194 protein-coding genes and 9 pseudogenes (2 of these 203 running past the window's edge) are annotated in these 230,686 nt (G+C 42.8%); 138 read left to right on the top strand and 65 right to left on the bottom strand.

From position 1 onward, the window contains the following. The 28 genes from rnjB to mutL form a co-directional block, all read left to right on the top strand. Window positions 1-642: the 3' end of a ribonuclease J2 gene (gene rnjB, locus NSQ37_RS14305; RefSeq protein WP_052827433.1), read on the top strand. Its footprint begins 1,026 nt before the window's first position; 642 of the gene's 1,668 nt are visible here — the last part of the coding sequence; the start codon falls outside the window, past its left edge; its stop codon occupies window positions 640-642. A gap of 115 nt (window positions 643-757) precedes the next feature. Further along, on the top strand, window positions 758-1,495 hold the full coding sequence (locus NSQ37_RS14310) for a ClpP family protease (protein WP_003154162.1): 738 nt from the start codon (window positions 758-760) through the stop codon (window positions 1,493-1,495). Next, the gene (locus tag NSQ37_RS14315) at window positions 1,492-1,701 is read left to right on the top strand and encodes a YlzJ-like family protein (protein ID WP_003154161.1); all 210 of its coding nucleotides are present in this window, start codon (window positions 1,492-1,494) and stop codon (window positions 1,699-1,701) included. The genes NSQ37_RS14310 and NSQ37_RS14315 overlap by 4 nt, the downstream gene beginning before the upstream one ends. A 134-nt stretch (window positions 1,702-1,835) precedes the next feature. Further along, window positions 1,836-4,190 carry an FtsK/SpoIIIE family DNA translocase gene (locus NSQ37_RS14320; RefSeq protein WP_160223049.1) on the top strand — a complete coding sequence of 785 codons (2,355 nt, stop codon included), beginning with the start codon at window positions 1,836-1,838 and terminating at the stop codon, window positions 4,188-4,190. Between the two features lie 124 nt (window positions 4,191-4,314). After that, the gene (locus tag NSQ37_RS14325; protein WP_007409813.1) at window positions 4,315-5,040 is read left to right on the top strand and encodes a GntR family transcriptional regulator; all 726 of its coding nucleotides are present in this window, start codon (window positions 4,315-4,317) and stop codon (window positions 5,038-5,040) included. 111 nt (window positions 5,041-5,151) lie between these two features. After that, complete coding sequence (locus NSQ37_RS14330; RefSeq protein ID WP_007409814.1) at window positions 5,152-6,381, top strand: MFS transporter; 1,230 nt, start codon at window positions 5,152-5,154, stop codon at window positions 6,379-6,381. A gap of 106 nt (window positions 6,382-6,487) precedes the next feature. Next, window positions 6,488-6,943 (top strand): MarR family winged helix-turn-helix transcriptional regulator, encoded by a 456-nt coding sequence (locus tag NSQ37_RS14335; protein ID WP_003154157.1) that lies wholly within the window; start codon window positions 6,488-6,490, stop codon window positions 6,941-6,943. Continuing rightward, window positions 6,943-10,062 (top strand): MMPL family transporter, encoded by a 3,120-nt coding sequence (locus NSQ37_RS14340; RefSeq protein WP_059366984.1) that lies wholly within the window; start codon window positions 6,943-6,945, stop codon window positions 10,060-10,062. The genes NSQ37_RS14335 and NSQ37_RS14340 overlap by 1 nt, the downstream gene beginning before the upstream one ends. 152 nt (window positions 10,063-10,214) lie before the next feature. Beyond that, the gene (gene yfmF, locus NSQ37_RS14345) at window positions 10,215-11,495 is read left to right on the top strand and encodes an EF-P 5-aminopentanol modification-associated protein YfmF (protein WP_012117578.1); all 1,281 of its coding nucleotides are present in this window, start codon (window positions 10,215-10,217) and stop codon (window positions 11,493-11,495) included. Continuing rightward, window positions 11,492-12,778, top strand: coding sequence for an EF-P 5-aminopentanol modification-associated protein YfmH (yfmH, locus tag NSQ37_RS14350; RefSeq protein WP_059366982.1), 1,287 nt, complete (start codon window positions 11,492-11,494; stop codon window positions 12,776-12,778). The genes yfmF and yfmH overlap by 4 nt, the downstream gene beginning before the upstream one ends. Before the next feature lie 59 nt (window positions 12,779-12,837). After that, complete coding sequence (ymfI, locus tag NSQ37_RS14355; RefSeq protein ID WP_043021102.1) at window positions 12,838-13,566, top strand: elongation factor P 5-aminopentanone reductase; 729 nt, start codon at window positions 12,838-12,840, stop codon at window positions 13,564-13,566. Window positions 13,567-13,641: 75 nt separating this feature from the next. Next, window positions 13,642-13,899 carry a DUF3243 domain-containing protein gene (locus tag NSQ37_RS14360; RefSeq protein ID WP_003154150.1) on the top strand — a complete coding sequence of 86 codons (258 nt, stop codon included), beginning with the start codon at window positions 13,642-13,644 and terminating at the stop codon, window positions 13,897-13,899. A gap of 127 nt (window positions 13,900-14,026) precedes the next feature. Next, window positions 14,027-14,818: a DUF3388 domain-containing protein gene (locus NSQ37_RS14365; RefSeq protein WP_007409819.1), complete on the top strand. Its 792-nt coding sequence runs from the start codon at window positions 14,027-14,029 to the stop codon at window positions 14,816-14,818. An 18-nt stretch (window positions 14,819-14,836) separates the two neighbouring features. Further along, window positions 14,837-15,736 carry a helix-turn-helix domain-containing protein gene (locus NSQ37_RS14370; RefSeq protein WP_014417801.1) on the top strand — a complete coding sequence of 300 codons (900 nt, stop codon included), beginning with the start codon at window positions 14,837-14,839 and terminating at the stop codon, window positions 15,734-15,736. Between the two features lie 72 nt (window positions 15,737-15,808). Beyond that, window positions 15,809-16,390: a CDP-diacylglycerol--glycerol-3-phosphate 3-phosphatidyltransferase gene (pgsA, locus tag NSQ37_RS14375; RefSeq protein ID WP_007409821.1), complete on the top strand. Its 582-nt coding sequence runs from the start codon at window positions 15,809-15,811 to the stop codon at window positions 16,388-16,390. A gap of 17 nt (window positions 16,391-16,407) precedes the next feature. After that, window positions 16,408-17,658, top strand: a complete 1,251-nt coding sequence (locus NSQ37_RS14380) for a competence/damage-inducible protein A (RefSeq protein WP_085341999.1) — start codon at window positions 16,408-16,410, stop codon at window positions 17,656-17,658. 170 nt (window positions 17,659-17,828) lie between these two features. Then, the gene (gene recA / locus NSQ37_RS14385) at window positions 17,829-18,872 is read left to right on the top strand and encodes a recombinase RecA (RefSeq protein ID WP_003154145.1); all 1,044 of its coding nucleotides are present in this window, start codon (window positions 17,829-17,831) and stop codon (window positions 18,870-18,872) included. 167 nt (window positions 18,873-19,039) lie between these two features. Continuing rightward, the gene (locus NSQ37_RS14390) at window positions 19,040-20,221 is read left to right on the top strand and encodes a serine hydrolase domain-containing protein (RefSeq protein WP_059366981.1); all 1,182 of its coding nucleotides are present in this window, start codon (window positions 19,040-19,042) and stop codon (window positions 20,219-20,221) included. A 292-nt stretch (window positions 20,222-20,513) separates the two neighbouring features. Then, window positions 20,514-22,073 (top strand): ribonuclease Y, encoded by a 1,560-nt coding sequence (rny, locus tag NSQ37_RS14395; protein WP_003154140.1) that lies wholly within the window; start codon window positions 20,514-20,516, stop codon window positions 22,071-22,073. 60 nt (window positions 22,074-22,133) lie between these two features. Beyond that, window positions 22,134-22,928 carry a TIGR00282 family metallophosphoesterase gene (locus NSQ37_RS14400; protein ID WP_003154137.1) on the top strand — a complete coding sequence of 265 codons (795 nt, stop codon included), beginning with the start codon at window positions 22,134-22,136 and terminating at the stop codon, window positions 22,926-22,928. A gap of 199 nt (window positions 22,929-23,127) precedes the next feature. Continuing rightward, on the top strand, window positions 23,128-23,388 hold the full coding sequence (gene spoVS, locus NSQ37_RS14405) for a stage V sporulation protein SpoVS (RefSeq protein ID WP_003154135.1): 261 nt from the start codon (window positions 23,128-23,130) through the stop codon (window positions 23,386-23,388). Between the two features lie 257 nt (window positions 23,389-23,645). Next, window positions 23,646-24,692: an L-threonine 3-dehydrogenase gene (gene tdh / locus NSQ37_RS14410; protein ID WP_136396371.1), complete on the top strand. Its 1,047-nt coding sequence runs from the start codon at window positions 23,646-23,648 to the stop codon at window positions 24,690-24,692. Between the two features lie 12 nt (window positions 24,693-24,704). Next, window positions 24,705-25,883, top strand: coding sequence for a glycine C-acetyltransferase (locus tag NSQ37_RS14415; RefSeq protein ID WP_136396372.1), 1,179 nt, complete (start codon window positions 24,705-24,707; stop codon window positions 25,881-25,883). Window positions 25,884-26,025: 142 nt separating this feature from the next. Beyond that, a complete protein-coding gene (gene miaB / locus NSQ37_RS14420; RefSeq protein WP_012117585.1) occupies window positions 26,026-27,555 on the top strand; it encodes a tRNA (N6-isopentenyl adenosine(37)-C2)-methylthiotransferase MiaB in 1,530 nt (509 codons plus the stop codon). A gap of 2 nt (window positions 27,556-27,557) precedes the next feature. Beyond that, the gene (locus tag NSQ37_RS14425; protein WP_003154113.1) at window positions 27,558-27,989 is read left to right on the top strand and encodes a RicAFT regulatory complex protein RicA family protein; all 432 of its coding nucleotides are present in this window, start codon (window positions 27,558-27,560) and stop codon (window positions 27,987-27,989) included. 253 nt (window positions 27,990-28,242) lie between these two features. Then, complete coding sequence (gene cotE / locus NSQ37_RS14430) at window positions 28,243-28,788, top strand: outer spore coat protein CotE (RefSeq protein WP_003154111.1); 546 nt, start codon at window positions 28,243-28,245, stop codon at window positions 28,786-28,788. A 118-nt stretch (window positions 28,789-28,906) separates the two neighbouring features. Then, window positions 28,907-31,492 (top strand): DNA mismatch repair protein MutS, encoded by a 2,586-nt coding sequence (mutS, locus tag NSQ37_RS14435; protein WP_007409829.1) that lies wholly within the window; start codon window positions 28,907-28,909, stop codon window positions 31,490-31,492. A gap of 15 nt (window positions 31,493-31,507) precedes the next feature. Further along, on the top strand, window positions 31,508-33,382 hold the full coding sequence (gene mutL / locus NSQ37_RS14440; protein ID WP_069007011.1) for a DNA mismatch repair endonuclease MutL: 1,875 nt from the start codon (window positions 31,508-31,510) through the stop codon (window positions 33,380-33,382). Between the two features lie 401 nt (window positions 33,383-33,783). On the opposite strand, the gene NSQ37_RS14445 is transcribed toward mutL, so the two are convergent. Continuing rightward, window positions 33,784-33,993 (bottom strand): hypothetical protein, encoded by a 210-nt coding sequence (locus NSQ37_RS14445; RefSeq protein WP_060561674.1) that lies wholly within the window; start codon window positions 33,991-33,993, stop codon window positions 33,784-33,786. Between the two features lie 931 nt (window positions 33,994-34,924). On the opposite strand from NSQ37_RS14445, the gene NSQ37_RS14450 reads away from it, so the two are divergent. The 13 genes from NSQ37_RS14450 to NSQ37_RS14510 all read left to right on the top strand — a co-directional run bounded on the left by NSQ37_RS14450 (window position 34,925) and on the right by NSQ37_RS14510 (window position 106,022). Then, window positions 34,925-35,602: an MBL fold metallo-hydrolase gene (locus NSQ37_RS14450; RefSeq protein WP_012117588.1), complete on the top strand. Its 678-nt coding sequence runs from the start codon at window positions 34,925-34,927 to the stop codon at window positions 35,600-35,602. A 314-nt stretch (window positions 35,603-35,916) separates the two neighbouring features. Next, window positions 35,917-36,786, top strand: a complete 870-nt coding sequence (fabD, locus tag NSQ37_RS14455; protein ID WP_025284752.1) for an ACP S-malonyltransferase — start codon at window positions 35,917-35,919, stop codon at window positions 36,784-36,786. 136 nt (window positions 36,787-36,922) lie between these two features. Beyond that, complete coding sequence (locus NSQ37_RS14460; protein WP_122503911.1) at window positions 36,923-37,897, top strand: acyltransferase domain-containing protein; 975 nt, start codon at window positions 36,923-36,925, stop codon at window positions 37,895-37,897. Between the two features lies 1 nt (window position 37,898). After that, window positions 37,899-40,139 (top strand): ACP S-malonyltransferase, encoded by a 2,241-nt coding sequence (gene fabD / locus NSQ37_RS14465; RefSeq protein WP_076424171.1) that lies wholly within the window; start codon window positions 37,899-37,901, stop codon window positions 40,137-40,139. 65 nt (window positions 40,140-40,204) lie between these two features. Next, window positions 40,205-40,453 carry an acyl carrier protein gene (locus tag NSQ37_RS14470; RefSeq protein ID WP_012117592.1) on the top strand — a complete coding sequence of 83 codons (249 nt, stop codon included), beginning with the start codon at window positions 40,205-40,207 and terminating at the stop codon, window positions 40,451-40,453. A gap of 48 nt (window positions 40,454-40,501) precedes the next feature. After that, on the top strand, window positions 40,502-41,764 hold the full coding sequence (locus NSQ37_RS14475; protein ID WP_114354644.1) for a hydroxymethylglutaryl-CoA synthase family protein: 1,263 nt from the start codon (window positions 40,502-40,504) through the stop codon (window positions 41,762-41,764). Beyond that, entirely contained in the window at window positions 41,761-42,534 is a 774-nt protein-coding gene (locus NSQ37_RS14480; protein ID WP_015239888.1) for an enoyl-CoA hydratase/isomerase, read from the top strand. Before NSQ37_RS14475 ends, NSQ37_RS14480 begins: the two co-directional genes overlap by 4 nt. A gap of 9 nt (window positions 42,535-42,543) precedes the next feature. Further along, window positions 42,544-43,293, top strand: a complete 750-nt coding sequence (locus NSQ37_RS14485; RefSeq protein WP_003154094.1) for a polyketide synthase — start codon at window positions 42,544-42,546, stop codon at window positions 43,291-43,293. A gap of 39 nt (window positions 43,294-43,332) precedes the next feature. Further along, entirely contained in the window at window positions 43,333-58,284 is a 14,952-nt protein-coding gene (locus tag NSQ37_RS14490) for an amino acid adenylation domain-containing protein (protein WP_341123953.1), read from the top strand. Between the two features lies 1 nt (window position 58,285). Beyond that, window positions 58,286-71,713 (top strand): type I polyketide synthase, encoded by a 13,428-nt coding sequence (locus tag NSQ37_RS14495; protein ID WP_326364936.1) that lies wholly within the window; start codon window positions 58,286-58,288, stop codon window positions 71,711-71,713. A 17-nt stretch (window positions 71,714-71,730) separates the two neighbouring features. Continuing rightward, a complete protein-coding gene (locus tag NSQ37_RS14500; protein WP_341123954.1) occupies window positions 71,731-82,266 on the top strand; it encodes an SDR family NAD(P)-dependent oxidoreductase in 10,536 nt (3,511 codons plus the stop codon). After that, a complete protein-coding gene (locus NSQ37_RS14505; protein ID WP_253612965.1) occupies window positions 82,256-98,551 on the top strand; it encodes a non-ribosomal peptide synthetase in 16,296 nt (5,431 codons plus the stop codon). The genes NSQ37_RS14500 and NSQ37_RS14505 overlap by 11 nt, the downstream gene beginning before the upstream one ends. A 13-nt stretch (window positions 98,552-98,564) precedes the next feature. Further along, on the top strand, window positions 98,565-106,022 hold the full coding sequence (locus NSQ37_RS14510) for a beta-ketoacyl synthase N-terminal-like domain-containing protein (RefSeq protein ID WP_341123955.1): 7,458 nt from the start codon (window positions 98,565-98,567) through the stop codon (window positions 106,020-106,022). 134 nt (window positions 106,023-106,156) lie between these two features. Here NSQ37_RS14510 and NSQ37_RS14515 read toward each other — a convergent pair whose 3' ends face one another. After that, entirely contained in the window at window positions 106,157-107,368 is a 1,212-nt protein-coding gene (locus tag NSQ37_RS14515; RefSeq protein ID WP_052827455.1) for a cytochrome P450 family protein, read from the bottom strand. A gap of 288 nt (window positions 107,369-107,656) precedes the next feature. Here NSQ37_RS14515 and NSQ37_RS14520 point away from each other — a divergent pair, with 288 nt between their 5' ends. Next, the gene (locus tag NSQ37_RS14520) at window positions 107,657-108,091 is read left to right on the top strand and encodes a NucA/NucB deoxyribonuclease domain-containing protein (protein ID WP_015417516.1); all 435 of its coding nucleotides are present in this window, start codon (window positions 107,657-107,659) and stop codon (window positions 108,089-108,091) included. Window positions 108,092-108,150: 59 nt separating this feature from the next. Then, entirely contained in the window at window positions 108,151-108,906 is a 756-nt protein-coding gene (locus NSQ37_RS14525) for a YoaK family protein (RefSeq protein WP_003154084.1), read from the top strand. A 33-nt stretch (window positions 108,907-108,939) separates the two neighbouring features. On the opposite strand, the gene NSQ37_RS14530 is transcribed toward NSQ37_RS14525, so the two are convergent. Continuing rightward, entirely contained in the window at window positions 108,940-109,302 is a 363-nt protein-coding gene (locus NSQ37_RS14530; protein WP_007410383.1) for a hypothetical protein, read from the bottom strand. A gap of 192 nt (window positions 109,303-109,494) precedes the next feature. Further along, window positions 109,495-110,823: a S8 family peptidase gene (locus NSQ37_RS14535; protein ID WP_043021117.1), complete on the bottom strand. Its 1,329-nt coding sequence runs from the start codon at window positions 110,821-110,823 to the stop codon at window positions 109,495-109,497. A 178-nt stretch (window positions 110,824-111,001) separates the two neighbouring features. Here NSQ37_RS14535 and NSQ37_RS14540 point away from each other — a divergent pair, with 178 nt between their 5' ends. From NSQ37_RS14540 to NSQ37_RS14550, 3 genes are all read left to right on the top strand, one after another. Beyond that, window positions 111,002-111,235 (top strand): hypothetical protein, encoded by a 234-nt coding sequence (locus NSQ37_RS14540; protein WP_015239897.1) that lies wholly within the window; start codon window positions 111,002-111,004, stop codon window positions 111,233-111,235. 255 nt (window positions 111,236-111,490) lie between these two features. Beyond that, window positions 111,491-112,198, top strand: coding sequence for a poly-gamma-glutamate hydrolase family protein (locus NSQ37_RS14545; RefSeq protein WP_007410381.1), 708 nt, complete (start codon window positions 111,491-111,493; stop codon window positions 112,196-112,198). Window positions 112,199-112,257: 59 nt separating this feature from the next. Continuing rightward, window positions 112,258-112,710 carry an OsmC family protein gene (locus NSQ37_RS14550; RefSeq protein ID WP_032866022.1) on the top strand — a complete coding sequence of 151 codons (453 nt, stop codon included), beginning with the start codon at window positions 112,258-112,260 and terminating at the stop codon, window positions 112,708-112,710. A 13-nt stretch (window positions 112,711-112,723) separates the two neighbouring features. On the opposite strand, the gene erbB is transcribed toward NSQ37_RS14550, so the two are convergent. The 3 genes from erbB to NSQ37_RS14565 form a co-directional block, all read right to left on the bottom strand. Next, window positions 112,724-113,077 carry an SMR family multidrug efflux transporter EbrB gene (erbB, locus tag NSQ37_RS14555; RefSeq protein ID WP_007410379.1) on the bottom strand — a complete coding sequence of 118 codons (354 nt, stop codon included), beginning with the start codon at window positions 113,075-113,077 and terminating at the stop codon, window positions 112,724-112,726. A 17-nt stretch (window positions 113,078-113,094) separates the two neighbouring features. Next, window positions 113,095-113,409 (bottom strand): SMR family multidrug efflux transporter EbrA, encoded by a 315-nt coding sequence (gene erbA, locus NSQ37_RS14560; RefSeq protein ID WP_007410378.1) that lies wholly within the window; start codon window positions 113,407-113,409, stop codon window positions 113,095-113,097. Window positions 113,410-113,546: 137 nt separating this feature from the next. Then, window positions 113,547-113,864, bottom strand: a complete 318-nt coding sequence (locus tag NSQ37_RS14565) for a hypothetical protein (protein WP_032866021.1) — start codon at window positions 113,862-113,864, stop codon at window positions 113,547-113,549. A 101-nt stretch (window positions 113,865-113,965) separates the two neighbouring features. Between NSQ37_RS14565 and NSQ37_RS14570 the strand changes: the two genes are divergently transcribed. From NSQ37_RS14570 to NSQ37_RS14610, 9 genes are all read left to right on the top strand, one after another. After that, entirely contained in the window at window positions 113,966-114,370 is a 405-nt protein-coding gene (locus NSQ37_RS14570) for a YmaF family protein (protein WP_015239899.1), read from the top strand. A 98-nt stretch (window positions 114,371-114,468) separates the two neighbouring features. Next, on the top strand, window positions 114,469-115,413 hold the full coding sequence (miaA, locus tag NSQ37_RS14575; RefSeq protein WP_099566755.1) for a tRNA (adenosine(37)-N6)-dimethylallyltransferase MiaA: 945 nt from the start codon (window positions 114,469-114,471) through the stop codon (window positions 115,411-115,413). A gap of 39 nt (window positions 115,414-115,452) precedes the next feature. After that, a complete protein-coding gene (hfq, locus tag NSQ37_RS14580) occupies window positions 115,453-115,674 on the top strand; it encodes an RNA chaperone Hfq (RefSeq protein WP_003154064.1) in 222 nt (73 codons plus the stop codon). Window positions 115,675-115,771: 97 nt separating this feature from the next. Beyond that, on the top strand, window positions 115,772-116,047 hold the full coding sequence (locus NSQ37_RS14585) for a YmzC family protein (protein ID WP_025284768.1): 276 nt from the start codon (window positions 115,772-115,774) through the stop codon (window positions 116,045-116,047). Window positions 116,048-116,129: 82 nt separating this feature from the next. After that, window positions 116,130-116,345: a hypothetical protein gene (locus NSQ37_RS14590; protein ID WP_003154062.1), complete on the top strand. Its 216-nt coding sequence runs from the start codon at window positions 116,130-116,132 to the stop codon at window positions 116,343-116,345. Between the two features lie 259 nt (window positions 116,346-116,604). Further along, window positions 116,605-116,997 carry a class Ib ribonucleoside-diphosphate reductase assembly flavoprotein NrdI gene (gene nrdI, locus NSQ37_RS14595; protein WP_003154061.1) on the top strand — a complete coding sequence of 131 codons (393 nt, stop codon included), beginning with the start codon at window positions 116,605-116,607 and terminating at the stop codon, window positions 116,995-116,997. Then, window positions 116,957-119,059: a class 1b ribonucleoside-diphosphate reductase subunit alpha gene (gene nrdE / locus NSQ37_RS14600; RefSeq protein ID WP_007611605.1), complete on the top strand. Its 2,103-nt coding sequence runs from the start codon at window positions 116,957-116,959 to the stop codon at window positions 119,057-119,059. The genes nrdI and nrdE overlap by 41 nt, the downstream gene beginning before the upstream one ends. 17 nt (window positions 119,060-119,076) lie before the next feature. Further along, a complete protein-coding gene (gene nrdF, locus NSQ37_RS14605) occupies window positions 119,077-120,066 on the top strand; it encodes a class 1b ribonucleoside-diphosphate reductase subunit beta (RefSeq protein WP_012117608.1) in 990 nt (329 codons plus the stop codon). Between the two features lie 48 nt (window positions 120,067-120,114). Beyond that, window positions 120,115-120,735: a hypothetical protein gene (locus NSQ37_RS14610; protein ID WP_253612963.1), complete on the top strand. Its 621-nt coding sequence runs from the start codon at window positions 120,115-120,117 to the stop codon at window positions 120,733-120,735. Window positions 120,736-120,783: 48 nt separating this feature from the next. Here the strand turns inward: NSQ37_RS14610 and NSQ37_RS14615 are convergent, their stop codons facing one another. Further along, entirely contained in the window at window positions 120,784-121,542 is a 759-nt protein-coding gene (locus NSQ37_RS14615) for an N-acetylmuramoyl-L-alanine amidase (protein WP_025284769.1), read from the bottom strand. Window positions 121,543-121,848: 306 nt separating this feature from the next. On the opposite strand from NSQ37_RS14615, the gene spoVK reads away from it, so the two are divergent. From spoVK to glnA, 5 genes are all read left to right on the top strand, one after another. Beyond that, window positions 121,849-122,817, top strand: a complete 969-nt coding sequence (spoVK, locus tag NSQ37_RS14620; RefSeq protein ID WP_015417523.1) for a stage V sporulation protein K — start codon at window positions 121,849-121,851, stop codon at window positions 122,815-122,817. A 129-nt stretch (window positions 122,818-122,946) separates the two neighbouring features. After that, window positions 122,947-124,209, top strand: a complete 1,263-nt coding sequence (gene hflX / locus NSQ37_RS14625) for a GTPase HflX (protein WP_015239904.1) — start codon at window positions 122,947-122,949, stop codon at window positions 124,207-124,209. A 16-nt stretch (window positions 124,210-124,225) separates the two neighbouring features. After that, on the top strand, window positions 124,226-125,491 hold the full coding sequence (locus NSQ37_RS14630) for a methionine gamma-lyase family protein (RefSeq protein WP_012117612.1): 1,266 nt from the start codon (window positions 124,226-124,228) through the stop codon (window positions 125,489-125,491). Window positions 125,492-125,600: 109 nt separating this feature from the next. After that, window positions 125,601-126,005 carry a MerR family transcriptional regulator gene (locus NSQ37_RS14635; protein ID WP_007410366.1) on the top strand — a complete coding sequence of 135 codons (405 nt, stop codon included), beginning with the start codon at window positions 125,601-125,603 and terminating at the stop codon, window positions 126,003-126,005. A gap of 57 nt (window positions 126,006-126,062) precedes the next feature. Then, on the top strand, window positions 126,063-127,397 hold the full coding sequence (gene glnA / locus NSQ37_RS14640) for a type I glutamate--ammonia ligase (RefSeq protein ID WP_007410365.1): 1,335 nt from the start codon (window positions 126,063-126,065) through the stop codon (window positions 127,395-127,397). A 119-nt stretch (window positions 127,398-127,516) separates the two neighbouring features. Here the strand turns inward: glnA and NSQ37_RS14645 are convergent, their stop codons facing one another. Further along, window positions 127,517-128,662, bottom strand: coding sequence for a site-specific integrase (locus NSQ37_RS14645; RefSeq protein ID WP_218791645.1), 1,146 nt, complete (start codon window positions 128,660-128,662; stop codon window positions 127,517-127,519). Between the two features lie 259 nt (window positions 128,663-128,921). Between NSQ37_RS14645 and NSQ37_RS14650 the strand changes: the two genes are divergently transcribed. After that, the gene (locus NSQ37_RS14650) at window positions 128,922-129,656 is read left to right on the top strand and encodes a hypothetical protein (protein WP_218791646.1); all 735 of its coding nucleotides are present in this window, start codon (window positions 128,922-128,924) and stop codon (window positions 129,654-129,656) included. Between the two features lie 221 nt (window positions 129,657-129,877). On the opposite strand, the gene NSQ37_RS14655 is transcribed toward NSQ37_RS14650, so the two are convergent. Further along, window positions 129,878-130,858: a thermonuclease family protein gene (locus NSQ37_RS14655; RefSeq protein ID WP_341123956.1), complete on the bottom strand. Its 981-nt coding sequence runs from the start codon at window positions 130,856-130,858 to the stop codon at window positions 129,878-129,880. A gap of 263 nt (window positions 130,859-131,121) precedes the next feature. Here NSQ37_RS14655 and NSQ37_RS14660 point away from each other — a divergent pair, with 263 nt between their 5' ends. Beyond that, complete coding sequence (locus NSQ37_RS14660) at window positions 131,122-131,556, top strand: SMI1/KNR4 family protein (protein ID WP_076982859.1); 435 nt, start codon at window positions 131,122-131,124, stop codon at window positions 131,554-131,556. A gap of 45 nt (window positions 131,557-131,601) precedes the next feature. Here the strand turns inward: NSQ37_RS14660 and NSQ37_RS14665 are convergent, their stop codons facing one another. Beyond that, window positions 131,602-132,615, bottom strand: a complete 1,014-nt coding sequence (locus NSQ37_RS14665; protein WP_341123957.1) for a hypothetical protein — start codon at window positions 132,613-132,615, stop codon at window positions 131,602-131,604. A gap of 266 nt (window positions 132,616-132,881) precedes the next feature. On the opposite strand from NSQ37_RS14665, the gene NSQ37_RS14670 reads away from it, so the two are divergent. After that, entirely contained in the window at window positions 132,882-134,681 is a 1,800-nt protein-coding gene (locus NSQ37_RS14670; protein ID WP_341123958.1) for a T7SS effector LXG polymorphic toxin, read from the top strand. Window positions 134,682-134,695: 14 nt separating this feature from the next. Then, window positions 134,696-135,154 carry an SMI1/KNR4 family protein gene (locus NSQ37_RS14675; protein WP_341123959.1) on the top strand — a complete coding sequence of 153 codons (459 nt, stop codon included), beginning with the start codon at window positions 134,696-134,698 and terminating at the stop codon, window positions 135,152-135,154. Window positions 135,155-135,458: 304 nt separating this feature from the next. Here NSQ37_RS14675 and NSQ37_RS14680 read toward each other — a convergent pair whose 3' ends face one another. After that, the gene (locus tag NSQ37_RS14680; RefSeq protein ID WP_076982784.1) at window positions 135,459-135,548 is read right to left on the bottom strand and encodes a putative holin-like toxin; all 90 of its coding nucleotides are present in this window, start codon (window positions 135,546-135,548) and stop codon (window positions 135,459-135,461) included. Between the two features lie 260 nt (window positions 135,549-135,808). On the opposite strand from NSQ37_RS14680, the gene yunB reads away from it, so the two are divergent. The 3 genes from yunB to NSQ37_RS14695 all read left to right on the top strand — a co-directional run bounded on the left by yunB (window position 135,809) and on the right by NSQ37_RS14695 (window position 138,373). Then, the gene (yunB, locus tag NSQ37_RS14685) at window positions 135,809-136,582 is read left to right on the top strand and encodes a sporulation protein YunB (protein ID WP_341123960.1); all 774 of its coding nucleotides are present in this window, start codon (window positions 135,809-135,811) and stop codon (window positions 136,580-136,582) included. 215 nt (window positions 136,583-136,797) lie between these two features. After that, window positions 136,798-137,130: a YolD-like family protein gene (locus tag NSQ37_RS14690; protein ID WP_341123961.1), complete on the top strand. Its 333-nt coding sequence runs from the start codon at window positions 136,798-136,800 to the stop codon at window positions 137,128-137,130. After that, window positions 137,123-138,373 carry a Y-family DNA polymerase gene (locus NSQ37_RS14695; protein ID WP_341123962.1) on the top strand — a complete coding sequence of 417 codons (1,251 nt, stop codon included), beginning with the start codon at window positions 137,123-137,125 and terminating at the stop codon, window positions 138,371-138,373. The genes NSQ37_RS14690 and NSQ37_RS14695 overlap by 8 nt, the downstream gene beginning before the upstream one ends. Before the next feature lie 163 nt (window positions 138,374-138,536). Here NSQ37_RS14695 and NSQ37_RS14700 read toward each other — a convergent pair whose 3' ends face one another. The 44 genes and pseudogenes from NSQ37_RS14700 to NSQ37_RS14915 all read right to left on the bottom strand — a co-directional run bounded on the left by NSQ37_RS14700 (window position 138,537) and on the right by NSQ37_RS14915 (window position 184,123). Beyond that, window positions 138,537-139,697, bottom strand: coding sequence for a response regulator aspartate phosphatase (locus NSQ37_RS14700; RefSeq protein WP_082761658.1), 1,161 nt, complete (start codon window positions 139,695-139,697; stop codon window positions 138,537-138,539). Between the two features lie 151 nt (window positions 139,698-139,848). Next, window positions 139,849-140,127, bottom strand: coding sequence for a hypothetical protein (locus tag NSQ37_RS14705; RefSeq protein ID WP_022553060.1), 279 nt, complete (start codon window positions 140,125-140,127; stop codon window positions 139,849-139,851). Window positions 140,128-140,464: 337 nt separating this feature from the next. Further along, the gene (locus NSQ37_RS14710) at window positions 140,465-140,716 is read right to left on the bottom strand and encodes a phage holin (RefSeq protein WP_069007064.1); all 252 of its coding nucleotides are present in this window, start codon (window positions 140,714-140,716) and stop codon (window positions 140,465-140,467) included. A 12-nt stretch (window positions 140,717-140,728) separates the two neighbouring features. Further along, window positions 140,729-141,100, bottom strand: a complete 372-nt coding sequence (locus NSQ37_RS14715) for a hypothetical protein (protein ID WP_206583816.1) — start codon at window positions 141,098-141,100, stop codon at window positions 140,729-140,731. A 666-nt stretch (window positions 141,101-141,766) separates the two neighbouring features. Further along, window positions 141,767-142,250: pseudogene (locus tag NSQ37_RS14720) on the bottom strand (peptidoglycan recognition protein family protein); the annotation flags it as partial. Window positions 142,251-142,424: 174 nt separating this feature from the next. Beyond that, complete coding sequence (locus tag NSQ37_RS14725) at window positions 142,425-144,983, bottom strand: peptidase G2 autoproteolytic cleavage domain-containing protein (RefSeq protein ID WP_341123963.1); 2,559 nt, start codon at window positions 144,981-144,983, stop codon at window positions 142,425-142,427. Window positions 144,984-145,023: 40 nt separating this feature from the next. Beyond that, complete coding sequence (locus NSQ37_RS14730; RefSeq protein WP_205164289.1) at window positions 145,024-145,842, bottom strand: hypothetical protein; 819 nt, start codon at window positions 145,840-145,842, stop codon at window positions 145,024-145,026. A 20-nt stretch (window positions 145,843-145,862) separates the two neighbouring features. Next, window positions 145,863-149,159 (bottom strand): DUF7359 domain-containing protein, encoded by a 3,297-nt coding sequence (locus tag NSQ37_RS14735; protein WP_341123964.1) that lies wholly within the window; start codon window positions 149,157-149,159, stop codon window positions 145,863-145,865. Between the two features lie 14 nt (window positions 149,160-149,173). Beyond that, window positions 149,174-149,935, bottom strand: a complete 762-nt coding sequence (locus tag NSQ37_RS14740; RefSeq protein WP_124692886.1) for a phage tail domain-containing protein — start codon at window positions 149,933-149,935, stop codon at window positions 149,174-149,176. A 44-nt stretch (window positions 149,936-149,979) separates the two neighbouring features. Then, entirely contained in the window at window positions 149,980-156,864 is a 6,885-nt protein-coding gene (locus tag NSQ37_RS14745; RefSeq protein WP_341123965.1) for a phage tail tape measure protein, read from the bottom strand. A 63-nt stretch (window positions 156,865-156,927) separates the two neighbouring features. Further along, window positions 156,928-157,554, bottom strand: a complete 627-nt coding sequence (locus tag NSQ37_RS14750) for a hypothetical protein (RefSeq protein ID WP_341123966.1) — start codon at window positions 157,552-157,554, stop codon at window positions 156,928-156,930. 75 nt (window positions 157,555-157,629) lie between these two features. Beyond that, the gene (locus NSQ37_RS14755; RefSeq protein ID WP_122504352.1) at window positions 157,630-158,052 is read right to left on the bottom strand and encodes a hypothetical protein; all 423 of its coding nucleotides are present in this window, start codon (window positions 158,050-158,052) and stop codon (window positions 157,630-157,632) included. Window positions 158,053-158,419: 367 nt separating this feature from the next. After that, window positions 158,420-159,421, bottom strand: a complete 1,002-nt coding sequence (locus NSQ37_RS14760; protein WP_122504351.1) for a tyrosine-type recombinase/integrase — start codon at window positions 159,419-159,421, stop codon at window positions 158,420-158,422. 13 nt (window positions 159,422-159,434) lie between these two features. Beyond that, on the bottom strand, window positions 159,435-159,851 hold the full coding sequence (locus NSQ37_RS14765; RefSeq protein WP_341123967.1) for a hypothetical protein: 417 nt from the start codon (window positions 159,849-159,851) through the stop codon (window positions 159,435-159,437). Beyond that, entirely contained in the window at window positions 159,851-160,336 is a 486-nt protein-coding gene (locus NSQ37_RS14770; RefSeq protein WP_053574393.1) for a hypothetical protein, read from the bottom strand. The genes NSQ37_RS14765 and NSQ37_RS14770 overlap by 1 nt, the downstream gene beginning before the upstream one ends. Window positions 160,337-160,418: 82 nt before the next feature. Next, window positions 160,419-161,267 (bottom strand): glycerophosphodiester phosphodiesterase family protein, encoded by an 849-nt coding sequence (locus NSQ37_RS14775; protein ID WP_341123968.1) that lies wholly within the window; start codon window positions 161,265-161,267, stop codon window positions 160,419-160,421. Between the two features lie 18 nt (window positions 161,268-161,285). Next, window positions 161,286-161,438, bottom strand: coding sequence for an XkdX family protein (locus NSQ37_RS14780; RefSeq protein ID WP_014470095.1), 153 nt, complete (start codon window positions 161,436-161,438; stop codon window positions 161,286-161,288). After that, window positions 161,439-161,714: a hypothetical protein gene (locus tag NSQ37_RS14785; protein WP_122504348.1), complete on the bottom strand. Its 276-nt coding sequence runs from the start codon at window positions 161,712-161,714 to the stop codon at window positions 161,439-161,441. Between the two features lie 13 nt (window positions 161,715-161,727). After that, window positions 161,728-163,059 carry a pyocin knob domain-containing protein gene (locus NSQ37_RS14790; RefSeq protein ID WP_341123969.1) on the bottom strand — a complete coding sequence of 444 codons (1,332 nt, stop codon included), beginning with the start codon at window positions 163,057-163,059 and terminating at the stop codon, window positions 161,728-161,730. Continuing rightward, window positions 163,059-163,415 (bottom strand): hypothetical protein, encoded by a 357-nt coding sequence (locus NSQ37_RS14795; RefSeq protein WP_062623492.1) that lies wholly within the window; start codon window positions 163,413-163,415, stop codon window positions 163,059-163,061. Before NSQ37_RS14795 ends, NSQ37_RS14790 begins: the two co-directional genes overlap by 1 nt. A 71-nt stretch (window positions 163,416-163,486) precedes the next feature. Continuing rightward, on the bottom strand, window positions 163,487-163,951 hold the full coding sequence (locus tag NSQ37_RS14800) for a hypothetical protein (RefSeq protein WP_225045990.1): 465 nt from the start codon (window positions 163,949-163,951) through the stop codon (window positions 163,487-163,489). An 18-nt stretch (window positions 163,952-163,969) separates the two neighbouring features. After that, window positions 163,970-164,773 carry a hypothetical protein gene (locus NSQ37_RS14805; RefSeq protein WP_225045991.1) on the bottom strand — a complete coding sequence of 268 codons (804 nt, stop codon included), beginning with the start codon at window positions 164,771-164,773 and terminating at the stop codon, window positions 163,970-163,972. Between the two features lie 40 nt (window positions 164,774-164,813). Beyond that, on the bottom strand, window positions 164,814-165,524 hold the full coding sequence (locus tag NSQ37_RS14810; RefSeq protein ID WP_069007082.1) for a hypothetical protein: 711 nt from the start codon (window positions 165,522-165,524) through the stop codon (window positions 164,814-164,816). Next, a complete protein-coding gene (locus tag NSQ37_RS14815) occupies window positions 165,521-166,027 on the bottom strand; it encodes a hypothetical protein (RefSeq protein WP_341123970.1) in 507 nt (168 codons plus the stop codon). Before NSQ37_RS14815 ends, NSQ37_RS14810 begins: the two co-directional genes overlap by 4 nt. Next, complete coding sequence (locus tag NSQ37_RS14820; protein ID WP_341123971.1) at window positions 166,024-166,689, bottom strand: hypothetical protein; 666 nt, start codon at window positions 166,687-166,689, stop codon at window positions 166,024-166,026. The genes NSQ37_RS14815 and NSQ37_RS14820 overlap by 4 nt, the downstream gene beginning before the upstream one ends. A gap of 9 nt (window positions 166,690-166,698) precedes the next feature. Next, window positions 166,699-167,085, bottom strand: a complete 387-nt coding sequence (locus NSQ37_RS14825; protein WP_020954177.1) for a hypothetical protein — start codon at window positions 167,083-167,085, stop codon at window positions 166,699-166,701. An 11-nt stretch (window positions 167,086-167,096) separates the two neighbouring features. Beyond that, the gene (locus tag NSQ37_RS14830; protein ID WP_257730885.1) at window positions 167,097-167,570 is read right to left on the bottom strand and encodes a hypothetical protein; all 474 of its coding nucleotides are present in this window, start codon (window positions 167,568-167,570) and stop codon (window positions 167,097-167,099) included. A 54-nt stretch (window positions 167,571-167,624) separates the two neighbouring features. Then, on the bottom strand, window positions 167,625-168,731 hold the full coding sequence (locus NSQ37_RS14835; RefSeq protein ID WP_205164295.1) for a hypothetical protein: 1,107 nt from the start codon (window positions 168,729-168,731) through the stop codon (window positions 167,625-167,627). Window positions 168,732-168,755: 24 nt separating this feature from the next. Continuing rightward, window positions 168,756-169,220, bottom strand: a complete 465-nt coding sequence (locus NSQ37_RS14840; protein WP_341123972.1) for a hypothetical protein — start codon at window positions 169,218-169,220, stop codon at window positions 168,756-168,758. A gap of 40 nt (window positions 169,221-169,260) precedes the next feature. Further along, window positions 169,261-170,415, bottom strand: a complete 1,155-nt coding sequence (locus NSQ37_RS14845) for a hypothetical protein (protein ID WP_038458738.1) — start codon at window positions 170,413-170,415, stop codon at window positions 169,261-169,263. A gap of 17 nt (window positions 170,416-170,432) precedes the next feature. Continuing rightward, complete coding sequence (locus NSQ37_RS14850) at window positions 170,433-171,974, bottom strand: hypothetical protein (RefSeq protein WP_341123973.1); 1,542 nt, start codon at window positions 171,972-171,974, stop codon at window positions 170,433-170,435. A gap of 18 nt (window positions 171,975-171,992) precedes the next feature. Beyond that, the gene (locus NSQ37_RS14855; protein WP_201741785.1) at window positions 171,993-173,768 is read right to left on the bottom strand and encodes a hypothetical protein; all 1,776 of its coding nucleotides are present in this window, start codon (window positions 173,766-173,768) and stop codon (window positions 171,993-171,995) included. A 2-nt stretch (window positions 173,769-173,770) separates the two neighbouring features. After that, the gene (locus NSQ37_RS14860) at window positions 173,771-174,700 is read right to left on the bottom strand and encodes a hypothetical protein (RefSeq protein WP_201741784.1); all 930 of its coding nucleotides are present in this window, start codon (window positions 174,698-174,700) and stop codon (window positions 173,771-173,773) included. 103 nt (window positions 174,701-174,803) lie between these two features. After that, a complete protein-coding gene (locus NSQ37_RS14865) occupies window positions 174,804-175,334 on the bottom strand; it encodes a hypothetical protein (protein WP_160182812.1) in 531 nt (176 codons plus the stop codon). A 30-nt stretch (window positions 175,335-175,364) separates the two neighbouring features. After that, on the bottom strand, window positions 175,365-175,562 hold the full coding sequence (locus tag NSQ37_RS14870; protein ID WP_160182811.1) for a hypothetical protein: 198 nt from the start codon (window positions 175,560-175,562) through the stop codon (window positions 175,365-175,367). 38 nt (window positions 175,563-175,600) lie between these two features. After that, on the bottom strand, window positions 175,601-176,056 hold the full coding sequence (locus NSQ37_RS14875) for a hypothetical protein (protein ID WP_341123974.1): 456 nt from the start codon (window positions 176,054-176,056) through the stop codon (window positions 175,601-175,603). Beyond that, window positions 176,028-177,269 carry a metallophosphoesterase family protein gene (locus NSQ37_RS14880; protein WP_341123975.1) on the bottom strand — a complete coding sequence of 414 codons (1,242 nt, stop codon included), beginning with the start codon at window positions 177,267-177,269 and terminating at the stop codon, window positions 176,028-176,030. The genes NSQ37_RS14875 and NSQ37_RS14880 overlap by 29 nt, the downstream gene beginning before the upstream one ends. Window positions 177,270-177,280: 11 nt before the next feature. After that, the gene (locus tag NSQ37_RS14885; protein ID WP_019712268.1) at window positions 177,281-177,466 is read right to left on the bottom strand and encodes a YonK family protein; all 186 of its coding nucleotides are present in this window, start codon (window positions 177,464-177,466) and stop codon (window positions 177,281-177,283) included. A 1,020-nt stretch (window positions 177,467-178,486) separates the two neighbouring features. Next, window positions 178,487-178,641, bottom strand: a pseudogene (locus NSQ37_RS14890) (hypothetical protein); the annotation flags it as partial. 610 nt (window positions 178,642-179,251) lie between these two features. Continuing rightward, window positions 179,252-179,527 carry an HU family DNA-binding protein gene (locus tag NSQ37_RS14895; protein WP_341123976.1) on the bottom strand — a complete coding sequence of 92 codons (276 nt, stop codon included), beginning with the start codon at window positions 179,525-179,527 and terminating at the stop codon, window positions 179,252-179,254. A 251-nt stretch (window positions 179,528-179,778) separates the two neighbouring features. Next, window positions 179,779-180,432, bottom strand: a pseudogene (locus NSQ37_RS14900) (hypothetical protein); the annotation flags it as partial. Between the two features lie 203 nt (window positions 180,433-180,635). Beyond that, on the bottom strand, window positions 180,636-181,538 hold the full coding sequence (locus NSQ37_RS14905; protein WP_020954167.1) for an NUMOD3 domain-containing DNA-binding protein: 903 nt from the start codon (window positions 181,536-181,538) through the stop codon (window positions 180,636-180,638). A gap of 185 nt (window positions 181,539-181,723) precedes the next feature. Continuing rightward, a pseudogene (locus NSQ37_RS14910) lies at window positions 181,724-183,598 on the bottom strand (RNA dependent RNA polymerase); the annotation flags it as partial. Window positions 183,599-183,892: 294 nt separating this feature from the next. Continuing rightward, window positions 183,893-184,123 carry a helix-turn-helix transcriptional regulator gene (locus NSQ37_RS14915; protein WP_014472522.1) on the bottom strand — a complete coding sequence of 77 codons (231 nt, stop codon included), beginning with the start codon at window positions 184,121-184,123 and terminating at the stop codon, window positions 183,893-183,895. A 202-nt stretch (window positions 184,124-184,325) separates the two neighbouring features. Here NSQ37_RS14915 and NSQ37_RS14920 point away from each other — a divergent pair, with 202 nt between their 5' ends. The 9 genes from NSQ37_RS14920 (at window position 184,326) to NSQ37_RS14960 (ending at window position 194,340) form a co-directional block, all read left to right on the top strand. After that, complete coding sequence (locus NSQ37_RS14920) at window positions 184,326-184,625, top strand: hypothetical protein (protein WP_122504336.1); 300 nt, start codon at window positions 184,326-184,328, stop codon at window positions 184,623-184,625. Continuing rightward, window positions 184,625-185,737 carry a cell division protein FtsZ gene (locus NSQ37_RS14925; RefSeq protein ID WP_341123977.1) on the top strand — a complete coding sequence of 371 codons (1,113 nt, stop codon included), beginning with the start codon at window positions 184,625-184,627 and terminating at the stop codon, window positions 185,735-185,737. The genes NSQ37_RS14920 and NSQ37_RS14925 overlap by 1 nt, the downstream gene beginning before the upstream one ends. Before the next feature lie 965 nt (window positions 185,738-186,702). After that, on the top strand, window positions 186,703-186,903 hold the full coding sequence (gene yonT, locus NSQ37_RS14930; protein ID WP_122504334.1) for a type I TA system toxin YonT: 201 nt from the start codon (window positions 186,703-186,705) through the stop codon (window positions 186,901-186,903). A 523-nt stretch (window positions 186,904-187,426) separates the two neighbouring features. Beyond that, window positions 187,427-188,659 (top strand): hypothetical protein, encoded by a 1,233-nt coding sequence (locus tag NSQ37_RS14935; protein WP_218791672.1) that lies wholly within the window; start codon window positions 187,427-187,429, stop codon window positions 188,657-188,659. 326 nt (window positions 188,660-188,985) lie between these two features. Further along, window positions 188,986-190,857, top strand: coding sequence for an LPD29 domain-containing protein (locus NSQ37_RS14940; RefSeq protein ID WP_341123978.1), 1,872 nt, complete (start codon window positions 188,986-188,988; stop codon window positions 190,855-190,857). A 51-nt stretch (window positions 190,858-190,908) separates the two neighbouring features. Continuing rightward, complete coding sequence (locus NSQ37_RS14945) at window positions 190,909-192,510, top strand: DUF4942 domain-containing protein (RefSeq protein WP_341123979.1); 1,602 nt, start codon at window positions 190,909-190,911, stop codon at window positions 192,508-192,510. An 84-nt stretch (window positions 192,511-192,594) separates the two neighbouring features. Then, window positions 192,595-193,026 (top strand): hypothetical protein, encoded by a 432-nt coding sequence (locus NSQ37_RS14950; protein WP_215601717.1) that lies wholly within the window; start codon window positions 192,595-192,597, stop codon window positions 193,024-193,026. 99 nt (window positions 193,027-193,125) lie between these two features. Then, on the top strand, window positions 193,126-193,356 hold the full coding sequence (locus NSQ37_RS14955) for a hypothetical protein (RefSeq protein WP_341123980.1): 231 nt from the start codon (window positions 193,126-193,128) through the stop codon (window positions 193,354-193,356). Window positions 193,357-193,461: 105 nt separating this feature from the next. Then, window positions 193,462-194,340 carry a phage antirepressor KilAC domain-containing protein gene (locus NSQ37_RS14960; RefSeq protein ID WP_341123981.1) on the top strand — a complete coding sequence of 293 codons (879 nt, stop codon included), beginning with the start codon at window positions 193,462-193,464 and terminating at the stop codon, window positions 194,338-194,340. Between the two features lie 77 nt (window positions 194,341-194,417). Here NSQ37_RS14960 and NSQ37_RS14965 read toward each other — a convergent pair whose 3' ends face one another. After that, entirely contained in the window at window positions 194,418-195,509 is a 1,092-nt protein-coding gene (locus NSQ37_RS14965; RefSeq protein WP_341123982.1) for an acyltransferase family protein, read from the bottom strand. A 285-nt stretch (window positions 195,510-195,794) separates the two neighbouring features. On the opposite strand from NSQ37_RS14965, the gene NSQ37_RS14970 reads away from it, so the two are divergent. The 6 genes from NSQ37_RS14970 (at window position 195,795) to NSQ37_RS14995 (ending at window position 197,919) form a co-directional block, all read left to right on the top strand. Then, window positions 195,795-196,232 (top strand): hypothetical protein, encoded by a 438-nt coding sequence (locus NSQ37_RS14970; RefSeq protein ID WP_053574281.1) that lies wholly within the window; start codon window positions 195,795-195,797, stop codon window positions 196,230-196,232. A gap of 92 nt (window positions 196,233-196,324) precedes the next feature. Continuing rightward, window positions 196,325-196,528: a helix-turn-helix domain-containing protein gene (locus tag NSQ37_RS14975; RefSeq protein ID WP_341123983.1), complete on the top strand. Its 204-nt coding sequence runs from the start codon at window positions 196,325-196,327 to the stop codon at window positions 196,526-196,528. A gap of 116 nt (window positions 196,529-196,644) precedes the next feature. Continuing rightward, complete coding sequence (locus tag NSQ37_RS14980; protein WP_341123984.1) at window positions 196,645-196,866, top strand: hypothetical protein; 222 nt, start codon at window positions 196,645-196,647, stop codon at window positions 196,864-196,866. Between the two features lie 33 nt (window positions 196,867-196,899). Then, on the top strand, window positions 196,900-197,076 hold the full coding sequence (locus NSQ37_RS14985; protein WP_341123985.1) for a hypothetical protein: 177 nt from the start codon (window positions 196,900-196,902) through the stop codon (window positions 197,074-197,076). Between the two features lie 34 nt (window positions 197,077-197,110). Further along, window positions 197,111-197,659 carry a hypothetical protein gene (locus NSQ37_RS14990; RefSeq protein WP_341123986.1) on the top strand — a complete coding sequence of 183 codons (549 nt, stop codon included), beginning with the start codon at window positions 197,111-197,113 and terminating at the stop codon, window positions 197,657-197,659. 32 nt (window positions 197,660-197,691) lie between these two features. Beyond that, window positions 197,692-197,919 carry a hypothetical protein gene (locus NSQ37_RS14995; protein WP_341123987.1) on the top strand — a complete coding sequence of 76 codons (228 nt, stop codon included), beginning with the start codon at window positions 197,692-197,694 and terminating at the stop codon, window positions 197,917-197,919. Here the strand turns inward: NSQ37_RS14995 and NSQ37_RS15000 are convergent. Continuing rightward, entirely contained in the window at window positions 197,912-198,142 is a 231-nt protein-coding gene (locus NSQ37_RS15000; RefSeq protein WP_341123988.1) for a hypothetical protein, read from the bottom strand. The two genes, NSQ37_RS14995 and NSQ37_RS15000, sit on opposite strands and share 8 nt — an antisense overlap. 104 nt (window positions 198,143-198,246) lie before the next feature. On the opposite strand from NSQ37_RS15000, the gene NSQ37_RS15005 reads away from it, so the two are divergent. After that, a complete protein-coding gene (locus NSQ37_RS15005; RefSeq protein WP_341123989.1) occupies window positions 198,247-198,471 on the top strand; it encodes a hypothetical protein in 225 nt (74 codons plus the stop codon). 14 nt (window positions 198,472-198,485) lie between these two features. Here NSQ37_RS15005 and NSQ37_RS15010 read toward each other — a convergent pair whose 3' ends face one another. Further along, window positions 198,486-198,668, bottom strand: coding sequence for a hypothetical protein (locus NSQ37_RS15010; RefSeq protein WP_014417903.1), 183 nt, complete (start codon window positions 198,666-198,668; stop codon window positions 198,486-198,488). Window positions 198,669-198,738: 70 nt separating this feature from the next. Between NSQ37_RS15010 and NSQ37_RS15015 the strand changes: the two genes are divergently transcribed. The 14 genes from NSQ37_RS15015 (at window position 198,739) to NSQ37_RS15080 (ending at window position 207,197) form a co-directional block, all read left to right on the top strand. Next, window positions 198,739-198,990, top strand: coding sequence for a hypothetical protein (locus NSQ37_RS15015; protein ID WP_341123990.1), 252 nt, complete (start codon window positions 198,739-198,741; stop codon window positions 198,988-198,990). A gap of 2 nt (window positions 198,991-198,992) precedes the next feature. Beyond that, window positions 198,993-199,208 (top strand): hypothetical protein, encoded by a 216-nt coding sequence (locus NSQ37_RS15020; RefSeq protein WP_341123991.1) that lies wholly within the window; start codon window positions 198,993-198,995, stop codon window positions 199,206-199,208. 12 nt (window positions 199,209-199,220) lie between these two features. Continuing rightward, complete coding sequence (locus tag NSQ37_RS15025; RefSeq protein WP_014417905.1) at window positions 199,221-199,352, top strand: hypothetical protein; 132 nt, start codon at window positions 199,221-199,223, stop codon at window positions 199,350-199,352. 100 nt (window positions 199,353-199,452) lie between these two features. Beyond that, the gene (locus tag NSQ37_RS15030) at window positions 199,453-199,989 is read left to right on the top strand and encodes a hypothetical protein (protein WP_341123992.1); all 537 of its coding nucleotides are present in this window, start codon (window positions 199,453-199,455) and stop codon (window positions 199,987-199,989) included. Window positions 199,990-200,006: 17 nt separating this feature from the next. Beyond that, entirely contained in the window at window positions 200,007-200,669 is a 663-nt protein-coding gene (locus tag NSQ37_RS15035; RefSeq protein ID WP_014470151.1) for a UPF0489 family protein, read from the top strand. A gap of 37 nt (window positions 200,670-200,706) precedes the next feature. Beyond that, on the top strand, window positions 200,707-201,045 hold the full coding sequence (locus tag NSQ37_RS15040) for a hypothetical protein (protein WP_341123993.1): 339 nt from the start codon (window positions 200,707-200,709) through the stop codon (window positions 201,043-201,045). 136 nt (window positions 201,046-201,181) lie between these two features. Next, on the top strand, window positions 201,182-202,342 hold the full coding sequence (locus tag NSQ37_RS15045; protein WP_122503938.1) for an AimR family lysis-lysogeny pheromone receptor: 1,161 nt from the start codon (window positions 201,182-201,184) through the stop codon (window positions 202,340-202,342). Between the two features lie 20 nt (window positions 202,343-202,362). Further along, entirely contained in the window at window positions 202,363-202,488 is a 126-nt protein-coding gene (locus NSQ37_RS15050) for a lysogeny pheromone AimP family peptide (protein WP_142385903.1), read from the top strand. 341 nt (window positions 202,489-202,829) lie between these two features. Continuing rightward, complete coding sequence (locus NSQ37_RS15055) at window positions 202,830-203,030, top strand: hypothetical protein (RefSeq protein WP_102422175.1); 201 nt, start codon at window positions 202,830-202,832, stop codon at window positions 203,028-203,030. A 5-nt stretch (window positions 203,031-203,035) separates the two neighbouring features. Continuing rightward, window positions 203,036-203,374 carry a hypothetical protein gene (locus NSQ37_RS15060; RefSeq protein WP_341123994.1) on the top strand — a complete coding sequence of 113 codons (339 nt, stop codon included), beginning with the start codon at window positions 203,036-203,038 and terminating at the stop codon, window positions 203,372-203,374. A 44-nt stretch (window positions 203,375-203,418) separates the two neighbouring features. After that, the gene (locus NSQ37_RS15065; RefSeq protein ID WP_122503942.1) at window positions 203,419-203,652 is read left to right on the top strand and encodes a helix-turn-helix domain-containing protein; all 234 of its coding nucleotides are present in this window, start codon (window positions 203,419-203,421) and stop codon (window positions 203,650-203,652) included. After that, window positions 203,636-204,718: a tyrosine-type recombinase/integrase gene (locus tag NSQ37_RS15070; protein WP_218791686.1), complete on the top strand. Its 1,083-nt coding sequence runs from the start codon at window positions 203,636-203,638 to the stop codon at window positions 204,716-204,718. Before NSQ37_RS15065 ends, NSQ37_RS15070 begins: the two co-directional genes overlap by 17 nt. Before the next feature lie 86 nt (window positions 204,719-204,804). Further along, complete coding sequence (locus NSQ37_RS15075; RefSeq protein WP_122503945.1) at window positions 204,805-206,196, top strand: DNA sulfur modification protein DndB; 1,392 nt, start codon at window positions 204,805-204,807, stop codon at window positions 206,194-206,196. 20 nt (window positions 206,197-206,216) lie between these two features. Next, window positions 206,217-207,197, top strand: coding sequence for a phage lytic cycle repressor MrpR family protein (locus tag NSQ37_RS15080; protein ID WP_122503947.1), 981 nt, complete (start codon window positions 206,217-206,219; stop codon window positions 207,195-207,197). Between the two features lie 222 nt (window positions 207,198-207,419). On the opposite strand, the gene NSQ37_RS15085 is transcribed toward NSQ37_RS15080, so the two are convergent. Further along, on the bottom strand, window positions 207,420-207,644 hold the full coding sequence (locus tag NSQ37_RS15085; RefSeq protein WP_122503948.1) for a helix-turn-helix domain-containing protein: 225 nt from the start codon (window positions 207,642-207,644) through the stop codon (window positions 207,420-207,422). A 182-nt stretch (window positions 207,645-207,826) separates the two neighbouring features. On the opposite strand from NSQ37_RS15085, the gene NSQ37_RS15090 reads away from it, so the two are divergent. From NSQ37_RS15090 to NSQ37_RS15210, 25 genes and pseudogenes are all read left to right on the top strand, one after another. After that, a complete protein-coding gene (locus NSQ37_RS15090) occupies window positions 207,827-208,042 on the top strand; it encodes a YopT family protein (RefSeq protein ID WP_326365266.1) in 216 nt (71 codons plus the stop codon). A gap of 394 nt (window positions 208,043-208,436) precedes the next feature. Then, the gene (locus NSQ37_RS15095; RefSeq protein WP_122503951.1) at window positions 208,437-208,616 is read left to right on the top strand and encodes a hypothetical protein; all 180 of its coding nucleotides are present in this window, start codon (window positions 208,437-208,439) and stop codon (window positions 208,614-208,616) included. Next, entirely contained in the window at window positions 208,609-208,851 is a 243-nt protein-coding gene (locus NSQ37_RS15100) for a hypothetical protein (RefSeq protein ID WP_341123995.1), read from the top strand. The genes NSQ37_RS15095 and NSQ37_RS15100 overlap by 8 nt, the downstream gene beginning before the upstream one ends. A gap of 47 nt (window positions 208,852-208,898) precedes the next feature. Then, on the top strand, window positions 208,899-209,180 hold the full coding sequence (locus tag NSQ37_RS15105; protein ID WP_240034128.1) for a hypothetical protein: 282 nt from the start codon (window positions 208,899-208,901) through the stop codon (window positions 209,178-209,180). After that, complete coding sequence (locus NSQ37_RS15110; RefSeq protein WP_341123996.1) at window positions 209,177-209,665, top strand: YopX family protein; 489 nt, start codon at window positions 209,177-209,179, stop codon at window positions 209,663-209,665. The genes NSQ37_RS15105 and NSQ37_RS15110 overlap by 4 nt, the downstream gene beginning before the upstream one ends. Continuing rightward, on the top strand, window positions 209,662-209,940 hold the full coding sequence (locus NSQ37_RS15115) for a hypothetical protein (protein ID WP_122503957.1): 279 nt from the start codon (window positions 209,662-209,664) through the stop codon (window positions 209,938-209,940). Before NSQ37_RS15110 ends, NSQ37_RS15115 begins: the two co-directional genes overlap by 4 nt. Before the next feature lie 13 nt (window positions 209,941-209,953). Continuing rightward, window positions 209,954-210,151: a hypothetical protein gene (locus tag NSQ37_RS15120; RefSeq protein ID WP_122503958.1), complete on the top strand. Its 198-nt coding sequence runs from the start codon at window positions 209,954-209,956 to the stop codon at window positions 210,149-210,151. Next, window positions 210,141-210,344: a hypothetical protein gene (locus NSQ37_RS15125; protein WP_122503960.1), complete on the top strand. Its 204-nt coding sequence runs from the start codon at window positions 210,141-210,143 to the stop codon at window positions 210,342-210,344. Before NSQ37_RS15120 ends, NSQ37_RS15125 begins: the two co-directional genes overlap by 11 nt. Then, window positions 210,341-210,523, top strand: a complete 183-nt coding sequence (locus NSQ37_RS15130) for a hypothetical protein (RefSeq protein WP_095353260.1) — start codon at window positions 210,341-210,343, stop codon at window positions 210,521-210,523. The genes NSQ37_RS15125 and NSQ37_RS15130 overlap by 4 nt, the downstream gene beginning before the upstream one ends. A gap of 15 nt (window positions 210,524-210,538) precedes the next feature. Further along, window positions 210,539-210,673, top strand: coding sequence for a hypothetical protein (locus tag NSQ37_RS15135; protein WP_275668669.1), 135 nt, complete (start codon window positions 210,539-210,541; stop codon window positions 210,671-210,673). A gap of 229 nt (window positions 210,674-210,902) precedes the next feature. Next, a complete protein-coding gene (locus tag NSQ37_RS15140) occupies window positions 210,903-211,109 on the top strand; it encodes a hypothetical protein (protein ID WP_341123997.1) in 207 nt (68 codons plus the stop codon). 106 nt (window positions 211,110-211,215) lie between these two features. Continuing rightward, window positions 211,216-211,476, top strand: a complete 261-nt coding sequence (locus NSQ37_RS15145) for a hypothetical protein (protein WP_069007472.1) — start codon at window positions 211,216-211,218, stop codon at window positions 211,474-211,476. Window positions 211,477-211,720: 244 nt separating this feature from the next. Further along, window positions 211,721-211,924 carry a hypothetical protein gene (locus tag NSQ37_RS15150; RefSeq protein ID WP_326252526.1) on the top strand — a complete coding sequence of 68 codons (204 nt, stop codon included), beginning with the start codon at window positions 211,721-211,723 and terminating at the stop codon, window positions 211,922-211,924. Window positions 211,925-211,944: 20 nt separating this feature from the next. After that, a pseudogene (locus NSQ37_RS15155) lies at window positions 211,945-212,100 on the top strand (hypothetical protein). An 8-nt stretch (window positions 212,101-212,108) separates the two neighbouring features. Next, window positions 212,109-212,312, top strand: a complete 204-nt coding sequence (locus NSQ37_RS15160) for a hypothetical protein (RefSeq protein ID WP_110124776.1) — start codon at window positions 212,109-212,111, stop codon at window positions 212,310-212,312. 43 nt (window positions 212,313-212,355) lie between these two features. Further along, entirely contained in the window at window positions 212,356-212,610 is a 255-nt protein-coding gene (locus NSQ37_RS15165) for a hypothetical protein (RefSeq protein WP_169539258.1), read from the top strand. A 31-nt stretch (window positions 212,611-212,641) separates the two neighbouring features. After that, a complete protein-coding gene (locus NSQ37_RS15170) occupies window positions 212,642-212,992 on the top strand; it encodes a hypothetical protein (protein WP_341123998.1) in 351 nt (116 codons plus the stop codon). Continuing rightward, window positions 212,992-213,180, top strand: a complete 189-nt coding sequence (locus NSQ37_RS15175) for a hypothetical protein (protein ID WP_341123999.1) — start codon at window positions 212,992-212,994, stop codon at window positions 213,178-213,180. Before NSQ37_RS15170 ends, NSQ37_RS15175 begins: the two co-directional genes overlap by 1 nt. Continuing rightward, window positions 213,180-213,371 (top strand): annotated as a pseudogene (locus NSQ37_RS15180) (YqaJ viral recombinase family protein); the annotation flags it as partial. The gene NSQ37_RS15175 and the pseudogene NSQ37_RS15180, both read left to right, overlap by 1 nt. 156 nt (window positions 213,372-213,527) lie before the next feature. After that, window positions 213,528-213,731, top strand: coding sequence for an XtrA/YqaO family protein (locus NSQ37_RS15185; protein ID WP_003155894.1), 204 nt, complete (start codon window positions 213,528-213,530; stop codon window positions 213,729-213,731). A 31-nt stretch (window positions 213,732-213,762) separates the two neighbouring features. Beyond that, a complete protein-coding gene (locus NSQ37_RS15190) occupies window positions 213,763-214,128 on the top strand; it encodes a hypothetical protein (protein ID WP_332286656.1) in 366 nt (121 codons plus the stop codon). Continuing rightward, window positions 214,125-214,502: a YopX family protein gene (locus NSQ37_RS15195; protein ID WP_332286655.1), complete on the top strand. Its 378-nt coding sequence runs from the start codon at window positions 214,125-214,127 to the stop codon at window positions 214,500-214,502. Before NSQ37_RS15190 ends, NSQ37_RS15195 begins: the two co-directional genes overlap by 4 nt. Beyond that, a complete protein-coding gene (locus NSQ37_RS15200; protein WP_332286654.1) occupies window positions 214,499-214,729 on the top strand; it encodes a hypothetical protein in 231 nt (76 codons plus the stop codon). The genes NSQ37_RS15195 and NSQ37_RS15200 overlap by 4 nt, the downstream gene beginning before the upstream one ends. A 220-nt stretch (window positions 214,730-214,949) precedes the next feature. After that, window positions 214,950-215,210: a hypothetical protein gene (locus NSQ37_RS15205; RefSeq protein ID WP_061046881.1), complete on the top strand. Its 261-nt coding sequence runs from the start codon at window positions 214,950-214,952 to the stop codon at window positions 215,208-215,210. A 34-nt stretch (window positions 215,211-215,244) separates the two neighbouring features. Beyond that, window positions 215,245-215,310 (top strand): annotated as a pseudogene (locus tag NSQ37_RS15210) (hypothetical protein); the annotation flags it as partial. Window positions 215,311-215,348: 38 nt separating this feature from the next. Here NSQ37_RS15210 and NSQ37_RS15215 read toward each other — a convergent pair. Then, entirely contained in the window at window positions 215,349-215,609 is a 261-nt protein-coding gene (locus tag NSQ37_RS15215) for a hypothetical protein (RefSeq protein WP_124692930.1), read from the bottom strand. 118 nt (window positions 215,610-215,727) lie between these two features. Here NSQ37_RS15215 and NSQ37_RS15220 point away from each other — a divergent pair, with 118 nt between their 5' ends. Next, a complete protein-coding gene (locus NSQ37_RS15220) occupies window positions 215,728-216,183 on the top strand; it encodes a hypothetical protein (protein ID WP_341124000.1) in 456 nt (151 codons plus the stop codon). A 75-nt stretch (window positions 216,184-216,258) separates the two neighbouring features. On the opposite strand, the pseudogene NSQ37_RS15225 reads toward NSQ37_RS15220, so the two are convergent. Next, a pseudogene (locus NSQ37_RS15225) lies at window positions 216,259-216,408 on the bottom strand (hypothetical protein); the annotation flags it as partial. Between the two features lie 129 nt (window positions 216,409-216,537). Between NSQ37_RS15225 and NSQ37_RS15230 the strand changes: the two are divergent. Together NSQ37_RS15230 and NSQ37_RS15235 are read left to right on the top strand one after the other, a co-directional pair. Continuing rightward, the gene (locus NSQ37_RS15230) at window positions 216,538-217,368 is read left to right on the top strand and encodes a hypothetical protein (protein ID WP_341124001.1); all 831 of its coding nucleotides are present in this window, start codon (window positions 216,538-216,540) and stop codon (window positions 217,366-217,368) included. A gap of 165 nt (window positions 217,369-217,533) precedes the next feature. After that, window positions 217,534-217,941, top strand: a complete 408-nt coding sequence (locus NSQ37_RS15235) for a hypothetical protein (protein ID WP_341124002.1) — start codon at window positions 217,534-217,536, stop codon at window positions 217,939-217,941. A gap of 74 nt (window positions 217,942-218,015) precedes the next feature. Here NSQ37_RS15235 and NSQ37_RS15240 read toward each other — a convergent pair. Then, window positions 218,016-218,834: pseudogene (locus tag NSQ37_RS15240) on the bottom strand (ATP-dependent DNA ligase). Between the two features lie 69 nt (window positions 218,835-218,903). Next, complete coding sequence (locus NSQ37_RS15245; protein ID WP_341124003.1) at window positions 218,904-219,578, bottom strand: SOS response-associated peptidase; 675 nt, start codon at window positions 219,576-219,578, stop codon at window positions 218,904-218,906. 67 nt (window positions 219,579-219,645) lie between these two features. Here NSQ37_RS15245 and NSQ37_RS15250 point away from each other — a divergent pair, with 67 nt between their 5' ends. The 7 genes from NSQ37_RS15250 (at window position 219,646) to NSQ37_RS15280 (ending at window position 224,797) form a co-directional block, all read left to right on the top strand. Continuing rightward, a complete protein-coding gene (locus tag NSQ37_RS15250) occupies window positions 219,646-219,867 on the top strand; it encodes a hypothetical protein (protein WP_106034912.1) in 222 nt (73 codons plus the stop codon). Window positions 219,868-219,932: 65 nt separating this feature from the next. Then, a complete protein-coding gene (locus NSQ37_RS15255; protein WP_341124004.1) occupies window positions 219,933-220,820 on the top strand; it encodes a hypothetical protein in 888 nt (295 codons plus the stop codon). Continuing rightward, complete coding sequence (locus NSQ37_RS15260; protein WP_341124005.1) at window positions 220,810-221,082, top strand: hypothetical protein; 273 nt, start codon at window positions 220,810-220,812, stop codon at window positions 221,080-221,082. The genes NSQ37_RS15255 and NSQ37_RS15260 overlap by 11 nt, the downstream gene beginning before the upstream one ends. 37 nt (window positions 221,083-221,119) lie before the next feature. Continuing rightward, window positions 221,120-221,515, top strand: coding sequence for a hypothetical protein (locus tag NSQ37_RS15265; protein WP_125122798.1), 396 nt, complete (start codon window positions 221,120-221,122; stop codon window positions 221,513-221,515). Window positions 221,516-221,598: 83 nt separating this feature from the next. Next, on the top strand, window positions 221,599-222,420 hold the full coding sequence (locus NSQ37_RS15270; RefSeq protein WP_341124006.1) for a poly-gamma-glutamate hydrolase family protein: 822 nt from the start codon (window positions 221,599-221,601) through the stop codon (window positions 222,418-222,420). Beyond that, complete coding sequence (locus NSQ37_RS15275; protein ID WP_160249330.1) at window positions 222,417-224,159, top strand: right-handed parallel beta-helix repeat-containing protein; 1,743 nt, start codon at window positions 222,417-222,419, stop codon at window positions 224,157-224,159. The genes NSQ37_RS15270 and NSQ37_RS15275 overlap by 4 nt, the downstream gene beginning before the upstream one ends. Window positions 224,160-224,272: 113 nt before the next feature. Next, a complete protein-coding gene (locus NSQ37_RS15280) occupies window positions 224,273-224,797 on the top strand; it encodes a hypothetical protein (protein ID WP_341124007.1) in 525 nt (174 codons plus the stop codon). Between the two features lie 37 nt (window positions 224,798-224,834). Here the strand turns inward: NSQ37_RS15280 and NSQ37_RS15285 are convergent, their stop codons facing one another. Next, complete coding sequence (locus NSQ37_RS15285; protein WP_029974402.1) at window positions 224,835-225,071, bottom strand: hypothetical protein; 237 nt, start codon at window positions 225,069-225,071, stop codon at window positions 224,835-224,837. A gap of 72 nt (window positions 225,072-225,143) precedes the next feature. Between NSQ37_RS15285 and NSQ37_RS15290 the strand changes: the two genes are divergently transcribed. The 6 genes from NSQ37_RS15290 to NSQ37_RS15315 form a co-directional block, all read left to right on the top strand. Beyond that, complete coding sequence (locus tag NSQ37_RS15290) at window positions 225,144-225,521, top strand: hypothetical protein (RefSeq protein WP_341124008.1); 378 nt, start codon at window positions 225,144-225,146, stop codon at window positions 225,519-225,521. 140 nt (window positions 225,522-225,661) lie between these two features. Beyond that, complete coding sequence (locus tag NSQ37_RS15295) at window positions 225,662-226,018, top strand: hypothetical protein (protein WP_341124009.1); 357 nt, start codon at window positions 225,662-225,664, stop codon at window positions 226,016-226,018. Between the two features lie 32 nt (window positions 226,019-226,050). Next, a complete protein-coding gene (locus NSQ37_RS15300) occupies window positions 226,051-227,388 on the top strand; it encodes a hypothetical protein (protein ID WP_341124010.1) in 1,338 nt (445 codons plus the stop codon). A gap of 47 nt (window positions 227,389-227,435) precedes the next feature. Continuing rightward, window positions 227,436-228,599 carry an AAA family ATPase gene (locus NSQ37_RS15305; protein WP_341124011.1) on the top strand — a complete coding sequence of 388 codons (1,164 nt, stop codon included), beginning with the start codon at window positions 227,436-227,438 and terminating at the stop codon, window positions 228,597-228,599. 41 nt (window positions 228,600-228,640) lie between these two features. Then, window positions 228,641-229,252 (top strand): hypothetical protein, encoded by a 612-nt coding sequence (locus NSQ37_RS15310; protein ID WP_341124012.1) that lies wholly within the window; start codon window positions 228,641-228,643, stop codon window positions 229,250-229,252. Window positions 229,253-229,261: 9 nt separating this feature from the next. Continuing rightward, window positions 229,262-230,686 carry the 5' portion of a DnaB-like helicase C-terminal domain-containing protein gene (locus NSQ37_RS15315; protein WP_122503984.1) on the top strand. It continues 87 nt past the right edge of the window, so only the first 1,425 of its 1,512 coding nucleotides appear in the window; it begins with the start codon at window positions 229,262-229,264; its stop codon lies off the right edge, out of view.

Genomic DNA, 230,686 nt, shown 5'->3' on the forward strand with positions numbered 1-230,686 from the left:
TCCAAAACCGTCAACCTGCTTGCCCGCGCCGGCGCTCAAGTCATTTTCGCCCAAAAACGCGTGCATGTGTCCGGGCACGGTTCGCAGGAAGAATTGAAACTCATGCTTAATTTGCTGAAACCGAAATATTTAATTCCGGTTAACGGTGAATTCAGAATGCAAAAAGCGCATTCCAAAATCGCAGAAGAGATCGGCATGAAACGCAGCGACATTTTCTTGATTGAAAAAGGTGACGTCGTTGAATTCCGCGGCCAGAATGTGAAAATCGGGGATAAAGTCACGTACGGAAACGTGTTGATTGACGGCCTCGGAGTCGGCGACATCGGCAACATCGTGCTGAGAGACCGCCGCTTATTGTCACAAGACGGCATTCTCATCGTCGTAATTTCACTCGATAAGCAGAAAAAGAACCTCGTATCAGGTCCTGAGATCATTACGCGCGGTTTCGTATATGTCAGAGAATCAGAAGGTTTAATTGTACAAGCTACTGAGCTCGTCCGCTCTATCGTAACTGAAGCGACGGAAACATCTGCCGTAGAATGGTCCACGCTGAAACAAGCCATGCGTGATGCGCTGAATCAATTCCTTTATGAAAAAACAAAACGCAAGCCGATGATCATTCCGATCATTATGGAAGTATAATGTATACAAAGCCGGAGCGCATGATGCTCCGGCTTTGTTTTTGTTCATGTCCCGGATGGAAATCATCATCTTTGTTCATAATACAAAGAGACATTCGGAAAGGGTGAAAGATAAAATGGATCATCGTATGGAAAACACCGAAGAACAGCAGCCCGAAAAATCAGATGCGAAAGACAGCATTATGAGCAAAATTCAGCAGCTGGGAGAGACATCTCTGCCGCAAATGTCCCAAGATACCAATATTCACTGCCTGACGATCATCGGCCAAATTGAGGGGCACGTCCAGCTCCCGCCGCAAAATAAAACAACCAAATATGAACACGTCATTCCGCAAATCGTCGCCATTGAGCAAAATCCGAAAATCGAAGGACTTCTGATCATCTTAAACACCGTCGGAGGCGATGTGGAAGCGGGGCTTGCGATTGCGGAAATGCTCGCATCCTTATCAAAACCGACCGTCTCAATCGTACTCGGCGGGGGACACTCGATAGGTGTGCCGATCGCCGTGTCATGTGATCATAGTTTTATCGCGGAAACAGCGACTATGACCATTCACCCCGTTCGGCTTACAGGTCTGGTTATCGGGGTTCCGCAAACATTTGAATACTTGGACAAAATGCAGGAGCGGGTCGTCAACTTTGTGACCCATCATTCAAATATTTCCGAAGAAAAATTCAAAGAGCTGATGTTTTCAAAAGGAAACTTAACCAGGGACATCGGGACGAACGTAGTCGGGAAAGATGCGGCTGATTACGGATTAATTGATGCCGTGGGCGGCGTCGGACAGGCGATAAAAAAGCTGAATCAGCTGATTGAGGAACGAAAGGGCGAGGAAGGAAGGATGATTCAATGATCCTTTATACCGTCATGCCCCAAGAAGTCGTTTACGGTCAGGATATAGAGCAAAGCGTGCATGAACAGGTAGATTACGCCGGCGTGCCGCTGCTAGTTGAGATGAAGGGAAATGAAGCTGAAGTCGTACAGATTTTAAGTACGAACCCGATGGATTTTCTGAATCCGGACATCGCTCCTGGACAAAAAATCAAGCTGAAAATCTAACCGGCATTCAGTCCGTTTCTCGGGGGCAAAATATGCTATAATAGGGGAATCCTACAGAAAAATGCAGCCGGCAAAAGGCTGCTTTTCTTCATGATGTATGATTTTACATTTTTTAACGCAGTAAGGTGATGAGTGTGGCAAAGAAAAAACGGAAATCTAAAAAGAAACAAGAGAGTAAGCTCAATCTAAAATACGAACTAAGCGGACTGCTCTGTGTTGCAATTTCAATTATTGCTGTTTTGCAGCTCGGCGTTGTGGGACAGACATTTGTGTACTTGTTCCGTTTTTTTGCCGGAGAGTGGTTTATTTTATGCTTAATTGCGCTCTTCCTTCTCGGAATTTCGCTGTTTTGGAAAAAGAAGAGTCCAAGCCTTTTAACGAGAAGAAAGGCAGGGCTGTACTGTATTATCGCCAGTATATTGCTGCTGTCTCACGTGCAGCTCTTTAAAAATCTGTCTCATCACGGGTCGATTCGGTCGGCAAGTGTCATCGGCAACACGTGGGAGCTGTTTATGATTGACATGAAACAGCAGGCTGCTTCCCCTGATTTGGGCGGCGGCATGATCGGCGCGGTACTGTTTGCAGCTTCCCACTTTTTATTTGCATCAACGGGTTCACAGATCATGGCGATCGTGCTGATCTTAATGGGGCTGATTCTTGTAACGGGCCGTTCACTGCAGGAAACGCTTAAAAAGTGGACGAGCCCCGTCGGCCGGTTTATCCGCAGTCAATGGCAGGCATTTCTTGAGGATATGAAGACGGTCAGAACGAATATGTCTTCGCCGAAAACAAAATCGGGCAAAAAACAAAAACGGGTTCAAAAGAAAAAAGAAGAGCCTGATCCGGAGGAAGAGGATGAGGAAATCATTTCGCCGATCATCCATTCAGAGCCGATTATTTCAAGCTTTTCAGACCGTCAGGAAGAGCCCTCCGAACCGCTGATTCCGGAAAAAACGCAGGAGGCTGCACAAGCGGCAAAAGATGAGCCTTCCGGCGGCGCTCAAGACAGTGGCGAAACGGCTGCGGCTCCGCCGATGACGTTTACAGAGCTTGAAAATAAAGATTATCAAATGCCTTCATTGGACATACTGGCTGACCCGAAACATACCGGCCAGCAGACCGATAAGAAAAACATTTACGAGAATGCAAGAAAACTCGAACGGACTTTTCAAAGCTTCGGCGTAAAGGCGAAAGTGACGCAGGTTCATCTCGGTCCGGCGGTCACAAAATATGAGGTGTATCCGGACGTCGGGGTCAAAGTCAGTAAAATCGTGAATCTGAGCGATGACCTCGCGCTCGCGCTTGCCGCGAAGGATATCCGGATCGAAGCGCCGATTCCGGGTAAATCGGCAATCGGCATCGAGGTGCCCAATGCTGAAGTTGCGATGGTTTCGTTAAAAGAAGTGCTTGAATCCAAGCTCAATGACAAGCCGGACGCGAAGCTTCTGATCGGCTTGGGACGAAATATTTCCGGGGAAGCCGTGCTTGCCGAACTGAACAAAATGCCCCACCTGCTCGTAGCGGGGGCAACGGGAAGCGGAAAAAGCGTCTGTGTCAACGGTATTATTACGAGCATTCTGATGAGGGCCAAACCGCATGAAGTGAAGATGATGATGATTGACCCGAAAATGGTTGAGCTGAATGTGTATAACGGCATTCCTCATCTGCTTGCGCCGGTCGTGACAGATCCGAAAAAGGCCTCGCAGGCTTTGAAAAAGGTCGTCAATGAGATGGAACGCCGCTATGAGCTGTTCTCCCATACGGGTACGAGAAATATAGAAGGCTATAACGATCATATTAAGCGGTCAAATGCCGAAGAAGAAGTCAAGCAGCCTGAGCTGCCGTACATCGTCGTCATCGTTGACGAGCTTGCCGATCTGATGATGGTCGCTTCTTCCGACGTGGAAGATTCAATTACGAGACTTTCACAGATGGCGCGGGCGGCGGGAATTCATTTGATTATCGCGACACAGCGGCCTTCAGTCGACGTTATTACCGGTGTTATTAAAGCCAACATCCCGTCAAGAATCGCCTTCAGTGTCTCATCTCAGACCGATTCACGGACAATTTTAGACATGGGCGGCGCTGAAAAGCTTCTGGGGCGCGGAGACATGCTGTTTCTGCCTGTAGGCGCAAATAAGCCGGTGCGTGTGCAAGGGGCATTCTTATCCGATGAAGAGGTTGAGCATGTCGTTGATCATGTCATTACGCAGCAAAAAGCGCAGTACCAAGAAGAGATGATTCCGGAAGAAGTTTCGGAAACACACAGTGAAGTAACGGATGATCTCTATGACGAAGCGGTCGATTTGATTATCGGCATGCAGACGGCATCAGTCTCCATGCTCCAAAGGCGGTTCAGAATCGGATATACGAGAGCTGCCCGTCTGATTGACGCAATGGAAGAACGGGGAGTCGTCGGGCCGTATGAAGGAAGTAAACCGAGGGAAGTACTATTATCTAAGGAACAATATGATGAGCTCTCTTCTTAAAAAGGAGAGAGTTTTCACTGAAAATGATATCACCAAAATCATTCCTATTTATTTTTTTATTAAAACATGATATAGTTGTCCCAATTGTTCAATAATTTATGAAAGTGGTTTACGGAGGGGAAACATGTCTACAAAAGCTGACAATCGTCACTTGTATCTAAAAGTGATTGAGCGAATCAAAGAGGATATACAAAACGGAATTTACACCGAAAAGGAAAAGCTTCCTTCTGAATTTGAGCTTTCAAAATCAATGGGTGTCAGCCGGGCAACTCTGCGTGAAGCTTTGCGTATCCTTGAAGAGGAGCATGTGATTATCAGAAGGCACGGTGTGGGCACTTTCGTCCATACAAAACCGCTGTTTCTTTCAGGTATTGAACAGCTCAACAGCGTGACGAAAACGATTCAGCAGGCGAACATGGTGCCGGGTACGATTTTTTTGTCGTCTCAGGTCATCACGCCGTCTGATGAAGATATCGCTAGATTCCGGCTTGAGCCTGAGCAGGAGCTTTTTTATTTGGAACGCGTGAGAACGGCAAGCGGCACTCCGGTCGTTTACTGTTTAGATACGATTCCGATGCACATTCTGCCGAATTCTTTCTGTCATGAACAGGAATCAATTTTTGATCTTTTGGAAAAAAACTCCGGGTCTGTGATCAGCTATGCCGTTGCTGATATCGAACCGATCGGATATCACGATACGATTTCACCGGTTTTGGAATGCGAGCCGGAGACGGCGCTTTTATTGCTGAAGCAAACCCACTATAATCAGAATGATGAACCTGTGCTGTATTCATTAAATTATTTCCGGGCTGATAAGTTCAGTTTTCATGTTGTAAGAAAACGTTTTTAAGACAGACGCGTCATGTGTCTGTTTTTTTATTTGCCGTTTCAGTACATACTTTGTTTTCTGCAAGGCACAATAAAACAGGAAACAACCAAGTATAGTGAATGGGTGAATAAGTTGAGTAAGAAGAAAAATGGAACGAAAAATATCATTGCTCTGGCTTCTGTACCGCTCGTGATGACACTCGGGAATTCCATGCTGATTCCTGTGCTTCCGATGATTGAAAAGAAGCTGTCCATATCGTCTTTTCAAGTATCGTTAATTATAACGGTCTATTCGATTGTGGCGATTATTTGTATTCCGATTGCCGGATATCTGTCCGATAAATTCGGAAGAAAAAAGGTTCTTCTGCCTTGTCTTCTCATAGCCGGTGCGGGCGGAGCGCTTGCCGCGATAGCTTCCACCGCGTTCAAGCATCCTTATCCCATTATCTTGGCGGGGCGGGTGCTGCAGGGAATCGGTTCGGCAGGGGCGGCTCCTGTAGTGATGCCGTTTATCGGTGATTTATTCAAAGGGGATGATGAGCGGATTACCGCGGGGCTCGGCGATATTGAGACGTCTAACACTGCCGGGAAAGTAATAAGCCCGATTCTCGGTTCGCTCTTGGCTGCATGGTTTTGGTTTATGCCATTTTGGTTCATTCCGTTTTTTTCGCTCATCAGTTTTTTTCTCGTATTGTTTTTGGTGGCAAAGCCGGAGGAACAAAAAGAAGCGCCTTCTATTTCCGAATTTGTGAAAAATGTCGGCCGCATATTTAAGCGTGACGGACGCTGGCTCTTTACGGTTTTTATCATCGGCTGCGTGATTATGTTTTTGCTGTTCGGGGTTCTTTTTTATTTATCAGACTCACTGGAGAAGAAATACGGCATTGACGGTGTGGCTAAAGGAGCGCTTTTGGCAATCCCGCTTTTATTTCTATCCGTCAGTTCATATATAGCAGGCAGGAAAATCGGAAAAGACCAAGGCAAAATGAAGTTTTGCATCGTTTTCGGAATGAGTGCCGTGACACTGTCGTTTATCGGCCTATGGTGGAATCACAGTTTTTATTTATTATTTATCTTTTTGTGTGTCAGCGGTATCGGTATCGGAATGGCATTGCCGGCTTTAGACGCTGTCATCACAGAAGGCGTAGACAACGAGGAATCGGGAACCATCACCTCATTTTATAACAGCATGCGGTTTATCGGAGTAGCGGCGGGACCGCCGATCTTTGCTGCCCTGATGTCAAATGCAGGCTGGCTGATTTTTATTTTATCCGCTTTTTGCGGCATTGTGTCTGTATTTTTAGCGCTGTTAAATATCTCATCACAAGCAAAAGAAAAAAAGGAATCATTAAAGACGGTGTAATCTGCACTGTCTTTTTTTATTTTATTTTGAAGATTGACATGATACCGTCAAGTCGTTATCCTTTTTAATAGTTAAACATATTAACTATCGGAAGGAGGGGGAAAAGGTGCATGAAGAAAAAGTAAAGCAGCTGATTCAGCGTTATTCCGATGTATACTTGCACGTCTTAAAAAAAATTGACAGCATTATCGCTGAAAAAGTGAACAAAGAACTGACATTGGATCAATATTACATCCTCCGCTATATTATGCTCAATCCCGATTGCAAATCAATTGAACTGGCCGCGGTGTGCCACGTCAATAAAAGCGCCATTACATCTATGACGAACCGTCTGTATGAAAAAGGCTACATCAATAGAGAACGCAGCCAAAGCGACCGCCGGAGCATACTTTTAAATGTCACGGAAAAGGGGACGGAAGTATTTCACCGTGTGGAGCGGCGGATTGAGGAACTCGTCCGATCATATATTATGTATTTTGATGAAGACGAGGCGGAGATGTTCGTGAATACATATGAAAAATTATATCGATTGATGATGACTGAGGAGGATCAGCAGACATAATGAAAAACATTATCCGAGCCCGCTGGATCATCGCCGCGGTGTGGGTCGCCGCAACGGTGATATTTATGCTTACAGCGCCTGATATGGCTGAATTGACACGGGAGAAAGGGCAGATTTCCGTACCGGACGGATATTCCTCTTCTTACGCCCATGAATTGCTTGATGAAATGTCTGATTCAGATGCACCGTCTTCTTCTGCCGTCATCGTATTCCACGAAAAAGGCTTAATGACAGACAAAAAAGATCGTCTGGAAAAAGCCGTCAGCACTTTGTCTGAACACAAAAAAGCGCTTCAGATTAAAACGGTGACTTCATACTTCGGGGAGAAAAATGACGACATTAAAAAACAGCTGCTGTCAAAAGACAGACAAACGATGCTCGTTCAGCTGCAGCTTGATACATCCAAAAACGATATCATCGAAATAAAAAATAAAATTGATAAAGAGCTGAAACCGTACGGCGTATCATACGGCATTACAGGCCAATCGCTGATCGACGAAGATGTGTTAAAAAGCTCACAGGACGGCTTGAAAAAGACTGAATATATAACGGTCGCTTTTATCCTGATCGTGCTGATCCTTGTATTTCGGTCAGTGGTCGCTCCGTTCGTGCCGCTTTTATCAGTATTGATATCTTATTTAGTCAGCCAGTCGATTGTCGCATTTTTAGTCGATCAGCTGAATTTTCCGCTCTCAACTTTTACTCAGATTTTTATGGTTGCGATCATGTTCGGGATCGGCACAGACTACTGCATTCTGCTTCTCAGCAGATTTAAAGAAGAACTGTCGCATGGCGCTGATATAAGAGAAGCGATCGTCGTCACCTACAAAACGGCCGGAAAGACGGTTTTGTACAGCGGCGGTGCGGTGCTGATCGGATTTGCCTGCATCGGATTTGCGACATTTAAGCTGTATCAGTCGGCAGCGGCCGTTGCGGTCGGTGTCGCGGTGCTGCTGCTTGCGCTCATGACGATCGTGCCGTTTTTTATGGCTGTTTTAGGAAAAAGCTTGTTTTGGCCTGTTAAGGGCGATATTTCGCATCCTCAAAGCAAAGCATGGGAAACGTCAGGGCGGTTTTCATTTAAAAGGCCGCTCATCAGTCTTGCAATCGTTGCGGTATTCACCGTCCCGCCTATCCTTCTTTACAAAGGGTCGCTGTCTTACAACAGTCTTGACGAAATCGGGGATAAATATGAATCCGTCCGCGCGTTTCATACGATTTCAGACGCCTTCGGCCCGGGAGAACTTCTTCCGGCCACAGTCGTCATCAAAAATGATGAGACATTAAATACCGAAAAACACCTGATTGATATCGAAAAAATCAGCAGAGAACTTGAAAAAACAGAGGGTGTAAAAACGGTCAGAAGCGCCACGCGCCCTGCTGGAAACGGATTGAATCAATTATTTGTCACAAATCAGGCAAAGCAGCTTCAAGAAGGGCTTGATAAAGGCAATACAGGACTTGAAAAAATCACGGACGGATTAGGGCATGCCGCAAAGTCGTTAGCTGATTCACAGCCGCAGATCGAAGAGTCGGGGAAAAGCGTCAATCAGCTTATTGACGGAACATTGTCTCTGAAATCCGGGCTTTCTGATATAGGAGAAAACCTGAATAAACTGCAGGCTGGCGTGAACGAGAATAAAGCCGGCGTCGCCCAGATGAGAAAGCAGATTGAAGAGCAAAAACAAATGCTGACTTCACAGCTCAAACAAAACAGCGGTCTCGCTTCAGAAACGCAAAACGCTTTAAAATTGGTAAAAACCGTCCTGCCGATGAAAGATGAAGCCAGCAGACAGCTTGCCGATTTGAACAAGCAGCTTGCCCGGCTGCCGTTTGCAAAATTGGAAGCGTCAATACCGTCAGTCAAAACCGATCCCTCTTACCAAGAAATCAAATCAGCCTTTACGGGTGTACAGTCAGCCGTTTCCAAGGCAAACGCGGATGCAGAAGCGTTTTCTAAACAGGTCGACAGTCAAAAGGCTCATCTGCAGCAAGCGGAAAAACAATTTGCCCGACTGGCAGCCGCTCAGAAGAAGATTGACACTCAAATTAACGCAATGATCAATGGTCTGACCAGTATTGAAAACGGTCTGCAGCAAGTGTCAGACGGACAGGGGGCTCTCGCGGGACAAATGCCGCGCCTTGAATCGGCGGCAGGACAGCTCGCGGAGGGCCAGAAAAAAATGAAGAGCGGCCTTGGTGATTTTTCTTCCCGGCTCAGCGATCTTTCTTCAGGCCTTAACGATAGTGTAAAAGGGCTTAAGAAAGTATCAAGCGGCATGATGGGGGCGAATGATTACCTGGGTGAGCTTCACAAGGCGTCAGACAAAGAAATGACAGGCTGGTTTGTGCCGAAAGACGCGTTGACAAACAGTGATTTCACAAGCGTGTTTAATACGTACATGTCAGATGACAGAAAAACGACAGAATTGACCGTCGTTCTTGATAACAATCCTTACTCAAATACGGCCATTCAAGATATTCAAGCGATCAAAGCGAGCGTAAAAAGAGCCATTCCGAACACGGATCTGAAGAATGCTTCCTTCGGCGTTTCGGGAGTCTCCAGCATGAATGCCGATCTGAAGGAAGTATCGGATTCAGACTTCAAACGGACGGCCATGTTTATGCTGGCGGGAATTTTTCTGATTCTCATCGTGATGCTGCGCTCCCTCATTATGCCTGTTTATTTAGTGGCGTCGCTCGTACTGACGTATTTCGCATCCATCGGCGTGACGGAATACATCTTTACACACTTCTTCGGGTACCCGGGCGTAAACTGGGCCGTGCCGTTCTTCGGCTTTGTCATTTTGATGGCTCTAGGCGTGGATTATTCCATCTTTTTAATGGACCGCTTTAATGAGCTGAAAAAAGAAGGAACGGAACCCGCAATGATCAGCAGTATGAAAAATATGGGTTCCGTCATCATTTCTGCAGCCATTATTTTAGCGGGAACCTTTGCGGCCATGCTGCCGTCAGGCGTTCTTTCCTTATTACAGATTGCAACCGTGGTATTAACAGGTCTTCTCATGTACGCAATTGTCGTCCTTCCGTTTTTTGTACCGGTCATGGTGAAAATATTCGGAAGCGCCAACTGGTGGCCTTTCAATTTGAAAAAATAACGTTCAATGCCTCTGCCTGTTTTCGGGCAGAGGTTTTTTTGTTTCCTTATAAATCCTCCAGTTGATATAATTACATCTGCGCACTCTTTTTTGCGAATGCTGAAATTTGGTCATAATACATACTATGAAAGAATGAACGAAGGAGGTTTCACATGACTTACGTAAATGAAATGAAGTCAAAGCACGGCGGGATCACCGCCCACATCGTAAAGACCGAGAAATTTAAAACCGTTTCGCTGACGTTTAAAATGCTGGCTCCTTTAACGAAAGAGCTCGTAACAAAAAGGGCGCTGTTTCCGCATGTGCTTCTGCGCGGAACAGAAAGCCGCCCGAAAACCGCTGATCTGCGGTCTTATTTTGATGAACTGTACGGCACATCCGTTTCAGCTGATCTGACAAAAAAGGGAGAACGTCATGTCATTACGTTTAGACTTGAGATTCCTAATGAAAAGTATCTGAAGGACCGCACACCGTTATTGGAAAAAGGCCTTCAGCTTTTATCAGAGCTTGTCTTTTCGCCCGCTTTGGAAAACGGCGCCTTCCTGCCCCTTTATGTCACGCAGGAAAAACGGACGCTGAAACAGCGGATTCAAGCCGTATATGATGATAAGATGAGATATTCTAATCTGCGTCTCGTTCAGGAAATGTGCAAAAGCGAACCGTATGCCCTTCACGTCAACGGCGAGTTCGATGATGTTGAACACATTACACCGCAAGATTTGTATGAAGCCTATCAAAAAGCCATACGCGAAGATCAGCTGGACCTGTACGTCATCGGCGATGTTGATACAGATCAGGTGAAAACGGCCGTTGATACGTATTTTAAAACGGAAGAACGGGAGCTTCAGCCTTTTGAAAGAAGCGCGGCGAATGAACAGCCCGATCCGAAGGAAGTCATTGATGAAGAGGACGTCAAGCAGGGCAAGCTGAATATCGGATTCCGGACCAATACGACATATACAGATCCGGATTATCCTGCATTGCAAGTGTTTAACGGGCTGTTCGGAGGTTTCTCTCATTCAAAGCTGTTTATAAATGTCCGTGAAAAAGCGAGCCTCGCCTATTATGCAGCCTCAAGGGTGGAAAGCTTCAAAGGGCTTTTGATGGTCATGTCGGGCATTGAGGTGAAAAATTACAAGCAGGCCGTCACCATCATTGAAGAACAGTTTCAGGCTATGCAAAACGGTGACTTTTCAGAAGATGATATCGCCCAAACGAAAGCCGTTATTAAAAATCAAGTATTAGAAACCATTGATACGGCATACGGCTTAGCGGAATTTCTGTATCAGCAGGCCTCAGCCCAAGTAGAGATACCGATCGAAAGATTCCTTGACAATATCGAGAAAGTGACAAAAGAGGACATTATCAATGTCGGAAAGAACATTAAGCTGGATACGACTTATTTCTTAAAAGGGACGGGGGGAGCATCTTGACTAAACCGATAAACTTCGAACAGCTTCAGGAAACGCTGTATCATGAAAAAATGGCAAACGGCCTTGATGTCTATGTGCTGCCGAAACAGGGCTTTAATAAAACATACGCCGTGTTTACGACAAAGTACGGTTCCATTGACAATCAATTCGTTCCTTTAAATAAGGAAGAAATGGTACACGTCCCTGACGGAATCGCGCATTTTCTGGAGCATAAACTGTTTGAAAAAGCGGACGGCGACGTGTTTCAGGACTTCAGTAAGCAGGGGGCGTCGGCAAATGCCTTTACATCATTTACACGAACCGCTTATCTGTTCTCCAGCACTTCTAATGTGGAGAAAAACCTGGAAACACTCGTAGATTTTGTTCAGGACCCGTATTTCACGGAAAAATCAGTTGAAAAAGAAAAAGGCATCATCGGCCAGGAAATCAATATGTATGATGATAATCCGGATTGGCGGCTGTTTTTCGGCCTTATCGAAAATATGTATAAAGACCACCCCGTGAAAATTGACATTGCCGGAACGGTGGAGAGCATCTCTCATATTACGAAAGATCTGCTGTATGAGTGCTATGAAACGTTTTATCACCCGAGCAATATGCTGCTCTTTATCGTCGGTCCCGTAGATCCTGAAGCGGTCATCAGCCAGGTGCGGGAAAACCAGGAGAAAAAGCCGTTTACAGACCAGCCTGAAATCAAACGTGAAGAAGTTCAGGAGCAGGAAGCGGTTTTCCGCCGGGAGCAGGAATTAAAAATGAACGTGCAAGGCTCAAAATGTCTTGTCGGCTTAAAGGCGAAAGACCCTTATAAAACGGGGCAGAAGCTGTTGAAGCACGAGCTCAGCATGAACCTCATGCTTGAATGTCTCTTCGGAAAAAGCTCACCGCATTACGGTGACTTGTACGACAAAGGCTACATTGATGAAACTTTCAGCTTTGATTACACGGCTGAATACGGATTCGGTTTTGCCTCTGTCGGAGGAGATACACCGGAGCCGGATAAGCTCGCTGACGAATTAAAACACATGCTGCTTGATGCAGAATCAGCCGTGACTGCGGAAAAACTTGATCTTGCGAGAAAAAAGAAGATCGGGTCATTCTTAAAAGCGCTCAATTCGCCTGAATATATCGCCAACCAATTCACACGCTACGCCTTTTTAGATATGAGTCTGTTTGATGTCGTAACCGTACTGGAGCAGATTACGCTGGATGACGTAAAGCGGGTCATTAAAGAAGAAATATCAGAAGACAGGCTGACAGTCTGCAAAGTCGTGCCAAAATCATAACAAAAACATCCCTCACGCGCTGAGGGATGTTTTTCTGGGGAAAGAAGGAGTATTGATTGATGAAACAGACAGCGCTCGTAACCGGAGCAAGCGGCGGAATCGGACAAAGTATAAGTGAAGTCCTCGCAAAAAACGGGTATGACGTCCTCTTGCATTATCATTCTAATAAGGAAGCCGCACACAGGCTCGCGGAAAGGCTGAGCGCATCATTCGGCGTAAAAGCCTCCGTTATTCAGGCGGATCTGTCCTCACCGGATGGCGCGGAGACACTCAGCCGTTCCGTTAAGCAGCCTGTGGATGCTCTGATATTAAACAGCGGCAAAAGTCATTTCGGCCTGGTTACGGACGTTACGGATGACACGGCGCGGGAGATGGTGCAGCTGCATGTAACGAGTCCGTTTCTTTTGGCGCGTAATCTGATGCCCGGCATGATCCGGAAAAAAAGCGGGGGCATCGTCGCGATCGGTTCCGTCTGGGGAGAAACAGGCGCATCGTGCGAGGTATTATACAGCATGGTCAAGGGAGCGCAGCATTCGTTCGTCAAAGCGCTTGCCAAAGAGCTTGCTCCGAGCGGCGTCCGCGTGAATGCAGTCTCGCCGGGTGCCGTTGATACAAATATGCTTGATCAGTTCACGTCTGATGAAAAAGAAGCGTTGGCAGAGGAAATTCCCGCGGGCCGGCTGGCAAAGCCGGAGGAAATCGCCGAAGCGGCGGCCTTTTTATTATCGGACAAGGCTTCCTATATTACGGGGCATATATTATCCGTAAACGGCGGCTGGCACTGCTGAAAAAAATGTGTGTATAGTTTGCATCTGTACGGACAAAATAATTTTGTAACAACAGATGAAATGGAGGAACCCAACATGTCAGTATTAGAAAACTGGGATAATTGGAAGAATTTCCTTGGCGACAGATTGAACTATGCGCAGGAAAAAGGGATGAGTGATGAAACGATCACTGACCTCGCTACAGAAATCGGCGGTTACCTTGCGAACGAAGTCGACTCGAAAAACCATCAGGAAAAAGTGCTTGCTGATCTTTGGAGCGTTGCTTCTGAAGATGAACAGCGCGCCATCGCAAATATGATGGTGAAGCTTGTTGAAAATAACAGCACTCATTAAGAGGGGGGATTTCTCCTCTCTTTTTTTATGTTTTCCTCTATAGAGCAACATTCTTCTTTCTAATTAGAGAAAAATGTTTTATGATAAAGGAAGGTAAAAATTTGCCACAATGGAGGGGGTATATCATTTGGCAAAGCTCGAATGGTATTTTGAATATGAAATTCAAGTGAACCGCCCCGGCCTGCTCGGGGATATTTCATCTCTTCTCGGGATGCTGTCAATTAATATTGTCACAATTAACGGTGTCGACCTTTCCAGAAGGGGAATGCTGCTCAGATGCCGGCATATAGATCAAATTAAACGATTGGAATCAATTTTAAAAACAATGGAGACCATTAAAGTAACGAAGCTGAGAGAACCGAGGCTTCGCGACCGTCTCGCAGTCCGCCACGGAAGATACATTCAGCGTGATGCCGATGACAAAAAAACCTTCCGTTTTGAAAGGGACGAGCTCGGTCTTCTGGTTGACTTTATGGCCGAGCTGTTTAAAAAAGAAGGGCACAAACTGATCGGAATCCGGGGAATGCCGAGGGTCGGAAAAACGGAGTCCATCGTTGCGTCAAGCGTTTGTGCCAGCAAAAGATGGCTTTTCGTATCATCAACGCTGCTAAAACAAACGATCCGGAGCCAGCTGGTTGCCGATGAATACAGCACGGAAAACGTGTTTATCCTCGACGGCATCGTTTCGACAAGACGGGGATCTGAGCGCCATCTTCAGCTCGTCAGTGAAATTATGCGGCTTCCGGCGACAAAGGTCGTGGAGCACCCCGATATTTTTGTTCAAAATTCGGAGTATACGCTCGATGATTTCGATTATATTATCGAACTCAGAAATGATCCTGACGAAGTTATTACATATGAACATGCAGAAGAACCGCAAATATTTGATCAGACCGGTTTTTCAAGCTTTGATTTTTAATATTGGAAGGTGTTTGTTGTGACAGAATTAGCAATCCGGCTTAAAGAAGCCAGAGAGGAAAAAGGGATGTCATTGGATGAACTCCAGGCGGCGACGAAAATTCAGAAAAGATACTTAACCGCTCTGGAAGAAGGCAATTATGACGTCATTCCCGGCAATTTTTATGTGCGGGCGTTTATCAAGCAATACGCTGAAGCTGTCGGGCTTGATTCAGATCAGTTATTTGAAGAATATAAAAAAGACATCCCTAACACGTACCATGACGATGTGTCGGAAAAAATCTCCGGTCTCGCCATGCAAAGGGAGCTTCCTAAGTCCGCTTCAAAGGCGGCGGAATGGCTTCCGACCGTCCTTGTCGTCATCGGTGTCATTATCGTCATCGCGATCATTTATGCGATTATTCAGCTCGGAATGAGCAAATCCGGGCAGACAGACGGAGATAAGGCAGTCACCCAAAGTGAGAGCAAGTATGAGATTCCTAAGGATTCTGCGCTGAAAAACGACGGCAATACAAATGACGAAGCGCAATCTGACAGCAAAAAAGACAAAAAGGACACAAAAGCGTCAGAGCAGAAAAAGAAAGAAAAAAGCAGTGAAAAGACGGAGATCAAAGCGGCCGGAACGGAAGGATCGGCTTCTTCATACAACGTCTCCGGGGCAGATAAGTATAAGCTTGAACTGATTGCTTCTGACAGCGCATGGATCCGCGTCCGTGATGACAGCGGCGGTTCTTTAAAAGAAGGAACGCTGCAAAAAGGCGAAACCTTTAAAAAAGACGTCACGGATCAAAAGCAGATTGAAATCCGCACGGGCTATGCCCCTAACCTGAAAATTAAAATCAACGGAGAGGTTCTGTCCTATGAACTCAATCCGCATGATGTGATGGCGCAGACCATCACAATCAAGATGAAAAAATAAAAGGGGAAAAGTCATCTGAACGATTAAGATGACTTTTTCTTCACGTCCGAGTACATATATTGGAGGGGCTTTATGTTTAACTTACCGAATAAAATCACACTGGCAAGAATCGCTTTAATTCCTGTATTTATGATTATCATGCTTGTTCCTTTTCAGTGGGGCAGCGTTCATATAGGGGATGAATCGATTCCGGTCGCGCATCTTACGGGAGCTGTTTTGTTCATTATCGCATCAACGACTGACTGGGTGGATGGCTACTACGCCAGAAAACTGAACCTCGTGACAAATTTCGGGAAATTTTTAGATCCGCTGGCTGACAAACTGCTGGTGTCCGCGGCATTAATTACGCTTGTGCAGTTTGACCTTGCGCCGGCGTGGATGGTCATCATCATCATCAGCCGCGAATTTGCCGTAACGGGATTAAGACTTGTGCTGGCGGGAACGGGGGAAGTTGTAGCCGCCAATATGCTGGGGAAAATTAAAACATGGGCTCAGATCATCGCTGTTGCCGCGCTTTTGCTGCATAATCTTCCGTTTGAGCTCGTTTCTTTCCCGTTCGGCGATATCGCTTTATGGGTGGCCGTGCTCTTCACAGTCATTTCCGGCTGGGATTATTTTGCGAAGAACTGGGATGCGTTAAAAACATCTAACTAAGAAAGAAGGACTTAAAGATGGAAATAGCAAAAAAAGCAGAAATCATTGCAGTCGGCTCGGAGCTTCTGCTCGGCCAGATCGCCAATACGAACGCGCAGTTTATCAGTAAAGAGCTGGCGGAAATCGGTGTAAACGTGTTTTATCATACCGCTGTCGGTGACAATCCGGAGCGGCTTAAGCAAGTCATCCGCATTGCCGAAGAGCGCTCAGACCTAATTATTTTTTCAGGCGGCCTCGGACCGACCAAGGACGATTTGACGAAAGAAACCATTGCAAACACACTGGGGCGCCCGCTCGTTCTGAATGACGAAGCGTTCCGGTCGATCGAAGAATATTTCGCGAAAACAAAACGGACCATGTCGCCGAATAACCGCAAACAGGCGCTCGTCATTGAGGGCTCAGACGTTTTGGCGAATCATTTCGGCATGGCGCCGGGAATGCTTGCAGAGCACGGCTCAAGGCTTTATATGCTGCTTCCCGGGCCGCCGAGTGAGCTGCGTCCGATGTTTGAAAATGAAGCGAAGCCGCTGCTTCTTAAAAAGCTCGGTTCTAATGAGAAAATCGTTTCAACCGTGCTGCGGTTTTTCGGAATCGGTGAATCCCAGCTTGAAGCTGATTTAGAAGATATCATTGATGCGCAGACGAACCCGACGATTGCGCCGCTTGCCGCTGACGGAGAGGTCACGCTGCGTTTAACGGCGAAACATGCCGACGAAAAAGAAACAGAACGGCTTTTAAAAGAAACGGAAGCCGCCATTTTAGAACGTGTCGGTGAATTTTTCTACGGATATGATGATACGTCTCTGGTGAAGGAGCTTTCAAAAGCATGCAGACAAAACAAAATCACGATTTCTTCTGCCGAAAGCTTTACAGGCGGCCTGTTTTCAGAGTGGGTGACTGATTTAAGCGGTGCGTCTCAACTATTTGCAGGGGGCGTTGTCTGCTATTCCGACAGCGTGAAACAGCATGTGCTCGGCGTGAAAGCTGAGACACTCGCAGAAAGCGGAGCGGTCAGCAAAGAGTGTGCGAAAGAGCTTGCAGCCGGTGTGAGAAAGCTGACCGGAAGCGATATCGGCATCAGCTTTACCGGGGTTGCGGGTCCCGACCTGCAGGAAGGGCATGCGCCGGGCCGCGTCTTTATCGGCATTTCGGCGGAAGGAAAAGAAGAGGTGCACGAATTTAACTTTGCCGGCTCAAGAACCGGAATCAGAAAGCGCGCCGCTAAATACGGCTGCCATCTCATTTTGAAAATGCTGGATCAAAAATAAAGTTTTAAAGAGGCGTTTTCTCTGATTTTTAAGTTTTACAAGGGAAATTATGCTCTTTTGCAGAAAAGCGAACGCGGAAAAAATCCGAATATGCGTTCGCTTTTTTCTTGGCAAATGCCAGTAAACAAGGTATAGTATATGTAGTGGCAAGATAAAGGAGGAAAAAATAAATGAGTGATCGTCAGGCAGCCTTAGATATGGCTCTTAAGCAAATAGAAAAACAATTCGGCAAAGGTTCCATCATGAAGCTCGGAGAAAAAACGGATACAAGAATTTCAACGGTGCCAAGCGGTTCCCTTGCACTTGATACCGCTCTCGGAATAGGCGGATACCCGCGCGGACGGATTATTGAAGTATACGGACCTGAAAGCTCAGGTAAAACGACTGTAGCGCTTCACGCAATCGCTGAGGTTCAGGAAAAAGGCGGACAGGCAGCATTTATTGATGCTGAGCATGCTCTTGATCCTGTTTACGCGCAAAAGCTCGGTGTCAATATCGAAGAGCTTCTGCTTTCTCAGCCGGATACGGGAGAGCAGGCGCTAGAGATTGCTGAAGCGCTGGTGCGAAGCGGAGCTGTTGATATCGTAGTCGTTGACTCTGTTGCGGCGCTTGTTCCAAAAGCTGAAATTGAAGGTGACATGGGTGATTCACACGTCGGTTTACAGGCGCGTCTTATGTCTCAGGCGCTCCGTAAGCTTTCCGGCGCCATCAATAAATCTAAAACAATCGCAATCTTTATTAACCAGATTCGTGAAAAAGTCGGCGTTATGTTCGGAAATCCGGAGACGACACCGGGCGGCCGCGCGCTGAAATTCTATTCTTCCGTGCGCCTTGAAGTGCGCCGTGCCGAGCAATTAAAGCAGGGCAACGACGTCATGGGGAATAAAACGAGAATTAAAGTCGTAAAAAACAAAGTCGCTCCTCCGTTCCGTACGGCTGAAGTGGACATTATGTACGGTGAAGGAATCTCCAAAGAAGGGGAAATCATCGACCTTGGAACTGAACTGGATATCGTGCAAAAAAGCGGTTCGTGGTATTCTTATGAAGAAGAACGCCTCGGTCAGGGCCGTGAAAACGCCAAGCAGTTCTTAAAAGAAAATAAAGACATCATGCTGATGATTCAGGAACAAATCCGTGAATATTACGGTTTAGACAATAACGGTGTAACGGACAAAGCGGAAGAAGTTCAGGAAGAGATGGAATTAGAAGAATAAAAACACGATCAAAAGAGCGGAATAAGCAATTTCCGCTCTTTTTTTGTGTGTTTCAAAAAAACACTGGCTGTTTCGGAAAATTTTATCTGGAATGTTACAACTTTTTTCACCCTTCACTCGTCTAACATCATGGCGAAAGTTGAAATTATATCTGAGGAGGAAAAAAGATGACGAGCCCCCGCCGCACAAGAATAAATAAAAAAAGAAAGAAGAAGCTGATGAAAACGGGAGGGCTGTTTCTTTTTCTGCTGCTTGTCACTGTTTTTATTATGATCTGGACCGTCACGGCGCATCATCGGGAGAAGGAATCCGTTAAAAGCGCTCCCGCCGCTCAATCTGATACTTCAAAAGACCAGACTCAACAGAAAAAAGAAAAGACGCAAAAAGAGAAAACACCTAAATCAATCGATCACAATAAACAGATCAGCAATTACTTGCAACAGATCGGGTTCAGCGGCACAGCAATGATCGTAAAAGATGGAAAAGTTGTGCTGAAAAAAGGCTTTGGCTATGCGGACCGAAAACAAAAAATTAAAAACAATCCGGAGACATCATATTATATCGGTTCTTCACAAAAAGCGTTAATCGCGACGGCTGTCCTGCAGCTTGAAGAAAAAGGGCTGCTGCAGACGAGTGACCCCGTCAGTACATACTTGCCGAATTTTCCTAACGGCACGCGCATTACATTGAAAAACCTGCTCAATCATACGTCCGGCATAAACGGGCATATTGAGGGTCAGGGACCGATTTCTCCAATTGATTTAATCAAGGATATAGAATACCGCGGAATTAAACGGCAGCCCGGGGTTTGGGATTACAGGGATTCCAACTATTCAGTGCTTGCTTATATCGTATCTCAAGTCAGCGGGGAGTCTTATGAACAATATATAAAAGAACACGTGTTCAAACCGGCCGGAATGAAGCATGCCGGATTTTACAAAACATTTGTCAAAGCCAAATATCCTGCCGTCGGCTACAAAGTCGATGAGAGCGGCAGTCTTGTAACGCCGCACCTTCTGGACTTATCACAGCTGTACGGGGCGGGCGACATGTATATGAGCGCTGAAGATCTCTATAAATTTGATAAAGCGATCGTAAACGGCACGCTCCTTTCAAAAGAAAGCTTCACAAAAATGTTTACAGCAGGAAGCAGTGCCGCTTACGGCATGGGGTTTTACATTGATCCGGGAAGCTATTCCAATCACGGTGTTATGCCCGGTTACAACATTTTGAACAGCTTCAGCCATTCGGCAAGCAAATATGTCATATTACTGTCAAACATTCAGAATAACGCCAAATTAGGACAGGTAAACAATAGAATTTACCAATTGCTTAACCAGCCGGACTAACAGAGCCGTCATTCACGAAAAGCGGATCTAGGTATGGTATGATATATACATGGGCGAAGATCCGAGCTGAAGGCGAATCGTTAAGCTGGCAAGCTTGACAAGTATTTCCGACACAATTACAATGAAGTTGTAACATTTGTTTTTTTAACATGATTGTTAAACCATTTAAACTTGACAAGGGCATGAGAGACTCATTCCCTGTGAAGGTTCTGTATGTTGAGAAAATCAGACAATGTACATGCCGGCACTTATTTAAGCAAAAACCAAGTTCATAGCAAGAGGAGGTGAAAGTATGACCCCAATGACGGTTCTCATCTCCATTTTGCTGACTCTGCTCGGTTTAGTTGTTGGCTACTATGTTCGTAAAACCATTGCCGAAGCAAAGATTGCGGGCGCACGCGGTGCTGCCGAGCAAATCCTTGAAGATGCAAAGCGTGATGCTGAAGCACTGAAAAAAGAAGCTCTGCTTGAAGCAAAGGACGAAATCCATACACTTCGAATAGATGCTGAACAGGAAGTTCGTGAAAGACGAAATGAGCTTCAAAAACAAGAAAACCGTTTACTTCAAAAAGAAGAAAATCTTGACCGTAAACATGAAGGAATTGATAAACGGGAAGCGATGTTGGAGAAGAAAGATCATTCTCTGAATGAACGACAACAACATATTGAAGAGATGGAAAGCAAAGTGGATGAGATGATTCGTATGCAGCAGTCAGAACTCGAACGCATTTCGAGCCTGACACGGGATGAAGCGAAACAAATCATTCTTGACCGGGTTGAAAATGAGCTTTCACATGACATCGCCATCATGACAAAAGAAACCGAAAACCGTGCGAAAGAAGAGGCAGATAAAAAGGCGAAAAACATTCTGTCGCTTGCTTTGCAGCGCTGTGCAGCAGATCATGTTGCCGAAACGACGGTATCGGTCGTCAATCTTCCGAATGATGAGATGAAAGGACGTATCATCGGCCGTGAAGGGCGTAACATTCGTACGCTTGAAACGCTTACAGGTATTGACCTGATTATTGATGACACACCTGAAGCAGTCATTCTTTCCGGATTTGATCCGATCAGACGGGAGACGGCAAGAATCGCTCTTGATAAACTCGTTCAGGATGGCCGTATTCACCCGGCGCGCATTGAAGAAATGGTTGAAAAATCCCGCCGTGAGGTAGATGACTATATCCGGGAAATGGGTGAGCAGACGACGTTTGAAGTCGGCGTTCACGGACTCCACCCGGATCTGATCAAGATCCTCGGCCGGTTGAAATTCCGTACAAGCTACGGGCAGAACGTACTGAAACATTCTATGGAAGTTGCGTTTTTAGCCGGTTTAATGGCTTCCGAGCTTGGAGAAGATGCAAAGCTTGCCAAGCGGGCCGGTCTTCTGCATGACATCGGAAAAGCAATTGACCATGAAGTGGAAGGAAGCCACGTGGAAATCGGAGTGGAGCTTGCGACCAAATATAAAGAGCATCCAGTCGTCATTAACAGTATTGCGTCACACCACGGAGACGAAGAGCCGACTTCCATTATCGCCGTTCTGGTTGCTGCCGCTGATGCACTGTCAGCCGCAAGACCGGGCGCGAGAAGTGAAACGCTCGAAAACTATATCCGCAGACTTGAAAAGCTTGAAGAAATCTCCGAGTCTTACGAAGGTGTTGAAAAATCATTTGCGATTCAGGCCGGCCGTGAAGTTCGCATCATGGTAAAGCCGGACTCCATTAATGATTTAGAAGCCCATCGTTTGGCACGTGATATCCGTAAACGAATTGAGGACGAGCTTGATTATCCGGGCCACATTAAAGTGACCGTAATCAGAGAAACTCGAGCCGTAGAGTATGCAAAATAAAGTGATGCTTAGCGCATCACTTTATTTTTTTGAGTCCCTGAAAAGGAAGGAATGGAATGTATGAGAATTTTATTTATCGGAGATGTTGTCGGTTCCCCGGGCCGCGACATGGTAAAAGAATATGTCCCGAAACTGAAAGCGAAACATAAACCGCATTTTACAATTATTAACGGAGAAAATGCAGCACACGGAAAAGGACTGACAGAAAAGATCTACCACAGCCTGATGGAAGCGGGAGCAGATGCCATTACAATGGGAAACCATACGTGGGATAAAAGAGAGATCTTCGACTTTATTGATGATGTGCCGCATCTTGTCCGGCCGGCGAATTTCCCGGAAGGTACGCCGGGCAAAGGCATTACCTATATTAAATCGAACGGAAAAGAGCTTGCCGTCATTAATTTACAGGGACGGACGTTTCTTCCGCCGCTTGATGATCCGTTTGCTAAAGCGGATGAATTAATAGAAGAAGCGAAAAAGCGCACGCCGTACATTTTTATTGATTTTCACGCCGAAGCGACAAGCGAAAAAATTGCGATCGGCTGGTACACAGACGGAAGAGCCTCTGCCGTGGTAGGCACCCATACACACGTGCAAACGGCAGATAACCGCATTTTGCCGAAAGGAACGGCATATATTACTGATGTAGGCATGACGGGTCCGTACGACGGAATTCTCGGTATGGACAGAGAAACGGTCATCAAGCGGTTTAAAACCAATCTTCCCGTCCGGTTTACGGTGGCGGAAGGTAAAACTACGCTGAGCGGAGTGCTCATTGACATCGACGATCAAACGAAAAAGGCCGTAAATATCGAACGGATATTAATCAATGATGACCATATGTTCTTTGAATAGGTGATCATGTGTTTATTTTATAAAAATATTAAAAGGAAAAGCAGGAATATAGCAACTTCTTAGTGAATATAGTAGAAATGGAAGGTAGCCCGCTATTTTTGAAAAGCATTGTGGGGATGGCTTTTTGGATAGCAACATCTAATAATGATTGTTCTAATGAACACTCACTTATCCATTGTAAAACTAAGGGGGAGCAGAAATGGAAATCTTAAAAGTTTCAGCAAAATCAAGTCCAAATTCAGTAGCAGGCGCGCTTGCCGGTGTATTGAGGGAACGCGGAGCCGCCGAAATTCAAGCAATTGGGGCGGGTGCCTTAAATCAGGCTGTTAAAGCGGTTGCGATTGCCAGAGGCTTTGTCGCGCCAAGCGGCGTAGATTTGATTTGTATTCCGGCTTTTACAGATATACAGATTGACGGAGAAGAAAGAACGGCGATTAAGTTAATCGTCGAACCCCGTTAAAAACAAAAACATGACATTCTCAACCTGCTTGCGTAAGGCGAGCGGGTTGTTTTTATTGTTGTCATATTTTCTCACAATATTATATTGATAGTACGAAGAGATGATAAATGGCTTTATTCATATAATATTCAAAAAAAATCCCGCCCATTTTTCCGGACGGAAGCAGTTGTTTTCTCGGAGTGGACACTGGTGTTTACCTCCTTTTTATATCATGTTACAATCCAGTTATTACAGTGTTTTTTCGAGGAGGAGTGTACATGTTGGGAGGAAAGATGAAAGCTATCGTCAAAAATGAAAACGCTTTCGGAGCAACTCTGAAAGAAATTCCCATACCTTCCATTAATGAGAATGAAGTTCTCATTAAAGTACAGGCCGCATCTATATGCGGTACAGATGTGCATATTTATAATTGGGATCAATGGGCGCAGAAACGAATCAAAACACCTCAAGTATTCGGACATGAATTCAGCGGTATCGTAGCGGAAACGGGCAAGCACGTCACAAATGTCAAAACAGGTGACTACGTTTCGGCTGAAACCCACTTCGTCTGCGGTACTTGTGTCCCTTGTTTAACAGGAAAACATCATGTGTGCACCCATACAAAGATCCTCGGCGTAGATACAGCCGGTTCCTTCGCTGAATATGTCAAAGTGCCGGCTCGAAATGTTTGGAAAAATCCCGCTGATATGGACCCCGCCGTCGCTTCTGTTCAAGAGCCGCTTGGCAACGCGGTGCATACGGTGCTGGAAAGCAGCCTGCTTGCGGGCGGTTCCGCTGCAATTATCGGCTGCGGACCGATCGGGCTGATGGCGGTGGCAGTGGCTAAAGCGGCCGGTGCATCCCGTATTGCGGCCATTGATAAAAATGATTACAGGCTGGCTCTTGCGAAGAAATTGGGAGCCACGATCACCATTTCAGCTGATAAGGAAGATCCGCTTGAGGTGATCGACACCTTAACAGGCGGAGAAGGGATCGACCTTGTCTGCGAAATGTCAGGCCACCCGGCAGCTATAGCACAAGGATTAAAGATGGCGGCCAACGGGGGAAGGTTCCATATGCTGAGTCTGCCGGAACGTCCGGTGACGGTTGACCTGACAAATGACGTGGTGTTTAAAGGACTTACCGTCCAAGGCATCACAGGCAGAAAAATGTTTGAAACATGGCGGCAGGTATCGCACCTGCTTGAATCCGGCCTTGTTGATCTGACGCCGGTGATCACGCATCAGTTTCCGCTTGAAGACTTTGAAAAAGGGTTTGACCTGATGAGAAAGGGCCAGTGCGGCAAAGTCATTTTGATTCCATAAGGGGAGGGTTCTATAATGAAAGAATTTGAATTTCTAAAAGCAGAGCTTGATAAAATGAAAGAAAATAAAACGTGGCAGCAAATGAAACAAATTGAAACGAAGCAGGGTCCGTCGGTGGAAGTCAAAGGGGAAAACGTGATACAGCTTTCATCGAACAATTATCTCGGTTTGACGTCGCATCCAAGGCTTGTCGAAGCGGCCAAACGCGCCGCGGAAGAATTCGGAGCGGGTACGGGGTCCGTCCGGACAATCGCCGGAACATTCACAATGCACAATGAGCTGGAGAAAAAATTGGCAAACTTTAAAAAAACAGAAGCGGCACTTGTTTTTCAATCGGGGTTCACAACGAATCAGGGCGTCTTATCAAGCATTCTTACAAAAGAAGATATCGTGATCTCTGACGAACTGAACCATGCTTCCATTATTGACGGGATCAGGCTGACGAAAGCAGATAAAAAGGTGTACCGCCATGTTGATATGGACGATTTGGAAAGGGTGCTGAAAAAATCAATGAATTACCGCATGCGCCTGATCGTCACCGACGGCGTATTCTCAATGGACGGCAACATCGCTCCTTTGCCTGACATCGTCAAACTTGCGGAGGCGTACGATGCCTTTGTGATGGTCGACGACGCGCATGCTTCCGGCGTACTCGGAAAAAATGGAAGGGGAACGGTTAATCACTTCGGGCTTGACGGAAGAGTCCATATACAGGTGGGCACATTAAGCAAAGCCATCGGAGTGCTTGGCGGTTACGCCGCAGGGTCGCAGGTTCTGATCGATTACCTGCGCCATAAAGGGCGCCCTTTCTTATTCAGCACTTCTCATCCGCCTGCGGTAACGGCCGCATGCATAGAAGCCATTGACGTCCTGCTGGAAGAGCCTGAGCATATGGAAAAGCTGTGGGAGAACACGGCGTATTTCAAAGATAAACTGGTTCAAATGGGGCTGACCCTCACAAAAAGCGAAACACCGATCGTGCCGATATTAATAGGGGAGGAAGAAAAAGCCCAGGCATTATCAGACCTTTTATTGACCCGCGGCGTCTTTGCACAAAGCATCGTGTATCCGACGGTCGCCCAAGGAAAAGCGAGAATCCGCACCATTATTACGGCGGAGCATACAAAAGAGGAGCTTGACCGGGCCCTGGAAGTAATCCGTTCAGCCGCAAAAGAGTTTCAGCTTGTGTAAGGGGGAAATGATTCCCTCTTTTTTATTTCTTATTGATTCTTATTCTCAATAAGGTGTACAATAATAGGCTGGCGGTTGTGCCAAACGCTTTTAACCAGTATACTTGAGGGTGGAAGTTTCGGTTGAAAGGAGACATTCGAACATGAATGAAAAGCAAAAGCAGGAAAGCGGACAAGTGAATCCAGCGGACAAAACATCCGAAAAGGATTACAGCAAGTATTTTGAAGCCGTATATATTCCGCCTTCTTTAAAAGATGCGAAAAAACGGGGCAAAGAATCCGTTCAATATCATAACGATTTTAAAATCTCAGAAGAATTTAAAGGCCTCGGTGAAGGCAGGAAATTTTATATCCGCACGTACGGATGCCAAATGAACGAGCATGATACGGAAGTCATGGCGGGTATTTTTATGGCGCTCGGTTATGAAGCGACAAATTCGGTTGATGACGCGAACGTTATTTTATTAAACACTTGCGCTATCCGGGAAAATGCTGAAAACAAAGTGTTCGGCGAGCTCGGCCATTTAAAGGCGCTCAAAAAAAATAACCCGGACTTGATTCTCGGCGTCTGCGGCTGCATGTCACAGGAAGAATCAGTCGTAAACCGCATCCTTAAGAAGCACCCGTTTGTCGATATGATTTTCGGCACGCACAACATTCACCGTCTGCCGGAACTGTTATCAGAGGCATATTTATCAAAAGAGATGGTCATTGAAGTGTGGTCGAAGGAAGGGGATGTCATTGAAAACCTTCCGAAAGTCCGCAACGGGAAAATTAAAGGCTGGGTCAACATTATGTACGGCTGTGACAAGTTCTGCACATACTGCATCGTACCGTATACCCGCGGAAAAGAACGAAGCCGCCGTCCTGAGGAAATTATCCAGGAAGTCAGAAGACTTGCAAGCGAAGGCTATAAAGAAATCACACTGCTCGGTCAAAACGTGAATGCGTACGGAAAAGATTTTGAGGATATGACGTACGGTCTCGGTGATTTAATGGACGAACTGCGTAAAATTGATATTCCGAGAATCCGATTCACGACGAGTCATCCGCGTGACTTTGATGATCATCTGATCGAAGTGCTCGCCAAAGGCGGCAACCTTCTTGACCATATCCATCTCCCGGTTCAATCAGGAAGCTCAGCGATGTTAAAAATGATGGCGCGCAAATATGATAGAGAACGCTATCTGGAGCTTGTCGGAAAAATTAAAGCGGCGATGCCGAACGCTTCACTGACGACTGATATTATTGTCGGTTTTCCGAATGAAACCGATGAACAATTTGAAGAAACGCTTTCGTTATATCGCGAAGTGGAATTTGACAGCGCATATACGTTTATTTACTCTCCTCGTGAAGGCACGCCGGCAGCGAAGATGAAAGACAATGTTCCGATGAGGGTCAAGAAAGAACGTCTTCAGCGCCTCAATGATTTGGTGAAAGAAATTTCAGCCAAAAAAATGAAGGAATATGAAGGCAGGACCGTCGAAGTATTAGTTGAGGGAGAAAGCAAAAATAACCCTGACATTCTTGCCGGCTATACGGAAAAAAGCAAGCTCGTCAACTTCAAAGGGCCGAAAGACGCCATCGGCAAGATTGTACGCGTCAAAATCGAACAGGCGAAAACATGGTCGCTTGACGGTGTGATGGCAGGAGAAGCAATCGAGGTGAAATAATAATGACGCTTTACTCAAAGAAAGACATTGTACAGCAGGCTAGGAACCTTGCGAAAATGATTTCTGAAACAGAAGAAGTTGATTTTTTCAAACGCGCCGAGGCGCAGATTAACGAAAATGAAAAAGTCTCTGCGATTATTAATCAGATTAAAACCCTGCAAAAGCAAGCCGTTAACCTGAAGCACTACGAAAAGCTTGAAGCGCTGAAACAAGTGGAAAGTAAAATTGACGCCCTGCAGGAAGAGCTTGAAGGGATTCCGATCATTCAGGAATTCAGAGATTCCCAGATTGAGGTCAATGACCTTCTTCAGCTTGTCGCACATACGATCTCAAATCAGGTGACAAACGAAATCATTACATCTACCGGAGGCAACCTGCTGACGGGAGAAACCGGTTCAAAAGTAAAACATTCGAATAACAGCTGTTCTATTTAAACACGGGGCCTTCATCGGCCCGTGTTTTTTTTATTATTTGAGAACTAATTGTAATATGTACTAAATTTTCATCGTCTTATCGTTTTGCCCCATTTTACTGGAAAGTTTTATCATACTTAAAAGTAAAGTTTCTGGGCAGGGCTGCATACAATGAAACAGAAACTTTGTATTTTTATATTTTTATTATAAAAATGCACATGAGACAAATGCCCAGCATAAGATAACACGAAGAAGAACAAGGAGGCCTGCCGGAATGTCTGAATACAGGGAAATTATTACGAAAGCGGTAGTTGCGAAAGGAAGAAAATTCACCCAATGCACCAACACGATCTCACCTGGAGAAAAACCGTCAAGTATATTGGGCGGCTGGATTATCAACCACAAGTACGATGCCGAAAAGATCGGGAAGACTGTAGAAATTGAAGGGTATTATGATATAAACGTCTGGTACTCTTACGCCGATAATACAAAAACGGAAGTTGTAACCGAGAGAGTAAAGTATGTCGATGTGATTAAACTCAGATACAGAGACACAAATTACTTAGATGACGAACACGAAGTCATTGCCAAAGTGCTGCAGCAGCCGAATTGTCTTGAAGTCACCATTTCTCCTAACGGAAATAAAATCGTGGTTCAGGCAGAGAGAGAATTTTTAGCAGAAGTGGTCGGTGAAACGAAAGTCGTCGTCGAAGTCAATCCTGACTGGGAAGAAGACGATGATGATGATTGGGAAGACGATCTTGATGAAGAATTAGAGGACATTAACCCTGAATTTTTAGTCGGAGATCCTGAAGAATAAGTTGAGGCTAGGGGAGTTTAACACCCCAAGTCTCTTTTTTATATATAAAGATATCACTCTTTTGTTTATGTTATAATGGGATTCGGATAAGAGAAGATACATAGTGAGGGATTAAATGATGGCTAGTTACACGCCTATGATACAGCAATACTTGAAGATAAAGGCAGAGCACCAAGATGCCTTTTTATTTTTTCGGCTTGGTGACTTTTATGAAATGTTTTTTGAAGATGCAAAAAAAGCGTCACAAGAGCTTGAAATTACACTGACAAGCAGAGACGGAGGTTCGGCTGATAAAATTCCGATGTGCGGCGTGCCGTATCATTCCGCGGCGGCTTATATTGAACAGCTGATTAAAAAGGGCTATAAAGTGGCGATCTGTGAGCAGACGGAAGATCCGAAGGCGGCTAAAGGCGTTGTAAAAAGAGAAGTCGTCCAGCTGATCACACCGGGAACCGTGATGGATGGAAAAGGCATTCATGAATCGGAAAACAACTTTATCGCTTCCGTTTCCGAATTCCGTGACGGATACGGTCTCGCTTTATCGGACTTAACGACCGGAGAAAACCTGGCCGTATTTATTGAGCGGATTGAAGATGTCATGTCAGAAATTTACTCAGTCGGCGCAAAGGAAATTGTCGTATCGAGCAAGTTTAACGAACATACAGCTGCTCAGCTGAAAGAACGGTGCGGCGCCACGATTTCCATCGAAGACGGGGAAATAACAGAACGCATTGAAATCGCAAAGCACTTGCCGGGCGAAGAGCTGACAGAGACGTTTATGCGTTTATATACGTATTTGCAGAAAACGCAAAAACGGAGTCTGGATCACCTGCAGCCGGTTCAAGTATATGAATTGGAAGAAGCGATGAAAATTGACCTGTATTCAAAACGGAATCTTGAGCTGACGGAAACGATCCGTTCGAAAAGCAAAAAAGGGTCATTGCTTTGGCTTTTAGACGAGACGAAAACAGCGATGGGCGGCCGGCTTCTCAAACAATGGATTGACCGCCCGCTGATCAGGGCATCCCAAATCGAGGAACGCCAGGAAATGGTCGAGACGCTGATCAATCATCTGTTTGAGCGTGAAGATCTGCGAGAGCGCCTGAAGGAAGTATACGATTTAGAACGTCTGGCGGGCCGGGTCGCATTCGGAAACGTCAACGCAAGGGATTTAATCCAGCTGAAAGAATCTTTAAAACAAGTGCCGAGCATCAAAGAGCTTGTAGGGTCTCTTAACCATAAAAAAGCAAAAGAACGCGCCGGCTTGATTGATCCGTGCGGAGATTTGCTTGACCTGTTAGAAGAAGCCCTTCATGAAAACCCGCCGTTATCGTTAAAAGAAGGCAATTTAATTAAAGACGGCTATCATCAGAAGCTCGATGAGTACCGTGACGCCAGCAAAAACGGTAAAGACTGGATTGCCAGACTGGAGCAGCAGGAACGCGCTTATACGGGCATCCGTTCATTAAAGGTCGGTTTCAATAAAGTGTTCGGCTATTATATTGAAGTCACAAAAGCAAACCTTCATCTGCTTGAAGACGGACGGTATGAGCGGAAACAGACCCTCACAAACGCCGAACGGTACATTACGCCGGAATTGAAGGAAAAAGAAGCGCTTATTTTAGAAGCGGAAAACAACATCTGCGAGCTGGAATATGAGCTTTTTGCCGGACTGCGTGAAAAGGTGAAACAATTTATTCCGCGCTTGCAGCGTCTTGCCAAACAAATGAGTGAGCTGGACGCACTGCAATGCTTTGCTACGATCAGTGAAAACAGGCATTACACAAAGCCCGTCTTTTCTGATAATGAAGTAAAAGTCATTGAAGGGAGACACCCCGTCGTTGAAAAGGTGATGGACAGTCAAGAATACGTGCCGAACAACTGCCTGATGGGCGATTCGCGGGAAATGCTCCTGATTACGGGTCCGAATATGTCAGGTAAAAGCACGTATATGAGACAGATCGCACTTCTATCGATCATGGCTCAGATCGGCTGTTTTGTGCCCGCAAAAGAAGCGGTTCTGCCGATTTTTGATCAAATCTTCACGAGAATCGGGGCAGCGGATGATTTGATTTCCGGACAAAGCACCTTTATGGTGGAAATGCTGGAAGCGAAAAACGCGATTGTGAACGCCACAAAAGACAGCCTGATCCTGTTTGATGAAATCGGCCGCGGGACATCAACGTACGACGGAATGGCGCTGGCACAGGCGATTATTGAGTATGTCCATGATCATATCGGCGCTAAAACACTGTTCAGCACGCATTATCATGAGCTGACGGTGCTTGAAGATAAGCTTCCTCAGCTGAAAAACGTTCATGTGCGCGCAGAGGAATATAACGGAACGGTCGTGTTTCTCCATCAAATCAAAGAAGGAGCCGCAGATAAAAGTTACGGCATTCATGTCGCCCAGCTTGCCGAGCTCCCGGACGATCTGATCAGCCGCGCGCAGGAGATTTTGAAACAGCTTGAGCAGACGGGAGATAAGCCGGAGCTTCCGGCGGTATCTGAGAAAAAGTCCGCCGTCAGAGAAGAACCGGCACAGCTGTCCTTTTTTGCTGACGGTGAAAAAGAACAGAAGGCACCGGCTGTTTCTAATAAAGAAAAACAAGTGCTTGAAGCCTTTAAGTCAATCAATATTCTCGATATGACGCCGCTTGAAGCGATGAACGAAATGTACAAGCTGCAAAAAAAATTAAAATAGAAAGAGGTGACGGACTTGGCAAAAGTCATCCAGCTGTCAGATGAACTTTCAAATAAAATAGCGGCCGGCGAGGTGGTCGAACGGCCTGCCTCAGTCGTTAAAGAATTGGTGGAAAACGCCATCGACGCAAACAGCACAGTCATTGAAATCGACATAGAGGAAGCGGGGCTTTCGTCGATTCGGGTGCTCGATAACGGCGAAGGGATGGAAACCGATGATTGCAAGCGGGCTTTCCGCCGCCACGCGACCAGTAAAATCAAAGATGAAAACGACCTGTTCCGGGTGAGAACACTCGGTTTCCGCGGAGAAGCTTTGCCAAGTATCGCGTCTGTTTCTCATCTGGAAATCAAAACGAGCATCGGCGAGGGAGCGGGCACCCATCTCATTCTTCAGGGCGGGAATATCATTTCTGAACAGAAATCCTCCAGCAGAAAAGGAACGGAGATTATCGTTACCAACCTGTTTTTCAATACACCCGCCAGATTGAAATATATGAAAACCGTGCATACGGAGCTCGGCAATATTACGGATGTTGTCAACCGGATCGCTCTTGCGCATCCGGAAGTATCCATCCGTCTCCGCCATCAGGGGAAAAATCTGCTGCAGACAAACGGTAACGGGGACGTGCGCCATGTGCTGGCCGCAATTTACGGGACGGCGGTTGCGAAAAAAATGATACCGCTCCATGTCAGCTCGCTTGATTTTGAAGTCAAGGGCTACATTGCGCTTCCGGAAATCACGCGTGCATCCAGAAACTACATGTCATCTGTCATTAACGGAAGATACATTAAGAATTTCCCGCTTGTAAAAGCGGTGCATGAGGGCTATCACACACTTCTGCCGATCGGCCGCCATCCGATTACGTTTATCGAAATTACGATGGACCCGATTTTGGTTGATGTCAATGTTCATCCGTCGAAGCTTGAAGTCCGCCTCAGCAAAGAGACGGAGCTGCATGAGCTGATCCGTGACGGGATAAAGGAAGTGTTTCAAAAGCAGCGGCTTATTCCGAGCGCCCAGCTCCCGAAAAAATCAGCGCCGGCACCGGCCAAAAACGAACAGCAATTTATGACATTCGAGGAAAGCGCGCCTGAGCGGAAACTTCCTGAAAAAACGCCGGAGCCGTCTTACTCACCAATGAAGCTGAGTTCGGTCGTAAAAGAGCCTGAGCCGGTAATAATAGAAGAAGAGATCCTCCCGAATGAAGCGGATCACGATGTGCCGCCGAAGATCGGTATGCCCGAAACGGCAGCGCCTGTTTCCGATACTCCGGAACCGGAAGCTGTCGCTGAAGAAATACGTGAAGAAAGAGTTCCGGTGATGTATCCGATCGGCCAAATGCACGGGACATATATTTTAGCCCAAAACGAAAACGGCTTGTATATCATTGACCAGCATGCGGCCCAAGAACGGATTAAATACGAATATTTCCGGGAGAAAGTCGGGCAGGTCGAGCCTGAAGTGCAGGATATGATCGTGCCGCTCACCTTTCATTACGCGGCAAATGAAGCGCTGATTATTGACCAGCATCAGCATGAGCTTGAAAGCGTCGGAGTATTTTTAGAAGCATTCGGCACGAACAGCTACATCGTCCGCTGCCATCCGGCCTGGTTTCCAAAAGGGGAAGAAGCTGAACTGATTGAAGAAATCATTCAGCAGGTGCTTGACGCCAAACAGATCGATATTAAAAAACTGCGGGAGGAAGCGGCCATTATGATGAGCTGCAAAGGCTCAATCAAAGCGAACCGCCATTTGCGAAACGACGAAATCAAAGCGCTCTTGGACGACCTGCGCCGAACGACAGACCCGTTCACATGCCCGCACGGCCGGCCGATCATTATCCACCACAGTACGTATGAGATGGAGAAGATGTTTAAACGTGTGATGTAATAACAACGTTTATGTGAGACTAAACCGTTATTTGCCCACAAGCAGCCTTACTAGTTTGAATGACCCAGCCTTTCAGAGATAACTTTTGAGTTTTTTAATTTCTGGCATAATTGGTGCATCGGTATGCCGTCAATCATGAAAATGATTTGTTTAACATCCAGCTGCTTTTCCGTCATATAAAAATTGTTTTTGGAGAGTATTTGGGATTGGCGATGTAGTATCCTGTGATTGGTGTAACCGTCTATATCGTCCATTGACTGCATTAATAGTGAAATAATTGGAGAAAACGGTTCCTGAAAAATCTCATGTTATTTGTGAAGAATTTAAATAAAATTGGAATTTGGCGGGTTATACTATCCGCAAGTTAGTCAAGGGGGACTAGTAATTAGCCCCCCTTACATTTAGTTCTTCCTGCGGTTTTTTCTATTTTTGATCAAACTGAAAACCACTAAGAGAACCACACCGACAGCAACGATATAAAATGAAATTTCTGCTGTTGCGGTATTAATATTCTTAAGAACAAGGATAAGTCCTATTAAAACTATAGGAATGATGTAAGTTAGAATTCTTATAGCTTTTGGGCTCGGTTCAGCGTTACTTTTATCTTCCATAGTTACCTCCGATCTTAACACGTTAGAAAATAATCACTTTAAAGCTTAACACAGGATAAATTTGTTAAACACCAACAATAGCCCCGTTTAAATGAAAAGCCTAAGAGTTTTAGTAATCCACCAAGCGGCTGTTGGGTTGCCAGTTCTTTTAGAGCACCCGCATAGCACGCATCTTCCACTGCACCAGTAAAATTGTCGATCGTATTAAGAATTATTTCAAAACGCCGATTCTACCCATAGGCAGCTTTAGCAGGTATTGCATCCCAGGGCAATTTACCTTGAGAAGTAAACTCCGACCCATATAACATAGTCTATTGTCTAATGATTAATATTTACTTTTTACACTTAATGATTTTATGTTAGTTTTGTTTTTGCACAGTAAAAAGCTGCGCGACGCTTTCGTGAATTGTTGCAGCTAGGGCTGATTTGAAAAGAGTGTAAATTACGCCGTACTTTTCTAAGTTCAATTATGTTAATGTCAACATAACGTTGAATTCGGTGTAAGAACTAAGGTATTCTGATATATTTCGAGAGCCCGTATGGTTTAGTTTATCTTGAAGAAAAGGATTGAAATAATAGTCTTGATTGCGGGTCATTTCTAAAAACTGATTATCCCCTTCGGCCGCTTCGGCAATTGCTTTTCAAAACAAAAGCTCAATTTGTTTTCTTTTTATCCGAAACCCATATTCATCCTTCATTTTCTGAATAAAATTACCTAAAGAATTCATCTAAATTAATATTCTGATTTACTTATATATCAGCATAGCAATTTGTAAAAAAGGTCCAGACTGGTGCTTTTGGCGGGAGCAGAAAGTTTTTTTAACTTTACCGGAAAATCCATGGAAAAACGTGGTGTCATCTGGTAAAGTGGTTACAGTCGGCTGGGCGGCGGCAGCAGTCTGCCCGGATCTTTTAAATGGGAATGGTGACAATGGATCATACATATGAAGTGCATCAAATCAAAACTTATCACCAGATGTGGTCCAACTATTGTTATATTATCGCAGACCGCTCAAAAAAATCTGCGATAGCGGTGGACCCGTCCTGGGAAATCGATAAAATAACCGATAAACTGCATGAATTGGATGTTGATTTATCCGCTATTTTATTAACACATTCGCATTATGACCATGTAAACTTGGCGGAGCCGCTTCAGCAAATCTATCATTCTGATATATACATGTCGTCGGCGGAAATCGATTTCTATCAATTCCGGTGCAGAAACTTAATAGCGCTTGAAGACGGCCAAACCTTTGCGGCCGGAGGGTTTATCATCAGAAGTATACTGACCCCGGGACATACGGCCGGGGGAATGTGCTATTTGCTATCTGATCATCTTTTTACCGGTGACACCGTGTTTACAGAAGGGTGCGGTATATGTGGGGACAGGGGCAGCTCAGCTGAAGATATGTTTCACAGTATACAGAGGATCAAAGCCTCCATTCCGCCGCATGTGCGTGTGTATCCGGGGCACTCCTTCGGGGAGAAGCCGGGTCAAAAAATGGAGAGTCTTTTGAAAAACAATATTTACTTTCAGATTGAAAAAAAAGAACATTTTGTGAATTTCCGCAACAGAAAAAATCAAAAAGGGCTGTTTCATTTTAAGTAATGTGTAATTTAGTTCTATCTAACTAGCTTTTCTTTTGAGGCAAGGAACTTCTGAAATGGAATGGAAGTTATTACTAGATTTCTGGTGATGAATGGCTGAGTAACGGGAGTTTGCGGAAGAGAACGCCGGGCAGGCCGGATGGGACATTCTGCTTACGCCTGTTCCGAAAGCCCTGAGTCCGCCTTTCGACAGGGAAAAATAGGCATTATTCAGGAGTTCGCATAGGATAAATTAACTTGACATGGTATTTTTGTGAAGTTACTATCAACTTGAACATGCTTCTTATCTGAATCCGAGAAAGGATGGCTGAGAAAATGATCACATACTTATTCCCCGGACAAGGTTCTCAAAAGCAGGGAATGGGGAGCTCATTGTTTGAAGAATTTAAAGACTTAACGGAGCAGGCTGATGAAACACTCGGATATTCTATGAAACGGCTTTGTCTTGAGAATCCGTATTCCAACCTTCACAAGACGCAGTTCACCCAGCCTGCTTTATATGTTGTAAACGCGTTAAGCTATTTGAAAAAAATCCAAGACAATGACATAAAGCCGGATTATGTGGCCGGCCACAGTTTGGGAGAATATAATGCACTGTTTGCAGCAGGTGCTTTTGATTTTATTACCGGTCTGCAGCTTGTCCGTAAAAGAGGCGAATTAATGAGTATGGCCACTGACGGAAAAATGGCCGCTGTTATGGGGTTAACTGCAGCTCAAGTGTCAGACGCCCTTCAAACGCACGGATTACATACGATTGATATTGCCAATATGAATTCTCCTTACCAAGTTGTCATATCCGGACGCAAAGAAGACATTGAAAGAGCCAAAAGCGTATTCGAAGGATTAAAAGACGTTACGATGTTTCATCCGTTAAACGTAAGCGGCGCTTTTCACTCGAGATATATGAGTGAAGCAAAACAAGAGTTCGAAAAATTTTTACAGTCATTTCATTTTTCTGCTATATCAATTCCTGTCATTTCTAATGTTCATGCCAGACCTTATGAGCAAGACGGAATCCACTCCGTTCTGGCCGATCAGATCGACCATTCAGTGCGATGGAACGACAGCATCCGCTATCTGCTGGACAAAGGGCGGATGGAATTTGAAGAAGTCGGCCCGGGCCATGTGCTGACAGGACTTATTCACCGCATCAAAAAAGAAACTGAAGCTTCACCCGCCATGTAGCGGAATGCAAGTCAAAATTCTTATCTCACACAATAGTGCCAGCCATACAACATCACGACCACTTCACCTGCACACGACATCACGAAAAACTCACAAATCAATATTTTGAAAAAATAAAGAGCGAAAAGGAGAACAAATGAACCAGCCAATTGTTTTCATGTTTTCTGGACAGGGTTCCCAATACTATCAAATGGGGAAAGAGCTGTTTGCACATAACGCCGCTTTTCGGCAGAAAATGCTTGACTTGGACGATTTTGCAGTCAGCCGTTACGGTTACTCTGTCCTAAAAGAGATGTATCATACAGGCAATCGTCTGTCTGATCCATTTGACCGCCTTCTTTTCAGCCATCCTGCCATTTTCATGGCTGAGTACGCACTTGCATATGCTTTGGAGCAAAGAGGCATACGTCCCGATTATGTGATCGGAGCAAGCCTCGGAGAGTATGCAGCGGCCGCTGTGTCGGGCGTGCTGAGCGCCGAGGATGCTTTAGATTGCGTGCTGGAACAGGCCCGAATCGTTACGGAAACTTGCCGTAACGGCAGCATGCTTGCGATACTGGGTGATCCGGCTTTATATCAAGATGATCCGCTGCTCGGCGAACATAGTGAATTGGCATCTGTAAACTATCATTCTCACTTTGTCATCTCGGGAGAGCGGGAACATATCAAAAAGATCATGGACGATCTGAGAAAAAAGCAGATTCCTCATCAGCTATTGCCGGTATCTTACGGGTTTCACTCAGCGCTGGTTGATCAGGCGGAACAGCCGTACAAGCGCTTTTTAGCTCAGAAATCAATCCGGACTCCGTTTATACCGTACATCTCCAGTGCGACCGGAGGGGCTGAGACCGATATACAAGCGGACTTTTTCTGGGATATCGTAAGAAAGCCGATTCGATTCCGCGAAGCGCTTCAATTCGCAGACAGCCGCCAAAAAGGATTGTATATTGATGCCGGGCCTTCCGGAACATTGGCAGCATTTGCCAAACAGATTCTTCCTGCAGGATCGGCTGAACGCATCCGTGCCATTATGACGCCGTTTCATAAAGAACAAACACATTTGCAGCAAATAGAAGACAGCATTTTATCACCGCCCGGAAGGAGACTGTAAGATGATCAGCTTTGTTTTTCCAGGCCAAGGCTCGCAAAGAATAGGGATGGGAGAGGACCTGTTCGGCCGCTATCCTGAATTAACCGCAAAGGCCGATCACATTCTCGGATATTCCATTCAGGAGCTGTGCCGGGACGGAGAACGTCTCAATCAGACTCAATTCACTCAGCCGGCGCTCTATGTCGTCAATGCCCTCAGTTATTTGAAAAAAACAGAAGAAACCGGCTTGAAACCGGATTTTACCGCCGGACACAGTTTGGGCGAATATAACGCGTTATACGCTTCGGGCGCCTTTGATTTTGAAGAAGGCTTACAGTTGGTCAAAAAAAGGGGCGAACTGATGAGCCGCGCAAAAGGAGGCGGCATGGCAGCGGTGATCGGCCTGACTCATGAGCAGGTGACGGATGTTTTAAGAGAAAATCACTTGGATATGATTGATATCGCCAACATGAACACACCGCAGCAAATTGTCATTTCCGGATATAAAGAAGATATTGAAAAAGCAGCATCCGTTTTTGAAGCCGTAAACGGCGTAAAAATGGTTCACCGCTTAAATGTCAGCGGCGCCTTTCATTCCAGATACATGCTGGAAGCGAAGGAAGAGTTTTCACGGTTTATTGAATCTTTCCATTTTAAGCCGCTGTCCATCCCGGTCATTTCAAATGTGACGGCAAGACCCTATGAGCAAAGAGAGCTGAAAGAGACACTCACCGGACAAATAACGGGATCGGTGAACTGGACAGACAGCATCCGTTTCTTAATGGGAAGAAAGAACATGAGCTTTGAGGAAATCGGCCCCGGAAAAGTGCTGACGGGGCTGATACAAAGAATTACGGCTGAAGCGGAGCCGATAACAGATGAAATCAAAGTCCCGGCTGAGGCTGGAAAAAGCTCAATTACGGCGGCGTCTTTAGGAAATGAAGAGTTTAAGCGCGATTATCAATTGAAATACGCCTACTTGGCCGGCGGCATGTACCGCGGAATTTCTTCGAAGGAAATGGTTGTCAAACTGGCTGAAAAAGGAATGATGGGCTTTTTCGGAACGGGCGGTTTGAACATCGCGCACGTTGAGGACGCCATTTTGTCAATTCAGCATGAGCTTCGTGACGGCGGTTCCTTCGGCATAAATGTTGTACATAACATGAAGCATACAGATTCAGAGGAAAAAATGATTGATCTTTTACTGAAGCATGGGGTTCAGAACTTGGAAGCATCAGCGTTTTTAACGGTTACTCCCGCTTTAGTAAGGTTTCGCGCTAAGGGGTTAAAACGCGGTGCCGGCGGGCAAATAATAGCGCGTCAGCGGATTATCGCCAAGCTGTCCCGTCCGGAAGTAGCGGAAGCGTTTCTCAGCCCGGCGCCTGATCACATTCTGCAGAAACTTGCAGCCGAAAACAAAATTACCGCTGAAGAAGCAAGTCTGATGAGAGAAATACCCGTTGCGCATGACATCTGCGTAGAGGCTGATTCAGGCGGCCACACTGACGGCGGAGTTGCTTACAGTCTCATGCCGGCGATCATCCGTTTACGAGATGACATGATGAAAAAATACCGATACGGCAAAACCGTCCGCATCGGAGCCGCAGGGGGAATCGGAACGCCCGAGGCTGCCATGGCAGCATTTATGCTCGGCGCTGATTTTATTGTGACCGGATCTATTAACCAATGCACCGTTGAGGCAGCGACGAGCGGCCTCGTAAAGGACCTCCTGCAGCAGATGAATGTACAGGACACGGCCTACGCGCCGGCCGGCGATATGTTTGAATCAGGCAGCAAGGTGCAGGTATTAAAGAAAGGGCTGTTCTTTCCGACCCGCGCCTCTAAGCTGCATGAACTGTATCAGCGTCACCGCTCAATTGAAGAAATTGATGAAAAGACACTCAGACAAATAGAAGAGAAGTATTTTAAGGCAAGTGTAAGCAGTATTTATGACAAAGTGAAGGCTCATTATTCGAATGAAGACATTTCAAAAGCCGAACGGAATCCGAAACAGAAAATGGCGCTCATATTCAAATGGTATTTCAGGCAAAGCTCTGCTTCGGCGATTAAAGGAGACCCGGATGCCAAGGTAGACTTCCAGATTCATTGCGGCCCGGCATTAGGCGCCTTTAATCAATGGGTGAAAGGTACGGAGCTGGAGTCTTGGAAAAACCGCCATGCCGATGGTATCGGCATGCGGCTTATGGAAGAGACGGCCACGCTTTTGAATCAGAAGTTAGGTTCATTTTTGCAAACGTGTTGACAAGACGAAATGATAGATTGAAAACATGGAATATTCATAAAAGATGAAACAGGGAGGAACTGACAATGAGTAAAGAAAGAATCTTTGAATTGCTGCAGAACACAATCTACGAGGTTTTACCTGATTTAGAAGGCGAACAGCTTTCACAGGAAGACCGGTTAGTTGATCTGGGGGCGGATTCAGTGGACCGCGCCGAAATTATCACGATGATGCTTGAAGAATTATCACTGCAGATCCCGCGTGTTGAGCTGACGGGAGTGTCAAACATCGGCGAATTGGCGGAAAAGCTTTATGAAAAGGTACAGGCTGTCTGATAAAACGGTGAAATCGGAAACTCAAAATTCATATTGGAGGCGAAGTTCATGGCGGCTGCCGGAATAGAAGCGATAAATGTGTTTGGCGGGACAGCATACCTTGATGTCATGCAGCTGGCGGAGTACAGAAACTTAGACCCTGCCAGATTTGAGAATTTACTGATGAAAGAAAAAGCGGTGGCGCTTCCGTACGAAGACCCCGTTACATTCGGCGTTAACGCGGCAAAGCCGATTATCGACCGATTGACAGAGGCTGAAAAAGACAGAATCGAGCTGCTGATTACCTGCTCGGAGTCCGGCATCGACTTCGGAAAATCACTCAGTACATATATTCATGATTACTTAGGCCTCAACCGGAACTGCCGTTTATTTGAACTGAAACAAGCCTGTTATTCAGGAACGGCGGGTTTGCAGATGGCGCTTAACTTTATTTTGTCGCAGACATCCCCCGGAGCGAAGGCGCTTGTCGTCGCGACGGATATTTCCCGGTTTTTAATTGCCGAAGGCGGCGATGCGTTAAGCGAGGATTGGTCTTACGCAGAACCGAGCGCCGGAGCGGGTGCCGTCGCCTTATTGATCGGTGAAAATCCAATTGTATTTCAGGCGGATGCGGGCGCTAACGGCTACTACGGCTATGAGGTGATGGATACATGCCGTCCGATCCCGGACAGTGAAGCCGGTGACGCCGATTTGTCATTGATGTCTTACCTCGATTGCTGTGAACAGACATTTCGCGAGTACAAAAACCGTGTGCCGGGCGCTGACTACAAAGAGACGTTTCACTATCTTGCCTTCCATACACCGTTTGGCGGCATGGTCAAAGGGGCCCACCGGACGATGATGCGCAAGCTTGCAAAAGCGAAAAACGCTGAAATCGAACAGGATTTTCAAACCAGAGTAGAGCCGGGGCTCCGCTATTGCCAAAGAGTCGGAAATATTATGGGAGCAGCCTCTTTACTGGCTCTTGCAAGCACGATTGACCAAGGGGGATTCGACACTTCTAAGCGGATCGGCTGTTTCTCCTACGGCTCCGGATGCTGTTCAGAATTTTACAGCGGCGTTGTGACGCCTGAAGGGCAAGCGCGGCAGCATTCTTTCAATATAGAAGAGCATCTGAACAACAGATACAGGCTGTCCATGGAAGAGTATGAAGAACTGTTTAAAGGCAGCGGTCTGGTGAAGTTCGGAACCCGGAATGTCAAATTGGATATGAATATGATTCCGAACATTTTAGACCATCATGCCGGGAGCCCTCGTTTATATTTGGAAGAAATCACGGAATTTCATCGGAAATACAGGTGGATATCGTGACCTATGAAACGATAAACGTCCGTTTTCAGCAAAATGTCTGCTTCATCACCTTTGATCGGCCTGAAGCCAACAATACGATTAATGAGCGTTTAGTGGAGGAATGCCTGCATATTCTTTCTGAATGTGAAGACTCCGTGACCTCCGTAGTGCTTGAAGGGCAGCCGGAGGTATTTTGTTTCGGGGCGGATTTTGATGAGATGTACCGGAAAATGAGGCAGGGAATGCAGCATGCGGAATCGCAGGAGCCGCTTTACCGTTTGTGGCTGGCATTAAAATCCGGGCCGTACATCACAATCGCTCGCGTCCGCGGACAAGTAAATGCGGGAGGTGTCGGTTTTGCCGCCGCGTGCGATATCGTCATTGCAGAGGAGAATGCTTCGTTCAGTTTATCTGAACTGTTATTCGGACTTTATCCGGCCTGCGTTCTGCCGTTTTTAATTCAAAGAATCGGATTTCAAAAGGCGCATTATATGACGATTATGACAAAGCCCGTGCCGGCACGCCAGGCGCTTGAATGGGGACTTTGTGACGTATGCGTCCCGGACTCAGCAACAGAGCTGAGAAAGCATTTGCTGCGTCTTCGCCCTCTGTCGAAAAAAGCAGTCATCCGCTATAAACAATACATGGATTCCTTAAACGACCTTGTTCATCGTTCGAAATCCATTGCTCTAGCCGAAAATCAAGCGATGTTTTCAGATCCGGATAACCAATCAGCCATCTTCCGTTATGCAGAAACGGGGCGGCTTCCTTGGGAAACGGAGAACAGTTAGGAGGATATCATGCCGAACGCCGCAGTTGAACTGCTCGAAATTGAACCGGATATTATCCAAGTGACAATGCAGGATAAAGCCCATAAAAACGCCTTCTCCAAAGAACTGACGGATGGATTGATGGAAGCATTCACCCGTATAAAAAAATCGTCAGTCTATAAAGCTGTGATTTTAACAGGATACGGCCATTACTTTGCTTCCGGAGGCACACAGGAAGGCCTGCTCAGGATTCAGCAGGGCATCACGAAGTTTACGGAAGACCGCATGTACTCTTTGGCGCTGGAATGTGATATTCCCGTCATTTCCGCCATGCAGGGCCACGGAATCGGAGGCGGGTTTGTCATGGGGCTTTTCAGTGATTTTGTCATTTTAAGCAAAGAAAGCGTGTATACCGCAAACTTTATGAAATACGGTTTCACCCCCGGAATGGGCGCTACCTTTATCGTTCCGGAGAAGCTTGGGGCAAGCCTCGGCCATGAAATGCTGTTAAACGGCGGCCACTACCGCGGCGGTGACCTGGAGAAAAGAGGGGTGCCTTTTCCGGTGCTTCCTCGGCAGGAAGTACTAGACTATGCGCAGGAATTGGCCCGTGAGCTTGCAGAAAAACCGAGAAACTCTTTAATTACATTGAAAAGGCACTTGGTGACGCCGTTTCGCGAGCAGCTTCCGGCTGTCATTGAGAAGGAGTTAATCATGCACGATGAGACGTTTCATGATGATGAAGTGAAGAAACGAATCACGACGATGTACGGAGTATAAGACATACATCTTACATACAGATGAAATGGAGGCAGCTCTATGAAAAGTGATATGAAGGCAAGCGGGTTACTCAAGCCATCTGTCAGCTATGGAAAATCATTGCGGCTTTCAGCGGATCAGCCGATGACGATTCCTGAAGTCCTGCACAAAACCGCCGCGGCAGCGGGAGATCAAAAGGGTATCACATATATACAGCCTGACGGCACCAAAGTGTACCAGACTTACAGCGGCCTGAAAAAGATCGCTCTTTCGATTGTGAAAGGGCTCCGCCAATCAGGAGTGAAGGCTCAGGATGAAGTCATATTACAGCTCAGTGACAATTCCCAGCTGATTCCTGCTTTTTGGGGCTGTGTTTTTTTAGGAGCGATCCCGGTTCCGCTTGCGGCCGCTCCGGCTTATACAGAAATGAACAGCGGGACGCAAAAACTGAAAGACGCCTGGACGCTTTTGAATCGGCCGTATGTCATCACAAGCCGTGACGTGCTGCCGGAGATGACTGAATGGGCGGAGGAGCAGGAGCTTTCCGGGTTTTGCGCTTTGGCGGCAGAAGATCTCAGTGCGCACGAAATGGATACGGACTGTCATCATCCCCGTCCCGAAGATTTGGCGATGCTGCTTTTGACCTCGGGAAGCACGGGCACGCCGAAAGCCGTGATGCTCAGCCATGAAAACATCGTCTGCATGGTCAAAGGAAATATTCAGATGCAGGGCTATACAAGTGAGGATGTCACGTTTAACTGGATGCCTTTTGACCATGTCGGCGGCATCGGAATGCTTCATCTGCGTGATGTTTATCTCGGATGTGAGGAAATCAACATACCGAGCGAATCCATTTTGATGGACCCTTTAAAATGGCTCGATCTGATTGATCATTACCGCGCTTCGGTCACGTGGGCCCCAAATTTTGCCTTTGGACTGCTTGCCGATTTTGCAGAAGAGATTCAAACGCGGAAATGGGACTTATCTTCCATGCGTTACATGCTGAACGGCGGGGAGGCCGCGGTTGCGAAAGTCGGACGCAGAATTATGGAGCTTTTAGAGCCGCACGGTCTGCCGGCTAATGCCATCCGACCCGCATGGGGAATGTCCGAAACGTCTTCAGGCGTTATTTTCTCAGATGAGTTTACACTGGAAAACACGAATGACGACGATCGTTTCGTCGAGATCGGTCTGCCGATCCCGGGATTTAATATGAGAATTACGGATGACCGCAATCAAGTGGTGGAAGAAGGAGAAATCGGCCGCTTCCAAGTGTCGGGTCTGACTGTAACGAGCGGATATTATGAGCGCCCGGACTTAAATGAGAGTGTCTTTACAGAAGACGGCTGGTTTGAAACGGGAGATCTCGGATTTCTGCGTGAAGGCCGCCTGACGATAACGGGGCGCACAAAAGATGCCATCATTATCAACGGTGTGAATTATTACAGCCATGCCATTGAATCAGCCGTTGAGGAATTGCCGGAAATTGAAACGTCATATACAGCGGCATGCGCCGTCCGGCCGAATCAAAGCACGACAGATGAGCTGGCGATTTTCTTTGTGACATCTGTTCCGTTGGATGAGAACCGCATGACGAAGCTTCTTCATCACATTCACCAGCACGTGACACAGAGAATCGGCGTTACCCCTGATTATCTGCTTCCGGTCGCAAAAGAAGACATTCCTAAGACGGCGATCGGGAAAATCCAGCGCACTCAGCTGAAACATTCATTTGAACAAGGGCAATTTGATTCATTACATAATAACAGACAAGAAGGCGGCAATTCAGACACGGCTTCTGCAGAGAAAGAAATTGAACGGGATTTTATCCGTTTTCTGAAAGAGGAACTTTCCATCGCGGATGAGCTCGTTGATCCAAATACACCGTTTCAAAGTCTTGGCGTCAATTCCATCAAGATGATGAAACTCGCCAGATCAATTGAAAAAACGTATCACATCCGGCTGACGGCAAGAGAGCTGCACAAAAACCCGACGATTGGCGCTTTAGCGGCTTATACTGCTGAAAAAGCGGCAAACATGTCAGCGGACCATCATCCCCAAAAAGCCGAACCGCCGGCAGAACGGGAGAGACGGCAAACGGCGCCAGCGCTTTCAGAAGTCCAAAAAGGGCTGTGGACATTGCAGAAAATGTCGCCTGAAACGACTGCATACCATGTCCCGCTCTGTTTCCGATTCACATCCGGAATCGACAAAGAGAAACTGAAACAGGCGTTTCAGCTCGTATTAAAGCAGCATCCGATGCTCAAAAGCGCCGTGAATGAAACAGAAGGCGGGTTTTATTTCATAGAAGCGGCAGATCCTTTTGTATTCTCGGAAGAAGATATTTCTGACGTCAATGAATCACAAATATCCGCTCTGATACGGAAAAAAGTGAAAGAGCCGTTTGTCAAAGAAGGCGGACCTTTACTGCGCGTGCAGCTGCTTTCAAAATCCGCCGAGGAACATTATCTTTTGACGGTCATTCACCACATCGTGTTTGACGGCATTTCATCCATTACATTTATTCACAGTCTGCTGGAACATTATCAGGCGCTGCTGGAGGGAAAAGAAGAGTTTACGGCTGCCGCTCCCGGTATTCATCCCGATTTCGCGGCTTGGGAAAAGCGGTATTTAGCGGGTGAAGAAAGCAAAGCTGCCCGCGCTTACTGGATGAAACAGCTCGAGGGCGATCTGCCTGATCTTCAGCTTCCGCCGATGCGCACGGACAGCAGTGTTCCGGAGTTTACAGAAGATACGCTGACACGCCGTCTTCCCGAACGGCTGCTGAATAATATAACGGCGTTTGCCGCATCCCGTTCGATTCATTTGTCTACCGTCATGCTGAGCTGCTATATGGTGCTTTTAAGCAAATATACGGATAAGGAAGATATTGTGACAGGCATGCCTGCAATGGTCAGACCCGAAGAACGCTTTGACGGAGTGGTCGGCCATTTCCTCAACATGCTTCCCATACGGAGCAGAGCCGGACGAAAAGAAACATTTGCTGACTTTGTTCAAAAGGTGCAGGATGCCGTTCTGGACGGACTGGATCACTCCTTTTATCCGTTTCCGAAAATGGTACGTGATGTGCATGCGAAACCCCTGCAGAACGGTTCGCCTGTTTTCAGCAATGCCTTTTTCTATCAGAACTTTCTGCAGCATTCCAGCTATCAATCGATGCTTGATGAATACAAGGAATTCTCCTGTGAGTTTGTAAAAGACATTCATCAGGAGGGGGAATATGATCTTGTATTTGAAATGTGGGAAGAAGCATCAGGTATGGATCTTACGATTAAATACAGCACCGAATTATTCGACGAAGCAGGGGCGGCCAGACTTTTCAGCCAATTTGTACAGGCTGCTGAAGCTTTGACGGCGAATCCGGATATGCCGCTTGAGAACGTTTCTCTCATGACAAAAAGAGAGGAGCACATGATTCTTAAGACTTGGAATGAGACAAGCCGTGAATATCCGGATGCCTGCTTCCATGAATTATTCGAACGTCAGGCGGCAGAAACGCCGGACGCTTGTGCGGTCGTGTATGAACAGCAACAGCTGACGTACCGTGAGCTTAATGAAAAAAGCACGAAGCTGGCGCTCTATTTGCAGGCGCACGGTGCAGGCCCTGATGATCTCATCGGCATTTATACAGACCGTTCATTGCATATGGCTGTCGGACTTCTCGGCATTTTAAAAGCCGGGGGAGCGTATGTGCCGCTTGATCCTTCTTATCCCGCTGACAGATTGGAATATATGATCGCCGACAGCAGGATTTCAATGTGCCTGACGACAGCTGATTTAGAGCACTCTTTGAACTGGGGAGGCGTGCAGACAACTGCCATTGACCGCGATTGGTCTCATATTGAAAGTACAGCCGCGGAAAGAACGTCGCTGAAGCGGTTAGTGACACCTGACGATCTGGCGTATGTCATTTACACGTCGGGCAGCACGGGCAAACCGAAAGGCGTCATGATTCCGCACCGGGCGCTGACCAATTTCTTACTCTCGATGGCGAATGAACCGGGGCTTTCGTCCGAAGACAAACTGCTTGCCGTCACGACATATTGCTTTGACATCGCGGCACTGGAGCTTTACCTTCCTTTAATCAAAGGAGCGGAGTGCAACATCTGTAAGACAGAAGTCACAAAAGACGCACGGAAGCTGAAAGAGCTGATTCAAGAGTACAAACCGACGATCATGCAGGCGACGCCGTTTACGTGGAAAATGCTCTTTCATTCCGGATGGTCAAATGAAGAAAATGTGAAAATCCTTTGCGGCGGTGAGGCCCTTAGCGAACAATTGAAGCAGCAGTTTCTCGATACGAAAAGCGAGGCTTGGAATATGTTCGGGCCGACAGAGACGACAATCTGGTCCGTGGTGCAGCGGATAACGGAAAATGAGAGCGCGCTTACGATCGGGCGCCCGATCGCCAATACCCGCGTGTATATTATGGATTCCGGTCTCAACCCTGTTTTAGAAGGGGTGCCGGGAGAACTTTGTATTGCGGGAGACGGATTGGCAAGAGGGTATTTCAACAAGCCTGAGCTGACAGATAAAGCTTTCGTCAGCCACCGGCTCGAACTGGGATCAAAGCTTTATAAAACAGGCGATATGGCGCGTTTTCTCCCCGGCGGCCGCATTGAATACATGGGACGGATGGACACCCAAGTCAAAATCCGCGGCTACCGGATTGAACCCGGAGATATTGAGAGCAGGCTGAATGCCCATCCGGCTGTACAGGAAAGTGTAGTTGTTGTGAACAATCACTCCGGAAATGAGAAGCTTTGCGCGTTTTATATCCGGAAAAACGGAGAGCCGCTTCCGTCTGCAAAGGAATTGCGCAATCATTTGAAACAAGCGCTGCCGGCCTATATGACGCCAGCTTCGTTTATCCGTCTTGAAGAGCTGCCGCTTACGCCGAACGGAAAAGTGGATCGCAAGCTTCTTGCTGCCCGCGATCTGACGGAAAAGCAGCCGGACACACAAACATTTTCATCTACTCATATCCAGCAGGCCGTACTGGCGATTTGGCAGGATGTATTGAAAAGCAAAGATATAGAGCTTGATGACCGCTTTTTTGATGCGGGGGGAGATTCGCTTCTTGCCGTGACTGTCACTGACCGGATGACGCAGGAACTGGATTGTGAATTCAGTGTAACGGAGCTGTTTGAATACGCGACGGTAAAAGACATCAGCCGGTATATCGCTGAGCAAAAACCGAAAGAAGCCGTTTTGGCTCCTGTACCGCAAAAGAAAGTGAATGCAGAAGACCGGGAACATCCGGCGGAAGAATTTCCCGATTATTACGAGGACAGCCTTGCGGTTATCGGTATATCCTGTGAGTTTCCGGGAGCGAAAGATCATTATGAATTTTGGAATAACATCAAAGAAGGCAAAGAAAGCATCACCTTCTTTTCAAAAGAGGAGCTCCGCCGATTCGGTATTTCTGAAGAACTGGCTGATCATCCCGGCTTCGTTCCGGCTAAATCAGTTTTAGAGGGGAAAGAAATGTTTGATCCCGGTTTCTTCGGCTTTTCACCGAAAGATGCGGAATATATGGATCCTCAGCTGAGAATGCTTTTGCTCCATTCATGGAAGGCAATCGAGGATGCGGGATATATCTCCAAAGAAATTCCGGAAACAAGCGTGTATATGTCTGCCAGCACGAACTCTTACCGCAGCCTGCTGCCGGAGGAGACGACAGCACAGCTGGAAACGCCGGATGGCTACGTGTCATGGGTGCTTGCCCAAAGCGGTACGATTCCGACGATGATTTCTCATAAACTCGGGTTGAAAGGGCCGAGCTATTTTGTCCATGCCAACTGTTCATCTTCGTTAATCGGCCTGCATTCGGCTTTTCAAAGCCTGCAGTCCGGCGAAGCCAAGTACGCCCTTGTCGGCGGTGCGACCCTTCATACGGAATCAAGCGCCGGATATGTTCATCAGCCGGGGCTGAATTTTTCGAGCGACGGGCATATTAAAGCGTTTGACGCGGATGCTGACGGAATGATCGGCGGTGAAGGAGCCGGCGCCGTGCTCTTGAAAAAAGCGTCTGATGCCGTTAAGGACGGCGACCATATTTATGCGCTGCTGCGCGGAATCGGCGTCAATAACGACGGAGCGGATAAGGTCGGATTTTATGCGCCGAGCGTCAAAGGACAGGCTGAGGTCATTCAGAAGGTCATTGATCAGACGGGCATACATCCCGAAACGATCGCGTACGTCGAAGCTCACGGCACAGGAACAAAACTCGGCGATCCGATCGAACTGTCCGCACTTCAATCGGTGTACGGCCGATATACAGATAAAAAACAATACTGCGGCATCGGTTCAGTCAAAACAAATCTTGGGCATTTGGATACAGCGGCAGGAATGGCGGGCTGCATCAAGGTTGTCATGAGCTTATATCATCAGGAAATCGCGCCGAGCATCAATTACAAAGAGCCGAACCCGAATCTTCATTTAGAAGACTCTCCGTTTTACGTAGCGGAAGAAAAGAAAGAGTTAACTCGTGAGAACAGAGCGCACCGCATGGCTTTAAGCTCTTTCGGTCTTGGCGGAACAAACACACACGCGATTTTTGAACAATATCCGGATGCATCTAAAGCAGCAGACGCTGCCGGTCCGTTCATCATTCCGTTGTCTGCCAGAAAAAAAGATCGTCTGAAGGAGTACGCAAAACAGCTGCTGGCTTTTCTGGAAAGAAAAACGGACACAGACCTCGCTGATCTTGCCTACACGTTCCAAGTCGGAAGGGAAGCGATGGAAGAGCGCGCGGCCTTTATCACAAGCGGCACTGCGGAGCTGAAGCGGCAGCTTGCCGATTTTATCAATGATAAGCCGGCTGTAACAGGCTGCTTCAGAGGAGAAAAACAGCAGGCGAAAGATATTGCCTGGCTTTCTGATGATGATGACAGCGCTGAACTCATTGAGAAATGGCTTGCGAAAGGAAAAGGACCGAAGCTCTGTGAAATGTGGAGTAAAGGCGTCGCCATTAATTGGCACAAGCTTTACAAAGACAAGCATCCGAAACGAATCAGCGTGCCGGTCTACCCGTTTGCAAAGGAGCCGTACTGGCCGAAAAAAGCAGAAAAGAACACATCTGCCGCACACACCGGAGTCTCAGTTTTACACCCGCTCGTGCAGCAAAACACGTCGGATTTGGCCGTTCAGCGGTTCAGCTCACGGTTTACAGGCTCAGAATTTTTCCTGAAGGATCATGTGGTCAGGGAAAAAGCGGTGCTGCCGGGAGCGGCATATTTGGAAATGTCTTATGAAGCGGTAAAACGGGCGCTTGGCGGCTTATTAAAAGACCAAGACAGAATAACGCTCCATCATACGGTCTGGATGAAACCGATCGTCGTTCACGAACAAGAGCGCCAAGTCCATATTGCGCTGTTCCCTGAAGAGGACGGCATCATCTCATATGACATTTACAGCGTCAACGCTGACGGCGAAGAAGTGCTGCACAGCCAAGGGCGTGCCGAGATCATAAAGGCTGAACGAGAGCCTGAGGCCGACCTTTCTGCCATACAAAACAGGTGCACAGCGGACATTCTTGATCCGGCGGCCTTTTATCGGGAAGGCCGGAGCAGGGGGATGTTCCACGGAAAAGCCTTCCAAGGCATTAAGTCCGCCTTTATCGGCGAGAAAGAAGTGTTTTCGGACATACAGCTTCCGGATTCTGTTTCTCATACGAACGGACAATTTACGCTTCATCCGAGCATCATTGATTCGGCTATTCAGACGGCGACGATCTGCATTATGCAGGAGTTTTCCGGACAAAAGCTGATTCTGCCGTTTGCGTTGGAATATCTTGAAGTCATCAAAGCATGCACGCCGACTATGCGGGCGCATGCACGCTTCAGCGATGGATATCAAACCGGTGATTCCGTGCAGAAAGCCGACATTGACCTGTTCGACGAAACAGGAGCGCTTTGCGTGAAGGTGAGAGGATTCTCTACGAGAGTGCTTGAAGGCGATGCAGAATCGGCTCAGCCGCCATCAGGATCGGAAAAGGTCTTGTTTGCACCGGTCTGGAAAGAAGCCGCCGCATCCGAGAAAGCTTCTGTCCGTGCTGATGAGCATTTGATCATACTTTGTGAAGATGCCTGCCGTATAAAAGATGAAACGGCATTCGGCCTGAAAGACGCCGAACTGCTGATTGCAGAAGGTGAGGGTGAAACAGCCGCTGAACGCTTCCAAAGCTATGCGCAGACAATCGCCGAACACATCCGGCGGATCATCAGCGAAAAAAGGCAGGGCCGCATTCTGATTCAGACCGTTATTTCAGCAGACGGCAGCCAGCAATTGTTTGCGGGGTTAACAGGTTTGTTAAAAACAGCCGAGCTGGAATACGGAAAACTTGACTGTCAGCTCATCGAAATGGAATCAATCGGCGAAATGCCGGCTGTCGCTCAAAAACTGAAAAACGACAGTCATCGGCCGCATGATAAACATATCCGTTATAAAGGAGAAAAACGGTATGTGAAGGCTTGGGAAGAAATGCATCCTGCAGGAGGCGGCACCGTCTGGAAGGACGAAGGTGTATATCTGATTACCGGAGGGGCAGGAAGCCTGGGCTTGATGTTCGCAAAAGAAATCGCAGGTCGCGTAAAACACCCGAAAATCATTCTGACGGGCCGCTCAAATCTGGCAGAAGCCAAACAGCGTGAGCTTGCTATGCTTCAGCACTCAGGCGCAAATGTCGTCTACAAAAAGCTGAATGCGGCAGATCGGCGGGAAAATGAAGCGCTGATCAAAGAGATTACGGAGAAATTCGGAAAGCTTAACGGAATTATTCACGCTGCGGGAGTGATACAAGACCGCTTCCTGCTGCAAAAAACGAAGGAAGAGTTCAGGGAAGTGCTTGATCCGAAAGTGATCGGAACCGCTTATTTAGATGAAGCCAGCAAAGACTGCAATCTTGACTTTTTCGTATTGTTCTCCAGTGTTTCCGGCGTTCTCGGCAATGTCGGGCAGGCTGATTATGCCGCCGGCAACGCGTTTATGGATGCATACGCCGCTTACAGGCAATCCCTTACGGAGAATGGCCTGCGGCACGGAAAAACGGTCGCCTTTAACTGGACGCTGTGGAAAGATGGCGGTATGCAGGCGGGAGACGAGACGGAGAGAATGATGAAAAAAGTTTTCGGCATGGTTCCGCTTCAAAAGGCGTCAGGCCTGGCTGCATTTTATGAAGGAATGGCTCAGGAAAAGCCGCAGCTTTTAGCAGCCGAAGGACACGCAGCGAAATTAAAACAGTCGTTCCTGTCCGTTTCTGAAACTGAAAAGCCGCAGGTGCAGAAAATAGAGCCTGTATCCGCCGTTTCGGGAGACAAATGGCACGGTGCGCTTATCAGATTGGTCAGTTCAATTTTAAAAGTCGGCCAAGACGAGATTGATATTGATACGGAACTGAGTGAATACGGTTTTGATTCTGTATCGTTTACCGTCTTTACGAATCAATTAAATGAAGCGTATCAGCTGGAACTGGCGCCGACGATCTTCTTCGAACACGGGACGATCCGCAGTTTAGCGGAGTATTTGACGGATGAGGCAGAAGCCGGGCTTCCTTCTCAGCCGGAAGAAAAACACGATGCAGAAGAATCTCTTCAAACGCTTCACACCGCTTTGACAGCCATGGTAAGCGGCATTTTAAAAGTTGACCGTGAAGACATAGATACAGATACGGAATTGAGTGAATACGGTTTTGATTCCGTATCGTTTACCGTCTTTACGAATCAATTAAATGAAGCGTATCAGCTGGAGCTGGCGCCGACGATTTTCTTTGAGCACGGAACGATCAGCGGTCTCGCCGGATATTTGGCAAAAGAGCATCCGGGCCGTTTCGGCGAAAAGAAGAAAGAGTCTCCGAAAAAAGCGCAGCCAAAAGCCCAAAAACCGAAAATGCAGCGGAAAAAGCGCTTCGCAACGGTAATGAACGCTGCGGCAGCGACACAAGAGCCGCGCCGCTTTGACCCGGTTGCCATTGTCGGAATCAGCGGCCGATTCCCGGGCGCGAAGGATATAGAGGAATTTTGGCGCAATTTGAAAGAAGGAAAGGATTCGATCACAACCATTCCGAAAGAACGCTGGGATTGGCAAGCGTTTGATGGCGACCCGAATCTTGAAGGGAACAAAACGAATATCAAGTGGGGCGGCTTTATCGACGGAATAGCTGAATTTGATCCGCTGTTCTTTGGGATTTCACCGCGGGAAGCCCAATATTTAGATCCGCAGCAGCGGCTGTTATTGACTTATGCATGGCGGGCGATAGAAGATGCGGGCTGTAAGCCGGAAAGCCTTTCCGGTACAAATACGGGCGTCTTTATCGGCACCGGAAATACCGGTTATAAAGATTTGTTCACAAGGGCAGGTCTTGCGCCGGAAGGACATGCGGCGACAGGCAGCATGATTCCTTCCATTGGTCCGAACCGTTTGAGCTATTTGTTAAATCTTCACGGGCCGAGCGAGCCGATTGAAACGGCATGTTCAAGCTCGCTTGTGGCGATTCACCGGGCGGTATCCGCTATAGAAAACGGAGAATGCGACATGGCGATTGCCGGGGGAATCAACACGATTCTGACGGAAGAAGCGCATATCAGCTACAGCAAAGCAGGCATGCTCAGCAAAGACGGAAAATGCAAAACCTTCTCCAAAGATGCCAACGGGTATGTCAGAGGAGAAGGCGCGGGAATTCTGATGCTGAAGAAACTGACAGATGCAGAACGTGACGGCAATCCGATTTACGGTGTGATCCGAGGTACGGCTGAAAACCACGGCGGCCGGGCGAATACGTTAACCTCGCCGAATCCGAAACTGCAGGCTGATTTATTGGTGAAAGCATACCGGAAAGCGGGAGTGGACCCGAGCACCGTCACGTATATTGAAGCGCACGGTACAGGAACCGAATTGGGCGACCCGATTGAAATAAACGGTTTGAAAGCGGCGTTTCACGAGCTGGCGAAAACACATCAAGAGCCTGAAGTCTCCGGTCACCGCTGCGGCATCGGTTCGGTCAAAAGCAATATCGGCCATTTAGAGCTTGCCGCGGGAGTATCAGGCGTCATGAAAGTGCTTTTGCAAATGAAGCACAAAACGCTGGTGAAAAGCCTGCATTGCGAAACGATCAATCCGTACATTCAGCTCGATGACAGTCCTTTCTACATCGTGCGGGAAAATCAGGAATGGACGGCAGCAAAAGATAGAAACGGAAATGCCATTCCGCGCCGGGCCGGGGTCAGCTCATTTGGCATCGGCGGGGTCAACGCCCATATCGTTATTGAAGAGTATGTCCCGAAAGCAGCCGCTCAGCCTGAGCACAGCCCGGAAAATCCGGCAATCATCCTTTTGTCCGCCAAATCAAAAGAAAAACTGTTTGAACAGGCGCAGCAGCTGCAAAAAGCGATCCGTCAAACGCCGTATACAGATCAAGACTTGGCGGGCGTCGCTTATACGCTGCAAACCGGAAGGGACGAAATGGAAGAGCGCTTGGCCATTCTTGCAGCGACGATGGCGGAATTGGAAACAAAGCTGGAAGCATTTACGAAAAATGAGAAAAACATTGCCGGGCTGTATACCGGCCAGTCTCACCGCAATAAAGATACGTTTGCCTTGTTCACGGCAGATGAAGATATGGACATCGTCATTGACGCCTGGATTAAAAAAGGAAAATTCGCCAAGCTGGCAGAGGTATGGGTGAAAGGCGGCGTATTGAATTGGAACCGGCTGTATGAAAAGGGTACGCCGCGTTTACTCAGTCTTCCGTCTTATCCGTTCGCAAAAGACACGTATTGGGTGCCTGAGAATCCTGACAAAAAGAAGGTCCATACAGAGGAACGGATGAAACGTATTCTGACGAAACAATGGGAACTGAGCCCGCTCGAACTGGGTGAACCGTGCGCACGTTCCGTTGCGATTTTGACAGGCGGGGACACGATCAATCTCGCAGAAGAGATCGCAGCGCACATGCCGAATCACCGTATCATCACCGCATCAGACCTTACCGGTGAATATGACTGGCAGGCGTTTGACGGAGTCATCGACCTCTTCGGCGCAGCGAAAGAAGATTCTCAAGACATGGCCGGAATCAAATGGCTTCAGCAATTGATTGAGCATGGGCATAAAGAAGGGATGACACTGCTTTGTGTCACGAAAGACCTTGAGTCATTAAATAAAGAGGCCAATCAAACAACAGGAGCAAAACGGGCTGGTCTGTACAGAATGCTGGCATACGAGTACGGTCACCTGTCTTCAAGGCATCTCGACCTTGAAGGAGCGCTTTCGGATGACAAACTGGCGAAGCAGATTGCCGATGAGTTTCATGCCCGCACTGATGACGCGGAAGTTTGCCGGAGGGATGGCTTGCGCTACCGCGCCGTATTGAGCGGATCAGAAAATATGAATATGAAAGGCGAGAGAATTGATTTTCCGGCCAACCATGTGCTTCTGATCACCGGAGGGACGAGGGGGATCGGTCTTTTATGCGCACGCCATTTTGCCGAACATTACGGAGTGAAAAAACTGGTGCTTACAGGCCGCGAGACCCTTCCGCCGCGAAGTGAGTGGACGGGCGGACTGAATGGGGTGACGGCTTCTGTAAAAGCGAAAATTGAAGCTGTTCTCGACTTGGAATCCAAAGGTGTACAAGTGAAGGTTTTGTCAGTCCCGTTAGCTGATGAAGCTGGGCTGAGACAGGAACTGAGTCAGATAAAACAGACGCTCGGACCTATCGGCGGCGTGATTCACTGCGCGGGTGTGACCGATAAAGAGACGCTCGCATTCATCAGAAAAACCGATGAAGACATACAGCGCGTGCTCGAGCCGAAAGTAGACGGGCTTCAGGCGTTATACAGTGTGCTCAGCGAAGAGCCGCTGAAGTTTTTCGTCTTGTTCTCTTCCGTGTCAGCTGCGATACCGGCACTTTCGGCAGGACAGGCCGACTATGCCATGGCCAATGCGTATATGGACTATTTTGCAAACTCATACAAAGAGCAGCTGCCGATCGTAAGCATTCAGTGGCCGAACTGGAAAGAAACCGGAATGGGCGAGGTAACGAACAAAGCTTATAAAGAGAGCGGGCTATACAGCATCACGAATGCAGAAGGATTACAGCTCCTTGACAGCATACTTCTTGAATCAGCAAGGGGCCCGGTGCTGCCGGCCGTTCTGAATCCTAAACTGTGGAAGCCGGAGCGACTCCTGCGGCGGAGCAGGCAGGATCAGCCAATGAGTCCGGCTATGGTAAAACCGGCGGAAAAAACCGCTTATACTGCCGCAGACAACGCTCAATTAACAAAGAAAACAGAAGAATGGCTGAAAGAATTATTTTCTGAAGAGCTGCGGATTGACCAGGACCAGCTTGAGACAGACGTATTATTCCAAGATTACGGAGTGGATTCCATTATTCTTGCTCAGCTTCTGCAGCGGATCAATCGGAATCTCTCGGCATCGCTTGACCCGTCCATTCTGTATGAATATCCGACGATTCAATCTTTCGCAAATTGGCTTCTCGAAGGATATACAGAAGTTTTGTCGGAACGGTTTGATTTGGCGGCGGCGGAGCCTGTTAAGAAAAAGCCGGCTGAGCCGGTAATTGAAACACAAGCCGTTAAGGTGCAAGAAGAGCCGGCCGGAAAACAGATTCACCGGGAAGATATCGCGGTTGTCGGCATGTCCTGTCGGTTTCCGGGAGCGGCTTCCTTAGAGGCGTACTGGTCGCTTTTGGCTGAAGGCCGTTCGGCCATCCGTCCTGTTCCGGCTGAACGATGGGGTTTGAAGACGCCTTATTACGCGGGGATGCTCGATGGAATCAATCAATTTGATCCGGACTTCTTTTTACTGGCTGAAGAAGATGTAAAGGCAATGGACCCTCAAGCTTTGGCCGCTCTGGAAGAATGCCTTAACCTGTGGTATCACGCTGGCTATACGCCGGATGAGATAAAGGGAGAAGCAATAGGTGTGTATCTCGGCGGACGCAGCCGTCACAGACCGGGTGAAGAGAAACTGCTGGATGCGAAAAACCCGATCGTCGCGCTGGGTCAGAATTATTTGGCCGCAAATCTCTCTCAATATTTTGATATGCGCGGCCCGAGCGTTGTCCTCGATACGGCTTGTTCTTCTGCTTTAGTCGGAATGAATATGGCCGTGCAGGCTCTTGTAACAGGAGAAATAAAAGCGGCCGTCGTCGGCGGGGTGAGCCTGTTTGAATCAGAAGAAACCCATAAATTATTTGAACAGCGCGGCATATTAAGTAAAGCGCAGTCGTTCCATGTATTTGACGAACGCGCCGATGGAGTCGTGCTGGGCGAGGGTGTCGGAATGGTTCTTTTAAAAACCGTGTCTCAGGCGATTGAAGACGGAGATTCTATTTATGCCGTAGTGAAGGCGGCATCCGTCAATAATGACGGAAGAACGGCAGGCCCGGCTACGCCGAGTCTGGAAGCGCAAAAATCCGTCATGAAGACGGCTCTTGAAAAAAGCGGAAAACAGCCGGAAGACATTACTCATATTGAGGCGAACGGTTCAGGCACGGTCGTGACGGATCTGTTAGAACTGAAGGCCATTCAATCCGTCTACCGTTCAAAAGACGCCGGCCCGCTCGGAATCGGATCTGTGAAACCGAACATCGGGCACCCGCTTTGCGCGGAAGGAATTGCAAGTTTCATAAAAGTTGTTCTCATGCTGAAAGAAAAGAGCTTTATCCCGTTTTTATCAGGCGAGCATGAAAATACACATTTTGATAGAGAAAAGGCCAATATTCAGTTCAGCCGCACTCTGGCAGACTGGCCGTCACCAATACCGGCGGCAGGAATTAACTGCTTTGCCGACGGCGGAACAAACGCCCACGTCATTGTGGAAGCGTGGCAGGAAGACGAAGGGCGCCGAATCAAGCGCCATCCTTTAACACCGCCTGCATTAAATAAGCGGCTGATTTCGCCGGACAGCAAAGAAGAAACGAACGAAAAAGCTGCGGCAAACATCTGGGATACCTATGAAGTGGAGGTTTAACGTGAAGAACTTCAATAAGCAAATCACTTTATCGCTGAAAAATCCGTTTATTTTACATCATGACGTTTACGGACAAAAAGTCCTTCCGGGATTGGCTTATATTGATATGTTTTATCAGATTTTCAAAGAGCGCGGCTATTCATACGACGGGCTTCAGCTGCGCCATTTATCCATATATCAGCCGCTTATTGCGAAAGAAGACAGCGCCGTCAAGCTTACGGTTGAATGTACAAAGGTAAAAGAAGGGCGCTGGAAACTTACCGCAAAAGGGGCTGAGGTCAGCGGCGGACGAGTACAGCCGGAAGAACGTATTTACGTCAAAGCGGAAATGCACGAGACGGCACCCGCAATTTTCAGTGACACGCTTGATCTTGACTCTGTCAAACGCGGGGCGGAACGCACCATCGATTTAAATGAGCTTTATGCACAATGCAGAAGCCAGGAATTGGTTCACAGCGGATATATGAAAGCAGAAGGAGAAGTGTTTTCCGAGCGAGACGGCGTCACCTTTGATGTATCGCTCGGAAAAGACGCGATGGGACAGGCCGGAGGGTTTTTGTTCCATCCGACTCTTCTTGACGGAAGCGGCGTCGGCGCAAACCTATTGATCTCATCGCTGTTAAACGGGGAAAAGAGGCTGTTTCTGCCTCTTTTCTACGAATCTTTTACAGCTTCCGAACCTTTGCAGGCCGGCTGCATCACGAGAATCAAACGTTCGTCGCTTCGGCAGGAAAAGGAGCTCATTTACATTACACTGGAGTTTTTTAACGCATCCGGCCGGAAAGTAGCCGAGCTGAAAGATTTCACAAGCAAGCTCGTGCGGGATGCCGAGCTGATCAATACAGAACGAAAGACTGCTGAGAAGTCTCCTGAAAAAGCCGGTTTACCGGAAGTTGCGGCATCGCTTGAAGGCGGACACCCGCATGAGGAAGCAGAGAGGTATGTCATGAATTTGATGGCGGAAAAAATCGGCAAGCCGCTTGAACAGATTGATTCTCAAGTCGGCTACTATGAAATGGGGCTGACATCGTCCGGACTGCTTGACGTCGTCGAAACGATCAGCGAAAAAATCGGCGAAACCCTTTCTCCGACTTTGCTGTTTGAATATACGACGGCAGCAGAGCTGGCGGCTTTCCTGACTGAGCAGTACGGGAGCCATTTCAGCGCGCCTCCGGCAAAAATGGCGAAGCCGGTTGAGCCGCAAACAGAAAACAGGCGGAAAAGCAGTGTTCCGCAAGATGAAGATATCGCGATTATCGGCATGGCCGGCCGCTATCCGCAGGCCGAAAATATTCATGAATTCTGGGAAAACCTGAAAGAAGGAAAAAACTGTGTCACCGAAATTCCGGAGTCTCGCTGGGACTGGCGCCGGTTTGAAAATGTAAAGTCGCCTTCCGGAAAGAGCATTTCAAAATGGGGCGGATTTATTGATGATACGGATTGCTTTGATCCCCAATTTTTCCGGATTACGCCGCGGGAAGCTGAAACAATGGACCCTCAGGAACGGCTGTTTTTACAAACATGCTGGGAAACGATTGAGGATGCCGGATATACGCCGAAGTCGCTCGCAGAGGCGCGCGGACGGAATAAGAGACAGCGCGTCGGCGTCTTCGCAGGGGTGATGCATAAGGATTATACGTTGGTCGGGGCTGAAGCTTCTTCTGAAGATCATGTATTCCCGCTTTCTCTTAATTATGCGCAAATCGCAAACAGAGTTTCATATTTTTGCAATTTTCACGGGCCGAGCATGGCGGTCGATACGGTCTGTTCATCTTCGCTGACTGCGGTTCACCTTGCTGCGGAAAGCATTCGGCGCGGGGAATGTGAATCGGCGGTTGCCGGAGGCGTCAACTTGTCGCTGCATCCGAATAAATATCTGACATACGGTTTATGGGACATGTTTTCAACAGACGGGGTTTGTCATACATTCGGGAAAGACGGAGACGGCTATGTACCGGCTGAAGGAATCGGTGCCGTGTTATTAAAACCGCTGCGAGAGGCGGTAAAAGACGGCGACCGGATTTATGCGGTGATAAAGGGCAGTGCCGTCAATCACGTGGGGACAGTGAGCGGAATTTCCGTGCCGAGTCCTGTCGCGCAGGCTGATTTGATTGAAGAATGCCTGGACAAAGCGGGCATCGATCCGCGCACGGTCAGTTATATTGAGGCGCACGGGACGGGAACTTCTCTCGGCGATCCGATCGAGGTTCAAGGCCTTGTCAAGGCGTTCCGCCAGTACACACAGGACAAACAGTTCTGTTCGATCGGATCAGTGAAGTCCAATATCGGCCATGCGGAATCGGCTGCGGGCATCAGCGGCTTAAGCAAGGTTGCCCTGCAGCTTCACCATAAAACTTTGGTGCCGTCTCTTCATTCGGAGGAGCTGAATCCGTATTTAGATTTTGAACAATCACCGTTTTACGTCCAGCATCATACCGAAGCATGGCAGCAGCCATCAGTGACGGAAAACGGAACCGAAACCGTATATCCCCGGCGTGCGGGCATCAGCTCTTTCGGGGCGACAGGTTCAAACGTGCATCTCATTCTGGAGGAATTTATCCCTGAAGAATCACACGGAACAAATGCTGAACCGGCAGAAGAACAGACATTCATTTTCCCGGTTTCAGCCCGGAATGAAGAACGGCTAAAAGAGTATGTTGCGAAGCTGTCTGCATTTATTCATCCCGGCCTGCCGCTTGAGGATGCGGCGTATACACTTCAGATCGGCCGTGAACAGATGGAGGAGCGGGTTGCGTTCACCGCTCAGAATATGACACAGCTCAAAGAGCGGCTGGAAGGCTTTCTGGCGGGTAAAACGGTCAGCGGGTGCTGGCGGAACCGAGCCGATAAAAGCAAACAGGCAGAGCTTGCTCCGGACTTGATACATAAATGGCTTTCTTCCGGGAGTCTGGAGATGATTGCCGAAAAGTGGGCCGGCGGAGGAACGATGGATTGGAATCTCTTATACGGAGAAAACAACCCGAATCGGATCAGCCTGCCGACGTATCCGTTTGAAAAAATCCGGTATTGGGTGCCGAAGGCGGAGAAAAGAGAATCGCTGCCGCAAAAAAATGCAGGCATGCTGCATCCGCTCCTGCATGAAAATGTATCAAACATGTCAGGCGTCCGTTTTCGGTCCTCGTTTAGCGGCGGAGAGTTTTTCCTGAAAGATCACGTCGTCAAAAACGAGCGGACGTTACCGGGCGCGGCTTATCTGGAAATGGTCCGGGCGGCCGTTGAACATGCGGCAGAAACGAAGGAAGAAGGAACAGTCCGTCTGAAACATGTCGTATGGATACGTCCGTTTACAGCGGCGGATGAGTCCGCAGAACTGTATCTCCGCCTTTATGACGAAGAAAATGGAGAGATGGGATTTACGGTTTACAGTGAATCGGCTTCCTCGGAAGAAGAACCCGTACTCTATGCGCAAGGAAGCGCAGCGTTTGTCCGAGCGGGCGAACCGGTCAAAATCGAGATTGACAAATTAAGAGAGTCACGCCGTCTGATCACACCTGACGCTTGCTATCAGGCATACAAACAGATGGGGATTGAATACGGGGATGCTCACAAAGCGGTCACGGAAATCTATGCAAAAGACAGCGAAGTGCTCGCGAAGCTCTCACTCCCGTCATCTATTTCTCATACAAAAGATCAGTTTGTCCTCCATCCGAGCCTTTTGGATGCGGCCTTCCACGCGACAATCGGGTTAATGCTTGACAGAGACGGGACTGACATACGGCCGATGCTGCCGTTTGCTCTCGAACAGATTGATGTGTTGAAAAGCTGTAAAAGCGATATGTGGGTTTCCATTGCGTACAGCGGCGAAAGTAAGCCTGAAGATGCCGTGCAGAAGCTGGATATTGATGTATGTGACGAACAAGGCAATGTATGTGTGAAAATGACTGGTTATTCCGCACGGGAAATTGAAACGGATAAAACAGATACACTATTTTTTGAACACGTATGGGAAGAGAAGGCCGCTGTACATGAAGAAGCGCCGATCCATTTCAAAGCCCGTCACGTGATGATATCTGACCGGTTTACGGATCAAATGAACAGCATACAGACAGACTTCAGCTGTCATGTGCTCCGTGATCAGCATAAGAGTGAAGACGAACGGTTTGAAGCTTGTGCGCTTCAGGCGTTCGAAGAAGTGAAGAAAATCCTCGCTTCAAATTCCGGCGGGCGCGAGCTCATTCAGATTGTCGTGCCTCAAGAAGCGGATACGCAGCTCCTTTGCGGCTTAACGGGGCTTTTGAAAACAGCGGCGCTTGAAAACCCGAACTTGACCGGCCAGCTGATTGAATTGGAGCCGGACGTCAAGGCAGACACGCTGTCCCGATATGTAAAAGAATGCAGCGCTCAACCTGATGACAAGCATATTCGCTATGAAAACGGCAAGCGCTATACGGCACAATGGCAGGAAACAGGGCTTGAACAGTTCGGCGCCGAAAAGCCGTGGAAGGATAAAGGTGTTTATCTGATCACAGGCGGTGCGGGCGGACTCGGATTTTTATTCGCCAAAGAAATCGCCCGGCATGCAAAAGACGCCGTTCTTATTTTAACGGGGCGTTCTCTGTTGGATAACCGTAAAAAAGCCCAGCTTCAAGAACTGTCCGATCTCGGCGCGCAAGCCGTGTACAAACAAACGGACATAACGGAAAAACAAGAAGTTCAATCGCTCACAGCGGACATCTGTCGGCAGTACGGCGGATTAAACGGTATCATACACAGCGCCGGAACGATAAAAGACAACTATATTCTGAAAAAACACAAAGATGAAGTCCGTGATGTACTGGCGCCGAAAGTCTCCGGACTGGTTCATCTTGATGAAGCGGCAAAGGACATTGAGCTTGATTTTCTGATTCTTTTCTCTTCCGGAGCCGGAAGCGCCGGAAGCGCGGGCCAGGCTGATTATGCGATGGCCAATGCGTTTATGAACGCCTTCAGTGAAAAAAGAAACCGTAAAAAAGCCCGAAATGAACGCTATGGACATACCCTTTCAATCTGCTGGCCGCTTTGGAAAGACGGCGGCATGACGGTTGATGCTGAAACGGAAGCCATGCTGACAAAAGAAAGCGGCATGGTCCCTATGCAAACAGAAAACGGCATTCAGGCTTTATACCGCGGGTGGGCGGCAAACACATCCCAAGTCATGGTGACGGAAGGCTACGCCGCAAAAATCCGGGCGTTTCTGAAAAAATCAGCGGATGATCAGCCGGATAAGGGCAGCGAAACGGAAGAAACGGCAGGTCTTACAGCAGGCGGAGAGAACATGCTTGCAGAAAAAACGGAGCATTTCTTGAAACAAGTGCTTTCGGAAGTGACCAAACTTCCTGTCGGCAAAATTGATGCCAAGGCGCCTATGGAAGATTACGGAATTGATTCGATTATGATTATGCATTTGACGGGCCGGCTGGAAAAGAGCTTCGGCTCATTATCAAAAACATTGTTTTTCGAGTACCAGAATATCGAATCGCTGGCGCAGTATTTTATGAAAGCACACCGGGACACGCTGCTGGAAGTGACCGGGGTGAAAACAGAAGAAACCCCTGCAGCCAAACCAGCGCTGTCTGAGAAAGCGAAAGTAAAGCCCGTTTTCAAACGGAATGAAGGCAAAAAAGGCTTTGCGCAAGTCCGTCCGGACACGCGGAAAAATCAGCAGCTGACAGAGCGTGAAGATATCGCGATTATCGGTATATCAGGACGATATCCGCAGGCCGAAAATCTTCAGGAATTTTGGAAGAATTTGAGTGAAGGCACTGACTGCATAACCGAAATTCCAAACGATCGTTGGGATCACAGTCTTTATTACGACGCTGATAAAGATAAAGAAGGCAAGACGTACGGAAAATGGGGAGGATTTTTGAAAGACGTGGACAAATTTGATCCGCAATTCTTCTCTATTTCGCCCCGGGATGCAAAATTGATGGACCCGCAGGAGCGGTTATTCCTGCAATGTGTCTACGAAACGATGGAAGATGCCGGTTACACGCGCAAAAAGCTCACGGAAAAATCGGGTGATTTGCTTGGCGCCAATGTCGGTGTTTACGTCGGCGTCATGTACGAGGAATATCAGCTTTACGGAGCCGAAGAACAGGCGCGCGGTAAATCGCTTGCGCTGACCGGAAATCCGTCATCAATTGCGAACAGGGCTTCCTATGTATTCGGTTTTAACGGCCCGAGCATGGCTCTGGATACGATGTGCTCTTCTTCTTTAACAGCCATTCATCTGGCATGCCAAAGCTTGCGGATCGGGGAATGCGAAGCAGCATTTGCCGGGGGCGTCAATGTATCCGTTCATCCGAATAAATATTTGATGCTCGGCCAGAACAGATTTTTATCAAGCAAAGGCAGATGTGAAAGTTTCGGAGAAGGCGGGGACGGTTATGTGCCCGGTGAAGGAGTGGGCGCCGTACTCCTTAAGCCGCTTTCTAAAGCAAAAGCGGATGGTGATCATATTTACGGCCTGATCAAAGGAACGGCCGTGAACCATGATGGAAAAACAAACGGGTATTCCGTACCGAATCCGAACGCCCAAGCCGCGGTGATCAAACAGGCGTTAAAAGACGCGGGAACCGATCCGAGGGCGGTCAGCTACATCGAAGCCCACGGCACCGGGACTTCACTCGGCGATCCGATTGAAATCACGGGTCTGACAAAAGCCTTTTCAGAACAAACACAAGATAAACAGTTTTGTGCCATCGGCTCAGCGAAATCCAATATCGGCCACTGTGAAAGCGCCGCGGGCATCGCCGGGCTGACGAAGGTGCTCCTGCAAATGAAGCATAAGCAGCTCGCACCGTCATTGCATTCCCGGACGCTTAACCCGAATATTGATTTTCTCGCTACGCCGTTTAAAGTGCAGCAGACGCTTGAAGAGTGGAAAAGACCGGTCATAAATGAAAACGGAGTAAATAAAGAATTGCCGAGAACCGCGGGGCTTTCCTCATTCGGAGCCGGCGGCGTCAACGCTCATATCGTCATCGAAGAATATTCCGCTGATGAGGATAAGGAGACGGCTTTTGCCGCGCCTCATCCGTCGATGATCGTCCTTTCCGCGAAAAATGAGCAACGGCTTCAAAAACGGGCGAAACGTCTTCTTGATGCACTGCGGAGCGGGCGTTACCGGGAAGCGGATCTGAGCCGGATCGCATATACGCTTCAAATCGGCCGTGAACCGATGGAAGAGCGTCTCGGAATGATTGTCAGCAATTTGCGCGAGCTTGAAGAGAAGCTTGACGAATTTACGGGCGGCAAGGAGTCAATTGACCAGCTCTACCGCGGACAAGTCAAACAGAATAAAGACACGATGGCGCTGTTTACGGCTGATGAGGACATGGAAAAAACCATTGAGGCGTGGCTTGAAAAAGGCAAAGCCGCAAAGGTATTAGAGCTTTGGGTGAAGGGCCTTCCGCTGAATTGGGATAAGCTGTATCAAATGGGCAGACCGCAAAAAATCAGTCTTCCGGCCTACCCGTTTGCAAAAGACCGATATTGGATCGACATATCAGCAGATGCAGCTGTCAAAAGACCGGCCGAAACACAGTCTGCGCCGATCGCACCGGCGGCCGCCCCGGAACCGGTCATTGAAGTAACAACTCTTCACGACGAGACTGCCAAAGAAAAACCGTCAAACATTACACTGCAGACTTTGAGCGGCGCGAAACCGAAAAGAACCGTACAGTCTGTTTCCCGTCCGGCGGTTTCCGCTGAAAAAGTAAGTGCCGTATTGACCGAAAGTTTGGCAGACGTTTTATATATGGATGCCGACGATATCGACGCAGACGACACATTTATTGATATCGGCATGGATTCAATTACCGGTCTTGAATGGATAAAGTCTGTTAATAAAGCATACGGCACGTCCCTTACGGTGACGAAAGTATATGATTATCCGACAATCCGCCAGTTTGCGGCTTTCTTGCAAAAAGAGCTCGGGACAGAACCGATCCTTGAGGAAGCAACCGAACCGCAGAAAACAGAGGCCGTGAAAAAACCGTCAAACATCATGCTGCAGCCTTTAAACGCTCATAAGCAGCATGTGACACAAGCAGAAGCGGATATTCTGGAGGCGATGTCTGAAACGGCAGCTTCCGCCGAACCGGAAGAACCGATTGAAGCGGTGCATGACGAGTTATCAAAAGCACTGGCTGATGTATTGTACATGGAGCGGCATGAAGTAGATATTGATGAGGCCTTTATTGACTTGGGTATGGATTCGATTACCGGTCTTGAATGGATAAAGGCCGTCAATAAACGGTACGGCACGGACTGTAACGTAACGAAAGTGTATGATTATCCGACAATCCGTCAATTTGCCGATTTTCTGAGTACGCAGCCGTCTGTCCGCGGAAGAAAAAAACAGGCGGTTCCCGTACGTCCAAAGCCGCTTACGCAGCAACATGCCCCGCAGGAGAAAACACCTGCCGAGCCGGAGAGATTAACGGTTCAAAAGGAACCTGAACCGGTGCAGGCCAAACGGGAGCCTAAAGACGAGATAGCGGACGCGATAGCCATCGTCGGCATGTCGGGCAAGTACCCGGATGCGCCGGACCTAAAGACATATTGGGACAACTTAGCCCGTGCGAAAAACGCCATTCGCGACATCCCGCTTTCCCGCTGGGATGTAAACAAATACTATGATCCGGCCTTAAACAAGAAGGGCAAAGTATACTGCAGATCAATCGGTATGCTTGACGGCATTGAAGAGTTTGATCCGCTGTTCTTTAATATATCTCCGTCTGAAGCGGAACTTATGGACCCGCAGCACCGGATATTTTTACAGGAAGGTTTTAAAGCCTTTGAAGATGCGGGTTACAGCTCAAAAGAATTAAACGGGAAAAATTGCGGCGTTTATTTGGGGATTATGAACAATGAATACGGCATGATGTTAAACAAACATCAGACAGGAGGAAGCGCGACGGGCAACAGTTTCAGCATCGCGGCGGCCCGCCTGCCTTATTATCTCAATTTGAAAGGGCCGGCCATTCCGATCGATACGGCATGCTCTTCATCTCTCGTCGGGACTCATTTGGCGCGTCAGGCGCTGTTGAATCATGAAATTGACATGGCGCTTGTCGGCGGTGTGACCTTGTATTTAACGCCTGAATCATACATCAGCATGTGTGAAGCAGGAATGCTGTCTCCTGACGGCCAATGTAAAGCATTTGATAACAGTGCGAACGGATTTGTGCCTGGCGAAGGCGCGGGGGCGCTCGTTTTGAAGAGGCTGAAAGATGCGGAAGCCGAGCAAGACCATATTTACGGAGTCATTATCGGATCTGGAATTAACCAGGACGGAAAAACCAACGGCATTACCGCACCAAGCGCGAAAAGCCAAATGGATTTAGAGCGCCAAGTGTATGAAGCGCACAACATCCACCCTGAGAGCATCACCTATGCGGAAATGCACGGCACCGGCACAAAGCAGGGGGATCCGATTGAATTAGAAGCCCTGTCTTCTGTATTTAAGGAAAAAACGGATCGCAAACAATTTTGCGCCATCGGTTCGGTTAAATCGAATATTGGGCATACGTCGGCGGCGGCAGGTGTAGCAAGCGTCCAGAAGGTTCTGCTGTCGATGAAGCATCAGCAGCTTGTGCCGACCCTTCATTTCAGCACGCCGAATGAACATTTTGATTTCGATGACTCGCCTTTATTTGTCAATACCGAACTCAAACCTTGGGAAACAGGCGGAGCACCGCGGCGGGCCTGTGTCAGCTCATTCGGCTACAGCGGCACAAACGCTCATCTCGTTATCGAAGAGTATCAGCCGAAAGACCGGGGAAGCCGTAAGCCTGATGAGACAAACATTTTTGTGCTGTCGGCGAAAAAAGCGCCCCAGGTAAAAACCTATGCCGAGTCTGTGATCGAATTTGCAAAAGCCAATCAGAATATCAATCTTTCAGATATGGCGTACACGCTTCAAACCGGGCGTGATGCGATGGATTACCGTCTTGCGGTTACAGCCGGTTCGAGAGAAGAACTGATCAGCCGTTTAACCGATTTTGTAAACGGAAATACGGGTGAAGGGATATATGAAGCCCATATCAAAACGGCTAAAAAAGAACTCAAAGCATTTGAAACGGACGATGACCTGAAGCAGCTTGTGAGGTCATGGTTCGATAAGAAAAAATACGCCAAAATAGCGGAATTGTGGGCCAAAGGGCTTCAGATGGACTGGGACAGACTCTATCAAGGCGAAAAACCCCACAGAATCAGTCTGCCGGCTTACCCATTTGCGAAGGAGCCGTACTGGCTGCCTGAGCCGAAAGCCGTACCGCAGGAAACAGAAGACCGGCGCGAGGCTGTGCTTTTAGAAAAGCAATGGGTTCCGTGTGAGATCGATTCGGCCGGTGAGAAAAGCGGCAGGACGGTCATGATTCTGGCTGATGTAAGAACAGCGGAGCTAGCCGAAGAGACTGCAAAGCATTTCACTGACTCATTCATTCTCCCGGTCGATTCGGCTGACACTGCAGCTAGCGATTGGAATCACATAGATGGCGCAATCGATCTGACGGGATGCGGAGACGAAGACCCTTCACTGGAAGGGATCAGCCGGCTCCAGACTCTGATTGATACAAGCCGCCGGCAGGCGCGGCCGCTGACGCTGCTATATGTAACAAAAGGCTTGGAGCCATTTCAGCAGAAAACGATTCATCTTGCAGGAGCGGCAAAAAGCGGCCTGTACAGAATGCTTCAAAATGAGTATCAAAACGTGACGTCCAGACACATGGATGCCGATACAGATACGGATCAGCAGACGCTTGCCAAACAGATTGCAGATGAATTTGCGGCGGACAGCACAGAACCGGAAATCTGCCGCCGAAACGGACAGAGATACCGTGCTTTATTCAGGGAGATTCCAAGCGGGAAGCGAGCAGAACATAAGCCCGCACCGTTTCCTGAAGACCATGTGCTTTTCATTACCGGAGGCACGAGGGGACTGGGTCTCTTATGCGCCCGCCATTTCACAGAAAAACACGGCGTGAAAAAAGTAGTGCTGACAGGCAGGGAGCCGATTCCTCCCCGTCATAAACGGTCAGCCGTTAATACGAGGCTGAAAGAGAAGATACGGGCGATTGAAGAGCTTGAAGCAAAAGGAGTGCAAGTGGCGGTGATCAGTCTGAAATTGTCTGATCATGATGCGGCGGCAGCGGAAATTGAAACGATCCGGCGCACGATGGGACCGATCGGCGGCGTCATTCATTGTGCGGGATCTGTTAATTCAGTAAATCCGGCGTTTATCAGAAAGACTGCTGACGATATACAAGAAGTGCTGGAACCGAAAGTCGCAGGGCTTCAAACATTAAGCAGCCTTTTCACAAATGATCCTTTGCAATTTTTTGTCTTATTTTCTTCAGTATCTGCAGTCGTTCCGGCGCTCGCGGCGGGACAGTCGGATTATGCGATGGCAAATGCGTACATGGATTATTTCGCGGCGGCTCATCAGCATCAATATCCGCTGGTCAGTATTCAATGGCCGAACTGGAAGGAAACCGGATTGGGTGAAGTCCGCACAGAAAGCCTGAAGCAGACCGGGCTGCTGGGACTGTCCAACGCGGAAGGACTTGACTTGCTGGACCGTATTTTATCTGAAAACATCCGCCCGTCCGTTCTGCCGGCTATCATTGATCGGAGCGAATGGCATCCTGACAGGCTGCTCTGTCAAGAGAAAAAACAAAAAGAGACTGAAGCCGTAATAACCGGCAAAGCCGCTGAAAAACATTCAGACAGAGAACTGCTTCTTGATACGAAGGCGTGGCTTGTGAAACTGTTTTCCGATGAGCTGAAAATCGCTCCGGAAGAGCTGGAAACAGACGAACCGTTTCAGGATTACGGGGTTGATTCGATCATTTTAGCGCAGCTTTTACAGCAAATGAATCAAGCGCTCAAAGAGGACTTAGATCCGTCTGTTTTATATGAACATCCGACGATTGACGCGTTTGCCGAATGGCTTGTATCCAATGGACAGCCGCTGCTTGCAGAAAGGGAGGAACCGGATACAGAAATCTTGGTTCCGGCTGCCGTACAAACGGTTCATACTGAACAAAAGCGTGATGCCGTAACTGAAGACATTGCCGTCGTCGGAATGAGCTGCCGTTTTCCGGGAGCGGAATCGTTAGAACAATATTGGGACTTGCTGAGAAGCGGCAGGTCCGCAATCGGCTCCGTCCCGGCGGAACGTTTCGGATATGCAAATCAATACGTTGCGGGATTGATTGACAATATGGATCACTTTGATTCCGAATTCTTTTTCATTCCGGAAAACGACGCGAAAGCGATGGACCCTCAGGCATTGGCGGTGTTGGAAGAGAGCTTGAAACTTTGGTGCCATGCCGGCTATTCCCGTGAAGAAATCAAGGGTATAGAGGCCGGTGTGTATATCGGAGGCCGAAGCCAGCATCAGCCTGATCCTGAAATTCTTGCGAATACCCGCAACCCGATCGTTGCGGGCGGGCAGAATTATTTAGCGGCAAACGTTTCGCAATTTTTTGATCTGCGCGGGCCGAGCATCGTGCTTGATACGGCTTGTTCATCGGCTTTGACAGGAATGAACATGGCCGTTCAGGCACTGAGAAGCGGCGATATCAAAGCGGCGGTAGTTGGCGGCGTCAGCCTGCTGAACACGGATGCGGCGCACCGGATGTTCCAAGAGCGCGGGCTGTTAAACGAAAAGCCGGCATTTCACGTATTTGACAAGCGTTCAGGCGGAGTTGTCCTCGGTGAAGGCGTCGGCATGGTGCTGTTAAAAACAGTAAGCCAGGCGCAAAAAGACGGCGACACGATACACGCGGTCATTAAGGCTGCCGCCATGAACAATGACGGCAGAACGGCAGGCCCGTCAGCTCCTAATATGCAGGCGCAAAAAGACGTCATGCAAAGCGCGCTTTTCAAAAGCGGCAAAAAGCCGGAAGACATCAGTTATATCGAAGCAAACGGATCGGGTTCCGCTGTAACTGATTTGCTTGAGCTGAAGGCGATTCAATCCGTATACCGCTCTGGCCAGCATGTTCCGCTCGGCATCGGGTCAATTAAGCCGAACATCGGGCATCCGCTTTGCGCAGAAGGCATCGCAAGCTTCATTAAAGTCGTATTAATGCTGAAGCATAAACAAACGGTTCCGTTCCTCTCAGGAGATGAACCGATGCCGCATTTTGATATAACAAAGACAGATTTTCATTTTCATAAAACAGCCGGCGAATGGGATGCATCCAGACCGTCAGCAGCCATCAACTGCTTTGCCGACGGCGGAACGAACGCCCACGTCATTCTGGAAGCTTGGGAAGAAAAAGACACCCGAATGAAAAGAAAGCCGCTGCCGGTACCGTCATTAAGACGTAAGGCTCTGGTAAAAGAGCCTGACGCACCGGCGGAGAAACAAGAGCTTCCTGCGAAAAAAATGTTTTGGAAAGCATTTAAATGAGAGAGGAGTGGGAAGGAATGATATCGGAAAAAATCAATATCTCACTGGATCATCCCATCATGAAGGGCCATATGGTCTTTGGTGAAGCGGTATTGCCCGGTCTTGCTTATATCGATTTGATTTATCAGGTTTTTCAGGAACACGGTTATGTATACAATGAGCTCGAATTGAAGCACGTTACGATTTATCAGCCTTTAACCGTCAGTGAAACGGCTGCAATCATTCTGACCATTCAATGTTCTGATAGCGGAGATGGAAAGTGGCTCATCTCCCTTTCAGGGCAGAAACAGCAAGGTGACGAGCTGTCAGACAATATACAATATGCGACAGCTGAAATGGTGAAAAGAGACGCTGTGACATTTGACGAAACCATTGATTTCGGCGATGTGAAGCAGTCAGGCAGATCTCTGAATCTTGATGACATGTATAACCGCTGCCTGGATCATGACTTGGTTCATTCCGGCATGATGAAATCGAACGGACGATTGTACGAAACAGAAGGCGGCATGCTGGCTGAGCTTTCTTGCGAAGAAGGAAAAGATTTCTTTTTATTCCATCCGGCCCTTTTGGATGCGAGCGGAATCGGGGCGAGCGGTTTGCTTTCTGAAACAAACCGGCTTCATCTGCCTTTATATTATGAATCGTTCACGGCCGCCGACAGGCTGCAATCTGAGTGCACGGCGCGTATCGCCGCTTCCGGCGTCCGTCAGGAAAAAGAACTCACAACGATGACGATCGAGTACTTCAGCCGATCCGGACAAAAGGTGGCGGAGCTTAAAAACATTACGGGAAAAGCGGTTCGGTTCGAAGAAGACGAGAATACAGCCGAACAGAATCAACAGGCTGCAACTGAGCCGGAAAGCACAGATGAAAAAGACATCATTCTGTTTTTAAAGAAGCTTTTGGCTGATAAGCTTGGGCAGCCTTGGGAGACGCTGGACGTTCTTGCAGGCTACTATGAGCTTGGGCTGGATTCATCTTCTTTGCTTGAGATTGTACAGGATATCAGTAAAAAGACGGGTGCGGACCTCGCGCCCACTCTTCTCTTTGAATATACAAATATAAAAGAACTCGCAGCCTATCTGAAAAAGACCGTTTCATTTGAATGTGCGGAACGTGCAGCCGAACCATCACGGTCTGAAGCTGAAGCGCCGGACGCGCCAGAACATCATAAAAACACCGGAGACATCGCGATTATCGGAATGGCCGGCCGCTATCCGAAAGCGAAAAGTGTGGCGGAGTTTTGGGAAAACCTGAAGGCAGGCACGGATTGCATCACTGAAGTTCCGAAGTCCCGATGGGATTGGAAAACATATCAAAACGTAACGTCCCCGTCTGGAAAAACAGTATCAAAATGGGGCGGTTTCATTGACGATGCCGACTGCTTCGATCCCCAGTTTTTCAGAATCTCACCGCGTGAGGCGGAAACGATGGACCCGCAGGAGCGCCTGTTTTTAGAAACATGCTGGGAAACGATTGAAGATGCAGGGTATACGCCTGAAACGCTGGGAAATAAAGGGGAGAAACAGCATCCGATCGGCGTATTTGCAGGGGTGATGCATAAAGATTATTCCTTAATCGGCGCAGAACAATTATCTGAAACTGATCCTTTTCCGGTTTCACTGAATTATGCGCAGATCGCCAACAGAGTGTCCTATTATTGTGACTTCCACGGGCCGAGCATCGCGGTGGATACCGTTTGTTCCTCATCATTGACCGCCGTCCATCTGGCCATCGAAAGCATCCGCCGCGGCGAATGTGAGGCCGCGCTTGCGGGAGGGGTGAACTTGTCGCTGCACCCGGCGAAATATCTCAGCTACGGAAGCGTGGGCATGCACTCAAGTGACGGCCGCTGCCGTACATTCGGCGAGGGCGGGGACGGCTACGTTTCCGGAGAAGGAGTCGGTGCGGTATTGCTGAAGCCGCTGGAAAAAGCCGAACAAGACGGCGACCGCATTTACGCGGTCATTAAAGGAAGCGCCGTTAACCACGTCGGGAAAGTAAGCGGAATTACCGTCCCGAATCCTGCTGCACAGGCAGAAGTCATTAAGGCCTGTCTGAAAAAAGCAGGTATCAGCCCGCGGACCGTCAGTTATGTGGAAGCCCATGGCACAGGTACTTCGTTAGGAGACCCGATTGAAATTGAAGGTCTGTCAAAAGCGTTCAGCCAAGGGACGCAGGATCAGCAATTTTGTTCCATCGGTTCGGTCAAATCAAATATCGGCCACGCAGAATCAGCGGCGGGGATCAGCGGGTTAACAAAAGCGGCGCTGCAGCTTCATCACAAAACGCTTGTCAAATCACTGCATTCTGCGGAATTAAATCCTCACCTGAAATTTGAGGAATCTCCTTTTTACGTACAGCAGCAGACTGCTCCGTGGAAGCAGCCGTCAGCTGAAGAAAACGGTAAAGTCACACATTATCCGCGCAGGGCCGGGCTCAGTTCCTTCGGTGCATCAGGTTCGAATGCCCATATCATTTTAGAAGAATACATTCAGCCTGAACAAAAAGCGCTTGCACCTGAAAACGAGGCAGCAAAACTCATCCCGCTGTCAGCAAGAAATAAAGACAGGCTTCTGGCCTATGCGGAAAAACTAGCCCGATCGCTTTCAGAAAAGACGGTGCTGTCTGAACTGGCTTATACTCTTCAGACAGGACGTGAAGCAATGGAGGAGAGAGCTGTCTTCCTTGTAAATGACATCCGCGACTTGAAAGAAAAGCTGAATGATTTCGTAAAAGGAAACGAAAACATCCCCGGTTTATGGCGCGGACAAGCTGAGCTGCCGGAGATGAGCGAAGCCGCTCCCGAGACGGACGATCCGAAACGGCTTGCCGCGTTATGGGCAGAAGGGAAAATAATAGATTGGAATAAGCTGTACGCTTCGGGTAAACCGCGTAAAACAAGCGTTCCGACTTATCCGTTTGCAAAAGAACGCTATTGGATTCCGCAGCAGAAAAAACAGGAGAAAAGCCTGTCAGGCACAGTACTGCATCCGCTTTTACAAGAAAATACGTCAGATTTTTCGCAGCAGCGCTTCACGTCTCTTTTTACGGGAGATGAATTTTTCCTATCTGACCATGTCGTCAACGGACAAAAAATATTGCCGGGCGTCGCCTATTTGGAAATGGCCGCAGAGGCGGTCAAAAAGGCTGCTGCCGTGACGGAAAAAGACCATAGCGTCACACTCAGACAGGTTGTTTGGGTCCGGCCGGTCATGATTGAAGACAAACCGAAGGAAATACATATTGCCCTTTACCCAGAAGATAATGGTGAGATTACCTATGAAATATACAGTGAGGCAGAAAACGGCGAAGATCCGGTTATTCACAGCCAGGGTGAAGCGGTCATTACCGAACCGGGCAGCGCCCAGATAGATATCGAGTCTGTCAAAGCTTCCTGCAATTTAGGAATCGTGACTGCGGAAGAATGTTACGGTGCTTTTGAGAAGATCGGTCTGGATTACGGAGAGGCATACAGGGGGGTACAGCAATTGCTGCTCGGAGAAGACCGATTATTGGCCCGTATTTCACTCCCTGCTGCCGTACATGACAAAAAAGAACAGTATACGCTTCACCCGAGTATGATGGACGCCGCTTTTCACGCATCCGTCGGTCTGCTTGTCCGATCGATACATGATGATGCAGACAGCCACGAGCTTTCTTTGCCGTTTGCGATGCAGGAAGTGGAAGTGTTCGGACCGTGCCCTGAACATATCTGGTCATATATCCGGTACACAGAAGGCAGCAAAGCAGATGACAACGTAAGAAAATTTGACATTGATATGTGCGATGATGCCGGTACGGTTTATGTCCGGATGAAAGGCGCGTCCGTCCGGGCGCTTGACACAAGCCAAACAGCGGGCGGAGAAACCTCGGAGGCGCCTGTCGGCCATACGATGCTGATTCCGGCTTGGGAGCCTGTTGCGCTTGAAAAAGCCGGGGAAGCAGCGGCGGATAAGCAGACGGCAGTATTCGGCGGAACGGATTCGAGACATACGCGCATAAAAGAACATCTGCCGAATGCTTCCTATTATCCGATCAGAGGTACGGATGATATCACATCTCTTACGCACATGCTTGAAGGACAAAAAGAACTGGAGCAAATCATTTGGCTTGCTCCGCAGGCTGAGAGTGCGGACAGCCTCAAGGAACAGGAAAGAAACGTTCTTCATGTGTTCAAGCTGATGAAAGCATTACTTGCCTTAGGGTACGGAGAAAAACGTTTGGACTGGTGCATCGTCACAGCAAATGCCCAGCCGTTTTCGGATCAAGACAGCGCCGACCCGTCACAAGCGGCAGTCAGCGGACTTGCCGGAACAATGGCGAAAGAATATCCGCATTGGCATATCCGCATGATTGACACAGAAACGGACGGCAGCTGGCCGATCGAAGAGGCGCTCAGTCTTTCTGCCGGGAAAAACGGTCAAATTTGGGCGTACCGCAATCAGCAGCTGTTTGAGCGGCAACTGATACCGCTTGACAATATGCCGAAAAACGGCACGCTGTACCAAACAGGCGGGGTTTATGCCGTGATCGGAGGCGCGGGGTATCTTGGCGAGGCATGGAGTGAATACATGATCCGCCGCTACAAAGCACGCATCATTTGGATCGGAAGAAGCACACTGAATGATTCCATACAGGCGAAACTCGACCGGCTCAGCGCATTCGGCCCGGCGCCTGAATATGTTTCCGCCGATGCCGCCGACAGTGCTTCCTTAGAGCGGGCTTATCAGTTCATAAAAGAGCGCCACACAAAAATGAACGGAATCATCCACTCGGCAATGGATCTGTCTGAGCAAAGCTTAAATAATATGAAGACAGAAGAGTTCAAATCGGTGCTGCGGGCAAAAGCCGATGTAAGTGTGTCCATGGCGGAGGTATTTGGACGGGAGCCGCTTGACTTTGCGCTCTTTTTCTCCTCGCTTGTGGCATTTATTCATAACGTGAAACAAAGCCATTATGCCGCGGGATGCGCTTTCAGTGACGCATTTGCGAAAGAACTTGATCAGACATGGAATTGTCCGGTCAAAGTGATGAATTGGGGCTATTGGGGCAACAGCGAAGCGGCTGAAGACGGTGATTTTATTCAGCTGATGGATCAGATCGGATTGGGATTGATCGAACCGGACGCTGCAATGGAGGCGCTTGAAACCCTTATGACGCTGCCGGTTGATCAGGCGGCTTTCATTCATACGACAAAACCGGTCGCAGTCGAAGGGATGAGTGAAAGAGAAAAAATTTCCGTTTATCCGCCTCAGCCGCTTGTCTTTTCACAACAGCCGAAGGTCGCTCCGCCCGGCGCACGTCTTGTTAGAGAGGCTGAACATCAGGAGCTCGATGATTATCTGTATCAGCTGTTGATCGCCCAGCTTAAAGAAGCAGACTTGCTGACGCCGCAAAGCCTTAAAGTGTATGAGCCCGAACATGAATACTTTAAAAAATGGCTCAATCAAACGATCGCTTTCCTTCTGGAACATGGCTATCTGGAAGGGAATGCGGATTCATATAAACTGTCGGCGCGAGCCGAAAACACAACCGCCTCCCTATGGAAAAAATGGGAGCGGGAAAAAGAGGAATGGCTCAACAACGCCGATACAAAAGCGATGACTGTTTTAGCCGAGACGATGCTTAAAGCACTGCCGGACATTCTGCGCGAAGACGTGCCGGCGACAGACATCATGTTCCCGCACTCTTCAATGGAACTTGTTGAAGGAATTTATAAGCACAATCAAGTCGCGGATTACTTTAACAGCGCCCTGTCAGATACATTAACGGCTTATGTGAAAGAAAACATCAGCAAACATTCAAAAGCCGAGATCCGCATACTGGAAATCGGAGCGGGCACAGGCGGCACAAGCGCAGGCATATTTGAAAAGCTTAGGCCGTATCAAAACCATATAAAAGAATACTGTTACACCGATGTATCGAAAGCTTTTCTCGTGCATGCGGAGACGGAATACGGCAAACGGAATCCTTATCTGACGTATAAGCTTTTTAACGCAGAAGCGCCGCTTGCCGGCCAGGACATAGAGCCGGGCGCATTCGATATCGTCGTTGCGGCCAATGTGCTCCACGCGACGAAAGACATCCGCCAGACGCTGAGAAACGCCAAAGCCGTTTTAAAAGACAACGGTTTGCTGCTCTTAAATGAAATGGCGGGAAACAGCCTGTTCCCGCATATTACTTTCGGACTGCTTGAAGGCTGGTGGCTGCATGAAGATTCTGCCCTTCGTATTCCGGGGTGCCCGGGCTTGTATCCGGAAAGCTGGAAGCGCGTGTTAGAAAGTGAAGGCTGGCATTCTGTCTTTTTCCCGGCAGAAGCGGCACATGAATTAAGCCATCAGATTATAGCGGCAAAAAGCAACGGCATTGTTCGCCAAAAAACGCTTAAAGCAGGGGCCGGAAAACGGACCTCTCCGCCAAAAGCAGCACATGCGCCGGAACTTCAGGCGCAAACAACGGTGCAAAAAGGCGACACGTCTTTAACAGAAAAAAGCACCGAGTACTTGAAAACGTTAATCGGAGAAACATTAAAAATTCCGCCGGCTCAAATTGATCCGAAAGCGCCGCTTGAAAAATACGGAATTGATTCTATCGTCGTCGTACAGCTGACAAACGCGTTACGAAATGTATTGGACCAAGTCAGCAGCACTTTATTTTTTGAATATCAGACGATTGAGGCGCTCGTCGCTCACTTAATCAAAACGAAAAAAGACGCGATGATCAAACTGACGGGACAAACGCCTGTTCAGGAAGAACGGAAGGCATCACCAGAACCGCAGGCTGTACAGCCTGCTAAGCCGCTTCGCACTGACTGGCGGCGGAGGGAAAAACGGGCAGCCCAAGAGACCGTCCGGCAAAGTTCGGTTCGCGACGTGGCCATCATCGGTGTTTCAGGACGCTACCCGCAGGCAAAAACAGCGGCTGAGCTTTGGGCTAATATTAAAAAAGGAAAAAACTGCATAGAAGAAATCCCGCGGGAACGCTGGAACTGGCAGGATTACTACGATGAAGAGAAAGGTAAAGAAGGCTCTATTTATACGAAATGGGGCGGCTTCATTGAGGATATGGACAAGTTTGATCCGCTGTTCTTTCAGATTTCTCCTTTGGAAGCGGAGCGAATGGACCCGCAGGAGCGATTATTTTTAGAAACGGCGTATGCGAGTATCGAGGATGCCGGCTATACGCCTGACAACCTGTGCCAAAGCAGAAAAATCGGTGTTTTTGCCGGCGCGATGAACAAAAACTACCCGACAGGCTACGGCTATTGGTCCATTGCCAACAGGGTATCTTACCTTTTTGATTTCCAAGGGCCGAGCATTGCCGTTGATACAGCCTGCTCCTCTTCTTTGACGGCCATTCATCTGGCGCTTGAGAGCATTTACAGCGGTTCAAGCGAATGTGCGATTGCCGGGGGCGTAAACATAGTGACCGACCCGATCCATTATATGAATCTGTCAGTCATGAACATGCTTTCCGCAGGCGACACGTGCAAATCGTTCGGAGACCGCGCGGATGGTTTTGTCGACGGAGAAGGGGTAGGAGCGGTCGTATTAAAGCCGTTGGACCGAGCGATTGCCCACAACGATCACATTTACGGTGTGATTAAAGGAAGCACCATTAACAGCGGAGGCAAAACGAACGGATACACCGTTCCGAATCCGAATGCGCAGGCCGCCTTAATAAAAGAAGCTTTCGAAAGGGCAAACGTCCCGGCGCGCACCGTCAGTTATATTGAAGCCCACGGTACGGGGACCGCATTAGGAGATCCGATTGAAATCGCCGGATTAACGAAAGCATTTGAAGAGGATACAACAGATAAACAGTTTTGCGCCATCGGCTCCGCAAAATCAAATATCGGCCATTGTGAAAGCGCCGCGGGCATTGCGGGTCTGACAAAAATATTATTCCAGCTCAAAGACCGCCAAATTGCGCCGTCCCTGCACGCGGAACAGCTGAATCCGAATATTGATTTCGCGTATACGCCGTTTGCCGTTCAGCAGGAGCTCGGTGAGTGGAAACGTCCCGTCATCGGCGGCCAAGAGCTTCCGAGAAGGGCGGGGTTAAGCAGCTTCGGCGCGGGAGGAGCAAACGCCCACCTCGTCATAGAAGAATATACGGCAGACAAAGAACCTGATGAGACGCCGGCAGATCAGCCCGCCATCATCGTCCTGTCCGCGAAAAACAGCGAACGGCTCACTGAAAAAGCAAAACAGCTCAGAGACGCCATCCGTGAAAAAAGATACAGCGGCCGCGACCTTATGAGCATAGCCTTTACTCTTCAGACGGGCCGGGTGCCGATGGAAGAGCGTCTCGGTTTTATCGTCCATTCACTTCATGAACTTGAGGAAAAACTGAATGGATTTATCGCCGGACAAAACAGCGCCGGACTGCACCGTGACGGCACGGAAGAAAACAAACGGATGCTTGCCGTATTTTCGGCGGATGATGATATGGAAACAATCATAGACGCTTGGATCAGCAAACGGAAATATTCTAAGCTGCTTGAGCTTTGGGTAAAAGGATTGGACATCGATTGGGCGAAATTATACGGAGACCGTCCTCCGGCCCGCATCAGCCTGCCTGCTTATCCGTTTGCAAAAGAACGCTTCTGGCATCAGCAGCCTGTACAAAGCAAGGCCGCGCCCGTTAACGCGCCGGCTGATGAAAGTGATCCGGCGGAACAGTTTGAAGTAATGGCTTTTAGAGAAGTTCTTAAAGAACAGGCTCTGCCGGCAGCCGGAGAAAAGCAAGTCAAAACGGTGATTTCTTTCTTATCTGATCAGAAGAAGCAGCAGGAAGCCATCTCTATGATCAAATCGTATGACAATGACATTGACGTTATTTTTATCGCTCAGGGAGACCGGTATGAGGCTCTGTCCGCCGGCCGCTGCCAAGTGGTGCGGGAATATCCGCAATCATATGTGAACGCTTTTGCGGATATTCAAAAAGAGTACGGTGAAGCTTCTGCCATTTTGTATTTATGGGCGCTTGAAGATAAAAGCTGCATCGAAGATTATTCATGTATCGTCCATATTCTCCAAGCAATGGCTGAGACCGGTCTGCAGCCGGAAAGGCTGTTATTGGCGGGGGAATATGCATCCGGTCTGGAAAGGTGCTACTTGGAATCATGGATCGGCTTTGAGCGTTCGCTCGGCATTGTTCTCCCGAAAACAAGTGTTACCGGCCACTTCAGAAAAGCCGGTGCGGCCATAACGGACTGGATGAGAACCATTTGGGACGAGCTGAAAGCTGAAACAGACCATACCGTTTTCTTGGAAGAGGGAAAACGATATGTCTATCACTCCGAACCAACCGGACTAACGAAAGAAAACAGCAGGATCAGAACCGGCGGAACATATCTCATTACAGGCGGATTAGGAGGGCTCGGCTACTTATTTGCCCGCCATCTCGCCCGGAACTACGAGGCAAATGTCATTCTCACGGGGCGGTCGCCGATCAATGAGGAAAAGAAAGAAAAAATGAAAGACCTGGAAAATCTCGGCGCGGGTGTTCTTTACGCCGAAGCCGATGTTTGTGATCCGATCGGAATGGGCGACTGCATCAAGCGCGCGAAAGAACGATTCGGAGCCATTCACGGCGTCATTCATGCGGCGGGCATCGAAAGCAGAACATCCGTCTTTGAAAATGAAATCGGGAATTTCCGCAGTACGCTTGAACCGAAAATAAACGGAAGCCTGCTTCTTGACGAGTGGCTGAAAAACGAAACGCCGGATTTCATCTGCTACTTTTCATCCACATCGGCTGTTTTAGGAGATTTCGGCTGCTGTGATTACGCGGTCGCGAACAGGTTCCAAATGGCGTATGCCCGCTATAAAAACGAACAATCAGAAAGCGGAAACGCTTTTGTCATCAACTGGCCGGTCTGGAAAAACGGCGGAATGGCCGTCGGCGGTGAAGAGACGACGGGCATGTACCTGAAATCAAGCGGCCAGCGCCTGTTAGAAACAGATGAAGGCATTGAGCTGTTTGAGCGCGTTATTTCTCAAGACAACACCCAGTGCCTTATCATTGCCGGCAAAAGAAGCCGTGCCGAACGATTTTTAGGTATACGGCGGGACGATTCATCAAAACCGGATGCTCTTTTGGAAACCGTGAGCCGCCGCATCCCGGAAGAAAGCACGGAAAAACGGCTCGAAGCGGATTTGAAAGAGCTGATACACAGTCTGCTGAAAATATCCAAAGATAAACTCGTCCTGCATAAAAACTGGGCGGAATTCGGATTTGATTCCATCTATTTAGCCAAATTTGCCGCTCTTTTGACGAGTCATTACGGCATTGAAGTCACTCCGGCGTTATTTTACAGCTATGCCACGCTCGGAGACGTCATCAGCTATTACTTGACAGAACATAAAGAAACGATCGAAACGTTTTACCGAACGGAAGAAACCGAAACAGAAGCCGCCGCTCCGGAAAGCAAGGAGTATACGGATCAGGAGATCATCGCCATGATGAAACAGGTCTCTGAGGGGACATTAGATTTTAAAAGAGTGCAAGACATCATAGAAGGGAGTAAGACCTATGAATCATAAAGAACTTCTCGATGCCTACAGATCAGGAACGCTCACCATCGCTGAAGTAGAACAAAAGCTTCAGGCTTTCAAGCGGACAACTGCAAAACGTCCGCTTTCTGAAGGCCAGAAAGGTTTGTGGATGCTTCAGAAAATGTTTCCGGAGATGAGCGCATATAACATTCCGTTATGCTTTCGTTTTCAAAAGCTGGATATCGAGACATTCAAAAACGCCCTTTTGTCCGTGCAGCGCCAGCACCCTATTTTGACCAGTGTGATAAAAGAGGAAAACGGCCTTCCGTATCAGATAGAAGATACGGATCGGCATTTTCCGGTTGAAGAAATGGATCTTTCTGAATTAAGCGGGCGTGACGCTCTTTCGTTTATTAAAGAAAAAGCAAAAGAACCGTTCTCGCTTGAAACCGGGCCGCTCCTGCGTGTTCAAGTATTCCGGCGGGCGAAGCGGGAGCCGATTGTGTTAATCACCATTCACCATATTATTTTTGACGGCGTCTCTCTTATGACGTTTATGTCGGCGCTGCTGGACGCTTATGCAAGCGAAGGCAAAGAACCTGTCATGCTTCAGCAGGCCGCAGATTATCATGACTTTGTGAAATGGGAAAAAGAGCTGCTGGAAAGCGAAGCGGGAAAAACGCATCTCTCTTATTGGAAAAAGCAGCTGGAAGGACCGCTGCCGGTGCTTGAGCTTCCGTCGGATTATCCGAGATCATCGGTTCAAACTTGCAAAGGGCAGGCGTATCAGCGCTTGCTTCCTGATGAACTGAACCGGCAGATTAAAGTTTGCGCCAAAAAAAATAATGTCAATGAATCCGTTGTGTATCTCGCTATTTTCAAAGGACTGCTCTATCAATATACGAATCAGGAAGATGTCATCGTCGGCATGCCGACGATGGGGCGTTCTGAGGCTCAATTTGAGTCTGTCATCGGATACTTTATTAATATGATCGCGGTCAGAAGCAGGGAGACGGGCGTCAAATCTTTTACGTCGTTTTTGAAGGAGCTGCAGCTGACACTGGCAGAAGGGCTGGACCATGCCGCGTATCCGTTTCCCGCGCTTGTCAAAGAATTGAAGACGGAACGCTCGCCCGCGGTGTCGCCTGTTTTTCAAACCGCGTTTTTCTATCAAAACTTCTTCCGGACAGAAGGAGCGGAAAAGCTGGCGGAACTATATCAATCACTCGGCATTGAAATGATAGAAGACATTCATCAGGAAGGCGAATTTGAGCTTGCGCTTGAAGTCTATAAAAAAGAAACGGGAACCGTCCTGCAATTTCTGTACAACCCGGATGTCTACAGCCCTTCTTTCATCGAACGAATGGCGGAGCATTATATGAAACTGGCAGAAAAGGTGCTTTCTGATCCGGAGATCGCTTTTGAAGCCTGTTCCGGCCTGCTCAATCAAAAACGGGATGAAAGCCGTTCATCCCATCAGCCGAATGAGCGCTGCATTCATGAAGTGTTTGCGGAAAAAGCCGGACGCCACCCTGACAGAGAAGCCGTCACATTCGGTGAAAACAGTCTTACATATCGCGAATTAGATGAACGAAGCACGGCGCTCGCTGTGTACCTGCAAGAAAAGGGCGTCACACCGGAATGCCCGGTCGGCATTTGTACGGAGCGTTCTTTTGAGATGGTCATCGGCATCCTCGCCATTTTAAAAGCGGGAGGCGCGTATGTACCGCTGGACCCGGCTTTTCCAAACGAACGGATGGCCCACGTGTTGACTGACAGCGGCGTGTCAATCGTATTAACGCAGGAAAAGACGCGCGGCATGATTGAACAGTTGGCCATCGGCGGTGTAAGCACGGTGGAAATTGAAAACAGCGGACGTTCTGCGAGCGGGGCAAAACTGACGCCGCGTTCAAAACCGCATCATCTCGCTTATATTCTATATACGTCCGGAAGCACGGGAAAACCGAAAGGCGTCATGGTTGAGCACAGGGCCATCATGAATACGCTGCAGTTTTTGGAAGCTGAGTATCCGGTCGCACAAGAGGATGCCTATTTGTTAAAAACGAATTACGTATTTGACGTTTCGATTTCTGAATTATTCGGCTGGTTTATCGGAAACGGACGGCTTGTCATTTTGCCGCCTGGTGCAGAAAAAAATCCGCAGCTTTGCATGGAATATATCCAAACCCACCAGGTCACGCATCTGAATTTTGCGCCCGCCGTGTTTAATGTATTTCTGGAAACGGTAAAGCGGCATACGGCATTTACAGAAGACGGCCCTGTGAAATATGTGATGGTGGCCGGAGAGGCGTTTCCGAAAGATTTAGTTAAAAAGTCAGTTTCCATCTTCAAACATGCGAGAATTGAAAACATATACGGCCCGACGGAAACATCCATTTATGCCGCTTACTACAGCTGCGGCCAAAAGGAAATCACAAGCAGGAATACGCCGATCGGGAAACCGATTCACAATACGCGGCTTTATATCGTTGATGAAAAGCTCAGCCCCGTCCCTGACGGTGTGGCCGGGGAGCTTTGCGTGGCCGGCGCCGGTCTGGCCAGAGGCTATTACAATCAGCCTGAGCTGACGGCGGCATCATTTATTGATAATCCGTTTAGTGAAGGAGAAAAACTTTACAAGACAGGTGATTTGGCCAGATGGCTGCCTGACGGAAATATAGAATATGCCGGCCGGATTGACAGTCAGGTGAAAATTCGCGGCTTCCGCATCGAATTGGGAGCGATTGAAACGAAATTGAGCGAACATCCGGACATTCTTGATCAGGCGGTTGTGGTTCAGGAAAAGAACGGACATAAAAAGCTGATTGCTTATTATACGGCCCGCTCCGGTCATACGGCAGACGAAAAAGCGCTCCGCAACCATCTTTTATCGAGTCTGCCGGATTATATGGCGCCTGCCCATTTTATCCGCCTGGATGCACTGCCGTTAACACCGAGCGGAAAAGTGAACCGCAAAGACCTAAAACAGCGCAAGGTAATCGTTCACCGGTCTGAAAAGACGGGCAGACTGCCGTTATCAGAAGCGGAAGCGAAAGTGACCGCAATATGGGAAGACCTGCTGAATACGGCGGGCATCAAAATCGAAGACGGCTTTTTCGATGTGGGAGGCGACTCGCTTCTGGCTGTTGCGGCGGCAGAACGCATTAAACAGGAGCTGGAATGCGATTTTACCGTCACGGATTTATTCGAACACTCTACCATTCAGGCGATCAGCCGATTTATTGTTGAAACAAAACAGGCGGCTGAATCAGTGGCGCCCGGCCAAGATGAGAGAGAAAGAGAACAAACACCGCAAAACGGGGTGCCGTCTTACTTTGATGACAGTGTGGCGATAGTGGGGATCTCCTGCCAGTTCCCCGGTGCGAAAAATCATCATGAGTTTTGGAAGCAGTTAAGAGAAGGAAAGGAAAGCGTCCGCTTCTACTCGGAAGAAGAAATTCGGGAAGCCGGCGTGCCTGAAGATTTGATCGAAAATCCCGACTATGTGCCGGCATTATCGACGATAGAAGGAAAAGATCTTTTTGACCCTGAGTTCTTTCACATTTCTCCGAAAGACGCAGAATTTATGGATCCTCAGCTTCGGCTTCTGCTGCTTCATTCTTGGAAAGCCGTCGAGGACGCGGGATATGTATCGAAAGAGATTCCGAAGACAAGCGTATATATGTCGGCAAGCAATAATTCGTATCGGTCGCTTTTGCCGGAAAAAACGACAGAAGGCCATGAATCTCCCGACGGCTATGTGTCATGGGTGTTAGCGCAGAGCGGCACGATTCCGACGATGGTTTCCCATAAGCTCGGATTAAAAGGGCCAAGCTATTTCGTTCATTCCAATTGCTCATCATCATTAGTCGGTCTTTATTCAGCCTACAAAAGCATAACGAGCGGAGAATCGGAATACGCGCTCGTCGGCGGAGCAACTCTGCATGCAGCGACCACCATCGGCTATGTGCACCAAAACGGATTGAATTTTTCAAGCGACGGGCATGTCAAAGCATTTGACGCTTCAGCCGACGGTATGGCGGGCGGAGAAGGAGCGGCCGTCATTCTGCTGAAAAAGGCGTCACAAGCCGTTCAGGACGGAGATCACATATACGCCATGCTCAGAGGCATCGGTCTTAACAATGACGGAGCGGATAAAGTCGGTTTTTACGCACCGAGTGTAAAAGGTCAGACTGACGTCATCCAGCATGTTTTAGACAGCACGAATATTCACCCGGAGACGATTTCCTATATCGAAGCGCACGGCACAGGAACGACATTGGGTGATCCGATTGAAATGTCCGCGCTGCAGCAAGTGTATAAACGTTACACGGACCGGGAGCAGTATTGCGGGATCGGCTCCGTAAAAACGAATATCGGACATTTGGATACAGCAGCAGGTCTGGCCGGGTGCATCAAAGTCGCCATGAGTTTATATCATCGGGAGCTGGCGCCTACCATTAATTACACGTCACCGAATCCGAATATCAAATTCAGCGGTTCGCCGTTTTATGTGGCGGATAAGAGAAAACCGCTGCCGGAGAGAGAGACGCCGCACCGCGCAGCGTTAAGCTCATTCGGACTCGGAGGAACAAACGCACACGCCATTTTTGAACAGTATGAAAACAAAACGATCAGCGGATCAAATGACGGACAGCCGCCTTATATCGTTCCGCTGTCAGCGAGAAATAAGCAGCGTCTTACTGCCTATGCATCCTGTTTATCCGGCTTTCTGGATGAAGCCGAAAACGATGTTTCCTTGCATGATCTGGCATTTACGTATCAGACCGGACGTGAAGCGATGGAAGAGAGAGCCGTTTTTATCAGTCATGATCGTCACGATTTGAAGCGTCAGCTGCAGGATTTCATCAACGGCAATGACCAAAACATCTTACGGGGCGAAAAAGTGAGAAGCAGAGAAGTGTCAGCTCAGGAGATGGAAGAGCTTGCGGCATGTCAGACACGGGATGAAAAGCTGAAAGCACTCGCGGCGCTCTGGCTTGAAGGAGCGCGTGTCGATTGGGGCTTATTGTATCCGGATTCCGCGCCGCAAAGAATCAGTGCGCCGACCTACCCGTTCGCAGAGGAGCGCTTCTGGCCGGAAGAAACCGTGAAGCAAACGGATACCAAGCTTTTGCATCCGCTGGTACATCAGAATACATCCGTCTTGCAGGAGCAGCGGTTCAGTTCGGAATTCACGGGAAAAGAGTATTTTATTGCCGAGCATATCATTAAAGGAATGGCGATCGTGCCGGCTGCCGTTACCCTTGAGATGGCACGGGCCGCGGCGGAGAAAAGCATCGGCGGGGCAACAGAGGAATCTCTGGGCCTGCGCTTAAAGAATATTGTATGGGTCCGTCCGGTGATAGCCGATCAGGAGGCTGTCCGTGTCCATATCGGACTTTATGAAGAAGAGGACGGACAGATTCAATACAGAATGTACGGGGATAACGATTCTATCGGTGAAGAAGCTCCTCTTTATAATCAGGGCATCGCTGAAATCATCCGGAAGGAACCGGAGGAAGCGGCGGATATTGAGCAGCTGAAGCGCCGGTGCACACAGGGAACAATCGAATCTCAAGCGTTTTACAAAGGAATGATCGGTGCTGATTACGGGCCGGGTTACAAAGGGGTGCAGCTTGTATACAAAGGCGAAGACCGGCTGCTTGCTAAATTGAAGCTTCCTGAATCCGTCTCTCATACAAAAGCTGATTATATCCTTCATCCGAGTATGATGGACGGTGCGCTTCAGGCCGCCGAATATTTGCAAAACGTGACGAGAGCGCTGCTTGCAGAAAGCGGGGAACCATTCAAAGCCGCATTGCCGTTTGCTTTAGAGGAGCTGGACGTTCTGAATCCGTGCGCTGATGATATGTGGGTGCACGTCACGTTCAGTGCGAACAATAAAGCCGGCGATCCTATCCAAAAAGCCGATATTGATTTATATGACAATAACGGCGGGCTTTGTGTGCGGATGAGAGGTTTCTCAACACGGATCATGGAAGAAAACGCGGGTGCAGGCGATCCTGTCAGCCGTACGGACACATTGCTCGCTGAACCGATCTGGAAAGAGCAGCCGGAACCGGCGGACCACGAGCCAACGTATGAAGAGCATATTATTTTCCTTTGTGAGTACGATGAAGCCGTAAAACAGGCCGTGGAAGCAAAGCTTGAACATGCAAGCGTCATTATCTTGGACGATCGTCCCGCATCTATTGCAGAGCGGTATCATTCTTATGCGGGCCAGCTGTTTGACCATATCAAAACCATAATGAAAGGCAAGCCGAAGGGCAGCGTTCTTTTTCAGGCTGTTACGCGGTCAGCAGGCTTACAGCGGGTGTTCTCAGGCATTACCGGCCTCTTCAAAACCGCATGCCTTGAACATTCCAAGCTGATTTGTCAAATGATCGAAGCCGAGGAGAAAGAAAGTGCTGAAGGCATAGCGGAAAAAGCGTCCGAAAACCGTATGCATGCCGAAAGCGTCCATGTGAAATATGAAAACGGCAAGCGCTTTGCCGCTGATTGGGAAGAGATGGATATTTCTCAAGCGGAGCCGGATATTCCGTGGAAAGACGAAGGCGTTTATCTCATTACAGGAGGTGCGGGAGGTTTAGGTCTGATCTTTGCAAATGAGATCGCAAACTGTACAAAAGATGCCGTCATCATACTAACCGGCCGGTCCGCTCTCAGAGAAAAGCAGAAAGACATGCTGGAAACAGTACGTGCTGCCGGCGCTTCTGTTTTCTACGAGCAGACCGATGTCACGGACGAAGCAGAAGTATACCGATTGATCCGCAATATCCGCAAACGGCATGGCAGGCTGGACGGGATTGTTCACAGTGCCGGCATTATAAAAGACAACTACATGGTGAAGAAGACGGCAGAGGAATTCCAACATGTTCTCGCTCCGAAAGTGAAGGGTCTTGTGTATCTTGATGAAGCGTCACAACATGAGAAATTAGATGTCTTTATTGTCTTTTCATCCTTATCAGGTGTGCTTGGAAGCGTCGGCCAGGCTGATTATGCGTCTGCAAATGTCTTTATGGAGATGTATGCCGAGTACCGCCGTTCTTTACAAGCCGCAGGACAAAGATACGGAAAGACGCTTTCTGTCAGCTGGCCGTTATGGAAAGAAGGCGGAATGCAGGCAGGAAAGCAGACGGAAGATATGCTGATGCAGGAGGCGGGAATCGCACCGCTCGGCACAGATGCCGGCATCAAGGCTTTATATCAAGGCTTGATGAGCGGGACAGCCCGGATGACGGTTCTTGAAGGAGATGTGAAACACATGAAAGCAAAACTGTTCCGCAAAGAGAATGATCATCCGGAAGCAGAGACCGGCGTACGTCATGACATTGATGCTGACAGCCTGCTTGAAAAAGTGAAGCATCTGTTAAAACAGCAGACGGCCTCACTGTTAAAAGTAAACATTGACAAAATTGATCCTCATGAAGAAATGACAAAATACGGGCTGGATTCCATCTCGATGACTGAGTTTACGAACCAGTTAAACAAAACGTACCGGCTTACGTTAACGCCGACGATTTTCTTTGATCATCCGACAATCCATGAATTTGCCGTTCATTTAATCAGTGAATACGAAGAGGAATTTGCCGGACGGTTTGCGGTAAATACAAAAACGGTTCAATCGGCAAGACCGGTAAAAGAGACTCAAATCACGCGCCCGGCCGTTAAGCGACGACGCACTCTGCCTGAGACACTTCCGCAGACAGTGCAGCGGGGCCAAGGGCCGGAACCGATCGCAATCGTAGGCATCAGCGGGATTTTCCCGATGGCAGAAGACATTGAAGCTTTCTGGCAGAACCTGAAAGAAGGCAAAGACTGCATGACCGAGATTCCGAAAGACCGCTGGGACTGGCGGGACTATTACGGGGATCCCGCAAAAGAAGCCAATAAAACAAACGTCAACCAAGGCGGGTTTATTGACGGAATTGCTGAATTTGATCCATTATTTTTCGGGATTTCACCCCGGGAAGCGGAGCAAATGGACCCTCAGCAGCGCCTCTTGCTGACGTATGCGTGGAAAGCGATCGAAGATGCCGGGTATGCGTCAAAGAGTCTCTCAGGCACAAAGACAGGTGTGTTTATCGGGACCGGAAATACCGGCTACGGTTCGCTTTTAGCCAAGACCGATGCGGCGATTGAAGGGTCATCCGCGGCGAATACAAGTCCGTCTGTCGGACCGAACCGTGTCAGCTATACGCTCAATCTGCACGGGCCGAGCGAACCGATTGATACCGCCTGCTCAAGCTCGCTCGTTGCCATACACCATGCCGTTTCTTCAATTGAAGAAGGAACGTGCGACATGGCTTTGGCGGGAGGAATCAATACGATTGTTCTTCCGGATGTGTATATCAGCTTTGATAAAGCGGGCGCGCTGAGTAAAGAAGGAAGATGCAAAACGTTCTCTGATCAGGCTGACGGTTTTGCCCATGGTGAAGGAGCCGGTCTCTTTTTCCTCAAAAAGCTGAAAGCCGCTGAGGCGGATGGGGACCATATTTACGGCGTCATTAAAGGAAGCGCGGTGAATCACGGCGGCCGCGCGGCATCTTTAACAACGCCTAACCCGAAACAACAGGCGGAAGTCATTAAAGCCGCATACAAAAAAGCGGGCATTGATCCGAAAACAGTCTCTTATATCGAAGCGCACGGCACCGGAACAGAACTGGGAGATCCCCTTGAAGTTAACGGACTGAAACAAGCGTTCAGCTCGTTTGCAGACGGAAAAGAGAAAGCGGCCGCCTATTGCGGCTTAGGGTCGGTCAAAACGAATATCGGCCATTTATCCCTTGCCGCGGGAGCAGCGGGCATTATTAAAATTTTGCTGCAGATGAAGCATCGGACACTAGTAAAAAGTCTCCACTGTGAGACGGTAAATCCGTACATTCAGCTTGAAGACAGCCCGTTTTATCTGGTGCGGGAGACAATGGAATGGAAGACGCAGACGGACGAACGCGGAAACGAACAGCCTCGCCGCGCGGGCATCAGCTCATTCGGCATCGGAGGCGTAAATGCCCACGTCGTCATCGAAGAATACATTCCAGAAGACAGAGAGGAAGCAGATGATTCTCATATCGACCCATGTCTTTTCGTTCTGTCCGCCAAAAATGAAAAACGCCTGAAAGAGCAGGCAAAACAGCTGAAACGTGCGCTTACTGAAAAACGGTACGATCAATCCTCCCTCGTTTCTATGGCATATACCCTCCAAATCGGAAGGGACGCCATGGAAGAACGTCTGGCGGTTATTGCCGGATCTGCAGAAGAACTGCAGGAAAAACTGTCACAGTTTATCACTGGAGATAAGCACGCGGACTTGTACAGAGGAAGAATCGACAAAGGCACGCTGCAAATGCTGACGGAAGATGAAGAAATTCAAGAAGCCGTTGAAAAATGGATGGCACGCGGCAAATACGCGAAGCTGCTTGAATTATGGGTCAAAGGACTGAACGTCGATTGGGCGAAGCTGTATGGAGACCGTCCGCCTAAACGCATGAGCCTGCCGTCGTATCCTTTTGCAAAAGACCGCTATTGGGCGGCAAAAAGCACCGGAAAACACGAAAAAACAAGCACTGTATCTGCGGGAAAACAAGACGCGCTTCATCCGCTTCTGCACAGAAATACTTCAAACCTTGCAGAACAGCGGTTCAGTTCAATCTATACAGGAAAAGAATTTTACCTTGCGGACCATGTTGTAAAAGGCGTACCGATTTTACCGGGTGTGGCACATCTTGAAATGGCGCGCGCAGCAATGGAACAGGCATCTGAAGTTCCGGCCGGACAAGGAAGCGTCAAGCTTAAGAATACGGTTTGGGTGCGGCCGATCACCATTGAAGACGAGCCGGTTCATGTCAACATCCGTCTCATTCCTGAAACGGCAAATGACGTTCAATTCGACATTTACAGCGGCCGGGAAACAGATCAGCCGTCCGTTTACAGCCAAGGGGCAGTATCAGTCCGCCCTGATGCCGAGGCACCGGTCATTGATCTCCAAAAGCTGAGATCACAATCCGCCGAGACACCGTTTTCTGCAGATGAAGTGTACGATATGTACCGCAAAATCGGTTTTGATTACGGCCCGGCTTTCCGGGGTGTCAAAGCGATTTATACAGGTGATGATTTCGTATTGGGCAGACTGTCACTTGATGCGGCTTGTGCGGACACGGTACAGGAGTATGTCATGCATCCGGGCTTAATGGACTCTGCATTGCAGGCATCAAGCATATTAACCGGAACAAATGATGAAAAACTGATGCTTCCGTTTGCGGTTCAGGAGCTTGAAGTATTCAGCGCATGCGCTGCCGAGATGTGGGTTTACGCCAGACTTTCTGAAGACCACAAAGCCGGCCAGATTGAAAAACGCGATCTTGATATTTGTGATGAAAACGGCAAGGTGTGCGTAAGGCTGAAAGGTTTGTCATTCAGAATGGCTGAAAAAGAACCTGAGAAAAAAGAAAAAGCTCCGGAAACGCTCATGCTTGAGCCGGTATGGACCCGAAGCGATGAAACCGCCGTTCAAACGGAACCGGTTTTTGCCCGGCATATCGTGTTGCTTTGTGACACAGACGCCGGATTGAAACAAGCCGTTGAAGCCGCGGGAGCTGAATGTATTGAAATGACCTCCCGGCACGGGAAAGCGGCGGCGCGCTTCCGTGATTATACAGGACGGATATTGGAGACGCTGCAAAAACTGCTGAAGGAAGAGACGGATGGAGACGTCCTCATCCAGACGGTTCTCTCTAAAACAGATAAGCATCAGCTGCTCTCAGGCATTTCAGCTTTGTTAAAAACAGCCGGCCTGGAACATAAAAAACTGAAAACCCAGCTGATTGAAATAGAACCGGCGGAAAACGGCAGAATCACAGACATCATCAGAGAAAATAAAACACGGGCTGATGACAGCCATATCAAATATGAAAACGGCATCCGATACAGCGCAGATGTCAAAGAAACGGCCGTGTCCGGCGGCAAAATACGCATTCCGTGGAACGACGGAGGCATTTATCTCATTACCGGAGGAGCCGGGGGCTTAGGCTTTATTTTCGCGAAAGAAATCGCCCGCAAAGTCAAAGAGCCGACACTGGTTTTGACAGGCCGTTCCGCGTTAAGCGAGAATCAGCGGATGCAGCTGCAATCGCTTGAATCACTCGGAGCAAAAGCGGAATACAAGCAGGCTGACGTAACAAACGCTCAAACTGCGGCAGACCTGGTCAAAACAATTGAGACGGAATATGGCGGCCTTCACGGCATCATTCATAGCGCGGGTGTGATGAAAGATCAATATATCGCAAAGAAAACAACCGAAGAGTTTTACAGTGTATTGGCTCCTAAAACGGACGGATTTGTCAACCTTGATGAAGCAACCGAGCATTTAGCGCTGGACTTTTTTATCGTTTTCTCATCCATTTCCGGCGTCACCGGGAATGCGGGACAGGCGGATTATGCGGCAGCAAACGCATTTATGGACGGCTATGCGGCATACCGCAACGCACTGGTTACCGCAATGTACCGCCACGGTCACACATTGTCGGTCAATTGGCCGCTGTGGAAAAACGGCGGAATGCAAGTCAATGAAGAAATGGCGAAGCTCACCGAAAAAAGAACCGGCGTAACGCCGATGCGCACTGAGACTGGAATAGAAGCTCTTTACAAAGCATGGAGCACGGGAAAAACAAGCGTGCTCGTCATGGAAGGAAACCGCGCCGTAATGCGGGAAAAGCTGCTTCAAAAGACTCCTGCATCCGCTTTTGCACCGGTTAAGAAAACGGGTGAAATGCCTGCGCCTAAAGACCTGACGGCAAAACTTCAGGAATTGCTGGCAAAAGAGGTTTCCGGGCTTCTGAAAATAAACATTGAAGAAATCGATATCGAATTGGAGTTCAATCAATACGGATTTGATTCCATTACGCTGACGGAATTCGCCAACAAGCTGAATGACACTTATCAGCTTGATCTGACACCGACTGTATTTTTTGAATATGCGACGATTCAAGCCTTGGCGCATCATTTAGCAGAAGACTATCAAACACAATTTGCCGGCAGCACACAGCCGAAAGAAGAAAAACAAAGCAGCGTAACTGATGATGGCGGTATCAGACTGGCAGGGAACAAACGATTTGCAAAAACTGCCGTACAGCCTGTTCAGACTGCGGCTGAACATAAACCGGAACCGATCGCTATTGTCGGCATGAGCGGAGTGTTTCCGAAGGCCGCAAATATTGATGAGTATTGGCGCAACTTAGAAGAAGGAAAAGACTGTATAACAGAGGTGCCGGCGGATCGCTGGGACTGGCGTGAGTATTACGGTGACCCGCTTAATGAAGCCAACAAAACAAATGTAAAGTGGGGCGGATTTATTGACGGAGTTGCGGATTTTGATCCGCTGTTCTTCGGAATTTCACCGCTGGAAGCCGAACAGATGGATCCCCAGCAGCGCTTGTTAATGATGTATGCGTGGAAGGCGATAGAAGATGCGGGATATTCCGCTAAAAGCCTTTCCGGCACGAAAACAGGCCTGTATATCGGCACGGGGAATACCGGATACGGCTCACTGTTTTCCGACCTGGATATCGGCGGTGCGTCAGCCGCGAATATGAGTCCGTCAGCGGGGCCGAACCGCGTCAGCTATATGCTTAATCTGCACGGGCCGAGTGAACCGATCGACACGGCTTGTTCCAGCTCGCTGGTCGCGATTCATCACGCCGTATGCGCCATTGAAAACGGGAACTGCGATATGGCGATCGCCGGCGGCGTGAATACCGTCGTCACACCGCAAGGCCACATCGCTTATGACAAAGCCGGCGCTCTGAGCAAAGAAGGGAAATGTAAAACATTCTCCGACAGGGCGGACGGATTTGCCGTCAGTGAAGGTGCCGGAATTCTGTTTTTGAAAAAGCTGTCAGAAGCGGAAAAAGCGGGCGATCATATCTACGGTGTCATTAAAGGCAGCGCGGTCAATCACGGCGGACGTGCGAACTCCTTGACGACGCCGAATCCGAAAGCCCAGGCGGAAGTCGTCAGAACGGCTTATGACAAAGCAGGCATTGATCCGAGAACAGTCACTTATATTGAAGCGCACGGAACCGGAACGGAGCTTGGCGATCCGGTCGAAATCAACGGCCTGAAATCCGCCTTTCAAAAGCTGTACGAAAAAACAGGCGATTCCGCCGTTTACGCGAGTCACTGCGGTCTGGGATCGGCCAAAACCAATATCGGCCACCTGTCACTGGCAGCCGGTGTCGCGGGTGTGATCAAAGTGCTGATGCAGATGAAGCATAAAACACTTGCAAAAAGCCTCCACAGCGAGGTCATCAACCCGTATATCAAGCTGAAAGACAGTCCGTTTTACATCGTACAGGAAAAAAGAGAATGGACGGCATTGAAAGACGAAAACGGCAATCTTCTGCCGCGCCGTGCGGGAATCAGTTCTTTCGGCATCGGCGGCGTAAACGCCCATGTCGTCATTGAAGAATATATCCCGAAGGAAGAAAGAAAAACAGCTGTTTTCACACACCCTCAAATCTTTGTGCTGTCGGCCAAAGAAGAAGAGCGTCTGCAGGAACAGGCGCAGCAGCTGGCGCAAGCTTCTTTTACGGATGCGGATCTTGCCGATGTTGCTTACACGCTTCAGCAGGGGCGTGATGCCATGGAAGAAAGAGCGGCCATTATCGCTTCCTCGGCTGAAGAACTGCGGGACAAGCTAAAGAGCTGTGCGAAAGGACGTTATGATATAGCGGGCATTTATAAAGGAAAAGCGGGTAAAACCTCCCTGAAATCCATTCTGGCAGGCGCAAACGGGGGAGCGGATATCGAAGAGCTGATAAGCCGCCGAGAGAATGACAAGCTTGCGGAATTATGGGTGCAGGGCGCGGATATCAAATGGGACGGCCTATATTCTGATATCAAGCCTCAACGGATGAGTCTTCCTGCTTACCCGTTTGCGAAAGAGCGGTACTGGATCACGGATAATCGGCCGAAAGCAGAGAAACCGCAAGCTGTGCCGACGTCGCGGGTGCTGCACCCGCTGCTTCACGAAAATGTATCAGATTTAACAGAGCAGCGGTACCGATCCGAATTTACGGGACAAGAGACGATTTTCACCGATCATCTTATTAAAGGCAAGCCGGTTATGCCGGGCGTTGCCTACTTGGAAATGGCTAGGGCGGCGGTTGCTCAGGCACTCAAAGGGCAAAAGGAACGTCCATCTGTCACCCGCCTGAAAAACATCGTTTGGGTTCGGCCGATCGAAGCGGGAAACCGCCCGATTGAAGCGCAGATCAGCCTGAACCCGAGGGAAAACGGTGAAATCGTGTATGACGTTTACACGGATTCACAAACAGAAGCAAGCGGCAGGCAGATACACTGTCAGGGGGCTGCCGGCATTCTCAGCGCCGGGGAGGCTCCGCACCGTGATATAGGCGCACTGAAAGCTCAATGCGGCCTCAGTATACTGACTTCTGAACAGTGTTACGGCTTATTCAGCAAAATCGGCATTGACTACGGTCCCGGACAACAAGGAATTCAGCAGATTCATATCGGAAGCAATCAAGCATTGGCTGAGCTCCGGCTGCCTTCCTTCCTCGAAGAAACGGCAGATCAATACGTTCTTCACCCGTGTATGCTTGATTCAGCTTTGCAAGCGACAATCGGTCTGAAGCTGCACGCAGATGATAACCAGCTGTCACTGCCGTTCGCCCTTGAAGAACTGGACATTTTCAGCCCGTGCACGACAAGCATGTGGGCGTATGTCAGCTCCCGGGGAACGGATGAAAAAATACAGCGTATGGACATTGACTTATGCGATGAGACAGGCCGGGTCTGTGTCAGAATTAAAGGGATTTCTTCCAGAATGATGGAAGGCCCCGCGCCGGAAACATCATTAAATGGAGCAAACCTTCTGGCTCCGGTGTGGGATCTCGCGGAATTCCGTGATCAAAGCCCGGCATATCAGACGGAAGAGGTTGTCTTTATCGCGGGGGATGAGGAAAGCGCGGCTTTTCAATTGCATCATCCTTCTGCGAAACGGCTTCATATCAACCCGGAGGATGAAATAGAGGCTGTTGCGGCTGAACTGAAAGCAACAGGGTCTTTCGGGCATATCGTATGGATCGCTCCTTTTCACAGCGCTGATGACATGGTAAAAGCTCAGGATGCGGGCGTCATCCAGATGTACAGAGTGATTAAGGCCATGCTTGCTTTAGGATATGGAGGCAAGCGAATCAGCTTGACTGCAGTCACAATAAAAACACAGTCCGTACAGCCGGCGGACATTATTGATCCGGCTCATGCAGGCATTCACGGTTTGGTCGGCTCGCTCGCAAAAGAATATCCGAACTGGCAAACAAGGCTGATTGATGCCGGCTGTCCGGAAGATGTTTCAAAGGCGGAGCTGTTCTCAGCGCCGTTTGATGAGCAAGGCAATACATGGGCGTACCGGAACAATCACTGGTACAAACAGCGCCTTATTCCTGTACAGCAGCCGGTGTCAAGCCGGCCCGCCTACCAAAAAGGCGGCGTTTATGTCGTTATCGGCGGTGCGGGGGGCATCGGCGAGGCATGGAGCGAATATGCTGTGAAAACGTATCAGGCGCGAGTCGTTTGGATCGGCAGACGAAAACATAACAGCGCCATCCAGGAAAAAATCGACAGACTCAGCCAATTCGGCCCGGCGCCGATTTATATTGAAGCTGACGCGGCAAATCCGAATGAGCTCACACGGGCGTATGAAACGATCAAACGCACGCACCCGCAAATTAACGGAATCATCCATTCCGCAATTGTTTTAGAGGATCAGAGCCTGGCAAATATGCCGGAAAGCCGTTTGAAAAGCGTGCTCGCTGCGAAAGTCAATGTCAGCGTGAATATGGCCCGCGTGTTCCGAAATGAGCCGCTGGACTTTGCTTTGTTCTTCTCATCTGTTCAATCATTTGCACGAGCGGCCGGACAAAGCAATTATGCTGCCGGATGCAGTTTCAAAGATGCCTTTGCCGCTCATTTGGCTCAAGTTCGGCCGTATTCGGCGGCAGTGATGAATTGGAGCTACTGGGGCAGTGTCGGAATCGTATCATCTGCCGACTATCAAGAACGGATGAAACAGGCGGGAGTCGGATCAATTGAAGCGCCGGAAGCAATGGCGGCGCTTGAACGATTGCTCGGCGGCCCGTTGAATCAGTTCGTCATGATGAAACAGGCGGAAGAGCCGGAGGAAAAACCGCAAGAAATGATAGAAGTATACCCTGAACATCACGGCTCGGCGATGCAAAAACTGCGAAGCTATCAGCCTAAAGTAACAAGACATGTACAACAATTGAGTTAAGGAGGGGACGGCTTTGCAAAACACTGAAGATCTTCTTTACAAACTATTGGCAGGCCAGCTGAAATCTGTCGGATTTTTCACGGAAAACGAAACGCAGCCTGTCATGCAGGGGTTTTACGGCAGGTGGCTGGAAGAAAGCATCTCCATCTTGGTGCAAAAAGGCTTTTTGAAACAGTCAGGCAGTACGTATGTGTTAACGGGTCCGATAGAGCGTGCGGACGTTCTGTGGCAAGAATGGGATGAAAAGAAAGCTCCTTTACTCAAGGACAGCAGCAAACAGGCGATGATCACCTTAGTGGAGACCGCTCTCAGAGCTTTGCCGGATATTTTATCCGGCAGAGTTTCTGCCACTGATGTCCTGTTTCCTGATTCCTCAATGGAATTGGTGGAAGGAATCTATAAAAACAATGAAACGGCAGACTACTTTAATGAGGTGCTCGCTGACACATTGACGGCTTTCATTGAAGAACGCCTGAAAGAAGACCCGAACGCGGAAATCCGGATATTAGAGATCGGAGCGGGGACGGGCGGGACGAGCGCGGCCGTTTTCAAAAGATTAAAAGAGTACAAACATCATGTGAAAGAATATTGCTACACCGATCTGTCAAAGGCCTTTTTCATGCATGCTGAAAAAGAATACGGTCCCGACAATCCGTATTTGACTTATAAGCGGTTTAATGTGGAAGAGCCCCCGGCTTTGCAGGGTATAGAGGCGGGCGCATATGACGCGGTAATTGCGGCAAATGTGCTTCACGCGACAAAAAATATTCGGCGGACACTTCGCAATGCCAAAGCGGTGCTTAAAAAGAATGGGATTTTGCTATTAAATGAGATTAGCAGCCATTCGGTTTATTCTCATCTGACATTCGGTCTTTTGGAAGGCTGGTGGCTGTATGAAGACGCCAAACTGCGCATTCCCGGATGCCCGGGGCTGTATCCTGAAGCGTGGCAGTCTGCGCTGGAAAGCGAGGGATATCGGTACGTTACATTTATGGCGGAATCGTCACATCACCTCGGCCAGCAGATCGTGGCGGCAGAAAGCGACGGCGTCATCAGGCAAAAGCAGCCGGACGCGCAGGCGGTTGAAGAAACTGCGGCTTCCAAAGAGCCGGCTGATTTCACAGAACCGTCTTTCTCAGTCACAGACCGGACTGTGCAATTCATAAAAGAAACGTTAGCCAAGTCCATAAAGCTTGCTCCCGAGCGCATTCAGCCGGAAACCAGCTTTGAAAAATACGGCATCGACTCCATTTTGCAGGTGAATTTTATCCGCGAACTGGAAACATTGACGGGCGAGCTGCCGAAAACGATCTTATTTGAACACACGAATACGAAAGAACTTGCCGGGTATTTGCTGGAAACTTACCCGGATAAGCTGCAACAGGCATTCGGAGCCGAACAAGCGCCTCCTGAAACAAAGCATCCGGAACCTGCAATGAATGAACCGGTGCCGCTTGTCACGGAAACGCGGCGATTTATCAATGAACAAAAAGAGCCAAAAGCGCCAAAGCCGGAAACAGAAACCGTCACCGTTAATCGTTCTGATCGTGACGACATTGCCATTATCGGCATCAGCGGCCGCTATCCCGAGTCTGAAACCCTCGATGAGCTGTGGGAGCATTTAAAAGCCGGAGACAGCTGTATCACGGAAGCTCCGGAAAACAGATGGAAATCCGGTCTTCTGAAAACAATGGCAAAAGAAACACGAAAAGAAGAACGCAAAACACGGTACGGCGGATTTCTGCAGCATATTGAAGCTTTTGACCATCACTTGTTTGACATCCGGGAAGACCATGTGATGGAGATGACGCCTGAGCTCCGTCTAAGCTTAGAAACCGTATGGGAAACATTTGAAAATGGCGGTTACTCGTTAGAAAGAGTAAACGAATGGCAGGAATCAGACAGCGGCATCGGTGTATTTATGGGCAGTATGTACAATCAATATTTCTGGAATATCCCGTCATTGGAAAAAGCTGCGCTCAGCTCTAACGGAGGGGATTGGCATATCGCCAACCGCATTTCCCACTTTTTCAATTTAACGGGCCCGAGCATGGGCGTTACGACCGCATGCTCCAGCTCACTGAGCGCCATTCATCTCGCCTGTGAAAGCCTGAAGCTTAACAGCTGTTCCATGGCGATTGCCGGAGGGGTCAATCTCACGCTTGAACCGTCTAAATATGATGCGCTCGAACGGGCGAATTTGCTTGAACAGGGAAGTGAAAGCAAAAGCTTCGGAACCGGCACGGGCCTGATGCCGGGAGAAGGAGTCGGGGCGGTGCTCTTGAAGCCGCTCTCCAAAGCGCTTGCCGACAAAGACCATATTTACGGGGTCATTAAAAGCAGCGCGTTGTGCCATAGCGGCGGAAGGCAGATGTACACGGCTCCGGATCCGAAACAGCAGGCGAAGCTCATGGCGGCTTCCATCGACAAGGCCGGAATCAATCCGGAAACAATCAGTTATGTTGAATCAGCGGCAAACGGCTCTGTATTGGGAGACCCGATTGAGGTCATTGCCCTGACAAATGCGTTCGCGCAATATACTGATAAAAAACGTTTTTGCGCGCTTGGATCCGTCAAGTCAAATCTCGGTCATTTAGAGGCGGCTTCCGGCATGTCCCAGCTCGCGAAAGTGCTGCTGCAAATGGAGCGGGAAACATTAGTCCCGACGATTAACGCAAAACCGCAAAATCCGAATATCAACCTTGAACAAACGGCTTTTCACCTGCAGGAAAAAACCGAGTATTGGGAGCGTATGAGGGATGCCGAAACGGGGGACATCATCCCGCGGAGAAGCATGATTAATTCCTTCGGGGCAGGCGGGGCATATGCAAATCTCATCGTAGAAGAATATATCAGCCCGAATTCCGATCAGGCCCGTCACGGCGATGAGGAATATATTTTCCCTGTGTCAGCGAAAACAAAATGGAGTTTTGAAGCCTATCTTGACAGACTGGCGGCCTTTTTAGAAAAGACGCCATCTCTTCATCCGGCCGCCATCGCATCCGCGCTGCAAAAAAGAACGCATCATTCGGAGTATCGGGCGGCATTTACGGCTGCTTCCGTTCAGGAACTGCTGGAAAAGCTGGCCGCTTACCGCATGGATCAGCGGAATCTCAATTTCTCTGAATCTGATATTGGCCGGCGTGCGCGGCAATGGGAAAAAGGAGAGAATATCGCGTTTGATCAGTTGCAGCAAGAGCACGCCGTTCATCTGCCGGCCTACGCTTTTGACCACGGGACTTCTTTTCAATTCGGTGAATCAGAAAACGCTGCCGGCGTTCAGGCGGTATACAGTGATGACGATCCATACGTGAAAGGGCATCAATTCAGCGGAGAACCGGTACTCGTCGGCGCTACATATAACAGTCTGGCAGTCGATCATTTTTGTGATCTTTTTCCTGAAGCGGAAGGAGGACAAATTAAAAAACTGAATTACGTCAGCCCCATTACCGTAAAAAAAGGCGATCGCATCGAGCTGAAAACAGAATCGAAACAAAACGGGGATGGATTTGAACTGAGCATAATGCACCGCAGCCGCACGTCTCCTGATTGGAGCATAGCGGCGTATGCCGAGTGCAGCCCCTATCCGTTTCAAAAGCAGCACGCGAATCTGGCGGCCATTCAGCGCTCTTACCGGGAAGTGGGCCGGATAGATGAGTTATACGGAGACGGAACGGGACCCGTCGTGTGGGGAGAAGAATTTAAAACGATCACCCGCCTGTACAAAGGCTCTGATGCCGTTTTAGCGAAAGTGAACCTGAACAATAGCGACTCACAACAAGCGCATCATTATGCCATAAATCCGTTAATCGCCAACAGTGCTTACTTGGCCTCACTTTCTTTATTGGATCAAACGGAGGCGGAAAGCTATCTGCCGTTCGGCATTAATTCCGTCACCTTCAGCAGCCCTGAAGATCTTACCGATTGCTGGCTGCACATCAAGCTGACCAAACAAACGGGGGAAATGATTCTGATTAACGCAGATGTCATCAGCAGCCGATCGGAAGTGGTGATGCGTTTTGAAGGCTATGCCCTGAAACGGTTCCGCCCGAAAACCGAACAGATGAATCAGCCGGCCCGAACGGCTGTTAAGAATGCGGGGGCACCGATTTCTGCCGGCAGTCTGACAGATGATATCCGCAGCTACGTCCTTGGCAAGCTCGCCAAGATGATGGGTGAACCCGGGCCATCTCTTCGTTCTGACGCGAATATCATGGAATTGGGACTTGATTCAGCGAGCCTGATCGGGCTGACAAAAGAGATCGGCCAAGAGGCGGACATCGATGTGAATCCAACATTGTTTTTCGAGTATCCGACCGCGGAGGAGCTGACCCGCCACTTCGCGTCAGCATATGAGAGCAAGTTTTCTCAATTTCTTGCCGATCATAAGCATTCAGAAGAGGCCAGGGTCACGGAAACAGAAGAGCGCACTTTACCGAAGAAACAGCATACGCCTTGTGATAACGCCGATATCAAGCAAGGAATCGCGATTATCGGTATGTCAGCTCAGTTTCCGCAATCCCCGGATATCCAGTCTTTTTGGGAGCACATCGTAAACGGGGATCACTGTATTACCGAAATTCCGGCGGACCGCTGGGACTGGCGCCGTTACGCCGGTGATGAGAATGACACGAGTCTCAGATGGGGCGGTTTTATTGACGGTGTCGGCGAATTTGACCCGCTCTTTTTCGGAATTTCCCCTAAAGAGGCATCACAAATGGGGCCGGAGCAATTTCTGCTTCTGATGCATACATGGAAGGCAATGGAGGATGCGGGCCTGACAAATAAGGCGTTATCAAGCAGACCGACAGGCGTTTTCGTTGCCGCGGGCAACAGCGATCCGAACAATGGAACAGCCATCCCGTCCATCATTCCGAACAGAATATCATATGCCTTGAATTTACAAGGACCGAGTGAATATTACGAGGCTGCCTGCACGTCAACCCTGGTGGCATTGCACAGGGCGGTTCAATCAATCCGTCATAAAGAATGTGAGCAGGCTGTCGTGGGTGCAGCCAATATTCTGCAGTCGCCGAAGGGCTTTATCGGTTTTGATTCAATGGGGTATTTAAGCAAAAACGGCCGGGCGAAATCGTTCCAAAAAGATGCCGATGGCTTTGTCAGAAGCGAAGGGGCGGGCGTTATCATCATCAAACCGCTTGAGGCGGCAATTGAAGACGGCGATCATATTCACATGGTCATTAAAGGAACAGGAGTGTCTCACGGCGGTAAAGGCATGTCGCTTCACGCGCCGAATCCGGCGGGAATGAAGGCCGCGATGAAAAAAGCGTACGAAGACACCGATGTTGATCCGCAAACCGTCACTTATATTGAAGCGCACGGCATTGCCTCCGAAATGGCAGATGCGCTGGAGTTTAATGCAATCAAAGCGGGTTACGGCGAGTCTGCAAATCAAGAGGAAAGCGCGCCTTGTTATATCAGCACCGTGAAACCTTGCATCGGGCACGGCGAACTCGCTTCCGGACTGGCCGCCCTTATAAAAGTGGCGATGGCCATGAAGCATCATACCATCCCGGGCATTACCGGATTTACAGCTGCAAATGAGCAAATGGCCATTCAGAAAAGCCGCTTCCGTTTCACCGAAGACAATCAGGAATGGACACAGCTCACCGACCATACGGGCAGACCGATCCCGCGCCGGGCCGCAATTAACAGCTATGGCTTCGGCGGCATGAATGCGCATGTCGTTTTGGAACAGTACAGCCCGAGCCATAAAGACAAAGAATCTGTGCATGAACCGCAGCTTATCGTGCTTTCTGCTAAGAGCGAAGGGCGTCTTAAGGCGGCCGCAGGTCAGCTGGCTGATTTTGTGCAAACTGGAGATACTCTGTCATTGCGGGATATTGCTTATACGCTTCAGACCGGCCGTGAGGCGATGAACTGCCGCCTGGCACTCGTTGCCCGCAATCAAGATGAATTGCTGGAAAAACTGAAAGAGTACAGAGCATTTTCCGAAGAAAGCAATGGAATGAAAAGCTTCATTACAGGCAGTCAGCAGACTGGATCAGGAGATATCGGCGTTTTACTGGAAGGGACTCTCGGTACAGTCGTCACGGAGACGCTGTTGGCTGAAAACAATCTCGAAAAACTTGCATTTTGCTGGGTGAAAGGTGCGGATATACCGTGGGACAGACTCCACCAAGGCAAATCTGTTCAAAGAGTGCCGCTTCCGACATATCCTTTTGAAAACCATAAGTATTGGAACGGCGGTAAGCCAGAAGACATCAGCCTTGCACCGGTTTCACAGAATCCTCAGATCCGCTGCGGGAGCGCGGCTGACATTGTGGCAGACATTTTGGGGATGAAGGCAGCGGAAATTGATCAAAATAAGCCGCTGACTGAATACGGCTTCGATTCAATCTCCTCTATTCAGCTGCTGAAAAAACTTGAGGACGGAGACAGCCGCATCAGTCTGGAGGCTCTTCAGAAATGCAGCACTCTTCAGGAGATCGGCATGCTGTTAAAAACGAACCAACCGCAGGAGACGGGCCGAAATTTTCCAGAACTCATCAAGCTGAATGAAAGAGAAAAAGGCCGTCCTGTTTTTTGGTTTCACGGCGGAACGGGAGGCGTGGAAGCATACCAGCCATTCGCCAAAAAGAGTCAGCGACCTTTTTACGGCATCCAGGCAAGAGGTTTGACAGGGAAAGAGCCGCTGCAAGGAATCGAAGAGACGGCCGCTTCTTATAAGAGAATCATCCAAGCGGTACAGCCGAAAGGCCCTTATGATCTCGGCGGATATTCCTTGGGCGGAATGCTTGCATATGAAACCGCGCGCCTCTTGCAGGAGGAAGGTCATACGGTAAAAAGCGCCGTCATGATCGACACCCCGTACAGTGAAAAATGGAAAGAAAGAAAACCATCTGTTAAGTCAGTCATGCTGCAAACGATCAATACGATGCTTACAGCATATCTTAAGCCTGAAAACCTTGAAGAGGCATTAATCAGCAGAGAAGACATTACCGTCCAGGCTGAGGAAGAAGAAGTATTGAAAGAATTGATCGGCCTTGCCAAAAAGCGCGGTCTGCCAAAATCCGAAGAAGCGATCCGGATGCAGCTGGAGCAAATGATGAAGACGCAGCTCGCTTACGGAATGGAAGAGTATGACATGAAGCCGCTGCCTCATCCGGAAGCGCTGCAATGCTACTACTTCCGTAATAAAAGCGGTTTGTTCCTCGGAGATCTTGAACGTTATCTGACAGCAGAGGAAGAACAAATTCCGTTAGACCATGATGCGTATTGGAAAGAATGGGAACGCCAGATGAAACAGTTTCACCTGCTGGACGTTCACTCTTCCAATCATGTCACGATGCTGTCGGAACCGAAGCCGCAAAACGCCATTAAGGCATTCTGCGAAAAACTGTACGCAAACAAAGGAACGATAAGCGCAAATTTCCTTAAATCTTTCAGAAAAAAGCTGGACGAAACAAATGAGTTGGTAAAACGGTAATAGAGAACGGCCGGAGCAATCCGGCCGCTTTTTTTATCCATATAGAACTAAATTTACTATGTACTAAATTTTCATTGTTATATTGATTTCTGTTTATAAGACATTAAAAAACCCCCGATAAACCGGGGGCGCTATTAAAATCTGACAGGCAATGTTTCAAGCCCTCTCAAAAACACATTTTTTCTCCATGTTACATCCTCGGGCGCGCCTTTCAGCTCTATATTCGGAAACCGTTTTAAAAGCGCGGTAAAGGCAATGGATGCTTCCATCCGGGCGAGCGGAGCCCCGAGACAAAAATGAATGCCGAATCCAAAAGAGATATGACGGTTCGGTGTTCTCGCTATATTTAATGTATCAGGATCATCAAAATATTCCGGGTCCCGATTGGCTGAACCGATGCCGATAAATATCATATCGCCTTTTTTAATAGAAACATCTTTATAAGTGAAATCTTCAATCGCCCATCGATTCGCCATCATGATGACGGGAGAGGTATAACGCAAAAGCTCTTCGACCGCCGTCTGGATATTTTCCGGCTGCCGCTTTATCTTCTCCATCTGGTCTTTGTGCAGAAGAAGCGCCAGGGTGCCGGAGCCGAGAAGGTTAACCGTTGTTTCAAGCCCGGCAACGACTAACAAAAACAGCATGGAATACAGCTCTGATTCACTCAGCTTTTGGCCGTCCTCTTCAGCGTAAATAAGCTTGCTCGTCAAGTCTTCACCCGGATGTTTTCTTTTTCCTTCGATCAGTGTTTTCATATATTGTTTAAATTCTTTGAGAGCCTGGTTGGTCGCATCTTGTCCGCTTTCTGACGTGTCGACCATTGCGTTTGTCCACACTTGAAATTTGGCGCGGTCCTCTTTCGGAATTCCGAGCAGCTCGGAAATGACGATAAACGGAAGCGGTGCGGCGAAATCTCTCATGATATCAGGGTCTGCTTTTGTTTCCATTTCATCCAGCAGCTCTTCTGTGATCTGCTCTATCCCGGTGCGAAGCTGCTCAATCATCCGGGGAGTGAACCCCTGATGCACCAAAGATCGAAGTCGTGAATGATCAGGGGGGTCTTTTGCCAGCATATGCTCTGAGACAAAATCGATATCTTCACTGACATTCAGCTTCGCGATCAGCTCCTTCGGCATGACTCGTTTTACATCTCTCGTAATTCTGCCGTCTTTCAAAAACGCCATACAATCATCATAACGCGTGATGAGCCAAGCCGGAAAGGTGCCTCCGAAACGCTGCAGTTCGAATTTATGTATGGGGTCCTGCTCTCTGAATCTGCTTAAAACCGCAAAAGGGTTTTCGTGAAACTCGGGTGAGTGTGGGTGAAACATTGTTTTTTCCATCTGGATTTCCCCGCCTTCATGTTTTTGAAAAGACATAACAAACAGCCGGTGCCTGCCGACCGGACGGCATTCCTCCTTTTATCTGCCGAAGACACTGATCACAACGGCTCATAAGTATGTCTAAAATATATAAGGAAACAGAAGCCGGTTCAATAGACAAATCGTAAAGCCGCCATTTTCGTTGATTATCAACAAAACAGCAAACTTTTTTTGCCATTTCATCATGTGTGTTAAATCCGGCTAATATACATATTTACGCTTCATATCAACTTCTTAAGGAGGATGTGAATGAATGCGTTTATGAAATGGGCGGCAAGTCTGCTTTTGGTGATCTCTCTTCAGTTCGGCCTTACGGGCGCCGGTATCCATTCGGACAGTGCTGCTCGTGCCGCATCCCGATACGATCAGGTGCTGTATTTCCCGCTGTCAAAATATCCGGAGACGGGAAATCATATAAAGGACGCCATTTCGGCAGGTCATTCTGAGATTTGTACAATTGATCGGGGCGGAGCAGAGAATAGAAGGAAAGAATCATTGAAAGGAATTCCGACAAAGCCCGGGTTTGACCGTGATGAATGGCCCATGGCAGTCTGCACAGAAGGCGGGGCGGGGGCTGATGTCAGATATGTAACCCCGTCGGATAACCGCGGGGCCGGTTCATGGGTTGGAAATCAAATGAGCGGATATTCCGACGGCACGAGAGTATTATTTATCGTTCAGTAGCTTCTCCGGTTCGCCGGAGTTTTTTTATGCTCTGAAAAAGCGGCACGCCGGCTGGACATATGAAATGGCAAAGAGTAAACTTATATGTTGGAATCAGCATGAGAAAGGATTGGATCACATTGACAGTGACTACATACCGAAATATTGCACTTTTACTTCTTTGTTTAACAGCGGGAATTGTGGATGTGATCGGTTATTTAAGCCTGGGACATATCTTTACCGCCAATATGACGGGGAACATCGTTCTGTTCGGCCTGGCGATCGGCAACTCGTGGCACCTTGCCGTACTCAAATCGTTAACCTCGTTAATCGGATTTATTGCCGGCGTTATTGCCGCGGCCCTGCTTGTGGGCAATAAAAAGAAATCATTCTGGCCCCCTGCGGTAACTGCCGCTTTAGCTATTGAAGGAGCTGTTTTGCTGCTGTTTGCTTTGTTCTCCTGCTTTTTTGCAGATGCCATTTCTGTTTATGTGCTGATTATGCTGCTCAGCTTCGCAATGGGAATGCAGACGACAGCCGCGAGAAAACTTGGTGTAGCGGGGATTTCCACGACCGTATTAACGGGAACGCTCGCTAATTTTTTTGAAGATCTCACCGCAAGGTTTTACAAAGCGGACAAGCGGAAGCAGTTTACGAGAGATGCTGTATTGCGCGCGCTTGCCTTGGTGCTGTATTGCTTTGGGGCGGTCATCGGCGCTTTTGCCGAACCGGATTATAAGTTTGCCGTGATCTGGCTCCCGATTATCATTATTTTAGGCATTATGCTTTGCGCATTCACGATGTTCCATGGATATTCAGAAGAAAAAAACCAATAAAAAAACGCCGCTGATTCAGGGCGTTTTTTCTTTTTATTGCTCTTTCCGGGTCCCGATTGTATAAACGGCCCGATCTGTATGTACCTTTAATCCGTCTTGCTCCTTTTGGATGGTGATGTCGCCGAGCAGAGGGATTTCATACGCATCTTGGGGAAGCGGGACATTTCCTTCCTCCGTATAGGTTGTGCCGTGCCCTTTTAAGACGAGTTCTTCGTCCGCTACATAGTCATCGGGATGGTTTGTCCGGCGGACGAGAACATCATCAAGGTGAAGCATGATCTGATCCATATCAGAAATCTCGTTTCGGCTGTCTGTCAGCTCTCCTTTTCTGATATCAAGCGTTTGTCCGATCTGTTTTTGCAGCCATTCAGACAATTCGGTGTTTGTAAGTGCCATTGTGATTCCTCCTTTTATCTACACCATACTTATTCCCTATTTTTTTAGAAATACACTGCCTTGCATTGATCTTTTTTTCTGACAGCCGGTTCTGAAGCATTCCGAGTTCCTTCATTATAAATGTTTCATCTGTTCACCTGAAAAACGGGGTCATCTGCAGGTTTAGACGACCCCGTTCTCATGATAAAAAGGTTACTCTTTCGGCACGGCGTTTTCAGCGTTTACTGCGCCCGCTCCGTAAATGTTCGGATCTTCATTTGTCCATTGATCCGGACTTTGTTTGATCAGTGTTTTCACTTCGTCAGGCGAAAGCTGCGGGTTCTGCTGAAGGATTAAGGCGGCAATGCCCGCACAGATCGGAGTGGCCATGGACGTGCCCGACAGACTGAAATACAAGGAGCCTACACGGTTTGATTTCTGTAATTTGTCAAGGTATGAACGCGGAGAACGGAGAGATACGATATCGACCCCGGGCGCAAGAATGTCAGGCTTCTCTTTTCCGTACACCGTCGGGCCGCGGCTTGAGAAAGAAGCGACCGTATCGTCCTCATTGCCGGCCGTATCATTGTCATCATAGGCGCCTACCGTGATGACCTTCTCGCTGACACCGGGGCTTGAAATCGTTTGAGCTTCCGGACCGGAGTTGCCCGCGGCGACGCAGACGACGATTCCTTCATTCCATGCCTTTTCAACGGCCTTGACGAGCGGGTCGTCCGTTTCTTTATCATATCTGAGCGCATCTCCGCCCAGTGACATGCTGATGATTCTGATCGGATTCTTTGTGTGTTCTTTATTATATTGTATGCACCATTCCACACCTTCAATGATATCAGCCAAGGTTCCTGATCCTGATTTGTTTAATACCTTGACTCCGATCAGATCGGCTTCCGGCGCCGGCCCCTGATATTTACCGGAAGATGAAGCGCCGCTGCTTGCGATATCACCGGCGCAATGGGTGCCGTGTCCGTTGTCATCATACGGTTCTGTCTTTTGGTTGACAAAGTCCGCAAATCCGATAACTCTGCCTTCTAAATCGGGATGCTGATAGATTCCGGTATCAATAACGGCGACGGTTACGCCTTTTCCTGTTAATACGGTGCCGTTACGTGTCACTTCTTTTGCATGAGACGATTCAGCTGCCGTATCAAGGAGCGCTTTTACTTCACGGTTTAAATAGATTTTACGGATATCCCGGCATTGCGAAAGAAGCATGTGAAGGGCGGACGGAGTGACTTCGGCGCTGCAGCAATTGATTGTTTGAAACTGCTTTTTTATGGTGCAGCGTTTTTCTTTTGATAAGACCTGTCCTGCGCTGTGAAAACCGGATTCATGGCAGCCCTCTTCAAATTCAATGATGACTGACATTTTCTTTCTGTTTTTCACCTTTTTTTCGAAAAACTTGTGCAAAAAGCAAGGTGTCCATTTGAAAGGTTTATATAACTGTAATACGTTTTCTCTGAGCGGCCAGTCCAGCTTATGAGCATTTGACCGCACCATTTGTACCATTGAGTAACCAAACATATATACTTTTCCTCCCATTCTGGCGATTCTCTCTATATCATATGAACAGGCCGTATGTTCGGTCAGTTTGTTTGTCCTTCAGGAGCGCTGGTTACTTGCGGCTTTTTCAGGAGAAGAAATCGAGTTGAAACAGAACGTTTGTTCGTTTATAATGAAGCCGGCGGAAGGAGGTATATACATGAACATAATATTGAGACATTCCTTGGAAAAACAGCTTCCGATTGATATTATATATATGAAAAAAGACGGTTCCATTTCAAAACGGACCATTATGATAAAAAAAGGGGATGAGCGGGCTGTAACGGCATTTTGCTGTACAAAAAGGCAGATGAGAACTTTTTTGACGGGCTCCATTCTGTCCTGCGCATTTGCTTCGGGAGGCGGATATTCATTTTTAAAAGCGTATTCTTGATGCCGTCCGTTTCCGGCCGTGAATCTCCCGCCCCTGAAAATTCGGGCGTTCCTCCCTTTTTTTTTGCCCTCTCTCAACCTTTTTTCACTGATGCCCGGCATTTGAGCGCTTGAACCGTGACAATCCATTGATTTTTCGAAACCGGGAAGTTTTTCACTGATGATAATGTTAATAGAATGTTAAGATAAGACCTATTGACAAAAATCCATATAATGAACATGTCATTTTTCAGAAAGGAGCAAAGAAGGAGAGCTGATGAAAAGAATTTTACTTAATGTCATCATTATCGTAGCAATGGTCTTACTAATAAGATGTGCTCATTATGCGTCAGACCCTGATCCCTCGAATTCTTCTGATACATACACAGATTTTAAAGATTTGGCTGAACATGAAGACCCCGATGATTATCATATATCGTACAATAAGCGAAAGGGGAGCCCCGTATTGATCATGTCGCCGCACGGAGGGAGAATTGAGGGCGGGGTGAGCGAGATCGTCCGCTCTTTCAGAGATGATTATTCAACCTATCTGTTTGAGGGATTAAAGACGCATGATAACCAGACTCTTCATATTACGAGCACCAGGTTCGATGAGCCTTCAGCAGTCGAAAGCATTAAGCAGCACCATTATGTTATCGCAGTTCACGGTTATAAAGGCGACGAGAAAAATACTCTTGTCGGAGGAAGCGACCGGAAGCGGGCGAAAAAATTGGTGAGAGCTCTCGAACGAAACGGATTTTCTGCAGAATTGGCAACCTCCAAAACCGGTCTGGCCGGGGTTGACACCGAAAATATCAATAACCAGGCGCAAACCGGGCTGAGCATACAGCTTGAGATCAGCAGAGAACAGCGGGAAGCGTTTTTTGATAATTTTGATTACCGCGAAAGGGAATTCACAAAAACGGAGGAATTTTACCGGTTTGTCCGTACGATAAAAAGAGTGATCAATCAAGAGTATTCGTAAGCTTAAAAAAAGACAAACGAATGAAAGATGAGTAAACTGAAAAAAAGGAGGTTTGTCCCTTGGCAAAACATCACTTTTATTTAAAAGCAAATTGGCCCGGAAATCGCAATGACGTCGGCGATATTAAAAGCGGCCGGCTGGAGACGGCTGTGTCCATTCCTAAGGAAATGGACGGACCCGGAGAAGGCACAAATCCTGATGAAATGCTGCTTGGAGCGGCCGCTACCTGTTATATTATAACGCTTGCGGCGATGATGGAAAGAAGCGGCCTGGATAAAGAAGATCTGCATATGGAATCTGAAGGAATTGTAGACGTCACGAACGGTGTGTTCACGTACCAGAAAATCATTCACCGCCCGTTTATATTATTAAAGCCGGGTGCAGCCGAAACGGACTTTACGCTCGCCAGGAAGTTAGCGCATAAAGCAGAGTCCTCATGTATGATTTCACGAGCGGTTCAAGGAAACGTGGAGATGGAGCTTGAGGTTGAAGTAAAAGCTGCCCGCGCTTGACGAGTTCAAACGGTCAGCTCCGGGCCGTTTGATTTTTTTTAGCTTTTTGAGACTTGGAACGGTTCAGCAGGATGACGCCCGTGATGACCAAAACAAGCCCGATCATCATTTTGACTGTCATGGCCTCCTTAAAAACAAAAAAGCCGACAATTGCCGTTAAAGCGGTGCCGACACCTGACCATGTCGCGTATGCGGCGGATAAATCAAGGCTTTTCAATGAGAAGCTCAAAAACATAAAAGAGGCTCCGATTCCGGCAATGACGCCGAGAGCGGGCCACAGGTGCGTAAAACCGTCCGACAGCTTCAGCATCGTGCTCCCGAACACTTCTGATACAATGGCTAATGCCAAGCAAAGTAATCCTTTCATCAGCATGCCTCTCCTTTCTACCAATTCATCAAAATGACACCGGCCAATAAGAAAAAGAGTCCGATGACGGCCTGCTTGTCCAGTTTTTCATGAAACCATTTCGCTCCGATAATGGATGCGAGCACCGTTCCGGCTCCGCTCCATGTTGCATAGGATAAGCTGAGCGGAATGAGATTCAGTGTCAGTGAAAGCATATAAAAGGCCAATGAATAGCCTGCCACTACAAGCGCGCTCGGCAAAAACCGCGTAAATCCGCGGGAGACCTTCAGCATGGCCGCGCCGATTGACTCTGATAAAATAGCAATTGTGAGGAAGATATAACCCAGAATCATATCAAATCCCCCTCTCATCATAATCCTTATGCCTTTTGTTTAAGGCAGTAAAATAAAATAATATCCGAACTTTGCCCGCCAAGTCAAGACATTAGGCCTATACAAAAAGGCCCCCGGGGAGGAGCCTTTTTGATTCGTCAATAGTAATACGGATAACCTCCGTACGGATAGCCGTAGCCGTAACCTCCGTACAAATACGGATTGAACAAAGCGCTTCCGACAAGCCCCCCGACAAGCCCTCCGACAAACGGTCCGCCGTAAAAACCAAACGGCCGTCCGAACCCGCCAAACCAAGGGCGGCCAAACCAAGGCCGGCCAAAACCAAAACCCGGCCGTCCGAAGCCGAATCCGAATCCGGGACGCCCGAATCCGAATCCCGGCCGTCCGAACCCAAATCCGGGCCGTCCAAACTGTCTCATATCACTATCTGCTTCGTATGTGTATTCTTCATTCATAATTTAGGTACCTCCAAGAATAAATTTGAGATGATAACAGAGTATTCAGCCCACCAATTTTTGATTGGGCGTTTATCAAAAAAATAAAGGAGTGAGCTTTTGTGGGCCTGTATCAGTCCGATTGGTCAAAAAAACCTCCGCACACACACGCATACCGGGCGGTTACGGATGTAGTGCAGGGGCATTACCATTTGATTGAAGGCTTTTCGCAGCCGGAGAACGGCAGCAATACAGATAAGCATACACATTTCTATACGGGCATCACCTCGTTTGAAAACGGCCATTTTCATAGGTATTACGGCATTTCCGGCCCTGCCATCCCGAGGGTTGACGGAACACATTACCATGAGCTTTCAGAGACCACCTTTGCCGCCTACAATGAGCCGATTCAGATCCAGCACGGCGGCGTCGTTTACGATCCGCGGGAGGAAGGACGGAAAACGCACCGCCATACGCTCAAAGGAAAAACGAGAGAGGTTGTCGGAAACGAGCCGATCGGGTGGTAGCGGACGTTTAGCGCTCAGGAAAAAGGGCAAAATGGATAGGTGCCTGAAGAAATGAATGCTATAATTAGGGGGAGATTTATAAAAGAGAGTGATACATATTGAAAAATAAAAAACAGCCTGTCGTCATACTCGTCGGACCGACGGCAGTCGGAAAAACAAAACTAAGCATCGGACTCGCGAAAATGCTGAATGCGGAAATCATCAGCGGAGATTCCATGCAGGTATATAAAGGGATGGACATCGGAACGGCCAAAGTCACCGAAGAAGAGACAGAAGGCGTGCCGCATCACCTGATTGATATTTTGGAGCCGTCCGACACTTTTTCAACGGCGGATTATCAGAAAATGGTAAGGGGAAAAATCACCGAGATTGCCGATAGAGGAAAGCTGCCGATGATTGTCGGAGGGACGGGTCTGTACATTCAGTCCGTGCTGTATGACTATACGTTCACGGAAAACTCCGGCGACCCTGTATTCCGGGAGCGCATGGAGAAACTGGCGGCTGAAGAAGGGGCGGAAGCGCTTCATGCCAAGCTTGCGGCAGCCGACCCGGAAGCGGCGGCAGCCATTCATCAAAACAATACGCGAAGAGTCATCCGCGCGCTCGAAATCTTGCATGTATCGGGAAAAACAATGTCAGAGCATCTTAAAACCCAAAAACGGGAGCTGCTTTACAATGCTGTTCTTATCGGTCTTACAATGGACAGAGAAGTGCTGTACGCCCGGATTAACGAGCGCGTTGACCTGATGCTGGAAACCGGCCTTCTTGACGAAGTAAAGCGGCTGTATGATATGAATATACGGGACAGCCAATCGATTCAGGCGATCGGCTATAAAGAGCTGTATGAATATCTTGATGGAAAAGTGCCGCTCCCTCAGGCTGTGGAACAATTAAAACAAAATTCTAGGCGATATGCGAAACGCCAGCTGACCTGGTTTCGCAATAAAATGCCCGTTTCATGGACAGATATGACCCCGCCTGTTGATATTGAGCAGAAAAAAAAGGAAATTTTCAAGTGCATAGCAGGAAAACTGGAAATTTAATCGAAACAGTATTGTATTGAGAACCAAGGAGGACGAAACATGAAACCGATTAATATTCAAGATCAGTTTTTGAATCAAATCCGAAAAGACAATACGTTCGTCACGGTGTTTTTACTCAACGGCTTCCAGCTTCGCGGCCAGGTAAAAGGCTTTGACAACTTTACCGTTTTGCTCGAAACGGAGGGGAAGCAGCAGCTTATTTATAAACATGCCATCTCCACGTTCGCCCCGCAAAAAAACGTCCAGCTTGAGCTTGAATAGACTTTTTGAAAAAAGACCATGAACAATGGTCTTTTTCTATGCGCATCTGTATATTGCAGGCTGTATATCGGAAACATAAAAGGGGGTTCGGAAAATCGTGTTCGAAAGTGAAAATGAACTGAGAAGAATCAGAATTACGCTCGTTTGGATCGCTGTTTTTTTGCTGTTTGGAGCTTGCAGCAATCATGAGACGGTGGTGACGGATGATGACGGCGGTTCAACGGATACCGAACCGCAGACAGAAGGCATGGTGCAGCTGGAACATAATCGTTTCGGCATCGTTGAGGACGGTTACTTAAAAATATACCGCTATGATGAAAAAACGAATAGAATCGAACTGAAAAAAGAAACGGCGCTGGATGAGCTTGAATAAATTTCACAAGCGTTCGAATTTACAAAGCGGGCCGCACAAGCTACACTAAGTACTGACATTGATCATGCAGAGGGTGAGACGATTGAAACACAAGGTGATAATCAACCATTGGGAAGAAACTTGTGAAGATGATTCCTGCTATGAATATGGAACCAGCATCATCGTTGACGGCAAAGAACTGATCAGAGAGGCTTCCATCACAAGCGCTCTGAAAGCCGTACTGAAAGAAATCGGTGCTGATGTGGAGATTGAAGAAACCGTTGAAAGCGAAAAAAAATGTGATTCTTACAAAAAATAAGAATAAAAGTCTAGACTACTAAGCAGTTTTTTTTCATGTTATGATAGACATCGGCTTACACATGACACCTTGAGTAGGATGAGAGATGATTCTCGTTCTGCTCTCTTTTTTGGGCGTTAATCGGGCCAGAGCCAAAGTCCGCTCTTTCAAAAATATGAATTTTTTATAAATCGTTCTCAATATGTTGTGTTTTTCTGAGAGGTTAGTATACTATATATAGTGTTAAGAGATTCATTATTTTTGATAGGTCGTGATAAGGATGGTTCAAATCATATTTGATTCAAAGACAGGGAATGTTCAGCGTTTTGTGAATAAAACAGACTTTCAGCTGATCCGCAAGGTGGACGAAACGGACCACGTGGACACTCCGTTTGTTTTGGTCACCTACACGACAAACTTCGGTCAGGTACCGGCATCAACACAATCATTTCTCGAAAAATACGCCCATCTCTTATTAGGAGTCGCTGCGAGCGGCAACAAAGTATGGGGCGATAACTTTGCAAAAAGCGCCGATACCATTTCAAGACAATATCAGGTGCCGATCTTGCACAAATTTGAACTCAGCGGCACATCTAAAGACGTTGAATTGTTTACTCAGGAGGTAGAAAGAGTTGTCACAAAATCAAGTGCCAAAATGGATCCAGTTAAATAACGAAATCATGATCCAACAGGATGGAAAATTCCAGTTTGATAAAGATAAAGAGGCTGTACATAGCTATTTTGTTGACTATATCAATCAAAACACAGTTTACTTTCACGATTTAAAAGAGAAGCTGGATTATTTGATTGAAAACCAATACTACGAAGAGGAATTCTTAAGCCTTTACTCTTTTGAAGACATTAAAGAAGTGTTTAAGACAGCTTACGCAAAGAAGTTTCGTTTTCCTTCCTTCATGAGTGCGTTTAAATTTTATAATGACTATGCTTTGAAAACGAATGACAAGAAAAGAATCCTCGAGCGTTATGAGGACCGAATCTCAATCGTCGCGCTGTTCTTCGCAAACGGCGACACTGAGAAAGCAAAAGAATATGTAAACCTGATGATCAACCAGGAATATCAGCCGAGTACACCGACATTTTTGAATGCCGGCAGAAAACGCCGCGGAGAACTGGTGAGCTGCTTCTTGCTCGAAGTCAATGATTCCTTAAACGATATTTCACGGGCGATCGATATTTCCATGCAGCTGTCTAAATTAGGCGGCGGGGTTTCTCTTAATCTGTCCAAGCTTCGCGCGAAAGGCGAAGCGATTAAAGATGTTGAAAACGCCACAAAAGGTGTTGTAGGCGTCATGAAGCTTCTTGATAATGCGTTCCGTTACGCTGACCAAATGGGCCAAAGACAAGGCTCAGGTGCGGCGTATTTAAATATTTTCCACCGCGATATCAATGATTTTCTTGATACGAAAAAGATTTCTGCGGATGAAGATGTGCGCGTCAAAACGCTTTCTATCGGTGTCGTCATTCCGGATAAGTTCGTTGAGCTTGCACGTGAGGATAAAGCGGCTTATGTATTCTATCCGCATACGATTTATAAAGAATACGGCCAGCATATGGACGAAATGGACATGACGGCGATGTATGAGGAGCTTGTTGACAACCCGCGTGTCAAAAAAGAAAAAGTGAATGCGCGCAAATTGCTTGAAAAGCTTGCCGTTCTCCGTTCTGAGTCAGGTTATCCGTACATTATGTTCCAGGACAACGTAAACAAAGAGCACGCGAATAACCACGTATCAAAAGTGAAATTCTCGAACCTTTGCTCTGAAGTGCTTCAGGCGTCACAGGTTTCGGCTTACACAGATTATGATGAAGAAGACGAAATCGGCTTGGACATTTCCTGCAACCTTGGTTCATTAAATATTTTGAATGTCATGAAACATAAATCGATTGAGCGCACGGTGAAACTCGCGACGGATTCCCTGACTCATGTATCTGAGACGACGGACATCCGCAACGCGCCGGCAGTCAGACGCGCGAACAAAGCGATGAAGTCCATCGGTTTAGGCGCCATGAACCTTCACGGCTACCTGGCCCAAAACGGCATCGCGTATGAAAGCCCGGAAGCAAGAGATTTCGCGAATACGTTCTTTATGATGGTGAACTTTTATTCCATTCAGCGTTCAGCTGAGCTTGCGAAAGAAAAAGGCGAAACGTTTGAGCATTATGAAGGCTCCACTTATGCAACGGGAGAATATTTCAATAAATACATCGAAAAAGAGTTCTCACCGGCATATGAAAAAATCGCTGCGCTCTTTGAAGGCATGCACATTCCGACAATCGAAGACTGGAAAGAGCTGAAGGCGTTTGTCGCCGAAAACGGCATGTACCACAGCTACAGACTGTGCATCGCGCCGACAGGTTCCATTTCCTACGTCCAATCCAGCACGGCGTCCGTTATGCCGATCATGGAACGGATCGAAGAAAGAACATACGGAAATTCAAAAACGTATTACCCGATGCCGGGGTTAGCGTCTAATAACTGGTTCTTCTACAAAGAAGCTTATGATATGGACATGTTCAAAGTGGTGGATATGATCGCGACAATCCAGCAGCATATCGATCAGGGAATCAGCTTTACCCTGTTTTTGAAAGATACGATGACAACTCGTGATCTGAACCGTATTGATCTGTATGCCCACCATAGAGGCATCAAAACCATTTACTATGCAAGAACGAAAGATACCGGGCAGGACAGCTGTCTTTCTTGTGTCGTTTGATTAAAGGAGAGTTTACAGTGACAAAAATTTATGACGCAGCAAACTGGTCAAAGCATGAAGATGATTTCACCCAAATGTTTTACAACCAAAACGTAAAGCAGTTTTGGCTTCCGGAAGAGATCGCATTAAACGGCGATCTCCTCACTTGGAAGTATTTGGGTAAAAATGAGCAGGATACGTACATGAAGGTGCTCGCCGGCCTGACACTGCTTGATACAGAGCAGGGGAACACGGGCATGCCGATTGTGGCCGAGCACGTCGAAGGCCATCAGCGAAAAGCGGTTCTTAATTTCATGGCGATGATGGAAAACGCGGTGCACGCAAAATCATATTCAAATATTTTTATGACGCTTGCTCCGACTGAAACGATCAACGAAGTATTTGAATGGGTAAAGCAGAATAAATATTTGCAGAAAAAAGCGCAAATGATTGTCGGGCTTTACAAAGCCATTCAAAAAGATGATGAAATTTCACTGTTCAAAGCGATGGTTGCTTCCGTCTATCTGGAAAGCTTCCTTTTCTACAGCGGTTTCTATTATCCGTTATATTTCTATGGACAAGGAAAACTGATGCAAAGCGGTGAGATCATTAACCTGATCCTTCGTGACGAAGCGATTCACGGCGTGTATGTCGGTCTCCTTGCTCAGGAAATTTATAATAAACAGACAGAAGAGAAAAAAGCAGAGCTTCGTGAATTTGCGATTGACCTTCTGAATCAGTTATATGAAAATGAGCTTGAATATACAGAGGACTTGTACGATCAAGTCGGACTCTCACACGATGTAAAGAAATTCATCCGCTATAACGCCAATAAAGCTTTGATGAACTTAGGGTTCGATCCTTACTTTGAAGAAGAGGATATTAATCCGATCGTATTAAACGGATTAAACACCAAAACAAAATCACATGATTTCTTCTCCATGAAAGGGAACGGCTACAAAAAGGCGACGGTAGAACCGATTAAGGACGAAGATTTTTATTTTGGCCAAGATGAAGAGCAGATATAATATCTGCTCTTTTGGCTTGAATGGAGAGGTAAGACAGGAGGAACGGTCATGAATAAAATGGATGAAATCATCTTGGCTGCACCGCGGAGTGACGTCTTTCAAAACGAAATGCTGACATTTCAGGGAGTCAACAGCGAAGATGAACGTATCGTAAACATTATGGCTCAAATTGAGGCGCATTTTTTTGAAATCAGAAGAGGCGACGCGGAAGAGGACCCGCGATTTAAACAGCCGATTCCGTATGTCGTCATCCGCCGCGATGATGAGGTGTTTGTGTATGAACGGCTCGCGGGCGGAGGGGAATCGCGCCTCCATAATAAGCTTTCTCTCGGCTTCGGCGGACACATGAACCCTATGGAAGGGGCGGCTTCATTTTCGGAAGTGCTGAAACAGAATACCGACCGGGAGCTGGTGGAAGAACTGTACATTCGCGAGGAGGACAAACAAAACATTGTCACACTCGGCCTGATCAATGATGATGAAAACGATGTAGGGAAGGTGCATATCGGCATCCTTTCTGCGCTCCAGTTAGCGTCTGCGGCACAAGTCGAAGTGAAAGAAAAAGATCAAATCGCCGGCCGCTGGATGAAACTGAGCGAACTGAAAGAGGAAAATGTGTATCAGCGTCTTGAAGCTTGGTCTCAGTTTGTCGCCGATATACTTCAATAACAAAAAACCCCCGTTCGTCCAAAAAAAGGGAGAGCGGGGTTTTTTCATTTAGTCTTGCACAATGAAGGCATCAAATCCGGCTTTTTCGGCCCGCGCTGCCAACGCTTCAGCGTAATCTCTGGAAGAGAATGCGCCGATCTGCACTTTAAATAAGCCGCCTTTTGGAAGCACAATCGCGTCAAAACCTTTAGACTCCGCATCGGAGGCAAGCGCATCAGCATTTGCTTTCACTTTGAATGCACCGATTTGCACTTTATATAAGTCAGCCTTTTTTTTTAGACCGAAAGCTTGCTCCAAGCCCTTGGCATGTCCTCTTGCAAGGCTTTCAATAAAACTGGCTGTTTTCAGTTTGTTTGCATCAGCTGACGTATCAACAAAACCATTCTCCGTCAAAATCGCCGGCATACTTGTCTCCCGCAGCACATGGAAGTTGGCTGTTTTTTTTCCTCGGTCATTAAAACCTGATGCTTGAATCACTTGCGTGTGGACGGCTGATTGGTAAGTCGAGGTCGGCGCTCCGACACCGGGGTAAATATAGCTTTCGAATCCGGTTCCGCCTCCTGAGTTAATATGAATGGATAAAAAATAATCTGCGCCCCAGCTGTTGGCGGCATCCGTTCTTTCCGTCAGGCTGACCGTCTTATCGCTTGTCCTGCTCATCGTGACAGAAACTCCTTCATACTCATTCGTCAGAATCGTGCGCAAAGCCAGCGCGATCTCCAGCGTGACCGCTTTTTCCTGAAGTCCGTTTCCGGTTGCACCTGAATCAGTTCCGCCATGACCGGGGTCTATAAAAATTTTAACCATTCTCCATCACCTCATTACAGCATATGATGATATTCAAATAGTGCTTGTACGGCTGTCATTCATAAAAAAAATGAGAAATATACCCAACATTTCCCGGAAAATAAAAATAAATGGTTTGTCCTCCCGTTTCTGCTGAATACAATAAGAAATGAAAAATATTTCTCGGGAAAGCGCAGGATTCAACATCATTCCCGAAGAGAACGGAAAAAGTGACAGATAAAGAGGAAAACGGGTCTCATGATGATAGGCGGATGTCACGGAACCGCTTCATCATGAGTAAGATAAAGAGAGAACAGAGAGGTGAGCATGTTGGAGCGCGCTGTAACCTATAAAAATAACGGACAAATTAACATCATTCTTAATGGCCAAAAGCAAGTGCTGACAAATGCGGAAGCTGAGGCGGAATATCAGGCCGCCCTGCAAAAAAATGAAGCCAAGCACAGCATTCTGAAAGAAATTGAAAAAGAAATGAACACATTAGTGGGTATGGAAGAAATGAAACGCAACATTAAAGAAATTTACGCGTGGATATTCGTCAACCAAAAACGGGCCGAACAAGGGCTTAAAGTCGGAAAACAAGCTCTTCATATGATGTTCAAAGGAAACCCCGGCACCGGGAAAACCACCGTCGCGAGACTGATCGGCAAGCTTTTCTTCGAAATGAACGTGCTTTCCAAAGGACATCTGATCGAAGCGGAACGTGCTGATCTGGTCGGTGAATACATCGGACACACAGCGCAAAAAACGAGAGATCTGATTAAAAAATCGCTCGGGGGCATTTTATTCATTGATGAAGCATACTCACTTGCAAGGGGCGGAGAAAAGGATTTCGGTAAAGAGGCGATTGATACGCTTGTCAAGCATATGGAAGACAAACAGCATGAATTTATTCTGATCCTGGCAGGGTACTCGAGAGAAATGACACATTTCCTGTCATTAAATCCCGGCCTGCAATCGCGTTTCCCTATCAGCATCGATTTTCCGGATTACTCTGTCACTCAGCTGATGGACATCGCAAAGCGCATGATAGCAGAGCGGGAGTATCAATTAAGCCAGGAAGCCGAGTGGAAGTTAAAAGATTACTTAATGACAGTGAAAAGCACGACAAGCCCCATTAAATTCAGCAACGGGCGCTTTGTCAGAAACGTGATTGAAAAATCAATCCGCGCTCAGGCCATGAGACTTTTAATGGGAGACCAATACTTAAAAAACGATTTAATGACGATCAAGAGCCAGGATTTACTTATAAAAGATGAGGCGGCAGCTCACGAATAGACCTCTCAGCCGGTCTGAGGGGTCTCTTTTTTATTTCTCTCTTTAAAACCCGCCGGATGTGTGGTATACGGCCTGCGGGTTTGGTATGATAGTACTACTGCCCAATACGACACAGAAAGGAACATCCATTTGAACGAACAGGAAGGAAAAAAAGAAACGGTCATTTTGGTCGGCTGCCAGCTTCCGCACATGACAGATGAGCACTTTGAACATTCCATGGAAGAGCTTGCTTCATTGACAAAAACGGCTGACGGAACGGTGCTGACCCGGATTACGCAAAAACGGAACAGAGCGGATGCCGCTACATATATAGGCAAGGGGAAAGTAGACGAGCTGAAGGCGCTGTGTGAAGAGCTTGAAGCGGATCTGGTCATTTTTAATGATGAACTGTCACCGAGCCAGCTTAAATCACTCGCCACTGCAATTGAAGCGAAGATCATCGACCGCACGCAGCTTATTTTGGATATTTTCGCAAAAAGGGCGAAGACGAGAGAAGGAAAGCTTCAGATCGAATTGGCCCAGCTTCAATACGCGCTGCCCCGTCTGAGCGGACAAGGAATCAATCTCTCAAGACAAGGCGGCGGAATCGGGACGAGAGGGCCCGGTGAGACAAAGCTTGAAACAGACCGGCGCCACATTAGAAACCGCATACACGAAATTAACGTGCAGCTGTCAACGGTTATCCGCCACAGAAGCCGTTATCGGGAGAGACGTAAAAAGAACGGCGTGCTTCAGGCTGCGCTCGTCGGGTATACCAATGCCGGAAAATCAACATGGTTCAATCAATTAACGAGCTCAGACAGCTATGAAGAAGATCTGCTGTTTGCAACACTTGATCCGATGACGAGAAAGATGGCGCTCCCAAGCGGCTACAGTGTCCTTTTGTCTGATACGGTCGGCTTCATTCAGGATCTGCCGACGACGCTGATTGCCGCTTTCCGCTCAACGCTTGAGGAAGTGAAGGAAGCAGACTTGATCATTCATGTCATTGATTCATCCAATGAAGATTATGCCGGGCATGAACAGACGGTCCTCGGTCTGTTAAAAGAGCTTGAGGCAGATGATATTCCGGTGCTGACCGCTTATAACAAACGTGATGAGACACTTCCTGACTTCATCCCGACAGCGGGAGAAGGCCACATCATGATCAGCGCCAGAATCGCCGGGGATGAAGCAAAACTAAAAGCGGAAATCGAAGCTTATTTGCGCCGGGAGCTGATGACGCCGTATGAAGTTCATGTGCCTGCCGCCGAAGGCAAATTGATGTCACGCATCAAATCAGAGACCATGATCGACAGCCTTTATTTTAATGAAGAAAATGAACGCTACGAAGTCTCAGGTTATGTACAGGAAGAACAAAGCATACTCGGAGAACTGAAGAAATTCATGTAAGGAAGGTATACACAACATGTTTGACACACTGACCCACGGCGCTCTTTTACAAAAAACCGCCGAAGAAACAGAAGCGGAAATCTCCGCCGTTCATAAAAGAATAGAAGAAATCAGTGAACGGAATGAATGGAGAGTCCTGCAAAGCTACAGAAAACATAAAGTAAGCGATACGCATTTTACGCCTTCAACCGGATACGGTTATGATGATATCGGACGAGATACACTGGAGAAGATCTATGCTGATGTGTTCGGAGGAGAGGCGGGACTCGTGCGGCCGCAAATCATTTCCGGAACGCATGCGATTTCAATCGCGCTCTTCGGTGTGCTGAGACCCGGGGACGAATTGCTTTATATCACAGGCAAGCCTTACGATACACTCGAGGAAATCGTCGGAGTAAGAGGCGGGGAGTATTCAGGCTCGCTTAAGGAATTTCAAATCGGATACAATGCAGTCGATTTAACATCAGAAGGCAGAGTGGACTTTGAAGCGGTCCGGGCTGCAATCCAGCCGAATACAAAAGTGATCGGCATCCAGCGTTCAAAAGGATATGCGAATCGTCCGTCTTTCAGAATAAATGAAATTGAAGAGATGATTCGTTTCGTAAAGGAAATCAAAGAAGATGTCATTGTTTTTGTGGACAATTGCTACGGAGAATTTGCAGAAGAGCGGGAACCCTGCCATGTCGGAGCGGATCTTATGGCCGGTTCCCTGATTAAAAACCCGGGCGGCGGCCTTGCTAAAACGGGCGGCTATCTTGTAGGGAAAGCCAAGTGGATTGAGGCCTGCTCTTACCGGATGACCTCCCCGGGAATCGGAAGTGAAGCCGGCGCTTCGCTTTATTCACTGCAGGAAATGTATCAAGGTTTCTTTCTCGCTCCGCATGTAGTGGCGCAAAGCTTGAAGGGAGCGGTATTTACCGCCCGTTTTCTTGAAAAGCTCGGCTTTACGTCAAACCCTGCATGGAATGCGCCGAGAACGGATCTGATTCAATCAGTTGAGTTTCAGGACCCTGATAAGATGATCGCTTTTTGCCAGGCGATACAATATGCTTCACCGATTAATGCGCATGTGACGCCTTATCCGAGCTATATGCCGGGATATGAAGACGATGTCATTATGGCAGCGGGCACTTTCGTACAGGGGGCAAGCATTGAATTATCAGCAGATGGACCTATCAGACCGCCTTATGTCGCGTATGTCCAAGGAGGATTAACCTACGCGCACGTGAAAAATGCGATTTGCAGCGCCGTAAATGCTTTAATGGAAAAAGAGCTGATTTAGGCCGTTTGCAATTTTCAAAGAATTTGATGTTAAGATTCCTTACATTGTGTTGACACAAAATATAACATCACCTATAATGAGACTAAGATAAGAAAAGGAGGAAATTGAGATGAGTGATAACATTCGCCGCTCAATGCCTTTATTTCCAATTGGGATTGTCATGCAGTTAACAGAACTTTCTGCCCGGCAAATTCGATATTATGAGGAAAATGGATTGATATTTCCAGCGAGAAGCGAAGGAAATAGACGATTATTTTCATTCCATGATGTAGATAAACTGTTAGAAATCAAAAATCTGATTGAACAAGGCGTCAATATGGCGGGGATCAAACAAATTCTGGATAAGGCATCTGCCGAACCGGAAGAAAAATCCGAAAAAACCGCCAAACCGATGAAGCACAATCTGTCTGATGACGAACTCAGAAAGCTTCTGAAAAACGAACTGATGCAGGCAGGCCGTTTCCAGCGGGGAAATACTTTCCGCCAAGGTGACATGTCCCGATTCTTTCATTAATCCGTTAGCAACTGTTTTGCTATATACATTTACCTTTTAGAGGAGGAGTTTTACGAAATGGCAAAGTACACAAGAGAAGACATCGTAAAATTAGTAAATGAGGAAAACGTAAAGTATATCCGCCTTCAATTCACAGACATTCTCGGAACGATTAAAAACGTGGAAATTCCTGTGAGCCAGCTTGAAAAAGCACTTGATAATAAATGCATGTTCGACGGTTCTTCCATCGAAGGTTTCGTCCGTATCGAAGAGTCTGATATGTACTTATATCCTGATCTGAACACATTTGTAATCTTCCCATGGACGGCTGAAAAAGGTAAAGTAGCACGCTTCATCTGTGACATTTACAATCCGGACGGCACGCCGTTCGAAGGTGACCCGCGTAACAACCTCAAACGGATTCTGAAAGAAATGAAAGAACTCGGTTTCAGCGATTTCAATCTTGGACCTGAGCCTGAATTCTTCCTGTTTAAATTAGATGAAAAAGGCGAACCGACGCTTGAATTGAACGATAAAGGCGGATACTTCGACCTGGCTCCGACTGACTTGGGAGAAAACTGCCGCCGCGATATCGTGCTTGAGCTTGAAGAAATGGGCTTTGAAATCGAAGCATCTCACCATGAAGTTGCTCCGGGCCAGCACGAAATCGATTTTAAATATGCCGGTGCCATCCGTTCTTGTGACGACATCCAAACTTTCAAATTGGTTGTCAAAACGATCGCCCGCAAACACGGTCTGCATGCGACATTCATGCCAAAACCGTTGTTCGGCGTAAACGGTTCCGGTATGCACTGCAATCTATCACTCTTTAAAGATAGCGTTAACGCATTCTTTGATAAAGACGCTGATCTTCAGCTGAGTGAAACAGCAAAACATTTCATTGCCGGTATCGTAAAACACGCGACAAGTTTTACGGCTGTCACAAACCCGACAGTGAACTCTTACAAACGCCTTGTTCCGGGCTATGAAGCACCTTGCTACGTGGCATGGAGCGCGCAAAACAGAAGCCCGCTGATCCGTATCCCGGCTTCCCGCGGCATCAGCACGCGTGTTGAAGTCCGCAGCGTAGACCCGGCGGCAAACCCGTACCTGGCGTTAAGCGTATTGCTTGCAGCAGGCCTTGACGGAATCAAAAACAAACTTGAAGCACCGGCTCCGATTGACCGCAACATCTACGTCATGAGCAAAGAAGAGCGCATGGAAAACGGCATCGTAGATCTTCCGGCGACACTGGCGGAAGCTCTCGATGAATTCAAATCAAACGAAGTCATGGTTGCGGCGCTCGGCGAGCACCTGTTCGAACACTTCATCGAAGCAAAAGAAATCGAATGGGATATGTTCCGCACACAGGTTCATCCGTGGGAGCGCGAACAATATATGTCTCAGTATTAATCTCTCAATCCCTTGGCACTATTGGTGTCAGGGGATTTTTTGGTTTTGGTCATGTGATAGAATTGAAGAATTGGTGGCCAACTTGACCACTATTTGACCACCGAAAACACTAAAAAAATTTAAGACATGAGAGAGTTCATATATTCTTCATAACCATCAACTGACGAATTTTCAAGTTTCTCTGAGATATGAGAATACACGTCAGATGTGATGGTTATATTTTTATGCCCCAGTCTTTCTTGTACAAACTTCATTGTTGCACCAGATTCAAGAAGAAGAACAGCGTGTGTATGTCTTAAACCATGTATAGGCATTTTATTAAGCCCAGCCTTTTTAAGAATCCGATTAAGCGCATTGAAGAGGGTGGACTTCGGTAATGGTTTGCCGTCCTCTCTGCAAAAAACAAGGTCTAATTCATGTTCATATACTTCATTAAAAACTATTCTATTATCATTTAAGTATTTCATATGAGCTGTTAATTCTCTCGCCAAAGAATTGCTTATTTTGATACTTCTCTCGGATTCATAAGTTTTCGTTTCTCCAAATCTTTCCTCGCCTTCTTTAACTTGAAAGTCTAAAGATTTGTTAATATGGATGTAATTATTTTTTAAATCAATATCCTTTCTTTGTAATGCAGCAGCTTCTCCCTTACGCATTCCAGTTTCAAGTAGAGTTTTAAAGAAAATGTAGTAAAGATAGTTATCCTGTCTTGCAATTTTGAGGAAGAAGGAGATGTCGTCTGAGTTAATGTACGCCAGTTTTTCTTTTTTCTTAGGTATCTTTGGAATAGTTACTCCTTCACAAGGGTTCTCCTCGAGTTTCTTTAAAGGTTTTACAGCAGTGGATAAAGCATTAAACATTGTCCCGTGAATGATCTCGATCGTTCTCTTGCTATATCCTTGTTCTGCTAAATGATTGATGAATTTTTGGTATCTCAAAGGCTTGATATCTTTAAGCTTAATATCCTTAAAATAGGGCAATATCTTTGTATTAACATTGCGTTCATGAAGGATATATGTGTTTTTCCTAACAGTCCCTTGTTTATATTCAGCGAGCCAATCTTTAAGATAGTGCTTTAAAAGAATGTCACCTCCATTGATTTCTAAATCGCTATTCAATCGCAGTTCTTCCTGTCTTGCTGCTAGTTGTGCTTCTTTTTTTGTTTTAAATCCGCCTTTAGAAACCTCAATTTGTTCATGAGTCAAGGGGTCTTTATGCTTTATTCTGTATTGCCAGGTACTTCCTCTTTTTCTGAAACTGGCCATCTTTACTCCACCTTTCTTACTTAAATTAACATGTCCCATTTTAGCACTTAGTTTTTCGGGGGACAATCAAAAATTTCAGACAATTGAAAGTTAACGTTATCAAAAAATACTATAAGTTTGTGTTTATTTTCTGCTCTTAGTATAAGATAATTGAAATTGTGGTGAATTATGGAGTGAGGGCGAATTTAAAATTTTATGGTCAAAATGGATTTAAACATTCTCGTATAAAGTATAGTGTAGTCATAAGGGGCTGTAACATATGAAAAAGAAGAAAATGATTATTTTTTTCGGGATTGTGGCTATAGCAATAATAGCATTGTCTATAACAATCCCAATGTACATAAACAGGCTAGATACAACTAATTTAGATGCTATTGCTACTAAAGTAAAAGAAAACAAAAAATTAAATAAACATTTTGATTCAGTATGGTTGCGTAAAGTACAGGATACTAAAAATCAATTTGACTTATCTTTAAAAGCTAAACCGGCATTTACTGCTTTATCTGACAAAGAAAAATTGCTTTTAGCTGGAAAGGTGATGGAAGTTGCGCAAGAGAATTCCCATTTAAACGAAATTAAATGTGGAAGGAATAAAACATGTTCTATTAATGAGATTTTTATTTTGCCGAGTGATGAAGACGATAAGACGTCCAGTTATGAAGTTAAATATAGTCCATTAAATCATCCAGAAGAGAACGTTTTAATCGTAAGAGAATACCAAAATGATGACCCTGATTCTCATATGCTTGAAACAAGGGAAGTGAAGTACCAGGAAAACGGGGAAGAAGGCGTAGACACTCTAGATGAAGATTATCAGGAGAAGACAATTGCTATTGGCATGACCAAGCAGGAAGTTATCCAACTTAAAGATTGGGGCAGGCCTAAGTCTATTCATAAGACAACGACAGCATCAGGAATAAATGAACAATGGGTTTACGGTATTAGCAGATACCTATATTTCGATAATGGAATATTAACAACAATACAAGAATAAAATTATTAGCCCCTCAATCCAAACATTAAATAAAATGCTCATTTTAACGAAACATTTTAGACCAACTTGCTTATTAGTCTAATTTAAAGTATTCTAATTGATGTATCATAGGGGTTTAACAGCCACTATAGACCACAGAGTCCCTCACAGAGCTCTGTGGTTTTTTATTTAGACAGAATATACCCAAATAAAAAAGAAGCCTCAGAGGGCTTCAAAATGGATTAATTCTTCTCACATGCAAAGTTGTCATTATCCCGATCCATCTTAGATGTATAAGCAGGGTGAGTGCTTGGTACTCCATGCGGATATTTCTTTCTCAGCTCTGTGCAGTTTGCAAAGTGTTCTGTTCCTCCAGCAGAAGGGGAGGCTTGTACAGAGTTAGAAGAGCTGCTTGATGCTGAACTACTTGAATGTGAACTGTTTGAGCTCGATTTATGTGTCTCGGATTGGTGTGTTGTAACGGACTTTTGAGCCGGCTTAGATACACTTACTGATTTCTTCGGTTTCGTTGCGCAACCATTAAATCCTTTATCAGTTGCATAGCCATTCTTACTCCAAATCTTCAAGTCTTTATCTTTAGCAACCTGTTCATCTTTCTTATACGTGTCTAAATACTTCGTGTTTGGCTCATATACATAAGCTACTCGAGCTAATCCTTCTTTAAGCAGTGTTTCTTGTACTGATTTGCCATCCACATAAACGTAAGCCAGCATTCTGCCATACTTGTCTGTACGATCTCCTTTATCAAACTCCAGTTGAAGCTTGCCGTTGTTGACTAGCTGTTTGTTTCTTGCTGAAGCATCCTCACCATATGGTTGTACGCAAGAGTTTGGCTTTTTAGTTTCAGGAGTGTCAACCAGCAAATAACGAACTGTTTTGATTTCGCCTTTATAGTTAACTTTAATTGTGTCTCCGTCAACTGTTCTGTTAAGCGTTACATCGACCAGCTTTTTCTTATTTTCAGATGTCTTTTTATCCGACGAATCCTTCTTTGAAGCATTTTCGGCTTTTTCATTCTTGTCATTATTGCTTTTGTAGTTTGCTTGGGTGTCTGCCTTTGTCTCTTTTGCATTCTTTTCTTCTTGCTGCGTTGTTTTAGCTTTATCTGAATCTGTTTTATCTGTAGAAGCAGAATCAGACCCACACGCAGCCAAAGAAAAGCTTAGAGATAATGCGGCAATACCTAACAACCATTTCTTCATTGTAATTCCCCCAAATTTGTTTGTTCTGTCTCTATATCGGACAAACCTTCCTAATTATAAGTATAAAACCAAAGATTGTAAATTCGATTTTGTCATTTTAAAACACTCAAATAAAGTTGTGTGGTAAAATTTAGTGGTCTAAACCTTAGAGGAGGGAAAGTTATATGGAAGAAGGGAAGTTAATTCAAATGACTCTTAATGGAATAAAGGAAGCTGTTTCTAAATACGGAACATTCCCTATGTTTCATCATGGAGGATATGTCATGGAAGATGCTACTTTTCATTTCAAAGATCCTGCTAGTCCTCAAGAAATTAGCGATATAGAACAGAAGCTAGGTGTTACCTTCCCTAATGACTATAAAGAGTTTTTGTTACAGCACAATGGGATGGAAATGTTTGATGGGATTGAAATACTTAGCTTAGAGGGAATCATTGAATATAATGAGGTTCAAGATTTCCCAGAGGGATACGTTTTAATTGGATATCATTTTGATGGAAGATATGTCATAGACACAAACAAATCAAAAAATGGATTAGGTTATATGCTATATCTAGACTCAATTGATGATATTGAAGATGCGATTAACTTAGATTCGAATTTTGAAATATGGTTTGATATGTTAGTGTCTTCTAATGGAACGAAATATTGGGAAGTGAATCCGAATATCCGAGAGTATTATAAACTGGTTTCAGAATAAAAAGACTCCGCATAGGAGTCTTCATCTACACATTCATCTACAATTTTACTTCTTTTTTGTATAAGAAGCCCACCATGGATTTACTTCTTTCCTGTGAAAATTCACATCGATAGGAATTAAATTGCTTGTCTGATTTCCTCCACCGTACTCTCTAGGTAGTTGATGATGAATCTCAAATTTTACCCAAGTTTTTTTGCCGTATTTTTTATCATACCAGTTCCTATATGCTTTGCGTTCTGTAGTTCCCCATTTTACTCTTTTATCGCTAGGCACCCATTTAATAAATGCATTAGGTGGAGCTAATATATTTAATCCTGATTGCTTATCTGTGTAATTGGAGGGGAAAAACATTCCCTTCATATTCGTTAGGTATAATCCTTCAGTCCAGGATATCGTTCTAACAGTTGGTTTTTTCCCTGCCCAAGTAGCAATTGCGCCGCCAGTATACTTCCAAAATGTTGTTTTGTTTACATTAATAAATTGATGAACTTCCGATCCCTTTTTCACTTGAGTCCCTACAAAGGTCTTTCTAATAGTATGGGGGCAAGTAAACTGTTTGTTATAATAGCCACTCTTGCATAAACCCTGATGTACTTCTGCTGACGCAGGAGGAATTCCTACTATTTTTGAAATTTCAACTCCGTGCATCACTTTATTAACTTTTCCACCTAAAAAAGTGTGACTGAAATAGATAATACTTTTTGCTTTTTTCTCAACAGTTTTCCGTTGGTTTTCAGAGGTGACTTGTCCAGATGATGTCTGATTACCATCTTTGTCATAAGCTATATAAGTTTGGTATGAACTTTCAACATCCATTCCTTGTTCCTTGGCGATTTTTTGCAGCTTACTTTCTGATCCGGCTAATTCTCTTTTAGATGAATCGGTGTTTTGCGGTTTTTCATTTACTGTTGAGATACGTTTGTTAAGGTCAATGCCAGTTGCATTATTATCAGTGATTTCTTTGTTTGTCGTTGCCTTTGCATCGTGGAGGGGATAGCAAGAGAATAATAAAGAGAGAGCTACTACAACTAGCCAAATGCTCTTTGACACATACTTCATAATGGTTTTACACTCCTTTTTCTTCTGTTTAAACCTGTTATGAGTATCTGGGATGTAAATAAATAATATATTTTACAATTAATACCTCCTTTCGTGAGGATAGTATCACCTTTTCCATTTTTTATCAACTTAATTAAGCCTATTTTAAGATTTTGTTAAAGTTCAAATCTCCTAAGAAAGAGACCTTCAACAAAAGGAAGAAGCTCTACTTACATGTAATTTAATGTGGTAAAATTTAGATAAGATTGAGTGGGAAGGAGACGGATATGAAAGTATTTGAAGCAGACTCGTTAATCTCAGCAGCGGAGAAACGAGCAAAAGAATACGATAAGGTCAGGGAACAATTTATCAATCTCAGAAAAGCATTTCAGGGAATGGCTGATCTAGATGACAGTGAGTTTTCAGGCAAAGGTGCTGACAACATTAAAGCCTTTTTCCAAGATCACGCAGGGGTTACTGACAGCTGGCTTGATTTGATCGATATGAAGATTGCGTTTCTTAACAGTATTTCAGGAAAAGTAGCTGATGCCGGATTAGCCAATTCGTTTGTGGAAGAGTCATTTTTAGAACATGAGCTGATTCATGCGAAGAATAAATCAAAAGCCATCATGCAGGAGCAACGGAATGAAATGAGAGATATTCTTAACGAGATAAGCGATATTGTTCATCTTGATGTCTTTTCTACAGAAGATGTCGATCAAAAGCTGGATTCAGCAGACAAAAAACGAGACGATACCATACATAAACTCGGCAAACTTGATCACGATCTAACGAAAGAATACGCAGAAACCGAGGCAAATGAACATTTCATTCAGGCAGATTTTCAACAGCTCCAAAACGCTACGGGAAAAGGGAAAAACGCCACTCCGCTTCACTATAACGCCAAGGCATACAGGGAAAGTGACATACATAAGAAAAAAGGCGAGATTGCAAGACATTCAGACACATATTTAACGTTTAAAAAGGAAGAAGCGAAAGAGCGGGAAATCAAGGATCTGAAGAAAAAACTCGCCGACGGTGTGACCGATCCAGATGAATATTTAGAAATTGCGAAGAAGATCGGCTATGAAAACCTTGAACCTTCCCAGCAGCAATATGTCATTCAGCTTGAACAAGCAAAACAGCTGGAAGAAGCCGGAGAAGTGACTTGGGATATTTTAAAAGGAGCCGGCGTTGGCCTTTATGATGTCGGGAAAGACACGGTAACCGGTCTATGGGACTTCATAACCGATCCGGGAGAAACCTTGTCAGCACTGGGGAATGCAGTACTTCATCCAGTTAAAACATATGATGCTGTTTCGGCAGCAATCGAGGAATCGTATCACAAAGATATGGTAAATGGAGATGCGTATTCCAGATCAAGATGGGTGACATATGCTGTTGGTTCAGTGGCTGTAGCTGTTTTTGGAACCAAAGGTGCAGGAGCCATTAACAAAACAGATGCAGCGGGTAAGGTAATAAATAAAGCTAGTCAAGCAGGGAAGAAGATTAAGGACGTCAAGATTCCAGATTTGCTTCCGTATAATCCTAAGTATAAGCTTGCTCTAGCCGATAACGTACCATACAATGTGGTTGACAGCCAAAACCTTAAAAATGAACTTTTGACCAATGCAAAGAAATTAGATGAAACAAGAAAGCCATTTACAGGTCAGAAAGTAGATGTCCCTTGGTTAAATAAAGAAAAATATGAAGCATACGAAATAGACGGTAAGGTAAAAGTTAAAGGAGAGCCTAGAGATGTAAGCCGTAGGGTATATACAATGAAAGATATTGATCTTAATCAAAAAAATCGTAAAGGCCTTACGAACCTTCAACTTATGAAAAATGGTAATGCTCCGTTTGCTAAAGATGGCACGCAAATAAATTTACATCACTTAATTCAAGAAGAGCCTGGCACTATGCTAGAGATACCTGAAAGCTGGCATAATAAGTACAGTGATGTTTTGCATGGATTAAAAGGGAATGGACAGAGTTTTAGAAATGATCCTGTGCTTGATAAACAATATAAAAGTTTCAGAAGAAGGTATTGGAGATGGAGAGCTCAGCAATTTGAGAATCAAGAATAAGAGGTGAAAGTTTAATGGATTATTCGAAAATAAAAACTTTCTTTGATGAAAATAAAGAAAATTCAATTCTCACGGGAGGAGTCACTGGAGATCAAATTAGAGAAATAGAAGAGTATCTCAATGTAACGCTTCCAGACAGTTATAAATGGTTTTTAACTGAGTATGGTTCAGGGGGAGCATACGGAACAATGATACTCGGATATGACTCTCACGGTGCTGAAGTTGTCGAACAGACCAATGAATATAAAAAATATTATAACCTTTCCGATGGTCTTGTAGTGATCGAATATATAGATGAATTTTCTTATTGTCTTGACACTAACAAGATGAAAGGTGGAGAATGCCCAGTCATTCTTTGGGATAACCAAGAGGGATATGGTAAACAAGTTGGTAGCACATTCCTAGAGTTTTTAATAGAGGAACTAGAAGAAGCTAAAGACGACTGGATTGAGGATGAAGACTGGGACGATTAAGCAAAAGTATTGCACTTGTGTAATGGATGAATAAGAACCGCAGGATTAAAATCTATAAATAATGGTTTTATCCATAAAACAAATGTTTTGCAAATTATTTCAATGGTTTCATTTAATGTGTTATAATCAAACTGTAAAATACAGATTGGTTACAGTGTATTTCTTTAATAAGAAATGCATAAAATAAAAAGACCAGGGTGCTACCAACACCCCGGCTCTGTACAAAAAGCTGCCCATCAAAGGGCTTGCTCGATGTAGATTCTTGGTAGACCTATCCCTTCAGGTTCTGAGGCTCAAGGGAGGTCTATTTTTTATTTATATACGTCAACAGGGCGATTATAAACGACCCGAATGCAAGCATTAACATTAATGCCTGAAATGTTGACATAAGCATCACCCCCTTTCCATAGGGGATGAGCAAGACTCCCTTGAGTGAGCATACTTTCATGTACAGGAATCATTATACACTAATTCCAAATATATGTCTGTGATTATTAGATTCTTATTGCCAAGCTGAATAGGTCTGATACATGGACATCTGTGATTCGAAAGAAAAACAATACTTTATGCCGGAGTTTTAAGTGTGAAAATAAATTACTATGTCCCCCCCCCCCCTTACAAGCATACATTGTGATATGTAAGGGGGGATTTTTCTTGCCTAGATACCGGAGCACTCTTCGCAAGAGAGGGCCTTTGCCTTTTCGATATGTGCTTCTTCTGTCGTTTGCTTTTTTTATCATATCGACGGTCATCAGCCTTTGGATGATCAACTCCTCAATCAAACCGGTGCTGATGAACATAGGAGAAATGGAAACCAAACGGGTGGCGACAGAGGTCATTACAGAATCCATTGAAGAATACATGTCTCACAGCGACAATGTGAAAGATATGTTCGATATGAAAACGGATGAAAACGGAAAAGTCACAACGATGGATTTTAATACACAAATGGTCAACAGCATGAAGGCGAAAGTGACAAAGCAGCTTCAGGCTCATTTGAAGGAAGCGGAGTCGAACAATAAGCAGCATGAAACGGAAAAAGGCGCGAAAACGGCCGATGAAATTATGATTAACATCCCTTTAGGGCAGGTCACGGGAAACAGCATTCTCGGAAATCTGGGGCCGAAAATCCCCGTGCGCTTTAACCTGATCGGTGATGCGTTAACTGATGTAAAAACAAAAATAAAGCCGTACGGCATTAACAATGCCCTGATCGATATCAGTATTTTTGTGGAAATTAAAGTGAAGGTCATTATTCCGTTTGCCAGTAAGACATCAGTCGTGACAAATAATATTCCGGTCTCCATTAAAGCGATTCAAGGAGAGGTGCCGCAGTTTTATAACGGAAGCGGTGGATCAGGTGTGACGCCTTCCATTCAGCTGCCGAATGAAAAACAGGAGAAATCCGGGGCCGATAAAGACAAATAAAGACACACAGTCGCAATCTTTTCTGGCGGCTGTTTTACTTTTTCCTGCGGATTTCTTGAAACTGAACTCAAGTATCGATTTGAGCAGGTCATAAAGGTTAGTGGATACTTGATGAATAGTCATTTCCAACAATTACATCGAACTATTGTTCTTATTTATATTGAATAAAGAACGTTTGTTCTGTTAATATTAGATCAGCAAAGGAGTGATTCAAAATGCTTAGAGATCGAGGGACGATCAAATGGACTTCCATGATGCTTCCAGAACATTTAACGAAACTAAAACAGGACTTGTTAGATGTTTCGAAAATGGAGAAGCCATCTTTAGATGAACAGCAAATTGAGGAGATTGACATCTTGGTTTCTGAGGCGATGGCACTGAATAAAGAATTGAAGTTTAAACTCTTTAAGGAAGGAGCTACCGAAGATTTAATCGGTACAGTTCAATATCTCAATTACGAACAACACAAATTACATGTAAAAGATCATCACGATCAAACCGTATACATCACCATGAATGACATCATAGGAGTTGCTTACAATGATTGATTACTCACAGTTTCCACGTAAAAATATACTTTGTGTAGATATGAAATCCTTTTATGCTTCGGTTTCAGCTGTAACAATGGGATTGAATCCAATGACATGTTATCTCGCTGTAGTTGGAAACACGGATAGACAGGGTAGTGTTGTCTTAGCAGCGTCTCCTGCACTTAAAAAAGATTATGGAATCAAGACTGGCTCCCGGTTATTTGAGATTCCAGATGATCCGAAAATTCACATAGTAAACCCGCAAATGAAGCTTTTCATCAGAGTTTCAACTGAAATCACTAAATTGTTTTACAGGTTCGTTCCTGAAACATGTGTGCACACGTACTCAATTGATGAATCTTTTTTAGATGCAGGAAAAGAAAATCCTGAAGTCATGGCAGAAGCAATTCAGAGTAGTATGGAGAGAGAGTTTGGATTAGTTTGTACTGTTGGTATTGGTGACAACATGCTGCTGAGTAAGTTAGCTCTTGATTTAGAGAGCAAGAAAATAAAGAATGGGATAGCACGATGGAGGTACGAAGATGTTCCGAAAAAACTTTGGCGTGTTCATCCGTTATCTGAAATGTGGGGAATAGGAGGGAGGATGGAGAGGAATTTAAACCGGATGGGGATCTCAACTGTTGGCCAATTAGCTAATTATCCATTAGAGCTGCTTGAAAAACGATTCGGCATTATGGGCAATCAGCTTTATTATCATGCCCATGGAATCGACCTTTCTGAAATTGGAGCTCCTTTGATGCAAGGGCAAATAAGCTACGGGAAAAGTCAGGTATTACTTAGAGACTATACGAAGAAAGAGGATATCAAGGCGGTTCTCTTGGAGATTTGTGAAGAGGTTGCACGGAGAGCGCGAACGCATAATAAAGTAGGGCGCACAATCAGCTTGGGAATTGGTTACAGTAAAGATGAGTTCGGTGGTGGCTTTCACAGAGCTAAAACAATTGATTTACCTACAAATATCACAATGGATATTTATCGAAATTGCTTGATGTTATTTGATAAGTTCTATACAGGCAAAACGGTACGAAGTGTTTCAGTTACCTTATCCAATATTGTAGATGATGTAAATCAACAATTAAGTCTGTTTGAAAAAGATAATGAGAAGAGAAGAAAGCTTGGATTTGTTATGGACGGGATAAGAAATAAATACGGATCAAAAGCGATCTTACGAGCTGTTTCTTATACACCTGGAGGAACAGCATTGCATAGAGCAGGATTGACGGGTGGACATAAATCATGAGAACAGAGAGTAGCTCCCTCTGTTCTCCTTACAAAGTCATTAGTTTTTTACGTTTCGGCTCTTTCAGCAACCTTGAACGTATCATTTTGTTGTTGGAGATAGGAAGCACCCACTGTTCCGGCAACGCCTAATAATAGAACTGCACAGATAAATAGTTTAGTTTTCATATTGCTTCTCCCCTTTTGATTTGTCTTCTTGCTTCATTTGCCAAACGATAAAATTCAACTGCACCCCAAGCATCCTGTTTTCCAGTGAGAAAATCTGCTACAGAGACACCATAGCTTTCCATGTCAGGGTATATACTTCTTTCTTTGAAGAACTCGAATGTTTTCCTCACTAAGTCTAAATCATAGTTCAAGAAAAGTCCTTTAACCATTTTTAACTTTTCAAGCACCATTTCATTGTTATGCCGTTCAGCCAACTGTTTGGCCTGTTCATAAAATTTTTTTGCGTTTTCAATGTCATTTTGCCTTCCCTTTAAGAAGGAGATAACAAATAATGTTTTAGCAGCGTAATCATGATTTTCCGGCTCAATGATTTGAAGTGACTTATTAAAGTGAAAAAATGCTTTATCAAGTTCTTCCATTTGATTATAACATAATCCAATATTAAACAGTGCTGAACGCATCAAATGCCCACGATTCTTTTCACTTTTGTTTAGCTCTACTGCTTCCTGATACGCTTTGTATGCTTGCTTTAAAGCTTCATCAAACTTCATACTGTCCAATAAATTACCAAATATGACGAATTGACAGCGTACCTTTTGTACCCCGTATGTAGGGTTACCGTCAATAACAGGTTGCTTTTTAAATATATCGTAAGCCCTCATGGCATAATTCATTGAAAAATAAGTCTGTTTCATGTGGTAATACACTTCTGATAATTTAAAATAAAATTCAGCTTTTTCAACTTCAATATCTTCGCTCTCGATTGAATCCAAATATCTCTCAGCTTGTCTATAGTGATTAAGGGAGAAAGCCAACTCCTTTTGTCTAAAATAGAACATGCCCATGAAAAAATAATAGTAATATTCGAGCATTCCTGTTAAGTTTTCATGGCCTTCATATGCTTTTAACTCACCATAATTTTTCTCAATGTCTTTTATAGCGTTAGGATACATATATGCCAACATTAACTTATGTCTAAACTCAAGCAGGGAGTAGTATAGTAAAACATCTTGATTTTCTTCCATAATTTTTATTTCCTGCATAACTTCTTTCCGCATTTCTTCTGCTCTACCGACCCAATTCTTTTTAATAGCCACATACCAATGATTCATCTTTGTTGCTACTAAATCATAAGGAATGACCTTTTCACTCTTCAAGTCCTAAACCCCTTTCATATCCATTTTATTATATAGTTGCATTAGAGGAAAGAAATGTAAAGGGGATTTGAGTGAAAATTAAAAACAAATCAATAATTCGATTTTGAACGAAACGAAAAAAATACCCTCCTCGTTAGAGAAGGGTACGTGATCAGTTTGCTGTTGCTTTCAGTGAGGCAAGCCACTCATCTAATGTTCCTGAGAAACCTTGTTGAACGGCTAATTCATATGCTGATTTTCCATCTTTACCGGCAGCGCCAGTAGCACCTTTAACCCCGGTTGCACCTGTAGCTCCAGTGTCGCCTTTTTCACCTTTTAATGATGCCAACCATTCCTCTACAGTTCCTGAAAAACCATTGTCTACTGCAATATCATAAGCAGACTTCCCAGTGACAATTGAGACATTAACCATTGGATTGAAGAAACTCATTTATGCGCCCCCAAAAAGTTATATGTTATTCCTGACTCAGAAATCTTGAAGCTTGTGATAGGTGAATCATGAGCGTCCATTTGAAAGCCTTGCCCAGCTCTTAAATAGATAGGAATTCCACCGTTGATTGATACATGACATTCCTGATCATTCGAAAAGCTGAACTTATAGAAGGAATATTTAATCGTCCAGGTTGCAGGTGGGGAAGGGATTACTTCATGGTTAGACGTTGACTTCTCAAGCATTGGACTCCCGATATATCCAGATCCTATTTGCATGATCAACAATCATTCCTTTCTTAATTAAAAACGAAAAAAGGGGAGATAAACTCCCCGAGCTATTTTGGTTCTTTGTATTCCATTGCTTGATCACTATCTGAGATACCTGCAGTGGTTGGATCCACTACAACCCCCATTGCAGTTAAAAACGTAAGTAAAGCATTAAATTTCTCAGTGAGATCATCGCTAAATACAGAAATATCGTATCCAAAAGCAGATGCAATTGCTTGTGCAAACAAAAGAGTTGCAGAGAAGATTGCAACCAGGAATGTTTTCTTTTTTAGTCTTACTTTCCAGTTAATTTTAGTCATTAAATCGTCTCCTTATAAATTAGCTAATTTGGTGATATCAACACCAGCAATCTCTGCGCCAAGCAGTATGAGGATAATTAAAACTAAAATCTTTAATGTCTTGCCAAAGGTTCCTTCTAACAAGCTCTGAAGCCATTTTGTTTGCGACTGATTAACTTGCTGAAATTCATTTCTTAGTCCAGCTATCTCAGTGGTGAACAAATTTTTTGTTTCAACAAGATTTTTTTCTTGATTCTCAACGACAGTGGTAAGCCTAATGAGCGATTCACTTGTTGTTTTTTGTGTTTCCAACATGATTTTTCTATCTTCTGCTTGTTCTTTAAGACGTTCTTTTATATGAGTGACCTCGGTCTTTAAAACTTCATAATTTTCTTTTTCAGCCACAATGCAATCATCCTCCATAAAAAATAGGAGGTAATGTCACATCACCTCCTAAATAATCATTGATACACTTTAAGTTACAATCATCCTCAAAGATATTTAAATATATTTAGATTTTTGACCCAAACTGCCCTGAGATGTAGCCGCGTTTACCTTTATAGATCACTTCCCAGTAACCCTTAGCATTGTTTGAACCTTTCACTGAGCCAGAAATGTTGACGGTATCACCTAGCTCCACAGTGCCGAGGTTCTTCGCTTTGTTTTTATCGGGTCTGTCCATAACGATTGCAGCGCTTTTTACACCGACAATTTTAATTTTGCCTACAGATTTGATACCACTGCTTTTAGGTTTAGAAGTGGATTTAGGCTCCGCGGTTGATTGTCCAAGCTCAGCATCACTTTTAATGTATTTCACATTTACATATCCGCTGTATGTAGCTCCTTTGGAGTTTGTATATTTGATATATCCCCAACCATTTTGAGTTGATCCTTTTTGGTATTGAACAGTAGAGCCTTTAGGAAGAGTAAGTACAATAGAGGAGTTTGCATTGCGTTGTGTTCTCACATTAAGACTGTCTGCGATAACTGTGTTCTTAACATAAGAGCCATTTGTTTTAACGACTTTTGTTGGCTTTGAAGATGAGGAAGAAGTTTTTCCGCCGAGTGCTTTTAATTCTGAAGCAATGGCCGCTTTCACTTGATCCCAGCGCCCCTCTGACAGAATACGATGCGGGCAGTATTTTCCGTTCCAGTCCTGATGCTTTCTGATTTTATCAACGCCCCATCCGCGCTCTTTAAGAAGTTGCGCCACAAACTTGATAGCCAGCGCCTCTGCTGCCCAATATCGCGGGCCACCTGACTTACTGTAGCAGATTTCTACCGCGATTGACTTTCGGTTCCCGGTTCCATTCGTTCCATCGCCAGAGTGCCAAGCGTTCCGATCCAGCGGAATCCCCTGAATGACTTCTTTATCATCGACGGCAAAATGATAGCTTGTGGATTCGCTGTTTCCCGTCATATAGCTGATTTCATTAGCGGCGGATGCGTCGTTTGCCGTGTTATGAATGGTGATATACTCCGGTGTCAGTGGGTTCGGACATTTCAGGCTGTATTTTTCACTTGGAACTAATCTCTTTTTCACTGCAATTGTCATATTGAACATCTCTCCTAAAAAATAAATTTGAGCACAAAAAAGAGAGAAGGGGGCAAATCCCAATCTCTCTTTATCTCACGTATGCTCTTGTTATCTCTGTTTTTGAATGCTATAAATTGAATAAAATTTATATTTTAACTAGAACATAACCACCTCCTTTAAGTGGGTGCCAAATTAAACTGTCGGTGTTATTAAGCAGACAGCGACACCATATCCTCTTTCTTTTGTGTAAGGCGTTGTTATTTTCATTACCGGATAACCTGAAGCATCAGAGGATTTTGATCCTTTGCCGGCTTTAGGTACAATTCTGTCGCTGTTTTGAACTGTTTCATCAATGCGAACGAATATCTGACCAAACATACCGACTATATTCCATTCAGGACGCTCAGATCGTGGAACATATTCTTCATTGGCGTTGAAGTTAGGGTTTTCTTTTGGCAGCCTTCTTATTTCGGTTCTTTGTATACCTTCGGAATCTACAAATGTCACATCTTTATCTTCATAGATAAGACCACCGAATTCATTCTTGAGATATCTTCCTTGCCAATTAAACAAAGATTCTCCAAGCACAATACCAGCTGTTTCAGATATAACCCCTAATACCTTGTCACCGAGATTCGCTTTCTTAATCTTGTCTCCATCAAGTGTGACCATATATCCGGTAGGAATTGCTCTTCCATCTGCAGATTCGAAGTACTCCGCATAATCGGCAAATGTTGAAGCACCTTTAACCTGACCGGTTAAGGCGATATTTCCTCTCATCGCATCATTTTCTATCTTAATATTCGAGGTGGAAGGGGTATCTGATGTTCCATATCCCCATATAGTGGTATAACCTTTTCTGTTTGCTACAGATTGTGATCCAATAACAACTCTTGAAGTCCCTGATCCTTCGATGGAAGAATTGTTTGATGCAACAACCAATGAGCGACTTCCTTCTGCTGTTGTTTTAGAACCCCCAGAGGATGCAATAACTGCATTACGTGGCCCTTCTGCTTTAGAACCACCGGTTGTAGCAATAACGGCAGAAGCATCACCAGTCGCTTGTCCATCACCAGAAGATGCCATTACGACGCTAGTATTCGTTTTAGCATAGCCGGAAGTCGTCGCAATCCGTGTGCCACCTTTGAAATTATTCGGGATAAACGTGTAGGTTTTTCCGGCAATTTTACTGGGAGTGACATATTGTTCACACATCGCAGCACTAATATTGGCCTGTGAGTTAGTACAATAAACACCTATTGAACCAGCTTTGTTTGTCCCGGTCATGTTAACGTTATTGATATTGACTGAACCAACTTTACCTCCAACAGCAATACCCACTAAAGCAGACTGGTTAATGGTTACATTCGAGATGTTAACATTGTCTGATTTTTGAGCTCCGCCAATTACATAGATGTCGTTACTTGCTGTTGTAAATCCCGATACTGAAATATTGTTCAGGTTGATGTTTCTGCTCTTATATTGAGTAGAGATTACTGTAGTATTCTTGTAATCATATGTCGGGTCACCAATTGCATTGAAGTTTGATACGTTGACATTTCTATAAGCGGAAATAACAAGTGCGCGAGGATTTAAACCTTGATAAAGGTCACTGAAAATAGGATGTTGTGCAGTACAGTTAACAACATTAATGTCAAATGCACTTGAGGAGATACTTTCAGAGGCAAGGTGGAAGCCAATATGTCTAAAGTCGAAAGCGCGAATATCATTTTCGGAATAGCAGTTAATTAAGTTTACGTTTCGTGCTGCAGGTGCTCTGTTGTGAGCTTTGACTTCAAAACCTCTACAGTTTTTTCGGCTGTAACAGTTCACTAGCCATACGTTTTTAGAGCCGTCATCAATTTCAAAACCGTTTGAATTTGAAGCTCCTTTGCTGTGTGCAGATCCATTGGCGTCATAGGCATAACAGTTAGTGAAGAAAATGTAATCAGAATAGTGAGTTGTGAAGCCATCGTCGCCATAATTAGTTGCAGTACAATTTTCAATCCACACATATTTGCTTCCATTTGGCTGATAATGATCTGCTCCATCAGTTGAAGAATTCCAAACAGGGGAGCTTACATCAAAACCGTGTACACCTGGATTACGAGCATTGACGTTTTTAACTCGAACAAATTTAGAATTAACAATGCCCACACAGTTTGCATTTGTTCCGTTTGTAATGGTGTTATCCTTTTTGTCTAAATTCCAATCGAGGTCTAAGTCTTCAATTAAGATATATTCGTTTCCGTTAGTGTAGTCACTGTTTGTTAGAACGCAAGATGTTCCAGTAGCTGTAGGATGAAGTTTGATAATAGACCCTGATCCAACACCGTAAAGTCTGACATAAGAGGGGATGTGCAATCCTTGAACCATATAAATACCTGCAGGAACAAAAACTTCACGCTTCCCACTGGAAAAAGCAGCTTTAAAGGCTTCAGTGTCATCAGTAGCCCCGTCACCCTTAGCTCCGAAATCTTGGACATTGACACTTCGTCTAATAAATTCATTTAAAACTTTGTCAACAATTGTTGCACCGGATGCAGGGATTTTTGAAATGTCCCCAATACTGTTTGTGATATCTGTTAAGCCAGCATTAACTGTACTTATTACGTTTGTAATGTCTTTAGAAGCAGCATCAAAAGCTTTTTTGATTTCAGGAGCAGTGAACGACACCCCATCAGATTTGAGTAATTCAATCGACATGGGTACATACTGCTCTGTTTTCTTGTCATAATATTTAAATCCCATTCATTTACCTCCATAAAAAGAGACCCGATCGAAGTCTCCTTTAGTCAATTTCATACCAAACTGCACCTGATTCTGGAGCCACGTTTGATATAACAACTCTTTGTTTTTCTGGAATTAAGCCTTCATCCTGATACCATACATAATTAGTATTGAAAGGTTCTACAGCGCTTAATAGGATATTGAAACCTTCGTAAGCTTCCGAAGTTCCAATATCAATCCAATCAAAACCATCCCATCTGTACACGGTTTTGTTTTCTTTTACAGCAACCGTCCATCCGATAAGTGGATTAGGGTAAGTTGTTTGTATATCAGCGAATGTATAAACAGAGGGTTTGTAAATCTTCCTAGTGTTCTCAACTACATACTCATAATCTGATGTTGCTTGTCTGCACCAATTTGTTATTTCAATACATCTCTTGGTGACACGTTCACATTCAGCAATACGTTCGTTGATACGAATAATGGCATCTTCAGCATCATCAATTAAGCCTTGAAGTGTTTCAATGACCATATTTCCTTGCCGTTTAATCCAAATTCTTGAGGCAGGGAAGAAGGATGCGCCTTCTCCTTGATATGCAAAAGTAAGGGATTTGCCTTCATTTGAACCATTGAAAAAGACAACTCCCATAAGGTAATCAACCTTAAAGTAGTTGTCTTCTAATTCACCATCTTCAATTTCTCGCCATTCTTTACTGTCACCACTAACCTCGACTCTGTACTCACGGTTAGGTACTTCTGTAAGTAAGACTCGACCATTGTAAACAGTTAAAGTTTCACTATAGCTTAAATAAGGGTCATCGATTGAACCCTTCCTTTTTTGAGAAAGGGTAGGGTCGTTATAGAGCTGAGGAAAATCCAAACTAAATTCACCGTCCTTTCTTATTGTGCAATTGATTTGAGCAATTCTTCTAAGTGCGCGACTCTCTCTTCTAAACTCTGCAGTCTACCCTTAGTACCACCTAATGTTTGTCCTCTAATAATGGATTCAGCTTTCTTGCCAATTACGTTGTACACAGACTTCTCATCTGAAATTGCGTATACAGAATATCCTTGCCACCAATCTTGAGCTTGAAAAACTCTAACCCATGCTTCAAACCAATTCGCCTGAATTGCTTCATTGTATTCCCCTAGGTCACCGAATGCGTTATGGGGCTGTTCAGGAGAGTTACTGTAAGGTGGGATGCCAAGTTCACCAAAGAAGATCGGCTTATTCCATTTATCGTAAAATGCTTTGATTTCCTTGAATATATTCTGTCCTCGTCCATATAACGGTACGCTATAAATAGCATCAATTAACTGATCTACAGATGGATTACGGTTATCAGTCAATTCAAAATAAGTAGCTATGGCAATGATATCAACAAGTCCGAATAGAGGATTGTTCAGCTTTTTATTATACGCAACAATCGTTTCGGGAGCCCAATTAGCGGTCACCCAATAATTTGTCCGGTAGAGTATCTTGCCAGAAAACAAACTCCTAAGACTTGTAATAACTGATTTCCACTTTTCTGTTGAATCTTCCATATGAACTAAGTTTGAAGCAATGTATAAACCGTCTAATTTAAATTGCTCGCATTTTCTGGCGAAGTCTTGAAGGATGTTGTTCCAAGCTGCGAACCATTGGTCTAGATCAGAAGGGATCCAATCGGTTTCAGCTACGGTTCCATTTGCGATGAAGGGGTAAGGTTCTAAAATAATGTTGTATCCATCATTTTTGAGTTTAGGGATCATATCCCACGCTTCGTTATAAGTGTAGTCCACAACTGTTGGATTTGAGTCTGAAGCATCCACAGCATTAATAAGGATAGGAATAGTGATTGTATTTAAGTTTAAAACAGTTGAGTCATTACTAACATCGGCATAATATTTACGACCAAATGCAGAAACATTTCCGCCTTTCCATTTCAGGGGATTGACCAAAAGGTTATTGAGCTCAATGTTTTGGACACGACTATCATAGTCGGAGAGTTTAGTGTCAACTTGTGCTGCTGTGGTTTCAACAAGCTCAGCTGTTTTCTGGTCACTGGAAACCCATTTTTCGCCGTCGTAAGAGGAAACAACGCCGGTAACCGTATTAGTCCATAAATCGTTTGCCTCAGGCTCTTCAGGTTCAGTTGAGGAGACAGTGTATTTCGAGCCATTAAGCTTACCTTTGACTTCTACAGTAGATGAAGGGAGGTAGGGATTTTCGTTTGGATGATGAGATTTTACGATGTCAGATCCAATAAACTGAGTTATCTCTATATCTGCATCAACTCGTCGATAGGCTTGAATGCCAATGGTGTAGTACATATTGGAGGGGAGTCCTGTAAATGTAGCAGCTCGTTTGTCATACTTTACATTCTTCAGGTCTTCACTTGCCATTTTTGAGCCAAAAACGTACTCTTCGTTTTTGCTGCTTCCATGCAAATAAATTTCAAAACCATCAATATTGTATTGATCTTCGTCTGATTCAACATAGTCCCATTGGAATGTTACATCAACGGAACCATCATCATTGGTCGTATGAGAAATAGCAGTGCCGTCCTTTGCAATAATAGGGGAGGCTGGTTTAACAGCAATTCTGTCATTGCGTAGGTTGAAATTTTCAGTGACCTTATCGTACTCAATTTTTCTTTTGTTTGTCTCAGTGCTAATTTTATTTGTTCGATAAACTGTTTTCAGCATGTTCTCAAAATCTGATGAAGCGCGTTTACCGTTTGAAACTGTAACGCTCAAGTTAGACTGTTCAAAATCAATCGAAATAGCTGTTATTGTTGCTTTTACATCGGTATAGAAGCTTTTCTGTTGTACTCTTACGATGTCTCCAAGAGAAAACCTGTCCCAGTTATGTTTTTCACTAATACAATTGAAAAAGTTCACTAAGCCTAATGCCAGATTAACAGCTGGTGCATTTCGGTTCTCAAGTTCTTCGTTTGCAGCGTCATATAATTCATTCTCATCAAAGATACTGTCATTAGACCATTCAGCAAAACTAATATATTTTGAAAGTTCTTTCTGAAGATCAGTATTAAAGTTCTTTTCAAAAGACAGTTTATCTTTAAGGGCGGTAATCTGTGTTGAAATTTGTGTAATAGAAGCTTGTATTGCTTTAATTTGTTCTCTTTTTGATTCAACTTCTTTTGATTTAGCATCTCTTTGCTTTATTAGATCAGTAGTATCATCGCCGGCTTTATTTGCAACTGTAATCTTGTCCAATATCTTTTGGAAATCAAGCTGTAATGTATATAGTTCATTTTTCGATGCTGTTTCTTTTTCCTCGGCCTTCTTTTTCTCATCTAAAAGTTTGTAGAAAGAACTGCCCTCTTTATTAACCAGGTCGTTGTAATCTAAAATTGCATGACAAAGTGCATCAGACATGTAGTTGCTTCTTTGAATTACATTTCGCTCCTGATCACGCTGGAAAGGGTAGAGGAAGTATGAAAAATCGTCTATGTATGATTGCCCAGTTGGGTTTACGGAGTTGATACTTAATCCATCTTTACCTGTAGCGTAAATCCTTGTAACGACATCATCCATATCCTCAGTGTCATCCAGAGAAATCATATATTGGGCAGGGGTTATTTTGAGTCCCTTATATTTAGACACATCAGATTCTTTGTAAAAATCAACAGTACAGTCAATTGTATTAAAAACAGGAATCGCTTCGAATTTCTCGCAAATCGAATACATAAAATCAAGCTTGTTTGAAGAAGAAATATCAAACTGTCTGTATTTTAAATTGAAGAGGGGATCAATGAAACCGATAGACCATTCAGTATTTTTTAGGCAGTCGGCAGCGACCTCTTTAAGATTTTTCGAAGTTTCTTCATACTTAATGACACCTTGTTTAGAAAGTACATATTGAAGTGATTTGCATTCAACCTGGATAGTGTCCATATCATTGCTGTATGATTTGGTTTTCTTGACTACTGTAAACCAGATTGTAAGTCCATAAAATTCTGATTTTATTAAGTACCAGGGCCTCAATAGATCAACAACATGATTCCGTTTATTTACACCATCGTAAGTAGCAGTCAAAGGGATTGAGAATGTTAATTCGTGTACATTACTGCCGTGATTGAGTGTTACCATAGGATTGATCACTTCATCAATATTTGCGACCTTTGTTTTATTTGGTTTGGCTAGGGAAAGACGAATATCTTTAATTTCCGTATCTTTACGAATTGTAATCAAATGTCTAACCCCTCCTATAAATACTTGTATCTAAATGAAAATCTTAATTTACATTTCCCTGTAACCTTTAATCTGTTCCTTCCAAAGCCCAATCTCAAGTACTGGTCATTAAAATCATCATAGCGTTCATTCTCATAAAGATTGGACTCGATAATTTCTTTTTCACCGTTTATTTTTAAGAGTTCTTTATCTTTCAAGTTGCTGAATACGAATGGTTCAGAGAAATCACTGAGATTTTCGATTTTTATGTCACCATCACCAATTTTCAATATTTCTAAAGAGGGGAAGATGTTTACATCGCCTTTATTATGCAACTCAACAATTTCAGTACCAGAGGATATATCAAATGCATGAGTGATTGCATTTCGACTGTAAGCGTAAGGGGAGTTGCATTTCATAGTTAACCGGACGTAGCCATTTCGAGCGGCATTATGGACTAAATCAGCTGTATCTACTGGCATTGCATAATAAACGATATCAAGGTTTTGGCTAAACGCAAAAGGCTTGTAATCCTCTACACTTAACCAACGTTTAATTGCTCGTACATTCTTTTCATTAAAGTGATTACCGAGATAAAAATTCAATGGGAATTGCTTAGGTTCCTGTTTAACACCTTCAGTGTAGGGTTCAGGCCGACCCTTTACATAAGTTTCATTAACTGTTCTTGAGCCTAAAAACGGTTCTTCAACCAAGCCTGAATCAGTATTAACATTTGTGACTCCATAGTCACTTGATTTTTCGTCATTAAATAAAAAATAGAGGCTTTCTCTAATCAATTTTTATCACCTCAAAAATAAGAAGAGCCAGCATATTTACTGGCTCATGAGTTGTTGAAATTAATACCCTTGTTTTTAAGACCATTTGCAAATTTATTGAATACAAAATCAGCTGTTTTCTGAGGATTTCCTGATTCATTAATGGTGAATTCAACTTTAAAATCATTGTTGTTTACAGTGCCATTTACTGACTTAGCTGCATCTGGTGGGGAAGAGAGGTTTTGAATACTTGGTATCAAACTATTAGTAAGACTCGATTGATTAATATTCGGAATTATTGATGGGACAGTGGTGATTCCTTTGTTAATCAAGGCTGCTAATTTCCCACCTTGACCCCATTTAGGTGTCTCTTCACTTGGAGTATTGTTCTCACGTACAGCTTTTACTGTATCCAAGATATTTGCAGTGTCGGTTTTATTAAGGATGAGCTCTTTATCGTGTAGGAAGGCGAGCTTACCTGCGCCTAGTCCTGTACCTGTATATCCACCCGATGCAAAAGAGGATACCTTTTTCCCAGTTTTATTACCTTTGGTCACAGTATTCAGGGCATTGGAGGCTTCTTTAAGCTTATCGATAAGGTTATTGGAGATGCTTTTCCCTATGGACTCCATATTGCTGTTAATGAACTTAGAGAATTCATTTAGTTGCTTAGCAATATCAGTAATCTTCCCATCCATTAGCTTTTTCTCAAGCTCCTTAAACCCACGCTCATCATTAACGAGATCATCATATTTCTTGTTAATTGAATCTTCATCTTTTTGAAGCTGATCCTGTAACGATTCTTTTCGTTTACTGTTTTCACGATCTTTAAGAAACTCATCTAAGGCTTCTTGCTGTTCTTGAAGTTGCTTTTCTAAGTCTTTAACCTGTGATTTTGCTTCATCTGAGTCATCGAGAGACAACTTGTTTAGCTTATCTTTGGTTTCCTGAATAGCCTGATTCTTTTCTTTGAGTTCTTTTTGGTATTTAGCTTCATCATCAGTTTTATCAATCTCATCAATCAAGTCCTGCGTAGCTTTTTGATGCGCTTTTAATTCAATATCACGCATCTTTTCGTACATCTCTTTGTAGATAGAAACAACTTCATCAGCAAGAGATTTGTACACATCTTTGATTGATTTCTTTGTGTTGTAAAGCTCCAGATTGTAATCCTTCTGCTTGTCTTTCCAGTTCTCGATCTCTTCAGTAATTTGTTTCTGAATATCTGGGAACCCTTTAGCAGCTTTCTTTTGAGCTTCCAACTGTTTGATATACTTCTTCGCTTCAGTCTGTTGTTGCTGAATAAGCTTAATCTGTTGGCTATAATATTTAACCTTGTCTTTATCTTCCTCGGTCATGGATATTTTATTGTTAACATCTTTAAGCTTAGATTCGGTTTTCTTGGTTGATTTCTCAATGCCGTTAAGCGTTTGATCAACTTCAGACTGAATGAGCTGTCCTCGAAGTTCTCTTACTTCTTCTTGAAAATTGATGAGATCAATCTTAGCTTGTTTTAATTCCTCAGCAAGCTGTGCTCTTTGAGCGGCATTCAGAGTTTTGTTTGTTTTGATTTCTTTTTCAATAAAAGAAACCTTCTGACTCTGAATCTTTTGCTGTTCAGTTAAAGCTTTTTTCTGATCATTTGTATACTTACGGAACTCTTTACTGTCGCTCAGATAATGACTTGCGAGTGCTTTGTCTTGAGCGATTCTTACATCAAAATCACCAATACGCTTGTCATATTCATCAAGTTTCGATTGAACGATTTCATATCTGAGCTCTTGGATCTGATCATTTACTGAATCAATATCACCTTGGAGGGAGAGGAGGTCGGATTTAGCTTGCGCGATTGCTTGCTGTCGTTCTGCTTCAGCTTGAGATGCATCTGAAATAGATGTACCGACACCTTTTAAATACTTCTCAGGGTCAATTGTCTTTCCGTTTTCCTCAATTTGAAGATGAAGGTGATTTCCAGTTGAATTACCCGTACTGCCAACTTTACCAATGGTCTGGCCAGCTTTAACAGTTTGACCGGCTTTAACAGAAGGGGTATCAAGCATATGCATATACTTAGCAACTTTTCCATCATCCTGCTGAATGACAACCCAGTTACCGGCAGTCTTGCTATAACCAGCAATTTGAACTTTTCCACTCTGAACCGATTTAATTGCGGTTCCAGCTTTTGCTGCGAAGTCGATACCTTTATGTGGAGTTGATCGGTAAGCGCCATCTTGCGCATTATATTTAGAACTTATTCTAAACGCACTGTTCTTCGTGTAGTAGCTTGCAATGGAGGAATTAGCAGAAGTCATTGACTTGGTATAATTTGACATGATCTTCTGAACATAATTCTGAGTTTCCTTGAAAGGAGGGACGCCGCCATATTTGATCACATTACCAGGCCCTGCGTTATAAGCAGCAAGTGCTTTTTCAACATTTCCACCAAATTTGCTTAGTTGTTGGGCTAAATATTTCGTGCCACCCATAATGCTCTGATAAGGATCATAAACATTATTTACGCCTAAGCTTTTAGCAGTGGAAGGCATCAACTGCATTAATCCGGCTGCGCCTGCTCCAGAACGAGCTCTTGCGTTGAATCCTGATTCTTGTTGGATTACAGCTGCAATTAGAGCTGGATCGACACCATATTTGCTTGCGGCAGAATTAATGTAGCTGGAGTATTTACCCGAGTAAGACCCACCACCAGAAGAATAAGAACCACCGGAAGATGAACCAGAGGAAAGGGAGGAGGTAACTATACCGTATTGTGCAATGTTCCCTGATTTAATTTGATCCTTGAGGAGTTTGGCTTGCTCCTGCATAAGCTTTTTCTTTTGTTGAAGAGCTTTAATTTCTTTCTGCAGGGCATTTCGATAACTTTGAGAATACTTTGGATAGTCGTTTACTTGCTTATTATATTTTTCGACTTCAGCATTAACTTTCTCCAGAGCTTCCTTGTATTTATCAGCCACGTACATGGACGTTTTGGTTTCCTCAGAGGCTTTATCACTTGAAGAAGAAAGGTCGTCAAGAGATGTTCCTGTTTCGGATAGGGAAGTTGAAGCCAAATCGGCTAGTTTATCAAGCTCTTTAAGCTGATCAGTGATATCAGTGACCTGGTTTAAATCATCCTGTGTTTTGGGTAGGAACTGCAGCGCACCACTGTTCCCTTTTTTTAGTTCGTCGTATATCTTTTTCTTGTTGTCTTCAAGCTCAGACTTCATTTTATAAGCGTCTTGAACAGTCTTGATAGCCTTGACTTCAGACTTATACATATTAATCTTTTTATTTAATGCATTAGCCTGATTAATTAGATCTTGTCTTACAGATTGTTGCATATCATTGTAAGCTTTGAGTTTTGTGTCCCGAAGCTTAACAACTGCATTTCTGTTGATTTTTACAACACCATTTTCAACTGAAATTGCATCAGCAAGATCATGTTCTTTCTGAATAAGCTTCATGGCTTCTGTTGCAGATATGCTTTTACCTTCAGACATTTTTTCAAGGAGGTTGTTTAAAGGGGAGATGCTGTCAGACATAGTGTCATAAGCTTCATTTTGAATAGCAGATATAGCAGCATCATTTTGTTTCGATTCAACTAAATCATCGATGATTCCTTTAATTGCTTCAAAATCACCTTTAGCCTCTTTGAGCTTGTCAGATAAATTCCCGACTTGCTCACCTAATGCATCTACACCTTCACCATTTTCATCCCAGGTTACTTTTGCAGTTTGTGCAGAATCATTTGTAGAGTCAATGGCAGTTTTAAGGTCATCATAAGATAAAGCCAAACCATTTGCTTTATCTTTACCACTCATATATTGATTAACAAGCTGTTCTAAGCTTTTAGAGGCGGAATCAAAATTATTTTTATTGCCCGATTGTAGAGCTTTTTGGATATTATCCATGTATTTCGAAACATTTATTGAAAATGACTCAAGTTCATCTGCATTCATTTTGCTGAAGTCGATTTTATCGAATGCGTTAGATATTTCCCTTGAAAGATTCGGATTTATCTTTATTGAGTTAAAGGCATCAATTGTCTGTTGCACTTGCTCTCTAATTTTAGCCTGTGAGCTGGATAGCTCTTGTTCAGTACGTAGTGCATCTTGTTCAGCTTTAATACCTTGATTTTTTTTGTCATTTTCAGAAGAGAAAATATCCCAACTCTTGCCGTTTTTATAATAATCGGCAACCTGCTTATACTGTTTAATCTTATCATTGAGTTTATCAATGTCTTTTAAGCTTTCCTTAAAGTTACTATTGGCACCTGTTTGAATGTCTTTTTTGTTTAAATTACTAAGGTCTTCAGTGTACTTTATAGCATCCTTAAGTGCTTGGTTTTTCTTTAAGATTGCTTGCCCTTGAGAATCATAACCAGCGATCAAATTCGGGAATGTTTGTGCTAATTGTTGTGTTACTTGCAGATATTCTTGCTCTTGGTCAGCCGATAAAGCTCCGCCATCTTTAGCCTTTTGTAATTCTTTGTATTGACTAATCAGTTTGTCTGTTTCATCTTTATTCGTTGTAATTGCTTCAATGCTAGTAGTTTTAGCTTGTTCAAAGTCTTCTCTAGCTTGTTTTAATTCAGAATAAGAGGAAATGAGTTTCTCAATAACCACGCCAAGTCCAACCATAGCTGCCATTGGAAGAAAACTGCCCGCTAAAAACGCGCTTGTCGAGACTGCGACTTTCTTTAGATTGCTCATCGCAACGCTTGAAGCATTAACCACTCGTGCCCAAACTGCAGTTTTAGCTGAAGCTGTTGTTGCACCAAGCCCAACAGCATTAAAGTTTAAGACAAGATTTTTAAGGGTTGATATTGCAGACATTCCAGTTGAGATGGTAGCTGTACGAAGTGAAGTATTGAAAAGAAGAATTGCAGTTGTAGCAGAGCCAAAAACTTGAGGGAGGAGACCGACTGTTTTAGTAATTTGAGCACTTGTTTGCATTAATCCTTTAAGTGCATCTGCAAACACAACAATGCTATTAGAGATAAAGGCTTCACTGGAGGCAACCGACATCTCCGTAAATGCATTTGACAACCTATTTAATCTTGCTTGTAAGCTATCTGCATATTTCTGTTGCTCGCTCCATGCACTCCCGGCGGAATTAGCGGAAGTGGTTGCGGCATTCTGGGCAATAGAGAAGTTGTTCATTAAGGCATTAAATCGAGACAATTGATGGATATTCGCAACGCCAATAGAGGTGTTTTGTCTTTGAGCATCAGTTAACGTATCCCATTTGGCTGCTACCTCATTAATCAACTCACTTGCTGACTTAGCTTCTCCACCCGCAGTCTTTACAGAAATTCCGATCTGATCTAAAGCTTTAATTGAGCTTTGGTTATTCCCAATACGTGCGAAAATCGTCTTTAATGAGTTACCAACCACATTCCCAGATTCACGAGTGGTGCTTGCGATGGCTGTGGTGTATCCGATTAAATCATTTAATTCAACACCAAATGTGGAAGCTGTTGAACCAGCTTTTCTAATACTGTTAGCCAGATCCATTGTAGTTACAGCATAGTTGTTATCGACTTCATTAAGCTTATCTGCGATTGAAATAGAATCATTAGCTGCAATATTGAAATTTAACATTGCGGCAGTTAAAGTGTTAACTGTATCATCAGGAGTTAAATCAGAGACGTTTTGTAGAACTTGAGCGGTCTTTGTCAGCGTAGATAGTTCACTTTCATCGAAACCCATACGGCCGAAATCGCCAGTCATTTGCAAAATGTCAGTGATCTTGTTTGAAAGGGTGTCGCCTAGGTTTATTGATTCCTCGAGTAGCTCATTGTACTTATAATCAGGCTCATTCATTACACGTCTGATGTTTGTCATTAGAGTATCAATTTCAACAGCCTGGGAGACCATTTCCTTGAGTCCGGATATAGCACCATAGAACAAAGAACCGGAGATTAAATATGTAGACATACTTTTGAAAGCTTGCGTTAGCTCCGCACCAAAAGACGAGGCTTGACTAGCTGCTACTTGCGCATTTGAAGCCAATTCCCTGAATTGCATGTTCAAACTTTGCATTTGAGATCTGATATTACTGCCGCCGGCACTTACATTAAGGCTATTTACCGCATTTAAATAATCTTGAGCAGCTTGTCTATTGCCGGCACCCATTGTATCGCCATAACGTGTATTAAGGTTTTGTACGTTTACCTGCGCTTGGCGTTGATACAACTCAATAGTTTTTCTTAGTTCATTATTTTTCGCCACAGCAGCAGACTTATCATCGAGCATTTTAATTCTGTTTTGCAATGCTTCAATTTGTTGTGCTGTTTGAGCAGTATTTAGTTTCCGTCCAAGGGAAGAGAGGGTGGTGTCAGTTACAATTCCTTGCTGTCTAAGTTTTTCTAAATCCAGTTTTAATTGTTCAATTGCTTTTCGTTGCTGATCATAATTCGTTGTTACTTTAGATGTAGTAGCGTTTGTTTTTGGATCAGTTGTATAGGTAATATCGTCAAAGCCATTACGGTTCTTTTGAGTAACCCTCGTCGTTTGTGCTTGAGCATTTTTTTGTTCTGTTCTTTTCTGTACCTGACCAAGTTTTTCAGTGGCTTGAGCAAGCCTGTTTACTTCTTGTGTTTGTTCACGTAATGATTGATTACGATTGTCTATGGTCTTTGTTTCATGCTGAATGATTTCGCCATTTTTCTTATACTGCTGTATAAGCTTTTCAACAGTGCCATCAGCATTTCTGGTAATCGTTGTAGTTTCTTTAACTGTTTGATTGAAGGATTTGAGATGTTTTTGATAAGTGTCAACCGCAGAGGAGAAGTCGTTGAGAGTCTTTAAAGCAGAGGCATCAATATTGGTCTTTAAATTAAGGGAATTAAGCTTTTTCTCTAAAGATTTAATTTGCTGATTTAACTGTTCGACAGTCTTTGAAGAAGTGTCAGCTTTGGGTGTGAGTATAATCTTTAAATCTTGACTCAAATAAAGGTCACATCCTTTCGAATAGGGGAGAGTGAATTTTTGGGCATATAAAAAAGCCGCTCGTTATTGAGCGACTTTGCTTGCTTTCCGTATTGCTATCTCCATAATACCTTGCCATATTTCGGCATTTGATAAAGCATCTTTAACTTTCAGATCGTCCTGTCTAAACCCTTTAACATTCTCTAGGCCAAATTCATCTTTACTCGGTAGGAAATCAAATCTGTAAATAGGGGAGGAGAAATCATCGAGCTTTAATTTTAAATCAATTTTTTTGAAGTACTTTGTTTCTGTTTTATTAGAAGATAGTGCGCCAACTAATGCTCCAATGCTTCCTGCTGCTAACCCACCAACAACAGCGCCTGTTATTTGACTTCCTTTGGACACTTTTGTAACTGTGTTATCATCAATTGTAACTTCAGCTTGAATTATTTTGCTGAAGGGGACAATTCTCTCTTCTAATGTTCCATCCTGTTTGAAGCTGTGAATTACAAATTTATCTTCTGGATCAATTAAAGTTAGCTTTGCATTTTTATCTGGATTTATGATGGACTTATAATTAGAAGGGAAATTTCCAACCGTTTCAATCTCGCCAGCTCTTTTTTTGTCCATTTCTTTTTGCTTATCCGAAGCGCTAACCCCAATGATAATGAAAGCGCCAACCACTAAAATTAGAATGATAGCCCAGATCATCCAACCACCACCAGTATTATTTTCCTACATTATATCATGATTTCCAGCAGTGTAGAACCGGATACGGCATCCGAGTCACGAGGCATTCATTTCTTTATCCTTCTTAATCCTTTCAAGTAAATCACTAAAATAATTCACAACCAATAACCTTTTCCTGTCTTTATAATAAGCCCACCAAAATGCAAGAGTTGCTCCTGCTATCATTAGAGTATTAACAAGAGGATAAGACTTATATAATGACTGGTACAGCCCTAGGACTATATTCCAAATTGCCAAAATCCAAGGTAAGTGTTTAGTATGGTCAAAGTTTTTTTGAAGATTCTCCAGTCTTGCTTCAATGAAAATTAAAGAATCTTGATCAATATCCCTTAATGAATTTAGGATATTACTTCGGCTTTCTTCAGTTTTATTTAGATACCCTAAATCATTTTTGATGTATTGAATTAATTGGTCAGTGTCAAGTGTGAGAAGTTGTTGTTTTACTGTTTCACCATTCATTTGATAATCACCTCTCCATATTATCGTCAAATATGGAAATATGTTTAAGGTTTTATCCATAAGCAAAACCCTTCAATTGAAGGATTTTGATTCTGCATAAAAGAGGGATTTCATAAAGAGTGAACCTAAAGCAAATCAATTGATATGTCACCCAACAAGCTTTTCTTAATCTTCCCGTATTCAAGTTTACCGGTGCTTGCGTTTACACTGATCTTGGATTCATCAATCTGTTTAGATCCGAATTGGTTCTTATCAGCTTTAGTACCAAGCTGCCTAGTTAATTCAGCAACAGCTTCGTTCAATTCATTAATTTGCTGTTGCATATTCGCAATTGAACTTTGGTGAGGATTGAAGAGACTCATAAGGTTTACGAGAAGATTTGATTCTTTTCTTCTTTAAAATCACGGAGGTCGTAGTGCTTAATTGTTGTAGACACATCATTATGCTGTGCAACATATTTACTCACGAGCTCAATCTTAATTTTCTTAACTTCAAGAAGGTAAGTAATACAGGAGGCCTTAAAGAGGTGAGGGTTAATGCGGCGGCCGAGGATATCAGAAAGAACATCAGAACAAAAGTAGTCAGCCCAACCCTCTGACATTTGTCTTGGTTGTCCACCGTATTGTGTAGTAAATAGATACTCATGGTCATATCCCCGTTGTTCATGCCAAAGCTTCAAATATTCCAGAGCTTCTGTGTTAATCATGTAGTCGAGAGGTTTTCCTTCACCTTTTCCTTTTCCAAGAACTTTGTGAGCCATGACATAAGATTGACCTTCAGGTATCTCATAATCTAGGATTTCAGTTTTAAACTGAATAATTTCAGCTCTTCTGGCACCTACATTAAAGGCAGTAGCTAACCAAGCCATCCCCAAATAGTTTTTATCTTCTTCAAGCACTTTCATCATTGTTCTGTATTCATCATAAGTAACCTTTACTTTTTCATACGTGGTTGTTTTAGGGATGGCAGGGAGACCTCTTGTGAAGTTCCTGAATGATTTAAAATTATCGTCATCTTCAGCAACAACATTTTCAATGTAGTTATTTAAAGAAGATACTCCAGCCTTTTTTAAAGCTATTCCACTTGAAGACATCCCTCTATTTTTCAGAAAGCTTTGATATCTGATGAAATCCCTTTTGGATATTTTGTAAAGCTTCTTCCCATTCAAGGAATTATGCACCCACCAGAAGAACTGACGAAGAGAGGAGTTGTATTGCTTCCTGGTTTTATCTCGGAATGAGTGGGCGTCGAGGAACTCTTGAGTTAAGCTTCTATGCTCGTCATCAACCTGACCCCACATTTCATCCGTGACTTCGGGCAACTTTTCAGCTCTAGAGCGCATCATGTTTTGTTTTATTTCTCTGGCCATTAATACACCACCGTTATTCTGTTTTAATACCACTCGCATTTAAATCTTTTTTCATAGCAGCAACTAATCGTCCATCTTTTAAGGATTCAGCAGTATTCTTCATAAATGGACGTGGTTTTCCGTATCCATAATCGTATTTATCTGGATACGTGTACCCTTGACCAGTCTCAACAACCGTGGCAACATCCTTACCGTTGTCTCCGCGGGCATTGTCTAATGAGATCCCGTTAGATTCGTTTTCAATGACAAAGGAGTCCTTCAAAAGAGAGGTGCGTTCATATTCAAGGGGGTCATAGGTGTCATACACATCAGATTTCACATGCTCTTGACCTGTTTTAATCATCGTATTTTTTGTGCTTGATTGTTTTTGAACGGCTTGCTTCGCGGCAAATTCAATTAGCGCTGCTATTTCTTTTATGTTCTTGGCCATTATTCAGCCTCTTGTTCATTTTCAATCTCTTCGACCTTATTAAGGATAAGATCATTTATTTCTTCTTGAGATATGTTTGACAGTTTGTCTAAATTCTCTTGCATCATCTTTGTTGCTTCTCTAAATTTCTTCATGCTTTCTTCAGGGAAACTACTAATAATCAATGGGAAAAATTCAGAGTCCACAAGCTTAACAAACCACTTTACTTTGTTTTTGATATCACTTGGAATACCCAAGTCTGTAAATTCTTTAATTAATGAAAAGAATCCCCATTGAACAGGATTAATATCTTCAAACTTAATTCCAGCTTCTTTTGCTTCTTCTTGATCCGTAATTAATTCAGTAAGCATTTTGGTTAAGCGGGTAGGGGAGAAGTAAGGGTAAATATAAACATGAACGTCATCAGTAAGTTGCACTCGTTCTTTCTTGTCATATTTGCTTACACTTTCTTCGATCAACCCAAGATTTAATTTTTTCGATGCCATCTCATTTCCTCCTTATATATCCTCTGAACTCATTAAAAAAGACACCTCAAAAGGGGAGAGGTGTCTAAATAAAACTTGTATTTTATTTATAATCTTCTTTTAGAGCTTTTTCTGTATAAGCTGGATTATTTGTAAATAGTCCATCAACTTTCAATTTCAGCATTTTGGAAGTGAATGTTCTTTCTTTATCAGTATCAAAAAACACATGTACTTTCATATTGTTTTTGTGGACTATCTTAACAAAATCTTTATCAACCAATTTGGCATTAGGGCCAACAACGTTAGAATACTTCTTAATTTCATTTAGCTTTGAATTGCTCATATTCTTAACGTCTTTATCTTTTAAAAGTTGAACAAGAGGAACATCGCTGTTAAGCTTATGTAATTTCTTTAGACTTTTGTCACTGAATGATTCTAGAACAACTTTGTTATTAGCGATTAGGTTATTTTTAGAGAGTGTGTCAATTAACTTTTTCTCCATTACCAATTTGCCTTTGTTGTTTGTTCTAGTCTCGATATAATAATTTGTTGTTTGTCCAAACTTTTTAATGATTTCTTCAATCGTTAAGATCTTTTGTCCTTTTCTAGTATGTAGCTTTTTAATCTGATCTAATGTAAGATCTTCAACTTCTCCTTTACCGTTTGTGGTTCGATCAACAGTCTTGTCATGGTTTGCAACTAGATGACCGTCTTTGGTTTGTCGTAAATCAATTTCAATGTAGTCTGCTTTGTCTTTTATTGCTCGTTCATAGGAGAGTAGGGTATGTTCTGGCTCAATTTCCGATGCACCTCTGTGTGCTATCATTAGCGGCTCGTATTTTTTACTGCTTCCTTTCGCATAGCCTAAAGCTGATGAATCAACTTCATTAAATGAACACCCTCCTAGTATGACTAAAGCAACGGTTAATGTTATAAAATTTAGTATTTTCATAACCTAAAATTATCATATTTAGGTAGTTGGTTCAATATATTTCTTTCCAACAATTTCTTCGTACTGTTCTGGTGTAATTTTGCCTTTGACTACAGCTTGCGCTACACGATATTCATCCCACACACCATTACCATCGTTGTAATAATCTTTTATAAGTTCATACCAATTCATTTAAAGTACACCGTCCATCATTAGTTGATATGTTAAGTCACTTAATTGTTTTTTAACCTTTTCTACTTCCGATGGCTCGGGGTCAAGTGGTTTTAAACTGTCAATGTATTCTTCTGATGCAGACTCCACCCACTTTTTTGTTTTAGGGCTGAACTTTGGAATATAAAGACCATCAGAAGGAGCAATTGGTGTGCAATTATTGGGAAGCGGACTACCGTCTTCAAGTACAACAGGGGATTCGTAAATATAATTTTCGTCATATTTGTATACTTGCATCATAATATTCTCCCTACACGGCTTTAAAACTAAAGCCTAAACTAATGTAATCATTGGGTTTGGAGGTATTTGAGCTATTTTCTATAATAACTTTTCCGTCAGTGTCAATAAGCGCTCTGTGAGTTTGCGGTACACCTGACATTCCTGATTGGGAAGCCACACCGACCCACTGAAATGCTCTTCCAGGTCTGTAGCCTTCAGGTAAGGTGAATGCAGCCACTCCAAAACCAATCGTTCCTTTTGCTATAGCGCCCTCTACAAAAACAGTTCCTGTTGCATCCTTTGTGTATCGAGTTTTAAACACTGTTTGATCTGTAGAGTTAGCATCTGTGTAATTAACCCATCCATTCTGTAAAGTAGGAGTGTACCATGTTATTGAGGAAAGCTTGGTATCAGTATAGGTTTTAGCTGAGTTGAGTGCAGCAGTAGCTCTTGTTTGTGCTCCGTCGGTCGTTTCATGTGTTTGCCATGAAGTCCAAGTTGAATCACTTTTTCTAAACCGGAAATAAGTATGAGTTCCGTAATATGCTTCTAAAGCAAATTGGGCTACTGTATCACCATAATTCATGACAACTAAATAGACATTGGACAAGTTAGCAGGGGAGTGGAGCCCCTGGTTGGCGATTAAATAGAACCCTGTTGCAATCAAATCGTTGTACTCTGTTTTTTCGGAGCTGCCTTTGTAGATAATGTTTCCATCATCGGCAGTGAGTTTGAAGAGTTGAGCAGCGTTCCATTTATCTCGATCAAATCTGTTAATATGAACACTAGTGTCATTCAGATGATTATCAAAGTCACTTTTAGTAGCTTGTTTTACATTGTCTACATTCCCAAGCCCAACCTGTTCAGCAGTAACCTTGTGTGGGTTTGATTGATCGTCAGTATGTTCAGCTAATAAAGACTTTGTCCTTTCATCGGAGCTGTTCCAATAACTGCGCTCATCCTTTGTGATATGTCGATCGAGGTCTGCATCGTGAGCATCAAAGTCAGTCTTCGCTGCTTGTTGAACATTATCAACCTTAGACAAGCCAACTTGGCTTTTAGTAACTGAATGGGGATTTTTCTTATCGTCAAGATGGCTATCAAAATTCACTTTTGTAGCCTGCTCTTCATTGAGTACATTTGATAATCCAATTTGTTCTTTTGTAACTTGATGTGGATTCTCATTGTTTTGAATGTGCATTTTCAAATCGAAATTCTGCTTTTCCATGAACTCATCAACTTTGTCATTCAAGCGTTTTTCATGATCTGACATATGAAATTCAGTTCTGAAAAATTGATCTTTAAGATTATTAATTTGCTCATTGTTTTGTTTGAGCTGACCTACAAATTTACTGCTACTCATTAACTCACCGCAATTCCTTTAATCGTTACATCTCCATTTACGGAAACAACCTCAACCATGAATTTGAAAAGCCCCGCAATATCGAAATCCCAGTTTTCATTTGTATTCAATGTCCCCGTACCTAATTGAAAATCAGTTTTGTTTGTTCCAGCAATTTCTGTCTTTTCACCATTTTCATCTACGGCAAAGAATTTTATTTCTCTTGAAGTTGAGGAACCAGAGATCTTAACAGTAATATCCCGATAATGTGATACTACAAATTCTTCACCTTCAGACGGGGCAGTTGTTGCTTCGTGGAATGTAAAGGTTGCTTTATCTGGAATGGTTTTTAAAATATTTTCATCGGTTTCTGTCAACAACTCCACCTCCTAAGTCTGTTTAAAAACTGACTTTTATTTAAAAAGGAGAGGGGAAGTATCCCCTCAATTTATTTAGCTTCAAATACTCTTACGTCTCTGTCAGTACCGTCATTGATCACATAGACATAAAGCGTTTTGCCAGCAGCAACAGGCACCGAAAAAGGTTTGTCACCGGCTGTCAATGGGATACCTGTATCAGCAGTTACAGTTGAGTTCCCAATGTAAATCGTGCCTTCTGCAGGAGGGTAAATAGTAAGTGCTGTCCTGTCAGTGATACCTGCGGTAACTTTTTGAGCTGTTGAAGTAACAGTGAATTTATCCGTTTTAAAAGAGGAGAAGCCTGGATCTCTTTCATTCAAGGTCACGGAAGGAGGTTGTACTTGAATCCCTTTGATAGCATCCAAGCCAGCTTGAGGGAAGTCAACTTGTAGGGGTTTTTCTTGTGATTTTAGATGAATGTCAGTGATCGGTTTACCATTTCCATCGTCTCTAGCTGAAGTGTAAATGTCTCCGTCTTTATTTAAAAGTGCCAAGATATCAAGCTCCTAACGTTATTTTGTTTCTTGCGTTGTTCCAATGTCTACACTGCTTTTAGATGTCACATCTTCTTGTTCCGTTTTAACTCCTTTTGTCCCATCAGGATTACGCTTAACACGTGCAAAAGTACCGATCTTGCCATTGTCATCAGCTAATGCTCGGTATCCAATTTCAGGTGTGTAGGCTTGTCCAGCTTCTAAAGACATGTCTGCTTCACCAGAGAAATTAACTTTGGGTAACTGGATATAGAGGTCACTGTAAATTTTTGATGTCTTTGGATCGTACTCAAGTGTGTGGATTTCGAAGTAATAGTTCTCAGAGAATTTTTCACCACTAATTTCAACTGTTTCTGCATCAACTTCAATTTGATAGTGAGCTGTTACAACGTTCCCTTTAGTAGCAAACGTTTCGGGAACCGTAATTGTTTTGTCTGAAACAGCAAATTCTTGTTGATCTCCGTCTTCATTTGTAAGTGAGACTTTTGATAAAGGTGTATACGCGATTTTGACTGTGCCAGAATCACTTACAGTAAGACTTTCATCTTCCCATACAGAAATCGTCTCGTTTTCAATTTTTACACCTTGCTGCATTGCCATAAAATCAAGATCAAAGAAAGCATTTTTTACATTACCTGAAACCTCTTTGCTTGAGTTGATGACATAGAGGTCTCTATTTCCCCATCCACCTTTTAAAAAGTCTTGTTGGACTTGTTGGGCGAACTGAGTCATTTGTGTTACAGAAGATGCAACAACCTTATGGTCACTAAGTCTTTTGGTTAGCACCTTACCAACTTCATGGATAACTGTTTGTTTTGCCAAGTGTTTTCCTCCTAATATAAAATGAAAAAGAGACTGAAAATCAGTCTCCGAATAATTGCTCTAAATTTTTGGCATCTGCTGTACTGAGGTGGTGCTTTTCTTCTTTATACATATCTACATGACTATTCCAGTCACCGATTTTCACATCAGTTGCTACAGTAGCGAATAACGCAGAAGTGTTATAATTCATTATTTCGCCCATTCTGTAATATGACAGGTACAATTGATAAATTGTCATATCGGCTACCTCTTGATATGTATATCCATTAAAAGCAGTCACACAGCTGACGATGTCCTTTAAATCATTTTGAGAATTTTGGAGCTTTAATTGATTATTTAAATCATTAAACTCTTGCAATTCATCATTTTCAACAATTTTCTCTTCAGTCAAACAATGCATCTCTAATATCAATTTTCTAACATTATTAAATGCTTTCTGATCAATAAGCTTTAGTGACTCTTTGTCCACAAATACTTTGCTAAACACTTTAAAATAAGCTTGGTTAAATTCAGGTAAGTAATCATGAACAATTTTGAAGAGGCTGTTCTTCTTCAATTCGATAATTAAATCATTTAATGAACCGTCATTGTTGATTTTTAAAAAGTTTCTAATGATTTCCTTCTTGCTCATTTTCATCATATTTAGCTCACTTATGTACTCTGGATAATCTCTTAAGCGAATAAAGCTGATAGCACCGACATCAGTGTTAATAGGTCTTCCTAAAAAGAAAAAATCCTTTAACACATTCATTTACTTGCTCCAAAAGTGAATATCAATTTGTATCCCAAGTACCCTTCAGGTGCATTTGATATGAGTAGTCTTGTGTATTTAACATTTTTACCGATACCTGCAAAATTTTGATTGAAGAGCATGTCACAAATACGATCAGTAATTTTCAGGTTCCTGAATTCGGTCTCCTCATAAGTGTTAATGTGTGTATAAACATCAATCATCAAGTCTTGATCTAGCAGCATCACACTTTGGGTCGAGGGTTTAGGGATTCCATTGCCAAGATAAACACAAAGTCTGCATATTGGTTGATCGGTTAAATCATCAGTTTTGGGAGCACGTTTAATTATTGAGCTTAATATTGATGGGGAATCATCAACTGGATCATAATAATTTTCCAACGTCTGAACGTCAGGGAGAGAAGAGGAGAGAGGGTCATCCTTATAATATAAAAGACGATTCAATTCTGAATCATTCATAATTGTTCTGAATACAGTTGTCATATGTCCGACCATCATACTCATTCGCTATCACCTCCAACTTTCTTTTTGGCTATAAGTCTAATTGTTCCAGTGTTTCCATAAACCTTGGAATAGTCTATATCATCAACACGGAATTCCTCGCCATAAAAAGAAAGAAAAAGACCCTTCTTTAATTTTTCATGTTTTAAAAAGGGGATGGTAACGTGTGCCTGTCCCTCAGGAATATTTATGGCCATCTCTGATCCAATTGTTGAGGTTGTTCGTTCTAAAACACACGGGATGTCAACCTTCTCACCAGGTACTTTAATCTTTATCGGTCTCCCTGTAACTTCATCGATCTTTCCGGAATCAATTAGTTTGTCAGAAGATGTTAGACTAATTGATGAATTACAAAGCCGCATAGTAGCACTGTCATTCATTTTGTTATCGGTAGGGCGTGAATTAACTAACCAGTAACTGCCGTCATACAAAATCAAGTCTCCACGATTTAATAAGCCTAAAACTGTAAGGACTTTTTTTGTTTCACTGTCCTGAGTGGTTTGAATTATCACCTGTTCAGGCTTGCCATTCAATTCAATGTCATAAGTTTCAGGTGAATTTGCTAAGATTTCCTTGAAGATTTCATACTTGTTTGAATTAAACTCTTCGTTTTCCCAGCCACTCAAATAATTTGAAGAAGAGGTTAGATACCAATCTATAGACATCTAATCACCTCAATCAAAATTATTCACTTTCAGTTTGCTCATCTTTTTTTCAATCTCATCGACAAGATCTTCATAGGATCTATTAACCTGAGCTTTAGTATTGGATAAACCTGTCAATTGAATATCTCTTCCTACAATGTTGTTTAATTTTAGAGCCCTATCACGATATCTTCCTAAATAATCTTTGTACATGAGTCTTCCTAAAATTTGAATTTGAGCAGGGGAGAGGGGTTCTTTAAAATCTTTTGTTTCTTTATCAAAACCCAGTTCAGTTAAATCTGTTTCATATTCACCAATAGCGTTCTTGAAAAACTGATACTCAAGTCCATCTGGTAGTATTTCATTTGACTGAAACTTTGAATGGAAAACGTTTATGATTTCATCATAGGTAGTCAAGATTTAACCCCCTATGATTGAATGTCAAATTTAAATCCAGTGTATTCTTCAATGAACTTAATCTTAGCGTAGTCATTAATCTTTTCTTTTTTAGCCACATCAAACAGCTGAGCTTTTTCAGACTCAAGTAAAATTTCTTTTTGAACATTTTCTTCGAAGGCTTTTTGTGTTTTATACCCCAAGATTTGTTTAATTCGTTCTACAGTAACAATTTCTTGCTTGTCATCTTTATCTTCAGTCTCGAAACCTAAGTGCACACGGGTTTCTTTGTCATCGATATAGATTTTGGCATGGGTACCTTGCCCATCAGTTCCAGTAAACAGTGAGGTATTGTCATAAACTTGGGATTGCACTTCTCCAGCTGTAATCTGTCTGATTCCATTGGCCGGCAATCTGAAGTCACCGTGAGTATCAATCTTTCGGAAATATAAATCCCATGGACATAAATTTTTAATTGTGATCTTTTTATCTAAATTAAAAGACATGTAATCCCTCCAAAAATAAAAGGAGGGACACAGCCCTCCTAGATTTTAAATTGTTTAAATTTGTGGCAATTCATATTTGGTGTCTCTGATGAGACCAATTTGATGCTCTTGTCCTTTGGCTACACCAGCTCCAATTTCCATATCAAAACGAGTGATCTCAGTTCCAGTGATGATGTCGTTACCATTCATTGAAGTAAGTCCGCCTTTTTGGAATACTTGAAGAGGAGACTTTTTGCCTTGAGGAATGAAGAAGAGAAGACCTTCAGGAAGATATGTTTTGAAGTTATCGCCGGCTTTGTTTAATTCAGTAAGATTATAAGAGTTAGGCAATTCTACAACAGAAGAACCTTTATAAGTGTTAAGCAATCCGGTTCTTCGGATTTCATCCATTACAGATTGAGGGAGCTTAGTGCTTGAAGCATCTCCAGCTACAGCCTGGAATCCTGCAAAGTCATTTAACTGAGAAACAACAGAAAAGTCACCAACAATAGAAGGTTGTCCAAATCGGCGAATCTTTGTGATTATATCGTCTACAGATGATTTGGTGATATTTTCAGTTTCAGCAAAGTATTTAACGCCTGTTGCATTTTTAATTGCATTGAACATTTCATTTACTACATAGTACATTGCTTTGTTCATCATATCTGTTTGAACTTGCTCCATGCCTTCAGCTACTTTATCGAGGTTTCCACTTTGAATCTCCCGATAGTTAACAGCATAACCAGAAGAAATGGTTTGTGTTCCAATTGGGTATTCGCTCCAAGTTGTAGTAGCAAATGGTACGTCACCACGGGATGCTTGGAATTGGCTTCGGATGGATTCATGTGCGTATGTTGTCATCATTGGTTGCTGATCATATCCAATATTTCTAAACGTGCCCATAAAATCAAATAGTTTAATTGCTGAAATAAGTTTAGGCTCAATAGCATAACGCACAATTGTGTTGATCTCAGCTTTAGCTACAGGGTTGCCCATTAGAGCTTTGGAGGCTAGTTCCTTCACATGGGTCATAGCGGCATCGGCTTTTGCACCAAATTTGGAAAGATCTTGACCTGTTGCAGCTGCAGAAAAGATTTCTACAATAGGGGACTTAGCATTCAATTTAGCATTTGCATAATGGTTTGAGTCTTTTTGAACATTGTTTAATTCAACTGTAAACATTAATAATTACCTCCAGAATATTAATTAAGCCTGTACTGTTAGGTACAAACCTTTTCCGCCAAATGTATTTTTCTCTAAGACTTTTAGAGATACTTTAAACTCTGCAACGTCATCTCCAGCTTTAACCCATTTACCTGATTTGTCCGCAGCAGGAACCAATACGTCATCTTTAACAAGCGCATCATAATCAACTACCACGTCTGAGCTGAGTTCAATGGGTAGTCCTTTTAAGTCTGCTAAATTAAAAGCAAGGACATATTCACCTTTTAAAACTTTGAAGTCGGCCTTATCACGGATTTCAGGTTTATCAATAATGTTTCCAACCACATACACATCACCTTTTGCAGTTGAAGACGCGCCTGGAGGGAATGCATTACCAGACGAATCGTTAGGAATTACGACTAGACCAGGGACTAAATCGACACTAGCCTTGCAACGTGGATTATTTCGTACTTGTTTATAAGCACCAATTGTTCCGAATTTGAACATTGAGTATTCCTCCTAAATTTTATAAAAGTGTTATTTTATCTTAATAAAGATCATCAATTGTCACTGAACCTTGTTGCCCAGAATCACGAACGTCTGAATAAATATCGAAATTTTTGCTATTAGTCTCAGAGGCTTGTTTCTTTGAGCGTTCAGCGATGAAGGATCGAGCGATTGCTGAGTTGATTTCAGAAATAATTTCGTTTTTAAGCTCGATAGAAGGGGACTTAGAGAACATTTCAATTTTCTCTTTTGCGACATCCTTTTCTTCAGGAGAATATTCCTTTAAAGCTTGGTTAAGCTCTCCTTGCATCTTTTCGGCTACCGCCTTGTTTTTGAATTCCTTTAGGGAATTAAGCTCTTCATCTGCCTTGGCTTTTTCATCCTTGGCTTTTTGCGCTTCTTTTTCTTTTGCTTCAGCCTTAGCTTTTTCATCCTTTGCAGCTTTAACAGCAGCATTCAGTTCTTCAGTTTTTTGCTTTAAGTCCTCAGTAAGTTTCTCAACTTTTTGATTTAACTCTCCAATTTCTTTATTCTTATTATCAAGTTTGTTGTTTAACTCAAGGACTACTTCTTCTTGAGATTTTGACATTAAATTATCCTCCTTTTTGTTACTGTTTAATTCAAGTAAAATGGCAGCGTCATCTGCAGGGTCAATACCTAAAATTGCATCACCTGTAAAGTCAAATTTCATAGGTATACGTCCTTGTTCTTTCCAGCCACCTTCATATTCAATTGCATCTGAACCTTCCACAGCTGCTATCTCAACCGAGGTTTCAGGGAAATCACCATCAAACATTTTTGATTTTAACCATTGAACAAATTTAGGGTAGCGCTGGTTGTATAGGAAGCCTTCAGCTATTAACACTCTTTTTGGCTCACCATTAACATCTATAGTATCAATGTAAGCATTGGTGGTCGTACCAACCACAGCGCTGTTTTCAAAGAGCGGGGTACCGTCCTTGACTTCTGTTAACCCGTGTCCGAATGGCTCACTGTTTTCATCATCCAAGAACTCTGCGCAAATTGGCATTAACTTGATTGATTCAAGGTTAGCGTTTATGTATTTCTCCAGCCAGGTAATGCCATTCTTGTTAAATTGAGTATTGTTTTCATGAATTTCAAGAACGACCCACTTGATGTATGTCTGACCACTGGTTTTTTTCTGATTGTTAATTTCTAAAATCGTGCTTTTCAAATACTAATCACCTCCTCTCAAGAGCCAGAAGGCGTTCCGTTACTGTTATTTGTCTTCGATTTAATCGTGTTTTCATTTTTCGGAGTATCGATCTCAGGTGCGCCGGCTGACTTATCACTATCCTTGCTCATTGTGAAAGAGGTTGCATGAACAGGGAACTTTTCATCAAAACCTTCGTCTTTTTCATATTCCATTAGGGATAAGTAAGCATCAGGATTCCATCCAGTAGCGGCTATCCAAGCAATAAGGCTGCCTCGACCACTTGTATAAAGGTCTTTCATGTTTTGGACTTTTTCTTTCCTGTTAACGTGGGTAAGAGGGAGGTAGTAAACCTCAATATAAGAGCGAGGATCTTTGATGATGTTGGCGTTTATCACCTTGTTAAATTCACTTTGGATTTGTTCTAACCAGGAGAATATTTGGGAAGAAACCATCTCAATATTGGTTTGTTGAGAAGAGTAGTTACCGTCTTGACCATTGAGAGCAGATCCTGCAAATCCTAAATTTGTAGTGATTCGTTTAATGAGCTCGTCTTCACCTTTTACCTTCAAGAAATCCACATTAGTTTCTAACTTGTCTAATTTTGTTCCCGAAGCCAAAGAGAAGAACTTAACCCCTTTAACACTGCCTTTGGCAACTAACGCTTTTTTTATATTCTCGTGCTGCTGTTCCTGTTGCTTTTGAGATAAAGCTGATTTACCTTTTTGATCGCCTTCAGGGAAGGTCTGGTAGATTAAAGTACTGTTAAGCTCATCTAAAATGTTCCGTTTAGTGTCAACAAAGTATTCATCATAAACCATATCAATAAATGCAGATAAACCGATTGGGCGTCCCCATTGATCTTCAATGTCGCTACTTCCTTTAACAGCAATGGTCTTATTGTTATCAAGAACTAGCCATTTTCGATTTTGATCTTTTTTATAAGCTCTATAACCTTGTCTGATTTCTTCTGGCCATCGTTTAAGCTTGAGCGACCTTCCGTTACTTGTGAACTTGTCAAAATAGGAGACATCAAAAGCTAACTGATAAGAGGAATTTTTCCTGCCGATAATTTTGCAATAATCGAGAGGAAGGGGGAGGACTGAACAATTAAAGTCGTCAATGGTATTTGATTCAGTTATTGATCCGATCTCATTGTCACTTAGAGTAGTGGTGAATGATTCCTTCCCCACAGAATCAAAATAATAAAAACCAGTACCATATTTGCTGAGCTTTCCTAATGAATCCCTGACAACACTTTTGTCACTGATTTTCCCTAAAGCCAGGTTGAACTTTTGTTTGTTCGATTTAAAATTAGTTGCTTTACTTGACCCCAATATAACTCTGTCTAAAGTAGGGAGGGCTACCATGTAGTCAATAACGTTTCTATACACACCATTTGCGTTATAAAGCAATTTAGAGGCATCTCTAATCTGTTTATTGTAGGCGTTGTGGTCTTTCAGCCATGATTTAACTTTGTCGTAAGAAATGCCGTTAAATAAATCATTAAAGAACAATGAATCAAGCGGTGTTAAATTTGTATTAAACTCATATGATGGCTGTGGTTCAGGTGTAGTCATTATTCACCTCCTCAATTTCTAATTAAAAAAGAATCCAAATGAATACTCATCATCGGATTCTTCCTTTTCTAAAAATAAAGCTATGTAGTAAAGAGCGTAACTCAATGCACTGTACCTATCTTTATCAATACGTTTAACTACTTGTTCAACGCTAATTGAGTTCTGTGTTTTCTTTAGCCTTAAGTTGGCTACTTCATCAATTAATAGTTGTGTTTGAATACATGTGGCCTCAACCATTATATCGTCGCTGATGACTTTTTTGCTTTTTATTTCTTCATATGGTCTCAATAATTTCAACTTTCCAGATTCAACATAATCTAAGAAAGTGGTAATAATCTTGTCATTAATCCCTTGAGATTTGAGGTTGTAAACAATAGCAGGGGAGTTTGGAACATCTGGCTTCTGATCAGTATTGATTGTTGCCCAGCATCCTAATTCTTCATTCGTTTCTGGATCTGTAACATCTTCTAGAAGTCTATCCACTAGTCCACTTCCGACTCCGTTTCCATCCACAATCACAGCTCTAACTCTTGATATAGATAGATCTTCATTACCTCCATAGTTTTTGAAAACCCTTTTAACCATGATCGATTGCTCTTTAAAATTCAATCCATTTGGTGGCTCGATTATATTTACAACCTGGACTTGTCTAATTGCATTATTGGAGTTGCGAATAATCTTCAGAACAATGATGGCTGTTTTGTTGTTTGACTTTTCACTTGAGCGGGCAACATCGACCCCAATCACATATTCATTTAATAAGAAATTCTTATTCTTATCTCTAGGGCAGGTCAGTTCTGGGTTTGTAATTGTCCTTGCTTTGATCAATTTGCTAATGTTGATAAGTGCTCCATCACTCGCACCAACCCATTTAGACTCATAGTTCATTGCAAAAGCAGTTGATGAGGTTGTAGGATCGTTTTTCTTTGCAAGTATTTGAGTCCGTGTTTCACCTCTGCCAAAGTGACAAGGTAACTCCCAGCTTGCTCCTAGAACAATTTTCCCTTTTAAATCAGCCATTTCATCAAGCATGTTTAAAATCCTGTTGAATTCATCCGATCCTCGATAGCCTGACGTTGTTAGGTAATTAATCATTCCGTTCAATTCAAAAGGGTTTACTGTAGCAAGCTTACCAATTGTTCTTCTGGGTACGTTTACTACTGGTTCAAGCACATCTTTAAATAGCTCGTTATTTAAAAGAGCTGATTCTTCAACATTTAGCCTTCTTCTACGCTGGCCTTTTGTAGACTGTGCATTTGCCAGTACAGAATAAACTCCTCCTGAAGAAAACTTAACCTCAACAGAGTCTTTAGTAAAAGAAGGTCTCCCAGCTAATTCATTTTTCATTAAAGGAAACCACTTCATAATTTCATTGTGTTTCTCTTCACTAATTGAAGCAGCGTTTTCTCTGGTTTGTGCTGACATGGCTATTGTGATATCAGGAAACCAAATAGCAGTATGGTAAATTGACATTAACTCAAGCATCGTTTTACCAAACCCACGAGGGAAAACTCCATACGTACTTACAAAACGACTCATACATCTTAGGAAAACCCTTTGATCTAAGTCTAGCCTCATGCCGCCTTTTTCTGGCTTAATTAAGTCGTACCATAAATCAGGAAACCACCTTGCCCATTGAACAAATTCAATCCATTTGTCTAAATTTCGCTCAAAAGTATCAACCTTATTTTGATTTGCTTGAACAGGGGAGTTGAATTCAGGGTCGCTGTCTAATCTTGAACTTTGTTTGGTGTATTTAAAATTATCTCTTTGAAAGTTCTTTCTCGAAGCCATATTTATAACTCCCTCATGGAAGGATCATTATCTAATTCTTGTTTCTCATAATCAGCTCTCCGTTCTTCATAAAAGTTGTAGATATCTTTATAATCAGCCGCAGGAAGACCTTTTAAGTCCCGAACATAATTCAAATAACACCATAGAACAACATCTGGTTTATCTTTTGGTTGAGAAACAAACTTCGGTAAGATAGGGATAATGTCAACTTTCTCTTCAACCATTCTGGCCAATTGACCAAATCCATCTAGACCTTGCGATAAATCAGCTTTACTCATTTGAGAAGGTTTTAATTTACCTGCTTCAGCTGTATCTTTTGCCATTGCAGCCCAGTCTTTAGCCTGTTTGAAATCTCCTTTTGCTTTTGCAAGTGTCTCGTATACTTTATTTACACAGTATTCTCGCAAGCACTCTTCATGCATTGTGGTAAGTAACTGAAAAGAGGGTTTGAGTTGAAGGAATTTCTTTTCGAAAAGGAGATAGTCGTCATCGGGGTAACCATATCCGTAATTTTCTTTAAGTTTCTCTAGATAATCTGAATCAATATTTTGCGTGGTTTGTTTCTCTTCTTCATTTGTTGTAACGTTTTTAATTTCTTCTTTTACAAATATACTGTCTTTCCAACCAGTCCCGTTAAATTGCTTTAATGAATTAGCCATAGTCATATAAGCGCTAAATGTATCAGTTTTTCTCTTTTCAGCTTGATCCCAATACAACGGATCAAATTTAACATCAATCTGTTGTAAGACTGTATATATTGATTCAATATTGTTATAATCAATGTTTTTCTTCAAGCAAGTCTTGCAAATAGGGACTTTTCCTGTCTTCTCATACAGGCTACTTCGTGAATTGTAGAACCCTGACTCTTTGTCCTTTTCTTTTTGACAAGCAGCACAGATCAATTTTTCCTTTTCTTTGGCTTTTCTAGGCATTCATTCACCTCCATGTTATTGTCCAAAACACATTTTATAAAACGCCCAGCAATAAAGAGGAAGGGGGTTACCTCAATCATCACTGGGCGTTCTAAAAAGGCGCTTAAACTAAAGAAGAGAGGACATCGTCATGATAAAATCCCCCCTTAATTTCAACGTCCAGCTCTTTAATCGTTTTTAGTTGCTCTTTGGTAACAGTGCTATCAATATATACACCATTCGCTAAGCGTCTGCCTAATATACGATTGGCCGGAATAACAACGCAACCTATACCTTTTTCTTCTCCAAGTTGTTTATAAATATTTTCTTCAGTATTCGTACCTACAATTACAGGAATATTGTTTTGTTGTGATAAAGTCATAAGGAAAGTTGTTTTTCCTTTACCGCGGTCAGCAGTGTCTACGAAAACAAGTTTTGGGGCTTTTTTGTGAAATCTACTTTGTAAATCTTTATCAACGTTTTCTATCATTGTCCATTTTCTATCTGATGGAAAAAATAATTCTCTTTCAAATAGATTTTTATGCAAGCAGCGTAAAACCTGACTGATTTCCTGATCACACTTGTGGCCAGCTTCTCTAAGTCTTATCAATGTTGCTAAATGTCTATTAAGGTAATCAAACCCTATTTTCTTCATTCTCATCAATCCTCATCGCATTATTTATTTTTAATAGTTTGTCAAAACAGTCTCTTTAACTTCATCTTTAGTTAAGTGACTAAATTTGTCCCAATCTTTTTCACGAATATTAAAGTTGAATTTACTGAGCAAAAGCTTTACATCCTCAACTGTTTTAACTTTGTCAAAGTCAATTTCTCTGTATTTGATTTTTTCCGAACGTGCAACTGAAGGCATAATTATACTCATAAAAATCTCCCTTTGGTTTGGATAAAATTAAAGTTTTATCAATAGTGAATCTTGAAGAATTCGTTATCTAATGGGTTTACTTTAAAAATCAAATCTAAACCTGATACTTCTCCACTAACACCTTTAAGTTCTGCTCTAGAAATAATTTCGACATTGTTAAATTCTAAAGTAACTTTGTGTGATTTTGTTGTTTCAATATGGCGACCAATTGTTTCAGCTAATAATTTGAATTCAGAGCGAGGAGTTTCTTTTAAAACTGAAATATATTGTTTCTTCCCTAACTTTGATTCAAAGGAGGTAGGAGCTTTATATTCACCTAAAAATTTAAGTACATCAAAGTTTAGCAGAGCATTCTTTGCAAAAATCAAATACGTTTCATGTTCATCGCTATAAAAGATTTCAATATCTTGAAGAGTTGTTAAATCAATTAAAGACTCTTCAGTTTTTTTATCATACAAATGAAGGTTATACACTTCGTGCATTGCTAAGTCCACGTATATTTCCTCCCTGATTATCATTTTTAAAGCGAATTATGTATGTAGCCTCAATACCTGCATCATCAAAAACCATAAATTTTTGAGAAGGTTTTGTGCCAAACCTACCTTGCATAGCATAATCATCCGCACCGACAAGCGCTCCATTTACTACAACTGTTGTGCTGCCGTACTCTTTTTCATAATTGTGATGAATATGACCACCAAATATGTAAGAGGGGATGTATCCAAGTAATTGAGGAAGTCGTGTAACACATTGGTCAACACGATCATAATGACCATGGACAAAAACAACTTCTTGATTGTTGATCCTAGCGGGGATAAAACCATCTTGTTCTGGTTCAACAGAGACATTCTTAATATCTCTCAATCTAGCTTCAAGATACCAATTGATAAGGTACTCAAAGTTTTCTTTAATGCCAACATCATTTTTAGAAGGGGAGAGGCGACCATGATTACCAGCTACATTATAAAATTTTACTTCCTGGAATTCACTCGCCAACATAGCTAAAACTTCAGCAAGTGTTTCCGATACATACTTAATTTGTTCAACAGCATCTTCATTAGCTTGGACTCTTGTAGAGACATGAATAAGCCCGCCAATTAAATCGCCGAGATTAGCAACATGCAAAGTAGAAACATGATTTTGCTTACCATACTCAATCACTTTGTTGGTGAGGTGTTCTACACGCTCATTGAAGATTTCTTTGTTGAATTTATTAATGCGGTTGTCGATTTCCATTCCGAAGTGCCAGTCACTGAATAGAGCAAGTCCATGTTTTTCAGTAATAGCAGGTGATGGGAAGGTGAAGCGAAGGGGTCTTTTTGACTCTAGAGATGCAATAGCTTGAACAACATCATCTTTAATTTGTTCAAACCGTGCTTGATTGGCAATGAATTTCCGGAATTCTCTTTTTTGATCTCGTGCTTTGATTGTTTGTTTTTCGGATTCAATACGAATTTTTTCATGCTTTTGTTGAACTTCTTTGTTCATATTCTTTGAGATAAAGTAATCGTGCCAACGCTCAAATTGTTTAAAGTCTTTACGCCATTTACTTTCATCATAGTTGGTTCCCTGATCCTTGTTTAAAAGGGCAGCAATTGTTTTTGTGTCAATGTGATAAGTGTCTTTGTTTTTGAAAAGTCTAATATGATAATCAGTAAATGATTCGTCTTTTTCTCGTTGTAAAACAGGATCTAAAATAGCTGTCATTCAGTCACCGCCTACTCATTGATTTGTGGAAGTTCGTCTTCTTCGGTAATAGAAATTTTTACTTTCCGACCGTCAAATGATTTTAAAATAGAATTCAGATCATAACGCTCGATGTCTGTTTTTGTTTCTTCTTCAATAATTCCATCAATATAAGTATAGTTACCTTTTAAATTTACTGTATGAACTTTCTTAGCCAAATTAAATTCCTCCAATATGTGTTTTTTTACGTTCAATAAGCTCCTTCGGAAGCCCGATGATCCGAAGCATCGGTAACGTCCGAAAAGGGGATATAAAGGAGATGAAAAGATAGGTCGGATAGGCGTTGGGGAAACGCCCGAAGGAGATTATTGATTACTTGCGTACCGGAAGGCTCGTAAGCACATCCTGGCTGATGGGTAAAGTAAAACGCAAGCACAAAAAGACCTTCTAACGATTTAGACGGTCTCGTTCTGATTACATTCTAACCCCATCTTACCTACATCAGTAGCTCACGTAGGTAACGCAAGCCTTCGGATCGACAGGGAATACGCTGATTACGGGTTCAGCGATTGAAACCTTTGTAGTCGACAAACTATAAGTAAGTCGAAAAAACAAAAGACGTCATAATGTCGTCTTCAGAACTCCTTGTGCATCATGGTACATGAACATAAAAGGCTAGTAATCGCTGTGCGAAATCCAGCTGGCTCCTTCTACACATGGCAGATGAGCTAATTCATTTAAGGACTGCGAATGAAGGAAATCAATCCTGCGTTATTGCCAACTACTCAATCAAAAATGGGTTAAGTAGTCGCCGAACAACCTCTGGATTCGCAGTGAAAAACTTGATTAGTAGCTGACTTTAGAAGGAATCCCAAAGCTAGACGTATCGAGGTATCTTTTGTGTCCTCCATGCGAGAATTAAATGGCTACTCTCGTTTCATATTCAAAAACAAATACACGAGAAGGAAAGACCCTAATAAGCCTTCTCAATGGCATTTTTTTATGCTCTTGTCGGGTTACACGCCGTATTGAGAAACAAAGCGTCTCAAACGCTCGCCATTTATTTTGCACAGTTTTCTCTGACCCGTGTAAGGAGGTATGTGCATGGGAAAGGTAAGTCTCCATTCAGAACATTGAAGGAGAAGTAGCGAATAAATAGTGAATATGTTGCTAAGTGAAATTGAAAAGGAAAGACCGAAAATAAACCTTTTCTGTGAAATGGGAGCGGTGATCAAACGCCCAAAAACCATTTCACTTATTTTACGAGTATAGAAGACTCGCTAACCGGAAAAATTTTGATGACCGCATAATAAGCATCAAAGCTTATAAGGGCATTATTTAAAGGGAAGCGAGACGCATCTGCCTTACCTAAGTGCAAGCCGAAGCAATACACCGCGATTAATATTCAGGTTATATGCCACCCATAATAAGACCCTGATGGGATTCAGTCGCAATTTATATTAATGCGCTAAGTCTTATCGGCATATTTAGCCCGATAATAGTCATTTATCTGTGTCTTTAAGATGCAGACATCCGAGCTAACCTCGAACCCTCATAAATGACCATTATCCGACTAACCACAATGACCAGTTGTAGTTGTAACGTCGAATTTAATGCTTTTGTTCGTATGAAAGTAGGGTAGACATGTTTAGAAAAGGCTTCATCCACGATGGGGCAATACCCCGCTAATATCCACTTATCCGAAACCCCGGCATCCCAAGTCCTCAAACAAATGAATATTAGCGGAGAACTGATATTCCACATATCAGTAATCAGCTTATTATTGACGACACCCCCATGCCATCAATAAAAGAACTCTAATTAATAAACCTGGAGATGAATGCGGGAGAGGATTTGCACCTCTCATGGATGACAATTCGCCAACTATTAGTCTTCTCTTGAAGGTTGGCCTCGAGATTCCCGAAGGTCGGTCATACCACCTCGATCTACGCGTTTACCTTTTTCGCCACCGCATTCTAGGGAAAAGGGAGGAAGATACTACATTAAGCTTTCACTGCGTCTTTTAGAGCTTTTGCAGCTTTGAAGGCAGGTGCCTTTGTAGCCGGAATATCAATTTCCTCACCCGATTGTGGATTTCTCCCTTTGCGAGCTGCACGTTCACGAACTTCAAATGTTCCCACTCCAGGAATCTTGATTGATTCACCTTTTGTTAGTGTATCAACGACCACATTAAAAACTGCTTCTACTTTAGGCGTAGCATCTTTCTTAGTAACTCCTAATTTTTCTGCAACTGCTCCAACAAATTCTGTTTTGTTCATGTTTTAATTCCTCCTAGTGATTTTCTTTATTTTTGTGTTAAAGTATAATTACGGTATCGTTTGTGCTCTTTCGAAAAATGGGAGATGTACTCACCCTTATATGTGGAAATTAGCTTTCTTTCTCCCTTATGGCGATTATCTCAAAAGGGGCTTTCAGACCAGTCATATCAAGGGTTCAAGGCGCTTTTTTCGTTAAACTTTTTCCGGTAAAATCGCTGTACCCCTTGGGGGAGTAAGGCTCAAGGCACTTTCTATTTCGTCATTTTTTTCTTGCTGTACTTTTTTTGCCTTATTCGATGGTTCTTTTTTTCAATTTCCAATGCACATCTAGTGCAATATTTTGATTTATTTGAGATTGACTTAAACATCTTTCCACAACTATAACAAGATTTAAATCTTTTTAGATTATTCTGTATGTTTTCCAATATTAGATCGCCAAAGCACTCCCATAATGTTGATTTAAATTTGCTTTTCTTTTTATATAGGTACTTTACTAAAATATCAGCAACATATTGCTCGTCTTCATGTATCTTCAGTAATCTGTCTTTGATAACCTTATAAACATAAAGTTTTTGTCCAGGCTTAATGTCTTCATCATTCATGAGCCATTTCTTGTTCTGGTCTAATCGTTTATATTCACGAATAATTGCATCGTCCAATTTAATATCCCTGTTCTTGAGCAGGAAGCGGTAATCAAATTTTCCTGCCACTGCTGCGAAATTAATTCGGTCAGAAGGGATAATGGAGTCTAACTTATTTACTGTGCTTTCATTAATTAACTCAACACTATGTTCTTCTTTATCCTTTGCATTGATAAAGAAGTGAGGCACTTTATTTTTTATGTAATCTTTAATTTTTTCATCAACATGATCAGGACGGGTCGGCATGAATAAGGTTTTTGCGAACTTTGATACCCTCGGTTTCCCGATATTTTATTAGGGAATAGACCATATCATCATCTGTGCTAGACAGATGGTCAGCGCTTCATAATAAGGAATTTCACCTTATTATTACTCCATAAAGGATGGTCGTTGCACCTTCATTTACAAGTGCTTCCCAGCATGATGTAAACGCTTGGCACAGGGTTTTCATATAATACATTCTACATTCATTTTACATTTTTATAGGTTCTTCCTTGTTTAATTCCATAGACAACATTGGGTTTTATGTTACACATTTTTGCAACATGGGGTGCTGATAACCCTTTTTTAAGAAGTTCTCTTATGCAAAATACTTCTTTTGAAGTAAGAGTGCTTTTCTTCTTGCTTTTGTATTTAAGAATAAAGTCGTCCCACCCAGTAACATGAATATGATTCCATACTTTACACTCTAATATTGATTTAACGATGGGGTAGGAAACACACATTGACTTTGATACTTCGAACATCTTTTCTCCATTAATCAATCGAACTTTTATCTCGTATGCTTTCGTTTCATTTATTTTTGAGGATTTATTTTTTGACCCTAAATGAGACTGACGCATCTTTAATCTAGATTCTGGCGAATGCCTTTTATTCATTCTAGATTGTAAAAGCTTTTCCTTATGCTGCGGAGAGAGCTTTCTGCCAATTCTCGCTTTACTCATTTTGGCTTTAGTCTCATCACTAAGCTTTCTTCCGGTGTTATTAATCCTATTCTTTTCCCCAATAATTCTTTTGGTGGAGTCAGACATCTTACAATTACTCTTGCCCTCTCCGCCGGTGGTCATGTTAAAGCCATTTAAATAGGCACCTAGTTCGTTTATGTAGTGAGTTTCTAATTCGTTCATATCTGAGTTTGGATCAACTGTTTGCAATACATGAAATTGGAAATCGTTTTCTCCATATTTATTCCAGGTATTCTGCAAATGTCGATTACAGTGCGAATTGTTTTTCAGCTTCCAAGTGTGATGCCAGTAACGCTTAATAAATTTCATCTTAGTTTTCCCCACATATATTAAGCCGGTGCTTATCTGCTCAATCTTATATATCCCGCTCAAATATTTATGCTCATCCTCATTTATAAACTTCACTTTGTCACCCCCTTGTTTTAAATATCATTGTTCAAAAATGTAAAATGTATTAATTAGAATTCCCCTGTTAGCACACTCATTGACGATCATTTCCTATCGCTACTTTTCGCTGAATGTACACCCTAGATTTCTAGGTTCACTGACTTTTCATCCGCATATCGCTATGCGACGCGACTATAAATTTAATCGATAGTAAAGTTATTTTCCATGCATAACCATTTGATTACGTCCAGATTTATATTGTCACTGTTCCATATCTTAGTGATGTTGTTGCTGTATTCCCCGATATTGATCCCATAAGCAAGAGTTAGTGCTTCATATATGTTCCTGCTATTAATCTCTTGTTTCTGTGCTACTGACATTTCATAATACAAAGGAACGATGTTCTCCATATTACGCTTGGCAATATTGACGATTAACTCATCAGAAATAATTAAGGCCTTATCCCCGTCATTGTCAAACTGCAGCAACTTAGATATCGGATCATGAATGCTTGTGTAAACACCTGGGGTAATAAACCACTTTTCATATTCCTCATCTTTTTTGTTCCACCTAACACCATGCTCTCTGAATAGGTGAGGGGAGCGGAGGATGTCAATATACCCTTCATCATATAAAGAACAATGGACATCATTTCCTGAAAGTAGTCCTTTTGGATTCTGGATATTCAGAAATAATTTTTCGCAGAAAGCATACAGATCAGGACATAAATATGTATAACGAGCACCATCCACAAGCAATTTTCCTGATTTGGCATCTTTAATCATGCTTTTCTTTTTATTTTTAATAATTTCTTTCGTGTGATCATCGTTAAGAAGTTCTGGATATAGAAGTAAAGCGTCCTGAAGAGCTGTCCGATGTTTCTTTTTCTCCGTAGCTCCAAGAACTCTTAACATGGTCTCTTTATCAGTTCCCAATGTGGTTATCTCTTTTACAGTCTTTGAGCTCATTTGAATTAATTCTTCATCGGAGATATCTGTAAGTGTCTGGAGCATTTGATAAGTAAGCTTTCCTTCAACAGAAGGATCTTCTGCGTTGAGTTTTGCCCCTAAGCATCCATATTTTTTATAATTGCCTTGATATTCTTCCCACGATGAATAATACTTCCACATTTTAAACTGACTTTTAGTGAAGATAATTTGAACATCATCTTTCACTACGTCCCATTCCTTGCCGTATATATCAGTTACTTTAAAAGCTTTGTTTTCCTCAGCAAATTTACGAAAATCAAAAGGGACTAATAAACCCTTTACCCACGGGAGCCTTACCATGAAGCTTTTACGACTTAGAGTGGGGAGTATCATTCCGCAGCCATCTGTATGCTCAATGGGAATGTTCATTGTTTTTCGTGTGATTTCGTAGGTGTCTCGGTCAATATAGTCAACAAGGCTTGATACATCAGTTTCTAAGTCGTTGACAACAATAGCTTTATCAATATCAATCTCCCAAGGGCTACTGGCGCTGTTAGATAAGGCCATATAGCTATTCCATTTGTTAATGCTGCTACCACCAAGGGAGTTGATCTTTTCAATGCTCAAGCCGCATGTCAAAGCATCCTGATACTTATCGTAAGTACTTTTTTTAATGAAACATGACTTCTTTGTACGAATTTGACCGGCGCTGCTCGTGAAATAAACGTATTTTTCATTGTTATGTAAAAATCCTTGATCAATAATGTCCTTCAATACTTCAAAATGATAAGTTTGTACAACCATGATTTCCTCTGACAAGGTGTTTTCTTTAATCCCTAATGTACGGGTCAACACTGAATCAAATAAAGAAATTACTTTATTATCCCTTAAACTGTCAGTTCGAAGTGTTCTTATGTCATTATGTTCTTCGAATGCAGAATAGAGGCACTCTTTAAGATATGTAATTCTATGTGATATGTATTTCTTATGTTTATTATTTACATTGTCTAATGTTTTAAGATAATCTCTGAATCTATAAGACTTCAAAATCTTATTATGTAATGAATTTTCTTTGTCATTATAAAATGCTGATGTGTCTACGCTGTATATGTGAACTTGCTTAGACAATCCATCTTTTTTTCTTTTCAATCAATCCCCTCCATTCAATACTTATATTTTATTTTTAATATTAATAATCACTCCTTAAATATTTATAAACCAGTCTTTTATATGTAATCGATTCTTTATCAATAGTACCGAAGAGTTTGAAGTCCTCATAAAGCTCACATTCGCTTTGTGTAGCCCAATCATTTTGCACAATTGATTCTAGAAATTCAATTACGTGAGTAGTCATGTATGTTTTCCGCATATCGCACCTCCTTGTTCTTGTTTATATTATATACTTATATTTTATTTTTGTCTATGGTTTTCTGAGCCGAAAAATTACTTCAGCTCAATAAGTTCAAAAATTTCTTTGATGTCGCAATCCAAGACTTTTGAAATGACAAGAGCATATGAAAGTGAAGGGGTATACTTACAGAAACCACTCTCATCATTTTTAGACCATCTAGAAATCTGCTGTTTTGTTACACCGGTTTTTTCTGCAAGCCAAACTTTTTGAATACCTCGTTCTTTTAAATAAGGTTCTAAATTGGTTTTTATTTTGTATTTCAATAATAACCATCCTTTCTTATTTAAAAGATACAACACTAATACCTTCATCTCAATCGAGTTATTGATTTTTTAAATGTAATGTTCTTTTTGTAAGCATTAATGATTACAATAGTTGCAGAAAATGATTACTTCGGATATTATCATATTGGGTAATCTTTTATCCAGAAATATCAAGCCTGATCATTTTGTGGAGGGAGTAATTTTGGGGAATTATTTTGAGTTGATAACTTCAAACCTAAATTTTGATGACTTGTCAATTTTGACTTTTCTTTCGGAAAGGGGAGCAGACATTAAAGTTAAAGCAATTTCCAAAATTGAAATCAAAGATATAGCTATTGAAGCAGGTACGCCTTTGACAGAAGCAGCTTTAAGAAAGTCATTATATCGGCTTGAAGCTCTTATGTTTATAAAAATTGTGGCTGGGGCTAGATCCCACAAAGTAATGTTAACTGATTACGGATACGAAGCTTTGAGATATCAATTAGAAGGGGAGAGGGTTTAATGTTTGGATTTATTGGAGTAGGTCAGGCCGGTGGAAGTGTTGCAGATGAAGCAATGAAGAGAGGATTTCATTCTGTTGCAATAAATTATTCACTTTCAGACCTTAATTCATTGGTTAATGTCCAGGATAAGCTTCATCTGGTTGGAACAGAAGGAGTTGGCAAAGAAAGAAGTGTAGCAGCGAAACATATGAAAAACAACTGGGAATCTTCTATTGAGTTTATAAAGAACACAATGGAAAAGCCTTCAGTTCAAGTAATTTTTGTTGTTTTCTCTGCAGCTGGTGGAACCGGTTCAGGGGTAGCTCCTATATTATTAGAATTGTTAAACGAATGTCTTACACATAAAACAATAGTGGCTGTACCAATCCTTCCTGACAATAATGAGGTATTGGTTAACCAGATGAATTCACTGGAGCTACTTGATGACTTATCTATGCCAGAAACATGTGTTTTACCTTTGGATAATCAAATGGTTTTGAGCAAATATGAAGGGAGGATTGCTGAGAGCAGGCTGTTCAAAGAGACAAACAAGATGTTCCTTGATCTAATTGAAGCCTTGCTCAATTACACAGACAGAGGATCAAAAATCAGCACTTTAGACAGGAAGGATTTAAATCAGCTTTTTGATACACCAGGAATCATGACTATTGCTCAAACAGACCTCACTGAATTTACAAATGAGGGTAAGTATTTTGATAAGCTGCATGAAGATATACAGAAATCATGGAACAATTCGATATTCACTCCAGTTGAGTTTACAAATGTGATGAGAGCTGGAGTTATTCTGGATGTTCATGAATTCTTAACAGAGCATATTTCGTATAATGAGCTGTTTAATGTCTTTGATAACAAGATGCCCCTAGATTTATTTAAAGGACATTATGATAAAGGTAATAGGGCGATAACGATCCTTAGTGGATTAAACTGGATCAATGAACGGATGAAACAATTAGATGATCTAATTGAAAATGGAAACACTGAAGTTAAAGAAACAACTGTTTATAAAGCTAGGAATCGACGTAGAGAGGATTTATTTAAACCGAAGAAACTGGAGAACAAAGAATCGAAAAAGACCTCGTATATGGAGGCACTGAAGAGACTAAAGCGCTAATTTTAAAGGAGGCTGCCTACTAAGGTGGCTTTTTTATTTTGATTTAAAATGACCCCTCTGACGATCGTGAGCTAAAAAAGTGCTTATCGTAAATGAAGATCGGAAAGGGTTATTCCGTTGATATAGCAATGATTTAGAGCTGTCCAAGGGGATACTAGGTGTTTTGTGATCGTGAAACGTAGGCAGGAGAGAGGAAAAGTGGTCGTTGAGTTAAAAATCTGATGAAAAAGGGGAGAATGAGGGGTGGAAAAACATTGATATTATAGGCTTTTACGATAGCGATTACGATGCGAAAATAGGCTGAAAAATGGGGAAGTGAAAAAATAAGTTGGGTGTGGAAATGGAAGTGCTAGGGGTACATTTGTTCCTATATTTTGGCCTTTAGATGTTAATATACCCCCCATATATTGGTAATGTAATGCGCATATAATATCCGTTATACCTGCATTTGAGGATTTCGGCTGTTAAACTGAGGCTTTACCACGATTGCAAACGAAAAACAATATTTATTTTGAAAAATCAAATAAGAGTATATTTTAAATATGAATAATCATTCATCAAAAATAATCGTGTGTATAACGAGAGGGAGCAAATCGAAGTCTTATTTTATTTATTCTTCATCCATTTTACCTTAACTTTATCCTTAACACTTACCATTTGCCTATTTCTCATCTAACCTATATCGTACCTATCCATTACCGCACATCATGCTATATCATTCCTTACCTTATCACCATAGTAATTCACAGACATCTCTTCAGAAGCATTCTAATACCTTTCTCAGCCTTCTTATCTCCAATCTCATACCATAAGTCTGTTTAACTCCACATCCTCATATACGCAATTATAATGGACAATACACTATCCACTAACACGATATAAAAAATAAAAAATAAGTATAATAATTGTATACATTTAGTTTGGAAAATGTTATAATAGATACATAGGGAAAGGAGGTGTACATAGTGCTTGAGAAAGTGGGTATAGCAATTGCTTTTCTTATTCCTATCACGGTTTTAATCATCAACTGTTTAACAATAGTTGAGAAATTCCAAAACATAAAGAAGAATAAGAAAAGCAAAAAGGAGAAAGAGATAGACAAAAAAATAAAGCGTATACGCAAGCGACTCCGACCAAAGAGAAAACGCAAACGTACACGCAAATAACATCTCTAAAGGGGAAATTAATCCCCTTTAGTTGCTACCCATATTATAACATGATCAAGCACTTTGTAAACATGAAACGATTCTCATTGTGGTTTACGAACATTACATTTGTTGTTTTATTCTTATTGTTCCTCCTCATCAAAGATTACTTCAGCAGCGGAATACAGTCGCTTATCACGATTGTCTTTATAGTAACATGTGTTATCATCGTTTTGTTATGGATCATTTACTTTGCTTTACGCGGAAAGAATGTAGACAAGTCTAACTAAACATCACACTATATGGTGCTTATTTGAGATGAGCGGGACAAATAAATGGACTGTCACAAATGAACCTGGAGAAATTGCATCTATGTTGCCATTGTAAACAAGTGATCAACAGTGCAATAATGATTCATTTTCTAGGCTGGAAGGATACTTTAATGATCTTGAAGAGAGAACTAACTATTGAATTTAAGGCATGAGAAGGAGCGGTAAAATGTTTATCGTTCCTTTTTTAAAAAGAAAATATAAGGGGATAAAATTTGAAAAAGATTAAAGTGATTGATTCCATTATGGGATCTGGTAAAACAACATACATTATTAAAATGATGAATGAGGCACCGAAAGATGAACACTTCATTTTCATCACACCTTATCTTGACGAGGTAACAAGGATAAAGCGGTCATGCATCAGTAGAAAGTTTTACGAACCGAAAATACATAGTGAGGAGGGTGAAACACTCTATAAACTGGACTCATTGCACAAACATTTAGCGGAAAACAATGACATTGTGACAACTCATGCTTTGTTCAGTATGGCTAATGAAACAACTAAAGAATTGATTTATTCGGGGAATTATACACTCGTACTTGATGAAACAATGGAAGTAGTAAAGAAATTAAATATATCTAAAGATGATTTAGATATGTTGTTTCAAAATGAATGGATTAAGAATCAAAACGGCATAATCATATGGAATGATGATCAAGAAAAGAATCTTAATAGGGAGTATAGAGGAGAATTCCAAACGCTTAAGCAGTTAGCCAAGAGTAATAACTTAATTCTGCACAATGATTCCGTACTTTTTTGGCAATTCCCAGTCGACATTTTTACTCAATTTAAGCAAGTATACAACCTTACATATTTGTTTGATGCGCAGATACAGAAATATTATTATGATATTCATGGAATTGAATATGAACTTTATGCCGTAGTTAAAGACAATCACAGCTACAAATTGATGCAACACAATAAACAGTTTGATAAAGCAAAGAAGGATAAACTAAAGAATAAAATTAGAATATATGAAGGTGATTTAAATAAAATCGGTGATGACTATTACGCGTTATCAAAAACGTGGTTTGAAAAACGGTCAGTGTTACATAAAAGACTAAAGAATAACATACTTAATTATTATCAAAACATCATTAAATCAAAGTCTAAGGACAATCTATGGACAACGTTTAAATCACATAAGAGCAAGCTAAGTGGTAAAGGATATACAAAAGGGTTTTTAGCCTGTAACATCAAGGCAACAAATGAGTACAGCCATAAGAAAACATTAGTTTATTCAATAAATAGGTTTGTCAATCCTGCAATTGATGATTACTTTAGATCTAAGGGAATTGATATTAACGAAGATAATTTTGCACTTTCTGAAATGATTCAATGGATTTGGAGATCAGCAATTAGAAATGGTCAAAATATCGATATTTATGTTCCTTCATCAAGAATGAGAAAGCTGTTAAAAGATTGGCTTGAAAACAAGATATGAATAAGGCGTATGAAAAAAAAAGCAATAAATCGTTTTTGAAACCCTTGATACGTAAGGGTTTGAAGGGGGTCTTTCGTAGAAGAAAAGAGGTAAATAATTTAATAAATAAAATAAGAGAATGGGGGTGCTGATAATTGTTCAAAACGGTTCGTTCCTCACCTGAACAATTTTTGCTCACACCACCCCCAAACCCCCTCATGAGCAACCATGTTTAATAATATAAAAATAAAAAATAAGTATTAAATATGTTGATTTATTAAAGTGATCAAGGTATAATGAAATTAACAAATATAAAAAATATGCATTTTGAAATGGAGAGATTGAAAATGACAGCTGTTTTAAGAATTAATGAAGAGTTAAACGGAATTGAACTTTATTTTGATAGTAAACCAGAACAAGAGGTTTTAACTCATCTTAAATCAAACGGTTTTCGATACTCTGGATTCAAAAAATGTTGGTGGAGCAAACGGACAGAAAAATCAATGCAGGTTGCTAACGGTGTTACTAAACAAGAAATCTCATCTTCTAAAACAATCACTAAAAACAAAAAGAAAGCTAAGGGTGTAAAAATGAGTCTGTGGGATGCAACACAATGGAGTGAATTAGAAGTAAATAAGGAACAAGAAGTAAAAGAAATGGCAAAGGAAATAAGAAAGCATTTGAGACAACGTTTCCCACAATGCAAATTCTCTGTTACTACTGGGGGAAGCTATTTACATAGCACTATTAACATCAAAATCAAATCAAGTCCTTATGAAAAAGGCTCAGCTTATTTGACTGCGATTTATGATTACTGCAACAGTCTTTTAAACAATTATCGCCATTGCTACAGCCCAGCAGATCCATACACTGATTACGCAGGCAGTTACAACTTTTATGGCCATGTTTCATTAGACTGGGAATACATAGTGACAGAACAAACAGAAGAAATTAAAGAAGATATGACACTGTTTGATTCAAAGATGGAAGAATTCGAAGAAGCCGAGAAAGCGAGAAAAGAAAAAGAACTTCAGGAATATTTAAAAGAGCAAGAGCTCAAAAATGCTGAATATAAGAGACAGCAACAAGAAGAAAAGAAACAAGTCGAAAATATCTATAGTAGCATTGTAGTAAAACAATTGAACGAAGATCAGCAGTATTTTGTTATTGATGCACAGTTTGCCAACTTAAACAAACATCAAACACTTGATCAATATGAAGACGAGGTTACTAAAGGTGACTACAGACTTGAAAATGTAAAAATTACAAAAGAAGTGCATTTCAATACCGGAGAAGCGTTAAACAACTTTTCTAACATGCTTTTAAATGATTTTGATTTTCTTGCGGAAACCGGTGGAAGCTTTACGGAAGACAACAGAATCAACTCTATGATTGATTATTACAATATGGACGATCTAGAAAAGAACACAGTCAAATGGAATTTATATGGCGTAGGAGTGTACTACGGCGGGAAATTACAATTTATTATAGACGCTCAAGGCCATTCTTATGCGAGATATGTTGGCTTAGTGGATAATGCCAAAATTGAAAAGTCAATTTCTCATAAGCAAGCGTTAAAAGAAGAAGAATTGCAGGAGTTAAAATATCAAGCGAGAAAAATAGAAGATCTTTCTAGCTCAGTCATTGAAGAATTAAATATATTTGCAACCTGGAACAATGAAGACTGGGACAAATATAAAACTTCACTCAAAGAAAAATTGAAATTGAATAATTTAAATTTAAGTAAAAATGTTATCCAACAAGCAGATACAGAAAAATTAAAAATTGCTTTATACAGAATTCACCATGAAGTTGACAGCATTCAAGAACAATTTAAAAATGCTGATCTTGAAAAAGGTGAAAAATATACTCTGTTTCACATATCTGATCTTGGATCTTTAATTACTGAAAGAATAACATATGACAGTTACGGGCCAACTAAATATGCCCAATATGATAATGCAGTCAAGTTGACATACCGGCCTGAAAATAAAAGAAATTTATATTACCGACACTTCTATTCAGAATTATTGATGTTCAAAGGATGGCACTCGCTGCCCGAAACAGTGTTGAATAATGTAGAGGTTAAACCAGATGGGACTAAAATAATTCACAGTAAGTACTACTCGTGTGACAAAAGACAATTTGACGAGGTTTTAAATTACTTAAATAAAAAAAGCTTCAAACCAATAATCAACACATATAAGCCTAATCTATAAATTAATGAGGGGATGGGAAAACATCTCATTCCTTAAAAAGGGGAGCTCAAAATGTTTAAAGATAATCCGGATTTTTATCCGACACCACCACAGTTAATCCGAAAAATGACATCTAAAGTAGAATGGAAGTACATTAACTCCGTTCTGGAGCCGTCAGCAGGCAAAGGGAATTTAGTAGAAGCTATTCACAATCAATTTAAAAACACCAGCAACTACAGAAGGAATTCGAAATATGACATTGATACAATTGAACAAGATGAAAACTTACGTCACATACTTAAAGGCAAAGATTACAGAGTGATTGCAGATGATTTTCTGACGTTTAACACTTACAAGAAGTATGATTTGATTTTTATGAATCCACCTTTTAGTAGCGGTGTTAAACATTTATTAAAGGCGATTGAATTAATTGAAAAGCAACAAAGATCCGGCCAAATTGTTTGCGTACTAAATGCCGAAACATTAAAAAATCCGTATTCAAATGACAGGAAATTTCTTATACGCAAGCTAGAGGAAATAAAAGCAGAAGTTGAATACATTCAAAACGCTTTTTCGAACTCAGAGCGAAGCACAGAAGTTGAAGCAGCACTAATTTACATAAGCATTGAAAAACAAGAATATAGCAGCGTTCTAATAGAAGAATTGAAAAAAGATGAGTCTCATAGAATTAATGACGATTATAAAGCGACACAGATAGTGAACGCAGATTTTATCAAAGGGATTGTAGAACAGTTCAATTATGAAATCAAAGCGGGGTTAAAATTAATCAATGAATACTACAGTTTAAAACCATTAATGCTGCATAGTTTCAAAGATGACAGTGCTCCAATATTGAAGCTGCAAATTGATAAGAATACCGAAGAAAATGACATAGAGAATGCATATATAAAACAAATTAGGGCGAAGTATTGGAATACGTTATTTAACAATGATCAATTTATGGGGCTCTTCACAAGCAATCTGAAACAAAAGTATTTGCAGCACGTTGAGGAATTAAAAGATTATGATTTTTCTTTGTTCAATATCTATACATTAAGAATTCAGATGAGTAAAGAGATGACGCAGGGCGTAGAAGATACAATACTTAACCTTTTTGAAGAATTTAGCCACAAGCATTACTATGATGAATCATCAAAAAATGTGCACTTATATAATGGGTGGAAAACAAATAAATCATATAAAATTAATAAAAAAATAATTATTCCATTGAACGTGTATAGCTGGCTAGATGGTCGGTATAATCCAACAGATTATAAGGTCTTAGAAAAGTTGAAAGATATCGAAAAAGTTTTCAATTATCTTGACAATGGATTGACAGAAGACATAAATATTGTTGAAACTTTAAAATTAGCTGAGCATTATGGGGAGACGAAAAAAATAGAGTTAAAGTACTTCTATGTAACTTTTTATAAAAAAGGGACATGTCACATCGAGTTTAAAGATACGGAAATTCTGAAGAAATTTAATATCTTTGGCAGTCAAAAGAAAAATTGGCTTCCTCCTTCATATGGCAAAGTGAAATATCAGGATATGACAGCAGAAGAAAAAGACGTAATCAATGATTTTGAGGGTGTGCAATCTTACAGTGAAACGGTAAATAACGCTTCTTATTATATCCTGGATACATCGAAGCTTCTCATGCTTACATCATAACTCTAGTGCGGGGCAAGCAATGCTGTATTTTAAGCGAAAAAATAAAATAAAATGCATATTTTAAACAGAATGGGGATATTTAAAATGAAAACAACACTTAAAAAATTGTCTCAAAAAGAACTTCATAATCTAATTGGAAGTACTGTTATATTAACAGAAAATCACACAACGATTTCTGGGGACAGAGTTTTAAAGAAAAAAGGATCTCAAGGGATACTGGTTGATTATCAAATGTTTTGGGGCGAGGCCACCATCCAATTTGGCAAAAGAAATTACAAAGTTGGCATGGACATTGTTCAGCTTTTAGAGCAATCAGGGGAAATCGAACAAAAGAGCAGCGATGTATCCAAAAAAGCAGAAACAGAAAAAGCTACTGAAAAGGAGTGTATTTTCAAAGAGACAAGAACAGTAGACCAAATTCTTGATGAACATAATGATTATATGACTTTGTATAGAATCTTTAATGATGATGCTTACTTAGAAAAAGCAAGACAAACGCTACAGCAACTGAAATAGTTATAAGTGAATCAAAATAAAACAGCAGTTTTAAAGAGATTGAGAAGTAAATAGCCTAGGGGAGACTTTACGATTTGAAAATTAAAGGAGTGGGATTGCATGAAAAAAATTAAATACATTGTCACTATGGTGGTCGAAGTTGATGTATCAGAGGAAGAGGAAAAAGATATTTATCCAAATGGATTAAATAAAGATGCATTGATTAAAAATATGCAATCAGATACATTCGATGAATTACTTCATGACAACCTAACAGAATATAAAGCTGAAGGTTATTTAATTCAAAACGGAAAGGTAATAGCTGAGCATGAAGAGGTTTTTGAAGAATGAGTCGTCAAGTTTACTAAAAACCTGGACTCATAAAAAAGAGCGGCTTAATAGTTATAGATTCTAAGTATTCGGCGAATAATAAAAATTTAAAATTGGAGTGATTGAATGAACGACGTTATTGAAAAAGAGAAATTGAAAGAAAACGAGTTGAAGATCATTGACCAAAGAGAATTACTCGGGCACGAATTTAAAATTTATGGAACATGTGAAGAACCTTTATTCTTGGCCAGAGATGTTGCTGAGTGGATTGATTATGATGTATCTAGTCTTAACAAAATGATTAGACATGTAGATGAAGATGAGAAGGTTCGGAAGAATGTTCCGACCCTTGGAGGAAATCAAGAATCATGGCTTCTAACCGAAGATGGACTTTATGAAGTCTTAATGCAATCCCGTAAGCCAATTGCCAAGGAATTTAAGAAGGAAGTAAAGAAGATCCTGAAAACAATCCGTAAGACTGGTGGGTTTATATCAAATGCCGATTTGATGGTTAATACTTACTTTGGTGTATTAGATGATAATTATAAGTCTACCATCAAAGGGCTGTTTATAAGTATTGAAAAAGAGCAGTATGAAAAACAATTACTTGCAAATCAGAACCAGGCGTTAACAACTGAAAATCTTATTCTGGAACAACAAGTTAAAGAGTCAGAACCAAAGGTTACATACTATGACAAGATACTAAGCTCAAAAGGTGCAATTAACATTGGTCAAATTGCAAAAGATTATGGGTTATCAGCCAAGAGACTAAATCAAATTCTTCACGAAGAAAAAGTTCAATATAAACAGGGAAGTCAATGGCTGTTATATAGTAAGTATCAGTCAGAAGGATATACAAAATCACATACAAACACTATAGAAAAAAATGGGGAAAGTTATACCAAGTTACATACTAAATGGACACAAAAAGGGCGTTTATTCATTCATGAGTTATTAAAGAAGAAAGGTATTATGGCTGTTATGGACAGGGAGTTGGATGAGTGATTACAGCAACTCTAAATAAAAACACCATTTCATGCTAAACAGGATTCGGGCTGCCTACATAAGAACAGCCCTTGCAGTTAGCTCGCAATCCTTGTTTTGACTGGTTTGTTTTTCTTGATATTACGTAATTTAAGAGCGGGTTTTTCCACTATTCTGTACGAAAGAAATGCGATTGCAGCAGTGACAACAATTAGAACTATAATCAGCGGGTAATCTGATAGTGACTTATAAATTCCGGTGTACAAGAAGACGTTGATAATCACCATATGCCATATGAAAATTCCCATGCTGATATCGTCTAACCTGTTTAGCTGCCACAATATCTTCGGCCCATTGTATCCGAACCAAACGATCGCATAGCTCAAAGGGATAAACCATAAAAAGTTCCATAGTGTGCTGTTTATTAAGCTGAGATGTAAAAGGTCAATTTTAAAGAATAAATATAAAGTAACAGAAGAAAAAAATAAAACGATATGCTGCGGCGACTTATTCCATGCCTTTGCCCAGAAGATTCCCAAAGTGAAATAAAACATTTGCGGCAGGAAAGAATGTAAGTATAGGTTACCGATAAGACTGCCAGGCAAGAACTTTAAAGTTACGAAAGAAACCAAAACACTTAAAGCGGAAACAGCAAAAGAACAAAGAATCATTTTCTTAAATCCGAAACGTTTAAACAACCAATAAATAGCTGGTAACACCAAGTAAAAGCTAATTTGAACAGGAATTGTCCAAAGTGAATCGTTAAGGCGACCTGTGCCAATATGATGGAATATGTCAGGGAAGTATTGAGGGTATAGCACAAGATTGCTCAGAAGCCATATCCAGTAATCTTTTGTTGTGAATACTGTTAATGAAAGAGCTCCTAGAACAATTAGCAGTACAGTGGAGGCAAGAGCATAGGTGTATATAGCAGGGGCAATTCTAATGATTCGGCTCCAATAAAAATCGGTTATATTATTTCCTTTAAGCTTGGATCTCTCATAAGAAGTGAAAAGAAAAAATGCGCTTAGAAAAAAGAAAATTGATATGCCGGTGTGAAATATTGCTTTACTCTCTGGGGTGTAACTAAAGACAGAAATGTTTAGATCTCTTGTAGCATGACCAACCAGCACACACAGAGCAGCAAACAGCCTGATAACAAAGAAACAATTAGAGTGTTTTACGTTCATTAAAAGAACCTCTTTCCTATACCATATAGCGAATAAGCAGTAAAAGCTACTTATAGGCAGTGATGATTATATCATAAAAATGGAAGATTTGTTCTTGAAAATGAATTAAATAAATATTTTTGTTCTCTATAAAGGTTTAATATCATTATAAATACATGTAGATACTCATAGATTTATGAATATCTAGCTATATCATAGTTGATACAGAAAAATGAAGAATCTGTGTGCCTGTTCGCTCTACTTTAATCTCAAATGTTGTATAATTTGGGAAGAGGGGGAGTGGATATGAAAAAGTTGGGTTTGAGTATTGTTGCAGTGTCTTTAACTTGGTGTTTGAGTAGCGGAAGTACTTTGGCCAAGATTACAAAAGATGAACATAAGGTCAGCTTTAAAATGACTGAGAATGAAACGGGCTTTTTTATGGCTGATGACACCAATCTCGAGTATTGGCCAACTAAGTTGGGATACAGGTTCACCATTTACAATGCTGAAGGTTGTACATTAAATTTTAAACTCCAAAGAATTACACTGGCAGGTTATGATTTTACTCTAAGTGAAAAGAATTTCACGGGAAATCATTTGAACTTGAGCGCAGAGGATAAGGTGAATGGTGATGCAAACAGGAATCATTACTTAAGTATCACAAAAGGAACCGGCTGCGGTGACGTCTGGATTAAAGGCTTTTATGGATTCGAACATGATGAGCCGGATGATGATTGGTAAGCTTAATACATAGTCAAGGTATATCCTTGACCTTTTTTATGGATATAATGATAATTTAAAGTGATCATACATAATGAAGTGGGGTAGTTAAATTGATTAAATCAAATCTAAAGCCGATATTAGACGAAAAGAATATCAGTATTCGAAAGCTGTCCAATGATATTGACCATGGTTTTAACACAGTTAGGAAGCTTTATCACGATGAAATGGAGCGGTACCCAAGGGATCTGTTGGATAAAGTTTGTGCATATTTAGACATTGAGCTGCATGAGCTGTTGATCTACAAAAAAGATTAAAAAGATATTGATCACTTAAAGTGATCATGGTATACTAAAGTTACAAGAACAGTAAATACTTTCAAATTTTCTGAGTCCACATAAAATCGTACTTTTAACTTGATAAGGAGATAAATATGGAAACAAGAAACTCTGATTTTTCACCAGTTGAACCAAATAAATTGAACCCATTTGAAGAAGTTGAGCAATTGCTTTTAATGCTAAATAATGCAAATGAAACTCTTAAGAATACTGACCCCGAGTTCTTTGATAAAGACGATTTAGAGAAGTTGATTATATTTGCTGATGAAATTAAATTGACTTCTGCAGAAGTGATTTCCTGTCTAAATAAAGGCTAACCGAATGAAAACAAGATGGTGAGGGGGTGTACTATGAAACGCAGATATAGAGTAGTAGTGGACATTCCTGAAGGATGGGAATCCGGGGCGGCAATAGGTGATGTGTTATCCCTAAAGCATTGGAAGGGAGTGTTGACTTTGATGAAAGGTGATAAAGCTGTATGTGACGCCGATTCTAAATACGCTAAAGATTATTGCGAAGAGATTTAATAAAATCATTCTTTTATTGAAAGGGGAAAGTTAAGTGATATATGTTTATCTTTTTTTAATTGTTTTGTTGTTGAATTTTGTTTACAACTATTATAAATATAAACAATGCGACAAGTTTATATCTTGGTATGAAAAATGGCTTATAGATCCAGATTTTAATGTGAATTTATTAGAATACAAGTCAACTGTAGCATCCTTGGTAGAGAGGGCTGGATTTGGAGATGTTCTAATTCCATATACAGAAGAAGCTGGCTACGGGCGCATTAGAACAGGTCAGGTTAGTCCAATAAAACAGTTTCCCAGTAGGGCACAAGATATTGCAACAGGAATTCTAATTCAACTGTCTTCATCTAAAGGTACATATAGAAAAAGGATGCTTATCTCGGTTAACCCTCTTGCATGGTTAGAAATACTAATTTATTTACCCAGTTTTTTATTAAATTATATCGGAATTAGAAAAAACAGTGTGCTTTCAAAATTATTCAATGTTTTATGGTGGATATTTGGTGTAGTGTTAATTCCAATATTTATATCTACTTATACTCCTGAGATTAGTAGCTTCATTAGAAATATTTTTAAATGAAAAATATGAATTTGAAGGGAGAGGGATGTCTTATGATAGCCAAAATGATAACTGTCTGGTACAAATACGAAGATAATGACAACCAAGCCAAACTGAATCATATTGAAGATGGATGGGTGAACGGCGAATACCCAAAGCCATTAGATACGTCATTCACAAACCAAGAAGCATGGAAGAAAAGTGATTGGGAGAGGAAACATGCTTACTTAGATGAACACTATCAAGTATTGAGCGTTCCACCAGTGAATTGGATTAAATAATGAATTTAATAATGTTCACGGCAAGTATAAAGGCGGATGTTCCAAAGAAGATATATCCATAGCTCTTTTGTTTCTTTGAAAGTAATTCCAGCCCGACTATGATAAAAAGAACTGCAACTAATACCTGAAGAGAAATCAACAGGAATCCACTTTGATTAAACAGAGAATACACGGCTAGCAACAACGCCATAAAAGAAATGAGAATTTTTGTAGCTTTTAGCATGCAAACACTCCTAAGGTAATTTGGTTAACCTTATCACGTTGCAGACTTTTTTTGCAGAGGCAAAGGGATCAAGAACAGGCATTTTATAGGGGGGAGACCAATAAATGATCAAGGTTTACAAAATAGGTCATGAAATACCAGAAAAGATTAAGTCCTGCATCTCTGAATGGAATTATTGGTCGTGGATTGTTGCTGCGAATAGTGAAAGGGGAAATAAGAGTGCAAAGCGGCTTATTGAAAAGATCGAATCGGATCCAGACAAAACTGAAGTATATAAAACTGAAGATGGAATTGAAGTATATGTAAGCTACATGATACCTGTGAAATAAAAAAGAGCATTAAACTAAATGCTCTTCTTCATACCACACCTACGACACTCACGTAAAAACACACCACTTTTCACTGAACTCTTGAATAAAGCATAATCACAGTTGTCACAGCGTCCATATTTAACATCGGGGTACTCCTTATAATCATATACAACTGTTACATCGTAGCCATTAGTCTCAAAATCTTTCTCTTCCATTAAATTTCACCTACACAAAGTATTTAACACTACTATAATACCAGACGATGTATATAAGGAGGGTTTTAATTTGATTGGAATAGCATATTTCTTAATACTCTGGCTTGGTATTGGCTTTCTAACGGGATTTAAGGCCTTATTTGTTGATCAGGTTTATGATGAAGAGTTTAAGCAGGAACTGATTGATTCATTTTCACCAGGTATGGAGCAGAATATGATTGAACTGTTCTTTAAGAATAAATTAAATATCATGGTGTTTTACATACTGATTGGATTACTGCCACTGGCCATAAAAATTGCTGGTCTGCTGAAGAGGAGTTAGCTATGCCGGTTATCGATAACTTTTTTGTAATTCAATTTGAAAATGATGATTACTTCAAGTCATTTAAATTAGATGGAAGTGGTTATAAGACATCTAAGGGGCTTCATGGCGCTTCTAAGTTCACTACAATGTCAGAAGCTTTAGTGATCGCAAACGAGCTGCGTACAGAGTTTAAAGCCACTTCTACCATAAGACAAATTGAAGTTATTACTAGGTGAAGGGGTGTGCAGGTGTACTGGATTGAATGGATTGAGGATGGGGAGAAGAAAAGCATTGTTGCGGACGGCTGGGTTGAATGGGCCGCAATCCTTGAAGACCTTTATCAGCAGCGATTTGAGTATGTTGAATGGAAGAGGCTTTAATGAATAGCATGAAAAAACCAAAAAACTGGTCAGAAGAAACGTACGTTCTGAAGAAATGTACCTTTAAGATTTTAAAAAAAGGAGCCAAAGGAGATAAGTAATGAACAATAAGACTCAAGCTATTAAAAAAATACTTACTTTTATTGAATCAAATGAAAAAATTGCTCTAGTAACTGGGACGAACATGTATAAGAAACATGAACTTGTACTTAAAACAATAACAGAGAATTTTGTTGGATCAAAAATCATGCTTAGAACAAGTAGCTTAAATAATGCCAAGGAATTTATGCAGGCCTCACGTGCTTTAAAAACAGGAATTCCTTATAATTTGAACGGAAGCTCAATTTATATCGACACTATTACAAAAAGCACATGGGGGAATACACCGAGTGATTTGGACTTTGCTATTGTTTATCCTCTTATGCCTCTGACAAAACAAAAGCTGAGAGAAGAGTTAATGCAGGATATTACCGTTTTTAAAAACATCAAGAAAATATTATTAGTGAGTTCACAAGATACATTTGATATGTCTTGGACTGACAAATACACGAAAACTAAAATTGTATATGATGTTATAGAAGAAGATCCCGAATATCATAATAGAGTTTTAGAAGATTTAAAAAGATATAATTTATAAAAATTAGGGGGGTTATAATGACCGAAGAAATAATTAAAGAAGGATATCGTATAAGTTTTCCTAACAAGAAAATATTTATAATGAGAGACCACAACTTTGCGTTTGCAGCTTGGGAGATAGGAAGATTGCGGGGGGATATTCAACCTGGTGCATCATTAATCCATATAGACGCACATCTTGATTACTGTGATAATCCAGTAAATGCAAAAGGTATTGACAGTGAATTGAAGGCAAAAGAAGTAGCATCTCAATTAGATGTTTCAGAATTTATATTGCCAGCACAAAGAATAGGGACAATAAAAAAATGTTTCACTATTAGTGACGATAGCGTGCACATTGAACAAAATGATACTTTCCAAAGAGCATATTCATATAATCATTATGAACAAAACCTAAGACACAGGTGGTATAAAGAGACGGAGGGGACAAGTGTAATCCTCGACCTCGATCTAGACTTTTTTAATAAAAATTTTAATGATTACAATTCAAACGCCGTTTTATTACCAGAAGATTCAATAATAACACAACTAGAAAATATCAGGGATAATATGTGGGTATGGGATATGATTACTGTTGCGTTATCACCAGAGTATTGCGGCGGAGAAAAGGAATCTAATTATCTTTTTGAGCTTTTTTTGAATGTCTTTGGATTAAATATTGAAGAAGCAGTATCATGGTGAGTATTTAAATTGAGATTTACAAAAGGCGGAATAAAACATGAGCTATGAAGAGATTCAGAAACAATATGAATTCAATAAGCTGGAATCCGATGCTTTTAAAAGAGGATACAAAGAAGGAATGAAACGTGCTGAGCATATTAAAAAAAGAAATAAAAATATGCAAACATTATTATTAGAATGTATTGGTTATGATGATGAGTGGCTTACGACGCGTAGTGGCTATAAGAATCAAAAAAGGGAGGTGCTTATTGACATTATATTTGAGCAACGTTTGCTTATGAAATCTATATTCAATAAACTTGATGAAGATGCACAAAAGGAAATAAAAAAGAAGATAGAGAAATATTTTTGGCCAGTTATGCACGATGAGGATTAACCCTCATTGTGTTTATATAAAATACGAATTTTAAATAGATAAAAATAAAAAATAAGCATTATATCGTTGACGAGATTGTGTTTATTCTGTATTATAAGATTATAAATAAAGGAACATATGAAAAGAGGGGAAACGAATGGAGCTTATAAGAATAGCTATGCGGAAAGATTTAGAAAATGATAAATCACTCATGAGTAAATGGGCAACGGTAGCCGGTCTTAAAAACCCAAACCCTCTTTACGATTTCCTAAATCATGATGGGAAAACTTTTAATGAATTCTCTTCTCTTGTAAATATTGTGAAAAGCCAGTATCCTGAACGCGAAAATGAGCTAATGAAGGACTATTGTGCGCATCTTGATCCAAATACTAAAGCGGCAAGAAGTGCTTTAGAGTATGCAGATGCGAATAAGTTTTATGAAATTGAAGACCGGTTGATAAATTTAATGATTAAAAGCAGCAATAATAAAAGTAAAGAATATGGCAAGGTGTACGAGATACATAGAGAGCTTACGCAAGGAAATATTAATGAGTTTGAGGCGACAAAAAGGCTTGGAAGACTAAATATTAAAACAACTGAAATGAACAACTTTGCGCGTATATCTTTGCTATACCATTATCTAGAGTCAGGCAACTTTGCTCCAATGGATAGACTAATAAAACAAGTTGACCTTTCTGAAGTTAAAGAAAATCTTTTTCTCAAAAGTCTGTATCAAACCCGAGTTTTTGTTTTACAATCGAATATCAAACTTAATGAGAACAAGTTAAGTGAATGTAGAGAGTATGCAAAGAAAGCAATTGACAGCACCAATATCCAAAGGTTCCAAGTTTTTAGCTATTTAACTGCTGGCAATTCCTTATTATTCTCAGATTACAATCAAGCTAAAGAATTTTTTCTAAAGGGTTTAAGTGCTTCAACGGACAATTACATCTATAAAAGAATATTGGGACAAGCTCTCTGTTTTTTAAACAATGTTTGGGAAAAAGAAAACGATTTTCTAAACACAGACTCTAAGGAAATAATTGATTTACAGGAATACGCACATATGCTTATAAATAAAAAAAATACAGAAAAAGCAAAAGAAATCCTAGAGCAATTAGATCATTTGGAACATAACGATAATGAGTTGGCCATGCATTATTACTTAAAAGGAAAACTCAAAATGGACAAGCAATGCTTCTACTCATCAATTGAATATTTTAAAAAATCAAATGACAAGTTTCTTATCAGATTACCGTTAATAATGTTAAAGCAACTTGGAGAGAATGAACAGCTTTTAAATCTGCTGGCGTTGTAAACTTGAAAGGAGGTGAGAGCATGAAAAAAGTAGTTATGGCAGCAATTATTTTGGGAGCACTTTTTGTCTCATTTGCAGGAGTTAACACATCTAGCCAACAAGCTTCTGGCGAATATGAAGTAGCCGGAATGCCACGAGGCGCATAAAAACCTTGACACATAATTAAGAAGATTATATTATTTACTTAATTAAATTAAATTATGAAACCAAGAAGACGTTTGGCTCATTGAGCTAGGCGTCTTTTGTGCTTTAAAGATCATCACGAGATAAGTCCAATTTCGCATAAGTAAGGGAAAATCATCAGATCACACTTACATAAACCTAAAAATCACTATCGATAATTAAATATTGAAACAAGCGCATTCGAAAAAAGATTAAAAAGAATGTGCTATTTGTCGTTAAAACATCTTTACTTATTAGGGTTAATGCATTAAAATGAATTTAGAAATAAAAAGAAAAAATAAGTATAGGTTCAGGAGGAGAAATTATGTCGGCTATAAAGTATTTGCAAAGCAGCATGACATTACATAAAACCTTATATCAGAATAAGTTTGAAAATATTGCACATAACGATTTCTTCGCAAACGAAAAGGAGTTAGAAAAAGAAAAAATAAAGAGAGGAGAAACCGTTAGGAAGGAAATGACTAAGGGTTATATGAAATTATTGAGCGCGTGTAAGGAGGGTTAGTACCCATGCAAGTAGTGGATGTAAAGGCTACTAAGAAGAAAATTAGCAGTACTAAGAGCATTGACGAAAACTTTACTAATATGGCTGTTGAGATGTATCTAAATAGTATTTTGGACATCAGAAAAATCATACTTAACGCAAAGACTCAAAGCGACCTATTTAAAGCAAAAATGGAAGTGAAAGCATTGCTCCAGGATATAGAGCACGTTCTCAGAGGCGGAGATGCGCTGTCTAGAACTGCAGAATCTAATCCTCATTATGCTACGCTTATAGCTTTTATGGAGAATTTAAAAACACATATCTCAATTGAATTTGAGCAATTTATTTATAAACCGCAGCTCTAGAGGCGGGCATATCCTTATTATACATAACTTATAAGGAGGATCCTATGTCAAAGCGAATTAAAAAGCTGATGGAAGAACGCAACATCACAATGGAACAGATTGCAAAAGAAACAATGATTAATATTGATAAACTCAAGAAAATCATTAATGAACCGCATGAGGGAGATGTAACTTCCGTTAAGCTGATCGCTTTGGTACTGGATGTTTCCATTGATGATCTTATTGATGATAACGAATTTAAACGGAAGGAGGAACAGGACGATGAGTGCAGAAATTAAACCTATTAAGGAATACAAGGTGTTTGAGGATATTATGAGCTTTCTCTACACCAAAGACATAGCCAGCAGCTCAGGTAACTCAAAGTACCAAACTCAGGATTTAACTGCTGTTTCTAATACACGAAAAAATTATGCATGTGATATAAAGCAATTTTTCAGAATCATAAAAGAAAAAGAAATCGAATATTTGTCTGAAAAAGATTTAGAAATCACTAAAAGCGACCTTGCGGGGTATATAAAACATCTTCAAAGTAAAGGACTTGTAAATAAGAGTATTAAAAGAAAATTAGCATCCTTAAGAATGCTATATAAATACCTTAACCACGATTACAAAGAATTTATTGATTTAAGCGTATTTGACTCTGTTGGAAAGTTGAAAACAGTTGAGAAGAATTGGGGAAGAACAAACAAAGAAGAAGCTGATCTTATAGCCGAAGATATGTATATTAACGAACGTCAAAAACCATTACACAAAAAACTGTGTGTGAAGGCAGCAGCAAGAACTTCTTTTCGTCTTAGCGCATTATTAGTTTTAAGATGGATTGATTTTGAACTTGATCCGACGACCGGTCATTATGTGGTTTCAGTTTTAGACAAGGGCTCTAAAGTGGTGTCTACTGGAATCAATAAATCTTTTTATGAAGAGCTTTTAGAACTAAGAGATGAAAACGCAGTCGACACGGATTATGTTTTTAAAGGTCTATCTGAGCAATCTCTAAGACATTCTCTAAAGCGGTCTAAAGAAAGGTTGGGAATACCGCCTGAGAGGGACTTGAAATTTCACTCTTTTAAGGGCGTGGGTATTGACTATGTTTACGAACACACTGGTCACGACATATTAGCTGCGAGGGAGCAAGGTAATCATAGCAGTGTAGCAACCACTGAACGTTATATGAGTAAAAGAAAAGATATATCCAAGGCTGCAGGCGTTATTATGGATGAGGACATTGAAATTGACATTCTTTATGAAGCTAAAAAAGAAGATTTTATTTCTTTTTTTGAAACAGTGGAGCCGTCAATACTGAATAAATTCATTAAATTCCAATCGGAATCAAAAGAGAAATGATTATAATAATTATTATTTATTTTTCTCTTGATAATAAAGTTTCCCTTTGGTAACTTTATTTTAGCAACATAATATGAGGTGATATAATGACGGTAATATTTGACCAATCTGCAAATGAGAAATTGCTCACCGAAATGAGAGACGTGTTTTCTGAAAAAAAACATATACGCTCTTTTATAAATGATGTCCAAATAGGTATGGCGGAGTTCAAAATACCTCCTGGTACAACACAAAAAATAATTAACGAATTAGAAAATCCAGAGTTAGACCTTTCTAAAGAATACATGTATTTTTTAGCTAAATGCCTATTCAAGATTCTTGAATCAGAAAGGTTTAACCCTGCCAATTATTTTACTGAAGCCGATATGCAGGATATTGAAACGCTTTGGGAAGGTGAAGTGGAAGACGAAATTAAACTTCCTTACACCTTTAAAAACGCTGTTAAATACTCAGATAGCAATTTAACATTCCAGATTACTGCTGAAGAGCTTTATCGTCTATTTGAAAATAAGCTACTTCATTATAATCCGAATGCTCAAAGAACAAATAAAACCAAGAAACTTGAAGGAACTGATATTGAAATACCCGTTCCTGAATTAAATAAAAAATCAGTAGATGAAATTAAAGAGTTGTTTAAAGAGGGAAAATTAATAAGTTCAATGTTCACTTTTAATGCACGTGTAGGCAGCGCGGATGAAGGAATTGAGTTAATATATGACGAAGAAAATATGTCTTTAACTGTAACTGAAGGTACAATTTTGGACGTGCTGGACGGGTATCATAGACTTATCGGGATAACCACTGCTATTAGACAACATCCTGAATTAAAGCATTTGCTAAAGCGTGTGTTCAAAGTAGACATATACAATTACACTCAAAAACAGGCTAGAGAGCATTTTGGACAACAGAACACTATAAACCCTGTGAAAAAATCTAAGGTTGCTGAGATGAGTCAGCATTATTTCTCGAATAAGATCGTTAAGTTTATTCAAGATAACAGTCTCATTGGCGATTACATTAAGACTAACAGTGATTGGATCAACCGCGGGCAAAACCTGTTAATTACTTTTTCGGATTTCAAGAAAGCTGTTGAACGCAACTATTCTAAAAAGGATTTTAGCAATCAAGCAGACATCTTGAAAACCGGGAGATACTTAAGTGCCTTTTTTGATGCTATGGCCAATATTTATATTGATGAATTTTTAGGCAGTATTGCAGACGAACGGAAGCGATCTCTTGTTAACGCCAATTTGTTTTTTAACGGCTATGTTCAATTAGCGAAACGATTACAGGAATCAGATGTATTGATTGATGATGTAGAAAATAAGGTCGAAGAGATACTAAAACCAATTGATTTCAGAAAAGACAATCCTCTTTGGAAGGAGCTTGGGGTCATTGATAATAACGGTAATCCGAGAGCTCCTCAAAAAATTTGTGACTTCTTCAGAGAAATAGAGATAGAGCAGCAATTTAATTAGCTTAGGAGATGTTTGATGCAATGTTCAATAGTGATATTAAGGAAAAGTATTTAGATTCTGTTACAGAGGCAGTAGCTCATCAGTTGAGACCCCTGTTCTCAAAATCAGAAATAACGGAAAATCTTTATAAAAAAGATATTTATGATTTCACTTCAGTACAGATTTTAGAGCTAATACGATCATTCGATCAAACAACAATTGGGAGTGTAAAAAGAACATTATCATTATTGTCAATGTATATCGATTGGGCAGCATCTTATAATTTGAGCAAGGGTACTGTAAATTTAGCGAGAACTATATCGAATGAAGAGCTATATGGGTGCTTAGGTGGTAAAAAATTATACATCTCCTATAGTGAACTGGAAGAGATGCAAGAAAAACTGGTCAATTATCAATCGAAAGCAGTTCTAAGATGTTTGTTTGATGGCATTTCAGGCATGGCGCACTCAGAACTTCTTAGTCTTTCACGGCAACAAATTGAAGAAGCGATGTTAAATGGTAACGTTCTAACATTGCATGACATAAAGAATGGCGATCGCAAATTAAAAGTTAGCAGCGATTGTCTCATAATTGCATTAAACGCTTCAAAGGAAACCAAGTATCAATTGAAAAATGGTAGAGGCGAAGGCTGGGCAAAAGAAGTCTCCCTGGTGGACAATGACTATGTAATAAAAACTAAAATAACTCGGGGAAAAAATGAAGGGCAAGCCGGTAGACATATAATCACAAATTTAATTACGGATATCTCAGAATTCTTTAAAATAAACTTTCTTACGCCTAATACAATTGTAAGGTCAGGTCATCTTTATCGAGCGTATCAGCTTTATAAAGAAAGAGGCGTTGTCGATAATGCCGTTAGATACCAGATCATCGATGATTTTAATTTAGTTGTTAGTAATAGATCTAGGGCTGTTTACAGTATGAAAGATTACGTTAATGAAGAAGTGATAAAAAAGCTTTATGCAGAAGAGTTAGGTTTAAAAGAAGAAGAATTAATTTAAATTTTATTTCCCTGCCCAGCTTAAAGCTGGGTGTTTTGTTATGTTTAAAAATAAAAAATATGCATAATATTAATATTCATATGAAAAATTTCGACATTCGACAAAACTAGACACAATATGCCAAAATAAGTTCTTTCCACCAATGGCAGCATGTAGTAAAATAGTTGTGTAAACCGTATGGTTTACTCAGGAGGAGACCAAGACATTTGTCTTAGTCGAAACTCAATGCCGTTCAACCTTGAATTCATAGAGATCTTCCACATTACAATCTAATGCTTCAGCGATTCTTTTAGCTGTTCTGATAGTCATCTCGACTTTTTTCATCCGGTTATAATCGCTCAATTGCTGCTTTTTGATTCCTGTTATTTCAGCAAGTTCATTAATTGTAATGTCTTTCTTTCTACAAAGTTCAGGTATCAAGCATTGCCCGATCCCAACTTTAATCATTATCGGACATCCTCCTGCTAGTTCTGTTATGGAAAGACATAATACATATCATACCATACGATGACTTCAAATAACCACTAGCGTTACACTCATATTAATTGTATAATGTTATCAAACAAAACAGAACGCTTGTTCCCTTGTAAGGTTGTCGGAGAGAAAAAACATAGTATAGGAGAATGAGGATGGCAGGTTATTTGAACAATGTATCACTACATCTAGAAATTGCACTTAAAAACAAAGCAAAAAACGAAGAGGTTTCTCAAAGCCTTGCTGAAAGACTGTGTGAAAAACTCATGGTCGCCAGGGAAGTATGCTTTCTGCAGGCAGACGGGACAGTTGAGAAATTTAAATTGAATGACATTGATTATGAGGTATCTAATACTGAAGAAGTACTTTAAATAAAAAAAATAGGAAGACTCCATGGAATTACAGCATGTGCATTACAGCAGTGTAGTTGGAGCTTGTAGGTGAACACGTGAAATTGTTTGTTGATCTTCAGGATTACAACACCGTTAATCTCAAACTAACTAAAAAGATTTTGACATCAGAGCAATATCAATTCCTTTTAAATTTTAATGGCAAACATGTAGACGTAACAGTGTCCGTAACACCAGAAAATCTGGTGAAAATAAGGGATCATATCAATGAAATAATATTTAAATTTGCAGAATGAAAAATCAAATTCGGTCATCTGGAAAAAATATGATCGAATTTGATTGACAAAGATTATTTTGTAGCGTAAATTATAGTTAAATATAAAAAATAAGTATCTGGTGGTGAGTTAGAAAAACAATGCTCCTTGATGAAAAGTTGAGTAAATTAAAAGACGCATATGATACACTTCTCATTCACAAAGACAAAAAAGAAATGAGAAGAGTTGTAGGGCTATTTCATTCAATAATCGATTATGCGTATGAAGGTATGTACATAGCAGAGATACAAATTGACCAAGAAGGAGAGGCCAATGATTAGAACAAAAAGCTGTATGAACAATACAATTTCATTAACTGATTTTAATAAAGTAAGTTTAGTTAGAAGAATTATAGAAAAAGAGAAAATTGGTTATGTGTGCACACATCCGATAAAAGAAAAATACTTTGAATTTGTTGATGCCGGCTCCGATAAGAAGGGAAGCAAATACAAAAGGGAATACATAGGGTATACAAAATTCTTTATTAAAATGAAGTTAGATAAAAATGAAATATAAGTACATAAAATGTAAGTTTTATAGAGATTCGGATAAGGGGGAATAACATGGGTGCATTAATCGCCAAACAGCCTAATGGACGGTACTGTCGATTTAGTTCAGTGGTTGACTGTCCGACGCACATAAATATGACGCGTGAAGACTATTTAAATAATTTTACTGGCACAACAAAAGGAAGGGAAGATGCTGAAGATACATTGGTGAATTATCTCCAGCCGTTTCATGAAGTAATAAAGTGGTATACGCCGTTGAATATGAGCGAAAAAGAATTTGTGGAGGCACTAAAAGAAATGTGTGACGAAAACCCAAAGGAGGCACGGAAATTATGATCACCGCATACAGAGTGTGGGACGGCGAGCAGATGCATCATTGGGATGATGAAGGGTTGAGCCTTGAAATTAATAGAAATGGGTGGGTTTTATGGCGTGAGGAAGGAAGGGGATGCAGGGTTAGTATCGCAGAAAGCGGAGACGGGGACGTTCTCATGTGGGGTACAGAGTTGAAGGATGAGAACGGAAAGTTAGTTTATGACGGTTCTGTATTTAAAGTGCCAGTTAGTATCAATCGACAAATTCATGGAAGTTCTGCTATTTACGAGGTTGTTCAAAGGAATGGTATATGGATTCAGCAATTTTTGAAAAGTGAAAAAGGGTTTAGGGCAAGGGGTTACATGGCGGGGTTATTGATAGATAATTTCGAGAATGATAGAGAATCATTGTTATTTGATGAAAAATTCCTTGAAACATTTGTCCCGAAAATTGAAGTCATCGGAGACGTTTACCGTAAGCCTGAGTTATTGGAGGACGCGGAATGACAATCAATTTGAAAGTGAAACAAGAGAAGCGCAAAGGGGCATCAATTAATGATATCCAAGATGGATACTTCATTTTAAAGGATGACGATGTTTGGATTGTGAAAATAGATGTTACAAATAGCGATAAGATATATTTAATCGAGTTAGAGACGTTCGATGTTAAAACTGTATCAACAAAGAACGAGTTGAAAAGTTCGTTTGCAGATTGGAACAGAATTAAGATATTAAGTCCGAAACAGGTGAATTTAAATATCGGGTTCCAGTGGAGAGAGTAAAGGAGGGCGCGGAATGACGTGGATAGATTTAGTGAGGAATTACTTTCCCGATGCAAATGATAAGCAGTGTGATTTTATATTGTGGGAAAAAACTGCTTTTCCTTTAGCTTCTGTGGAAACTATTGAAAATCAGTTGCAGGAATATCAAACAAACATGTTTGCAGATAGAAAGAGTAATCGGGTCACTAAGGAGGGTGCTTATGAATGCTGAAGTAAAGCGTATTGAATATAAGCTTTGGTACGAAGTTAAGTTCGGTTGGAAGCATTTCAGTTTCGGTGCCAATGATGATAAAACTGCATTGAAATATGCAGAGGAATACGCAAAAAATAACTACCTCATAAATTATAAAGTGGAAAAAATAACGAATGAGAGATTGTTTTGGACTGAGGAGGGTGCGGAATGAAATTTAAAAGCTTTGACATACATCGTAAAGAACAATGGGATTTAAACAACATTAAGCCGCTGATATGCATACACAAAGAATATGATAGCGGCTCCGGAAGTAAAAGGGTTCTGTGCATAGGATTCGATAAACGTAAACCTGTGTTTGTTTTTGCCAATCCCTTTAAATACAGATACTGAAGAGGAGGTCGCAGAATGAGAACCTATTCAAAAAAGGCGAACATGTTGTTATGCATACCTGTGGCGAAGCAGAACATTATGACGGCAGAGTTTGGGCATGTAAAAGCGACGAATTTACAGATAGAGCTGGTCAGCAAGTTGTTTTCTTAGAAGGATTTTCGGATACTTCTTGGTTGATTTTCTGCAAAGAGTGAACTTGGTTATGCCTGTGAAGGAGGGTGCGGAATGAGTGAGATAGTTCCTTGTATCCAATGCGGAAAGATGACAGAAGCGGACATGACTATGTGTTGTGATGGATATATGTGCGGATGTAAGGGGCTTCCTATTCAGTCGCCTTTATGTGAAGAGTGCGATAAGACATTTTTTGAAGGGGTGCGGAATGATCCAAAATAACAAGGTACTTACAAGCTTTATCTATTATACGACTTTATACAAACTAGCAGAATCAAAAGGATTTAAAATCCTCCCACAGAAAGACCATTTAGAGATTTTTGCTCCATTTTACGGGAGTGACCAAGGTGTCAAAATTAAAACAGATGAAGATTTAGCTGAAGTTATTCAAGACATCCTTCAGTATAAAATTTAAGCCAATAAAAGATGCATTTTAAAGTATCTCAAGGGGAGTAATGAAATTGGAAAAAGAATGATTTGAAAAAAAAGCGCTTGAATACAAATTAACGGGAGGTAAAACGATGAAAATTATTAACGTTTACGGAGACGGAGATTATGCAGCGTTGTTTATTGAGGATGAGTATGGGATTGAACGTGCCTATAAAGAAGCGGTTGCAAACGGTGGAAAAGTAAGCATTGAAGGGGACGATTATCAACAGGTTTACGTTGAGGTTCTGGAATTTGGCGCTGTTGACGAAAAATTTATCGCTTATATTCGAGATAAGCAAGATTCCGACATGGCTAAGGACAGCAACTTTTTCGTTATTGATGAGTCGTCATAAATCCGATAACTAAATCAACTCTGTGTAAAAGTTGCGAAGAAATGCTTGATCACAGTGTTGTAGGCAACGCCCTTGGAGAAAGCAGTTTGGATAAAAGTAAAATTTTAATGGAATAGAAGGGAAGAGATTTTTTTTGACACATTACAAGTACATTTGCAGAACTGGCTGCGGCCATACCACTATTATTGATAAATTTTATAAGAGACAGAGAGCGTTTTGTGGAATATGCGGGACTCGTTCAACAATGGAGTACATGGGTGAGGTTGAACTTAAAGAGGGTTCCTTGGATTTAGAATTAAGCATTGAAAAGATTAAGCACTATTCAAAGAAACTTGAACGATTGGCAAGCTTTAATGCAGCAGACGGTGAAGAAATCTTAAAGGATAAGTTGTTTGAAATTGACCAGATTTCAACAGATATGAACGAGTGGTGTAAAACCATTTTGTAAAATACGCAATGAATCGGAAGATGGAGAATGATGTTTCATATATGGAGTATATAATACACGATCACGAAAGTTTTGCTTGGAATAACAGAACCATCAAAAACAAAAGCAAGAAAAAAGTATTCGATCGAATTGGCTCAGATGCCTACAAATGGCGTTTAAAAATTAAAAGAAAGTAGATGAAAAAATGAAGTTTGCACCAATGGATAAAGTTAAATTAAAAACAGCTAGTCATTTCAACAAACTTCGAACTTTAAAGAAAAGAGTTCCTGAATTAGATGATCCTTTACTAGGTGAATGCTGGGAATTTGAAGAAGATGGTTTAAAACAATTTGATTGGGAGGAGAACTACGAATTTGTCGCTAGACCCAAACATTTTAATTGGGATTAAAACAGAATCTAATTGAAGTTAAATGAGCATCGGGGGAATAAAAATGGAGAAAATGAACTTGCTAAAAGAAGTAACAATATTTGACCCGGATAAAATCCAACCAGGAACTGAAGTTAAAGTGATCTGGTATAAGGGTTCAGAGATGGAGTATACGCACCATGGTGAAGTTATCATCAATAATGGGGAAAAGTTCTTCTATACTTACATTGATAAAGAAGGCCATGTAGGACACTGTCATGTGAACGCACTTGATTTGAAGAACTATCCAGACAGTCTAATTGTTGAAATTAAATCATAACAAACATATGAAATAAGGGAGGGAAATAAAGATGACGGAATCACAATTAAGGGAAGAAAATGAAAATTTAAAAAGGCAAGTCGATCATATGAAAGATGTCTATAAAGAAAATATGTATCTTCATATGGCAGTAAGACAAGGCGAACAGTTAAAGGCTAACCTACAAGCTTATTTGCGACAAGATGACCGAGTATATAGTCCTCATTTCATTACACCAAAACAAAAACAATATATCGTGACTCTGTTCAAAAAACATGGCTTGTCTCCACTCAGTAAAGCGAAACGAAAAGTAGTTAGGCGCTTTAATGGTGGCGGTTTGCTATCGGAACACGAAGCACATCAAATTATACAAATGTACGAAAAGAAAGCAGGTGCTAAATAATGGCTAAAGCAGTTAAAGTCGCATTCAGCGAGCGTGCTGAGGATCAGCAACGTTTAAGACAGGTAGGCGGTTCAATTGTATTCGCCAAAAACGGTAAAGCGCAGTTTAGTTTCCCTTCAATGGACCACTACCGGGAATGGCAGCGGCTTGGTGCGGAAGCATACAAAAGAAAGGCAGGGATTATTTAATGCAAGCAGAGGTTTTCGCTTCGACAGCGGACATGAGTCGGGACGAATGGCTTCTTGAGCGACGGAAGGGCATCGGCGGTTCAGATGCCTCCGTAATCTTGGGGTTAAACAAATGGAGAACCGCATTTGAATTATGGCTGGACAAAACGGGACAAGTCCCGGTCAGTGAGTCAGCCAGTGAGGCGGCATACGTCGAAAAGCATCCAATCATCTACCGTGAGGAATTAAAGCCATCTGCTGGCGTAACGATGCGGCTGCCGTCATAAAACGTAAAAAAGCACCGAAGCCGTGGCCTCGATGCTCTGATATGAACTGGTACTTCTATCATAGCACAGGGGGCGGCCAGAGTGAACAAGCCAACAGAAATAAAAAATCATGAAACAACTATTCAGCAAAGCATCGAGCCGGGGAAAGTCCGCATCATCGTTTTAGATGGAACTGAAGGGACTGCTCATTTAATGGACGCCCCGGAACATGGTAAAACAATCATTCAAACAATAAAAGGCGGCCTGGCTCGTTGTGATTACGAGATCGGCCATAAATTCAAATAGCAGGGGTTTCCCCTGCGGGGGAGGAACGGACATGGATAAATTACAGGAAATTATAAGCGACTTGTCATTGTGGCATTTAGCTTCAAAAGAGGAATTGAAGCCACTCGATATAAATGCAGGACCTTGCTACATCATCGAGCAGAGTTATGTCAAAGACATAATGATCGGCTACATGAGAAAACAGCAGGCAATCATTGAGGAACACCAACGCCAGCAGGAAGTCACGGTCATTCAGTTTCGGCAGGCTCAAGAAGAGATTCAGCGGCTTAAATACGAGAATGACAATTTCAGAAGGTTGCTTGCTACATTCACCGATGAAGAGGACGACCCTTTCGGAGTGGTAAGCAAGGCCTTAAACGGTCAGTTTCCTGCTGAATGGGAGGGGGATGCGGAATGAATAACATAAAAATCCGGTATGTGTTCCGACATAAGGAAACAGGCAATGTCGAATTGAAAACATACTTTATCAGTCAGCTTGAAGAACGCCCGGCGCGCAAACTGTCTCCCGTCTTTTGTGAAGAGTTCGGTTACGAGTTGATCAGCCGCGATTTATATACCGGCACGAAGGACAAAAACGGCAAAGAGATTTATGAAGGCGATATTGATTTGACAGACCATGAACCAATGATTGTTGTCTTTAAAGATGGCCGGTTTGGTCTTAAATTCCTCGATAATCATGCTTATTTTGATGATTGTATAGATTGGGAAGAATGCGAGATCAGCGGCAATGTATATCAAAATCCGGAATTGTTAGGCGGTGCGGCGGTATGAAGACAAAAAAAGTAACGATTCCCGCCCACGATACCAATGGTTTCCTGATCGGGTTCAAGGAAGTCAATGCACTTTGGGAATGCCCTACTTGTGGCGGGGAAATGGGAAATCCTCAGCTCACGCAGCACGCTGAAGACGGATTCTTTGGACAGGTTCATATTTGGAAAAATCCCTGCGGACATGTAGCTCATTATAAAAATCTTCAGATTGTAGGTGACGCGGAATGAGCGAATTATCCCAAGAACAAACTTGTCCGTATTGCTATTGCACAGAAGAAGCATCCTTTTCTAACTGGGATTCAGACAGCGACGGGATCGTAACATGTACGAGTTGCTACAAAGAATATTATTCAATGCCCCAATATCGCTTTGAGGGTTGGCAGGTTGAAAAAATATGCGAAGAATGCGGTCATGAAAAAAGTGAATGCCATTGCGAGGGGGAAGAAAAATGATGCCATTACAAGTAGAACTACAACGGAACGTGAAGGCCACGAAGGACGAAGCAATGACCGTCGAGCAGGCGGCCGAGCTTTTAAAGGTTCACCCGGACTACATCCCGACGCTTGTCGCTCGGTCTGACGATCTGAAAATGATCGGCGACCATACCATTATCGCTAAACGGGATAAAACAAATATCTGGCTGGTCGGGGCATGTGTGGGGCTTTTCTTCTTCGCTGTCTCTGTGCTGCCAAATTTGATCGGGGGTTAAGGGATGGCACGCTCACCGTTAATCTGGTTTGGCGGCAAAGGTCGATATCGCATTTGATTTTGTACATAGAAGACCACATAAGAAGAAGTATTTAGCTTAAAACAGATGAAAAAGGAGCCAAAGAAGCTCCTTACATGTTTAAACAACTTTTGTATAAATAGCCGTATAAAACCCTATTGAGTAATCGAAATAATAACGTGTAAGTGTATAAGTATAGCCATTGTATTCAAGAGAAGGTTTGAAGTTTGGTAGTGGGCTAAGCTGATATATAGTGTCATAATCATATTCATCACTTTTTACTATCACTTCAGACGAAGAACTTGTTGCCAAGACAGGAGAAGCAGCGGCCATCATACCTAATGATAAAGCAGAACTCAATAAAATTTTTCGAAGGTTCAAACATATCAGCTCCATTTACATTTTATATATTAATTATGAGTTAAATGGAAGTTGCTTTGAAGTGAATAATGAATCATAACTAGTTAAAATCGTGATTTTAAACAGATAGGAGGAAATTATGGCTGACGGATATGTATTAATTGAAGTAAATTCAGACGGAGAAGGAAGGATAAAAGATGAAGTTGTCAACTGGTTTGACTTCCGATTCGACACTGTGGATTTTAATGCCAGTCAAGGACTAAATCAATTAATGGAGCAAATATCAAAAGAAGTAAAAGATGAGCTGGTCTTGGTTGCTTTTAATTATCGTGTCGAGTCATCCTATGATTCTTGGAGTGGAGCAACTGAATATGAGGACTTCTTTGATATTGAATTTTTTAAAACAGTTAGAAATAATTACAAGAAGTTTTACCAGGGCTTAGTGACAGCAGAGCTAGAAGTTGATATCAATGGTTTTGACAATATTAAATTCATGCCAAACGATGATAATCATAACTATTATAGAAACTTAATTGCTGAATGGGAAGAGTTTTACAATGAAGATTTTATCCCATTAAGTCTTAATAAAAGATAGTTTTCAACTAAACATAAAGGATGGATCGTTATCAAATTATAAAAAATCCGATAACGATCGCAGGAGGGGATGTTAATCTCTATAACGCCTTCTTTCCTCAAAGTCATCGGGATACTCATTCTGCTTTGACTTGGACTTGAATACAAACCAAATTACAGCAGCTAGCATGTAATCCATGACTTTATCAAAAGTCCAATTTGTGAAAAGATCCAGAAGAAAATTCATTAGATTTCACCTCCGAGAATATTTGGCATCTGTCTTGCATAATGCCTTTGCAATATAAAGAGTGAAATCCAATATGAAAGTCTAAAAAGAATTGAAAAAACTTTAAAAAATATTGAGGTGGGATAAATGATGGAAACTAAGGCGAACACAAATACAAAGATTCACGTACTGGCTGACGAAACACTTGGCGGCCTCAAGCGCGAATACGTAGAGATCGATCGGAAGGCGGAGGTTGGCGAGAAGATCGTAATTGTTGAGAAAAATGATTTCGAAGGGTACGAGAACGGCGATGTTTTTACGGTAGATCGTGATTTCCACTCTGAAATGGATTTCGTGGAAAGTGACGTAGCTGCATCCTACGGTAACGATAGTGGGGCTATCTATCACGATGAATACCACGTGCTCGAACCGACCGACATCGTACACATTGACGGTCGACGCTACGAAATGGTTGAACGTGAGGGGGAAGTAGGCGATAAAGTCATTCATGTTTATAAAGGAGAGTCGAATGGCATTGTCCGAGTTATTCGCAAAGCCGACGACGATGGAGTGGATGTTGATACATTCGAAGATGAGGAAGAATTATATAGCGGTTTTTATCATGGATATTATTACGTTCTTGTCCCTCTAGATAAAGAGAAGATCTTTGAAAATAAAAATAGTGGATACAAAGAAGTCAAAAACTACATACATAATGAATTAGGTATTTCAAGGCAAGACGTACAAGAAATGATTAGTATTGCGGTTTCTAATGAAGTTCAGAAGATGTCTGAGTCAGGAAAACTGGATAGAATTGCGGGAGCAAAGATTGAGGCACTTATTGAAGAAGGCTTTAAAAATGGAAGTCGGCTGCTATATGGCTTTAAAGAAAGAGTATCAGAAACAGTTTCCGAAGAAGTAGGTAAACGTATTGCAAATGTATTGAACATTAATGTGGAATTAAAGGGAGAAAGAAATTGACCAAACACGAACGAGAAGACTATTTAAACAGGCTTGCTGATTACGGACTAACAGAAGAAGAGGATGATGCAATGACAAGTATTATAGACGATTTAGGACTAGATTGGTGATCATATTAGAATAAAAATAAAATAGTTATTTTATAGAAAGAGGGGAAGAGTGCAGATGGCATCAGCAGAGCAATTGAAACGAATGAACGACATAAACGATTTGATTAAGCTTATCGCAAGTATTGATAGATGTACTTTCTACTGTAAGTCAAAGAATCGGATAGCGTATTTCAGGTTTAAGAAAAAACTGTTCTTCGTTGATGATTACACGGGGAGTGATGTTTACCCGTATGAAATGGGATACGGGCGTGCAAACGGCTTTTCGCATGGAGGCAACATGTGGCAGCTGGTCAACAGCTTCAGAAAATTCATCATAACAGGGAAATACGGTGAACTGAGGGATTATAAAGAAATATGGGCTTACAGCTATGAAGGATGTATGAAAATCCGTCAGAAGGCGAAGGAGATCGGTTTCATTGAGTGTGTTGATTACCCCTATAGTTTTGATGAATGGGCAAGTTAAAACTAATTGATTCATGTACTAAATTTTCATCAAAATTAATTAACTTTGCACTAAGGAATTATGTAACGGAGAGATTAGACTCTCCAGGATTCAAAGGAAGGTATGCGTAGTTTACCATGCTTAGTCTTAAATCTGTGCTTAACCTTACATAAGATCGGTTCTATAAATACATATTCATCAGATTCAGACTTTACTTGTTTCATAGAGTGGAACTTACTTCGTTCTGCGTGTGGCATGAATTCCATAAACCCAGCTGCAGTTCCATCAGGATAACACAGAAGGAATTTTATATCCTTTTTGGTGTAGCCGGTTATGAGAACTTCAGTGTAATCATAGTTGATCACTTTCAACCAATTATGTGAACGTTTATTGATCTCATAAGGGGAGTCAGCTTTCTTGAGTACGATTCCCTCTAAGTTCTTTTCTTTGGCCAGATTGAAGTAAGCGAGTCCGTTACCTTGAATTCCTTCGATTACAAAGACATTAGGGTGATTCAGTTCAAGTGAATTTAGAACTGTCTTACGCTCTGAAAGCGACTTAGCTGCGATTGACTGACCGTCTTTGTAGATAACATCAAAAACACAATAAACAATCTTGTGAGCTGATTTTTTGGACATGAAACGTTCCATTACAGCTTCAAAGTCAGGAACACCGCCTGGTGCAGATACAATGACTTCACCATCGAGTACTGTTCCATCTGGGATATCTAAGTCCAAGAGTTCAGGAAATTTATTTGTTACTTCATTGTTGTGACGAGTGTACAGCTTAATCTGGTTATCAAACTTGGAAAAGATGAGTCTGATGCCATCAAACTACAATTCGGTAATATAATTCTCATCATCGAAAAGTTCAGGTTCCTTTATTGAATGTAATAACATTGGCGATACAAACAAAATGTCACCTCCTACTTAGAACATAATAGCTAAGCGAAGGTGATATATAAAGCAATATGGCAGTGGTAGTTAATGGGATTCAATGAGCTCTGGCGAATTATTTTTAGGTGAATTAACTAAGGATGAAACCTGATAGGCTTCCATGTCGTTGGGATCGTATGGCTGCAGTAAGCTTTGCAGATAATCAGGGTTAGTATTTTTAGGGTTGAGCCATTCCTTTTTATTCTCATCAGTAAGGATAACCGGCATACGATCATGAATGTCTTCCATAAGCTCATTAGGCTTTGTTGTAATGATTGTGCAAGTGTACAACGGATTACCTTCTGGTGTGTTCCACTTTTCATACAAGCCGGCAAAAGCAAAGAGATTGGATGATTTAAGTTTAATTCGCATAGGAATCTTAGTCTTTGGATCAAGTCGTTTCCATTCATAAAAACTGTCAGCTGGAATGATGCAGCGTTTGCTTACAAGCGGCTTTCTAAAGCTTGGTTTCTCGGCCAATGTTTCGGCACGGGCATTGATCATTTTATAGCCGATCTTTTCGTCTTTAGCCCAAGGTGGTATAAGACCCCATCTAAGTTTGCCCAAACGGTTGTTTGATCCACCGTTGATGATTGTAAGTATGTTTTGTGATGGAGCGACATTATAGCTTGGATGATATTCATCTTCGGGTAAGAATTGATCTATATTGAATTGCTCAATGATGTCATCGAACTCAGAGAATAAAGTGAACCTGCCACACATGTTCATCATCCTTTAGGGTTTTTGAATATTGTACAGGCTTGATACACGAAAATCAAAAAGGAGGAATGTGATGCAGCAAACAGTAGAGGTTAAAGAAGTTGAAGTGTTGATCAGGGGAATATGGAGAAAGAAAAAGTTCACTGATATTCAAAAGGGGCAAACCTTTAAGATTGAGGAGAACGGGAGAACAATGAAGTACATAGCAAGAACAGATCCTTATTGGGATGACATGTATGAGACTTACATAATTGATTTGTTGGATAAAAATAAAATTAGAAGAAGTAAGTGAACAGAAATCTAATTAAAACAGAGATTTTATAAAGATAAAAATAAAATTAAAAAGGGGCATTTCCATTGAAGCTAATTGGTATTAAAACAAATAACTGTTTTTTGGTGTCTGACAATATTGAGGGTAAGAGATATTTTCATAGTCAATTAGATGAATTGCTATTCGATGGGAAACGAGCATCTGAAACGTATAAGTCAGACTGGTTTAAGCTAGATAAGGAGCCAAGTATTATTGAAAAGCAAATGCCAGCTAAAAAAATCAATCATAGGTATGAATTAAAAGAGGGATTCCAGGAAACTGATTTAACACCTCAAGTAATTAATGTTTCTTACATAGATGAGGAAAGTGAATATTACGAAGTAAAAGGTCTATATGATTTGAAATTTGAAGAAGTCCCACAACAGAATCAAAAAATTGAGTTTGAAATGAACGTAATTGAAGAGATTGACGGAGAACTTAAGCTGCAAAGTCATAATTTTAACTTGAATTATAACTTACTGGATAGAATTCAAACTCATCCAATGCTTCTTGAAACAAAGCCGTGCTACTTGTCCCGAGAAGAAAGCTATAAGATTATCAGAAACCATATAAAAGCCAATATAAACCCTAAATTTGCAAGAATTACGAGTGATTATGATTTCTGTTTAACTGTGGTCAAGGTTCTGGAGCTTTACAAACCTCACGAGTATATGGTTGATCTTAATGCAATGTACAAACGGAGAAAGCCTAAACTTGAGAAAAGATTTCAAACAAAGCGGGAAGTTGAAATTTACAATGTTGCACCTAAAGCCTGTCAGAGCTACCCAATTGTAGAACCGTTTAGTGGAAAGGACGTTGAAGATTTAAAGAGTAATATTAAGAAATTTTTAGATGATTTGATGGCTAAAATCAACGAGCCTTTAGTCGAATGTGAATGCTGCAAAGGAAGAGGGGTTATTTTGAATGAAAATTAAATTAGACAAAGTTTATATGGTAAATGAATTGGGGCTACCGGCATCCTCAATTTTAGAAGAAATCACTGACACATCAAGGTGGAGCGTTCACTATAGAATTGTATTTCCATATCAAGGACGCTTTTTTGAAACTTTCTATAGCAAGGGTGCCACTGAAAGCCAGCATGAAAGCCCTTGGGAATTTGAAGATCAAGTGGATTGTTATGAAGTGGAGTTAAAAGAAATGAAGGTTAGAAAATGGGTAAGAAAAGAAACTGAATAAAAACGATATTTTAACCAGTATCCAGGGAGGTAATAAAATGAATCTTTATGAAATTATACTGAAGCATTTTGCACCCAAGGGAAGTGAGCGGGGTATCTTTACATACTTGCTTGCTGAATCTGACGAAGAGGTTTATGAATGGTTGAAAGCTGACCCAAGCCTGTCAGACGGCAGGTGGGTTTGTACCCCATATGAAGACAATGAAGCCGACGACGAAACATATGCAATTTATAATAAAGACTATGAAATTATCGGTCATGAAAAGTATAAAGATCGAATGATTCGATTAAAAGGTGAGTTGAATGATGAAGTAGAACTAACCGATCTTTATTATGGAAAAACCTTAGTTGGGTGGAGAATAGTGAAAACAGATATTCCAACGGAACAAATTGAATTGTTAAAGGATTCAGGAGTCAGTATTGAGTCTGCATAAAAGTAAGGGGGTGGTAACAATGTGAGTTACCTATGTGATTTGAGTTATAAGAATAAAACAAAATAAAAAGGAGTGGTTATTAATTGTTAAGGATTAAAAACAAAATAGAAGAAAAAGAGGTTAAGGGGGCAGAGAAGGCGAGCTTTGGCGGGCCTAACCTTCTCCACCTGACACTTCGCAAGGTTACGAAGCTATATAAGTATATCACAGACAAGAAGCCTTTTCCAGTATTGGTGACAGCTTTGATTTCGTTCCTGAATCCAGTAAGTATTTTAGCAGCGGACAAGTATCGGAACTTTGAAGAGCTTAAAGCTAATGAATCCCCGTTCAATTTCAGTGTATTCTCAAAAGAGAAAGACACCGATGTATTAATTCTTGCTCCCCATGGAGGTGGCATAGAAGGGGGAACAAGTGAGCTTGCAAAGGAATTAAGCGAAGCATACTCTACATATCTTTTTGAAGCTTTAAAGACACCAGGAGCATTTGATTTACACTTAACCAGTACGAATTTTGATGAACCACAAGCACTTGAAATGTTGAAGGAACATGAGTTCACACTGTCACTTCACGGTTATGCAAGTAATGAAGAACATGTTTTAGTTGGTGGCACAGATCGAGACAAAGCTGAAGCGATAACAAGCACATTGAATAATGCCGGTTACTCTGCAGAGCTACTTGATGAGGGGACAAGGTTATCAGGTAGTAGCCCAAATAATGTTGCCAATAAAAATAAAACAGGAAAGAGTATTCAACTTGAGTTAAGCACTGGACTGCGCAAATCAATGTTTAACACCTTTTCTCTGAAAGGGCGCTTTGGCACAAGAAATGAGACCTTTTATAACTTCATTGACACTCTATCAGCGTTTCTCAATGAAAATGTAGAAGGGAAGGTTTTGACAACATGAGTATACATCAGCCCTTATACTATTTTGTTAATGCTCTGGATTGGGGAATTGATGATAAAGGGTCAAATGCAATAGAAACAACAGAAGGATTAAACCGAGCTTTAGAGTACGCAAGCTCAAAATCATTCTATAAAGTACATATTCCAAAAGGTACCTATCTAATTGATGCTGTGAATATGTCAAGGCGGTTGCCTGAATTCGGTGGAGGTATTAATGTTCCTTCGAATATTGAGTTAATACTTCATCCAGAGGCTGTTTTTAAAGTGTTGCCTAATGATTCTCAAGGCTACTCCTGTTTTTATATTGGCCAAGCGAGCAATGTAACGATTCGTGGCGGTCAAATTATAGGGGATCGATACGAGCATGATTATTCAAAAGTAACTTCAATTAAAAGGACACATGAATGGGGATACGGAATTCATATTCATGGCAGCAGTAATGTGTTAATTGAAAATGTGCAAGTCTCTGACTGTATTGGAGATAACATTTGGATAGCAGCCGATGGGATGATGAACACTTCAGGAGCGTATACGCCTTCAAAGAATGTAACCGTTCGAAAGTGTACTCTTTTAAGAGGGAGAAGAAATAATCTGGCTACCAATGGTTGTGAAGGTCTTCTTGTAGACGACTGTGATATAGAGGAAGCTGGGGGAGATACCATTGGGCCACAATTAGGAATTGATTTAGAGGGTTTTGGAGAAAACGGAATTAAGTATGATCACCCATACAAATTAACTGTACGAAACTGCAGGTTTAAAAATAATGGGCGTGGATCCGTTACAGCCCACACAAGCGGTGAAGTAAATCTTGAGGGAAACTACAGTGACAATGTTATCTCTTATGGATTCAGCACTGATGTCAGTGTTAAGGACAACAAGATTATTAATAAGGGAAAATCCAAGAAATATGGAATTGACTCGGTGGGTGTTTCAAGCACGGAGTCAGGAAATAGAGTGCAAATCAGCGGTAACACTGTAAGAGGGTTTGAAATAGGCATTTGTGTAAGAGGTAAAGGGATTGATGTAACGAACAATATACTTGAAAACATCGCGGCTTGTCCGATTGCAACACATGAAGCAGAAGATGTTTTTATTTCGAATAATCATATTGAAAACAGCGATTGTATACAAGTTCAAGTGCGAAACTCAAAAGATGTGAGAGTTACAAATAATAAAGGGGGAAATACCACATCTGCTTATGCCATTAAAATCATGGATTCGAACCGTGTAAGCTTTGCAATTAATGAATTTGCAAATGTGCACGGGGGAATTTATTGTGAAAGGTCTCAATCAGTTCGTTTAAAGTTGAATGACCTATTCTTAAGCGGAAGTGGATACGGCATCTTTTGGGATAAGGATTCTGAAGTGTATTTCAACAGAAATGAAATTCATAATCCAAGAAATGTTGCAATCAAAGGTACATCCGAGAAATACAGCTGTCAGATCAGTGAGAATCAGATTTATTTTTGTAAGTCATTGATTGCTATCCACCTGACAGGTGGTTCAGAACACATGTTAAACAATAATGAGATCATGTTTAATCGTTCAACAGACCAAGGATATGGAGTGTATTTGGAGAATACGGACAAAGTACGGCTTGTAAGAAATGATGCGCGTGGAATTGGGGGTAAGTTATTATCTCACCCGTATTGCACAGATAAAGCAAAGAATACAACCTTAATTCATAACACATTCGATAGTGGGACGCTGAAGACGGCAGAAGGAGATATTGTAGTCTAAATAAAATTGTAGTTTTAAAAGAAAACAAATTAAATAGAAAGTGGTTTATATGGATATTTTTAGGGTAATGTCTGAGTGTAATATAATTAAAACACTCAGAGGAGGAATTAGGTGTGAAAAACAACATTGGTAAAATTGGAGTTGTTGGAACTTTACTCGTAAGTGGTTTGCTTTGTGATTTTGGAGTAGGAGTAAATGCAAAAGAGCAAAATCAAAGTAGGAATGATACTGAAAGCAATGTCTACCACCAACCAATCAATGTACTTAAGACCGCCTCAAATATTAAGAGCCCAGGTTTTTCGACAACTGCGGATGATTGGCAAGATGCCGGAACTACATACGGCGATACCAAGTTTGACAAGTATTCAACTGCTGCAGTCGTTCAAACATTAGGATTTGCATTAAATTTGCCTACAGGGGGATGGTCTTCTTATTTAGCTGGACTAGCTAACATGATTATTCTAGGTGAATATAAAATTGTTTACTTTAAGGATAAGCAAGAATTTAAGATGGCAGGGGCAACTCTCATGACAAAGCACCATGTAACGATTTATGAAGATAAGGATCGAAAGAAAAAAATCGGGAGTGACAGCTTTATCATCACAGACAAAGGTGGCCCAAAAGTTGCTGAAATGTAATGGATAAAAAATAATCCTCCCTTTGGTGGGAGGATTATTATATGCTGTTTATTATGCTGTAAACTAGCGCTACAACAAACAATGGATAAGAGATAATGGCAATTAATTTTGAGGATTTACTCTTATTTTTTTCAAATGTGTATATTAGTGCAAACCCTAAAAAGAATATTGTGACAAACCAAGAAGAATAGGACGGGTACAATGCAATAAGTAAGACAATAAGAGTGGATAACGCGAAAGAAGAGTTTAGCGTTATTTTCTGATTATTTTCCAAATTAACCACCTCCATATACGTATTCCCCCATATAAAAACACTTAAACATTATACTTAAAGGAGCTTGATTAAATGATTAACATTTTAAGTAAAGAGCAAGATGAAGCAATCCGGTACTTCAAGAACAAGCTAAACATATCGGAAAAACTGTACATATCCCTAATTAATTTTAATCTGCTTAGAGATAAACACGAAGACTTTGGCAATAGACTATATAAGCTTTATAAAACAGATCCTTATCTGTATATCAGAGCACTTAAAGAAGGTTATGTGGTTGATCAGCCAATTGAATTTAATGAAGCAATTGTGCGGTTCTATAATGGTGAAGAACTTGCTGTAATTCATAAGACTACTGGGAAGAGATCCAATGTAAATATTAAAATGAAAAAGCTTCCTGATGGGTTTACACTGCAAACAATGAACATGTGGTCTTGGAGTGAAGTTGTTTAATAATCCATTTTAATTGCAGGGTTTCGATAGATAACTGAAGCCTTGCAATCATAAAAAATAAAAAATAAGTATAAAAATCATAGACAAATATAAAAAATAAGGATATAATAAACTCAAGTTAAAGGAAAGGAGGTACAGCCGTGTTAGTACTCGGAATTACTAAGAAAGCTTTGGCTCAATATCGAAAGTCGGTCAAAAATAATCACGCTACTTCATCGGATCAAGTGTTATTAAAGATGATTCGAAATGTCACTTTAGTTAAAGAAACACATCCTAGTCGAGTGAGGAAACGGCTATTTTACACGGAGTATGCATATGGCAATTTAATCATCAAGGTAAATAGAAAAAAGCAGGTCTTTGAAATTTTAAATAAGAAAGACAAAGATGTTGATCAAGTGAATTGGAAATTTCCTAAAAGGAGATACATAGAGTTAAATAAAGAACTTGGGATTAAAGATTGTAAGTTTAGTAAAACTACATATTCAAAGAAAAAATGAATTTAAAAATAAAAAAAGAGGATGATGATTAAATGGCGAAGAAAAAAGATGAAATTAAAATCAATAAAAAACATGGTGGTAAAGAGTTTACCAATAGTTTCAGATTTGTTGGATTAGTGAAGCCGGTAAGAAAAAAAGATCCTGAAACAGACAGTTGGTATGATGTTGATATTTATGAAACGACAGTTACACAGACTAAAAAGAATCGGAGAGTACTTCAATTCAGTATCGAAACTGCGCCTTATAATGAATTAAAAGTTGAGCTTGCAGGAATGGAACGTGATTTAGTTTATGCGTATAGCTCCAAACATAAAAAAACGGTAGCAGTCCCGTGGGCAGGTCGTAACGACAAGACAAAGCTACCTGATGAGACATATCATGTGATTACCCCAGAATGGGATATGGCAGAACAATTTGCAAAAATCGTTAAGCCTGGTATGTGGGCTGAAGTTCAAGGGCAGTACGAATTTGATACTTTTGAAAACGGCAACGGAGAAGAAATTAAATTAGTGAAACGAATTATTAACAGAGTTTTTCCTTTGAAAAATGGAGAAGTTGAAATTAAAGACGTGGAAAGTGGAACTCAGTTTAATGTGTATGACTCAGAACAAGACGGAATCCAACTCGGTAGTGGAAAAGCGAAAGAAGGTGTGGCGAAAGTTAAGGTAGGTTGGCTAGATCCTTCCGGTGGAGACCTATTCATTGCAAAGGTAACAGACGATGGTGAGGGGCAGCGGTTTAAAGTAAGTTACACTGATGGAGTTGTAGAAACAGACAAAATTAAGGTGTCAAATAATATTCAAAGTGAAGTGAGAGTAGCCGAACCGAACGGCAAATACAGTTATGTGCCTTATGTAAGAGACTTTGGGTCTGAAAATTTTACCGAACATAATAAATTTGAAATGCAGCTAGGGATTAAGAGTACATACCAAGACGAAGAAACAAAAGACACTAAAGTAAATGGAGTTTATCTTGATTATGGAAAAGATCGAAGTGTCCCAAAAGATGTTGATCTAGTTGTCTATTATAAAGAGCCAGAAGAAGGAAAAAAATCTTTTGCAGATGCTTTTGGCGCATTAGAGAGAGGCGCTTTTCTAGTTGTTGAAGGGATCGACAATAACAGAGCGCAATTCACACAAGTCGAAGTTAAAGAGACCGAGGACGAAAACCCTTTTGAAGATGTAGGGGAAAAAGTGGCGTCCTTTGAAACTGTTTCTACTGGGACTCGAAAAGGTTTAGAAATTCTCAACTACATTGGTGGTACATATAAAAGCGGACTGTTGACAGAAGAAGAAATTTCAAATGAGAATGCACCGAACGAAGACCCGTTTGCAGAAGTTGTTGTTAACGATGATGATTTGCCTTTCTAAAAACAGAAATAACCTTGATTATATAATAAATTAAAGGGAGAGATTAAATGAGCTTTCGAAAAAAAATTAAAAATAACACACCAAAGGTTGAACTTCAATCTATCATGACACTTGTAGCAGGGGGGTATAAAACAGGTAAGACACGGCTCTGGAAAGAAGTAACAGAGATGCATTACGCACACCCAGAAGAGGCTCTATTATTGTCCTTTGAGGACGGGTATGAAACTTGGCAACTAGACAATATTGTTCCTTTGCATGAAGAAGGCACAGACAAAAACCTTTGGAAAGTATGGGAGTATTTCAAAAAAGCTGTAGTGCCTGAATTAGTCCAAGAAGCAAAAACAGGAAGAATCGTCAAGCTTATTGGAGTAGATACAGCAGACAGAGCTATTGATGCTTGTACAGCCTGGATTTTGAATGATAGAAAAAGGCTTTATGGTAAAACATTCGAATCGCTTCAGGATATTTCTGAGTCGACTAACGGTAAGGAAAATGGGTGGACAGCTCTTTATGAGGAACTTAAAAAGCCTTTCGATACTTTGAAAAATGCAGGTTATGGATTAATGTTTCTCGCATGGACAAAGGAAAAGGAAACAACCCTTTATGATGGAATGAAGTATAACTCCATTCAACTTATGATGCCTAACTCCGGAAGAAAAGTCTTTGAGTCGCAGGCAAGTCTTATTTGCTGCTTACATAACGAAGTATCCGTGTTGGATAAACAGGGAAATGAGCTTGATGACAATATTAAAGATAAAAAAGGTCGTGATAAAGCAAGTAACTTCCATGACACAAAAGTAATGATGTATTTTAGACCTTCTGAGTATGTTGAAATTGCTGGAGGCCGATACACTGAACTACCAGAAAAGGTTGAATACAGTGCTGAAAACTTCTTGAAAACCTTTGAGAATGCAGTGTTAGGGCAAATTACAAAGACTGACCGAACTGTCCAGGAAATAAAAAAAGAAGAAGAGTTACTTAGAGAGGAGAAGGTGCAGGAAGCAGCTGAGAAGGCTGAAAGCGATCCTCAGACTTACTTGGACGAAATCACTTCTTTAGTAACCGGTCAAGCACCCTCAGTAAAACATCAATTAGCTGATGCTTACGCGGCAAAGTTTGGCGGACAAAAGAATTATAAGCAATTAACTTCTGTAGAAGATCTGAAAGAAGCTTTAAATATCACTAAAGAAATACTGGAGGCGGCTAACTAAGGGAGAGATTTCTCTCCCTATTTTATAAAGGAGAATTGCCTATGAAAGAAGTAAAATGTCAGTGGTGTGGATCAAAAGGGGTTAAGAATAGTATGTCCTGTGAAGCAAAACCGACTGGGAAACTCAATAAAAATGGATCAGAAAAATATATCAGGAAATATTTTCACGACGATTGCTTCGAGGCATACAAGCAGGATAAGAAATTTAAAGAAAATGAAGCAACAGAATTTGATGAACTCTACAATTACTTATTAAATTTGCATAGATTAGAGCGGTTAGACTCCCGTATGATTGAGCGTATCCAGGATATAAGGAACGGTACAGTTAAATACCAAAATCAAAAGATTAAAAGGTATAAAGAGGGCGTTCCATTTACAAAAATTTTAGAAGCATATAAATTCTCTGAACAACAATTACATAATGTCCGCAACTACAAAACCCTTGAAACAAGTTGGCAAGAGTTTACCTATTTCCTGAGTATCGTGATCAATAATTTAAACGAGATGAAAGAAACGGACAGGCGTAGTAAGCAACAAGACGATATCCGCACAAATATTATTAACAAACAAATTCAAGTGCAAAGTGAAATCGATATTAAAATTAAACCTAAAATCATAAAAAAAGATGAATTAGATATCTCAAGTTTTTTATAGGAGAGTGTCATGAAGAAACGAAATTACATAGATGAATTTGTTGAACCGTCATATATTCATGAGTCTCTTTTCGTTGGGTATTTGTGGTCAAATCCAATGTTGTATCAAAGATACAGAACACATAAGATCACAAAGGAAACATTTACTGAGCCCATATGGTACTTCTACTTCACTGTTGGATCTCAGATGTTTGAAAATGGAATCAGAGATTTTGACGACAAAACTGTTTATTCATTCTTAGTATCAAGGCCTAAAGAAAAAAATAAAAAGAGCTATTTAGATGCTTACAACGATTTTGGTGGCTATGAATCAGTCGAAGAACTTATGAATGAATGTAAAACCGACAGTCAGAATGAAGAGTATCATTTTAATGAAATTCAAAAATATGAGAGCTTGCGAAAATTACAAGATGCTTCATTGATTGATATTGCAGATGAGAAGTTAATTGAAAAGCTTACGATTATGACGCTTAAACAACTGCAGTTATATGTGCAATATAAGTATAAGGAAACATTCGCTCACATCAACTCTGGCGATGTTATCGAGCATGATCTCGTGGATGGGCTCAATGAGACAATTGAAGACTTGGATTCAGGTGAGTCTATGGGATCGCCATTACATGATTCTCCACGATTAAATAGGAAAATTAAAGGATGGAAGGACGGGTCTCTTTACTATTTAGTTCTTTCATCTGGAGTTGGGAAAAGCTCAATTGCAATGGAAAAGTTTATCTTGAGCCTTTTCGAAAACCAAGAAAAAGCAATTCTGGCCATAAACGAGGAGAGTGTTAAGAAGTGGCGTTCATTACTTCTTGCAACCATTTCATCTAAGATCCTAAAAAAACCGATAAACAGAGAAAAGTTGTATGAGGGTAATTTTAAGCAAGAGATGCTAAATAAATTAAATGCAGCAAAAGATTGGGCGTGGGAGCGTGGCCAGGGATTAATTAAAACACTGGAGTTAAAAAAGTATCGTGTAGAGGATATATTAAGCCGAGTTGAACTTTACAGGCCCAAGGGCTATAACAAGCTTATCATCGATACCTTTAAACCTGATCGATCACAAAAAGATATGGCTCGGTGGGAAGCTTTTTCAAACTCAGCTCAAGAACTGCATGATTTGATTAAGGAAGACAACCAGAATGTGGGGACTTTAGCGACAGTACAGCTGAAGTTAGGCAAAGAGACAAGATTCTTGGACTTAGACTCTACGGGAAAGAGTATGGAGATAAACGAAGTAGCTGCAGTTGTAATGATGGGAAGGTTACTTTTCGCAGATGAGTACACAGGTTCTAAAACCAGATATGAATTAAAGCCATATAACTATAAAAAGGATGAGCTGGGGAACTGGTATGAAGAAGAGTACATATTGGATCCAAAGAAGACATATTTAGTTCTATTTCTAGCGAAGAACCGTTTCGGTAGTGAGGAAGAG

It is taken from the genome of Bacillus sp. FSL P4-0334, assembly GCF_038004825.1.
GTDB lineage: Bacteria > Bacillota > Bacilli > Bacillales > Bacillaceae > Bacillus > Bacillus velezensis.

Coding starts and splice junctions, on each gene's coding strand:
- NSQ37_RS14310 (WP_003154162.1), top strand. CDS start 758: ATGGATCATCGTATGGAAAACACCGAAGAACAGCAGCCCGAAAAATCA.
- NSQ37_RS14315 (WP_003154161.1), top strand. CDS start 1,492: ATGATCCTTTATACCGTCATGCCCCAAGAAGTCGTTTACGGTCAGGAT.
- NSQ37_RS14325 (WP_007409813.1), top strand. CDS start 4,315: ATGTCTACAAAAGCTGACAATCGTCACTTGTATCTAAAAGTGATTGAG.
- NSQ37_RS14340 (WP_059366984.1), top strand. CDS start 6,943: ATGAAAAACATTATCCGAGCCCGCTGGATCATCGCCGCGGTGTGGGTC.
- yfmF (WP_012117578.1), top strand. CDS start 10,215: ATGACTTACGTAAATGAAATGAAGTCAAAGCACGGCGGGATCACCGCC.
- ymfI (WP_043021102.1), top strand. CDS start 12,838: ATGAAACAGACAGCGCTCGTAACCGGAGCAAGCGGCGGAATCGGACAA.
- NSQ37_RS14360 (WP_003154150.1), top strand. CDS start 13,642: ATGTCAGTATTAGAAAACTGGGATAATTGGAAGAATTTCCTTGGCGAC.
- pgsA (WP_007409821.1), top strand. CDS start 15,809: ATGTTTAACTTACCGAATAAAATCACACTGGCAAGAATCGCTTTAATT.
- NSQ37_RS14380 (WP_085341999.1), top strand. CDS start 16,408: ATGGAAATAGCAAAAAAAGCAGAAATCATTGCAGTCGGCTCGGAGCTT.
- recA (WP_003154145.1), top strand. CDS start 17,829: ATGAGTGATCGTCAGGCAGCCTTAGATATGGCTCTTAAGCAAATAGAA.
- NSQ37_RS14390 (WP_059366981.1), top strand. CDS start 19,040: ATGACGAGCCCCCGCCGCACAAGAATAAATAAAAAAAGAAAGAAGAAG.
- rny (WP_003154140.1), top strand. CDS start 20,514: ATGACCCCAATGACGGTTCTCATCTCCATTTTGCTGACTCTGCTCGGT.
- NSQ37_RS14400 (WP_003154137.1), top strand. CDS start 22,134: ATGAGAATTTTATTTATCGGAGATGTTGTCGGTTCCCCGGGCCGCGAC.
- spoVS (WP_003154135.1), top strand. CDS start 23,128: ATGGAAATCTTAAAAGTTTCAGCAAAATCAAGTCCAAATTCAGTAGCA.
- tdh (WP_136396371.1), top strand. CDS start 23,646: ATGTTGGGAGGAAAGATGAAAGCTATCGTCAAAAATGAAAACGCTTTC.
- miaB (WP_012117585.1), top strand. CDS start 26,026: ATGAATGAAAAGCAAAAGCAGGAAAGCGGACAAGTGAATCCAGCGGAC.
- NSQ37_RS14425 (WP_003154113.1), top strand. CDS start 27,558: ATGACGCTTTACTCAAAGAAAGACATTGTACAGCAGGCTAGGAACCTT.
- cotE (WP_003154111.1), top strand. CDS start 28,243: ATGTCTGAATACAGGGAAATTATTACGAAAGCGGTAGTTGCGAAAGGA.
- mutS (WP_007409829.1), top strand. CDS start 28,907: ATGGCTAGTTACACGCCTATGATACAGCAATACTTGAAGATAAAGGCA.
- NSQ37_RS14445 (WP_060561674.1), bottom strand. CDS start 33,993: ATGGAAGATAAAAGTAACGCTGAACCGAGCCCAAAAGCTATAAGAATT.
- NSQ37_RS14450 (WP_012117588.1), top strand. CDS start 34,925: ATGGATCATACATATGAAGTGCATCAAATCAAAACTTATCACCAGATG.
- fabD (WP_025284752.1), top strand. CDS start 35,917: ATGATCACATACTTATTCCCCGGACAAGGTTCTCAAAAGCAGGGAATG.
- NSQ37_RS14460 (WP_122503911.1), top strand. CDS start 36,923: ATGAACCAGCCAATTGTTTTCATGTTTTCTGGACAGGGTTCCCAATAC.
- fabD (WP_076424171.1), top strand. CDS start 37,899: ATGATCAGCTTTGTTTTTCCAGGCCAAGGCTCGCAAAGAATAGGGATG.
- NSQ37_RS14470 (WP_012117592.1), top strand. CDS start 40,205: ATGAGTAAAGAAAGAATCTTTGAATTGCTGCAGAACACAATCTACGAG.
- NSQ37_RS14475 (WP_114354644.1), top strand. CDS start 40,502: ATGGCGGCTGCCGGAATAGAAGCGATAAATGTGTTTGGCGGGACAGCA.
- NSQ37_RS14485 (WP_003154094.1), top strand. CDS start 42,544: ATGCCGAACGCCGCAGTTGAACTGCTCGAAATTGAACCGGATATTATC.
- NSQ37_RS14490 (WP_341123953.1), top strand. CDS start 43,333: ATGAAAAGTGATATGAAGGCAAGCGGGTTACTCAAGCCATCTGTCAGC.
- NSQ37_RS14500 (WP_341123954.1), top strand. CDS start 71,731: ATGATATCGGAAAAAATCAATATCTCACTGGATCATCCCATCATGAAG.
- NSQ37_RS14505 (WP_253612965.1), top strand. CDS start 82,256: ATGAATCATAAAGAACTTCTCGATGCCTACAGATCAGGAACGCTCACC.
- NSQ37_RS14515 (WP_052827455.1), bottom strand. CDS start 107,368: ATGGAAAAAACAATGTTTCACCCACACTCACCCGAGTTTCACGAAAAC.
- NSQ37_RS14520 (WP_015417516.1), top strand. CDS start 107,657: ATGAATGCGTTTATGAAATGGGCGGCAAGTCTGCTTTTGGTGATCTCT.
- NSQ37_RS14525 (WP_003154084.1), top strand. CDS start 108,151: ATGAAATGGCAAAGAGTAAACTTATATGTTGGAATCAGCATGAGAAAG.
- NSQ37_RS14530 (WP_007410383.1), bottom strand. CDS start 109,302: ATGGCACTTACAAACACCGAATTGTCTGAATGGCTGCAAAAACAGATC.
- NSQ37_RS14535 (WP_043021117.1), bottom strand. CDS start 110,823: ATGTTTGGTTACTCAATGGTACAAATGGTGCGGTCAAATGCTCATAAG.
- NSQ37_RS14540 (WP_015239897.1), top strand. CDS start 111,002: ATGAACATAATATTGAGACATTCCTTGGAAAAACAGCTTCCGATTGAT.
- NSQ37_RS14545 (WP_007410381.1), top strand. CDS start 111,491: ATGAAAAGAATTTTACTTAATGTCATCATTATCGTAGCAATGGTCTTA.
- erbB (WP_007410379.1), bottom strand. CDS start 113,077: ATGAAAGGATTACTTTGCTTGGCATTAGCCATTGTATCAGAAGTGTTC.
- erbA (WP_007410378.1), bottom strand. CDS start 113,409: ATGATTCTGGGTTATATCTTCCTCACAATTGCTATTTTATCAGAGTCA.
- NSQ37_RS14565 (WP_032866021.1), bottom strand. CDS start 113,864: ATGAATGAAGAATACACATACGAAGCAGATAGTGATATGAGACAGTTT.
- hfq (WP_003154064.1), top strand. CDS start 115,453: ATGAAACCGATTAATATTCAAGATCAGTTTTTGAATCAAATCCGAAAA.
- nrdI (WP_003154061.1), top strand. CDS start 116,605: ATGGTTCAAATCATATTTGATTCAAAGACAGGGAATGTTCAGCGTTTT.
- NSQ37_RS14610 (WP_253612963.1), top strand. CDS start 120,115: ATGAATAAAATGGATGAAATCATCTTGGCTGCACCGCGGAGTGACGTC.
- NSQ37_RS14615 (WP_025284769.1), bottom strand. CDS start 121,542: ATGGTTAAAATTTTTATAGACCCCGGTCATGGCGGAACTGATTCAGGT.
- spoVK (WP_015417523.1), top strand. CDS start 121,849: ATGTTGGAGCGCGCTGTAACCTATAAAAATAACGGACAAATTAACATC.
- NSQ37_RS14630 (WP_012117612.1), top strand. CDS start 124,226: ATGTTTGACACACTGACCCACGGCGCTCTTTTACAAAAAACCGCCGAA.
- NSQ37_RS14635 (WP_007410366.1), top strand. CDS start 125,601: ATGAGTGATAACATTCGCCGCTCAATGCCTTTATTTCCAATTGGGATT.
- glnA (WP_007410365.1), top strand. CDS start 126,063: ATGGCAAAGTACACAAGAGAAGACATCGTAAAATTAGTAAATGAGGAA.
- NSQ37_RS14645 (WP_218791645.1), bottom strand. CDS start 128,662: ATGGCCAGTTTCAGAAAAAGAGGAAGTACCTGGCAATACAGAATAAAG.
- NSQ37_RS14650 (WP_218791646.1), top strand. CDS start 128,922: ATGAAAAAGAAGAAAATGATTATTTTTTTCGGGATTGTGGCTATAGCA.
- NSQ37_RS14655 (WP_341123956.1), bottom strand. CDS start 130,858: ATGAAGAAATGGTTGTTAGGTATTGCCGCATTATCTCTAAGCTTTTCT.
- NSQ37_RS14660 (WP_076982859.1), top strand. CDS start 131,122: ATGGAAGATGCTACTTTTCATTTCAAAGATCCTGCTAGTCCTCAAGAA.
- NSQ37_RS14665 (WP_341123957.1), bottom strand. CDS start 132,615: ATGAAGTATGTGTCAAAGAGCATTTGGCTAGTTGTAGTAGCTCTCTCT.
- NSQ37_RS14670 (WP_341123958.1), top strand. CDS start 132,882: ATGAAAGTATTTGAAGCAGACTCGTTAATCTCAGCAGCGGAGAAACGA.
- NSQ37_RS14675 (WP_341123959.1), top strand. CDS start 134,696: ATGGATTATTCGAAAATAAAAACTTTCTTTGATGAAAATAAAGAAAAT.
- NSQ37_RS14680 (WP_076982784.1), bottom strand. CDS start 135,548: ATGCTTATGTCAACATTTCAGGCATTAATGTTAATGCTTGCATTCGGG.
- NSQ37_RS14690 (WP_341123961.1), top strand. CDS start 136,798: ATGCTTAGAGATCGAGGGACGATCAAATGGACTTCCATGATGCTTCCA.
- NSQ37_RS14695 (WP_341123962.1), top strand. CDS start 137,123: ATGATTGATTACTCACAGTTTCCACGTAAAAATATACTTTGTGTAGAT.
- NSQ37_RS14705 (WP_022553060.1), bottom strand. CDS start 140,127: ATGAGTTTCTTCAATCCAATGGTTAATGTCTCAATTGTCACTGGGAAG.
- NSQ37_RS14710 (WP_069007064.1), bottom strand. CDS start 140,716: ATGACTAAAATTAACTGGAAAGTAAGACTAAAAAAGAAAACATTCCTG.
- NSQ37_RS14725 (WP_341123963.1), bottom strand. CDS start 144,983: ATGGGATTTAAATATTATGACAAGAAAACAGAGCAGTATGTACCCATG.
- NSQ37_RS14750 (WP_341123966.1), bottom strand. CDS start 157,554: ATGATCTGGGCTATCATTCTAATTTTAGTGGTTGGCGCTTTCATTATC.
- NSQ37_RS14755 (WP_122504352.1), bottom strand. CDS start 158,052: ATGAATGGTGAAACAGTAAAACAACAACTTCTCACACTTGACACTGAC.
- NSQ37_RS14760 (WP_122504351.1), bottom strand. CDS start 159,421: ATGGCCAGAGAAATAAAACAAAACATGATGCGCTCTAGAGCTGAAAAG.
- NSQ37_RS14765 (WP_341123967.1), bottom strand. CDS start 159,851: ATGGCCAAGAACATAAAAGAAATAGCAGCGCTAATTGAATTTGCCGCG.
- NSQ37_RS14770 (WP_053574393.1), bottom strand. CDS start 160,336: ATGGCATCGAAAAAATTAAATCTTGGGTTGATCGAAGAAAGTGTAAGC.
- NSQ37_RS14775 (WP_341123968.1), bottom strand. CDS start 161,267: ATGAAAATACTAAATTTTATAACATTAACCGTTGCTTTAGTCATACTA.
- NSQ37_RS14780 (WP_014470095.1), bottom strand. CDS start 161,438: ATGAATTGGTATGAACTTATAAAAGATTATTACAACGATGGTAATGGT.
- NSQ37_RS14785 (WP_122504348.1), bottom strand. CDS start 161,714: ATGCAAGTATACAAATATGACGAAAATTATATTTACGAATCCCCTGTT.
- NSQ37_RS14790 (WP_341123969.1), bottom strand. CDS start 163,059: ATGAGTAGCAGTAAATTTGTAGGTCAGCTCAAACAAAACAATGAGCAA.
- NSQ37_RS14810 (WP_069007082.1), bottom strand. CDS start 165,524: ATGAATGTGTTAAAGGATTTTTTCTTTTTAGGAAGACCTATTAACACT.
- NSQ37_RS14815 (WP_341123970.1), bottom strand. CDS start 166,027: ATGAGTATGATGGTCGGACATATGACAACTGTATTCAGAACAATTATG.
- NSQ37_RS14820 (WP_341123971.1), bottom strand. CDS start 166,689: ATGTCTATAGATTGGTATCTAACCTCTTCTTCAAATTATTTGAGTGGC.
- NSQ37_RS14830 (WP_257730885.1), bottom strand. CDS start 167,570: ATGTCTTTTAATTTAGATAAAAAGATCACAATTAAAAATTTATGTCCA.
- NSQ37_RS14835 (WP_205164295.1), bottom strand. CDS start 168,731: ATGTTTACAGTTGAATTAAACAATGTTCAAAAAGACTCAAACCATTAT.
- NSQ37_RS14840 (WP_341123972.1), bottom strand. CDS start 169,220: ATGTTCAAATTCGGAACAATTGGTGCTTATAAACAAGTACGAAATAAT.
- NSQ37_RS14850 (WP_341123973.1), bottom strand. CDS start 171,974: ATGACTACACCTGAACCACAGCCATCATATGAGTTTAATACAAATTTA.
- NSQ37_RS14855 (WP_201741785.1), bottom strand. CDS start 173,768: ATGGCTTCGAGAAAGAACTTTCAAAGAGATAATTTTAAATACACCAAA.
- NSQ37_RS14860 (WP_201741784.1), bottom strand. CDS start 174,700: ATGCCTAGAAAAGCCAAAGAAAAGGAAAAATTGATCTGTGCTGCTTGT.
- NSQ37_RS14865 (WP_160182812.1), bottom strand. CDS start 175,334: ATGAAGAAAATAGGGTTTGATTACCTTAATAGACATTTAGCAACATTG.
- NSQ37_RS14870 (WP_160182811.1), bottom strand. CDS start 175,562: ATGAGTATAATTATGCCTTCAGTTGCACGTTCGGAAAAAATCAAATAC.
- NSQ37_RS14880 (WP_341123975.1), bottom strand. CDS start 177,269: ATGACAGCTATTTTAGATCCTGTTTTACAACGAGAAAAAGACGAATCA.
- NSQ37_RS14895 (WP_341123976.1), bottom strand. CDS start 179,527: ATGAACAAAACAGAATTTGTTGGAGCAGTTGCAGAAAAATTAGGAGTT.
- NSQ37_RS14925 (WP_341123977.1), top strand. CDS start 184,625: ATGTTTGGATTTATTGGAGTAGGTCAGGCCGGTGGAAGTGTTGCAGAT.
- NSQ37_RS14940 (WP_341123978.1), top strand. CDS start 188,986: ATGACAGCTGTTTTAAGAATTAATGAAGAGTTAAACGGAATTGAACTT.
- NSQ37_RS14945 (WP_341123979.1), top strand. CDS start 190,909: ATGTTTAAAGATAATCCGGATTTTTATCCGACACCACCACAGTTAATC.
- NSQ37_RS14950 (WP_215601717.1), top strand. CDS start 192,595: ATGAAAACAACACTTAAAAAATTGTCTCAAAAAGAACTTCATAATCTA.
- NSQ37_RS14955 (WP_341123980.1), top strand. CDS start 193,126: ATGAAAAAAATTAAATACATTGTCACTATGGTGGTCGAAGTTGATGTA.
- NSQ37_RS14960 (WP_341123981.1), top strand. CDS start 193,462: ATGAACGACGTTATTGAAAAAGAGAAATTGAAAGAAAACGAGTTGAAG.
- NSQ37_RS14965 (WP_341123982.1), bottom strand. CDS start 195,509: ATGAACGTAAAACACTCTAATTGTTTCTTTGTTATCAGGCTGTTTGCT.
- NSQ37_RS14970 (WP_053574281.1), top strand. CDS start 195,795: ATGAAAAAGTTGGGTTTGAGTATTGTTGCAGTGTCTTTAACTTGGTGT.
- NSQ37_RS14980 (WP_341123984.1), top strand. CDS start 196,645: ATGGAAACAAGAAACTCTGATTTTTCACCAGTTGAACCAAATAAATTG.
- NSQ37_RS14985 (WP_341123985.1), top strand. CDS start 196,900: ATGAAACGCAGATATAGAGTAGTAGTGGACATTCCTGAAGGATGGGAA.
- NSQ37_RS14995 (WP_341123987.1), top strand. CDS start 197,692: ATGATAGCCAAAATGATAACTGTCTGGTACAAATACGAAGATAATGAC.
- NSQ37_RS15000 (WP_341123988.1), bottom strand. CDS start 198,142: ATGCTAAAAGCTACAAAAATTCTCATTTCTTTTATGGCGTTGTTGCTA.
- NSQ37_RS15005 (WP_341123989.1), top strand. CDS start 198,247: ATGATCAAGGTTTACAAAATAGGTCATGAAATACCAGAAAAGATTAAG.
- NSQ37_RS15010 (WP_014417903.1), bottom strand. CDS start 198,668: ATGGAAGAGAAAGATTTTGAGACTAATGGCTACGATGTAACAGTTGTA.
- NSQ37_RS15020 (WP_341123991.1), top strand. CDS start 198,993: ATGCCGGTTATCGATAACTTTTTTGTAATTCAATTTGAAAATGATGAT.
- NSQ37_RS15030 (WP_341123992.1), top strand. CDS start 199,453: ATGAACAATAAGACTCAAGCTATTAAAAAAATACTTACTTTTATTGAA.
- NSQ37_RS15035 (WP_014470151.1), top strand. CDS start 200,007: ATGACCGAAGAAATAATTAAAGAAGGATATCGTATAAGTTTTCCTAAC.
- NSQ37_RS15040 (WP_341123993.1), top strand. CDS start 200,707: ATGAGCTATGAAGAGATTCAGAAACAATATGAATTCAATAAGCTGGAA.
- NSQ37_RS15045 (WP_122503938.1), top strand. CDS start 201,182: ATGGAGCTTATAAGAATAGCTATGCGGAAAGATTTAGAAAATGATAAA.
- NSQ37_RS15050 (WP_142385903.1), top strand. CDS start 202,363: ATGAAAAAAGTAGTTATGGCAGCAATTATTTTGGGAGCACTTTTTGTC.
- NSQ37_RS15055 (WP_102422175.1), top strand. CDS start 202,830: ATGTCGGCTATAAAGTATTTGCAAAGCAGCATGACATTACATAAAACC.
- NSQ37_RS15060 (WP_341123994.1), top strand. CDS start 203,036: ATGCAAGTAGTGGATGTAAAGGCTACTAAGAAGAAAATTAGCAGTACT.
- NSQ37_RS15065 (WP_122503942.1), top strand. CDS start 203,419: ATGTCAAAGCGAATTAAAAAGCTGATGGAAGAACGCAACATCACAATG.
- NSQ37_RS15070 (WP_218791686.1), top strand. CDS start 203,636: ATGAGTGCAGAAATTAAACCTATTAAGGAATACAAGGTGTTTGAGGAT.
- NSQ37_RS15075 (WP_122503945.1), top strand. CDS start 204,805: ATGACGGTAATATTTGACCAATCTGCAAATGAGAAATTGCTCACCGAA.
- NSQ37_RS15080 (WP_122503947.1), top strand. CDS start 206,217: ATGTTCAATAGTGATATTAAGGAAAAGTATTTAGATTCTGTTACAGAG.
- NSQ37_RS15085 (WP_122503948.1), bottom strand. CDS start 207,644: ATGATTAAAGTTGGGATCGGGCAATGCTTGATACCTGAACTTTGTAGA.
- NSQ37_RS15090 (WP_326365266.1), top strand. CDS start 207,827: ATGGCAGGTTATTTGAACAATGTATCACTACATCTAGAAATTGCACTT.
- NSQ37_RS15095 (WP_122503951.1), top strand. CDS start 208,437: ATGCTCCTTGATGAAAAGTTGAGTAAATTAAAAGACGCATATGATACA.
- NSQ37_RS15100 (WP_341123995.1), top strand. CDS start 208,609: ATGATTAGAACAAAAAGCTGTATGAACAATACAATTTCATTAACTGAT.
- NSQ37_RS15105 (WP_240034128.1), top strand. CDS start 208,899: ATGGGTGCATTAATCGCCAAACAGCCTAATGGACGGTACTGTCGATTT.
- NSQ37_RS15110 (WP_341123996.1), top strand. CDS start 209,177: ATGATCACCGCATACAGAGTGTGGGACGGCGAGCAGATGCATCATTGG.
- NSQ37_RS15115 (WP_122503957.1), top strand. CDS start 209,662: ATGACAATCAATTTGAAAGTGAAACAAGAGAAGCGCAAAGGGGCATCA.
- NSQ37_RS15120 (WP_122503958.1), top strand. CDS start 209,954: ATGACGTGGATAGATTTAGTGAGGAATTACTTTCCCGATGCAAATGAT.
- NSQ37_RS15125 (WP_122503960.1), top strand. CDS start 210,141: ATGAATGCTGAAGTAAAGCGTATTGAATATAAGCTTTGGTACGAAGTT.
- NSQ37_RS15130 (WP_095353260.1), top strand. CDS start 210,341: ATGAAATTTAAAAGCTTTGACATACATCGTAAAGAACAATGGGATTTA.
- NSQ37_RS15135 (WP_275668669.1), top strand. CDS start 210,539: ATGAGAACCTATTCAAAAAAGGCGAACATGTTGTTATGCATACCTGTG.
- NSQ37_RS15140 (WP_341123997.1), top strand. CDS start 210,903: ATGATCCAAAATAACAAGGTACTTACAAGCTTTATCTATTATACGACT.
- NSQ37_RS15145 (WP_069007472.1), top strand. CDS start 211,216: ATGAAAATTATTAACGTTTACGGAGACGGAGATTATGCAGCGTTGTTT.
- NSQ37_RS15150 (WP_326252526.1), top strand. CDS start 211,721: ATGGAGTACATGGGTGAGGTTGAACTTAAAGAGGGTTCCTTGGATTTA.
- NSQ37_RS15160 (WP_110124776.1), top strand. CDS start 212,109: ATGAAGTTTGCACCAATGGATAAAGTTAAATTAAAAACAGCTAGTCAT.
- NSQ37_RS15165 (WP_169539258.1), top strand. CDS start 212,356: ATGGAGAAAATGAACTTGCTAAAAGAAGTAACAATATTTGACCCGGAT.
- NSQ37_RS15170 (WP_341123998.1), top strand. CDS start 212,642: ATGACGGAATCACAATTAAGGGAAGAAAATGAAAATTTAAAAAGGCAA.
- NSQ37_RS15175 (WP_341123999.1), top strand. CDS start 212,992: ATGGCTAAAGCAGTTAAAGTCGCATTCAGCGAGCGTGCTGAGGATCAG.
- NSQ37_RS15190 (WP_332286656.1), top strand. CDS start 213,763: ATGGATAAATTACAGGAAATTATAAGCGACTTGTCATTGTGGCATTTA.
- NSQ37_RS15195 (WP_332286655.1), top strand. CDS start 214,125: ATGAATAACATAAAAATCCGGTATGTGTTCCGACATAAGGAAACAGGC.
- NSQ37_RS15200 (WP_332286654.1), top strand. CDS start 214,499: ATGAAGACAAAAAAAGTAACGATTCCCGCCCACGATACCAATGGTTTC.
- NSQ37_RS15205 (WP_061046881.1), top strand. CDS start 214,950: ATGATGCCATTACAAGTAGAACTACAACGGAACGTGAAGGCCACGAAG.
- NSQ37_RS15220 (WP_341124000.1), top strand. CDS start 215,728: ATGGCTGACGGATATGTATTAATTGAAGTAAATTCAGACGGAGAAGGA.
- NSQ37_RS15230 (WP_341124001.1), top strand. CDS start 216,538: ATGGAAACTAAGGCGAACACAAATACAAAGATTCACGTACTGGCTGAC.
- NSQ37_RS15235 (WP_341124002.1), top strand. CDS start 217,534: ATGGCATCAGCAGAGCAATTGAAACGAATGAACGACATAAACGATTTG.
- NSQ37_RS15245 (WP_341124003.1), bottom strand. CDS start 219,578: ATGTGTGGCAGGTTCACTTTATTCTCTGAGTTCGATGACATCATTGAG.
- NSQ37_RS15260 (WP_341124005.1), top strand. CDS start 220,810: ATGAAAATTAAATTAGACAAAGTTTATATGGTAAATGAATTGGGGCTA.
- NSQ37_RS15265 (WP_125122798.1), top strand. CDS start 221,120: ATGAATCTTTATGAAATTATACTGAAGCATTTTGCACCCAAGGGAAGT.
- NSQ37_RS15275 (WP_160249330.1), top strand. CDS start 222,417: ATGAGTATACATCAGCCCTTATACTATTTTGTTAATGCTCTGGATTGG.
- NSQ37_RS15290 (WP_341124008.1), top strand. CDS start 225,144: ATGATTAACATTTTAAGTAAAGAGCAAGATGAAGCAATCCGGTACTTC.
- NSQ37_RS15300 (WP_341124010.1), top strand. CDS start 226,051: ATGGCGAAGAAAAAAGATGAAATTAAAATCAATAAAAAACATGGTGGT.
- NSQ37_RS15305 (WP_341124011.1), top strand. CDS start 227,436: ATGAGCTTTCGAAAAAAAATTAAAAATAACACACCAAAGGTTGAACTT.
- NSQ37_RS15310 (WP_341124012.1), top strand. CDS start 228,641: ATGAAAGAAGTAAAATGTCAGTGGTGTGGATCAAAAGGGGTTAAGAAT.